Source organism: Dyadobacter psychrotolerans, assembly GCF_004349265.1.
In the GTDB taxonomy this organism is placed as follows: Bacteria; Bacteroidota; Bacteroidia; order Cytophagales; family Spirosomataceae; genus Dyadobacter; species Dyadobacter psychrotolerans.
The window spans coordinates 1-230,686 of sequence record NZ_SMFL01000005.1; the positions used below are offsets into that span (position 1 = coordinate 1).

General features: G+C 42.5%; 168 protein-coding genes and 1 pseudogene (1 of these 169 cut by a window edge). 95 read left to right on the forward strand and 74 right to left on the reverse strand.

Annotation, left to right across the window (positions count from 1 at the left end):
- Positions 1 to 225: 225 nt before the first annotated feature.
- Positions 226 to 435, reverse strand: a complete 210-nt coding sequence (locus E0F88_RS14490; RefSeq protein ID WP_131958991.1) for a hypothetical protein — start codon at positions 433 to 435, stop codon at positions 226 to 228.
- 86 nt (positions 436 to 521) lie between these two features.
- Positions 522 to 722, reverse strand: coding sequence for a YdeI/OmpD-associated family protein (locus E0F88_RS35040; protein WP_510185873.1), 201 nt, complete (start codon positions 720 to 722; stop codon positions 522 to 524).
- A 39-nt stretch (positions 723 to 761) separates the two neighbouring features.
- Here E0F88_RS35040 and E0F88_RS14495 point away from each other — a divergent pair, with 39 nt between their 5' ends.
- Positions 762 to 1,298 (forward strand): TlpA family protein disulfide reductase, encoded by a 537-nt coding sequence (locus E0F88_RS14495; RefSeq protein WP_165940069.1) that lies wholly within the window; start codon positions 762 to 764, stop codon positions 1,296 to 1,298.
- 355 nt (positions 1,299 to 1,653) lie between these two features.
- Here the strand turns inward: E0F88_RS14495 and E0F88_RS14500 are convergent, their stop codons facing one another.
- The 21 genes from E0F88_RS14500 to E0F88_RS14600 all read right to left on the reverse strand — a co-directional run bounded on the left by E0F88_RS14500 (position 1,654) and on the right by E0F88_RS14600 (position 18,162).
- The gene (locus E0F88_RS14500) at positions 1,654 to 2,154 is read right to left on the reverse strand and encodes a DUF6265 family protein (RefSeq protein ID WP_131958993.1); all 501 of its coding nucleotides are present in this window, start codon (positions 2,152 to 2,154) and stop codon (positions 1,654 to 1,656) included.
- Between the two features lie 247 nt (positions 2,155 to 2,401).
- Positions 2,402 to 2,599, reverse strand: a complete 198-nt coding sequence (locus E0F88_RS14505; RefSeq protein WP_131958994.1) for a hypothetical protein — start codon at positions 2,597 to 2,599, stop codon at positions 2,402 to 2,404.
- Between the two features lie 234 nt (positions 2,600 to 2,833).
- On the reverse strand, positions 2,834 to 3,823 hold the full coding sequence (locus tag E0F88_RS14510) for an SMP-30/gluconolactonase/LRE family protein (protein WP_131958995.1): 990 nt from the start codon (positions 3,821 to 3,823) through the stop codon (positions 2,834 to 2,836).
- A gap of 81 nt (positions 3,824 to 3,904) precedes the next feature.
- Positions 3,905 to 4,087, reverse strand: a complete 183-nt coding sequence (locus E0F88_RS14515) for a hypothetical protein (RefSeq protein WP_131958996.1) — start codon at positions 4,085 to 4,087, stop codon at positions 3,905 to 3,907.
- Positions 4,088 to 4,721: 634 nt separating this feature from the next.
- Positions 4,722 to 5,288 (reverse strand): DUF4256 domain-containing protein, encoded by a 567-nt coding sequence (locus E0F88_RS14520; RefSeq protein WP_131958997.1) that lies wholly within the window; start codon positions 5,286 to 5,288, stop codon positions 4,722 to 4,724.
- Positions 5,289 to 5,340: 52 nt separating this feature from the next.
- Positions 5,341 to 5,802 (reverse strand): SRPBCC domain-containing protein, encoded by a 462-nt coding sequence (locus E0F88_RS14525; protein ID WP_131958998.1) that lies wholly within the window; start codon positions 5,800 to 5,802, stop codon positions 5,341 to 5,343.
- 47 nt (positions 5,803 to 5,849) lie between these two features.
- Positions 5,850 to 6,428, reverse strand: coding sequence for a YdeI/OmpD-associated family protein (locus E0F88_RS14530; RefSeq protein WP_131958999.1), 579 nt, complete (start codon positions 6,426 to 6,428; stop codon positions 5,850 to 5,852).
- Positions 6,429 to 6,483: 55 nt separating this feature from the next.
- Positions 6,484 to 6,870, reverse strand: coding sequence for a DoxX family protein (locus E0F88_RS14535; protein WP_131959000.1), 387 nt, complete (start codon positions 6,868 to 6,870; stop codon positions 6,484 to 6,486).
- A 6-nt stretch (positions 6,871 to 6,876) separates the two neighbouring features.
- Positions 6,877 to 7,344, reverse strand: coding sequence for an SRPBCC family protein (locus tag E0F88_RS14540; RefSeq protein ID WP_131959001.1), 468 nt, complete (start codon positions 7,342 to 7,344; stop codon positions 6,877 to 6,879).
- A gap of 6 nt (positions 7,345 to 7,350) precedes the next feature.
- Positions 7,351 to 7,674: an ArsR/SmtB family transcription factor gene (locus E0F88_RS14545; RefSeq protein WP_131959002.1), complete on the reverse strand. Its 324-nt coding sequence runs from the start codon at positions 7,672 to 7,674 to the stop codon at positions 7,351 to 7,353.
- Between the two features lie 198 nt (positions 7,675 to 7,872).
- Positions 7,873 to 8,610, reverse strand: a complete 738-nt coding sequence (locus E0F88_RS14550; protein WP_131959003.1) for a hypothetical protein — start codon at positions 8,608 to 8,610, stop codon at positions 7,873 to 7,875.
- Positions 8,611 to 9,184: 574 nt separating this feature from the next.
- The gene (locus E0F88_RS14555) at positions 9,185 to 9,571 is read right to left on the reverse strand and encodes a hypothetical protein (protein ID WP_131959004.1); all 387 of its coding nucleotides are present in this window, start codon (positions 9,569 to 9,571) and stop codon (positions 9,185 to 9,187) included.
- Positions 9,572 to 9,817: 246 nt separating this feature from the next.
- Positions 9,818 to 10,246: a hypothetical protein gene (locus E0F88_RS14560; protein ID WP_131959005.1), complete on the reverse strand. Its 429-nt coding sequence runs from the start codon at positions 10,244 to 10,246 to the stop codon at positions 9,818 to 9,820.
- A 9-nt stretch (positions 10,247 to 10,255) separates the two neighbouring features.
- Positions 10,256 to 10,471, reverse strand: coding sequence for a hypothetical protein (locus tag E0F88_RS14565; RefSeq protein WP_131959006.1), 216 nt, complete (start codon positions 10,469 to 10,471; stop codon positions 10,256 to 10,258).
- Between the two features lie 285 nt (positions 10,472 to 10,756).
- Positions 10,757 to 11,131: a hypothetical protein gene (locus E0F88_RS14570; RefSeq protein WP_131959007.1), complete on the reverse strand. Its 375-nt coding sequence runs from the start codon at positions 11,129 to 11,131 to the stop codon at positions 10,757 to 10,759.
- Between the two features lie 310 nt (positions 11,132 to 11,441).
- Positions 11,442 to 12,842: a T9SS type A sorting domain-containing protein gene (locus E0F88_RS34665; protein ID WP_131959008.1), complete on the reverse strand. Its 1,401-nt coding sequence runs from the start codon at positions 12,840 to 12,842 to the stop codon at positions 11,442 to 11,444.
- 76 nt (positions 12,843 to 12,918) lie between these two features.
- Positions 12,919 to 13,980, reverse strand: coding sequence for a T9SS type A sorting domain-containing protein (locus E0F88_RS14580; RefSeq protein WP_131959009.1), 1,062 nt, complete (start codon positions 13,978 to 13,980; stop codon positions 12,919 to 12,921).
- A 15-nt stretch (positions 13,981 to 13,995) separates the two neighbouring features.
- Positions 13,996 to 15,252: a hypothetical protein gene (locus E0F88_RS14585; protein WP_131959010.1), complete on the reverse strand. Its 1,257-nt coding sequence runs from the start codon at positions 15,250 to 15,252 to the stop codon at positions 13,996 to 13,998.
- A 265-nt stretch (positions 15,253 to 15,517) separates the two neighbouring features.
- Positions 15,518 to 16,219 (reverse strand): hypothetical protein, encoded by a 702-nt coding sequence (locus E0F88_RS14590; RefSeq protein ID WP_131959011.1) that lies wholly within the window; start codon positions 16,217 to 16,219, stop codon positions 15,518 to 15,520.
- A gap of 221 nt (positions 16,220 to 16,440) precedes the next feature.
- Positions 16,441 to 17,196, reverse strand: coding sequence for a hypothetical protein (locus E0F88_RS14595; RefSeq protein WP_131959012.1), 756 nt, complete (start codon positions 17,194 to 17,196; stop codon positions 16,441 to 16,443).
- Between the two features lie 153 nt (positions 17,197 to 17,349).
- Entirely contained in the window at positions 17,350 to 18,162 is an 813-nt protein-coding gene (locus E0F88_RS14600) for a phage tail-like protein (RefSeq protein ID WP_131959013.1), read from the reverse strand.
- A 986-nt stretch (positions 18,163 to 19,148) separates the two neighbouring features.
- On the opposite strand from E0F88_RS14600, the gene E0F88_RS14605 reads away from it, so the two are divergent.
- Together E0F88_RS14605 and E0F88_RS14610 are read left to right on the forward strand one after the other, a co-directional pair.
- Complete coding sequence (locus tag E0F88_RS14605) at positions 19,149 to 19,796, forward strand: response regulator (protein ID WP_131959014.1); 648 nt, start codon at positions 19,149 to 19,151, stop codon at positions 19,794 to 19,796.
- 309 nt (positions 19,797 to 20,105) lie between these two features.
- Positions 20,106 to 20,732 carry a response regulator transcription factor gene (locus E0F88_RS14610; RefSeq protein ID WP_131959015.1) on the forward strand — a complete coding sequence of 209 codons (627 nt, stop codon included), beginning with the start codon at positions 20,106 to 20,108 and terminating at the stop codon, positions 20,730 to 20,732.
- 102 nt (positions 20,733 to 20,834) lie between these two features.
- Here the strand turns inward: E0F88_RS14610 and E0F88_RS14615 are convergent, their stop codons facing one another.
- Positions 20,835 to 24,011 carry a sensor histidine kinase gene (locus tag E0F88_RS14615; RefSeq protein ID WP_131959016.1) on the reverse strand — a complete coding sequence of 1,059 codons (3,177 nt, stop codon included), beginning with the start codon at positions 24,009 to 24,011 and terminating at the stop codon, positions 20,835 to 20,837.
- A gap of 572 nt (positions 24,012 to 24,583) precedes the next feature.
- Here E0F88_RS14615 and E0F88_RS14620 point away from each other — a divergent pair.
- Positions 24,584 to 26,935, forward strand: a complete 2,352-nt coding sequence (locus tag E0F88_RS14620; protein ID WP_131959017.1) for an ABC transporter permease — start codon at positions 24,584 to 24,586, stop codon at positions 26,933 to 26,935.
- A 98-nt stretch (positions 26,936 to 27,033) separates the two neighbouring features.
- On the opposite strand, the gene E0F88_RS14625 is transcribed toward E0F88_RS14620, so the two are convergent.
- Positions 27,034 to 27,255 carry a hypothetical protein gene (locus tag E0F88_RS14625; protein WP_131959018.1) on the reverse strand — a complete coding sequence of 74 codons (222 nt, stop codon included), beginning with the start codon at positions 27,253 to 27,255 and terminating at the stop codon, positions 27,034 to 27,036.
- Positions 27,256 to 27,472: 217 nt separating this feature from the next.
- Here E0F88_RS14625 and E0F88_RS14630 point away from each other — a divergent pair, with 217 nt between their 5' ends.
- Entirely contained in the window at positions 27,473 to 27,853 is a 381-nt protein-coding gene (locus E0F88_RS14630; protein ID WP_131959019.1) for a nuclear transport factor 2 family protein, read from the forward strand.
- A gap of 32 nt (positions 27,854 to 27,885) precedes the next feature.
- A complete protein-coding gene (locus tag E0F88_RS14635; RefSeq protein ID WP_131959020.1) occupies positions 27,886 to 28,521 on the forward strand; it encodes a YceI family protein in 636 nt (211 codons plus the stop codon).
- A gap of 19 nt (positions 28,522 to 28,540) precedes the next feature.
- Here E0F88_RS14635 and E0F88_RS14640 read toward each other — a convergent pair whose 3' ends face one another.
- From E0F88_RS14640 to E0F88_RS14650, 3 genes are all read right to left on the reverse strand, one after another.
- On the reverse strand, positions 28,541 to 29,644 hold the full coding sequence (locus E0F88_RS14640; protein ID WP_131959021.1) for a DNA alkylation repair protein: 1,104 nt from the start codon (positions 29,642 to 29,644) through the stop codon (positions 28,541 to 28,543).
- Between the two features lie 257 nt (positions 29,645 to 29,901).
- On the reverse strand, positions 29,902 to 30,510 hold the full coding sequence (locus E0F88_RS14645; protein ID WP_131959022.1) for a 2,3-bisphosphoglycerate-dependent phosphoglycerate mutase: 609 nt from the start codon (positions 30,508 to 30,510) through the stop codon (positions 29,902 to 29,904).
- A gap of 251 nt (positions 30,511 to 30,761) precedes the next feature.
- Positions 30,762 to 34,571 (reverse strand): polysaccharide lyase family 8 super-sandwich domain-containing protein, encoded by a 3,810-nt coding sequence (locus tag E0F88_RS14650; protein WP_131959023.1) that lies wholly within the window; start codon positions 34,569 to 34,571, stop codon positions 30,762 to 30,764.
- A gap of 493 nt (positions 34,572 to 35,064) precedes the next feature.
- Here E0F88_RS14650 and E0F88_RS14655 point away from each other — a divergent pair, with 493 nt between their 5' ends.
- The 8 genes from E0F88_RS14655 to E0F88_RS14690 all read left to right on the forward strand — a co-directional run bounded on the left by E0F88_RS14655 (position 35,065) and on the right by E0F88_RS14690 (position 51,866).
- Positions 35,065 to 35,661 (forward strand): RNA polymerase sigma factor, encoded by a 597-nt coding sequence (locus tag E0F88_RS14655; RefSeq protein ID WP_131959024.1) that lies wholly within the window; start codon positions 35,065 to 35,067, stop codon positions 35,659 to 35,661.
- Between the two features lie 264 nt (positions 35,662 to 35,925).
- On the forward strand, positions 35,926 to 37,095 hold the full coding sequence (locus tag E0F88_RS14660; protein WP_131959025.1) for a FecR family protein: 1,170 nt from the start codon (positions 35,926 to 35,928) through the stop codon (positions 37,093 to 37,095).
- Positions 37,096 to 37,105: 10 nt separating this feature from the next.
- Positions 37,106 to 40,462 (forward strand): TonB-dependent receptor, encoded by a 3,357-nt coding sequence (locus tag E0F88_RS14665; protein WP_131959026.1) that lies wholly within the window; start codon positions 37,106 to 37,108, stop codon positions 40,460 to 40,462.
- Between the two features lie 10 nt (positions 40,463 to 40,472).
- Positions 40,473 to 42,092, forward strand: a complete 1,620-nt coding sequence (locus E0F88_RS14670; RefSeq protein WP_165940070.1) for a RagB/SusD family nutrient uptake outer membrane protein — start codon at positions 40,473 to 40,475, stop codon at positions 42,090 to 42,092.
- A gap of 244 nt (positions 42,093 to 42,336) precedes the next feature.
- Positions 42,337 to 43,764, forward strand: coding sequence for an L-serine ammonia-lyase (locus E0F88_RS14675; protein ID WP_131959028.1), 1,428 nt, complete (start codon positions 42,337 to 42,339; stop codon positions 43,762 to 43,764).
- 320 nt (positions 43,765 to 44,084) lie between these two features.
- Complete coding sequence (locus E0F88_RS14680; RefSeq protein ID WP_131959029.1) at positions 44,085 to 46,646, forward strand: TonB-dependent receptor; 2,562 nt, start codon at positions 44,085 to 44,087, stop codon at positions 46,644 to 46,646.
- 457 nt (positions 46,647 to 47,103) lie between these two features.
- Entirely contained in the window at positions 47,104 to 50,283 is a 3,180-nt protein-coding gene (locus tag E0F88_RS14685) for a SusC/RagA family TonB-linked outer membrane protein (RefSeq protein WP_131959030.1), read from the forward strand.
- A gap of 29 nt (positions 50,284 to 50,312) precedes the next feature.
- The gene (locus tag E0F88_RS14690) at positions 50,313 to 51,866 is read left to right on the forward strand and encodes a SusD/RagB family nutrient-binding outer membrane lipoprotein (protein WP_131959031.1); all 1,554 of its coding nucleotides are present in this window, start codon (positions 50,313 to 50,315) and stop codon (positions 51,864 to 51,866) included.
- 106 nt (positions 51,867 to 51,972) lie between these two features.
- Here the strand turns inward: E0F88_RS14690 and E0F88_RS14695 are convergent, their stop codons facing one another.
- The 5 genes from E0F88_RS14695 to E0F88_RS14715 form a co-directional block, all read right to left on the reverse strand.
- Positions 51,973 to 53,193: a DUF4374 domain-containing protein gene (locus E0F88_RS14695; RefSeq protein ID WP_131959032.1), complete on the reverse strand. Its 1,221-nt coding sequence runs from the start codon at positions 53,191 to 53,193 to the stop codon at positions 51,973 to 51,975.
- A gap of 106 nt (positions 53,194 to 53,299) precedes the next feature.
- Positions 53,300 to 54,529, reverse strand: a complete 1,230-nt coding sequence (locus E0F88_RS14700) for a DUF4374 domain-containing protein (protein ID WP_165940071.1) — start codon at positions 54,527 to 54,529, stop codon at positions 53,300 to 53,302.
- 34 nt (positions 54,530 to 54,563) lie between these two features.
- Positions 54,564 to 56,981, reverse strand: coding sequence for a TonB-dependent receptor (locus E0F88_RS14705; protein ID WP_131959034.1), 2,418 nt, complete (start codon positions 56,979 to 56,981; stop codon positions 54,564 to 54,566).
- A gap of 92 nt (positions 56,982 to 57,073) precedes the next feature.
- Positions 57,074 to 57,757, reverse strand: a complete 684-nt coding sequence (locus E0F88_RS14710) for a hypothetical protein (protein ID WP_131959035.1) — start codon at positions 57,755 to 57,757, stop codon at positions 57,074 to 57,076.
- A 116-nt stretch (positions 57,758 to 57,873) separates the two neighbouring features.
- The gene (locus tag E0F88_RS14715) at positions 57,874 to 58,416 is read right to left on the reverse strand and encodes an RNA polymerase sigma-70 factor (RefSeq protein ID WP_165940072.1); all 543 of its coding nucleotides are present in this window, start codon (positions 58,414 to 58,416) and stop codon (positions 57,874 to 57,876) included.
- Between the two features lie 275 nt (positions 58,417 to 58,691).
- Between E0F88_RS14715 and E0F88_RS14720 the strand changes: the two genes are divergently transcribed.
- The 7 genes and pseudogenes from E0F88_RS14720 (at position 58,692) to E0F88_RS14750 (ending at position 64,831) form a co-directional block, all read left to right on the forward strand.
- Complete coding sequence (locus E0F88_RS14720) at positions 58,692 to 59,714, forward strand: TlpA disulfide reductase family protein (protein WP_131959037.1); 1,023 nt, start codon at positions 58,692 to 58,694, stop codon at positions 59,712 to 59,714.
- Positions 59,715 to 59,790: 76 nt separating this feature from the next.
- A complete protein-coding gene (locus tag E0F88_RS14725; protein WP_131959038.1) occupies positions 59,791 to 60,033 on the forward strand; it encodes a hypothetical protein in 243 nt (80 codons plus the stop codon).
- 176 nt (positions 60,034 to 60,209) lie between these two features.
- Positions 60,210 to 60,623, forward strand: coding sequence for a c-type cytochrome (locus E0F88_RS14730; protein WP_310589725.1), 414 nt, complete (start codon positions 60,210 to 60,212; stop codon positions 60,621 to 60,623).
- A gap of 21 nt (positions 60,624 to 60,644) precedes the next feature.
- Positions 60,645 to 61,379: pseudogene (locus tag E0F88_RS14735) on the forward strand (molybdopterin-dependent oxidoreductase); the annotation flags it as partial.
- A gap of 107 nt (positions 61,380 to 61,486) precedes the next feature.
- Positions 61,487 to 62,368, forward strand: a complete 882-nt coding sequence (locus tag E0F88_RS14740; protein ID WP_131959040.1) for a DUF1684 domain-containing protein — start codon at positions 61,487 to 61,489, stop codon at positions 62,366 to 62,368.
- A 119-nt stretch (positions 62,369 to 62,487) separates the two neighbouring features.
- Positions 62,488 to 63,915, forward strand: coding sequence for a phytoene desaturase family protein (locus tag E0F88_RS14745; RefSeq protein WP_131959041.1), 1,428 nt, complete (start codon positions 62,488 to 62,490; stop codon positions 63,913 to 63,915).
- An 82-nt stretch (positions 63,916 to 63,997) separates the two neighbouring features.
- Complete coding sequence (locus tag E0F88_RS14750; RefSeq protein WP_131959042.1) at positions 63,998 to 64,831, forward strand: SDR family oxidoreductase; 834 nt, start codon at positions 63,998 to 64,000, stop codon at positions 64,829 to 64,831.
- A gap of 25 nt (positions 64,832 to 64,856) precedes the next feature.
- Here E0F88_RS14750 and E0F88_RS14755 read toward each other — a convergent pair whose 3' ends face one another.
- Together E0F88_RS14755 and E0F88_RS14760 are read right to left on the reverse strand one after the other, a co-directional pair.
- Positions 64,857 to 66,080, reverse strand: coding sequence for a sterol desaturase family protein (locus E0F88_RS14755; protein ID WP_310589724.1), 1,224 nt, complete (start codon positions 66,078 to 66,080; stop codon positions 64,857 to 64,859).
- A 25-nt stretch (positions 66,081 to 66,105) separates the two neighbouring features.
- Positions 66,106 to 66,537, reverse strand: coding sequence for a transposase (locus E0F88_RS14760; protein WP_131959043.1), 432 nt, complete (start codon positions 66,535 to 66,537; stop codon positions 66,106 to 66,108).
- Positions 66,538 to 67,107: 570 nt separating this feature from the next.
- Between E0F88_RS14760 and E0F88_RS14765 the strand changes: the two genes are divergently transcribed.
- From E0F88_RS14765 to E0F88_RS14785, 4 genes are all read left to right on the forward strand, one after another.
- Positions 67,108 to 68,505, forward strand: coding sequence for a family 2A encapsulin nanocompartment cargo protein cysteine desulfurase (locus E0F88_RS14765; RefSeq protein WP_262709890.1), 1,398 nt, complete (start codon positions 67,108 to 67,110; stop codon positions 68,503 to 68,505).
- 121 nt (positions 68,506 to 68,626) lie between these two features.
- Positions 68,627 to 69,448, forward strand: coding sequence for a serine O-acetyltransferase (locus E0F88_RS14770; protein ID WP_131959045.1), 822 nt, complete (start codon positions 68,627 to 68,629; stop codon positions 69,446 to 69,448).
- A gap of 452 nt (positions 69,449 to 69,900) precedes the next feature.
- A complete protein-coding gene (locus tag E0F88_RS14780) occupies positions 69,901 to 70,353 on the forward strand; it encodes an RrF2 family transcriptional regulator (RefSeq protein ID WP_131959046.1) in 453 nt (150 codons plus the stop codon).
- 416 nt (positions 70,354 to 70,769) lie between these two features.
- Positions 70,770 to 73,211 (forward strand): PIG-L family deacetylase, encoded by a 2,442-nt coding sequence (locus tag E0F88_RS14785; RefSeq protein WP_131959047.1) that lies wholly within the window; start codon positions 70,770 to 70,772, stop codon positions 73,209 to 73,211.
- 67 nt (positions 73,212 to 73,278) lie between these two features.
- On the opposite strand, the gene E0F88_RS14790 is transcribed toward E0F88_RS14785, so the two are convergent.
- Genes E0F88_RS14790 through E0F88_RS14800 form a run of 3 tightly spaced genes read right to left on the reverse strand, consistent with a single transcriptional unit; the run spans position 73,279 to position 77,459 of the window.
- Positions 73,279 to 75,474 carry a PepSY domain-containing protein gene (locus tag E0F88_RS14790; RefSeq protein WP_131959048.1) on the reverse strand — a complete coding sequence of 732 codons (2,196 nt, stop codon included), beginning with the start codon at positions 75,472 to 75,474 and terminating at the stop codon, positions 73,279 to 73,281.
- Between the two features lie 12 nt (positions 75,475 to 75,486).
- A complete protein-coding gene (locus E0F88_RS14795; protein WP_131959049.1) occupies positions 75,487 to 75,981 on the reverse strand; it encodes a DUF2271 domain-containing protein in 495 nt (164 codons plus the stop codon).
- Positions 75,982 to 75,986: 5 nt separating this feature from the next.
- The gene (locus E0F88_RS14800; protein WP_131959050.1) at positions 75,987 to 77,459 is read right to left on the reverse strand and encodes an ankyrin repeat domain-containing protein; all 1,473 of its coding nucleotides are present in this window, start codon (positions 77,457 to 77,459) and stop codon (positions 75,987 to 75,989) included.
- Positions 77,460 to 78,021: 562 nt separating this feature from the next.
- Between E0F88_RS14800 and E0F88_RS14805 the strand changes: the two genes are divergently transcribed.
- The gene (locus tag E0F88_RS14805) at positions 78,022 to 79,218 is read left to right on the forward strand and encodes an inositol-3-phosphate synthase (protein WP_131959051.1); all 1,197 of its coding nucleotides are present in this window, start codon (positions 78,022 to 78,024) and stop codon (positions 79,216 to 79,218) included.
- Between the two features lie 59 nt (positions 79,219 to 79,277).
- Here E0F88_RS14805 and E0F88_RS14810 read toward each other — a convergent pair whose 3' ends face one another.
- The 4 genes from E0F88_RS14810 to E0F88_RS14825 all read right to left on the reverse strand — a co-directional run bounded on the left by E0F88_RS14810 (position 79,278) and on the right by E0F88_RS14825 (position 86,044).
- Complete coding sequence (locus tag E0F88_RS14810) at positions 79,278 to 80,426, reverse strand: efflux RND transporter periplasmic adaptor subunit (RefSeq protein ID WP_131959052.1); 1,149 nt, start codon at positions 80,424 to 80,426, stop codon at positions 79,278 to 79,280.
- Between the two features lie 9 nt (positions 80,427 to 80,435).
- The gene (locus tag E0F88_RS14815) at positions 80,436 to 84,800 is read right to left on the reverse strand and encodes a CusA/CzcA family heavy metal efflux RND transporter (protein WP_131959053.1); all 4,365 of its coding nucleotides are present in this window, start codon (positions 84,798 to 84,800) and stop codon (positions 80,436 to 80,438) included.
- Positions 84,801 to 84,901: 101 nt separating this feature from the next.
- Complete coding sequence (locus E0F88_RS14820) at positions 84,902 to 85,279, reverse strand: hypothetical protein (protein WP_131959054.1); 378 nt, start codon at positions 85,277 to 85,279, stop codon at positions 84,902 to 84,904.
- 159 nt (positions 85,280 to 85,438) lie between these two features.
- The gene (locus tag E0F88_RS14825; protein WP_131959055.1) at positions 85,439 to 86,044 is read right to left on the reverse strand and encodes a TetR/AcrR family transcriptional regulator; all 606 of its coding nucleotides are present in this window, start codon (positions 86,042 to 86,044) and stop codon (positions 85,439 to 85,441) included.
- A 292-nt stretch (positions 86,045 to 86,336) separates the two neighbouring features.
- Here E0F88_RS14825 and E0F88_RS14830 point away from each other — a divergent pair, with 292 nt between their 5' ends.
- Together E0F88_RS14830 and E0F88_RS14835 are read left to right on the forward strand one after the other, a co-directional pair.
- Positions 86,337 to 88,451 carry an ATP-binding protein gene (locus E0F88_RS14830; protein ID WP_131959056.1) on the forward strand — a complete coding sequence of 705 codons (2,115 nt, stop codon included), beginning with the start codon at positions 86,337 to 86,339 and terminating at the stop codon, positions 88,449 to 88,451.
- A gap of 494 nt (positions 88,452 to 88,945) precedes the next feature.
- Positions 88,946 to 92,140, forward strand: coding sequence for a response regulator (locus tag E0F88_RS14835; protein WP_131959057.1), 3,195 nt, complete (start codon positions 88,946 to 88,948; stop codon positions 92,138 to 92,140).
- A 43-nt stretch (positions 92,141 to 92,183) separates the two neighbouring features.
- Here E0F88_RS14835 and E0F88_RS14840 read toward each other — a convergent pair whose 3' ends face one another.
- On the reverse strand, positions 92,184 to 95,060 hold the full coding sequence (locus tag E0F88_RS14840) for a PAS domain-containing protein (protein ID WP_131959058.1): 2,877 nt from the start codon (positions 95,058 to 95,060) through the stop codon (positions 92,184 to 92,186).
- Positions 95,061 to 95,211: 151 nt separating this feature from the next.
- Between E0F88_RS14840 and E0F88_RS14845 the strand changes: the two genes are divergently transcribed.
- The 3 genes from E0F88_RS14845 (at position 95,212) to E0F88_RS14855 (ending at position 98,318) form a co-directional block, all read left to right on the forward strand.
- Positions 95,212 to 96,930: an FAD-dependent oxidoreductase gene (locus E0F88_RS14845; protein ID WP_131959059.1), complete on the forward strand. Its 1,719-nt coding sequence runs from the start codon at positions 95,212 to 95,214 to the stop codon at positions 96,928 to 96,930.
- Positions 96,931 to 97,041: 111 nt separating this feature from the next.
- The gene (locus tag E0F88_RS14850; RefSeq protein WP_131959060.1) at positions 97,042 to 97,716 is read left to right on the forward strand and encodes a DUF5683 domain-containing protein; all 675 of its coding nucleotides are present in this window, start codon (positions 97,042 to 97,044) and stop codon (positions 97,714 to 97,716) included.
- Positions 97,717 to 97,856: 140 nt separating this feature from the next.
- Positions 97,857 to 98,318 carry a hypothetical protein gene (locus E0F88_RS14855; RefSeq protein ID WP_131959061.1) on the forward strand — a complete coding sequence of 154 codons (462 nt, stop codon included), beginning with the start codon at positions 97,857 to 97,859 and terminating at the stop codon, positions 98,316 to 98,318.
- A gap of 21 nt (positions 98,319 to 98,339) precedes the next feature.
- Here the strand turns inward: E0F88_RS14855 and E0F88_RS14860 are convergent, their stop codons facing one another.
- From E0F88_RS14860 to glgX, 4 genes are all read right to left on the reverse strand, one after another.
- Positions 98,340 to 100,967: a glycoside hydrolase family 2 protein gene (locus E0F88_RS14860; protein WP_131959062.1), complete on the reverse strand. Its 2,628-nt coding sequence runs from the start codon at positions 100,965 to 100,967 to the stop codon at positions 98,340 to 98,342.
- A 168-nt stretch (positions 100,968 to 101,135) separates the two neighbouring features.
- Positions 101,136 to 101,603 (reverse strand): hypothetical protein, encoded by a 468-nt coding sequence (locus E0F88_RS14865; protein WP_131959063.1) that lies wholly within the window; start codon positions 101,601 to 101,603, stop codon positions 101,136 to 101,138.
- Positions 101,604 to 101,685: 82 nt separating this feature from the next.
- Positions 101,686 to 102,174, reverse strand: a complete 489-nt coding sequence (locus tag E0F88_RS14870) for a CinA family protein (RefSeq protein ID WP_131959064.1) — start codon at positions 102,172 to 102,174, stop codon at positions 101,686 to 101,688.
- 55 nt (positions 102,175 to 102,229) lie between these two features.
- Complete coding sequence (gene glgX, locus E0F88_RS14875) at positions 102,230 to 104,401, reverse strand: glycogen debranching protein GlgX (protein ID WP_131959065.1); 2,172 nt, start codon at positions 104,399 to 104,401, stop codon at positions 102,230 to 102,232.
- Positions 104,402 to 104,634: 233 nt separating this feature from the next.
- Between glgX and treZ (E0F88_RS14880) the strand changes: the two genes are divergently transcribed.
- From treZ (E0F88_RS14880) to E0F88_RS14900, 5 genes are all read left to right on the forward strand, one after another.
- A complete protein-coding gene (treZ, locus tag E0F88_RS14880; RefSeq protein ID WP_131959066.1) occupies positions 104,635 to 106,482 on the forward strand; it encodes a malto-oligosyltrehalose trehalohydrolase in 1,848 nt (615 codons plus the stop codon).
- A complete protein-coding gene (treY, locus tag E0F88_RS14885; RefSeq protein ID WP_131959067.1) occupies positions 106,475 to 110,701 on the forward strand; it encodes a malto-oligosyltrehalose synthase in 4,227 nt (1,408 codons plus the stop codon). Before treZ (E0F88_RS14880) ends, treY begins: the two co-directional genes overlap by 8 nt.
- 24 nt (positions 110,702 to 110,725) lie before the next feature.
- Positions 110,726 to 111,895 (forward strand): DUF748 domain-containing protein, encoded by a 1,170-nt coding sequence (locus E0F88_RS14890; protein ID WP_131959068.1) that lies wholly within the window; start codon positions 110,726 to 110,728, stop codon positions 111,893 to 111,895.
- A 44-nt stretch (positions 111,896 to 111,939) separates the two neighbouring features.
- Positions 111,940 to 112,131 (forward strand): YodC family protein, encoded by a 192-nt coding sequence (locus E0F88_RS14895; RefSeq protein ID WP_131959069.1) that lies wholly within the window; start codon positions 111,940 to 111,942, stop codon positions 112,129 to 112,131.
- Positions 112,132 to 112,270: 139 nt separating this feature from the next.
- A complete protein-coding gene (locus tag E0F88_RS14900) occupies positions 112,271 to 112,828 on the forward strand; it encodes a general stress protein (protein WP_131959070.1) in 558 nt (185 codons plus the stop codon).
- A 24-nt stretch (positions 112,829 to 112,852) separates the two neighbouring features.
- Here E0F88_RS14900 and E0F88_RS14905 read toward each other — a convergent pair whose 3' ends face one another.
- The gene (locus E0F88_RS14905) at positions 112,853 to 113,101 is read right to left on the reverse strand and encodes a hypothetical protein (protein WP_131959071.1); all 249 of its coding nucleotides are present in this window, start codon (positions 113,099 to 113,101) and stop codon (positions 112,853 to 112,855) included.
- 261 nt (positions 113,102 to 113,362) lie between these two features.
- Between E0F88_RS14905 and E0F88_RS14910 the strand changes: the two genes are divergently transcribed.
- Complete coding sequence (locus tag E0F88_RS14910; RefSeq protein ID WP_131959072.1) at positions 113,363 to 114,061, forward strand: DUF421 domain-containing protein; 699 nt, start codon at positions 113,363 to 113,365, stop codon at positions 114,059 to 114,061.
- A 6-nt stretch (positions 114,062 to 114,067) separates the two neighbouring features.
- On the forward strand, positions 114,068 to 114,748 hold the full coding sequence (locus E0F88_RS14915; RefSeq protein ID WP_131959073.1) for a DUF421 domain-containing protein: 681 nt from the start codon (positions 114,068 to 114,070) through the stop codon (positions 114,746 to 114,748).
- Positions 114,749 to 114,841: 93 nt separating this feature from the next.
- On the opposite strand, the gene E0F88_RS14920 is transcribed toward E0F88_RS14915, so the two are convergent.
- On the reverse strand, positions 114,842 to 115,324 hold the full coding sequence (locus tag E0F88_RS14920; protein ID WP_131959074.1) for a hypothetical protein: 483 nt from the start codon (positions 115,322 to 115,324) through the stop codon (positions 114,842 to 114,844).
- Positions 115,325 to 115,409: 85 nt separating this feature from the next.
- A complete protein-coding gene (locus E0F88_RS14925; protein WP_131959075.1) occupies positions 115,410 to 117,038 on the reverse strand; it encodes an alpha-amylase family glycosyl hydrolase in 1,629 nt (542 codons plus the stop codon).
- Between the two features lie 161 nt (positions 117,039 to 117,199).
- On the opposite strand from E0F88_RS14925, the gene treZ (E0F88_RS14930) reads away from it, so the two are divergent.
- The 3 genes from treZ (E0F88_RS14930) to E0F88_RS14940 all read left to right on the forward strand — a co-directional run bounded on the left by treZ (E0F88_RS14930) (position 117,200) and on the right by E0F88_RS14940 (position 121,522).
- Positions 117,200 to 119,044, forward strand: coding sequence for a malto-oligosyltrehalose trehalohydrolase (gene treZ, locus E0F88_RS14930; RefSeq protein ID WP_131959076.1), 1,845 nt, complete (start codon positions 117,200 to 117,202; stop codon positions 119,042 to 119,044).
- Between the two features lie 54 nt (positions 119,045 to 119,098).
- Positions 119,099 to 120,817, forward strand: a complete 1,719-nt coding sequence (locus E0F88_RS14935; protein ID WP_131959077.1) for an alpha-amylase family protein — start codon at positions 119,099 to 119,101, stop codon at positions 120,815 to 120,817.
- 204 nt (positions 120,818 to 121,021) lie between these two features.
- Positions 121,022 to 121,522, forward strand: a complete 501-nt coding sequence (locus E0F88_RS14940; RefSeq protein ID WP_131959078.1) for a low affinity iron permease family protein — start codon at positions 121,022 to 121,024, stop codon at positions 121,520 to 121,522.
- 59 nt (positions 121,523 to 121,581) lie between these two features.
- Here the strand turns inward: E0F88_RS14940 and E0F88_RS14945 are convergent, their stop codons facing one another.
- Together E0F88_RS14945 and E0F88_RS14950 are read right to left on the reverse strand one after the other, a co-directional pair.
- Positions 121,582 to 122,370 carry an SDR family NAD(P)-dependent oxidoreductase gene (locus E0F88_RS14945; protein WP_220466302.1) on the reverse strand — a complete coding sequence of 263 codons (789 nt, stop codon included), beginning with the start codon at positions 122,368 to 122,370 and terminating at the stop codon, positions 121,582 to 121,584.
- A gap of 96 nt (positions 122,371 to 122,466) precedes the next feature.
- Positions 122,467 to 123,078, reverse strand: a complete 612-nt coding sequence (locus E0F88_RS14950) for a hypothetical protein (protein WP_131959080.1) — start codon at positions 123,076 to 123,078, stop codon at positions 122,467 to 122,469.
- A gap of 304 nt (positions 123,079 to 123,382) precedes the next feature.
- Here E0F88_RS14950 and E0F88_RS33705 point away from each other — a divergent pair, with 304 nt between their 5' ends.
- Positions 123,383 to 123,559, forward strand: coding sequence for a DUF6496 domain-containing protein (locus tag E0F88_RS33705; RefSeq protein WP_165940073.1), 177 nt, complete (start codon positions 123,383 to 123,385; stop codon positions 123,557 to 123,559).
- An 80-nt stretch (positions 123,560 to 123,639) separates the two neighbouring features.
- The gene (locus E0F88_RS14955) at positions 123,640 to 123,927 is read left to right on the forward strand and encodes a hypothetical protein (RefSeq protein WP_131959081.1); all 288 of its coding nucleotides are present in this window, start codon (positions 123,640 to 123,642) and stop codon (positions 123,925 to 123,927) included.
- A gap of 55 nt (positions 123,928 to 123,982) precedes the next feature.
- Here E0F88_RS14955 and mscL read toward each other — a convergent pair whose 3' ends face one another.
- Positions 123,983 to 124,432: a large conductance mechanosensitive channel protein MscL gene (gene mscL / locus E0F88_RS14960; protein ID WP_131959082.1), complete on the reverse strand. Its 450-nt coding sequence runs from the start codon at positions 124,430 to 124,432 to the stop codon at positions 123,983 to 123,985.
- Between the two features lie 188 nt (positions 124,433 to 124,620).
- On the opposite strand from mscL, the gene E0F88_RS14965 reads away from it, so the two are divergent.
- Both E0F88_RS14965 and E0F88_RS14970 read left to right on the forward strand, forming a co-directional pair.
- The gene (locus E0F88_RS14965; protein ID WP_131959083.1) at positions 124,621 to 125,649 is read left to right on the forward strand and encodes an SDR family NAD(P)-dependent oxidoreductase; all 1,029 of its coding nucleotides are present in this window, start codon (positions 124,621 to 124,623) and stop codon (positions 125,647 to 125,649) included.
- 204 nt (positions 125,650 to 125,853) lie between these two features.
- Positions 125,854 to 127,131 carry a glycoside hydrolase family 99 protein gene (locus tag E0F88_RS14970; protein ID WP_131959084.1) on the forward strand — a complete coding sequence of 426 codons (1,278 nt, stop codon included), beginning with the start codon at positions 125,854 to 125,856 and terminating at the stop codon, positions 127,129 to 127,131.
- A 92-nt stretch (positions 127,132 to 127,223) separates the two neighbouring features.
- Here the strand turns inward: E0F88_RS14970 and E0F88_RS14975 are convergent, their stop codons facing one another.
- The gene (locus tag E0F88_RS14975; protein WP_131959085.1) at positions 127,224 to 127,643 is read right to left on the reverse strand and encodes a hypothetical protein; all 420 of its coding nucleotides are present in this window, start codon (positions 127,641 to 127,643) and stop codon (positions 127,224 to 127,226) included.
- A 162-nt stretch (positions 127,644 to 127,805) separates the two neighbouring features.
- On the opposite strand from E0F88_RS14975, the gene E0F88_RS14980 reads away from it, so the two are divergent.
- Both E0F88_RS14980 and E0F88_RS14985 read left to right on the forward strand, forming a co-directional pair.
- Complete coding sequence (locus E0F88_RS14980) at positions 127,806 to 129,152, forward strand: glucosidase family protein (protein ID WP_131959086.1); 1,347 nt, start codon at positions 127,806 to 127,808, stop codon at positions 129,150 to 129,152.
- Between the two features lie 208 nt (positions 129,153 to 129,360).
- Complete coding sequence (locus tag E0F88_RS14985; protein ID WP_131959087.1) at positions 129,361 to 129,936, forward strand: SRPBCC family protein; 576 nt, start codon at positions 129,361 to 129,363, stop codon at positions 129,934 to 129,936.
- A gap of 141 nt (positions 129,937 to 130,077) precedes the next feature.
- Here the strand turns inward: E0F88_RS14985 and pruA are convergent, their stop codons facing one another.
- Positions 130,078 to 131,700 (reverse strand): L-glutamate gamma-semialdehyde dehydrogenase, encoded by a 1,623-nt coding sequence (pruA, locus tag E0F88_RS14990; RefSeq protein WP_131959088.1) that lies wholly within the window; start codon positions 131,698 to 131,700, stop codon positions 130,078 to 130,080.
- A gap of 209 nt (positions 131,701 to 131,909) precedes the next feature.
- Here pruA and E0F88_RS14995 point away from each other — a divergent pair, with 209 nt between their 5' ends.
- Both E0F88_RS14995 and E0F88_RS15000 read left to right on the forward strand, forming a co-directional pair.
- The gene (locus tag E0F88_RS14995; protein ID WP_131959089.1) at positions 131,910 to 133,115 is read left to right on the forward strand and encodes a proline dehydrogenase family protein; all 1,206 of its coding nucleotides are present in this window, start codon (positions 131,910 to 131,912) and stop codon (positions 133,113 to 133,115) included.
- A 651-nt stretch (positions 133,116 to 133,766) separates the two neighbouring features.
- Positions 133,767 to 134,648, forward strand: coding sequence for an AraC family transcriptional regulator (locus E0F88_RS15000; protein WP_131959090.1), 882 nt, complete (start codon positions 133,767 to 133,769; stop codon positions 134,646 to 134,648).
- A 94-nt stretch (positions 134,649 to 134,742) separates the two neighbouring features.
- Here the strand turns inward: E0F88_RS15000 and E0F88_RS15005 are convergent, their stop codons facing one another.
- From E0F88_RS15005 to E0F88_RS15045, 9 genes are all read right to left on the reverse strand, one after another.
- A complete protein-coding gene (locus E0F88_RS15005) occupies positions 134,743 to 136,344 on the reverse strand; it encodes an amidohydrolase family protein (RefSeq protein WP_131959091.1) in 1,602 nt (533 codons plus the stop codon).
- Between the two features lie 88 nt (positions 136,345 to 136,432).
- Positions 136,433 to 137,974 (reverse strand): S10 family peptidase, encoded by a 1,542-nt coding sequence (locus tag E0F88_RS15010; RefSeq protein ID WP_131959092.1) that lies wholly within the window; start codon positions 137,972 to 137,974, stop codon positions 136,433 to 136,435.
- 54 nt (positions 137,975 to 138,028) lie between these two features.
- Entirely contained in the window at positions 138,029 to 139,516 is a 1,488-nt protein-coding gene (locus E0F88_RS15015) for a S10 family peptidase (protein WP_131959093.1), read from the reverse strand.
- 41 nt (positions 139,517 to 139,557) lie between these two features.
- A complete protein-coding gene (locus E0F88_RS15020; RefSeq protein ID WP_229213776.1) occupies positions 139,558 to 141,123 on the reverse strand; it encodes a S10 family peptidase in 1,566 nt (521 codons plus the stop codon).
- Between the two features lie 30 nt (positions 141,124 to 141,153).
- On the reverse strand, positions 141,154 to 142,539 hold the full coding sequence (locus tag E0F88_RS15025; protein ID WP_131959094.1) for a RagB/SusD family nutrient uptake outer membrane protein: 1,386 nt from the start codon (positions 142,537 to 142,539) through the stop codon (positions 141,154 to 141,156).
- Positions 142,540 to 142,551: 12 nt separating this feature from the next.
- Positions 142,552 to 145,605 (reverse strand): SusC/RagA family TonB-linked outer membrane protein, encoded by a 3,054-nt coding sequence (locus E0F88_RS15030; protein ID WP_131959095.1) that lies wholly within the window; start codon positions 145,603 to 145,605, stop codon positions 142,552 to 142,554.
- Positions 145,606 to 146,210: 605 nt separating this feature from the next.
- A complete protein-coding gene (locus E0F88_RS15035) occupies positions 146,211 to 147,086 on the reverse strand; it encodes a DUF6268 family outer membrane beta-barrel protein (protein WP_131959096.1) in 876 nt (291 codons plus the stop codon).
- Positions 147,087 to 147,318: 232 nt separating this feature from the next.
- Complete coding sequence (locus tag E0F88_RS15040) at positions 147,319 to 148,332, reverse strand: cytochrome d ubiquinol oxidase subunit II (RefSeq protein ID WP_131959097.1); 1,014 nt, start codon at positions 148,330 to 148,332, stop codon at positions 147,319 to 147,321.
- 71 nt (positions 148,333 to 148,403) lie between these two features.
- A complete protein-coding gene (locus E0F88_RS15045; RefSeq protein WP_131959098.1) occupies positions 148,404 to 149,723 on the reverse strand; it encodes a cytochrome ubiquinol oxidase subunit I in 1,320 nt (439 codons plus the stop codon).
- Between the two features lie 162 nt (positions 149,724 to 149,885).
- Here E0F88_RS15045 and E0F88_RS15050 point away from each other — a divergent pair, with 162 nt between their 5' ends.
- Positions 149,886 to 151,121 (forward strand): alpha/beta hydrolase family protein, encoded by a 1,236-nt coding sequence (locus E0F88_RS15050; protein ID WP_131959099.1) that lies wholly within the window; start codon positions 149,886 to 149,888, stop codon positions 151,119 to 151,121.
- A gap of 148 nt (positions 151,122 to 151,269) precedes the next feature.
- Here E0F88_RS15050 and E0F88_RS15055 read toward each other — a convergent pair whose 3' ends face one another.
- The 3 genes from E0F88_RS15055 to E0F88_RS15065 form a co-directional block, all read right to left on the reverse strand.
- Positions 151,270 to 151,467, reverse strand: coding sequence for a CsbD family protein (locus E0F88_RS15055; RefSeq protein ID WP_131959100.1), 198 nt, complete (start codon positions 151,465 to 151,467; stop codon positions 151,270 to 151,272).
- Positions 151,468 to 151,768: 301 nt separating this feature from the next.
- Positions 151,769 to 153,052: a beta-1,2-mannosidase gene (locus E0F88_RS15060; RefSeq protein WP_131959101.1), complete on the reverse strand. Its 1,284-nt coding sequence runs from the start codon at positions 153,050 to 153,052 to the stop codon at positions 151,769 to 151,771.
- Between the two features lie 82 nt (positions 153,053 to 153,134).
- A complete protein-coding gene (locus E0F88_RS15065) occupies positions 153,135 to 153,701 on the reverse strand; it encodes a YdeI/OmpD-associated family protein (RefSeq protein ID WP_131959102.1) in 567 nt (188 codons plus the stop codon).
- 496 nt (positions 153,702 to 154,197) lie between these two features.
- Between E0F88_RS15065 and E0F88_RS15070 the strand changes: the two genes are divergently transcribed.
- Positions 154,198 to 155,910, forward strand: coding sequence for a DNA polymerase/3'-5' exonuclease PolX (locus E0F88_RS15070; protein ID WP_131959103.1), 1,713 nt, complete (start codon positions 154,198 to 154,200; stop codon positions 155,908 to 155,910).
- A 135-nt stretch (positions 155,911 to 156,045) separates the two neighbouring features.
- Here the strand turns inward: E0F88_RS15070 and E0F88_RS15075 are convergent, their stop codons facing one another.
- Positions 156,046 to 156,978: a hydrogen peroxide-inducible genes activator gene (locus tag E0F88_RS15075; protein ID WP_131959104.1), complete on the reverse strand. Its 933-nt coding sequence runs from the start codon at positions 156,976 to 156,978 to the stop codon at positions 156,046 to 156,048.
- 357 nt (positions 156,979 to 157,335) lie between these two features.
- Here E0F88_RS15075 and E0F88_RS15080 point away from each other — a divergent pair, with 357 nt between their 5' ends.
- The 8 genes from E0F88_RS15080 to E0F88_RS15115 all read left to right on the forward strand — a co-directional run bounded on the left by E0F88_RS15080 (position 157,336) and on the right by E0F88_RS15115 (position 163,917).
- Positions 157,336 to 157,620 carry a hypothetical protein gene (locus tag E0F88_RS15080; protein ID WP_131959105.1) on the forward strand — a complete coding sequence of 95 codons (285 nt, stop codon included), beginning with the start codon at positions 157,336 to 157,338 and terminating at the stop codon, positions 157,618 to 157,620.
- Positions 157,621 to 157,722: 102 nt separating this feature from the next.
- Positions 157,723 to 158,289: an RNA polymerase sigma-70 factor gene (locus E0F88_RS15085; protein WP_131959106.1), complete on the forward strand. Its 567-nt coding sequence runs from the start codon at positions 157,723 to 157,725 to the stop codon at positions 158,287 to 158,289.
- Positions 158,290 to 158,304: 15 nt separating this feature from the next.
- On the forward strand, positions 158,305 to 159,288 hold the full coding sequence (locus E0F88_RS15090) for a FecR family protein (protein ID WP_131959107.1): 984 nt from the start codon (positions 158,305 to 158,307) through the stop codon (positions 159,286 to 159,288).
- A gap of 15 nt (positions 159,289 to 159,303) precedes the next feature.
- Positions 159,304 to 161,130, forward strand: a complete 1,827-nt coding sequence (locus E0F88_RS15095) for an STN and carboxypeptidase regulatory-like domain-containing protein (RefSeq protein WP_229213777.1) — start codon at positions 159,304 to 159,306, stop codon at positions 161,128 to 161,130.
- Positions 161,131 to 161,286: 156 nt separating this feature from the next.
- Positions 161,287 to 162,336 carry a hypothetical protein gene (locus E0F88_RS15100; protein WP_131959108.1) on the forward strand — a complete coding sequence of 350 codons (1,050 nt, stop codon included), beginning with the start codon at positions 161,287 to 161,289 and terminating at the stop codon, positions 162,334 to 162,336.
- 289 nt (positions 162,337 to 162,625) lie between these two features.
- The gene (locus E0F88_RS15105) at positions 162,626 to 163,108 is read left to right on the forward strand and encodes a CHRD domain-containing protein (RefSeq protein ID WP_131959109.1); all 483 of its coding nucleotides are present in this window, start codon (positions 162,626 to 162,628) and stop codon (positions 163,106 to 163,108) included.
- A 174-nt stretch (positions 163,109 to 163,282) separates the two neighbouring features.
- Positions 163,283 to 163,522 (forward strand): type II toxin-antitoxin system Phd/YefM family antitoxin, encoded by a 240-nt coding sequence (locus tag E0F88_RS15110; protein ID WP_131959110.1) that lies wholly within the window; start codon positions 163,283 to 163,285, stop codon positions 163,520 to 163,522.
- The gene (locus E0F88_RS15115) at positions 163,519 to 163,917 is read left to right on the forward strand and encodes a type II toxin-antitoxin system VapC family toxin (protein ID WP_131959111.1); all 399 of its coding nucleotides are present in this window, start codon (positions 163,519 to 163,521) and stop codon (positions 163,915 to 163,917) included. The genes E0F88_RS15110 and E0F88_RS15115 overlap by 4 nt, the downstream gene beginning before the upstream one ends.
- Positions 163,918 to 163,976: 59 nt before the next feature.
- On the opposite strand, the gene alaS is transcribed toward E0F88_RS15115, so the two are convergent.
- From alaS to E0F88_RS15130, 3 genes are all read right to left on the reverse strand, one after another.
- Positions 163,977 to 166,628: an alanine--tRNA ligase gene (alaS, locus tag E0F88_RS15120; protein ID WP_131959112.1), complete on the reverse strand. Its 2,652-nt coding sequence runs from the start codon at positions 166,626 to 166,628 to the stop codon at positions 163,977 to 163,979.
- Between the two features lie 151 nt (positions 166,629 to 166,779).
- Positions 166,780 to 167,205: a hypothetical protein gene (locus E0F88_RS15125; RefSeq protein ID WP_131959113.1), complete on the reverse strand. Its 426-nt coding sequence runs from the start codon at positions 167,203 to 167,205 to the stop codon at positions 166,780 to 166,782.
- A 40-nt stretch (positions 167,206 to 167,245) separates the two neighbouring features.
- Positions 167,246 to 167,482 carry a hypothetical protein gene (locus E0F88_RS15130; RefSeq protein ID WP_131959114.1) on the reverse strand — a complete coding sequence of 79 codons (237 nt, stop codon included), beginning with the start codon at positions 167,480 to 167,482 and terminating at the stop codon, positions 167,246 to 167,248.
- Positions 167,483 to 167,900: 418 nt separating this feature from the next.
- On the opposite strand from E0F88_RS15130, the gene E0F88_RS15135 reads away from it, so the two are divergent.
- The 21 genes from E0F88_RS15135 to E0F88_RS15235 all read left to right on the forward strand — a co-directional run bounded on the left by E0F88_RS15135 (position 167,901) and on the right by E0F88_RS15235 (position 204,011).
- Positions 167,901 to 168,278: a hypothetical protein gene (locus E0F88_RS15135; RefSeq protein WP_131959115.1), complete on the forward strand. Its 378-nt coding sequence runs from the start codon at positions 167,901 to 167,903 to the stop codon at positions 168,276 to 168,278.
- 247 nt (positions 168,279 to 168,525) lie between these two features.
- Complete coding sequence (locus tag E0F88_RS15140) at positions 168,526 to 169,254, forward strand: RNA polymerase sigma factor (RefSeq protein ID WP_220466303.1); 729 nt, start codon at positions 168,526 to 168,528, stop codon at positions 169,252 to 169,254.
- A 122-nt stretch (positions 169,255 to 169,376) separates the two neighbouring features.
- Entirely contained in the window at positions 169,377 to 170,429 is a 1,053-nt protein-coding gene (locus E0F88_RS15145; RefSeq protein WP_131959117.1) for a FecR family protein, read from the forward strand.
- Between the two features lie 157 nt (positions 170,430 to 170,586).
- On the forward strand, positions 170,587 to 174,126 hold the full coding sequence (locus E0F88_RS15150) for a SusC/RagA family TonB-linked outer membrane protein (protein ID WP_229213778.1): 3,540 nt from the start codon (positions 170,587 to 170,589) through the stop codon (positions 174,124 to 174,126).
- 18 nt (positions 174,127 to 174,144) lie between these two features.
- Positions 174,145 to 175,992, forward strand: coding sequence for a RagB/SusD family nutrient uptake outer membrane protein (locus E0F88_RS15155; protein WP_131959118.1), 1,848 nt, complete (start codon positions 174,145 to 174,147; stop codon positions 175,990 to 175,992).
- A 22-nt stretch (positions 175,993 to 176,014) separates the two neighbouring features.
- Positions 176,015 to 179,173, forward strand: a complete 3,159-nt coding sequence (locus E0F88_RS15160; protein ID WP_131959119.1) for a SusC/RagA family TonB-linked outer membrane protein — start codon at positions 176,015 to 176,017, stop codon at positions 179,171 to 179,173.
- 11 nt (positions 179,174 to 179,184) lie between these two features.
- Positions 179,185 to 180,981, forward strand: a complete 1,797-nt coding sequence (locus E0F88_RS15165) for a RagB/SusD family nutrient uptake outer membrane protein (RefSeq protein WP_131959120.1) — start codon at positions 179,185 to 179,187, stop codon at positions 180,979 to 180,981.
- A gap of 69 nt (positions 180,982 to 181,050) precedes the next feature.
- Positions 181,051 to 182,016 (forward strand): DUF1735 domain-containing protein, encoded by a 966-nt coding sequence (locus tag E0F88_RS15170; protein ID WP_131959121.1) that lies wholly within the window; start codon positions 181,051 to 181,053, stop codon positions 182,014 to 182,016.
- 233 nt (positions 182,017 to 182,249) lie between these two features.
- Positions 182,250 to 185,375 (forward strand): SusC/RagA family TonB-linked outer membrane protein, encoded by a 3,126-nt coding sequence (locus tag E0F88_RS15175; RefSeq protein ID WP_131959122.1) that lies wholly within the window; start codon positions 182,250 to 182,252, stop codon positions 185,373 to 185,375.
- A gap of 11 nt (positions 185,376 to 185,386) precedes the next feature.
- Positions 185,387 to 187,225, forward strand: a complete 1,839-nt coding sequence (locus E0F88_RS15180) for a RagB/SusD family nutrient uptake outer membrane protein (RefSeq protein ID WP_131959123.1) — start codon at positions 185,387 to 185,389, stop codon at positions 187,223 to 187,225.
- A gap of 35 nt (positions 187,226 to 187,260) precedes the next feature.
- Positions 187,261 to 187,668, forward strand: a complete 408-nt coding sequence (locus tag E0F88_RS15185) for an SGBP N-terminal domain-containing protein (RefSeq protein ID WP_181956092.1) — start codon at positions 187,261 to 187,263, stop codon at positions 187,666 to 187,668.
- Positions 187,669 to 187,687: 19 nt separating this feature from the next.
- Positions 187,688 to 188,674, forward strand: coding sequence for a DUF4466 family protein (locus tag E0F88_RS15190; RefSeq protein ID WP_131959124.1), 987 nt, complete (start codon positions 187,688 to 187,690; stop codon positions 188,672 to 188,674).
- Between the two features lie 101 nt (positions 188,675 to 188,775).
- The gene (locus E0F88_RS15195; RefSeq protein ID WP_131959125.1) at positions 188,776 to 190,830 is read left to right on the forward strand and encodes a right-handed parallel beta-helix repeat-containing protein; all 2,055 of its coding nucleotides are present in this window, start codon (positions 188,776 to 188,778) and stop codon (positions 190,828 to 190,830) included.
- Positions 190,831 to 190,861: 31 nt separating this feature from the next.
- Positions 190,862 to 192,097, forward strand: a complete 1,236-nt coding sequence (locus tag E0F88_RS15200) for an alginate lyase family protein (RefSeq protein ID WP_229213779.1) — start codon at positions 190,862 to 190,864, stop codon at positions 192,095 to 192,097.
- A gap of 2 nt (positions 192,098 to 192,099) precedes the next feature.
- Positions 192,100 to 193,980 carry a DUF4962 domain-containing protein gene (locus E0F88_RS15205; protein ID WP_131959126.1) on the forward strand — a complete coding sequence of 627 codons (1,881 nt, stop codon included), beginning with the start codon at positions 192,100 to 192,102 and terminating at the stop codon, positions 193,978 to 193,980.
- On the forward strand, positions 193,965 to 195,305 hold the full coding sequence (locus tag E0F88_RS15210; protein ID WP_131959127.1) for a BNR repeat-containing protein: 1,341 nt from the start codon (positions 193,965 to 193,967) through the stop codon (positions 195,303 to 195,305). The genes E0F88_RS15205 and E0F88_RS15210 overlap by 16 nt, the downstream gene beginning before the upstream one ends.
- A gap of 279 nt (positions 195,306 to 195,584) precedes the next feature.
- Positions 195,585 to 196,691 carry an alginate lyase family protein gene (locus E0F88_RS15215; RefSeq protein ID WP_131959128.1) on the forward strand — a complete coding sequence of 369 codons (1,107 nt, stop codon included), beginning with the start codon at positions 195,585 to 195,587 and terminating at the stop codon, positions 196,689 to 196,691.
- 635 nt (positions 196,692 to 197,326) lie between these two features.
- Positions 197,327 to 200,473: a SusC/RagA family TonB-linked outer membrane protein gene (locus E0F88_RS15220; protein WP_229213780.1), complete on the forward strand. Its 3,147-nt coding sequence runs from the start codon at positions 197,327 to 197,329 to the stop codon at positions 200,471 to 200,473.
- 45 nt (positions 200,474 to 200,518) lie between these two features.
- Positions 200,519 to 202,210, forward strand: a complete 1,692-nt coding sequence (locus E0F88_RS15225; RefSeq protein ID WP_131959129.1) for a RagB/SusD family nutrient uptake outer membrane protein — start codon at positions 200,519 to 200,521, stop codon at positions 202,208 to 202,210.
- A 559-nt stretch (positions 202,211 to 202,769) separates the two neighbouring features.
- Positions 202,770 to 203,228, forward strand: a complete 459-nt coding sequence (locus E0F88_RS15230) for a hypothetical protein (protein ID WP_131959130.1) — start codon at positions 202,770 to 202,772, stop codon at positions 203,226 to 203,228.
- Between the two features lie 168 nt (positions 203,229 to 203,396).
- On the forward strand, positions 203,397 to 204,011 hold the full coding sequence (locus tag E0F88_RS15235) for a hypothetical protein (protein ID WP_131959131.1): 615 nt from the start codon (positions 203,397 to 203,399) through the stop codon (positions 204,009 to 204,011).
- A gap of 145 nt (positions 204,012 to 204,156) precedes the next feature.
- Here the strand turns inward: E0F88_RS15235 and E0F88_RS15240 are convergent, their stop codons facing one another.
- Positions 204,157 to 205,104 (reverse strand): NADP-dependent oxidoreductase, encoded by a 948-nt coding sequence (locus tag E0F88_RS15240; RefSeq protein ID WP_131959132.1) that lies wholly within the window; start codon positions 205,102 to 205,104, stop codon positions 204,157 to 204,159.
- Positions 205,105 to 205,386: 282 nt separating this feature from the next.
- On the opposite strand from E0F88_RS15240, the gene E0F88_RS15245 reads away from it, so the two are divergent.
- The 10 genes from E0F88_RS15245 (at position 205,387) to E0F88_RS15290 (ending at position 225,790) form a co-directional block, all read left to right on the forward strand.
- Entirely contained in the window at positions 205,387 to 206,304 is a 918-nt protein-coding gene (locus tag E0F88_RS15245) for a sugar phosphate isomerase/epimerase family protein (protein ID WP_131959133.1), read from the forward strand.
- A gap of 287 nt (positions 206,305 to 206,591) precedes the next feature.
- A complete protein-coding gene (locus E0F88_RS15250) occupies positions 206,592 to 207,962 on the forward strand; it encodes a 3-keto-disaccharide hydrolase (RefSeq protein ID WP_131959134.1) in 1,371 nt (456 codons plus the stop codon).
- Positions 207,963 to 208,031: 69 nt separating this feature from the next.
- Complete coding sequence (locus E0F88_RS15255) at positions 208,032 to 209,378, forward strand: Gfo/Idh/MocA family protein (RefSeq protein WP_131959135.1); 1,347 nt, start codon at positions 208,032 to 208,034, stop codon at positions 209,376 to 209,378.
- 180 nt (positions 209,379 to 209,558) lie between these two features.
- Positions 209,559 to 210,554 (forward strand): DUF6807 domain-containing protein, encoded by a 996-nt coding sequence (locus E0F88_RS15260; RefSeq protein WP_131959471.1) that lies wholly within the window; start codon positions 209,559 to 209,561, stop codon positions 210,552 to 210,554.
- A gap of 135 nt (positions 210,555 to 210,689) precedes the next feature.
- Positions 210,690 to 214,826, forward strand: a complete 4,137-nt coding sequence (locus E0F88_RS15265) for a hybrid sensor histidine kinase/response regulator transcription factor (protein WP_131959136.1) — start codon at positions 210,690 to 210,692, stop codon at positions 214,824 to 214,826.
- A 382-nt stretch (positions 214,827 to 215,208) separates the two neighbouring features.
- Positions 215,209 to 218,427: a SusC/RagA family TonB-linked outer membrane protein gene (locus E0F88_RS15270; RefSeq protein WP_131959137.1), complete on the forward strand. Its 3,219-nt coding sequence runs from the start codon at positions 215,209 to 215,211 to the stop codon at positions 218,425 to 218,427.
- Positions 218,428 to 218,480: 53 nt separating this feature from the next.
- Positions 218,481 to 220,106: a RagB/SusD family nutrient uptake outer membrane protein gene (locus tag E0F88_RS15275; RefSeq protein ID WP_131959138.1), complete on the forward strand. Its 1,626-nt coding sequence runs from the start codon at positions 218,481 to 218,483 to the stop codon at positions 220,104 to 220,106.
- 18 nt (positions 220,107 to 220,124) lie between these two features.
- Positions 220,125 to 221,291, forward strand: a complete 1,167-nt coding sequence (locus E0F88_RS15280; protein WP_131959139.1) for a glycan-binding surface protein — start codon at positions 220,125 to 220,127, stop codon at positions 221,289 to 221,291.
- 178 nt (positions 221,292 to 221,469) lie between these two features.
- A complete protein-coding gene (locus E0F88_RS15285) occupies positions 221,470 to 223,374 on the forward strand; it encodes a T9SS type A sorting domain-containing protein (protein WP_131959140.1) in 1,905 nt (634 codons plus the stop codon).
- A gap of 28 nt (positions 223,375 to 223,402) precedes the next feature.
- Positions 223,403 to 225,790: a glycoside hydrolase family 31 protein gene (locus E0F88_RS15290; protein WP_131959141.1), complete on the forward strand. Its 2,388-nt coding sequence runs from the start codon at positions 223,403 to 223,405 to the stop codon at positions 225,788 to 225,790.
- Positions 225,791 to 225,808: 18 nt separating this feature from the next.
- Here the strand turns inward: E0F88_RS15290 and E0F88_RS15295 are convergent, their stop codons facing one another.
- Complete coding sequence (locus E0F88_RS15295) at positions 225,809 to 226,246, reverse strand: cupin domain-containing protein (RefSeq protein WP_131959142.1); 438 nt, start codon at positions 226,244 to 226,246, stop codon at positions 225,809 to 225,811.
- Between the two features lie 131 nt (positions 226,247 to 226,377).
- Between E0F88_RS15295 and E0F88_RS15300 the strand changes: the two genes are divergently transcribed.
- The 3 genes from E0F88_RS15300 (at position 226,378) to E0F88_RS15310 (ending at position 229,250) form a co-directional block, all read left to right on the forward strand.
- Complete coding sequence (locus E0F88_RS15300) at positions 226,378 to 226,917, forward strand: DUF1697 domain-containing protein (protein ID WP_165940074.1); 540 nt, start codon at positions 226,378 to 226,380, stop codon at positions 226,915 to 226,917.
- 70 nt (positions 226,918 to 226,987) lie between these two features.
- Positions 226,988 to 227,401 carry a Dabb family protein gene (locus tag E0F88_RS15305; RefSeq protein ID WP_131959144.1) on the forward strand — a complete coding sequence of 138 codons (414 nt, stop codon included), beginning with the start codon at positions 226,988 to 226,990 and terminating at the stop codon, positions 227,399 to 227,401.
- Positions 227,402 to 227,483: 82 nt separating this feature from the next.
- Positions 227,484 to 229,250, forward strand: a complete 1,767-nt coding sequence (locus E0F88_RS15310; RefSeq protein WP_131959145.1) for a glycoside hydrolase family 9 protein — start codon at positions 227,484 to 227,486, stop codon at positions 229,248 to 229,250.
- 4 nt (positions 229,251 to 229,254) lie between these two features.
- Here the strand turns inward: E0F88_RS15310 and E0F88_RS15315 are convergent, their stop codons facing one another.
- Complete coding sequence (locus tag E0F88_RS15315) at positions 229,255 to 229,467, reverse strand: hypothetical protein (protein WP_131959146.1); 213 nt, start codon at positions 229,465 to 229,467, stop codon at positions 229,255 to 229,257.
- A gap of 173 nt (positions 229,468 to 229,640) precedes the next feature.
- Between E0F88_RS15315 and E0F88_RS15320 the strand changes: the two genes are divergently transcribed.
- Together E0F88_RS15320 and E0F88_RS15325 are read left to right on the forward strand one after the other, a co-directional pair.
- Positions 229,641 to 230,123: a hypothetical protein gene (locus E0F88_RS15320; RefSeq protein ID WP_131959147.1), complete on the forward strand. Its 483-nt coding sequence runs from the start codon at positions 229,641 to 229,643 to the stop codon at positions 230,121 to 230,123.
- 132 nt (positions 230,124 to 230,255) lie between these two features.
- Positions 230,256 to 230,686: the 5' portion of an oxidoreductase gene (locus tag E0F88_RS15325; RefSeq protein WP_131959148.1), read on the forward strand. It continues 229 nt past the right edge of the window; 431 of the gene's 660 nt are visible here — the first part of the coding sequence; it begins with the start codon at positions 230,256 to 230,258; the stop codon falls past the right edge of the window.

Below are 230,686 nucleotides of genomic sequence, written 5' to 3' on the forward strand. Positions count from 1 at the left end.
GATGTTCGATATGAACCATCACCTCAGAAGCAACTGATTTACCTATATAATCAGTTACTCTATATACTTGACTTTCAGATATATTAATTCCTAGAAAAGCGTTTAGCAAATCATTTGATTTTGAGTAGACGTCGCTAACACCAGCCAAAGCCATCAGATTTTGAAGATAGGGGCTTATAAAAAAACCATTACACTTCGCTTCAAAACGATGATTTTTTGACAACTCTATTTTTCCGAACCGGGTTTGACAACCGTTTTTTTTCGTTTATCTTTTGAAAGAGGCTTATCCAAACTAGCTTSCATCACCTGGGCTCCTAGCTCCGTCCATACCTTCACGAAACCTTCTTCAAATGCATAGAAGGTCCGTTTTGACTGTAAGTCAGCCAGTTTATCGTATTGTTCGTTAGCTAAGGCAAGAAATTCTTCGCGCGTCATGTCAGTAAAAATCCATTATTTTTACTTAAAAGCGAATCTAAACTAGTTAATACTTGAGGTTATAGGCCTTTTTTATCACGAAACAGTCAAAACGAAGTTTTGAAATGCACCCTTTTTGACCAGACACCCTTGGGTTTTCTGGGACTAAAAACTTGCATAAATCGTCCTTCATCAATGGGTTTGGCCAAGCTGTTTATCCAACCAAAGCAAAGTGCTTCTTCTACCGCCTCATTCACTGTAACAGTCGGTACGTTCGCAAACAAAAAAAGGCAGACTTGGTAAGCCAATATATTTTAGCTCATACAGGCAGTTATTTATCACTCTTTTTGCTCCAATCAAATAAAGATCGTTTGGGGATCAGCAGCAGCAAAACTTTATTCAACGCACTGTCGCCCGAACTGAAAAGTTCAATCGAAGGAATAGGTTTGAATAAAGAACTGGAAAGGGATGAGGCAAATGCAATCGGAAAAAACATTAAAACGACAATCATTCCGAACACAGCGGGCAAAGCAACACGTATTCCAAGTCAGACCAAACAATACAGCCTGATCAATTTTTGGGCATCCTGGTGTGGGCCGTGCCGGACGGAGCATAAAGAATTGGTCAAGCTATACAACACCATTGACCATAATCAGGTCGAATTTATCAGCGTCTCCATTGACGATAATAAATCGGCATGGCTGGCGGCGATTGAAAAAGATGGACTCTTTTGGCCTCAGGTTTCTGATTTAAAAGGATCAAAAGGACCGACTGCGCGGCAATTTGGCATTTCAGCAGTTCCTTATTTACTTCTCGTGGACAAAACCGGCGAAATCAAAGCCGTTGACCTTATTACGGCAAAAAAAATTATTATCTCGAACTAAGTGTAATAAGTAATGTTACAAAAAACTCGATTTAAAACGAACCTGAGTGAATCTAATCTTTTTCTTTACCTAAAAAATATACGATATTTCTTAGGACTAATAAAAGCTAATTGTCCGCCCTCGTTAATTGGATTCGGTAGATTTCGTATTGATGAAGAACTATATGAGTATTTATCCAAGATAACAGACAACTTATCAGACTTGAAAAGCGCTTTTTAGCAGCAAGAAAAATATATTTATTAAGAAATAATACCGCCAGATTAAAAATCAGAAAGGATGCTATTGACTTATTAAGCTGGCAAATAACGTACTAAAATTGCTGCACGAATTTGACTACAGCGTTCTATTTGTGACTTTACTTGATTCGTTTGAAATCAAAAAGTGGTTTGTAAACCCAGGAGCCGTTTTCTGGTTTGCCGACTGAAATGACAAACTGGTCATTTGTTTTTTTCTCGTATAAAATCCTGACAGGCTCTCCATCCTTTTCATACAATACCCTTCCTGCCTTCGACTCCAGACAAACATGACGAACCGGCTTGTCCAAAGGCTCCTGGCCAATTAGTCCCGGGCTGAAATGTTTTACAAGTGATACCGTTCCTTTTTCGGTTTGCTCATATACCAGCAGTTCGTACAAATTCGGTTTTCCCGCAGTTATAATCCGGAAGAAGCCTGTAAGATTATCTTTTTGGCCACGTAACCAGCTTGCCTCAATTGAGCGACCTTCCGGTGTTGCGATCCATTGCCCTTCGGTAAAATTGAGATCGGAAATAACCCCCGCCTTCGGAACCGTGGTTTGTCCGATAGCTGCGCCCGCAAATGAGAAAGCTAAAAATAAAACAGAAAACAAACTTTTCATGATTGAGCTTTTAGAGGTACAAATTGTTCAGCTTTCATAAAAAGCTGTTTTCAAAATATTTTACTTACTTCGTCAGGTTTGTCTCATTCCTGACGGTAGGGTTGGAAGGAAATCCGACTTTATCCATTTTGAATAATATATAAATCACCGGGTTATGCAAGCTGGTTAGAGTAGTCATTTTCGATACTAAATCTGAAATACAACACCTGTTGACTGAACAGAAGAATTTTTTTTAGCTGACAAGCAACTACCAGGTCCAAAACTTCTGATTTTTGAAGAAACCGAAGGCTGTCAGAACCTGCATTAAAATACTTGTTACAAGTACGGCCCTAACCAAAACAAAAAGCAGTTTATAATCCGGCTCAATTTCTAACAAAATCAGGAAATAGTAGAGTAAAATGTTTGAGGACGTCAGGGCGACGAATGTAAAAATCTTAGCTATCATTTTGGTTAAATTTTCATTTACAAAAATAACAGATCTTTTTTACTCTCATTTCTTACAAGCATCAAAATTATTTAAAGGTATAAACTGCTTTTGCACAAATACGAGAGAACTATCGGATCTTCCAAGGCGTAAGTTATGCCAAACAAAGGACATCCAACAGCTAACGTTGAAAATCTGTACGTAGCTGTTGGATGCTAATTATTGGCTTCTTATCAAAGATTGGAATCTGAATTTCTATCGGAACCGTTGAATACTGAAATCTTTTGCGGCGCCAATTGCACCGATTCGGGCATTAAGTGTATAAATCTGGTTGTTCACTGCCACGCTTGTAGTAGCACCTGTATAAACTCCTTCATCAATTTTAACAACCGAGGCCGTTTGCCAGTTGTCGGTACTTCTCACTTGTGCTACCCTTGTGCCACTACCCGTTACCACATAAAGGTCATTATTCAGAAGCGTCAGTCCGTCGCCGGGAAGTGTACCGGTACCTGTTATTTCTGAAACGGAATTATTGTTCTTAAGGTTTACCTTAAATAGTTTGCCTTGTCCTGTATTGGCCACGATGAGGTAACCATCAGGATGGTACAGAATACCGTTCAGACCAAAATTAGGACTGGAAAAATTAACATTGTCTCTGACCAGTACGCTTGCCATCCCGTCCGGATTGACTTTATAGATTACCGGAGAAAAAGAATCCGTAACATAGGCAGTCCCATCCGGTGCTAGGGTGACGTCATTGGCAAAATTTCGCTCTGCTGCCGGTATTAGTTCGTCCAATACGGTACGGCGCAACAATTGCTTTGTGTTGAGATCAAAAACCAGCAGCTCGGCAGTCTGAAGAGAGTCCGCTTTTACGCTTTTTACTGAAAGTCCTCGATCACTGTTGCATACAAAAATGCGGCTGCCCGCCACCTTCATACCGATGCCGCTTACAAGTTCCGGCGCATTTATCAAGTCTTCATACCGGCCATCAGGGCCGACAGTACCAATTTTTCCTAACGGAATGGAAGTAATAAGGAATTTGGATAACTGAGACGAATAAGCAATGCCCTCCGGATATTGGCGATCGGCTATGAAATTGATACGCTCCGGGAAATTTGCGTTCGGAGAATCACGATGATCTTCGCAGGAGCTGAGTCCTATGATGGAAATTAACAGAAGAGCTTGCACGAAATGAAATTGCTTCAAAATCAACAACTTACTGAGCAGATTTTTTTGTTTCATGATTATATTTTGTTAGATGATACCACAGCCGTTCCCGGATCCTATTCGAATGGAACGGATTAACGTGATCACGCATAACAACTATACCAGAATCAGTTTCAGGAACAAAGTGCTCTTCCTTAAAGGAACTTTATGCCTGTTGCACGTTTGGCGAATTCCCAAAGTTTGGAGCGTTTTGCTCATTTTCGCGGCTTCACTCATTTCGGCACGAGCCGGATAACCACGGAGCTCATTCTCTCCGTCCGGACCATAGTATCCGCCCACCAGAAGCCCTTATTTTTGTTGCAGCTTCCGCTGATGTGGCAGCATTTCTGGAAGTAATGTTACATGTGCGCCTGTTTTGAATAGGGCAAGTGCAGTCCGATGCCGCTGTTGGCATCCGTCATGATTGCCACTTTTCAGCTTTGGTCCGGGATGTTATTTGTTGTCCACATAACTGATTTGTTTTTTTATGCAAATCTCCGGGAAATCGGATCCGATATGTTACGTGAATGAAACCAAAAAAGACAACAATCAATCAATAGAAGAGCGTCGAAATTGTTTGGGCATCAAATTCGTGTTACGTTTAAAAAAGGCAGAAAAGTGATTGCTTCTTTAAAACCCAGGCTCCACGCATTTTCAATAACTTCAAAACTTTGATCGGCATAATGGATGCGACTGTGCCCGTTGACAAGGCTTACTTTAAAATAAGACCGGCGTGAAAAGCTCACGGGTTTGTCGTCTGTAGTCGATAAATCTTCTACTTTGATCAGATTAAAATGCCCGCTTTCTTTTTTCGTCTTGATTTTTTTGTAACTTTTTTTGTCAAGAAAAAAAGTCAGTTATCTGTGTCAGATTCTTGCTCCACCTGTGCGGGATACAGTTTACAAGCCCTAATTTGTCATTACCAACCAATCTTCTAAACCCTTAAAGCTCCGCGAAATCCCCGGGCAGCATAATAGGAATCGGCACCGTTGTGATAGATGAAGACCCTGTCAAAGCGGCGGTCACCAAAAATTGCACCTCCCAGTTTTCTGACATCGGAAGGAGTTTTTAACCAACTCGACGTTTTTAAATCGAACTTCCCAAGTTGCTGAAGTTCCTGATATTCCTCTTCGTTTAAAAGCTCGATCCCCATTTCAGCCGCCAGGTCCATAGCCGTGTTTTCCGGTTTATTCGCTTTTCTGGATTCCCAGGCGGCACGGTCGTAACACAGACTTCTCCTTTCTTTTGGCGTTTCTGCCGAACAATCATAAAAGATATATTCGCCTGTTTTTTGATCAAAACCAACAACATCGGGTTCGCCGCCGGTGATTTCCATTTCATCAAGTGCCCACAGTTTTTCAGGATTAGCTTCCAGCTTTTCCTGTACCTTATCCCAATCAATACCTTCATGAAGATTCCTGTTTTTCTCAAAACGTGTTTTAAGTAGGCTGAGTAGTTCTTCGGTTTGTTCCGGGGATAGTTGTTTTTTTATGTTTGTCATGCTGTTTCGACCTTGCGTTGCTATTAATGAATGGTTTTCAAAATGAGCCGGTTTACTTCAAATCCGAATTATCAGGAAGTTGCATTAAATATCTTTGAAGTTTCTCCATATTCTGTTTTTGTCCTTCGTCTGCCTTATGCGCTTTTACTATAACCTCATACAACTCAGCAGTATCAAACAGCAGCGACCAGTCGATCATCGTTTTTTTATCTGTTGATTCAAATAGAACCGTTGTAAAAAAATGCGGGTTAAAATGTTCAAACACAATCTTCTTAAAAGGAATAATTTCACGGAAAATACTTCTGTTTGGAAAGTTTTGTCCATCTGGTCCATGCATGGTCAGCTTCCATTCACCACCTTCCTGAAAGTCCATCGTATGAATTGTGTTAGTAAATCCGACGGGTCCCCACCAGTTTGCAATATGCTTTGAGTTAGTCCAGACCTCCCACGTCAGGTCAATCGGGGCGCTAAATGTTTGCGTGGTACGTAGTTCCCGGGTTTCTGTTTTTTCCATCGTCCTTTTGATATTTTACTTTTCTGTGGGAGATTGTTTAACATTTACTAATCATCCAACCCCTTGCCTATGAAAATCTTTTCCAAACTTTTTTCAATCCTTGCTTCCCGTGTTTTGGATTGTTTCGGTTGGGAAAAGTAAAGGAAATATGCTCTTTGTCTGCCAGGCGTTAACGTTTCGAAGGCGGCTTTCAGGGCAGGTGTTTGTTCTAATTTAGCTTGAAATTCCTCGCAAACTTTAAATTCATCCGTTTTTTTAAGAACTACTTCCAAACCAGCTTTTTCAACTTCAATGGCTTCATAGATACAGGATTGAAGGATTGCTTCCATTTCAGTGATTTCCTGAGCACTTGTAAACCGGATCTGACGTGCTGCCTGCACATTCTCTGTCTGCTGTATTAAAATCCCGTTTTCATTACTTAGCAAAGCACCTTTAAAAAACAAAAGTGCGCAGTATTCTTTAAAGGTATGTATCAATACGATGTTGGCTTTCTGAAATGTGTAGGAAGGGCAGCCCCATTTCAATTCTTCCGTAAGTCCGCAGTCCAGAACGATGGTTCTTAAACGTGTTACTTCTTCCTGCCATTTCTTTGCTTTGTTAAAATAGAAATCAACTTTTGGATTCATGTACGGATTAATTGAAACTTAAATGGCATTACCAACTAATATCTGAAAATCGTTTTTAAAACCTCTGAGCTGAATCTGTTTTTCTGCTATCCGGCCTAAAATACCAGGATATAACGGTCAAAATTATCAATAATACAGGACCGAAGAATTCTTTGCCTTCGTCCCCGGCAGCCCGATGAGAAAATACTGCACCGGACATGGCGAAAAAAAAACCGGCATAAGCCCATTCTTTTATCAAGGGAAACTTTGGGATGAGAACCGCTATCACGCCTAAGATTTTCCAAACTCCAATGATCGTCAGAAAATAGAGCGGATAGCCTAGATGGGTCATCATTTTCACCTCTTCGTCCATTTTAATCAATTGAACAATGCCGGTTGAAAGCATTCCAAGAGAAAGCCAGGCAGTTGCAATCCAGTAGATAATTTTGTTTCTTTTTGTCATGATCCGTTATTTGAGTTTGTTCACGATTTCCTGCAGGCGGTTATGAGCCAAGTTGATACCCTGAGCAAAAGGCAATTTCAATATCTGATCCCTGGCTTCGACTGATTTATATACAATATGCATTGTAAGTTTACTTGTATCGTCTGCCAGTTTCTCAAATTCCAGAAATTCAAGCTGAACAGGAAATGGGGTATTTTCCATTTCAAACGTCCGCGTAATTTTCTTATTCGGGATAAATTCAGGAATTGTCCCGTTAGCTCTGAACACTACGTTTCCATGGGGATCGGATGTTTCAAATGCATAACTGCCATGTTTTTTATTTTCAAGTTTCAAAACCTTGGTTCCCATCCATTGCGCAACAATTTCAGGATCTTCGTAAGCCTTGAAAAGTAATTCCAGAGGTAAATCAAACTCTCTGGTAATCACTATTTCCTGCTTGCCATCTTCCGCATGTACCTTTGTTTTTCGTTCCATATTGGCTTATCTCCCGGGTTTGTAATTTTTCATGAGCGCTTCCAGTTTGTTAAACCTGTCGTCCCACATGTTGCGGAAAGGTTCGATGAAATCCGCGACTTCTTTCATTTTTTTTGCATTGATATGATAGTAGATCTCCCGGCCATTCTGTGCCTGTTCAAGCAACTCACACTCGGTTAGTATCTGAAGATGCTTTGAAACCGTTGGCCTTGCCGTATCAAAGTTTGAAGCTATAGCCCCGGCTGTCATGGACTGGGAGGCGACCAATATCAGTATCGCTCTTCTTGTCGGATCGGCTATGGCCTGAAATACATCCCGTCTTAAATTCATTGCGTAGTTATTTGGCTACAAATATATGTGTAGTTATTTAACTACGCAAGTGGCTGCGATTTTTTTTTTCGGCTGTTAGCTGTGCATCTGTTTTATGGATAGAATTGATCGTGTCGGGATGCCGGCAGTTTTACCGTCCCGTACCTGACTTCCTGCATTTCACCGGTTTTGATTTTATTCAATTAAGGTCAAGGTCTGCTATTTTATACCGGACATAATCCTGGTTCTTAAAACGGCGGATGCCTCGTTGAGGTGAACCAAAAATTTCGCTTCATAGTCTTTGAAACTTGCGTCATCCCTTAAAATATGTAGTTTTTCCAAAACCTCGATTTTATTCCAGGCACTTTGCGGGATGTCTTCTCTTTTAATTTGCGGATTCAAACCGGAAGCCTGCGAAGCAATGAGCGCCTTTTTACCTTCTTCATCAATTTCCTGTAGCACTGAAATGAATTTATAATTGTCCCGGTATTCTGCCAGCAATTCTTTTGTAAAATTATTCATCGCTGCGATACTCGGTCTTAGCTGTTCTCCCAACTTCGGAAATTTCAGGTTTAATGCACGTTTTATATTATGAAGGATTACCACGCCACCAATTAATTCCTGCATTTGTTCATTATACGTTTTTGCGGTACGATGTGCCTCAATCAGTAATCTGGCCTTTTCTACTTTGTCATAAACACGCTTAAAATCAGAGAGAACATTTTGATAAAAGGTCAGTTCTTCCTTCTGTTTTTGCTTTTTGTCATCTCTGTCTTTAATTATTCCCTGAACAACGCCGGCAATTAGTGTGGCAAACATAAACGAAAGTGCACTCTTTCCTAAATCAATCAGCAATTCCTGATTAGGCTGGCCGTTTCCCCAGGTAAAGATGATTATTGCTAGCCACACGCCAAATCCGGCGATCGCAATTTTAATAATGGCAGGTAATGTTTTCATGTTCTTCCGAATTTTGGTTTATACTACTGTTAACTCCGGTGATTTATGCTGAAGTGATGTGAGGCCATCGATTCGTTTTGAATCACAGTTTATCCACCAAAACACGAGATAGCGTATTGTCATCTCCCGGTTTCCGTCAGATACTGTGGCAGCAAATATAACTTCGAAGTTTTCCTGTTAACACCAAAACTGGTAGCTCAGATAGCGTACTCAGGAATCGGCAGGTGGGTTGAGTGTTGCTAAAATAGGTAAATTATCTTAGGAGTGTCAAGCTGAAAAAGCGAAACTTATTTTACGGTAATTCTCTGGCAAACAGACATCTGAGGCTAAGCTTCCGCCGCCGACCAAATCCCCGCCGCAGAAAAAACCGAATGTGCACTGCGCCGGTCGCGCAATTGCGTTTAAAGTTTGTTCGGTCCGACTGTCGTAACGGGGTCAGCAAAAGCAGCATCCATGTGGCGAGGCGGGGATCGGGTAAAACTTCCTATTGACAGCGCGGATGAAACTCTGGGGGGGAGATTCTTTGCGGAGACTTTTTTGTTCAGTTTGCCTCAGTCAACGGAGAAACTCAGTTTCACCTCGAACCAAAACCAGTAAGCCATGCAAGCAAATGATTTAAAGCCTCGTCAAGGCGCAGGATATGATATGCCATAAAACAGCCAAGTAAAAACATAAAGATCGTTATACCCAGAGTGCGCGTTCGAATTTTTAGTTTTTCGTCTTTATTAAAAAGAAAAGCAAGGTTTATTGCACCAAAGACCCATGCTACCAATAACCAGAGTATTCCCGCAATCGTCTTTAAAAACGGATATCCTAAAAACCAAGGGAAAATAATTAATAGGGCAAAGCACACAGTCATTAGAACTGACAAAAATGTTACATGCTTTAAACCTTCCTGACTATTTTCAGGACGTTCATATCTTATATTAAAGTCTATAACCTTACTGTACGGAATAATCATGAAATCTCCCGGTATACCTTTGAACTGCTATTCACTATCCGAGTATCTGCGGGCCGCCGTAAGTATTATAGCTTCTAGTTCTCCATTCGTGGTAAGCTTATATTGTGACAGAATTCCGCTTACCATTTTTGGGCGCGGATCACCGGTGTCAATAAGGACATCAGCAGAAGTTGAAATAATTTTTTTTCTGCTTCCTTTGAATCTTTTGTTTCTAAAATTTCTCCTGAAAATTAGTAATGCCAGTCATTAGAATATCGGAAAGTGTTGAATCTGATATCTATTCTTAAAGCTCTGACCAATCGGTATCCAACCGATCCAACCTCCAACCAGGGCAGACATACCTATTGAGGCAATCACATAACCAAGTACCATCCAGAGATTATACTTTTCAAAATCACGGGGTAATTTGTTGGATGATAGATCGGAATAAGCTACAACCAGATATTCTTTGATGTCAAGGAGGGTAAAATCGAAATACTGGCTATACACCAGATAGGTGATAACCTGAACAATAAATCCCCAAAATATGCTGGTGATCAGCCTATCAGCAAAATCTCCGGCACCGAATCTTTTAGCAAAAACTCCGGAGAAGTAAAATCTTTTAGCAAAAACACCGGGAACAATAATGAGAACGACAAACAGAACCGGTATGATTGACAGACCAGGGATTTCCATTAGTTTATTTTAAGAAACCAGTGTAAGTTTTTTGCCATTATGAAGGGTTATGGTTTCTCTTTTACTACCGTTTCGCATGTTGTCGATAGCATCTAAATAACTCTTTTTGTCATCAGGATCAGAAAGAACTTCCTTTACTTCCGAACTGATAAGGTCATTTTCTGATGGAAGATAAGTTTCAAACACAACCTTCGCCGCATGATATATTTCCTGTAAGATGCTCATATTAAGTCGTATCTATGCGTTTTTGCCGATGCGTATACAAATGTAACAATTCAAATGTAATTTCAATTCAATTGTCTGAAGTGTTTGGTTAACGCTTATTTCCACCGGTACTATTACTTTTAGGGATATAAACCGTGTCTAAATAAGCGACTAAAACGAATTCAGGTAAAAGCAATTTTTTACTTCTATGTTCAGGGAAAATGATATTCCCGAAGGAATGTGGGATCCTGTTTTCCGGACAAGCGTAAATCCAATGCCCTGACTTCAACCTATCCACACGCAGCTTCACGCCGCTGCGTCAACTTCTCTTGCGTAGACAATTCTGTCAAGCACTTCGGGGACGGCGGGCAGTTCCGAAACATGAAAGTTTAAGCCTTTCAATATGTTTTTGAGTAAGGAGAAGCTTTCAGGGAATTCGGAGGTGATGATCATTGGAAGTCCGTCAGCATTTTTTTTGATGTAATTCAAAAAATCTATCATTTCCATAGTTGGTTCCTGAATGTTGACTAGAAAAACATCAAAGCCCGACTCTCCGTTACCAAAAAGACGCTTTCCAAATACTTCACTGATTTTGGTAACATATTCAACCTCAAAGTTCATTCCGCATATTTCTCCGGAGACTGTCCCAGGTAACTGATCATATAGAAGAAGCTTTTTCATTTTATGTATAGAGGAGGGTAAAGTGTTGTCAGATGTTGTTGTTTTAAGATACTGATAGGTAGTGGTATACGGGTTTGGCTGTTACTTTGTAATGATTGGTAAAAGTATCATTTTGTCAAATCACCTTATGTAGACCAATCCCGGAATCGTCGTAGAATATTATCGGTTTTTTGGTATGCTGTAAACACAAACCCGCAAAACGTGTGAACCTTCGCGGGCTTGTGATAAAAATAATAGTGTGTGTGCAAACCCTAAAAACAATCTTCCGGATATCCCCGAAAGTTGTCCGGACTACTGTTAACTCAACTTTCTACTTTCCAACTACTATCTTCTGGGAAGACGTAAGTCCGTTTGCCCGGTTGATGCGAACCAAGTAAATACCTGAGGTAAGACTTCGGACGCTAATTTCGCCTGTAGAGGTTTTGCCCGATTCGTGAACTGTTCTTCCGTTCATGTCAATGATTGAAACTTTTGTCACCTGGCTGTAATCCCTGATTTTCAATACATCTGAAACGGGGTTCGGATAAACTGACAAGTCGGCATCCAGCCCCTCAAATTTTACGCTGCGAACACCACTGTGAGCAAAGGTTTCATCTCTGTCGATCATTTTCAGACGATAAAGGTTTTCGCCATTTGCCGGATTTTCATCTGAGTAGGAATAATACCTTTTTATTATACCTTCTCCGTGAGAAGCTATCGTGCCAATCTTGCCCCAGTCTTTTCCATTCAGGCTGCGTTCTATTTCAAAACGGTCGCTGTTGCTTTCTTCGGTTGTTGCCCAGCTAAGCTGTGCAGTTTTGCCTTCCTTCGCTGCAACAAAACGAGACAATGTTACCGGTAAGGCACCAACAGTTACGGTAATGGTCGCCTGGTTAGATGTCTGTCCATTTGTATCCGTTACCGTGTACATGATCGGTGTTACTGTGCCGCTGACAAAAGCCGGATCCGGATCAAATGTTATCGTCCCGTCAGGGTTCACGGTGTAAACACCTTCGCCGGGAACTGTTACCGATGTCACCGGATTCCCCGTCAAAGGGTCGATCAGTTTTACGGATGCAGGATCAAGCGGTGCACCACCAGGGGTATCGTTGGTCAGTACGCTGATGTTGACATTCGTGTCATGTCCTGTGCTCGTGGCGTCTGGTGTGGCAACGGGCGGCACCGGATCCACATTTACGCCTGCGCTGAGGCCGTCGTTGCCGTTTGTAGAATTGGTGATAGGGGGTGTACTGGTTGTGCTGAAAGCCAGAGTTGTAAGCGCAATGGTTGTTCCTGGTGTAGGAGCGTTACCGGTTACGTCCACAGTAAATTTGGCTGCCACAACGCTGGGTGGAATCGTGGCGTTATTTACGCCTACCAGTGTACGTGTTGCCGGATTATATAACCAGTTGTAAAGGGAAGACTGAGTGCCTCCCACTGTTACGCCGGCGAGAGGCGAATATTCAGCAGGAAAAACAATGGTAACGGTGATACTACCGGCCACGTTACCCGCTGCAGCGGTACAGGTAGGTTGCTGCCCGACACCAAAATTAAATTCCAGCTGGGCTGTCTGCCCTACCAGAATCGTAGCGACGTTGGCCACTACAGCCGTGTTTTTATACGAAGCCCCTGTAAATTTGGGATCGCACTGTGCATAGGTTTTGTTGGTCAATCCTGTCAGCATTAACATGCCCAGGACAAAAGTTGAGAATTTGAGATACACCTTTAACATTATTTATCTGGTTTAATTGTTGCATGTTTTGAGCCTGCGGCAGCGGATCTCCGCATGCCGCAGGCTGTCGGGGCCATTACTTGTTGATCACTATTCTCTGGGTAGAGACAGTACCATCCAGCCTGGTGATATGCACCACATATGCGCCGCTTTTTAAACTCTTCACATTTAGTTCACCATTTGGCTTGCTACCGGACTGAAACACCGACCGACCGCCCATATCGTAGATCACCACCTGGCTCACCTTTGCGAAGTCTCTCAGGAAGAGCTTGTCAACAACCGGATTGGGATACACGGAAAGGTCTGCTACCAGCCCCTCAAACTTCACGCTGCGTATCCGGCTGTAAGCGAAAGTGTCATCTTTATCCACTATCCGCAGACGATACAGATTATCTCCGCTTTCAGGATTTCTGTCGGTAAACGCGTAGCTTTTCAAAACTTTACTTTCGCCGGCCGACTGCACCAGACCGATCTTCCTCCACATGTTGCCATTCAGGCTGCGTTCGATTTCAAACCGATCGCTATTACTTTCCTCGGTTGTTTCCCAGCTCAGATTGGCCACCGCGCCTTCTTTCCCGGCCATGAAACTGGAAAGGGTAACGGGTAACGGAGCATCCACGTTGATCCCCGCCACCTGGGTATCGTTGCCTGTGGTAGTGTTGGTGATCGGTGGATTGTTATCTGAGAAATAGTTGATCGTTCCCAACGGCGCCAGCGTGCCGGCAGTGATCGCCGTACCTACTACATTCACCGTAAAGTTGGCATTCGGGCCTACCGGGATCGGTGCATTGCTGGTACCGATGAGCACTTTACTTGCAGGATCGTAAAACCAGTCAAAAAGCGATGCCATCGGGCCGCTAACTACATTTGCAGAGGTAGGTGCATAATTGTTGGTAAACGAAAGCACAAGCGTAATGTTACCTGGGGTGTTGTAAGAGGCCGCGTTGCAGGCTGCACTGGTCCCTACACCAAAAGTGAAATTAAGTTGCCCTGTCTGTCCTACCAGGATTGTTGGCACGCCGCCTACCACACTTGTGCCCGTGTAAGTTGGGTTCGCCCCGAAGTTGGGATCGCACTGTGCAATCACCGCTGCATGCATTCCTGACAGCAGCAGGATAAGTATTACTATTTTTTTCATATCCACTTTGTTTTATTAAGGAATGATTGAGAAAACTTTCACCGTCACGTTGTTGTTATCGTTGTCGTCACCCGTTTGGGGCGTTATACCGCCTGTCTGGTTGATGATCGTTGCCGTGATGATACCCGTACTGGAAATAGTCCCGGTTGCTTTCACTTTGTAGCCGAGGTTTACGGTGGAACCTGCGGCAATGATTGTTCCGGGTTTGGAGATATACTCGATCGTTCCACCGTAGTCTGTAATGTTCCACTGCCCGTTGGTCACCGTCAGTCCGCCGGAAGTAGCAGCAGCCGGGTCGGATGTCAGAAGGAAACCACTTCCCAATTCCAGATATACCGTTACCAGTCCGGTGGTCGGGTTGGGTTTTAGATTTGAAAGGCGCAAAACCCCTTCAACTTCCTGGTTCAGTGTAAGCGCGGAGACAAACGGCCTTGGCAAAGTAGGTGTCAGATCAATCGTTCCCACGGAGGCAAAAGTATAGGCCGTGTACGTATTCGGTACGATGGAAGCAGTTGAGGTAATGGAACCTGTCTGGTTGATATCACTCGGCCCCCCCAAAACAGAAGTGGCGTCTATTGCAGATGCAAGCGCTTCCCATTTGCTTGTTGCCGGATTCCAGCCTACGATCGTCAGCTTTCCAGGCGTGCCTCCTGTAAGGGTGCTGATGTTACTTCCGGCATCCCATGTCAAAGTAATGGGGGTTGCCGTAGCACCGTCAATATCCCAGTACTCTATTGTGCTTACCGTACCGACGCCAGCTCCTACGCTCGTAGTAGCAAAAGGCCCGCCGGCAGGAAGGACCGGATAGCTACCACCTGTAAACAGGTTGCTGGTTATAGCCGTAGTAGCGTCCGTATGAAAATACGCCCCGCTGGTACCATCCGCAGAAGCTGCGAACTGTCCTGCAAAACCATTGTCACCGGTTGGGAAAATGAACTGCCCTGTGCCGTACTTACGTACATACCCATCAACATAGCTGACATCTGTTACCCCGGAAGCCGTAAGGTTATTTCCAGAATAGTTGAGATAACTCATCGATGCCGTGGCACGCTCGGTAAGGATCACACCTGGCTGAGTACCACCCGCAGGTGCCGCAAAATCATGGTTGCCAAAAAAGGTCATTTGTGCACCGCCGAAAATGGTGGTATTGCCCTGGCTGCCTTCCTGTGCACGGGCGTGAAAAGCGAGTGCAAAAAGTCCTGTAAGGATCAGCGCCGTGCTGACCTGCGTCCAGTTTCTGTTTCGTAAACCGGTTTTGTATGTTTGTTTCATTGGAATGTTTTTTAATGTTGTGTGTTTGATTGATTAAATAAAAGTGACTCGAAAATCTTTTCAAATCGGGTTACAGCTGCTTCGCAATGAGCTTGTTAGCCTGGGCTATGGACTAGACTTTTGTTCGGTTAATATCGGTCTAAGACCGCTTGGGCTTTTCAGGTTTGTGAAGACACAGACCATGGATTAGGGTCTTTTGATAAACAGACCGTGGATTAAGAGCGGTTTGAGGATTTAGATTAACTGGGTAATTTGTTAAGCTTCATTATTTAGAAACCATCGACCCGCTGAAATTAAAGTGAAAAAATGTAATGCTTTGAGCTGGCTGAAGCGATGGAAGCAGTTTTACCTTCACCACATCTCCTGCGGTAAGAGCGAGTATAGTTCCACCGGCTCCACCGATACCGGCACCTGATGCACAGTTACCTATTCCGAACGAATAGACTGTCGAACCATTTACTTCAAGTTGGATATATACACCCTGAACAATAGCTTGGTTCAAGGTTCCGAAAATACAATTGAACTGATATACGCCGGTGCCATTCGTTGGAATCGTCAATGCGTTAGTCGTCAGATCTAAATTATTCCCTTTATCATAAACCTTTGCGCTGAAATCCACATAAGCAGTGGTTCCCGCTGAGATAATCTGAGTTGCAGAATTTACGTTGAACAATACTGGGCTATTCTGAGAGCCTACTGGCTGCCAACTTGCTGCACCATTGACATCAGAAGTAAGAAGCTTGCCATCACCCTCTGTTCCATCAGCGATGGTCACCTGTCCGGTCGTTTTACTGATACTCGTTTTCCTTCCTGCCGTAGAAGCTTCCACTTCCAGATTGTTAGCAGCATTAATCGTCGTTGGATTTGTTCCAATCTTCACCTGAGCAAAAAGGGAAGAGCTGAAAATCATGGCAGCTGTGAATATAGTTCCGGCCAGCACTTTACTTAGTACTTGTTTTGTTTTCATTGTGTTTGATTTTTCTGTTTGAAATCTTTTCATGAAGTTTATCAGCCCATTGAGTTAAGGAGTTATATCCGGCTTTTCCAAACGGATGTCCATATTAGCATCCGTCACCTTATCTCATTAATTGATTGATTGCATAGAGCATGTTTGGAATTTTTTATTTTTCCAGTCCGGCTCCGGAAAGGTCTATGAAGGCACAGACCGCGGTTGAGAATTTAAACTGACTATTCTGACACACTAATGATTACACTGGATTTAGTTAGATCTCCACATACACCTGGATTAGAATATGCACCAATTCCTAGCCAGGATGCTGCGCTGGGGTTTTTCCAGGGACCTGCGTAAACACTTACATTGTATGAGCCGACTGCTAGATTTTTTAGTACATTTTTAAAGTTTATCAGACCGGAAGAGCAGACCGTTCCACTTTCAGTTGCAAACAAAGGTCCCTTAACAGAATTGTATCCGCCTGGTCCGGTTATGCTTACCCAATAAGCCCATGTTACAGGCTGTGTGTTGTTAGATACCGAATAGCTGCCACTTACCTCTATAACCACATCGTTAACTGATTCAGTTGTTGTAAAAGTCCCTGTTAAATTGAGTGAAGTCGCACAATTGATTGAGTTGCAATAACCTGTGGTCGATACAGGAAGAAAAACACCAACGCCCGTACCTTGTTCAAAAATATTTGTACTGGTAATTTTTCTAGGCTGCCAGCTAGCTCCGCCATTCGCATCTGACGTAAGGATCTTTCTGTTTCCCTGCGTCCCATCAGCAATGGTAACCTGTCCGGTAGTTTTATCTACACTCACTTTACGCCCTGCCGTAGAAGCTTCTACCTCCAAATTTTTGGTCGCGTCAATCGTAGTAGGATTCGTTCCAATCTTGACCTGCGCAAAGGCAGTCGAAGAGCCCAGTACCATAGCCGCAGCGATCATAATCGCGCCCATTGTTTTGTATATGAATTGATTTTTTTTCATTGTGTTTTTGGATTAAATTTTGTGTGTTTTGATATTGTTATGGTCGGTTATTAGTCTTCCGTAACTTTTTTGATACCAATTTTTTAAGTTGTGGTACTTTTGAGTCTGTGAAGACATGCAGCACGGATTAGAAACTACGCCTCAATTAATTCATCATGGAAGAGTTATTACCAATACATTATTGCGGGCGTAATATCCAAGGGGACCACTTCCTGCGGGGAAAAAGTAATTGATTTTGTATGTTGTAGTTACAGTCGGAGAAACTATGAATTCACAAAACCCTCCTGGCATCGTTGTTTGGGACGGATCATTGAAAACACAAGTGGTCCAGCCTTTGCTTCCAACATTTGTATTTGAAGTCATATCAAACCAAGATGTTCCTGTATAAGTTTGACCAGTAGGACCGGGAGATACATCACCGATTTTATAAATAAGTTTATAAGTCCTTCCAGGTTTTAATGTGACAGTAGATGCGGTATATGTAATGCTTCCAGATGGTGAGTTATAAGACAGGATGTTTTCCGCGAATGGAGGATTAACATCTGATGTAGATCTAGCAGCGGCAGCTTCAGCTTGTAGCCACTCCGTTTTTTGAACAATTGCATTTTTGGAAACCCATCCGAATCCATCCCAGTAGTACTCACCACTACCGTAGGAAGTATAGAGTTGACCATTGGAGGCAGTTCCTGATACCATTGCAGAATTAGAATTGAAAACTGCCATACCGGGCGAAGTAGCGGCCGATCCTGAACCCGCCACCGGAGCAAAGACAATTGTACTTGTTAGGGCTACTTGTGGCATTCGTAACCCCTTCGTAGTACTTTCAATTTCAAGTGCTGATCCGACTGCAATTGAGGTTGGATTATCTCCAATCTTCACCTGGGCAAAAAGCGTAGATGAGCAAAATAAAGCCGTTGCAAAAATCCCGGCTTTGAGGGAGTTACGTAAGCGTTGGTTTGTTTTCATTTGTGTGTAGATAAAAAATGTTTAAAAAGGTTCAAAAAGTTTGGTTGTTTGATGTGAGGCTGCCTGGCAGCCGTGAGGTATCCGCCCGCTTCGGGTTATACCTGTGTGAGAGGAGGTAATCTTGTGTGTTTTCTGTGTTTGTTTTATATGGTCGTTTCAGGTGTGTTTCCTTCATTTCATTTGTTAGTGCCCTGTTTTAAAGACTCTCCCGTAGGAGAGCCCTTTTATAATGTGTATAGTGTATTGTTTTTCAGCTCAGGCAGTAAAAAAATCCGAAATTCAGGTATCAGGTAGACGGTTTATAAATCATTAGGTAACAGAAGCTTAATGAAAAAAAATAGAAATTTTTCTATGTAATACTATTTCCTGATTCTACGGCAAAAGCATATCTACCGGTTTGTTTAAATCTATTTTAAAGGCCTCTCATAATACTTCTACATACTGTCTGCGACAAACATCCTGTCGCTGTTTTAGCACTTATTTTGTTACTTTGTCAACACTTTTGCCAGCCACCGGACGGGCCTCCGGATATCAGGTTGTTAATCCATAACCGCTGGTTCAGCTGCTTTAATTTAATCATCGCTTTTATATAACGAATGTAGATATACGTATACGCGAAATTGCCGGCTTTCAAACGAAAGCGTCTAGTTGGTACCGGCGGATAGTAAAGTTATGGAGTGGCCTTGTGCAGTTGTTGGTGATACAAAGGCGGGAGATAATAGATGTAGTTGTTTTTCATAGTTCTTCGGGTTGTGGTTGTATATGTTGTTTTTCAGCCTTGCTAAGTTCCGGGTTTAAATTTTAGCTGTCAGGCTATTGTTGGCTATGGCACAAATATAAAGTATATAAAATTGAGAATTTATAGTACTACTGCATGACGTTTATAGAAATGTTTCTAACGAGAAGTGGGCAAAATCGAAGTAATTTTGAATGTATCATAAAGTGAATAGAAATAACTTGCACCCTCTAAATCAATACAATAACTCATGACGCAACACGGACACATACTGATGATCGAGGACCACGAAATCGTGGTCTCGGCGGTTAAAACGATTTTGAAAACCTATTATCCCAAAACCATCCTGCACGCAGCAGGAAACTTTCAGAAAGGGCTTAGACTACTGGAAACCGGGCCAGCCGTGGACGCCGTAATTCTGGATCTTGATATTCCCGGCGGCGATTCAACTAAAATGATCGGGGCACTGCGGCAAATGCAGCAGGACGTTCCAATCCTTATTTTTACGGGCCAGGATGAAGAGCGTTATGCACTTCGTTTCCTGTCTGCCGGTGCCAATGGTTTCCTCTCCAAAAATGCGCCGCTCGAAGAATGCGTAACCGCGCTGCAGGCGGTGGTTAACCATGGAAAGTATGTAAGCAAGTCGGTTCAGCAGATCATCACCAACAATTTCTTCGACAGACGTATATCCCCGAAGGAAACCAAGGACCACACGGAGCTGTCGCACCGGGAAAACGAAATTCTCGCTCTCCTGCTTGAAGGTAAGTGGACGAAGGAAATTGCTACGGAACTTAAACTGAAACTTACAACCGTCAGTACGCACAAGGCCAGAATCTTTAAAAAGATGGATGTTTCGAATGTGATTGAGTTGTTTAAGAAGTCGAAGAAGGAGGAATAGCGCGAAGGGGCAGGGGATTGGGGAAATGGCAGGGAGAAAGAATGCATGATCAGAGTGAGCTAGTCGTAGTAATGTAGAAAGGTGTCTTGGAAGTTGTAGACTTTTATCGGGAATGAGATGGTTTTCTCCTAGGATGCCAGTTCTTTTTTTGTATTTAGGCGTGCTTGGGAGATCAATTAGGCGGTTTTTACTTAATTTCCTGTTTGTTATTATTTTAGCTGGGCCGCTGCTTTTGCGGACTGTGGTTGTATTATGTTTTTTGCCGGCATAAAATTTTAAATTTGTCTGGTAAACACAATACTCAAAGTTATGAACGTATTAATTATTGAAGATCATCCTTTGATCAGGAAGGGTGTGAAAATGACAATCAGTGAAATCGACAAGGATGCGGAAGTCATGCAGGCGGGTGATTTTATGGAGGGATTGTCTTTACTGGAAGAATTTGAAACGGATGTGGTCATACTGGATATCGATATTCCGGGTGGGGAAGGAATCAGGATGATCAATCGGATCCGCGAAAAACAGGAGGATGTCAGGATTCTGGTTCATTCCGGTCATGATGAAAAGTTATATGCGCTGCCTTATATGCAATCCGGCGCAGATGGCTTTCTGTCGAAAACAGCCTCTCATGACGATTTTGTACTTGCCTGGAAAACAATTATAAGCAGGCAAAAATATGTCAGCGACAAGATACAGGAGATTCTGCTGGCCAATGTAGGAAATACCGACCGTAAAGTGGAAGATCCGGAAATGTGTTTGTCCTCCCGGGAACTGCATGTGATGCGCTTGCTTGGGGAAGGAAAAAGCAACAAGGAAATAGCCATAACACTCCAGTTAAAGGAAAATACGATCAGTACCTACAAAAAACGCATTTATACCAAACTAAACGTAAACGACGACCGGAGTCTAATGAAGAAGATTGAATTGTATGGGTGAGGGACTAGGGAAGAAGGAAGGGGGGGGGAAGGGGTAGTTTATCATTGAGAAGTTAAGGCTTATTAAGACTTAGTGTTTCTTAATTCCTTAATGGTGAGAAATTTACTGCTCTTTATCGAACAACAGATAAAAATTCGTCGTTTCTGTTTGTGTGACATTCAGGCGGACAGATATTAATTCCGAAATCTCTTTGATCAGGAATGAGCCGAGGCCTGCATCGGATTCGGGTTCTATTGTGCCTTCGTTATTATCACGGTTGAACATTTCCAGAAGGGTGGCGGAAAGGGGAAATCCGTTGTTTGAAAATACCAGATAAATACCCTCTTTGTCTTTTGTTACGTCCAGTTCAGACTGACTTCCAGCGCAGATCTGAATTGTACCTTCGCTGGTATACTTTATGGCGTTGTCGATCAGGTTATGGACTATGATCCCCAACATCTGCGCATCTGAATGTACATTCAGATCGTCCGGAATGCTGACTGAAATCCTGTTTTTGCCTAGTTCTGCAATGTTTTTAAATACGAGAAGTTTTGTTTCGACCAGGTTTTTAAGGTGAATCGGCTCGAATTTCATAGTTCTTCCGTAAACATAAGCTTTAATATAATCCAGCAGGTTTTTGATCAGAAGGCTCATATTTTGCGTCGAATCGGTGATCAGATCACCAATTTCGGCAACTTCGTCAAACTCTCCCTTTTTAATCAGTGTAGAGATCTGCCTGGATGTCCGGCCGATGTAATTTAAGGGCGACCGGATGTCGTGCGACATTGACGTAATGAGCCTCGACATAATCCGCAACTGCTTTTCCTGCTGATCCCGTGAGATCTGCAGGTCGCTGGTACGGCTTGCAATCTTGATTTCCAGCCGACGGTTCTCGTGTTTCACCTTATTTAACCTCCATCTTACATACAGATACAGACCCAAGATAACAAGCAATGTAAATATCAGTCGTGTCCACCAGGTTTCATGCCATAAAAGGGGTACAGAAATATGGATTTTCTTGATCGTTACATTATCCTTACCAAAACCATTCAGCTTTTTTAAATACAAGGTGTATTCGCCGGAACTGAGACTGGAAAAATAAATGCTGATGTCCTGGCTGTTAACCGGATTCCAGTCTGTCTTTTTATATTCTCCATCTTTAATAAGGGCATAGGATACATTGATATTGTCACTCGAACCAAAAAAAGGAATTGCAAAACGAAAGCGAACGTTTCTCGGAGTGAGTGGCAGCCTAACCGTATCAGTTAAGATCGGGAAAGAATGGTTGTTGTATTCCACCCGGTCCGCGAATATCTTACCTGACGGAAGCGTTCCGGAAGTTTCATCAGGAATAAACCAGACCAGGCCTTTGAGAGAAGGGAATGAAAGATATCCATTATCCAGTTGTAGTCCGCACGGCTGGCAGCCTCCGTTGAATTCATTGGTTAAAAAACCCTTTCTTTTATCAAAATAATGGTAGTATAAATCCGAATCCAGTGTCTCTAAAGCTCTCCCGGTAGCTTTTTCTGCTGCATAGTGAAGCAGGTCCTCTTTTTTGATCCGGAACAATCCCCTGTTGGCGGGGATCCAAAAAAAGCCGTTGAGGTCTTCGGTAATGCAGTGTGCCAAAGCGAGATAACGTTTTTTGTCAAGCGGAAATGTTACGATTCCGTGCTTACCATATAGCTGAATTCCCTTGTCGAGGGAAGTAATCCAGATCGCGTCCTGTCGGGCGACGTAGATGCTTCGAATAAATGTTCTTTCGGTTCCTTTTATAAACAAAGACGTTTTGCTAACAACATTTACCTCATACAAACCATGTTCTGTGCCAACCAGCAAAACGTTTTCGGTTTTGGATGTTATGAATGAAATGGCAGTAAGGTCTTTGCTTAGAAATAATTTTGGTCCCGTCTGTGCATTTAAAGGATCTATAAAATACAGTCCTTTATGTTTTAAACCGATCCATATCAGTCCATTTTTAGCAAGATAAATTTGCTTTAGCTCGTCTCCGACTTCCCATTTGTTTATCAGTTTCGTGCCCGACGAATTAAAGAGGTCAAGCCTTGCGCCGTTTTTTATCCAGATATTTCCCTGTACATCTGTTAAAATACCACGTTTGTCGTAAGCATGTTCTTTCTGCAGAGCAGGAAGATATTGGTATTCAGTCTGTTTTGTGTTTTCGTTTTGACCTAGAATAATTCCTCCGGAAGTAAGTACAGCATTCTTACCAAAGGCAGTCTGCGCGTAAAATACGTTTTCCATTTCTCCGCCAGGAGTAACCAAAGTTTTAAATGGCTGATTTTCGATTACAAATAATCCCTGCGTAATGCTTCCCAGGAATAGCTTTTTATTTGGACTGTTGTAATAAACAGAAAAAATATTGTGCGCTAAAAGGTCAAAGTCTCTGACAATCAGCATAGTATTCATGTGTCCGCCGTTCCCTTTCTCCAGAACATAGAGACATTTGTTCAGATATAGAAAGGTTTGATCATTCGTATTGTTCCAGTAAATTTCAACACCTTGTTTCGTGCCTTTGTAAGAGGCATTTTTTAGTATGTCGCCTTTTAATAGCAATTCAGTTGTCCGTGAAGTTTCAAACCGATGTATCTTGCCGTTTTCTGAGTAATGATAAAGCTGTTTGCCAATTAGAAAAAAGTTGAGAAAAGTGTTTGTTGCAAAAGGTATGGCCGGCGCTTTTATATTTTTGGAATACAGGGTTACTTTGTCCTTGTCGCATATATAGTAGGAACCGTGATCATCAATAAGCGGTACGGCATAATGTTGCTGGCTTGCGCCGTATTTTCTAAGGATAGTGGGAAGTCCGGAAGCTATAAAAGTATTTATGTGCCCTTCTTTAACATGAGGTTTCGACCAAAAACTGTTGAGGGCATACAGCGTGTCCTTAACAGCCCTGCCATTTTCAATCCGCAGAAACTCATTTTTCCCGAATGCAGTTCCCGCATATAGGGTTTCCCTTTCCTTACCGTTTATGGATCGCTGAACAGCATAAACTCTGCTGTCTTCAATGTTCAGATTAAATTTGTCGTATGTGTAAAAGTGATGTCCATCATACCGGACAAGGCCGTTTTCGGTTGCCAGCCAGACAAAGCCTTCCTGGTCAGCAGCGATACTTTTGACGCTGTTCTGAGGCAGTCCGTTTTCGTCGGTGTACTGTGTAAGTGTGTATCTTTCAATTATGCTTGTTTGGGCGTGAAGCTCAGCCGGCCTTGTGGTAAGGCAAACGACGAGAAAAAACAGAATTTTGTTTAGTACCGGAAAGTAACTTTCTTTCGATGTCATTTATGTAAAGGAGGTTCATCATGTTGAATAATTTAAGGGTGGACGTTGATACTTTTTAAGAGAAGTTTTTCTAAGGGTTCAATATAAGTCTATGCCATATATTTTGCAAAAATATCAATTTTTTTCTAGTTAACGGTTAGCAATATATAGTAAAAGAAATAACTTATAACGTTTGTGCTTCGGTTTTGAAAAATATTCGCTGAATGTTATTTGTTATGTAATCTATTCGTTTTAAGTATGTTACTAAATATTTTATTTTAGATTTTTTTGGAAAGTATTCAAAATTTACGCTTATAATTTTTGGAATCAATTCGATTTATTTCTACAAAGGTAAAATAATGGATACCGTTTGAGAAGTGCGCTTTTATAGTATAATTTAAGCCAGCCCGGTCAGAAAAGGAAAATGACGAATTACTGCCAGTCCAGGTTATCATTTGTTTAAAATTGAACAGGCTCTGTCCGATATCGTACAATGATTTTTCAAGGAAAATGCTATTACGGCGGCTGAGTGTGCATTTTAATTTTGGTACAAAAATTGGGGATATGGTGGCTGTATCTGAACCTTCTGCTACATGATAAAAAGCTACCTTAAAATCGCTTTACGAAACCTGTGGAAAAACAAGCTCTTTTCCCTGATAAATGTTTTTGGACTTGCATCCGGACTAATGGTTTGTCTGCTCGCAATTGCGCATATCAAAGGGGCATATGATTACGACAATTTTCACCCTTACGGAGATCGAATCTTCCGTGTTTTTACAGATGTGAAGGGTAAGGATAATAGCTGGATGGCGTTTGCGACCGCTCCTGCTGCACTGTCCGCAAGTCTGAAACAGGATTATAGTTTTATTGAGAGCTCCACCCGTCTAAAACGAACTTATGGCGAGGTGTCCGCTAACAATAAACGTCTGGAAGTGCTTTCGTTCGCTGCGGACACGAGTTTTTATCAAATATTTGGATATCCGCTGTCGTCGGGGCGAACAGCTGCTGAGCCTGGAACGGCTGTAATTACACAGGAAACAGCGGAAAAGTTTTTTGGGAAAGTGAGTCCGATTGGAAAAGTGATTCATCAGTACGGCAACGATCCTGCCGTGGTAACAGGTATTTTTGCCAAAACCACTAAACAATCCCACTTAAAATTTGATATTTTATTTTCGCTTAATGATGATAAAATGAGTTATGATAAGGGTTGGGAAGATTATGGAAAGTTTTATACCTATGTTCTTCTCAAGCCCGGCACCAGGGAGGTCCAGCTGGAAAAAATTCTGCCGGGAATTGCGGGAAGAGCCACAAAATCGCTAAAACAGACAATGGCAAAAGCGTATGGATTTCGGATTCAGGCGCTTAACCATATTTCACCGTCGCGGGAAGAATTAGCAGGTTCGACCTACGAGCCGCCGATGACGGGTTTGATGGTAGAGATGATAGTGGGGCTGGTAACGTTGCTGATGGCTGCATTTAATTACATCAACCTCACACTTGCGCGATCCATGAGCAGAGCCCGCGAAGTTGGTATCCGGAAAACATCAGGTGCTTTGCGCTGGCAGCTACTGGGACAATTCATGGCCGAATCGGTCGTGCTTTCCCTGTTTTCACTTTCTCTTGCCTGGCTGATGCTGGAACTGGTGAAACCCATGGCATTTGTGCAGCAGTGGCTTATTAGCGGTGTGGTATGGGACTGGCAATTATGGGCCATTTTTGTAGCGTTTAGTGTAGTTGCGGGGCTGCTCGCAGGTATTGTGCCCGCGAGGGTTTTGTCCGGATTGCAGCCTGCTGAAGTTTTGAGAAGCCATTCAGGAATTAAAGTGCTGCGCGGAATATCCTTAAAAAACACATTGATTGTTGTCCAGTTCTCCATTTCGCTTATCGCCATGATTGCGCTCGTGACGATGATGCGGCAGCATCACTATATGGCCACGGCCGACTATGGCTTTCGCAGCCGTGACATTTTAAATATACCACTGAATGGCCTGCCATATGACCGGTTGGCTAATGAAGTTAACAAAATTGCCGGCGTGGAGGGCGTTTCAGGAACTTCTGAACTGTTTGGATCTTATGGTAATTCTCAAAGTGTCAAGTGGCAGGCCAAAGGAGCAGATTCTGCCTTTACATTCAACTTTTTTGTTGCTAATGATTTTGTAAAAACCATGAATTTAAACCTTGCTGCGGGTGAGGATGTGCAGGAAAGAGACCGTGAAACTGGCCGGATGGTTTTGATTAATGAAGAAGCGGTAAAAAAATTCAGACTTGGTACCAACAGGGATGCGGTCGGGAAAAGTTTGTGGCTGAATGACAGCACCGAAGTGCAGATCGCAGGCGTTGTGAAAGACTTCAGGTTTACTAGTTTTAGTACCGCTATCAAGCCGCTGATATTAACTACGCGTATTCCGGATCTCAGTTTTCTGAGTGTTGCAGTTACTCCTAACACATCAGAAAGTGTTTTAAAAGAAGTAAAACAAATCTGGAAAAGATTAAAACCTTACGAGCCTTTCGATGGGCAATGGTATGCGGACTATTTGTACAATCGTCATTCGCATGCGGAAGACATGAGTTTCATGGCTCTGCTGATAGGCTTATCTTTCTCAATTGCCTGTCTCGGACTGTTGGGAATGGTTACCTACAATACCCAGACACGCATCAAAGAAGTTGGAATCCGAAAGGTAATGGGTGCAGAGGTAAAACAGATTATCTGGTTACTTTCTCAGGATTTTGTGCTGCTGCTTAGTATCGCAGGCGGAATTGCATTGCCTCTGGGTTATCTGGCCGGTTATGCGTTCCTGTTCAATTTTGCATATCATGTTTCCATTGGATTTGAAACCCTGGGATTGTGTTTTGCGGTACTTCTGATTTTAGGAGCGTTAATTATCATTACCCGGACTTACAAAGCGGCTATCGATAATCCCGTTAAGTCGCTGGGAAGTGAGTAGTTATTAAGAATTAAGAATTAAGAATTAAGAACTCAACATTTTGAATGATAGAATGACGGGGGGGGCTTCATTCTATCATTCAAAATTCTTCCGTTGCCTCAAAGTATAAATTTTGTCAGATCAATATCGTGGTCTTTTATTTGTTCCCATCTAACAATTTCATCTACCGGGAAAACGAATTTGGTTTCCATGGGCATTTCAACTTCTGAAAGCTCTACATAACCTTTTGATTCCCTTTTGTAAATGCCTCTTCTTGTTATTCCCTGCATGTCTGTGAAGAACACGTGGGTTTCGTCAGGTGGGTAAATTGGATTTTTCATGTCAGTTCGAATTGGTTTATTTTGAATCACTAAAAATCCCGTTCCTAAAACGCCGGTTTATCGCTTCTATTTTTTATTTATTGCTTATTTACAGTCTGTTGTATCCGGCTGCGACCTGGTTTATAGTTTTTGAAACAATATTGATAACCTCCGGAGGCTGCTTTTACTGAATTTTGCATCATTAAAATTCAGGGTAAGAGAAACTCGTCAATCAGTTATGCCATATCAGCACGAAATCGCAGCAGTCGAGGAACGTTTAATGCAGGCCGTTAAGCACGGTGATCAGCGTGCCCTGGAGGACATGCTTAGTGATAAATTACTTTTTATAGACAAAAACGGTCAGATCACAACCTGTTCAACGGATCTGGAAACATATCGTTCGGGAGAACTTATGATCAGGCATACAGACATTCATGATAAACAGATAAATCTAACCGGAAATACAGCAATGGTGATGGTTATTGAACGGATAAGAGGCAGGTACCGGGGAAAACCTTTTGAAGGAAGATATCTGTACATGCGTGTCTGGAAGAGAAAAAAGAACTGCTGGAAAATCGCTGCTGCTTCCTGTTCAGCAATGCCGGTTATTGAATTTTAAAAGGCCGGAAATTAGTATTACAACCCTGATTAATGAAAATAAATCGTCTCATGAAAAATGCTGTGATCATTATTTTGGCAGCCCTTCTTACCTGCGGCTGTAACTCAAAATCCACGGAACATTATCGTGTTGATCGAAGTAAATCGGTGGTTGAATGGAAAGGATATCTAAAAAACGGAGATTTTAATTCCGGAACAATTTCTGTGAAAAGCGATAGTATGATCGTTAAGGATGGCAAAGTCGTGGCGGGTTCGTTTAGCATGCCGCTGTCCTCCATGGTGAATAAAAATCTGCCAAATGATGCATTGAAAAAACAGATCGTCCATCACCTGCAAAGCGCAGATTTTTTTAACATGGCGATGTATCCGGCAGTACAATTTACTATGACCGGTATCGTCAGTTATTCCGGCCGGAATCCGGAAGCAGTGGCCGGTGCTCAGCATCTGATAAGCGGAGACCTTGCTATATTGGGAGAAAAACATTCGATATCGTTTCCTGCCAAAATAATATTGGATGAAGAAAAAATCTCTGTCGAAGGGAAAGTTTCCATTGATCGAACAAGATGGTCAATGACCTATGCCAGTGATGAATCGTCCCCGGACGGGCTCTATATTAAGCCTTTCATTGATTTACATTTGAAGTTGTTTGGCAGGAAAATTCAGGATTGATTTTGAAACTGTATGTCTATTATCCTTCCAATACCTCAAAAGTGTTTTTACCTTTTTCCTCTCCATTTACAATTACGGACAACTCATGCTGGCCGATATAAAATACCTTGGTCGTAATGATCCGGAAAGACTGTTTTCTGTGAATCTTGATTGTTTCGCCCGGCAGATAAGTTTTTTCACTGATTTTGAAAACTTTTCTGGCAAGATGTCCTTTTGCTTTTCGGTAATAGATGCCATATTCGAGGCGGACGGTTTGTGGGGTTTCACCCTGGTTTTCCAGGTTAAAAGTAAATCCCAGGCTATCACCAATTTTCACTTCAGGTGTAAGTATGGTAAGATCGGCGACAGCGATCTGTTCGCTTACTAATCCGTAATGTTTTAATATTTCAGTATGACCCTGTTTTAACAACGTCCGGCTGCCATGTTTGATGATGGCATCCGTTTCCCTGCTGATCCCTTTCCAGCGTTCAGCAAGAGCAATTACGATATCAGGATGATCCTTTGCGATGTCGTTGATGTTGTTAGCAACACTTCTTCTTACGAATTCAGAAGGATCTGCTTTCAGGTTTTCCAGCAAGGGAATTAATGGTTTCGGATCTTTTTTAAGTGCCGGGATTGCCATCGCCCAGGGAAGTCTCGGTCTGCTTCCCTCGCAGGCAAACCGCCTCACCTTGTGATTTTTATGTTTGGACCAGACGACCATCTGATCAATCATGCGATTCCCATATTTGATGATAAACGGCCTGACAGCAAATTCGCAGCTGATAAACCGGGTAACGATTTCAAGAGCTTTTACCGAAGTTTCAAAATCATCCAGTCCGTAGCTTTCGATGTAATCGGCAAGAAAGACGAATGCAAGGCCATCTTCTCCAAAATTGTCCGCCCGCAGCTGATCAATAATTTTTTCGATGATATTGATTGCCTGCGGATAGTTTTCAGGAAGGAAAGTGTAAAAAACACGGGTCGTATGTTTCATTCGTTCTTTCCATTCCAAAGTCTTAAACTCATCCGTAAATATTTTTTCAATGAAGTTCTTTTTGTCAAAGGAAGGAATAACGACTGCCATGGTGTTGGCAAACCTGTCGTAGAAGGACGGAGAATAAATGTCTTTAATTAAGCTCATTTGAAATTGATTTCCGGAAAAGTAAGAAATAGCCAGAATATTTCAAGTAGAGAAAGGGAGTAAAAGCGCCGATTCCGCAGAGTAATTTATATTCGTGTAAAATTCGTCCACATCCGTGGCAAATACATATAAACTAACCAGAAAAACAAGCTACAATAAAACGCATAAAGAAACCAAAAGGATAAGTTTACCCTTTTGGCAGCAAAATAACGGAGAAGTGTGAACGAAGCCGTTTTTCGAATTTTGAAAATAGAAAGCTAGCTGATGTAAGAAGCCTTTACGACTTTCATTCCGGAATCAAATTCGTACAATCTTGGGATCCCTGTTTTCAGGTTTGTATCCGAAATCTTTACTTCGCTGATTTTTTCAATGTGCATCATCAGAGCCCGAAGACTGTTTCCGTGTGCAACGATAAGAACATTTTTACCCGCGCGCAGCTTAGGCTCAATTTCCTTGTCGTAATAGGCTACAACCCGGTTATAAGTATCTTTCAGACTTTCACCGTGTGGAGGTGTTGTATCATAACCTCTCCGCCAGGAAAGTACCTGGGCAGATCCGTATTTCTTGATCATGTCCATTTTATTCTTGCCCTGTAAGTCGCCATAACTTCTTTCGTTAAAAGCAGCTGTTTTGGTAACGGGCAACAACACTTTATCGATTTCTTTCAAAACGATGTTAAGTGTGTGAACAGCTCTTACAAGAACAGATGTAAAAGCTTCATCAAACGAATATTTTCTGAGAAGTTTGCCTGCATTTGCGGCTTCCATTTCGCCTGCTACGGAAAGTTCAATATCTGTACTTCCTGTAAAGCGGTTTTCTAAATTCCATTCAGACTGACCGTGCCTGATAATGATCAAATTTGACATTAAAGGGCGCGGGATTGAGGTTTGTATTTCAATTTATCGGGATATTATTTTTTCAATTTAACTAAAATAGTTGGTGAATCAAAGAATTGTATAACTTGTCGGTGTCAGTGGCCTGCGGTTATTTTCGTTTTTTATGCACCCGCAGGATTTGAAGCCGTATTCCGGAAATAATATTAAGATAAAGTCAGCCGGAAAAGAGTTAATTATTCTTTCCCGGCTGACTTTTTGATTTAACTTAAAACTAATAATTCTTACTTTGCGATAGCGAACCGGAAAATCTGTGGTTGTCGTGTTCCCTGCAGAATTCTAACAAAATAAATTCCGGGAGTTTGCTCGTGTAAATCAAAATCGACGCGGGAAATGTCTGAGATTTTGTTTTCAAATAAAGTCTTGCCGGCTTTATTAATAATCTGTATCACAGCTGGTTCTGTGATTCTGCCAGGTAAAAATACCGATAGATTTTCTGTTGTCGGGTTTGGCCCGATCGTAATTGATGGCTCAACACCCTGTAATCGAACTTGGATAACGGATGAAACTGTGGTTGTACCGTCCAGGTCTATTTGTTTCAATCTATAATAAAGCTGGTTCGTAAAGCTGACGCCCGTATCCGTGTAATTATATTTGCTGATTATAGTCGTTGAATTGTTACCACGCACTTTCCCGATGGTTTGAAAGTTACGGGCGTCTTCACTTCGCTGTATTTCAAAGGAAGCATTATTTTCCTCTGAAGCCGTTTCCCAGGTTAGGTATACTGCCAGGTTTTCTGTACCCGCTTTAAAGCTGATGAGATCAACCGGTAAAGCGGAAGGCTGGGAAGGAGTGTATTCATAAATTATTTTTGGCCGGAGAGCGTCAGTTGCAAAATTTCTTGAACGGAAAGAACTGTAAACATCCGTTGTTGCGGTTACTTTTAAAGTTAAAATACTGTCGGACGCAATACCTTGCAGGGCGGAAGTAATATCAAAATAAACGTAGCCAGCGGCAGGCTGGGAAGCTGCGGAGCCCAACTGTGTGCCCGATGCTGGCCGGTTGTTCCAGTTAATGCCTGTTTCTGCCCAAGCTTCGCTGCCCGAAGAATAATTGTTTGCGGTCTTGTATACCTGCCAGCCGGTTGTGATTGCGCTCTCGATCGCATAGAGGCGCAGTTTTGCGTTGCCCACCGTGCGACGAAGGCCGTGTAAATCAAATTTTAAAAATATTTCCTGAACATCCCCGGTTTTATTTCTTGCTACAAGATAACCCTGGGTACCGTAATTAGTGGTCGCAGTATTACTTCTTGCATAAGAATCTGCTGTTGTTAGTATCGAATCTTTTTTGGCGCCTTCCTGCGGTGACAGGTGCCGGTAAACGATTAACTGCGGCCGGTAATCTGCATTTGTATTTTCACGGGAACTGAAAGATGCGTCTGTTTTGCTGATCACGGCCACATCAGTAGTTGTAGGTTCGGAAGCAACGCGGATTGAAATGATTTTATCTGCACTCAGTTTTGCCAGAACCGCAGCGGTAATATTTAGTTTAACAAAAGAATTTGCAGTAGTTCCTATCCGCTCACCAAGTTTCGTTGCCGCGGCAGGTTTGCTATTCCATGTCAGTCCCGTTTCTGTCCAGGTGTTGTCGTCTGCCAGATAATAGACCCATTTTGTGTTGGTTACAGAAGTATTGGCATTATTCACCCGCAACTGGATAACGGCACTGTCAATCGCTGTTGGCAAAGCACTCAGATCAAATTTGATAAACGCTTCCCGGTCATATCCTGCCGATTCCTTTTTTACGGTAAGCACCGTTTCAGTACCATAGTTTGTTGTTCCGTAAACGGCAGTTGCTCCCGTTCCGCCGCTGCGTACGAAGGCGTCAGCCACACTTTCAAGTTTGAGAAGCGGTTCAACCGGTTCGTTGTAAGTTTCGCTTCCGGTTGAAATACTTCCTGATACTGTACTACCTGCCATAGCGGAAAGCGGCATGGTGAAATTAACCCCTTTCATTTCCGTAAATTGTGCAGTTTTTAATCCTATATAAATCTGGGCGGCACTTTGTGACGGGTCGGCAAGATGCAGTGATACCTGGTCTTGTCCCAAATTTTTTAACATCAGTACGCATGGTTTGTTCGCTTTCACGGTAACATCGCCATTTGTAAACTCTCCGGCTGTGTAAAATACGATCTGCCAGATTCCCAGTGTATTGTGACGTACAGCCTGAACGGCAGATGTATTTGACAAAATACTGACCGATGTTGTATCGTAATTCTGCATTTCGGACACAGATGTTTTGCCGGGTGTGACAATGTAGGCATAAGAAGCATTTGCAGGCGTGGTTCCATGTTTAAACCAGACCTTAAAAACGTCAGTAGCAACCGCGCTCTCAGAACCTGTTGTATTAATGGCTGACCAGCTGCCTGTCTGCGCCTGGTTGCTCAGAGAAAGGTTACCTCCGTTTGGAAAGAAATAGCCAACATCACCCTGATGCGCCCACTTTAAATTTCCGGAGTAATCACGTAATCCTTTGGAAAGGACACTGGTGTTTCCTGCTGCATCGGCTACAGTAACATCCGTTTTTAAAAGACATTGATTTACAGTTGTGTTAATTGCCTGGGCAGCAGAAGAATTAATTCCTGCACCGAGACAAACGATTTCATCATCAAAAAAGAACCAGGATTTTTTTGCCGTCGTGCCATAATCGTTCATCGCGTAAGCGCTGGCTCCGTAGGTACCGTCTGAAACACCACCGGTAAACTGAACGGTGCCAAAATTTACACCCCACGCAGTTCGAACAGGGTAGGTGGTTATTTCCGGGACGGTTGTGCCCGGTATTTTATTCCATTCCCAAACCGGGAAAATGTTGTAATACTCATCTCCTTTCACTGCGATGTAATTTGCACCTTCGGTGAGGTAGTAACCTTTGATATTCTCACCATTTCCCATTTCGGATTTGGCATTCCTGGAAGAAACACTTCTCAGACCAAACATATATTTTGACCGGTGGTGAATGCTGTAATCTGTTCGCCAGTAATGAATGTGTTCAGCCGAGACGTTATAGGATGGGAGCTGAACACCCTGCATACGCTGGATACTGTTGTCGTATTCGGTTGCATAGGAGGCAAGATCGAAGCCTTTTACTTTTTGTATCAGAGCCACATCAGCCTTACCTGCATTCGCACGGCTCACACCCCGGCCAAAAAGATTGTAGTCGGCATAAGCACCGCGGGAAGGTTTAATAAATCCATTTCTGACAAACGCCGAAAAAATGGCGAGTTTGTCGCTGGGAAAAGCGTATTCCGTTCCAGCTACATAAACTGCTATGTTGCTGATACCGGATACATATTCGCGTCCATAGCCATAGACATAAAGCTGGGGACCGTGAGCGGTATAAGAGTTGTCGTTTTGAATGCCTTCACCGGTAGTGACAACAATGGATGCAGTTACCGCCGTGATAGTTTGGTTGAGTAAACTTTGGTTTTCTGTAAGGCAGGCCCTCATCAGATAATGCTGGGCAACGTCGGTCAGGTTAGAGCCGTCTTTAGCGGGCGAGCTGGTAATGGCAGTGCCTTTGTTCATCCAGGCAAGCATTTGGTTTTCCAGTTCCGTTGAAATTCCAACCGGGGCTTTTCTCAGACATATCAAAGTATTACCAATATCTTTTGGTGCGCTGATAGAAAGGTAAAACCAGTTGGTGCTGGTTGGGGCAGGACTGAGCGAAAGCCAGTAAAACATCACCGTTTCGATCTTCGTCTTTAAATTATTTTGACCATAATATGTGCTTGAAGCATTGGAATATGCCTTAGCCAGGATTCCCATTCTTGTCAGGTGATTTCCCGGCGCCCAATCGGTCTGGCTTGTGGAGGAGTAATCGATGTCGGGCCAGGAACCGTTTTGAGATAAAGAACTTAATAAAGTTGTGACCTGCGCATCCAGCGAGGTAACCGAGCCGGCCTGGATATTAGCAAAGATCCGGTCGCGAATGATTGTAAAGTCGTTGCTTCCCTGGCCATTTGCTTTAGTTGTAAAAAGGAAAATAGGAATTAAGGCCAGTAACAGAAAAAAGGTGTTGCGTTTAGGAATAGTCATGATGTACAGCTTAAGATTTTAAACCAAATTTTTAAAACAAAGCACAGAACCGCTTCCGGCAGATCCGTTTTTATTAAATATCCGTTAACCGGTACTTCTTGTGAGAACTAACCTGTAACCACTTTTGCTAAAATTTGTAGAATACGCCATTTGAATTTTGTCTGTTAAGTAATGGTTTGGAAAACAAGATTTGTTATTGACCAAAGGTCAGAAAAACGGTTTAACCCAGGGGGAGAAAATCCTGTTTTAATAGGCGGGTTTTTCGGTTTTAGATGGTATAAATTGGCGATCAAGTATAATATTTACCATTAATTATGACAAATGAAGAGTAGGATAGTCCTGAAATGGTATTTTTGTTATAATTGTTTTTATAATTCTGTTGGTATATGAAGTAGATTCATTTCATCTGTAACATACCGACATATCATAAAAACATAATGTTTAATCTTCAAAGGCGGGTTATAATAATTCCGGATTCTAGACAGAATGGTTAATGGGAGCAGGTGGTATTTCAGATCGGGAAAAGGAGATTATGCTGCGGCTTCGTTGCGGTGAGGAGCGTGCTTTTGAGGAATTATACCGAATTTACAGCGTACGTATCTACCGGAGCATTCTGAACATGGTCAAAGACAAAGAAGTAGCAAGTGAGCTTCTCCAGGATGTTTTTATAAAAGTCTGGGAAAAAAGAGAAGTCATTGATCCCGAAAACTCTTTCCGTTCCTATATGTTTACAATTGCCAGAAATATGGTCTATAATTATCTGAAAAGATCCTCTCTGGAAATGCAGATGACGGCCTATATGGCGGCTACAAAATCAGAATTTTACACACACGTCGAGGAAAATGTACTTCATCAGGAGATAGAAGACAGCCTCAATACAGCGATAGATATGCTGCCGCCTCAAAGGAAGAAAATATTTGTTCTATGCAAGATAGAAGGCAAAAGTTATGAAGAGGTGAGCAGGCTGCTGGGAATTTCAATGGCTACGATCAATGACCACATTGTTAAAGCAACCCATTTTCTTAAAAATCAACTGAAAGATATTTCGCAAACATACATGGTGCTTCTTTTTACCTTTCTTGATTTCTAAGAAGATTCCATCATTGCAACATAATAAATCTTCTTTTATACTGGCATTACAGATTTGACGTATAGTAGTTAAGGTTCGTTGTATTTTACAGTTTTGATCTGTTTTTTATATTTAAAAAAGGCCGGAACCGATCCTGCACTTTATTCCCCAGGATTCTTGGTACAAGAAGCAGCACAATTAAAATTTTTATAAAAAAAATACATTTCGGGCAGATGGACTCTCGCCGCTGACTGTATTATCCATAATACCCAATCAATATGGATTATGGACATCAAAGATTTACTAATTCGTTACCGGAATAATCAATGTACGGAGGAGGAAGCCAGGTGGCTGCTCGCCTACATTAAGTCGGGAAAGGATCGTGAGCTGATTGAAAAGTTTATTGACGAAAATCTGAATGATCCCTCTTCGGAAAAATCTTCCTTAGAAACGGAGATGATTCTCAATAACGCTTTTTTAAGCATTATTCGAAGGAAGGGACAGCAAACGAAGGAACATTCTATTTTTTCTTTATGGTCTTTCCGTTATGCAGCGGCTGTTTTGCTGGCTTTGGGGATCGGAACTCTGGCTTACCTGACGATCGTATGGCAGCCGGCGACGGAGCATGCCAGCCAAATTTCCGGCGATATTTCACCAACCGGTTTGCATGAAAGCGTCCTAATGCTGGAAGGTGAAAAAAAGATTTCTCTCAAACAGCTGAGCCTGGGTGAAACTGTTGGAACCGATGCTTTTAGAATACTTAAAAGTGCAAAGGGAGAACTGGAAATCACGGTTTTAGATAAAACAAAAATTAAAAGACAAGGTTACAATGCGCTGTTTGTGTCCAATGGAGATACTTATAAAATTCACTTGCCGGATGGAACTTCTGTTTTGCTAAATGCGGGGAGCAGTCTGAAGATTCCGGCTTTATTCAGTGAGTCTGCCCGAAGTGTGGAGCTGACAGGAGAAGGTTTTTTTGAGGTTACAAAAAATACAGCAAGCCCGTTCCGGATAAAAAGCAGAGGCATGGAGGTTACGGTTCTAGGTACTGTTTTTAATATCAATGCATATGCAGATGAACCTTCGATTAAAACGACTCTGGTTGAAGGATCGATTAAGCTGACTTCCGCTAAAAATAATATTCTCATCAAACCCGGTGAGCAGGCTCAATGTGATAATGAAGGTACGCTTACAACTTCAAAGGTTGACGTAAACGACGTTCTGGCCTGGAAAGAAGGTTCATTTCACTTTTCCGGCCGGAGTCTGGATGTTATACTCAGACAAATTTCAAGATGGTATAATGTAGAGATCGTTTACAAAAACGGTAAAGTACCGGACATAGGAATTGGTGGTAACATGCCCCGTTCGTCCCGCCTCGAAGAGGTCATCGATGTTTTAAAAGCAAGTGGTGTGAACATCAGCTTGAATAAAAATACCCTTTTTATTAAACCTTAACCTTAAACGCATGAAATACATTTCCGGTAATGGTCATCCTAATCCTAACGATTTAATTATGAAAAGAGGTTTTTACGACTGTATAAGACAAGGGGATCGTTTTCCCGCCAACGAAAGATCATCGGTGCGGCTGCGACCAGAACCCGGAAATTATTTCGGGATAGTATTAGCACTGCTTGTATTAATGCTAACAGTTCAGCCGGCTGTCTATTCCTTTCCGCAGGGGATTACGCTTTCAGGAAAAAATATTCCATTGGAAAAAGTGATTCATCAGATCACACAAAAATCGGGGTATTCATTTGTTTACAATGTGGAGTGGCTAAAAAAGGCGGATAAAATTGACCTGAATATCAGGAACAAAAATCTGGAAGGTGCACTTGCAGAGATTTTCAAAAATCAGCCATTTACCTATCAGATCGTAGGCAAAACTGTTGTTCTCAAACTTAAAGAGATTACGCAGTCCTCTGTTAAAACGACTTTGGATACCACAACTGTACGTATTCTGGGCCGGGTTTTGGAGGTGAAAGATCCGCCTGCTCCCTTACCGGGAGCCACTGTTGCGATCAAAGGTTTGTCACAGGGAACAATCACCGATGAGCGTGGTGTATTTGAGCTTCGCGCACCCAGACAAAGCGTGTTGGTAATCAGCATGGTAGGTTACAAAACCCAGGAATATATCGTCCGTTCTGAAACCGCCAACCTGATTATTTCTCTTCCTGAGGACCTGCAGGTTCTGGATCAGGTTGTAGTGACAGGATTTGCTACGCAGAAGGTCAGGGAAATTGCCAGCTCCGTAAGTATCATCAAAATGGAGAATATTGAAAATAAGCCTGTCACGCAGCTTTCTCAGGCTTTGCAGGGTGGCGGAACAGGTATTCAGGTTTCTCAGAGTACAGGTTTGGTAGGAGGTGATCAGGCAAATATCCGTGTACGCGGGGTTGGGACGGTTGGAAATGCTGCGCCACTCGTTCTGGTTGATGGTGTGCCGTTTGACATGAATAACCTGGATCCCAATACGATTTCCAGCATAACAGTTTTAAAAGATGCAGCTTCGGCTTCTATGTATGGTGCGCGGGGAGCGAACGGTGTGATACTCATTACGACCAAACGGGGCGTTGCCGGGGTTCCCAATATTGAGTACAATGGTTTTTGGGGAATTCAAAAGCCTGTTTACCGTCCCGATTTTGTTGACGCGGCCACCTGGATGGAAATGAATAATCAGGCGAGTATCAATTCAGGAGGTGGTAATCTTTACAGACAGGGTGTGATTGACTCAACTCGTTCCGGAGCTGACCCGATCCGTTATCCCGATACGCGATGGGCCGATTTGATACTGAGAAAATCTGCACCTATTGAACAGCATTCTATTTTGGTGTCAGGAGGTAATACGGCTGCGCGTTTTTCATTATCCGTTAATCATACCCGGCAGGTAGGCCATTTGAAGGAGCTTGGAGCAATGCAGTCGGATTATAAAAGAACTACGGTAAGGGCAAACACGACGGTCGATCTGTTAAAAAACCTGTTTGTATACATGGATGTTTTCGCATCCCGGTCAGATCAGAATGAGCCTAACGCAAACGGAACAGACAGAAACACATCCTACGTCTATGGACGATTGTATATCGTTTCACCCAATATCGTATCCAAATACCCTGACAAACCGCAAGCCAGACCCAATTATAGTTACTACGGAAACTATGGCGAAAGCTGGAATCCAACAGCGCTGCTCGAAAAGGGAGGGCGAATCAGCCGGTCGAAAGATGAAGCGATCATAAACATGCGGCCGCAGTGGGAAATCATTCCTAATCTCAAACTGAATGCGCAGGTAAGCTACCGGGTAACTTCGGGTTTGAACAGGGTGAACCAGGATCCGTATATCTTTTTTGATTATTTTACAGAAAGACAATCTGGCGTATCTTATGTCAATACCAAAACCCCAACGCTGACCGGCCGGGAGAATTATCTGTATTTTGGAAGTAATCTGGACTACCGGGTGGCAGTTGGAAAACATAATCTGAATGCCATTGCAGGTTACACACAGGAGCTGCGAACTTACGATTCCTGGAATGATGTAGCGATTAAATCAGTTTTCGCAAAGGCATATTATACTTATGGCGAGCGTTACCTTCTTGAAGCCGCCATACGCAGAGACGGATCTTCGCTTTTTGGTACCGGAAACAAATGGGGTTATTTCCCGTCCGTAGCCGTTGGATGGAATATTGACCAGGAATCGTTTTTCAAAGTGCCTGCTATTCCTGCCTGGAAAATAAGGGCTTCTTATGGAACACTGGGGAACAATTCGATCAATCCGTATTTGTACCAGACCACGATCAATGCGGATGGTACTGAGCAGATTATCGGTAACACAGACCTGAAATGGGAAAAGTCGAATGTGCTCAACGTGGCTACTGATATTGGTTTTAAAAACGGACTTGACCTGACATTGGAATGGTTCGATAAAACTACCAAAGATGTTCTCATCACGGCACAGCCTTTGTACACAGGTGCCATCGGTGTGAACAATACGATGCCTCCAGTCAACACCGCCAGCGTGCAGATCAGGGGAATGGAAGCCAATTTGAAATATAACACTAAGATTGGCTCCGATCTGAATTTTACCTTTGGGATAGGTTACACGAGAAATAAGAGCAAAATTTTGAAACTGATCGGTGATGACAAACCGATTATCATCGGGAATACGATCATGCGGATTGGTGGTTCGATGATGGAAAATTATGGCTACGCAACCCAGGGATTACTTCGTGAACAGGACATAACTGATGGTGGTGTAGTGAAACTTCCAGGTCAGAAAGCCGGTGACATTCATTTTAAGGATACGAACAACGACGGAATTATTTCAGATCTGGATCGCGTGCCGTTGGGAAGTACGCAGCCGGTGGACATCTTTTTTGGCAGCATAGGATTGAAATACAGGAATTTTGATTTTGATGCACTCGTTTCCGGTCAGGCTGGTACACCGAGATTTTATTCAGGGCTGGTATCCATTCCTTTAAATGTAGGGGGTGAAAGCGGAACTCCTCAAAAGTATCACATGAACTACTGGACACCGGAAAATCCGAATGCACCGCTGCCAAGGCTAACTTTGACACCGGGCAGTAACAATAACTTTTCTGACTTTTTCCAGTTTAACGGCGCTTTTGCACGGGTTCGTTACATCCAGTTTGGTTACACACTTCCCAAAGGAGTTATTGGAGCTATAAGAGGTAAATCTTTGAGGTTTTATTTTAATGCACAAAACCCGTTCACCTTCTCCAAAGTGAAACTGATTGATCCTGAAACCGGTGGAAATCAAACCACAGTGCCGTTGATGAAAGTTATTTCGGGTGGACTTAATGTTAGATTTTAAAATGAGAACTATGAAAAATAGATTCAGAAAAGTATTGTCAGTCATTCTGATGGCAATGATGCTGATCAGCTGTTCAGAAGATTATCTGATCCGGGATAATCCGACGGCGACAACGGACGATAAGTGGTGGAAACTCGAGTCCGATCTTAGGTCATACCTTGAACTTATCTACAATAATTCGATCTCACCCGGCGCACTTATCACGGGCGTTACCTTTCAGGCCAACTGTCGCATGCAGATGTCGGGGGTAACAGATGAAAGCGTTTTTCGTGCTAATTTTGGCAGTTGGCATGATTTCCCGCTGGGTTCGGCAACAACGAGTAATGCCTATCTTGCCGATTTGTACAGTCAGAATTATCGGGATATCCGCAATACTTCCCGGATCTTGGAAAATTACACCAGGGTTTATATTGAAGATGCTGCCGTTAAAGAGCGGTACGCCGCCGAGGCCCGCGCGCTCAGAGCCTATGCTCATTTGAAATTATTTCAGTTTTTCGGACCGGTGCCCATTATAACCCGCAGCATATCGGTGGAAGAAGCGAGAAATACCCCGCGGAATACGGAAGAGGAAGTGGTGCGTTTTATTTCTTCACAGCTCGACTCGGCAGCAGCGGTGCTGCCTGCATCTTACCCTACCAGCGATGCTTACCGGATATCGAAAGGCGCCTGTTATGCCATGCAGGTTCAGCTTTATCTGACCGTGAAGAATTATATAAAAACAATTGAATATGCCCGCAAGCTAATTGACCTCAATACTTACGATCTTCACTACGCTACCAGCGCGACGGTCAACAGTTATGAACAGTTGTTTAGTTACAACGCCCTTGAAAACAAAGAGCGTATTCTGTTCAGGCGTACGGGGAATTCGGGAGCTTTTTTCCGGTTTGGGCCTAAAAGTCTTGCCGGGCAGGCTACCAACAGCCCTACCGCTGTAATGGTAAATTCCTACGAAACACGCCAGGGAAAAACGCTTCAGGAACTAGGCAATGACAGTCTTCAGATTTACTGGAAAAATCCGCTTTACAAAAACAACCGGGACCCGCGTCTTTCGGTAAGTGTGCTGTTTCCCGGGCAGACATTCGTAAACCGTCTGCTGGATCCTTTTTCCGGAACGGCAGATCCGATCGGTGCAGCGCAGTCTACACAGACGGGTTTTTGGATCAGAAAATATGTTGATGCCGCCGATGTATCCAGGGCAAACAGTGGAACATTGAATTTTATGGTAATCCGGTATGCAGAAGTTTTACTTAGTTATGTTGAAGCACTGGTAGAATCCGGTCAATGGCAGCATGCCGACGTAAAGCTCTATTTGAACAAAATCAGAAACAGGGCCAAAATGCCTGATTATGACGAAACGGTTTACAACAATCAGGAAAAACTACGCGAGCTTTATCGCCGCGAACGTAAGGTTGAACTGGCTTTTGAAGGTCAGCGGTTGTTTGATATCCGCAGATGGCGAATCGGTGAGCAGGTTTTGAACGGTCCGGCGCAGGGAGCAATCAATCCGGTAACCAACCAGCCTGTAGTTGTTGAAACACGTGTTTTTGATCCGCGAAGAGATTATCTGTGGCCGATACCGCTGGTGGAAATGAATGGTAATTCTGCCATGAAACAGAATCCGGGTTGGTAAAGAAATTATAGTCGTAGCGCAATTCTGAGCAGCGCATAATTAAAATCGGATGTATTAACTTTAATCCCTGATGAAATGGAGGCCGTTTTTCCGTTTCATCAGGGATTTTTATATGTCGGTCAAAAGCTTACCAACTCTGCCTGGCAAAATATCTCGCTTCATTATATTTTCCGGATACCGATAGGATACAGTTGGTTCGTTCTTTTAAAAAGGCTATAATTGAAAGGTAATTTTCAACAAACTCATGAAAGAAGAGCGTATTTCGGTATTTGACATGTTTAAAATAGGCGTCGGACCGTCCAGTTCTCATACACTAGGACCATGGCGGGCTGCACAAATGTTTTTAAAATCATGCGAAACTTCACCGGGATTAGCGAACATCCAATCTGTACAGGTGATCCTGTATGGTTCTCTTGCCAAAACTGGAAAAGGGCACGGTACCGACGTCGCATCCATCCTGGGACTTGGTGGTCATGACCCGATTACCATCGTCACTTCGGAAATTGACCAATGCCTTGCCGATGTGGAAAATAGCGGTACCATTGCCTTGCAGGGACGTCATTGTGTGCCATTTTCTGCTAAAACGGATATCATTTTTAAAATGAAAGAATCACTTCCGTTTCATCCAAACGGTATCACTTTTGTAGCCGAATGTGGTGAACATGGCGAAAAACGGGAAAGCTACTATTCGATAGGAGGTGGGTTTGTGATTCAGGAAGATACGAAGGAGGAGAATTCGACAGCGCATGCCGAGCTCCCTTATCCCGTTGATTATGCCATGGATTTGTTAAAGTGGCATCAGAGTTGTGGTAAGTCGATATGGGAAATTGTGCTTGAAAATGAAAAAGTCTGGCGGACAGAAGAAAATGTCAGAAGTGAGCTGATGAATATCTGGTATGTCATGAGAGCCTGTATTTTCCAGGGCTGTCACACCGGAGGAATTCTACCCGGTGGTTTAAATGTCAAACGAAGAGCTGCCGACTTAAATAAAAAATTGCTGAATGACAGGATTTTTTCTGACTACGACCAATGGTTTGAAGCAATTGGAACATCAGGTAAAGGCTTTAAGTACACGCTTGACTGGGTTAGCTGTTTCGCACTGGCTGTGAACGAAGAAAATGCATCATTCAGTCGGGTTGTAACTGCTCCTACAAACGGCTCGGCCGGGGTAATTCCGGCGGTAATTCAATATTATATGTCGTTCTGCGATGGTACCGAAGAAGACGTTTTTCGTTTTTTGCTTACCGCTGGCGAAATAGGAAGTATCTTCAAAAAGGGCGCGACGATCTCTGCGGCGATGGGCGGTTGCCAGGCTGAAATAGGCGTTTCATCTGCAATGGCCGCGGCTGGTCTGACGGAAGTGCTTGGCGGAAGTGTGGAACAATGTCTTATGGCAGCTGAAATTGCGATGGAACATCATTTGGGAATGACCTGTGATCCGATCGGAGGACTTGTTCAGATTCCCTGTATTGAGCGGAACACCATGGGCGCCATCAAAGCCATAACCGCCTGCCAGCTGGCACTACAAAGCAACCCGGAAAATGCCAAGGTTTCTCTGGATAACGTGGTACTAACGATGTGGCAAACTGCGCTTGACATGAATAACAGATACAAGGAAACCTCCGAAGCAGGCCTGGCGATTAATATTCCGATCAGTTTGAGTGAGTGTTAGTACAGACAGTTTAAGGGGCAATAACTTCAAAACTAGCATAATACCACGTTTAAGGACCTGGTGAAGCTCATCACAAGAAAATATTTTAAATTTTTATTAACCTACTAAGTCTATATACTATATAAAATTTATACATTTGTGCTTTCTCTAATAAACGCTTTCAAATGAAAACAATTTTTTTATATACAAAACCTGGTTGTTGAAGCTGCTTTCTCATTCCAGAACAGATTGGTCTGTACAATTCATCTGGTTATTAATGAGATGAAACCCTATTTCAGCAATGCAAACAGAAAAACTTTGATACCACCAAATACAATAGCATGAAACAAATTTTAAAGACGACCACCCTCATCGTTGCCCTCTTTTTTCCACTATTTCTCTCGGCACAGGATGCCACAATTAACGCAACAGTTACCGGTAAAATACTGGATTCACGAGCAAACGAAGCCCTAGTCGGAGCAACAGTAACCATTAAAGGAACAACCAATGGTGATGTAACTGATGCAAACGGAGAGTTTAGCCTGGTAACCGGCCAGAAATTGCCATTTACACTGATCGTATCATTTGTCGGATATCTTAAAAAAGAGATTCTGATCAACGAAAGTAAAGTTGAAATTAAACTTGATGTGAATAATACGCTGTTGGAAGATGTTGTTATTTCTTCCCGCCGTCGTACTGAGTCTGCACAGGATGTGCCAATTCCAATTACCGTAATTGGCGGAACCCGTGCAGAAGATGCCGGTGCGTTCAATGTAAACCGTCTAAAAGAATTGGTGCCGACCGTACAGCTTTATGCTTCTAACGCAAGGAACACAACGCTTAACATCCGCGGACTTGGATCCACGTTCGGTTTAACCAATGACGGAGTTGACCCGGGTGTTGGGTTTTATGTAGATGGCGTTTATTATGCCCGTCCGGCTGCCACTGCACTTGATTTTATTGACATCGAACGTGTAGAGGTCTTACGTGGGCCACAGGGAACGCTTTTTGGTAAAAACACAACTGCCGGTGCATTCAACATTACAACCCGTGCAGCAAGTTTTACTCCTGGTGCCAACTTTGAATTAAGCTATGGTAACCTTGGTTTCATTCAGGCAAAGGCTTCTGTTACCGGTCCGATAAGCAAAAAATTAGCTGCGCGTGTATCTTTCACAGGAACGCAGCGTAACGGTACTTTTTTTAATGTTCATACGCAATTGCCAATCAATGACATCAATAACATTGGTGTAAGAGGTCAAATACTTTATGCGCCAAGCGAAAATGTAAATATCACCGTAATCGGAGATATTTCAGACCAAAAACCTACCGGTTACGGCTGGCCGGTTGCAGGAGTGGTGCCAACAAAGAGAGCTGCTTACAGACAGTTTGATGCCATCATTGCTGACCTTGGATATAAATTGCCTTACAACAGTGCTTTCGAACGTAAACTGGATCTGGATACGCCTTCAAAAGCAGACAATCAGCTTGGCGGCGTTTCGGTTAACGCAGATATAAAAATTGGTAACGGAACGTTGACTTCCACTTCTGCATGGCGTTACTGGAAATGGACTCCGCTGAATGACAGGGATTATATCGGATTGCCGGTGTTTACAATTTCTTCGGGAAATTCAGCTCATGATCAGTGGTCACAGGAGATTCGTTATTCCGGAAAAGTATCTCCTAAATTAAGCGGTGTAGTTGGTGTTTTCGGACTTTGGCAAGATTTGACTTCCGATCCTGTTCAAACCGAAGAAGCAGGTTCAGCACAATGGCGTTTTGCCCAAAGTTCAACCAGTGCGCTTTGGAAAACACCGGGATTGTTTGACAACTTTGGTATCCGCACAACGAACGAAATTAAAAGTACAAGTTTGGCTGTGTTCGCTCAGGCCGACTGGACGGTGGTGGACAAGCTTCACATCTTGCCGGGCATTCGTTACAACTATGACAAAAAGGTTGTTGATTACAAAAGAGAAACTTATGGCGGCTTGCAAACTACAGATGCAGCCCTTATCGCTCTGAAAAATGGTGTTTATAGCAACCAGGCCTTTAACACGGATTATTCAGAAGGAAATTTCTCCGGACAGCTTTCTTTACAATACAAAGCCGCAGCAAACCTGAATGCTTATGCAACTTACTCTATTGGTTATAAGCCTATTGGCGTAAACGTAGGTGGTTTGCCAACAGCAAACGGTCAAATTTTGATTGATCTGGCTAATGTGAAACCGGAGTATGTTGATCATAAGGAGTTTGGTATCAAAACCAAGCCATCGGGTAATTCTGTTTTAAATCTTACTGTTTACCGTTCTGACATTAAGGACTACCAAACTCAGGTGCAGACACCGGAACCTGGCGTAAACCGCGGATATTTGGCAAATGCTGAAAAAGTACGTGTGCAGGGTGCTGAGGTGGATGGCAACATTCGTTTTTCTAACCTGACTTTTAATGCTGCCGTGGCTTATACCGATGGTAAATATGTTCGTTTTGCAAATGCTCCGGTGCCTTTGGAAGAAGTTGGCGGGGCTCAGGCTTTTAAAGATATCTCGGGCGGAAGATTGCCGGGCGTGTCTAAATGGTCGGGTTCATTGGGTGGCGAAGTGGTTGTAAAAGGAGCCTTCATTGGATTGAAAGGTAACTACTTTCTTGGCATCGATGAATTCTATCGTTCAGAGTTCTCATCCAGTCCTTCTCCTTCGGAATATCTGAATATTGATGCATATGCACTTACGAATGCACGTTTGGGTTTCAGAGCTTCTAACGGACTTTCATTCTTCTTATGGGGAAGAAACGTATTTGATAAAAATTACTACGAACAACTTTTGGCAGCTCCGGGAAGTTACGGACAATATGCAGGTATCGTTGGAGATCAGCGTACCTACGGAGTAACCGTAAGATTTACCTATTGATTTGAATAGTTAAGCGTTCAGCTTGCCGATAGCTTACTAATTAAGGTTCATAAAAAACAGCATCAGATTTCGATCTGTTGCTGTTTTTTGCTTTTAATGTATCAACAAAATTCCTGGTCAGCCCGAGTCGTTTTATGGATAAGCATTCATCTTAAAAGAGAGATGCCCTCTAAAAAACTAGATTTGCTACTCTAACTTTGTAAAGGATAATCAACAAATAAGACAAATTGAATTATTTTACTATATCATGTCGATAGAGTATAGGTTTTAATTGGTTTTTAATATATTTGCAGAATATTAATCAATTGTTAGTCGCTATGTGTTCAATTAAACCGCTAAAAACCAAATTAAATTGGCTTAATACATTCTGACTGTGATATTTTCCTGTTACAGGCTTATAAACATTGATATGAAAGTTTGAGATTTTTTATTCATCACTCTTACCAAAATGCAATTTATGAAAACACGTTATCTCATTATGTTTTTACTGACATTTCTCACTGCGGGGGCGGTCAGTGCCCAGCAACGAATTATAACCGGTGTCGTCACCGATGCGAATGACGGCACTCCGCTGCCCGGCGCTTCTGTGGCGGTGAAAGGAACTTCGACAGGTACTCTTTCGGATGCTGACGGTTCTTTTACGCTTAGCGTCAACGACGATGCCTCGGTCGTGGTTGTTTCTTTTATCGGTTATCTGGCTCAGGATATAACTCTGGGAAGCAGTAACAAGATTACTGTGTCATTAAAGGCGGACACCATGATTCTAAACGAGGTGGTGGTTACCGCCCTGGGGATTTCAAGGGAAAAACGGGCATTGGGTTATGCTGTTCAGGAAATAAAAGGAGAGGCTTTGCAAACAAGGCCAACCAATGCCTTGGGCGCGCTTTCAGGAAAAGTGGCAGGCTTGCAGGTAGTTACTTCCGGCGGAAATATGGGCGGGTCATCACGCGTACTTTTGCGGGGTGTTAATTCTATTTCAGGAAACAACCAGCCGTTGTATGTGATTGACGGAACACCGATAGACAATGCGGATCTGAACAGCGCGGCAACCAGCTCCGGAAGTGGTGGGAAAGACGTGGGTAACATGATCCAGGATCTGAATCCGGATGATATTGAGAATATTTCAGTTTTGAAAGGACCATCGGCGGCAGCTCTTTACGGAACCAGGGCAGCAAACGGGGTTATTTTGATCACGACAAAAAAAGGAAAGGAAAACAGCAAAGTCAATATTACGCTGAATACCGGTATCGAGTTTGAAAATATTGTTCGGCTGCCAAAGCGCCAGAAATTATATGGTGGTGGTTTTTCTAATACATTTCAAAAAGCAAATATCAACGGAACGGATTACAACATTGCCGAATATGCTGTAGATGAAAGCTGGGGGCCAAAACTGGATGGAACGCCGGTGCTGCATTGGTATAACCTTGATCCTGAAAACACGGCCGAATATTTAAAACCGGAGCCGTGGAGTTATCCTAAAAATGATGTACATACTTTCTTTGAAACCGGCGTTGCTAATACCAACAGCTTGTCGGTGAGCGGAGGAAATGCCAATTCTACATACCGCCTTTCGTTTACCAATAAAAATGTAAAAGGTACCGTACCTAATTCTTCACTGAGAAGAAACTCCGTTAATTTTTCAGGATCGACACAGCTGGGAAAACTTAAAGTTTATAACAATTTTAATTACATCAAAAACCAGTCGACGGGGCGTCCGTGGACTGGAGCAACCAATCGTAACATCATTCTTGAAGCATTTCAGTGGGGCCAGGTTCAGGTTGACTATGAAAAGCTGAAAAATTACAAACGGGCGGACGGATCGCAGATCTTGTGGAACAGAAGCGGTTACCAGAACACTTTGGCGGGAGAAGCTGCTAAATTTATTGATAATCCTTACTGGTCGGCTTATGAAAGTTATCTGGATGAAAACCGCGATCGTTTTTACGGAAATGTTGGTCTGATTTATGACGTGAATAACTGGCTGAAAATAAGCGGAAAAGTAAATGCAGATGTGTATCAATATCAGTACCAGGATCGTATCGCGGTTTATTCACGGACGCAGTCTCAGTATCAGGAATACTTTAACAATTTTAGCGAATTCAATTATGAGCTGCTTGCTTCTGCTAATAAGAGCTGGGGAGATATCTCGCTGAATGTGAATGCCGGAGGAAACCTGATGAGCCAGAAACGACGGATCAGCGATGCGGTTACGCAGGGAGGCCTTATCATTCCGGAGTATTATAATCTTAAAAATGCGAGTTCGGTACTGGTGAATTCGAACGCGTACCGGAAACAGATCAATTCCCTGTTTGCGAGCTTTTCTCTGGGCTGGAAAAGTTCGCTTTTCGTAGACGGAACAGTTCGTAATGACTGGTCATCGACGCTGCCGATCGGCAAGAATTCATTCGCATATCCTTCATTGACAACGAGTTTAATTTTAAGTGAACTGAACGGAGTAAAAGACATTGGCTGGCTGGATTTTGCAAAAGTTCGCCTTGGCTGGGCGCAGGTAGGAAACGACACGGATCCATATCAGTTGCAGCGCGCTTACGAGGCAAGTCAGTCCTTTGACGGAATGGCTTCATACAAACTGCCAAATCAGCTGAACAACCAGTCTTTGAAACCTGAGATTACAAGTTCATGGGAGACTGGTCTGAGCATTCAGGCATTTAAAAACCGGGTTGGGCTGGATGTAACTTATTATGACAATGTTAGCCGCAACCAGATCATCAACATACCGGTTTCTTCTGCTTTTGGATACGATTCAAAGGTGATCAATGCAGGTAAGATCAATAACAAAGGGGTAGAAGTTACTTTAACAGGAACGCCAATCCGTAAAAATGGTTTGGAATGGAACACCACTTTAAACTGGTCGCGTAACCGCAATAAAGTGATTGAGCTTGCACCAGGTGTGAACACATTTCAGCTGGCGAACAGTCTGGTGACGCTTGTGGCAAGGGAAGGGCAGCCTTACGGACAAATTTTGGGAAATGATTTTATCTATGCAGCCGATGGTCAAAAGGTGATTAAAGCAGACGGAACTTATGACCGCGGTCAGCAGCTGACTCCGTTGGGCAGCGTATTACCAAAATATCTGTTTGGGTTCCAAAACAGTTTTACTTATAAAAATTTCAACCTTGGATTTCTGGTTGACGGCCGGGTAGGTGGAAAGTTCTTCTCGCAAACTTATAAAGTAGGTATGTATGCAGGGGTGCTGGATAAAACCGCAGCTAACAATGTTCGTGAAACGGGTGTGATTCTGGACGGTGTAAAGGGTACTGTGACTTACCGGGCCGACGGAACTTATGAGGTGACCAACACCTCACAAAATGACACCCGCATCACGGCTCAGGCCTGGTCACGTGGCGAATACAGCGGACCAACGCCACAGACGGTCTTTGATGCAACATTTGTGAAGTTAAGAGAGATTACTTTCGGATACAGCCTGCCACTTGCAAACAAAACAGTAAAGCAAATTTACTTTGGGTTGTATGGTCGAAACCTGGTTAATATCTACACAGCCAGCAAATACATTGATCCGGAATTTACCAGCAGCGGCGGAAACATTCAGGGACTGGAAGGCGGGAGTATTCCTGTGCCGGCTACGTACGGTTTAAATGTGAACGTGAAATTTTAAGGCAATTATTAAGATAAAAATTGAAGATCATGCAAAAGTTCATATATAAAAAAGGCTTCCTCCCACTTGCAATTGGCGCTGTAACAATGCTTGCCTCATGCAGCGACAGCCATTTCGAGGATGTAAACAAAGATCCGAACCGTCCGGAAAATGCGACGACTACCACCATACTGCTCTCCGCTGAAAAGCAGCTAATTGATAATATCCGTAACGAAAACAGCTCGCTGCGCGGCTCCCAGTTGTTTGCCCAATATTACAGTCAGAATATATACAGCGATCAGTCGCGTTACGACATACCGCGGACTTACTCGGATACATATTGGAGTAACGCATACAAGGCGCTGAACAACCTGAACGAAATCATTATCCTCAATACCGATCCGGCTAAAAGAGATGTAGCTTCGGCCGGTGTTGCAGGGACAAACCAGAATCAGATTGCGATCGCCCGTATTTTGAAGGCCTACGCTTTTCAGGGGTTGACGGATGTTTTTGGGAATATTCCTTATCAGTCCTATGGAAATCAGGATCCCGAATTTCAGGCTTTGCAGCAAAATCCGGAGAACCTGAGCCCGGGTTACGCAAGTCAGCAAAAGGTCTATCTGGATATTCTTAATGAATTGAAAGCAGCAGGTGATACGCTTTTGAAATACAAAACAGCCACGACATTTGGCAACTATGATGTGATTTATAAGGGGAGAAATGAGTCTTGGGCTAAATTTGCAAATTCGCTGCGTCTTCGGATTGCTAGCCGCATCAGAACCAAACTTCCGGCTGAATCCAACTCGCATTTTGAGGATGCGCTGGCAAAAGGAGTATTTACTTCTAATGCTGATAATTCGGTTTTCAAATATCAGACACTCGCTCCAAATGAGGCGCCGCTTTATCGTGCAACAGTAACTGCGAATCGTAAGGACTTTGCAGTGTCGCATGTGCTCATCAACGTTTTGAAAGGCCAGTTGGGAACAGTAAAAGTTCAGGATCCGCGTCTGCCGATTTATGCTGCCAAAAATGCAGCAGGAGAATATGTGGGCCAGCCTTACGGATTGCCGGTAGCAGCCGCCGGTTTGCTGACGGCAACGGATGTGAGCTTGCCTGGAACCACAGTCAGTGCGGCCAACTATGGAGAAGTGTTACAGGAATATGCCGAGGTAGCTTTTTTAATTTCTGAATATAAAAACTGGGATCAGCAGGCATATATCAATGGCGTTACGGCCTCTCTTCAAAAATGGGGTGTTGCGCAGGGCGACATTACCACTTATCTGGCAGCTCTTCCCAAAGCGGATAAAGCCAATGTATTAAACCAAAAATATCTCGCTCTTTACACACAGGGCGATGAAGCCTGGAGCGAAATCCGCCGTACAGGTTATCCTATGTTTTTGGTAAAATCAGGCGATGTGGTTTGGAGCAGAACGGTCAGCGGACAAACAACTGATTATAAATTTCAGCCACTGTTTGGACAGGGTGTTCCGCTGAGATTATATTATCCGCCAAAAGAACAGAGCGTTAATCTGGCTAATTATCAGAATGCGGTGAAAGCACAAGGCAACGACGACATCACAACTTCGCTTTGGTGGAATAAGTAAGCTAAATGAAATATTAAAGCCCCAACGGTTGCCTCCCGGTTGCTGTTGGGGCTTTGTTTTTGTCTTAAACATTTATCAATTTAAGATTTTATTTCAGATATTAGGACTATCGGACTTTGTAAATCTTCCCGAATTTCTGAATTCCTTTAATTTGAATTCCTTTTGTGAGTTCATCAGTGGCCGCGTCGTATTCGTAAATTCTGGTTCCGGCTGCTTCTGTCTGCACCGGTAAAAAAGCTTTGCCATTTTCTGCATAACCTCCTGGTGAAATCACAAAAGGAGGAAGGTCTAATATTTTAGCAGTTTGCCTGTTTACATCCAGAACAACATACTGTGTAATTTCCTTACTCCAGTCGCTCCACTGTTTTACATCTTTATGCCGGGCATTGCGCACGATCGCTTTGCCGTTACCCAGGTAAATAAGCGCATCCGGATCGTCACCGTTCAGCAGTGCAGAAACATTGAAAAAATAATTTTTATCAAAAGTATCTTCTCCTTTTTTTATCCTGAAAAATCCGGTTGGTTTATTGTAATTAAAGCCGTTCCAATCTACTGGTGACGTAAGGATATAAATGTCTCCGTTTTCTACGAAATAAGTTCCGTTTCCTGCCCGTCCGCCACCCGGAAAGGTAGACCGCGAGTCCTTCGATAGTTTGACGTTTGAGAAGGAAGGATAATCCATCGAAGCCAGGTATGCCGTATCGTTTGCATACTGCCCGTTTCCTGAACCTTCGGGGTCGATAATGCTGTAACCAAGATAAAATTTGCCATCCCGGATAATGCCCGAGCAGGAATATACCTGTCTGTTTTCAGGCGGCGCTGGAACATCGAAAACGCCGGAACGGATCATCGACATTTTTCCGGTATCAATCAGTGCGTAGTCCTGGGTTGTGTTTTCAGGCCCGTTTCCACCGATCAAAAGCGTATCGCCGCCCAGCCATTGATACCAGTTGATTCGTTTAAAAAGCGAAAAGGGTATTTCTCCGGTACGGTTAAGCTTGTTTTGACTGAATTCGAGTTTTAAAAGCTTGTTTTGATCCGGATCGATATTAAAAAAGGTGCTGCCACTTTGTATAATCCACTGCTCATTCGCCCACTTTTTACTGATGTTAATCTGCTGTCTTTCACTGCCGGTGCTGTCGGTCATCAGGTTTGCATACGGAAGGATATAGGTATTTTGTGAATCCTCCGAACTGCCGGTTAAGACAAAAACATGAGCTTTCTCCGAATCATTTTCCCTGGTATCATCTGTTGAGCGGCAGTTGACGAGAAAACAGGAAAGTACTGAAACAAAAATTACTGCAGTTGCGCTTTTTTTAACCTTCATGATGCAAATAACAATAATACAGCTGACGACCGCAATTTAAAACACAAAAGCAGAAAGGTTTATTCATCTGGCTTTTGTATATAAAATCCGGCCGTCAGCAATAAAATTACTCCGTCAGTTTGAAAAGACCTGTAACAGTGCTCAATCCGTCAACTTTCAGTCCTTTGGTAAGTTTGTCGGCTGCTACATTGTATTCATAAATGTAAACCCCGTCCGCATCGGTTTTGACCTGAAAATAGATTTTATTGTTTTCATAAACATAAGTCGTGCTGGCACCATACGAAAGCGGCAAATCCATTTTTTTGATTGTCTGTTTAGCCAGGTCAATGAACATATATTCCACGATCGGCTTGCTCCAGTCCGCCCAGGTAGTCACGTTTTCATCCCTGTAATTGCGGGCAAAGATTTTACCGTCGCCCAGATAAAGCAGTCCGTCCGGATCGTTGTTGTTTGACAGTTTCGACAGGTTAAAAAAGTAGTCTTTGTCAAAAGTCGTTTCACCGTTTTTGATACGGTAAATTCCGGTTGGCTTTACCGTATTGTCACCATTCCAGGCAATCGGAGAGGTTACGATATAGATGTCATTGTTGTACACAAATGCCGATTCAGCACCGGCTCTTGCTGTTCCCGGGAAGGCTGAGCGGGTATCCTTGCTCAGTTTCAGATTCGCCAGAGAAGGGTAGTCCATCACGGCAAGATATGAAGTGTCTGACGAATAGCTTCCGTTAGTATATTCGTCATCGGTGTAGCTGTAAGTCAGGTGCAATTTTGCATCCTTGATAATTCCGGCACAGGCTGTGATCATTTTACCTTTTGTCGGCTTGGGAAGTGCGAAATCTCCTGTTTTGGTGATCGTGAAAGTGGCAGTATTAACAATCACATATTTAGTCGTCTGGCCATCTTCTGAATTTCCACCCAAAAGCAGAGTATTGTCATCCAGCCACTGGCTCCAGATCAGATAAGTGAAATGGGTAAAAGGAATTTCCGAAACAGTTGTGAAAGCATTGTCTTCCAGCTTGTATTTGCTTAGTTTTTTTGCTGCGTCGTCCAGGTTGTAAAATTCACGGTTTTTGCGGATCACCCAGCGCATATCCCTTAGTTTACCCGTCAGCTCAATTCCATTTCCAACACTGCTGATCGTGCCGGTTGCCAGGTTTTTTGTTCGGAGCATATAGTTGGCGGCAGGTGTGCCGGTTGCGCCATAGAGTACATAATTGCTTACTTCCGGCTCTACATCCGGGCCCGATTCACTGTCACTTTTACAGGCACTCATGCCATATACAGCTGCCAGAAAAATGGCTGCTGAAATTGAGAATTTTTGAATTGTTTTGAACATAATTATAGAAAAAAAGGTATTGAAATTGAAAGTTTTACTGAATAAAATAGCGGATTTTGGCATAAAAAGCTCTCCCCGGCTTTTGCAGCTTGAAGTTGTCATAAGCAAGTTCATTGGTCAGATTGCGGGATTCGAGCGAAATATTGTACCGCCCGTTTTGCAGTGAATACGACAGGCTCAGATTGTGAATCAGCTGGGAGGGGATCACATTTTTGGTTGATTTACTGCCCTGGCTTGGCCATGTCAGGTAATACTGATGAATATATTGTCCGAACCAGGTAAGCTGAATTCTTGTATCTTTTCCCAGCCAGTTGTTCTTTCCTGCACCAAATTCCGCATTGGCAAAAAAGTAGGGCTGGTTGGGTATTTTGTCTCCGAAAGTGGGGTCGGGCAGCTGGGTACGTTCCTGGAATTTGCGGTTGTTCTTTGCGTTCTGGTACGATGCGTTTAACACAGCAGAAAACAGGTTATTGTAGCCATATTTCAGTTCACCTTCAACGCCGTTGATTTTGACAATACCCACGTTGTCATAAACTGCAAGCCGGACCTGAGTAGGCGTGTAGTATATAAAATCATTGGCATTACGCAGAAACCAGGAAGCTTCTGCTGAAAAATTATGCTTGTTAACCCGCTTGAAAAAGTAAGCGCCGGCGTTGAAATTGTCACTTTTTTCCGGTTTCAAATCGAGATTCGCCATCACATTTATTCCGTCACCAAAAATCTCTTCGGCATCCTGCAAACGGTACGCGTGCTCTGCTGAAACTTTTAGTCCTGCCTGTTCATTTAGCTTAAAACGTGAAGCGAAACCATATCCGAAATAATTGTAGGCACTTTTGGTATCATCCGTAATCAGCCCCACACCCCCGGTGTAAATCACCACTTCCCGCACCAGCGCATCGAATCCGTAGAATTTTCCAAATACGGTATTGGTAAGCCTTTTATCCATAAACTCGGACTGCCATGCTAATCCGGCAACCTGTTTTCTAATTTTGTTGGGTTTAGCAAAAGCGTTTCTTCTGCCTGTAAGATCCAGGTCATCAAAAGCCTTACGGTTAACTGCGCTGAAATTATAATTGAGGTTCAGTGCATGGCTTTCATTGATTTTATAGGAAAAATTGGCTCTGCCCAAAAAAGACTGATTGGTGTAGTGATAAATCGTAAAATGATCGCTGAGCTCGCCGCCGGTATTTGAATTGGATATTCTTCTGCCGGCCCAGTCAAAAGTGCTTTTCGAAGTATCGGCGATTACCGATTTATCGGAGGCATAACTGGCAAAAATATTGGTTGAAAGACCTTTAATCAGAAAATCCGTTTTTTTGAATTTTACAGAAGGCATAAAAAAATTATTCTTCCGGTCGGCGCTGCCCACAACAGCATCCTGACTCGCCCGGGTTTGAATTTGTTTATATTGGTTGGAGTAGGTCAGGCCGATTAAAAAGACATCCGCCCACTTTTTATTCATAAAACCTGTTTCAGCCTGAATCATCTTTGACTCAAAACCATCGTGAAAGCGCTTTACATTTTTTTGTGCATAAATCAGGTTATTTCCCTCGCCTTCTACCACCTGGATTTTCAGGTCGTAGGCAGGATTGTTGCGCATCAGAAAGTTATTTGCTGATGTGTTGTAAAAGGCATTTAAAGTTAGTACCAGTCCGCTTTTCTCCTGTGTTATCCGTCCTGAAACCGACGCACGGTGTGTGTTAAACGAGCCGAAACTGTAACTGGCGTCCAGATATCTTTTGGTATTCTGATTGGTAACAATATTGACGGCACCACCAAGAGCGTCGGCACCGAGCTCAACCGGAACCACACCTTTAAAAACCTCGATGCGTTCGGCCAGATTAACAGGAATGTTGTTCAGCGCCATCGAGCTGCCGAAGTTTTCCATCGGAACACCATCCAGGAAAAATTTGACCTGTTTTCCGGAAAGTCCGTTAATCGAAAAATTGAAGTCGGAGCCAAGACCGCCTTGTTCACGAATATTTACACCAGCGCTTCTTGTCAAAATCTGGTTTAAATCTGCCGTTGTATTGGCAAACTGGCGGGTTTGAATTGCGTTGACAGAAAATGCCTGCTCTTTAAGCTGTTGAGAATCATTTTTCCCAAAAACCAAAACCTCACCCAGGTTTTTCTCCGCGGATTCCAGAATAAAATCAGTAGTCAGCGACTCGCCACTTTTCAAGCTGATTTTCTCCTGCAGCTTTTGAAAGCCCACGGCTGAAATTTCGAGCTCATAATTACCAGGAGAAAGGTCTTTCAGTACAAAAAATCCATCACTATCGCTCGTTGTACCTGCTGATGCAGGTTTTAGCAGGATGGTAGCTCCGAGTAAAACCTCACCCTGCGCAGATTTGATATGTCCCGACAACCGGGCATTTTCCTTGTTTTGGGCAAGGGAAAGAAACGACAAGGCGCAAAAAAGCCCTGTATGCAGAATTTTGTTAAATTGCATCACTTTTTGATTGTCACAAATTTAAAAGTTCACACCTCCGGGTGTGATGAGCCGTCCAGGTCCGAAACTGTGCGGCTCTTTTATTTACCAGGTCAGATTCTCTCCAGTTCATTGTAAACCCGGATCGGCAAAATTGCCGTAGCCAGTTCACTTTTGTCGAAAACCATTATTTCATCATCATTAAATTTATAGTGAATGGCTACATATGTTTTGCCTTTTTCACATTTTAAAGTCTTTTGTGTATAGCGCGAATTCTTGCAATTGGTATTAAAAAGAAGCTCGATATCCTCATCTGAATTATTGGTAATCAAAATATTACCACAAAAATTGACAACTCCTGATTTCGACTTCCAGTCCGTCCTTGTTTCAGCCTTGCTCTCTGGCAATAAAGTAAACACCAGTCCGGAGGTGTCCATTCGCATGTTTTCACCACCCTTCAGATTATCCATCACCAATTCGGTGATGTTATTAGTCCGTAAAGACGAAGGTATGTTGTAGAGACTCCAGCTCAGTATACCCAACACAAGACAAGCCGCAGTTGCATAGCGTACATGCTGCTTCCACGGAGTAAATTTGGTTTGCTTTTCAGGGTCCTCAACAAACGAACTGATATGCTTCCACATGAAGTCTTTCACCTGGCCCTCAGTTTCATGAAGAGGAAATATTCCGGTCGCCGGATCTTCATTACTTGCCAGCCAGGTTTCTACCAGCAAGCGCTCCTCGTCAGAGCATGCTCCAAGGTGATACTGTTTCAAAAGTTCCGGCGTGATCTGCATAATTCCCTTTTTAGTATAGTTGAGTTTAAGGCTCTAAACCCTACCAAAAAGCTTAAAAAAATGTAAAAATTTTCTTGTGTAAAGAAAATTCTGACTGCAAAATTTTGATTATCAGTTTATAAGAAAAAGGATATTCCCTGGCGCAGAGAGGCCAGTGCTTTTGTCATATTTTTTTCAACGGCCTTTTCCGAGATCAGCAACAGTGAAGAAATCGCCTTGTTACTCAATCCTTCTTCACGGCTGAGTTTAAATATCTCCTGACAGCGGGTCGGAAGTCGCTCAATCAACTTGTTTACATTACCAAGCAGTTCTTTGTAAATTACCTCGTTTTCGGTTGTAAAGTGCAGTTGCTGATTCTCGTTTTTGCTGTACTCCGTGTACTTTTCCCTAACGGTTGAAACGCGGTAAAATTCAAAAATCTTCATTTTCGTAACACCAAACAGATAGTTCTTAAGTGTCGTTTTGATCTCGATTTCTTCTCTTTTTTCCCAGATCGATTTGAAGACTTCCTGCACAATTTCCTTAGCTTGTTCCTCATCTTCCAGGTAACGCAGGCAGGTAAGATACAACTCTTTCCAATACAGATTGTAAGCCTGTTCAAAGGTGTCTCTGTTGATAGAAACGATTGAAATTCCGATATGTTCGTTATGCCCGGACAAGGATGAGGTATCTGTAAATTTATGGACAAATATAATAACCTATTTAGAATAAAACCAAATAAAGACGTTTCTGTATCCTTCCTGATGAATTAAGTTTTTTTAAACAGCAATTTTTGTACCCCTGTCGAGTTTAAAATTAAACTAAAATTTGAGTTAAAATGACGATACCAATGTGGCGGAAGTGTTTTAGGTACAATCCCCCCCAAAATACATATTAGAATTTTGTTTCCGTATCGGTTTTGAATATATTTGTCTATAAACTTGGTAGAGTATATATGGAAAGTAAATTCTTACTAATAGCAGCACTTCTGACAGGCACTTTTTCGTTTGCCCAAAACAAGACAACCCAGGTGACGATCGAAGGATCTGTTCCGGGTGTAAAATCAGGATATGTATACCTGCAAAAATTTCAAGAGAAGTTGTTTTCTTCTGTTGACTCCGTTTTGGTTAAAGACGGGAAGTTTAAATTGCGCTCTACTGTACAGCTTCCGGAAGTTTACGGGTTGACGTTGGATAACAAAAAAGCACCGTTGTTTCTTTTTCTGCAAAATACGCAGGCTGTAAAGGTCGTACTGGATACTGCCGCTTACTATAAAAACAGCACGGTGACCGGCTCCGAAGCCCAGGCGCTTTTTGACAAAGTTAAAAAGACTCTCGATTTAAAAATTGAAGAACTTATTGCTGCCAATCCTTCTTCCATTGTGTCTGCGTATGTACTGTACCGTAACTTTTCTTACAGGCTTACACCTGAGCAAATCAGACAAAATATCGATCTGCTAAGTCCGTCACTGCATTCAACTCAATACGTAAAGACTTTGGAAAAACTAATTGTCACGATGGACAAAGTTTCGATAGGTAAACCAGCTATCAACTTTACGGCCAACGATACACAAGGCAAGCCGGTAAAACTTTCAGATCACTTTGGTAAATACTTATTGATAGACTTCTGGGCTGCTTGGTGCGGACCTTGTCGGAAAGAAAATCCAAATCTGGTAGCTGCCTATGAGAAGTATAAGGATAAAGGATTTGAAGTATTTGGCGTTTCGCTGGACAAAAGCAAAGAAAACTGGCTGAAAGCGATTGATAAAGACGGCCTTACCTGGACACAGGTATCAGACCTGAAATACTGGGCCAGCGAGCCGGCAGGCCTTTATGGTGTGAGAGCCATTCCTGCTAACTTTTTATTGGATCCCCAAGGTAAAATCATAGGTAAAAATCTGAGAGGAGAAGAGCTTCATAAAAAGCTCGAAGAACTGTTAGGTTCGGGTTCAGCGGAAGTTAAGAAGAGTTCAAAATGATAAATTGCCGGACTCGAAAGGGTTCGGTTTTAGTGGGCCTGCGTCATCCCATTATCCATATCAATCGCTTCATTTTATGAGCAATATCGTTTTTTTGCGAATTATGTACCGCAATGCGGTCAGCCTCCATGGTGTTACCTCTATCATCGAATCCGTAAAAGGACTTAGAATCAGGCATCTCAATTTTGTAAACAGGGGGCTTGATTTTGTCGGAGTGGTGGCTTTTGAAACGTCCCGGAAAGAAGATGTACCTTATCTTATTCATCTGCTTCGCGGTAATGGAGACATTTCGAAAGTTGAAAAAGTATCAAAAAAATGATTAAGTATTTATGGTCAGTAATGATTTTTTTGCGCAGCCATTCTGTTTGTTTCTTTTAATACAAAAAAAGTGACCGGCAGAATGCAGAAAGGATAAGCATATCAGATACGCTTCGCTGGCCAAAAAGTTTTGGACTGGGCCGCTCTGCCACTGCTGCTGAAATTGCCCGGATCGATATCGATGTAAGACCTGACGGAAAAGGACTTCCGGCTGGTTCGGGAACGGTAAAATCAGGTAAAGAAATTTATGCGGTAAAATGTGCAGCCTGCCACGGTGTTATGGCAACAGACGGACCAAATGACAGACTTGTCGTTGGTGACACAACCAAGGGCAAAAGGATAAAGGCCATTGGAAATTATTGGCCATACGCCACAACAATTTTTGATTATGTGAGGCGGGCAATGCCATTTAATCAGCCGGGTTCTTTGACAAATGAGGAAGTGTACAGCCTGACCGCCTATCTTTTAAATGCAAACGGATTGATCGGTGAAAAAACAGTTGTTAATGCAGCGAGTTTACCAAAAGTAAAGATGCCTGCGCAACAGCGGTTTGTGCCCGATGACCGCAAGGGAGGCTTGGAAATCAGGTAGAATTTAAACGGTAGATCGACAATCACACCTTCGGATCTGCACTATGAACGCCATCATGGAGGCGTGCCGGTTATTGATCCGTCGAAATATGAGCTGGTCATTCATGGGCTGGTTGAAAAGCCGATGGTTTTTACTTTGGCTGAATTTAAGCGTTTTCCTTCGATATCAGGTATTGCCTTTTTGGAGTGCTCGGGGAATTACCGGGGTGAGACTTCCGGAAAAATAAGGCTGTTTTTGCCGGGTTGGGAAGGTAATGTAAGTGTGAAATGGCTGCGAAGGCTCGAACTCTCCGATGAGCCTTTTATGACAAGGGAAGAAACTTCCAGGTACACAGAAACGGTAGGAGAAGGCAAAATCCGTCAGTTCAGTTTTACAATGGATGCCCGGTCGATCATTACCTATCCTTCATATCCTGCTTCGGTAGAAAAAGGCTGGATCGAAATAAGGGGAATTGCAGGGAGCGGCCGCGGAAAGATCACAAGGGTTGAAGTAAGTACGGATGCAGGGAAAACCTGGAAGAATGCCGACCTGCAGGATCCTGTAATGGACAAGGCGCATGTTGCTTTTCGTTATTTGTGGCACTGGGATGGAAATCCGACAGAAATTATGAGCCGAGCCGTTGACGAAACAGGATATATACAGCCGTTTCTTAAAGAGTTACTCGCTGTAAGAGGCGGTGATATTTCCTATCACTTCAATCCTGTTACAGCCTGGCTTTTGCAAAAAGACGGGAAAGTATTATTCAAACCAACCTAAGTTGAAATTCATGTAATTATATATACCCTATAAATATAATAGACTAATTAAATTCTTTATTTTTGTATCGTCAACCACCCGGCTTTATTCAAATTAAAAATGAAGAAATGATGAGAAAATTATTTAATTATTCTGTTTTGCTGTTACTGGGTGTGGTTTTGTTTTCATTCAGAGCCGATTCTGCTTATGAAAATGAAATCAGGGATTGGCATAAAAAAAGGGTGGAGGACCTTAAATCCGAAAATGGCTGGCTCAACCTGGCAGGATTGCTTTGGCTGGAGGAAGGGGAAAATACTTTTGGAGGTGACAGTGAAAACGACATTATTTTTCCAAAAGAAAGGAGCGATGCAACGCTGGGTAAGTTTGTTTTAAAGGATGGTATAGTTACACTGGTTGCCAATAAGAATGCCGGGGTTTTCAGTGGTGAGCAGCCAGTGGAAAACCTGCAGATATTTCCTTCTGAAAAGCCAGTTGTCTTAAAACACAAAACCCTTCGCTGGTTTGTCATACAACGCGGCGACAAGTATGCCGTAAGGCTGCGCGATCTTGACAGTCCGCATTTGAAAGCCTTTAAGGGCATCGACACCTACCCGATTCAGACAGACTGGAAGATTAAAGCAAAATTTGAAGCGACAACCGGAAAGAAAATTGCGATTACAGATATTACAGGACGCACAGCTGATCAGGATTCTCCGGGAACGCTGGTATTTAATGTGAAAGGCAAAGAGTACCGTTTGGACGCAGTAGGGTCAGAGAGAAGTCTTTTTATCATCTTCGCGGATGAAACAAATAAAAAGCAAACCTACGGATCGGGGCGCTTTTTGTATGCATCTGCTCCGGACACAGAAGGATATACCTGGCTGGATTTTAACAAAGCAATCAATCCTCCCTGCGCATTTTCACCTTATGCAACCTGTCCTTTATCTCCAAAACAAAATAAACTGGCAGTAGCTATTACTGCAGGTGAAAAACGTTTTGGTGATCACTGACCATCAGATTGTCGAAGTTTTCGTACTGGGTTACTCAATGGAATATCAAAAAATTGGTATAATTGCTGAATGTAAACCGGTTACAGATCGTTAACTTCGTTTCATTTTAAAATCTTCGTGTGGCTAATCAGGATTATGACGCAGTGATAGTAGGTTCAGGTCCCAATGGGCTTGCGGCTGCTATTACTTTAAGACAGGCGGGATTGTCTGTTTTATTGGTTGAAGCAAAAAAAACACCGGGCGGAGGCATGCGCTCAGCAGAGCTGACTTTGCCTGGTTTTATACACGATGTCTGCTCGGCAGTACATCCGATGGTGACGCTTTCTCCTTTTTTTAGCAACATTCCTTTGCAGCAGCACGGGCTTGAAATGATCAATCCGATATTTGCTGCCGCACATCCTTTTGATGACGGAACGGCAGGTGTACTGCATCATTCACTGCAAAAAACGGCCGAAGGTTTAGGTCAGGATCAGGAAGCTTATCTGCGTTTAATGCAGTCCACGGTTAATAATCTGCCCAAATTACTTCCTGATCTACTCGGGCCATTTCCGTTTCCATCGCATCCGCTTGCGTTAGCTGACTTTGGCTTAAAAGCACTGCCTTCCGGAACCTGGCTTTCGAAACGTTTTAAAACCAAACAGGCACGCGGCTTGTGGGGCGGGATGGTAGCACATGCGATTCAGCCGCTGACCAATCTGACAACTTCTGCAATAGGACTGATGTTAATGGCCGCGGCACACGTGGGCAACTGGCCAATTCCCAAAGGTGGATCTCAGTCCATAGCCAATGCGCTGGTGTCTTATTTTCTTTCTATCGGGGGAAAAATAGAAACAGAATTTCATGTTAGATCACTGGACCAGCTGCCTTCTTCCAAAGCGGTTTTACTCGACGTTACACCTAAACAGCTGCTGGAAATTGCCGGCGATAAACTTAGCTCATCCTATGCACGAAAGCTGAAAAACTACAGGTACGGAATGGGGGTTTTTAAAATTGACTGGGCACTTTCTGAATCTATTCCGTTTAAAAACGAATCCTGTCGAAAAGCAGGTACGATCCATTTAGGAAATACCATAGAAGAAATAACACATGCTGAACAAATTACGTCGGACGGAAAACTGGCAGATAAACCCTTTGTTTTACTGGCCCAGCCAAGTTTGTTTGACAGCACCCGTGCGCCGGAAGGCAAACATACGGCCTGGGCATATTGCCATGTACCCCATGGTTCCCAGCAAGACCGAACAGAAGCAATCGAAAATCAGGTAGAACGATTTGCACCTGGCTTTAAAGACGTGGTTTTGGAACGGCATACCATGAATACTTTGCAAATGGAGGCTTACAACCCCAACTACATCGGTGGTGATATCAACGGAGGGATTCAGGATATCAGCCAGCTTTATACAAGGCCAGTGCTGAGCCTGTCGCCTTACCGGACTTCTGCTAAAGGTTTGTATATCTGTTCTTCCTCAACTCCGCCGGGTGGAGGCGTTCATGGCATGTGTGGTTACCATGCAGCCAAACGTGCCTTAAAAGATATTTTTCATATCTGATTGAAGCACAGTTTTTTTCTCTTTTACCAATGAATATTTTACGTGGTAAAAGAACAATATTTATACCGTCAAATTACATTTTATGTCAAATAAAACTGCACTTATTACAGGACCAACTTCTGGTATTGGTTACGTCACCGCAATTGAATTGGCGAAGAAAGGTTACGATCTTATTCTCGTCGCAAGAAGCGAGGCCAAAGCCAGGTTGGTTCAGGAAGAAATTTCAGGCAGGGTTAAAGCTGATTTTGTCGGATGCGATCTTTCGGATATAACTTCTGTAAAAGATGCAGTGCAGGAAATCAAATCACGATATGACAAAATTGATGTACTGATTAACAATGCCGGTCAGATATTTCAACACAAACAGTTTTCACCTGACGGAATTGAGCTTACTTTTGCAACCAATCATATCGGGCCTTTTGTGTTAACAACCGGACTTATCGATCTTTTGAAATCCGCTGATAAGGCCAGAATTGTGAATGTAGCTTCCGAAGCACATTTTTTTGCTTTTTACGATATCCGCAAGCTGGTAGATCCGCCCGTATATCAGGATTTGATTGTTTATGGAAGATCAAAACTGGCCAATATCCTTTTTTCTAACGAACTGGCTGAAAGATTAGAATCTTTTGGAATTACATCCAATGCAGTACATCCCGGTACGGTTGCCAGCAATTTTGCAGCTGATGGAACCGGAATCACTGCGGCATTTATGAAGCTGTTACGGCCTTTTCTAAAGACAACCAGTCAGGGTGCGGAAACCAGTATTTTCGCTGCTTCCTCTCCCTTTGCAGAAGGTATTTCCGGTAAATATCTGGTCAACTGCAAACCAGGACGTACTTCCGGGGCTGCTAAAAATAGAAAGCTGGGTCAGGAGCTTTGGGAATTCAGCGAGAGGTTAGTCCTTGATCATGAGTAAAAAATAGTAGTGTTTTTAAACGAAATTAGGCACTTTGAGATCCGTAAAGGGTATTTAAATATTGCTTTTGAAGGGTTGAGAAATAGGCCAGTGAGCTGATTGTTAAAATGGCAAAAACAGCAAATGTGGTGGGATGCGGGAAGTAATAAAAGGTGGTGAGTATTACAAAAAATCCTCTGACAACTTCGAGATAAAAAACCCAGCGCCGCTGTTCCAAAATGGCACCGCAGTTGATTACGGTTATTAAAATAAATAAGGCTGTCATGATTTGCAGAAAGAGATCGGTCTGGTGTTCAAAAAGAAGCAGGAAGAAGAGTATTGTCACCATAAAGCTAAATTGCCCGATTACATACAATCTGAACTTTTGTGTCCGGACCCGTACCTTATGTCGTGAAAGAAACTTCTTTTCGACGATCTGTCTTATCTCAGGATCGAAATCCGAAGGACTGCCGAAAACGATTTTTAACTTATTAACAAGACCATTTTCTCTTTTGGCTGCATACCAAATCTCGACCAGAAAGTGAAAATGCTGCCAGAGAAAACTGTAACTGTCGAGCTGTTTGGTCAAACCATACTGTGCTTCCTGATCTTCCTTAGCAAATGTTCCGAACAGCTTATCCCAGATGATAAACATGTCTCCAAAGTTTTTATCAAGATAGTCTTCATTGCTCGCGTGATGAACGCGGTGATGAGACGGTGTAACAAGGATGTATTCTAAAATGCCTAATTTGCCAATAAGCTGGGTGTGTGTAAAAAACGGATAAAGCCCGTGAACAATGAGCATAGTTGTGATCATCGAAGCAGGAAAACCAACAAGCGGAAGCACAGACCAGAACAAAGTTCTTACCACAGCCTGGAAAACCGTTATCCTGGTGCCCGCCGTGTAATTAAATTCATCACTGGTATGATGTACCACATGAAATCCCCAGAACAAATTAACTTTGTGACCCGCGCGATGGTACCAATACCAAACCAGGTCGGTGGCCAATATGAGCGCGATCCAGGTTAAAATGGTTGGTTTGATGTTAAACATGGCGTAATGTTTATGCAGATAATCGTAAAAGAAATAAAACGAACCGGCTGTAAACAGATCGATAAGTCTTTCTGCCACACCCACATTCATATTGGCAATGGAGCTTGTAAAATTGAAGATTTTTTTGCCTGTTCGTTTTGCGATAAGGTATTCCAGCCCGATAAAAAACAGGAATACAGGAACGGCCAAGGCCATGTAGTTCAAATTCATAGTCATTGTAAAGGTGTTCAGCAAACGGTGGTTAATGAACGTTCTGTAAAAAGAAAGTCCTGTTGGCTACTTCAAAGAAGTCGATCAGAATAGAGTTGCGGTCATTGGTGTTGAGATACAGCTTTATCTTTCTGAGAAAATCATAAAGTGGTTCGCTGTATTTATGACCTGTTTTTTGCTGAAACTCTTCAATAGAAACGGCGTTATCATTTTTGATCAGCAGATGCAGGGCGATAAAAAAGTAAGATATCGGCAGTTTGCTTCCTTCCAGTAATGTGCCGCTTTGAAGTGTGGTCCTGAACTTGCAGCTTTTGCATTGAAACTGATGTTTCGACGAAAGCCAATAATGGTGGCTTCCACCACATTTTTTACAAACGATGCCCCGTCGTATACGATAATCTTTGAAAGCTTCCACAGCCATTTCTTCATTTTTGTAGATGCTGATGTGTTCTTTTGAAAGCATTTTCCCTAAGTCTAAAATTTTATCATGGGCCAAATTTACAAACATATTCCATAAAAAATATAAAGTCTATGGAATTAGTATATAATTAATGTTGTGGTAAAGTATACGATTTGAAAATCCACAAAATCCAGTAGCATTATAGATTTTTAAACAGAATAAAAAATGGCTATGAAATACTTTACAAATGGTTTTGCGGAAATATCAGGCTTTAGTTTTGGTAAACCTGAGTAATATTTGGCTAGGGGGTAGGGTCCGTTTTTTAGAAATGCAGGCCGGTGGTAAACTGCCTGATTAAAAAAAACGCTGAAAGTCAATTAAAGTATGTTTGTATGAGATATTCATCTTGGCATTTCGCCTTCGGCTGTAAATCAGGGAAATGCAATCAATCTGCGTGATCCGCAGACAAGCCTGTCTGATCCTAATTCGACCGGGTTCAATCACGTTCCCAAGTCGGCGGCCGGCAGTGGTATTTCTCCTTCGGTTATTCAAACCGGACCACCCTACGCCGAATCGTTTCCTTTTTCGGCTGATACTGCGTTTGAACCAAAGGCAGACAAGCTTTTTGCTTCGATCAATACATTTAAAAGCTTTCCACAGCTTCCTGTAAACCCCGGCCCATCGGCTTCCCAATACTATTTTTTGTCAGGAATCGGTTTTCAGGGAAATGATCCTTTTGCGCAGCCGGGTCATTATGGATCTCAGCTTGGAGAGAAATCTTTACCATTGGTTACTGATGGTAAAGGCGGTGCACCGTTTGATGTCAACCTGATCAAAAGAGACTTTCCGATTTTGCAAGAAAAGGTAAACGGGCGTCCGCTGATTTGGCTTGACAACGCCGCGACTACCCAAAAACCCAAACAGGTAATTGACAGAATCACGTATTTCTACGAACACGAAAATTCCAACATACACCGCGCTGCACACGAGCTTGCTGCCCGCGCAACGGATGCATACGAAGGTGCACGTAAAAAGGTACAGACATTTCTGAATGCAGGGTCGGTCAATGAAATTATTTTTGTGCGTGGCGCTACCGAGGCAATCAACCTGGTTGCTAAAACCTGGGGAGAGCAAAACCTGAGTGCCAGAGATGAAATTATTCTCAGCAACCTCGAACATCACGCCAACATCGTTCCCTGGCAGCAGCTTGGGGCCAAAAAGGGTTTGAAAATCAGGGTAATTCCAGTTGATGACGATGGCCAGATACTGCTTGATGAGTATGCCAAATTGTTAAATTCGAAAACACGCCTGGTTTCATTTACCCAGGTCTCAAATGCTTTGGGTACGGTTACACCGGCAAAGAGAATCGTGGAAATGGCTCATGCGGCCGGAGCCAAAGTACTGGTAGATGGCGCACAGTCTGTTTCACACCTTCGTTCGGATGTACGTGCGCTGAACTGTGACTGGTTTGTTTTCTCCGGTCATAAGGTTTTCGGACCAACCGGAATTGGCGTGCTTTACGGAAAAGAAGATTTGCTAAACCAAACCCAGCCATGGCAGGGTGGAGGTAACGTGATTCAGGATGTGACTTTCGAGTTTACCCGGTTTCACGACGCGCCGAACCGTTTTGAGGCAGGTACAGGAAATATTGCCGATGCAGTAGGTTTAGGTTCGGCCATCGATTATGTCAATAAAATCGGCATTGATGTCATTCACCAATACGAACATTATCTTTTGGTCTATGCGACCGGCCTTTTAAAGGATATTCCCGGTCTTCGTTTGATCGGCACAGCACCGGATAAAGCATCTGTTTTGTCTTTTGTTTTTGCAGGTTACAAAACCGAAGAGGTTGGTGCTGCGTTGAACGAGGAAGGTATTGCGGTGCGGTCGGGTCACCATTGTGCGCAGCCTATTCTGAGAAGATTTGGGGTAGAAACAACCGTACGCCCGTCTTTGGCCTTTTACAATACCTGCTCAGATGTGGACGTGCTGGTGGAAATTTTGTACCGGTTAAGAAGTACACGGAGGTAAAAGCGGATACAAAAAAGAAATAAGTAGGTTAAAGGACGCTATCAGAATAAGCTTTTCAGAAATTTGAACGTTACGTTTAAGTGGAAAACAAGTTCTGATAGCTTTTGTGTATAAATCAAATATGAATCAAAGTACCAACACGCAGTCGCTGATCAGTCTTTTAAAGAAAACTCACAATGCGGAATGGGAGGCGACACCTTCTTCCCGTGATGCGATCAGGTGGCTGGATGATCTTGTGCAGTTTTTGTTTCCAAGTAACCATTTGCCCAAAAGTTCTGCTTACGAAGGTATACTGAAAAAAAATCAGATTGACCTTGAAAACATCCTGTTGAGTTACCTCGAACCCAGCGGAATAGATATCACCGGTGTGGTTGCCGATTTTTATAATTCCCTGGAAGGAATATACCAAAACCTGAGACTGGATGCAAGTAAAATAAATGAATATGACCCGGCAGCGACAAGCGTAAACGAGGTAATTGTTTCATATCCTGGATTTTATGCAATTACGGTCTACCGGCTGGCCAACCATTTGAGCCGTCTGGGAATACCTGTTTTGCCAAGAATATTAAGTGAGTTTGCGCATGGCAAAACCGGTGTTGATATTCATCCCAACGCGCAGATAGACGTTCCGTTCATGATAGACCATGGTACCGGAATTGTTATCGGCGCTACCACAATTATTGGTAAAAACGTAAGTATCTATCAGGGAGTTACGCTTGGGGCTTTACAGGTTGCCAAAGATCTGGCAGAAATTAAAAGACATCCCACCGTTGAAGACAACGTGATCATTTATGCCCGGACTACCATTTTAGGCGGTGACACGGTGATCGGTAAAAACAGCGTGATCGGCGGAAGCGTTTTTCTTACCAAAAGTGTCGAGCCCAATTCGCAGGTATTTAATACCCATCAGCTGCGAATTTTAAACAGACAGGAAGCCTCCTGATCTGCCTTCCAAAAAAAGTAAATTGTACTATTTGTTTTGAAATAAATAAATACGACATTTTTCATTCTCAGGATTAAAAAACCACTTCTTGAACGCCCTTACAAAGCGCCTGCTTATCCTGTTTTGCCTGCACTGTACATTATTATGGGACTTGCATTTTGTATTTTACTAATCATTTACAAACCGCAGTTCACTTGTCCGGGACTAATCATTGCTTTAAGCGGTGTTCCGGTTTATGATATTTTAAAACTTCGTAAACAAGCCTGATAATTATTTCAAAGTCCCACTTCGTACAAAAGCCTTCTTATTATATAGAATTGATCTAACATTTTCATTTATATGAACAAAAAGGCTGTCATTTAGGTTGATGTGCTATATATTTATTCCAAAATCAACAGTTGCTGCAAATGTGAAAATTTGTGACACTGAATCGTTAAGCACATCAATCAACAATGATATCAAAAAAAGCCAAGTACGCACTTAAGGCTCTTAAAGTATTAGCAGAAGAATATGGCAAAGGGCCGGTATTGATTTCTTACATCGCTGAAAAGGAGAAAATTCCAAAGAAATTTCTGGAAGCTATTCTGCTGGATTTGAGAAATAACGGCGTTTTGCAAAGTCAAAAGGGAAAGGGAGGAGGATACATGTTACGTATGGCTCCGGCGGATGTGAGTTTCTCAAAGGTACTCCGAATCATCGACGGTCCGATCGCTCCGGCGCTCTGCGTTTCCATGTTTTTTTACGGACGGTGTGATGACTGCAAGGATGAAGAAACATGCAGCCTCCGTACTGTTTTGGAAAAATGGCGTGATGCCAACCTGAATGTATTAGATAAAACAACGCTAATGGATATTCTCAGAGCAGATAATACTTCGGAAAAAATAATTACAGAATTAGAAGCATAAGTCTTCAGAACAAAAAAGCGACTCTTGTATAACAGGTCTTGTCAGAAACCGGAATCCAAGAGTCGTTTTCTATTACAACTTCCTCACCCATAGAGCCGTCTTCGCATTCTGTTTTTATCAAACACTTTCTGAAAACAGAACCTGCTGCGAATATAATTGACTGTTTTTGCAGGCTTTTTCAATAATTTTTATCGATAAAACCAGTAAAGTGCATCATGACAGCAATTTTATCAGCTGCTTTTTGTAAAAGTATTTATATTTACATGATTAAATCTATATATTTAGTAGATTAGTGTCGGTGCTGAAAAGAGCTGTGTCTCTTTTGGTATAATTTGATTTATTATTAAATGGTTATGCGTAAGAATTGCTACCTCCGGCTGTGTTTTTATTTTACTGTCTTTTTTATTCTGAATGATATGAATTCCTACGCCCAGATTCCAAAAAGGCCATCATCAGCCAGGATATTTCAGGATATCAAGAAGCTGGGCGTTTTGGGTAATGTCCTGTATTTCGGGGCGCATCCTGATGATGAAAATCCGACGTTTATTGCTTACATGGCAAATGAGAAACTTTATAATACTGCCTATTTTTCTTTGACAAGAGGAGATGGAGGGCAAAATCTAATAGGTACAGAAACAAAGGAAAGTCTGGGGATTATACGTACCCAGGAACTATTGCAGGCAAGGAGAATTGATGGCGGGCAGCAGTTTTTTTCAAGAGCTATTGATTTTGGTTTTTCTAAAAGTGCAGAAGAAGTATTTACCATTTGGGACAAGGAAAAATTATTGTCGGATGCAGTTTGGGTGATTCGTAAGTTCCGGCCTGACGTGATCGTATCACGATTTCCACCCGATGAACGAGCCGGACATGGACACCACATCGCCTCTGCTATTCTGGCGGAGGAAGCTTTTGATGCGGCCGCAGATCCCAAACGTTTTCCTGAACAACTAAAATTTGTAGATCCCTGGAAACCAAAACGCCTGGTTTGGAACGCCGGAATGTGGTGGAATCAACGCAGAGAAGCCGTAGGACAAAGTGATGCGGAAGATTGTATCAAACTTGATGTGGGTATTTATAATCCGCTTCTTGGCAAATCTTATGGCGAAATTGCTGCCGAAAGCCGAAGTCAGCACCGGACGCAGGGCTTTGGAACGGTCGGTTTTCGGGGCAGTCTGATCGAATATTTTAAACATGTCAAAGGAGAAAAGGCTTCCGGCGATTTGATGGATGGTGTCAATACGACATGGGAAAGACAGCCGGGCAGTAAGAAATTTCAGGATTTGCTTAAAATTGTATTAACGCAATACGATCATACGGATCCGGCTAAAGTGGTTCCACTTCTTCTTCATGCACGTGAAGCGCTTAGTAAACTTCCGGATGGTTATTGGAAAACGACGAAATCTGCCGAACTGGATAAAGTTATCAGGGAAGCGTTAGGTTTATTTATCCAGGTTACTGCGCAGGATTACGCATATACACCGGGTGATCAGCTTAATTTAAATGTTGAAGTGCTCAATCGTTCCAATGTTCCGGTTTCAATTCGTAAGATTAAACTTCCGTTTCAAAAGCCGGATTCCGTGGTTGAAATCAGCTTACAAAAAGATCAAAAATTAGAGTTTGCAACGGAAGTTTTCATTCCGGCAAATGCACCATACTCTCAGCCTTACTGGCTGCAAAAGGCCAGCGGACCCGGTCTCTATGAAGTTTCGGAAGCTGAAAATGTTGGAAAGCCCCAAAATGAGCCGATAGCAGAATTAAACTTTGAACTGCTCGTATCCGGAAAAGTTTTGAACCATATTTCCCCGGTAATTTATCAAAAAACGGATCCTATATTGGGAGAAGTACATCAGCCTCTTGCAATTACTCCCCCGGTGTATGTCTCCATATCCGAAAAAGTATATTTGTTTAATGGTAATGACGGAAAGACGGTTTCGGTAACGGTGACGTCCGGGAAGAATGATATCTCGGGTGATGTAAAACTTGATTTGCCGGAAGGCTGGCGGGCGCAGCCTGAATTCTTTCCGTTTACGCTTAAGCTGAAAGGGCAGGAGCAGGTTTTTGAGTTTAAGTTGTTTCCGCCCGACCATGCCGGAGAAGGGGAGTTAAATGCGGTAGTGACAGCAAAAGATAAAGTTTACAACCGAAGCCTGGCACTGATTAGTCATCCGCATATTCCTTTGCAGCTGCATTTTCCTGTTGCAAAAGCAAGGGTGGTAAAGGTGGATATCAATAAAAGAGGTAATCTGATTGGCTACATCAAAGGAGCAGGTGACCTGGTTCCGGCAAGTCTGCAGCAGATCGGTTATGAAGTTTCTATTCTGGAAGACAGAGATATTGTTACAGAAAATCTGGTCAGGTTCGATGCCGTTATTCTGGGGGTTCGTGCTTACAACATTGTGGAAAGATTGAAGGTCATTAACCCGGTACTGTTAAAGTATGTTGAAAATGGCGGAAATCTGATCGTTCAGTACAATTCTGATGAAGGGCTGTTATTAAAAGATTTTGGGCCTTATCCTTTCACTGTTTCCAAAAACCGCATTACGGTTGAGGCAGCGGAAGTAAGGTTTGTAAATCCCAACTGTTCAGCACTGAATTATCCCAATAAAATTACCAAAAAGGATTTTGATGGATGGGTACAGGAAAGAAGCCTCTACCAGCCCGCCAGCTGGTCGGACAAATACGAAACCGTAATTTCCTGCAATGACCCGGGAAGTGAAGCGCTTGACAGTGGTATTCTAGTGGCGCGATACGGCAAAGGCAATTACGTTTACACAACCCTAAGCTGGTTTCGTCAGCTGCCTGCCGGAGTACCGGGAGCTTACCGAATGTTTTCAAATCTGATCTCCCTGGGAAGATAGATTTCCGGCGCTTAAAAGACTAATTTTAGTACGCCGGAAATTTAAACTAAATAAACGAACGTGACTTTTAATAGCAATCCATCAGTACCTGACTATGCGATTGGTAATAACTTACGCTTTTTCCAAAATTCGTCTGGCAGATATTTTCCAATAATTCTACCACGTTGTTTTGCATAGAAAGTGACCCGCAAAGCATGATCACACCACCAGTTGACAGCACATCGGCAATCAACACTGCGTCCTTTTCAAGCAAATCTTTTACATACTGTTTTTTACCCTCACGGGAATAAGCTATATGTAAACTGCTTAATTTCCCAGCTTCCAGATTTTGGTGAATGGCAGTTTTATAAAGGCCAAAGGAAGCTTCGTCCCGAAAACCGCAATACAAATGACAATTTGTGCCCGGCGTTGGCTGATCAATCATGCCCAGAAAAGGTGCAATGCCTGTCCCGTTCGAAATCATGATTACAGAAGTTGCTACCTGAGGTAAATGAAAATGTGCGTTGCTGTCAATCCGGCCATGAATCGTTTCTCCCGGCTGCAACCGGTAAATATATTCAGAACCCAGGCCATTGGCATGAAGCTTTACACTAAGCTGTACGTCATTTCCAATTTTTCCGATAGAATACTGACGCTCGCGATGGTCGTCTGCCGGGTAAATAGCCAACAGATCTCCGGATGTAAAATCGGTTTCGCTTTCGGCTCTCAGGCGGATCAAAAACGACTCACCGGCAGCTGAAACTGCTGTTTTTTCAATTACGGTCAGCGCATGGGGACGTTCTTGTTTGGCAGTAAACAATTCGGTAGAAACTGCCAGCGGGATATCCGCATGCTGCGACCAGCTGGTAGCCCATTGGCTAAATTCATCCGGCGACCTGTCGTTGACGGTATGTATTTCCAGCGTGGGAATCGCCCAGGACTGTTTACTTAAAAGGTTATCAACCTCAAAGGCGAACTTGCAAAAATCGGGATAGGCGTGCGAACCAAAGCCAACTACTGAAAAATGGACAGGGTTTGGCTGTTTGTGTTTTGCAAGAATTGTTAAAAACCTGGTGGAATTGGCAGGCGGATTTCCCAGGCCATAGGTGGCCGCCATGACAATGATATGTTTTGCCTTTGGAAATATTTCATAATCATTCGGTTCAGCGATGTGTGCCGACTTGCCGGCTGCAATTAACTGCTGATGAATAGCGCCTGCGAAGCGAAAAGTGCTGCCGTTTTCCGAACCAACCAGAATGATGAATTCGCTGTCGGCTGCAGTAAACTTATTCTTAACCCGGTTCGCGCGGCGTTTCAGTGTAATAGCAAAACCGGAATAAATAAAAAACAGAATGTTGCCCGAAGCCAGGGCCAGCACCACAGCCCATATACCGCTCGCTCTTCCGGTGTGCAAATCCAGACTTAAATTGGTTAGCAATTCCGCAACAGGATATTTGTTTTCACTGAGAACGTCGCCGGTAATCTGGTTAACCGTTATTTCACGGTCTTTGAGTTTTAAAGTGTAATAATCTTCAACATCTTCGGAAAATGGAAACTCGATACTCCGGACTTCGTTCAGGTATAATTTTCTAAAAGTTTCGAAATCCGCAGCTTCTTTTACCGGCTCTGAACGAATGGGATCAAAGTCTATTTTAGCAGACGGTATGACTGTTTCAACAAACCCGAAACGTGCGAGTGACAGGTAAGTTCCGCTAAGAGCAATGATAAAAATTGGAATAAGGGAGAGCCTGCCCAGTACAACATGATAGTATTGTGCAAAATTATCCCTTACGATTTTTGTAAAAAACCGTTTTAATCCCCGTTGCCGCTGAATAATCAGAATTGTTCCCGAAACGGTGATCAGCAAAAGTAGAAATGCAGTTATTCCAATAAAAAGTCTGCCCAATTCATGAATAAAAAGTGAACGGTGAAGCGCTGTAACCCACTCGAAAAATTCACTTTTTTTACCCGGAATACCTAAAATTGTACCGGTCTTTGGATCGATATATGCCAGAAGATTTTCTCCCTTGTCATCGCTTCCCTGTATCTGAACAAACTCATTTGCATCAATACTAAGCTCGCTGATTCCCGGGTATTTTTTTCGTAAAACAGGTAGTGTTTCAGAGAGTGTGAGCTCATCGAAACTATCTGACCGGTAAGGCTGGGCTTTTTCAGCCAGGGGTTGAAAAGACAAAATGATGCCGGTTACTGATGCGAGGATCAGCAACAGAAAAGAAGATACAGCCAGGGCTAAGTGGCTGTATCTCCATATCGAAATAGTCATAATTGCTGATTCCTAGTTTGGACTGAAACGTACGTAACGGATAAATCCGGTGCCGTCGCTTTTTGCTGAAAGGCCTTCTGTGGTTAAAGGTATTTCCACATCTTTTGCATGATATTTTTGGTCTTCCACGGCGCTTTCAAAACGCAGCTTGTAGCCGGCATTAATCTTGGCATTCTCAATTTCAACGACATTCACACTACGGTCTCCGCCGGTAACAGATGCTCCCGTGATTGCGCTGATGTTGGCCGGTTTTTTAGTTCTGAATTTGTTCCATTCCTTCAAGCTGTTGTACCATTTTTTATCCGGGCCCATCACGTACAAAGTTTTCTCGTAAGCGCCTTTGGCATCAATTAGTGAAATGACAATGTAAGCACCTTCACCCGTATAGTTGGTCATCTGGATCATGCACTTGTACTTGGAAGTGGCTCCCTTTTGGGCGAATGAAGCCGTTGATACGCAAAAGAATACTGCCAGGAACAGGAGTGTTTTTTTTATTAAATCAGACATGAAAATTATTTCAGGAAGTTAACAGTTACATTGTTTTTAGACAGCGTTTCATTTTCACCTGCCAGGTCAAAGGCAGTTTCATTGAAGTTGGTCTGGATGTCTTTTTTAGCACCGATTGATAAAAGATACTTCATCATGGCATCATCTTTTGAGACCATCGCAGCCTTGTGCAAGGCAGTAATGCCTTCTTTATTTTTTGCATTAACATCGATTTTATAGGCTTCAAGACGTTTTACCAGTGAAAGGTCATTTTTAGCAACGGCTACATGATACAGCGTATTGCCATTTTTTGCCGGCTCGGTAACTTTAAAACCTTTTTCCTGTAACACTTTCAGTTTCGATTCAAATTCTGCTGCTCTTTGTCCATTGTAACCTTGCACAAGATAAAATGCCAGATTTTCGCCAGCTTTATCTGTTGTATTGACAGACGCTCCTTTACCAATCAGATAACCGATCACTTCCGGTGAATTACTGCGGGAAGCCATGGCCAATGCACTTACGCCTTTTGAGTTACCTAAATTGATATCCTTCACTTTGGAAAGCAGTAAGCTCAACGTTGCAGTGTCACGGTTGCTGCCAGCAGCGTTCATAAATACGGTATTTCCGTCTTCATCTGCCTTATTTACATCAACACCTTTCGAAAGAAAATACTTAATGATATCGTCTTGTTTTGGTTTACGCACAATGGCATGCAGCGCATTCTCACCGTTTTTACCAATTACAGTCGGTTTAAGTTTCAGGCTTTCAAGGTATTGATATACCTCAATCGAGTTCGCCCCGCCGCGGGATCCCTGTGCAGCCATAAGGATTGCATTTGAATTGGCAGGAACTCCTTTTTCCAGGAGTGTTTTAAGCACATCAATTTTACCTGCACGTGCAGCATAACTGAACGCATTATTACCAGCCGCGTCGGTACTTTTCAGATCCAGACCTTTTGATACAAAATAGTTGGTCAATACCAGATCTTTGTCATTAGCAACTGCAATGAGCAGGGCATTGGCACCTTCACTGTTAAGATCTTTTTTCAAATCTGCGCCGTGAGCAAGGCAGATATCATAAACTTTGGTGTTTTGCTGACCGCCGCCTGCAGCGAAATTGATTGGTGTTGCGCCATGGCCATCTACAAAATTCCCTTTTGCTCCTTTTGCAACCAGATATTCCATCACTTCCACGTTGCCTCTCATTGCAGCCCAATGCAAATAAATACGGCCATCGTGAGTCAGTTTATCAATGCCATTGCCTGGCTGAGATAACAGATATTCAATCGTAGGATTGGGAGCGCCGGCATTAATTGCCATAACCACAGGGTCAAACAGATTACCGTTAAACTGAGATGGATTACTTCCTTTTGCAATTTCCGCTTTAACCGCGTTAACATCGGGAGATGTTTTCCAGAACGATTGTTCTAAAAGTCCGTTTTGCTGGGCATGTGCAGCAAAGGATACCAATGTGGTAATAATGATAAATAGTTTTTTCATGCAAAGGTTAATTATTAATATCCAGACGATGCCTGTATGATGTTGATTACAATGAAATATCGACGCAAATCTAACGATAATTAGTCTAAATAGCGACAATTTTCAAAATTTTAGAGAATTCAATCCGGGTAAATTTTAAGGGACCGTCTGCGACTGGTTTGCAAATCAGGTTCATGATAAACTTTCCAAAATGATACTTTTTGGATTAGTTTGCGACACACGAACACCGCCTTGCTACATATTGATTATAACCGTTCGAAAGCTTAAAGCTGGTAAAACCTTCTGGTTTTTTATACCTCTTTTTTATGCGAAGTGTGTATTTTTATTCGAATTGGTAATTGTATTATGTGAATATACCCGTTTGGAGAAGAAAGAATTTATCCAGATCGATTCGTTCTCTACAATAAACTTAAATCCTGTCTAAAAAGATATTTTTGAATCAATGCAAACGTTTGCATTGATTTTTTTGTTCGGTTTTACGTAGAGATTTAAATCGCGTTTTTCATTTTGAAAAGTGAGTGTCTCGGAAAAATATCTTTTAATTTTTATTAAAAATCTACGAATGTCAAGTCAATCCAAAAAAATTAAAGTTGCTATTCTGGGCGTGGGAAACTGCGCAAGTTCATTGGTACAGGGAGTAGAGTATTACACCAGAAATTCTCAAAAAACATCAGGACTAATGGCTGATGATATAGGTGGATACAAAGCTGAAAATATTGAATTTGTATGTGGTTTTGATATAGATGAACGTAAAATCGGTCTGTCATTAAAGGATGCAATTTTTGCAAAACCAAACTGTACGATCATACTCAATTCAGAAATTAGTTCATTGGCACCGGTTTACCGCTCTCCGGTTATAGACGGGGTTTCTCCTCAAATGTCTGCTTATCCGGAAGCAAACCGTTTTGTGATAAAAGAAGAATTGAAACCGACTGATCAGCTGACAGACAAAACTGCTTATGATGAAGAGTTTGTTAAATCGCTTCGATTGGAAATAATTCAGCATTTGAAAGAACATCAGGCCGAAGTGCTGATCAATTATCTTCCGGTAGGGTCGCAGCTGGCAACCGAGTTTTATGCTGAAATCTGTCTGGAATTGGGTATTTCTCTGGTAAATTGCATACCTGTTTTCATAGCATCAGATCCGGTCTGGGAGCAGAAGTTTATTGATGCAGGAATTCCGATTATTGGTGACGACATGAGAAGTCAGTTTGGGGCAAGTATTGTTTCTCAGATGCTCCAGGAACTCGCTTTTGAAAGAGGACATCATGTCAAAGCACACATCCAGCGGAATGTAGGCGGCAATACGGATTTCCTGAATATGGAAGATAAAAATCGTTTAAAGTCGAAAAAGATATCTAAGGAAAATGTCATCAGAGCACAAAACGATATTCGCGGCATTTCGACGGAAGATAGTTTTCTGCACGCCGGGCCATCGGAGTACATCGCTTTTTATGGTGATAACAAGGTTGCCAATTTCCGTTTGGAGCTGGAAGGATTTATGGGCGCGCCGGTAATTTTGGACGCTCAGCTTTCAGTTCAGGATTCACCAAATTCTGCCGGGGTGGTAATCGACGCCATCCGTTATGTATACGTAGCAAGAGAACTTGGCCTTGTTGGTGCGCTGCGCGGGCCGTCTGCCTCTACCCAAAAAACTCCTCCTCAGCAAATGATGTTCAGTGATGCAATTAATGAATGTCACGCTTTGGCAAAACGCGAACTCACTGAATCAACTAAAAAACAGCTTAAACATTCCTAAATCCTAAAGCGGCTAAACGCCGGGTATGCCCGATCGTTTAGCCGCACCTTAAACGATCATTATCCTTCCTCTTCAGTATTTTTGATCTTCATCAACAGGGCATAAGCATTTTTCACAACAAGTCTGGTACTTTCGTCTATACCGGCAGCTTCAATCTGCTGTTTTCCTTTACTGATCACGCCCGGTTTTACTTCGGTCATCTCGAATTTCCCGTTTCCGCTATCAGTGAATACAAAAAACCTGTTTTCCCAGCGTACAACAGCTTCTTCGGGAACGGTCAGCGCTTCTTTGTTATCTACTGAAACTTCGCCGTTGATAAACATTCCCGGAACAAGAGAAGGACTGTATTGCTCAAAATGGCAATGTACCTCAGCCATTCTGTCCTGGTCTAGGTTTTTACTGATTAAGATGATTTCTGCCTGAAATTTCTTGCCTGGTTCGCTGTTGGTGTAAGCAGTAACATGCTGTCCGATCGCCAGTGTTCCCAGGTCTTTTTCAAAAACATTCAGCGCCAGATGTATATCACGCGGATCCACAAGTTCAAACAACATGTCGGTAGGTGAGGTATATTTGCCTACGTTCACATTTACTTTGGAAACATAGCCATTGATGGGTGAAAGTATTGAAACACTTTTTGAAATGTTATCGGCCTTTAACTGAACCGGATTTATGCCGATCACTTCCAGCTTTTGACCCAAGGCATTCATCAAAATTCTTTGCGTTTCCATTTCCGCCCGTGACTGCTGATATACTTTATCACTGCTGGCTTTGCTTGTGTTCAAATCACGCTGCCGGCTGAATTCTGTTTCTGAGAGGGTGAATTTTTCTTTTGCAGTCAGATAATCCTGCTGAAGCTGGATGAACTGCATGTCTTCCAGTACCGCCAAAACCTGGCCTTTCCGCACATGCATACCCGGAAGCATTTTTGTGAATTTAAGATAACCTCCCAAAGGAAAACTAAGGCTAACAGTGCTTTGGGGCGGCACGTCTATAGTCCCCTGAAGGTTCAGTACCCCGCTTATTTTTTCAAGCTGAGGCGTTCCTACTTCAATGCCTACACTTTTTAATTGTTCAGCACTAAACGAAACCGTTTGTTCCGAGTTGGTGGAATCCGCTTTGTTTTTCGTTTCGGCAACTTCACTTTTGGGGTCAGTTCCGCAGGATGCTAAAACCAGCAGGCTCAGACAGATTATGGTGTATCTTTTCATTTCTTTTTCTTAAAGATTGTTCAATTTTAATAATTGTATGACTGCCTGGTTGTAGCTGTTAAGCGCACCGACGTATTCATTTTTGATGGTTATAGCCTGGTCGACGAGAATTACCCATTGCAGGTAATCAATGTCTCCACCCTGAAATTGATCATCAGCTGTTTTAATAATCAGTTCCGCATTTTTCAGCGCATCGGTCTCATAATAAGCCAGACTCTGCTGGTATTTTTGCACCTGATCAAAGGCTGTTTGAAGTTCAGTCAGTAACTGGAATTGAATATAGTCAGCCTGTTTTTTGCTTCTTTCCCAATCCAGTTTTGCTGCGGCTGCTTTTGCCGACTGTGCTTTAAAAAACAAAGGAATACCAATTCCTGCACTCACATAACTGAACCGGTCTTTACCGTTGTAAAAAAGTTCCTGTCCGCCCACCTGCTGGTTGCCAATGAGGCTTTGGTTGCTGTATCCAATCATAAAATCCGGAAGCAATCTCGACTTTTCAGTTTGCCAGCGAAACCGGGCTGCATCCTGCTGGTGTTTCGCAAGATCGGCCAGTGGCAGCTGATTAACTGACACGGATGAATCCTGTAAGGTGAATCTGTTTTCAATTTTAGGATCAAGAATCTGCGGGATATATAACTGCGTATCCTGGATCAGCATATTGAATTGTTTTACAAGTATGGCCAGATCGCTGTTGAGTAAATTCAGCTGATTGGTTATTTGCTGGCGATGTGATTCTGCCGCGGTTTTTTCCAGAATATTGGCAGATCCTTTTTCAAAACGAAGATTTGACTTTGTTTCAAAAAGACGGTATACACTGTCGGCGTACATCAGCAGTTTTTTGCGTTCGGTCAATACGGCGTATTCATAAAAAAGCTGTCGTACACCTGCACGTAAATCCTGTTCAGTGAGCCTGGTATGCGCCTGCGAAGCAAGGTAGCCGGCCGTCAGCATTTTTTTCTGGTTTGAATAAACACCGGGAAAACTGAATGTCTGGCTGATGCCAATCCGGTTATCGTTGTTAATGCTGTTTACTTTTCCATAATCTGCGGTGATACTGGTTTTTGCAATGTCAAAAGCATTGGCCTGTAAACGCTCGCTTGCTTTTTCATTTAGCCGGTAGCTTTGTACATTAAGGTTTTTGTCGACAGCAATTTTTATAGCATGATCCAGATTTATCGGTGCAGGATGTGTTTGGGCAAAAGTTGTATTGCCTGCAAAAATGAAAAATGTTATCGCCGCTAATTTTAAACTCCTGTTTTTACTACCCGAATCAAACAAAAGGTAAAGAGCAGGAAGTACAAACAGTGTGAGCAATGTCGCAGTGATCAACCCGCCAATTACCACAGTCGCCAAAGGACGCTGCACCTCTGCTCCGGCACCGTTACTTAGTGCCATGGGCAGGAAACCAAGCGATGCCACCGCAGCGGTCATCAGTACCGGCCGGAGTCTGTTTCTTGTTCCTGTCATCACGAGTTGTACTGCATCGGTAATAATTCCCTCTTTTTTGATTCTGTTAAACTCCGAAAGAAGTACGATTCCGTTCAAAACGGCTACTCCGAAAAGAGCGATGAAACCCACGCCGGCAGAAATGCTGAAAGGCATTCCCCTCAAAACAAGCGCAAAAACACCTCCAATGGCTGACAAAGGAATCGCCGTGTAAATGAGCGCTCCGTCTTTTACGGAAGAAAAGGCAAAATAAAGCATGATAAAAATCAGAAGCAGCGCTACCGGAACGGCGATGATCAGACGTGATTTTGCCTGTTGTAAGTTTTCAAAAGCGCCGCCATAAGTAATGGAATAACCCGGTTCAAATTTCATTTTGGATTCCACTTTTGTTTGCAGCTCTTCCACGATCGATTGTACATCCCTTCCCCTTACATTAAACCCAACAATAATTCTCCGCCTTGTATTTTCTCTCTGTATCTGGTTAGGACCTTCGATTTCCTGAATACTTGCAACCTGGTAAAGCGGAATCTGTATGCCATTTGGAGTGGATATCAGCAGGTTTTGCACATCGTTAATGTTTCTTCGTCCTTTGTCACCAACGCGGACTACCAGATCAAACTTTTTCTCTCCTTCGTAAATCTGTCCGGCAGCAGCGCCTGCAAAAGCAGCATTAATAGTTCGGTTGATGTCATCAATATTTAAACCATATTTGGCAATTTCATTTCTGTTGAATTCAATTACGACCTGCGGCATACCGGTCACTTTTTCAATGTACCAATCGGCTGTGCCCTTTACTGTTTTGGAAATATTACCCAACTGTTCCGCACAGGCTGCCAGCTTATCAAGATCTTCTCCAAAAATTTTGCAGACAACATCCTGTTTTGCCCCGGTCATCAACTCGTTGAAACGCATCTGAACCGGATATTGAAATCCGGTTGTTACGCCTGGAACCACCTGCTGGGCAGTAGCAGCCATTTTTCCGGCCAGGTCGGGAAAGGTTTCCGCACTGGTCCATTCGGTTTTGTCCTTCAAAACGATAATCATATCTCCGCCCTCGATCGGCATTGGGTCAGTTGGAATCTCGGCGCTTCCAATCCTGGAAACAATGTTTTCAACCTCCGGATAATCCTTTTTTAAACGATCGGAAATACGGTTAAAAGCATCAATGGTCGTGCTCAGGTTGGTTCCGACAAGCAGCCTGGTTTCTGTTGCAAAGTCACCTTCTTCCAGCTGGGGGATAAACTCTCCGCCCATTTGTGAAAATAGAAATACAGCAATGGCGAATAATCCGAAAGCCGAAAGAACCATAATTTTTTTAATTCTTAAAGCACCCGAAAGCATTCTGGAATAACCGTTTTCTATCCTGCCCATGATCCGGTCAGAAATGTTCGGTTTGTGAGAGATCTTTTTGCTGATAAACATTGAGCTGATCATCGGCACATAGGTGAGCGAAAGGATAAAAGCGCCCAATACAGCAAAGGCAACGGTTTGTGCCATAGGTTTAAACATTTTTCCCTCAATTCCTGATAAAGAAAGAATTGGCAGGTAAACGATCAGGATAATGATCTGCCCAAAAACGGCAGCGTTCATCATACGAGAAGCGGAACCGCTGACCTCCGCATCCATTTCCTGCTGTGAGATCTGATTGGTTCCGGCGTATTTTTTTGAAAAATGAATATGGTGAAGAATGGCTTCCACAATAATAACGGCCCCATCCACAATCAGACCAAAGTCAAGTGCTCCAAGGCTCATCAGGTTACCGCTCACGCCAAAGATGTTCATCATCGAAATAGCGAAAAGCATCGACAGCGGTATAACGGAAGCCACAATAAGTCCGGCACGTAAATTTCCAAGAAAGAGAACCAGTACCAAAACGACGATTAGAGCGCCTTCCAACAGGTTGTGCTCTACGGTGCCAATGGCGTTGTTTACCATTTTGGTGCGATCAAGAAACGGTTCGATTACAAGACCGTCAGGCAATGTTTTCTGAATTTCGGCCACCCGGGTTTTGACATTTTTGATTACTTCCGAAGAGTTGGCACCTTTCAGCATCATCACAATTCCACCGCAAAGCTCACCTTTGCCTGCCATCGTAAGCGCACCGTAACGAATGGCTGAACCCAGACGAACTTCTGCTACATGGCTGATCAGAACAGGCGTTCCGTTGGTGCTGTTTTTTACAACAATTTTGCGGATGTCATCCATCGAACCGGCAAGCCCGACGCTGCGTATGTACATCACCGATGGCCCCTTCTCTATATACGCACCACCGGTATTCTGGTTATTGCGGTTTAAAGCAGTAAAGACATCACTGATAGTCAGGTTGAGCGCCTTCAGACTGGCAGGAATTACTGCCACTTCGTATTGTTTCAGATCACCTCCGAATGTGGAAACGTCTGCAACGCCGGCAGTTCCGAGTAGCTGTCTTTTGATAATCCAGTCCTGTGTTGTACGAAGATCAGCCAGAGAATACTTCTTTTCATAGCCATCTTTTGGTTTTACCACATACTGGTAAATTTCACCAAGACCGGTTGTTGCAGGCGCAAGCTGCGGTGTATTGGCATTTTCGTTGATTTCAACCTGCGAAAGCCGTTCGGTAACCTGTTGCCTTGCCCAGTATACATCGGAGTCATCATCGAAAACGACACTTATTAATGAAAGACCAAAACGAGACATACTCCGGCTTTCCTTTAAACCCGGAATGTTGCTAATAGCCTGTTCGATAGGAAACGTAATGAGGCGTTCCACATCTTCGGCACCGAGAGCAGTTGCGGTAGTAATTACCTGGACCTGGTTATTGGTGATGTCGGGGACGGCATCTATGGGCAGTTGGGTAACCTGATAGGTGCCGTAGACAATCCACAGCAGCATAAAGATTCCAATTGCCAGTTTGTTTTTAACTGAAAACTGAATGATTTTGTTAAGCATAATACGCTTTTTAATAAATACACAGCAAATAGGCCATGGCCGCATGAAATCATGCAGTCACAGATTGGCGGAGCGGGAATGCTCCATCAGTATGTGATTTATTAAACTCGCGGAGGGCGAAAAAGTGAACCCAGTGCCGGATTGTAGTGGATCTGGGGTTTATCCGGACCGTAATCTGCTTTTAAAGACCAGGCAGATGTTTTAAAACTAAACGTGGTTACAAAAGGAATGAAAAGAAAACTGGCATGGTGCACCTCCACTTTTTTAAAAGGTAGCTGCATATCTTCTTCATCATCGTCGTCATTCAGATCATCACCACCGTAATGCATAGACAGGAAATCGCCAAAACTGATATTTTGGTTTAACGCTTTGTGTTCGGTAAAGTGCCGGAAAAGGGTAGGGAATTTTAATACCTGATACAAAGAAGTCGTATCGAGTATTACAATTGTAAGGATGATATGTAGGACAAACCTTTTCAAGCCTCTAAAATAATATAACCAGCCTGGGTTTGCAAACTAATCTGATTTGTTTTTTGCAATGCCCGAAGATCTATGATTATTTGAATATTAAGCATTCATAATATTCCATTGTTGACCGCGACAACCGATTTGTCCGCGGTACATTATATTCATCGGGTTTTATTTCCTGATGCCGTTGATCATGATCTCCATCAGAAAATTGATCTTTGGAAGTAATTCTTCCATTTTATCATAAAGGACGAGGTCAAATTCCAGACCGTGCTGAGAGCTGATACAGCAAAAAGTCAGAGCGTCAATTTCACTTTCTGAAAACGTACGGAATTCACCGTTATCCATTCCAAACACCAAAATTCCTTTGACAATATCTGCTTCCTTCTGATCATATTGTTTGCGATATCTGACGCAGTCTACGCCTCCGTTTTTTAGTGATTCCAACGCTTCCTGTACCATTACATTATAAAGATTCGTCCATTCTTTAAGTCTTTCAAAACGGGTGAGCGCAAAAGCATTGAGTTTAAGGCGGGCAGTTGGAGCGTCGGCTACGGCTTGCAAAAGAATGCTGAAAAATTTGGACTTTTCATTTTGAATAATGTCGTCGAAAATCTCTTCCTTACTCTTGAAATAATAATAAAGCGTACTTTTTCCTTTTCCCGCTTCTTTGGCAATATCTTCCATGGTGGTTTTAGTAAGACCATGTTTTTGGAAGAGTCTGTTGGCACCGGCCAGTATTTTCTCCTTTAAAATTTCGTCCTTCGTCAGCGGCATTTTAGACTACTTGTTGAGTTTAGTCTAAAAATAACGTTTCAAAAGTATGATAGCAAATTAAGATCAGGTTTGAATAACAATATCTGTCAAAAGGATGCTGTTTAATTTGAGTACCAAGGACCAGAATACCTTTTGATTTAAAATTAAGGAAATATTTTATTGTCTTTTATAAATAAAAAACAGTTAATTGCACGTAACCAAAGGTTATTTGGCGCGGCGTTATAGTGGCTCTGCATTGAAATTGCATTCTTAATGTATTGCATTTCCATTAAAAAAATGGAGTTCAACGAACATGGAAAATACTTTGAAAAAGGCCTCTCTCACTTCTTTTTTATGGACTATCATACTGATTGTCCTGCTTGCCTGTTTCACTATTGTCATTCTGATCAGCAGCCGCAAGGCAGATGTGGTGAGCAGTAATATCAACACGCTAAAAACCGACAGTGCAGACTATAAAAAGCTGGACACCTGTATTTCTATTTTGTACGACGCGGAAAATAACAGCCGGCTTTTTGTATTGACACTCGATTCCGTCTACCATAGAAAATACACTTTACAGCTTTCAGCAGTTTCTGAAATACTTGGGCGGTTTGAAGAACAGCAGAAAAAGCGGTCTTCACATCTTTCAGGACTGGTCAGAAGAAAGAGGGTCAACAACCAGGAATTTGTCGATTTAAAAATCATGGTTGACAGCCTTTTGTTTTATACGTTGCAGGACGTTCCGGGGAAGATTGAAAAACCTTTTGAAAAGCCAGGGGTCGTTAGAAAAATAAAAAAAATAATCCAAAAGGACTCAGTATTAACTGTCAGCAAAAGAACCCGGAAAGGTTTGTTAAAAAGAATCGCAGAAGCCATTGCCAATAAGGAAGCGGAAGATAGCAGTGTGCTCCAACTGGCGAAACGTACGGAGATAAGCCGGGATTCACTGTTTCTTCCATCCGTTAAAGCAAGCGGAATACCCGACTTATACAATCAATTTAATGCTGCCCGGCGTGAGTTGAATGAAAGAGAAAAGCAGCTTTTGGCTATCAATGGGAGGATTTTTGCAAGTCTGCAGGTGGCTTTGCTCGACCTTAAAATACGGCAGCAGCAAGAAAGTGAAATAGCGACACGAGCTTTACTGGAAGACGCATCGGTCAATATTAGCGATGTTCGCGATTTGTCCGTTGGAAGTGTCGCTGTTGTATTAATCCTGGCACTGATCATTGTCTGGAATCTGGTGCGATTGTATAAAAAAGAAAGAACAATCATCGATTACGCAGAATTGACAGCCGAAACAACAAAAAAGAAAGGTGTTTTTATGGCGCAGGTGGCCCACGAAATACGAACGCCCCTGAATTCAGTAATCGGTTTTTCCCAGCTGATCGATACGCAGAACATGGATGAAAGTTTAAAGATAAACGTAAATGCTATCAAGAGCTCGTCCCGGATTCTGCTGACACTTGTCAATGAAATCCTTGATTTTTCAAAGTTTGAAAGCGGTAAAATTACTTTGCTGAACAAACGAATACTCCCGCTAGAATTGCTCAATGATGCTACCAGTATCTTATCTGTTCTTGCGGCTGAAAAGGAAATTAAAATTGCAACGTCTTTTGATTTTGATTCAAAATTAATGTTGATAGGTGATGATTTCCGGATTAAACAAATCGTAATTAACCTGCTGACCAACGCTGTAAAATTTACTCCGAAGAAGGGAAGTGTTTCAATCAGTTCGACTTTTGAAAAAAACAATAGTGAGAAGGGAATTTTGACGATTAAGGTAAAGGATTCGGGCGTGGGAATAGAACCTGAAAATCAACAAAAAATCTTTGACGATTTTATTCAGATTGAGATGATCGATACTTCTTCCAGGCACCTTGGAACGGGGCTGGGACTGGCAATTTGTAAAAAGATTACGGATTTGTACGGCGGAGATATTTCTGTAAAAAGTGCTCCGGGAGCCGGTTCTGAATTTACTGTTAGGATTCCCCTGGATGTTGCCAAAGATTCTGCCTCAGAAGCGGAAGCGGTTAAAAAAAACAATTACAGTTCATTTTTAAAAGGCAAAAAAGTGCTGATTGCCGATGATGCAAAAATTAACCTGGTGCTCATAAGCAGGATCATGGATAAACATCTGGTAAGTTATGATCTGGCTGCCAATGGTGTGGAAGCATATTCACTGTTTGAAAACAATCAGTACGATCTGATCATTACAGATATTCAGATGCCTGAAATGGATGGGATTGAACTGACCAAACGCGTCAGAGCGCATTCAGACATCATTAAATCGCATATTCCGGTTTTAGGTTTTACAGGCAGTTCCAATGAAGAAAACAGAACTTACTTCGCAAGTGTGGGTATGAATGATATTTTGGGGAAACCCTTTGAGGAACAGGACCTGATTGCTGTGCTCAGCAAATTATTTTAAAGTTAACTCTCACAATTTTCCCGTCATGAGAGATTAAGCCTCAAAAGGGGAAAGGGGTTGGGCTCCGATGTTTGGATAAAATGAAATATTTAATTTATATTTTATTTCATCCCCGGTTGTTAATTGAAAAATCTCATGTTCAGCCAATGTTTTTATTTAACACGGAATACAATACAAGGAAATAGCGGCTTCCGGCATTGCATGACGTTTATTGAGACCGTGCGTTTAAATCTGAATATATTTTAGTACGCTTGTAAGAATGGTTTTTAAATTGCTGTAAACTTTATAATGAATGACAAATTATTGTAAATCAGATTTCTACCTCACCTTGGACCGGTTTTTGTGTTAACCAAATCACCTCACAATCTCATTTTTCTCATTCGGAAACGCATCAATTCAAAAGTAGCGTTAATTTATTGTAATCGATAATGCTCTGGAATATTTAGGTGCGATAGGATTCTGTTGTTAGATACATTACTCAATACTCAACGAAAATGAAAAATCCCTCCATTTCTGATAAGGAAATTATAAGACTGGCTGCCCTGCATGCACACGCAATGCCGGATACAGAAACAGAGGCAGAGTTCGACAGAATTGCTTCCCTGGCCGCCCTGATATGCGATGCGCCAATATCCATGATCAGTTTTATAGATAAAGACAGAAAATGGGTAAAATCTGGTAGTGAAGTTTTAATGAAGGAGGTTGAAAGGTTTAATGATATCTGTCAGTTCACACTTTTAACAAACGAATTGACTGAAATTCAGGACCTGCTGCTTGATGAAATGTTTAAAGACAGTTTGTTTGTGACAGAATCGCCTTTCACCCGGTTTTACGCAGGTTATCCTTTGGTTGATATGGATGGGAATGCACTGGGAAACATCTGTGTGCTGGACAGCAAGGTGAGAACCCTTACAAAATCGCAGCGCGAATCGATGAAAATGCTGGCCGACCAGGTGATGACTTTGCTTGCAGGGCAACGAAAAAGAGAGGAATTTCGAAATTTTGAAAAGCTTTTTAAGTTGTCAAGTGATCTGGTTTGTATAGCTGGTACAGATGGCTTTTTCAAAAAATTGAACCCCGCTTTTGAAGATTTGCTAGGCTGGGAGGAAGATTTTTTAATGCAGACTTCCTTCCTTGAATTCATTCATCCGGAGGACAGAGAAAGTACACGAACCGAAATAGCACGTCTTTCTGCGGGTAATCCGGTTGCAAAATTTACGCAGCGTTTCAGATGTAAAAACGGATTTTACCTGACTTTGCAATGGTTATCTACCCCGGATCCTGTCACCGGAGACCTTTTTTCTATTGGCCGTAATATTACGGAAAGTTACCAGCTTGAAAAAGATCTGCTCAGAGCCCAGGAAATGCTGTTGCAAACCAATGAGTTAGCGAGGGTAGGAGGATGGGAAATGGATGTTGTAAAAAACCAGCTCTATTGGACCGAAGTTACAAAACAGATACATCAGGTGCATCCGGATTTCGTTCCGAATTTTCAGAACTGGTCCCGCTTTTTTAAAGATGAAACCAGTCTCCAAAACCTTATAAACGTAATTCGCGTAGCTACTGAAACAGGAGACGGATTTACTGCGGAACTGGAACTTACCACTGACGGAGGCGAAAAGGTTTGGGTCAGATCCATTGGTAAAGCAGAATTTGAACATGGAGCATGCAAGCGTCTGTTGGGTACTTTTCAGGATATTACAAATGAAATAGCACATCGGGAAGAGCTGATTCAGGCAAAACGGCTGTCGGAGCAGGCTAGCGTTGCCAAAACCGAATTTTTGGCAAATATGAGTCATGAAATCAGAACACCTTTAAACGGGATTATTGGTTTTACCGACCTGATTTTGAAAATGCAGATGGACGAAACCCAGAAACAGTATCTGACCATTGTTAATCAGTCGGCCAGTACTTTGCTGGATATCGTCAATGATGTTCTGGATTTTGCAAAAATTGAAGCCGGTAAACTTGAACTTGAAATTAACAGGTGTGATATCAACGAAATCATTGCCAGGGCTGCTGATGTGATTGCATTTCCGGTGCAAAGCAAAGGACTGGAAATGCTGGTAAATATTCCTTCAGGCCTGCCTAGGTTTGTTTGGGTGGATGAAACCCGCTTAAAGCAGATATTAATCAATTTACTAAGTAATGCTTCCAAATTTACCCGTAGCGGAGAAATTGAGCTAAAGGTTTTAATTCTGGCTTATGAACCTGAAACTTCCGATGAAATGACCTGTCGTTTCATTGTTCACGATACAGGAATTGGTATTAAAAAGGAAAAAGAGGGCGATATCCTGGAAGCATTTGTTCAGGAAGATGGCTCGACTACAAAACGATATGGCGGAGCGGGCTTAGGTCTTGCCATTGCCAATAAACTCCTGGGGATGATGGGCAGCCGTTTACAGCTGGCAAGCGTTTATGGAGTAGAAAGCACTTTCTTTTTCGACCTCACTATGAAGTCAGAACAAGGAGAACCGGTTGTCTGGCAGAGTATCGATTCACTTAATAAAGTGCTTATCGTTGATGATAACGACAACAACAGGACTATTCTGGAAGGCATGCTGCAACTGTTGCAAATCAGTTCTGACCAGGTTAAAAGTGGTCGTGAGGCACTTGATTGCCTGGCTTCCGGATATCAGTATGATGCTGTTTTAATGGATTACAATATGCCGGAAATGGACGGGTTAGAAACGATTCGCCAAATCAGAAAAATTTACTGTGAAGATCCCCATCAGCTTCCGATTGTGCTGCTGACAAGCTCGGCTGATGATGCAACGGTTATTAAAGCATGCGATGAGCTCATGGTTAGTCACCGTTTAATGAAACCTCTTAAACTCCACGATATTTTCTTGTGCCTGTCGAGGCTTTCTCTGAAAGATGATGTGACAAGCCAGATAACCGAGGTCGCAGCTATGGATATGCATGCCGATGTACTGCTGCATGTACTTATTGCTGAGGACAATCCCGTAAATATGTTTTTGACCAAAACAATTATTAGCAAGGTTGCACCAAACACAAAAATATATGAGGCCAGAAACGGGGTGGAGGCAGTTGAATTTTGTAAAAGACAAAAACCCGATCTTATTTTTATGGATATTCAAATGCCTGAAATGAACGGATATGAAGCCACGGCTGCCATTCGTGCACTGCCAAAAGGTAAGCAGATTTCGATTGTTGCACTTACGGCAGGTAATGTCAAAGGAGAAAGAGAAAAATGTGTGGCCGTTGGGATGGATGATTTTATTACAAAACCGTTTCTCCCGGCTGATATTAAACAGGTTTTTAATCAGTATCCGGATTTTACGGTGAGTGTCTTGGCAAAGAAAACTTTTAAAGCCAAATTGCCGTTCGAGTCACATTTTAGTGCTGAAAAGCTTCGCAACACTTATATGCATGACCAGGAATTTATCAGAGAGTTTTTATTCCTGACCAGAGAAGCCCTGGGTAAAGGTTTGGCGGATTTAAATAAATGTCATAAACTGAAAGATTTTAAAGGAATTCAAACAGCGGGACATAAACTGAAAGGTGCAGCTTCGTCAGCATTTTTATTTGGAGTAACCAATATTGCCGCCAGTCTGGAGCATCTTGACTCCTTTGAAAATGCAGCAGTCGGAGTGCTGCTTGCGGACCTTGAAAAAGAAATTGAACTCATGCTGCCCATTTTAATTCAAACAGAAAATGGTGGCTAGACGGGATGAAAAGTGGTTTGCCTTTCCATCCCGTTCAGCGGAGCTAAAAGTTGTTTTTGTTGAGCTTATCGTTTCCGGCAGGTAGATAAATTCCAAAAGTTGCTCCCTTTCCGCTTATTCCGGTTGCCAGTATCGCACCTCCGTGATTGGTAACTACCTTTTCGCAAATTGCCAGCCCGATGCCGGTACCCGCGTATTCGCTTCTGCCATGAAGTCGCTGAAATACCTGAAAAATCCGGTCAGCATATTTTTGATCAAAACCAATACCATTGTCAGCAACTTCGATCAGGTGATAAAAAGCCGACCATCTAGCTGGTTTCACCGATTCGTGAAGCGCCTTGTAATCCACTGTTCTTGATGTAATCTGAATATGCGGCTGAACATCCGGATTACGGAATTTAAGCGCATTGCTTAATAAATTCTGAAATAACTGGCCCATCTGGACTCTGTCGCCTGCTATTACCGGCAATGGAACAGCGTCGATTACCGCGCCGGTTTCCTGTATCCGAAGATCCAGATCAGACAATACGGAAAGGATAATGTCATCAAGCACAACTGGTTCGGTCTCTTCCTGTTGCGTCGAAATACGGGCAAAGGTCAGCAGATCTTCAATAAGCACAGACATACGCCCCGCAGCCGACTGCATCCTTTCCAGATACATCAGTGCCTGGCTGCTGGGAGCATTGTATTGTATTTTTAACAGGTCTCCGAATTGCTTGATTTTACGTAAAGGTTCCTGCAGATCGTGGCTGGCAACATAGGCAAATTGTTCCAGATTTTTATTAGACCGGATCAGCATATTGTTGGCTTCTGCCAGGTCTTCATTGGTTGCGGCAAACTCTTCATTTGTAGCCGCCAGCTCTTCGTTTGTTGCTGCAAGTTCCTCGTTGGAAGCCTCAAGCTCCTCAGTTCTGATTTGCACCTGGTGTTCAAGCGCCAACTGCATTTTGCGCTGCTCTGTAACATCATGTGCGGTTCCGCTGAGGATGGCAGGTTTTCCTTCAGCATCATAAAATACCTGGGCCTGAGCATGTATGATCCGGCTCTGGCCTGTTAAACGATTGATTATCGGATGTTCGTTTTCGTAAAAGCCCGAAGCTTCGGGATGAATCGAATCTTCAATGGCTGCTTCAACAGACGCACGAAAATCTTCCGGCAGCGGACTGTATGCTTCGTCCAGGCTCTTGGTATCCTCCGAAAATCCGAGCCATTCCATAAACCGGTGTGAATACGTAAACTTCTTACTCTTAATATCCAGACTCCAGGTTGCGAGCTGTGCAAGTTCAATTGCTCCACGTAAACGCTTTTCTGCTTCTTCAATTCTCTTTTTTGCAAGGATTTCTGAAGTGACATTAATAGCGAGTTCCAGTATGGCATAAACCTCACCGGATTCGTTGAACAGCGGTGTATAAGTTGTGTTGTAATAATCGTGTGTCATCGCGCCATTCCTCAGGACATCCACCTGTGAACCAAATCGTTGAAGTGTTTTTCCAGACACGAAAACATCATCAAGAATTTGTAGAGACTGCTGTCCGACAAGCTCCGGCATTACTTCCCGAAGAGGTTTTCCCTGTATATCCGGACCTTTGCCAACAATATCAACAAAAGCCTGGTTATGAAGATCAATGATGAGGTCTCTCCCAAGAAAAAGAACCATAGCAGCCGGTGCATTGCTGATAACCGAGCGAAGCTTTTCTTCACTTGCCTCAACCATCCGGCGTGAAGTGACCTGCTGGGTTATATGCGTTGCTACAACCAGAATTCCTGAAATTTTTCCATTTGAATCTTTTTGAGGCTGGTAGTGTAGGTCGACATAAATGGTTTCCAGTTTGCCATTCCGAATTATTTCAAGCTGCGCTTCTGGTGCTACGTAAGGTGTGCCGGTATCAATAACCCGTTTTAACAAGTCATCAAAACCTTGTCCTCTGAGTTCGGGAAGCGCATCCAGTAATGACTTTCCAATCAAATGCTCCTGGGTGCGGCCAACCAATTCTGCATAAAAGGTATTGGCCATCGTAAATACCAGGTCTTTTGCGCTGATAGTAGCGATCGCAACAGGCGATTGTTCGAAAGAGGAGAGGAGCTGCCGGCGGCTTTCTTCAATTCGCTGCCTTACCATTACGCGCTCAGTCACATCCACAGCCATGTTCAGGATCGCATAAACTTTGTTTTCTGAGTTGGTCAGCGGGTCATAAATAAAATTAAACCAAAAGCTTTGCAGCTGACCGCCAACAACAAGATCAACCTGCTGTTCATTGGTCTGGTAAGCCACTCCTGTGTCGTAAACCTGTTCGAGTAAACCAATAAATGGCTGCCCTTGTAGTTCAGGCAAGGCATCCGCGAGTTTTGTTCCCACCACCGAAGGCGTTTTTCCCCATACATTGATCATCGCCGGATTGGCAATATCAATAATCAGATCTCTCGAACTGTAAACAGCCATGGCAAACGGCGCCTGCTGAATAAGACCCCGGAAGCGCTGTTCATTTTGTTCAACTTTTTGCCGGTATTCAATTTCACTGGTTACGTCCTGAATCACGCCTGCAAACCGGCTTACTTTACCGGTTTCATCAAAATAGCTTCTCCCGATAAAACGCACCCAGCGTAATATGCCATCGTCGACTCCTGTAACCCGGCATGAAACATCAAAATTTCCGTCAGATCCCAGCTTTGTAGCCCGATATATTGCCTTGTTAACTTTTTCAACATCTTCGTGATGAATATACTTCAGTGCCTCCTGGTAGGGCAACGGATTTACTTCTGTCACTCCGAACAATTCCCGGCACCGGTTGTCCCACTGAATAAGATCAGAAGCCGTGTTAACTTCCCAGGTCCCAAGTCCTGCGGCTTTGATTGCAAAATTTATATCTGAACGCTCGTTGAGCTTACTAAAATCATTATTGGAACTATCCCCGATACTCATGTATTAGAATAAGTTATATTAATTTGTCTAAAAGAAGAACGGCCGGTTTAGGTGAACCGCCGTAATTTTTCGAAACTATTTTCGATATAAAAAGTGTTCCTTGCACTTTCAATTAGCAAAACTAACACGTTTTAGACGAAACCGGCTATTTATGAAGCGCAGGAATTTTATAGAGAATCTTACTTTAAGCAGCAGTGCGCTGGTCGTTACTTCCATCATTAATACACCCGCAACCGGACTGCCGGTTTCAAAAGAAACGGTTAATGGCAAACTAAAACTGACTGCTGACGTGGTAATAGCCGGTGGCGGGCTGGGCGGATGTGCTTCTGCTCTGGCAGCGTTGCGAAATAATTTATCAGTAATCCTGACAGAAGAAACGGACTGGATCGGAGGCCAATTGAGCCAGCAGGGGGTTCCGCCTGATGAGCATCCCTGGATCGAAACACATGGCGCTACACAGCTTTACCGCGACTTTCGTATTGGAATCAGGGATTATTACAAGCGAACGTATCCGCTTACGAAGGCCGCCAAAGAGCGAAAAAACCTGAACCCCGGAGATGGTTCTGTCTCGAAATTATGTCATGAACCGAGGGTTGCTGTCGCGGTACTTGGTGACATGTTTGCGCCTTACATCAGCTCCGGAAAACTCATACTGCTTTTAGAACATAAAATTACAGCAGCCGATGTGAAAGAGAATCAAGTAAATTCTTTGGAAGCTGTTAGTTTGAGAAGCAATCAAAAAATGACTTTAACAGCGCCGTATTTTGTGGACGCGACAGAACTTGGTGACCTGCTGCCTGTTACAGGAACTGAGTTTGTGACGGGAGCAGAACCGAAAAGTGAAACTCAGGAACTGCATGCGCCCGAAAAGGCCGATCCTGAAAATAATCAGGCATTTACTGTTTGCTTTGCTATGGATTACCTTCCCGGCGAAAATCATGTTATCGAAAAACCCCGTGAATATGATTTCTGGAAAAACTTTATCCCTAAAATGAAAAAGCCCTGGTCAGGAAAATTGCTTTATCTGGCGTATTCAAATCCTAAAACCTTAGAACCGAAATTGTTAGGATTTCACCCGGAGGGAATATCGATGGGCGACAAACTTAATCTTTGGAATTACCGCAGGATTATCAATAAAGAGAATTTTGAAAAAGGAACATACGCCGGTGACATCACGATTGTAAACTGGCCACAGAACGACTACCTTCTTGGAAATCTGGTCGGTGCCAGTGAAAAGGATTTTAAGAAACATTTCGAAAGAGGTAAACAGCTTAGTCTTTCATTGTTATACTGGCTGCAAACCGAAGCGCCACGGCCGGATGGAGGAAAAGGCTGGCCCGGCATAAGGTTGAGAAAAGACATTATGGGGACAGAGGATGGACTGGCAAAATATCCTTACATCCGTGAATCCAGACGTATCAAAGCAGTTTTTACGGTGAAAGAAGAACACGTCGGGGCAGACAACCGGGCGATGATCACTGGCCGGAAAGAAGGAAACAAAGCGGCCGAATTCTATGATAGCGTGGGAGTCGGCTATTACCATATTGATCTGCACCCAAGTACGTCCGGCGATAACTACATTGATTTTGGATCCTTGCCATTTCAAATTCCTCTGGGGGCGCTTTTACCAAAAAGAATGGAAAACCTGCTTCCTGCAAACAAAAATATCGGAACGACCCATATCACCAATGGCTGTTACCGTCTGCATCCGGTTGAATGGAGCATAGGCGAATCGGTTGGACTGCTGGTGAAATTTGCTTTGGACAAAAAAGTGATTCCCCGGTCGGTGCGTGAGAAAAAGGAATTGCTGTCAGATTTTCAGGATTTTATCAGAAAACAGGGAATTGAAACCGAATGGCCCAAAGCATAGAATGTTAATAAATGACGATAGGCTTAAACGTTAAATAACCTTAAACAGATCGAAATTACGGCTTAAACCAGATGGAAATCCGTTTCAGGGATACTAATATCCTGTCGGAACGTGAAAAATCTACTGTACCTGTTACTCCTGATTCCTTTTTGTGGTGTTTGTCAGCAAACGTTAAAACAATCAAATCTGCAAACCAGCGTATCTGCAGCAGCAGGAGCGCTTGGGCCGGATTCTGTAAATAAACAAAACGCAAGAAAGAAATTCTCTCCCGTTCCCCAAAGAGCCACCAGGCTTGCGCTTATTCCCGGATTCGGTCAGCTCTATAACCATGATTATTGGAAACTCCCTATCGTTTACCTTTCCATGGGAGGAGGAATTTACTCTTATTATCTGAACAATCTGAAATACAAGGATTTTCTGACAGCTTACAAGACGTTTTATGAAATGGACAAAAACAGCAAGACCTTCGGACAGCTGAAACCGGGCATCACACAGGATTCCAGCAGACTGACAAGAGTTCGAAATCTTTTTAATACCGAAAGTGAGTACATTAAACTCAGTCGTGATGTGGTCGAAAGACAAAAAAACTACTGGCGCCGAAACCGCAACTTATCCCTGATCGTGACCGGATTAATTTACTCGCTTAGTATTATAGAAGCTAACGTTGCCGCACATTTGAAAACCTTCGATCTTTCAGACGACCTGACTTTACGTGTAGAACCAAAACTTAGCCAGCCGCTTTTACGGCAGGCGACGCCTGGGGTGAGACTGGTTTTGAATTTGTAGAGTTTCTGATTTTTGCTGACTCATGTTTACGAAAGTTAAGTTTTTACATATCCATTAAACACAGATAAATTAAGATACACCTTATCAAAATACTTTGCATATTTCGCTGGATTCGCTAAAACTTTGAAAACCCTTCACCGATGACCGACATTTTATTCAAGCTACTTGTATTCACGGCTATCATCTTTACATTTTTGTTAACAGGAGCCTGCTGTACAGATACGATGTGTTTGGGAGCTGACAATCTGGATATGATTCAGTTTCACAATTTCTCCATAGCAGAGTTGGACACAATCGTCATAAAACGATTTAGTGAAAACAGCGAACTGGCGACGCCCATAGATAGTACGGTGGTTATCACTTCTGACTTTTCATCGCAATCTTCTTTTCAACAGCTGTATTTAATTGACAAAATGTCGACAGACTTCGATTATGAGCTAAGACTTTCGGATTCGGGTCAGAAGTATAAAATATCCGATTTCGTCACCCAAAAGGAAGGCTGTAATACGGGATTTATGTGTAATGACAATTATATCGCTCTCAAAAGCTTCAATTTAAACGGGAAGGTGAAAGAAAGTGTCCGGCTTACTATTACCAAATGAACTTTGCGTTCTAAGTCAGACTCATTTAACAGGAATAAACTGCTCTTTTACATTCCAGCCATCAATACTAACCAAAGGCGTTATGCCTGTTTCGGTGTAATCCATTAGCACCGTTTTCTTTTCGCCGGGAAGTATGGACACATAGTTGTCGTCATAAAAAACAGGAAGAATTCTTTTTCTGGTGGTGGGATCAACCAGGGAAAGTCTGTTGAAAAACGCAATCGTATTCGAAGGCGAATTGGAAAGCACCACTTCAACTTTTCCTTTGGCTGTTTTTCTTGCCTGAATATCAATGTCCGCCTTTGGCATCTGGTTCAATCCGCTGTAATTTCCTTCTGCATCCGGCAGCCAGTAAAGGTTGTCGCTGACAATTTCCTGTTTCAGATTCATGAGTCTCATCGATAAAAACATACCTTCTTTTTTTGCCATTTGACGGATGTCGTTTTTAATCGGAAAGATGGGGCGGGTGGTGGACGGGCCGATTTCTATAAAAGCCTGACCGAGGTTTTTTTCTTTTCCCTGCATGTCAATTCCTTTTACGACCATCATCAGATCATATTGATGGTTAAAGGTATTGTTGGCAACCATAATGGTGCTGTCGGCCTGGTTGAACATGATGTGCAGCGGGGCGCTTCCGTTGTGAAGGCCATATAAACAGGCATTTGGATCAAGGTAATAATCATACATCTGTCCGCGTAAAGCTGTCCATGGATTTTGCGTTTTCCAGATGATTACGCCCGTATACCACTCCCACATGTGCGCGCTGAAACCTTCCATTAGAGAACGGTACTGGTCATAATTGACAAGCTGTGCTTTTTTACCAAAATCTTCAACATCTTTTGGTTTTCCGTAAGCATTGATGTGATCGGAGTAACCAATATATTTATGGTAATTCCAAACCGAATCCACTTTTTCCCTTTGACCGGTAAGATACTCCGGTGAGATTAAATTTTCTTTTGGAATAAACCTTTCCAGCGACTGGTAATCCCCAACACCCACAGAACCTATTTCTGAATTAAACGGCCAGGTTCTGTATTCAAAAAAACGTTTTAGCGGCTGAATTCCATAAGGCCCGTCACCTCCGCCTCCCAGTGAATTGAAAGACATATCATCCGAATTGGAGTAATCCACAAACCACCTCGTGCCGTCAAGTTTGGGAAGAATCGAATCACGCAAAGGAAACATCAGGTCCTGCGGAAGGGTAATTTCATTGCCGCCGCACCACATAGCCAGAGACGGATAATTACGGATCATTTTAATCTGGTCGGCGGCAGATGTCAGGAATAAATCATGGTCATCCGGATATTTACGGCGTGTCCACTGATCGTCGGCCTTCATCGGATCAGGCCAGCGTCCATTGCAATCGCCCGAACCCCAGAAATCCTGCATGACCAGAATTCCATATTTATCACAAGCTTCATAAAATTCAGGTCGTTCCGTTAACGCGCCGCCCCAAATCCGCAGCAAATTCAGGTTCATATCCCGGTGAAAACGAATTTCTGCATCATAACGCTCAGGCGAAAACCGAAGCATTGCATCAGAAATAATCCAGTTGCCACCTTTCATAAAAACCCTTTGTCCATTCACCGAAATCTGTTTGCTTCGTGTAACGGTATTTGTCTCAGCCTGAATCTGCCGGACTCCAACATGTAGATTTTCTTCGTCAGAAACCGCGCCGCTGATTATAAATTGCATATTCATCGGATACAAAAACTGATCTCCGTAACCAGCAGGCCACCAAAGTTTCGGATTTTCCAATGGCAGATCGGGTAACGTGATTTCGGCCGTAACATTGGCTTTGAGGGTAACTTCTCTGGAAACTTTCTTTCCGGCCATTGTATACTGTAAAAGCCCTTTTACCGGTAAAGCCGTAGGATTTTCAAGTTCTGCTGATACTTTAACTGTAGCTGGTTTCTGTGCTCCATCCGGTTTGCGCTGACCCGGCACGAGCGTTATCACGTGCGGGTTTTTGATGTTTATTTTTCCGGTTTTTTCAATTGTTACTTTATCCCAAATCCCGGTGTTGCGGTCACGAACGGGTTGTATCCAGTCCCAGCCTGCTACATACTGATGCGTAACATTTTTTGCAATTGTTCCATCGCCGCCCTGCCCGCCATTCGGATTGCCGACAGGATCAGGCGGATAAACAATTACTGCCAGCCGGTTGGCTCCGTTTTTATTAATCGAAGCAGTAATGTTGTAAGACTGACGCAGAAACATACCTGAGTGCCTTTCCTTGTTCAGTTTTTTACCGTTCAGAAAAATATCACAGCTATAATTGATACCCCGAAAATGCAACCAGGCCTGCTCGCCGGATTTGATTGTTTCGTTAAAATCTTTTACAAACCAATAAGTATAATAGTCCCGTCCTGTGTGGAAAATATCAGGGATGTTTTTATTGTTCATCCCATAAAACGGATCCGGGATCTGCTTGTTTTCCAGCATGGTTGTAAGCACCGTGCCAGGCACTACTGCGGGCATCCAGCCAGTCAGCGGGTAAGACGTACTGGAAATTCGTAAGCCATTGTCATTCACTTTCAACACCGGACTGCACTTCCAGCCCTGTTTTAGCTCATATTTATTCTGAGAAAAAGATGTAAAATGAGTGCAAAGCAGCAGTACAAGAGGAAAGGCGAACAGATGTTTCATCACAATATTTGGGGCATAGGAGTGGACAGTGCGACAAATATATTCTGATGAAATGATTTATTGCCAATAAATAGAAGGTTAAATTAAAATATTAAAGAAGAATCATTATATTATTAAATTATTTTCAAAATGAAATTTAATAATGTTGAAAACTGTCCGTAGCATGATTTACTTACAAGGTACTTTTTGTAAAACAATGCCGGTAAAGTTCACCTTTGCAGCATCCGAAAAAAGGGTTTTCCCGTTTACTTCTTTCATCGGTCCGTAGCCTTCCACCAGCAGTGAATCTTTTTTGATAAATGTTACCTCACGAAAAGATTCTGTTCCTTCCGACATGAAGGTATACATTGCACGTAAAGTATCACCATACATCTTGCCCAGAATGGATCCGTTGTTTTGATCTTTCTCATAGAGTTTATAACCAAGACTTCCGGTAATGCTGTCGCCCGACATGTGTGCGTTCAGAAGCACTGTGTCTTTTTTTACAACAGAAGAATAACAGATATTAAATGTTGAATCGGAAGCTGATTTTTTTGTGTCCAGTGCGCTGTTTTGGGTGGGACTTGTATTGCAGGAGATGATAAGTAAACAAACTGCAAAACTGAAAATTGTGGCGGTTAGTTTGAAAATAGACATAGGTATAAATAAAATTGGTTCTCTACAAAAGTAAAGAACCAATACTGTGCCATCCCATGACAAGAATCATTTTCTCAGCCGATTAAGGATTGTTTTCTTTTAATTCATTCATTATTGTCTCGGCAACCTGGTCGATGGATTGCAAAATGATTTCTTCGGGTGTCCCCTCAAAAACTCTGTGAATGGCAATGGAGCTTTCGCCGATAAGGATGTGGCTGAACATGGTTCCTACGGGTTTCTCCTTTGTCTCACTGCCACCAGGTGATGGAAGACCCGTGGTTGCAACCTGTATGCCGGACTCTATGAATTTTTTTAAACGCAAGGCCATTTCTTTGGTCACTTCGGCGGACTCAGGTGTGAATTCATCCACAAAACCTTTCGGTATCATCAGGATATCTTCCTTTAAACAAGCATCATAACAAACCAGTCCGCCTTTTAAAACGGCTCCCGAGTCAGGCGTCAGAGAAAATTCGGAAGCAAGTCTGCCGGCAGTAGCGCTTTCCGCAAAAGCAATGGTCAGGTTATGTTCTTTAATTATTTTACTGCAATCTATAACGAGCTGTGAAGGCATGTGAGTGATGATTTAGTTGATTTTTTAAAAGACTCCAAAGAAAAAAATCTCACCGTTACAGAGGACAGAGCATCACAATGACCGAGCGTCCCTGAACCTGAATGGAACTTCCTGATTTAAAAATTTCCTGCTCTTCACCAACAAAACCATTGCTGGTATCAATCACTTTTCGCCAGCCATGATCACATTCGTCAGGTGGAAGAACATAATCCAGCGGCTGATCGTGGGCATTGAAAATGATGTAAAAACTATCATCGACAACAGGTTTTCCGTCATAACCTACGCATCTGATTCCCTTTCCGTTCAGATACACACCGAGCGATTTTGCAAAGTCATGTTCCCAGTTCTCCTCCGGCATCTCATTTCCTTCGGGCAAAAACCAAATGATGTCCGTCCGACCTGAACCCTGAATGGATATACCCTGAAACCATCGCCTTCTCCTAAATGTTGGGTGCGTTTTGCAAATGGAAATTACTCCCTTTGTAAATGTCAGCAAATCCTGATCCGCATGATCCCAGTCCAGCCAGGAAATTTCGTTATCCTGACAATAGCCGTTATTATTACCTCCCTGAGTGCGTCCAAATTCATCGCCGGCAACCAGCATAGGAACACCTTGTGATAAAAACAGAGAAGTCAGGAAATTTCTTTTCTGAACTTGTCTCAATGCGTTAATTTCTGCATTTTCGGTCGGACCTTCTTCTCCGCAGTTCCAGGAATTGTTTTCATTTTCACCATCTGTGTTATCATCCTGATTGGACTCATTGTGTTTTTCATTATAGGAAACCAAATCATGAAGTGTAAAGCCATCATGAGCTGTAATGAAATTGATGCTGGCTGTTGGACGGCGGTAACCTTCTTTGTATAAATCCGGACTACCAGTAAAACGGAGTGCGAAATCTGCCAGTTTGCTTTCAGCTCCCCGCCAATAGTCTCTCAGGTTATCCCGATATTTACCGTTCCACTCAGCCCAGCCGGGAGGAAACTTGCCGACCAAATATCCTGCTTCTCCGGTATCCCATGGTTCGGCGATCAGTTTTACTTGTGAAATAACCGGATCCTGATGTATAATTGTAAAAAATGATCCCAGGTTGTCTGTCTCATGCAGCGTACGGGCCAGCGTCGAAGCCAGGTCAAAGCGGAATCCATCCACATGCATTTCAGTAATCCAGTAACGCAGACTGTCCATAATCAGTCCCAACACAAATGGAAGCCTAACGTTCAGGGTATTGCCGGTTCCGGTGTAATCACGATAATAACGCTGATCGTCTTCCATCAATCGGTAGTACGAGGCATTATCAATTCCCTTGAAAGAAAGAGTAGGTCCCAGATGATTTCCTTCTGCTGTATGGTTGTAAACGACATCCAGTATCACCTCAATCCCTGCCTTGTGCAGCTCTTTTACCATGTTTTTAAATTCCCGAACCTGCTCTCCCATAAATCCGGCGCTGCTGTATTCAGCATGCGGAGCAAAGTAACCGATCGTGTTATATCCCCAGTAATTGGTTAAGCCCTTTTCCAGTAAATGTCTGTCTTTTACAAACTGATGAACCGGCATCAATTCAAGAGCGGTTATGCCCAGCTCTTTCAGATATTTGATCGTGACCGGATGGGCCATTCCTGCATACGTTCCGCGTATTTCTTCCGGAATTTCAGGATGTAGTTTGGTAAATCCTCTTACGTGTGCTTCATAAATGATCGTGTCATGATATGGGATTTTGGGCTTTTTATCACCTTCCCAGTCAAACTGCTGATCGATTACTATGGATTTTGGAATATATGGTCCGCTGTTGGTTTCACTGAAACTTAAATCAGCTTCTTCGCTGCCGATCTGATATCCAAAAACAGCATCATCCCAATCAATTCCTCCGGCAATCGCTTTTGCGTATGGATCAATCAGGAGTTTGTTTGGATTAAAGCGGTGACCATTCTGCGGCTCATAAGGACCGTGAACTCTATACGCATACAGTTGGCCGGGTTTTAAGCCCGAAATACAGGCATGCCAGACGTGATGGGTTACTTCTTCAATTTTAATTTTAGCACTTTCCTCGTGGCCGTCCACAGAATCAAACAGGCAAAGTTCAACGCTGGTTGCATTTTCTGAAAAGAGCGCAAAGTTGATTCTTTCTCCGTCCCAGGATGATCCAAGCGGAAAAGGGCTGCCGGGAAATACTTTTATTTCAACGGCTTCCGGTGCTTGCAAAAGTTCGTTTTCCAAATGTGGCTCCATTGAATGTTTTTTGTTTGGTCAAATAATACGGCGCTCCCTGTAAAATCCTGTGCCAATGTGTTGACAGAAGCCGTGAGACGCATTTTATTTCTAAGTACGTATAAACATCAAATGAAGATTTATGAAAATTCAGCCGATCTTTATCTGGTAAAATCACATTAAACTGGCACAGTATTTATTCACAACAAAAAGCCCGGCAAATGACTCCAGTTCCGGTTGAAAGAAACTAATCTATGAATGCACTTGATATAAGAACCAGGAATCTGGGTGTGAATTTTAACCGGGATGGTCATGCAAATGTGCTCTTGTGGGCTCCCAAAGCGGATCTTGTGGAAATTTTTCTACTCAAAGATGATAGCAGAATTCCTTTACAAAAGAAAAAATACGGTTACTGGTCGTTGGAAACAAATGCCATAGAACCGGGTGATGAATATCTGTTTATTTTGAATGAAAAAGACCGTTTTCCCGATCCGGCTTCTCTGGCACAGCCATCCGGCGTTCACGGTGCATCTGAGGCAATAGATATTAAATCATATAAATGGACAGACATCGAGTGGAAAAATATTCCGTTAAAAGACTACATCACGTACGAAGTGCATGTGGGGACATTTACGGATGAAGGAACATTTGCAGCAATGATTGAAAAACTGGATTACCTGGCGGATCTGGGAATTACAGCAGTTGAAATTATGCCCGTTGCCCAATTTTCCGGAGAAAGAAACTGGGGATACGATGGCGTTTTCCCATTCAGCGTTCAAAATTCTTATGGCGGCGCTCATGGTTTACAACAGTTGGTAGATGCCTGTCATAATAAAGGTTTGGCGGTCATTCTGGATGTTGTTTACAATCATATTGGCCCGGAAGGGAACCATCTTGAAAATTTTGCTCCTTATTTCACCGACAAATACAATACGCCCTGGGGTAATGCAATCAATTTTGATGACGCGTGGTGCGATGGGGTTCGTGAATATTTTAGTGATAACGCAATGATGTGGTTCCGTGATTTTCATATTGATGCGCTCAGAATGGATGCTATTCATGCGATCAAAGACTTTGGCCCGGTTCATATCTTACAGGAAATAAAGCAAGACACCGATATGCTCGCTCAGCAAACCGGCCGTTCTCATCACCTGATTGTAGAACTGGATCTGAACGATACCCGGTTTATTAACCCAAGCGACAAAGGCGGATTTGGAATGGATGCGCAATGGATAGATGAATTTCATCATGCGTTGAGAGTCAGTTCAGGTCAGCCTAAAACGGGTTATTATTCCGATTTTGACGCTATAACTTCTCTTGCAAAATCTTACGAAGATGCGTACGTATATGACGGAGCGTATTCGGATCACAGAAAAAAGAAGTTTGGAATGAAAGCTTCTGAAAATACAGGGCAACAATTTGTTGTATTTTCTCAGAACCATGATCACGTCGGAAATCGCATGCTGGGAGAACGGACGAGTCAGCTTATAAGTGCCGAAATGCAGAAATTGCTGGCCGGAGCAGTAATGGCAAGTCCTTATTTACCCATGCTTTTTATGGGGGAAGAATATGGAGAAACAAATCCGTTTCAGTATTTCGTAAGTCACACGGATCCCGAGCTGGCAGAAGCTGTAAGGAAAGGTAGAAAAAAAGAATTCGAAGCTTTTCATGTGGAAGGCGAAGCGCCGGATCCGATGGCCGAGGAAACCTTTACCAACTCTAAACTACAATGGGATCTGATCAATAAAGAGCCACATGAAACCATGCTGGGCTACTACAAAAAGCTGATCAGCATTCGTAAAGAACAGCCTGCACTTTCTGTTTTAAACAGAAAAGATCTTTCGGTAGAATCTGATGAAAAACAGCAGACGATAATTTTACACCGGCAATATAAAATGCAGGAAGTGATTTGTTTTATGAATTTTTCAAATGAACCAAGGGAAGTAACCGCGTCCATTTATGCGCCAGTCTGGTTTAAATTAATAGCCTCTTCCGATATTCAGTGGGGCGGTTCTGACGAGCTCCCAGAAACGATACAGGAAGAATTAAAATTGACTTTACCTCCGGAATCCTTCACTATTTACATCAACCAAAATGAATAATCCGATTGCTACTTACCGTCTCCAGTTCCACAAGGAATGGACTTTTAAAGACCTTGAATCACTGATTCCCTATTTACAAAAACTGGGTGTCAGTACAATATATGCTTCTCCTGTTTTTAAATCAACCAAGGGCAGCACGCATGGTTACGACGGTGTGAATCCCAACCAGATTGATCCGGAAATCGGAAGTCTTGACGCGTTGAAAGCTGTCAGTGGCAAACTGAAAGAGCTAAACATGAACTGGTTACAGGACATCGTTCCCAATCACATGGCCTTTCATTCCGAAAACCTATGGCTAATGGATGTACTTGAAAAAGGCATGCAGTCGCTTTATGTTTCGTTTTTTGACATAGCCTGGAACAGCCGTTTGTACCAGGGTAAGCTGATGGTTCCCTTCCTGGAATTTGATCTGAACGAGGTTTTGGAAAGCAAAAAAATCACGGTTGAATATGTTGCCAACCGTTTTGTTTTAAAAAATGAAGACGCGACATACCCTTTAAATCCAAGATCCTACCTGACGATTCTGGATTCTGAGCTGATAGCAAGTAATCAGTCACTCGCTCAAATTTCGTCCCAGATTAAAGAAATTGATGAATTAGAGGAGCCCAGGGCATTCTCCGGAAGGTGGAACGAACTTCTTTTGCAGCTGTCTTCGCTAATGAAAAACGAAGATCAGAAAGATTTGATTGTAGCACGTCTTGATGAAATAAATGGAGATGACGATAAACTAAAACAGGTTATCGACCAACAGACTTATGTGCTTTGCAACTGGAAAAAAACCGAACAGCAGATCAACTTCCGGCGCTTCTTTACAGTAAACGGATTGATTTGTCTGAATATTCAGAACGAGGAAGTTTTCAATGAATATCATACGTTAACCAAGTCTCTGATCGAAGATGGTATCGTTCACGGACTACGGATTGATCATATTGACGGACTTTACGATCCTACATGTTATCTTGAAAAAGTGAGAGAACTGGCGGGCGATGAGACTTATGTTGTCGTTGAAAAAATCCTTGCAGGCAACGAAGATCTGCCTGTGAAGTGGGATATTCAGGGTGCTACGGGTTACGAGTTTCTTTCCTGGGTAAATAATTTACTCACAAACAAAGAAAGTGAGCAGACTTTCACAGATTTTTATCAGGAACTAACCGGGGATCAAACAACTATAAAACAACAGCTTCTCAAAAAGAAGTCCCATATTCTCTACGACCACATGGGCGGTGAGCTTGAAAACCTTTATCAGCTTTTTGTTGAGTTAAATCTGGTTGGAAAAGAAATTCTTGATGAAGCCGGAAAAGAAAATGTTAAAAAAGCGATTGGTGAGTTTTTAATTCACTGTCCGGTTTACCGCTACTACGGAAATCAGATTCCCTTTGGGGATGAAGAAGCGGCGGCTTTGGGAAAGATTTTTAATGATGTAGAGGAAGCACACCCGGACGTGGCCGATGCCATTCTGCTGTTAAAAAAAATACTTTTGGAGTGGACCGCAGAGGGAGAAGAAGAATACAATAACAAGGTGCTTGAGTTTTATCAGCGCTGCATGCAGTTCACGGGTCCGCTGATGGCGAAAGGCGGGGAGGATACACTGATGTATACCAATCAGCGTTTTATTGGCCATAACGATGTAGGTGATTCTTCTGAAAATTTCGGACTTTCAAAAGCTGATTTTCACAGCAAAATGAAACAGCGCAGAAGAGAATGGCCGCTTGCTTTGAACACGACTTCCACACACGATACGAAGCGGGGTGAAGATGTCCGTGCAAGGCTAAATGTGCTTACTGACCTGCTCGAAGAATGGTTTGACCGTGTTAAAAAATGGCAGAAAATGAATGCCCCGCTGAGAGAGAAGTTTTCAGCTCCGGATGCCAACGATGAATATTTAATTTATCAAACCTTAATCGGTGCTTATCCGATGCAAGGCGAAGACGAGGATGATTTCGGAAGCAGGTTCGAAGAATATCTGCAAAAGGCATTGCGTGAAGCAAAAACAAATACAACCTGGGCTGAGCCGAACGAGGCATACGAAGACGGAACGAAGCAGTTTGCAAGGGAATTGCTGAATAAAGAAGGAGAATTCTGGGAAGATTTTTCAGGCTTTCACAGTCAGATTTCTGAATACGGGATCGTTAATTCATTATCTCAGCTGGTCTTGAAGTTCACCTGTCCGGGTACACCGGATGTTTACCAGGGATGTGAACTCTGGGATTTTAGTTTAGTGGATCCCGACAATCGCCGGCCGGTTGACTATGAAAAAAGACAGCAGCTGCTTTCGGAAACAGAAACCTACGAGAACAAGGAGGAACTTCCGGAAAAACTATGGGAGCATCGCAATGATGCACAGATTAAACTTTGGCTGACAAACCAACTTTTCAATCTAAGAAAGCAGAACCCGGTTCTTTTTTCCGAAGGTGATTACATACCTTTGAAAGTGCAGGGCGCGTTTAAAAACAATGTTTTTGCGTTTGCAAGAAGCTACAAACAAAATTTCCTTGTTGTGGCCGTGCCGGTGCATACAGCATCTATTTGTACAGAACAAGGGAAAACGCTTTTTGAACTGGATTGGGAAGATACAAAAATCGTGTTGCCGCCCGGACTTAACGTTTCCTGGGAATCGGTTGTAACGGGTGCAGCAGAAGAGCACGAACACAAATTGCTTCCGGGCGATCTGTTCAGGAAATCGACGGTTGCTATTTTAAAGGGCAGTAAGGCTACAAACGAACGCAGTGCGGGGGTTTTGATTCATATTTCTTCATTGTCTTCTCTGTTCGCAATAGGAGACATGGGACCGGAAGCTTTTGCATTTGCTGATTTTTTGCATGAAGGAAAACAAAGAGTTTGGCAGTTGCTGCCGCTAAATCCTACGGAGGAAGCGCAGGGAAACTCCCCATACAGTGCGCTTTCAAGTCGGGCCGGAAATTCGATTTTGATCAGTCCGGAAGCCCTTGCTCAGGAAGGTTTGCTTGAAGGGGTAAATCTTGAAGATTATTACCAGCCGCAGGCCGGTAAAACCGATTACAAAAAAGCTGAACAGATTAAAAACGAATTGTTGCGGAAGGCGTATGATGTTTTCAATGCAAAACCTGAAACATTCTCAACGGAATCTTTTGACAGATTTTCCCATGATAACAAAGAATGGCTTGAAGACTTTGCCCTTTACATGGCTTTGCGTAAGCATTTTGATGATAAGCCGTGGACAGAGTGGGACGATGATTTTAAACTGAGAGATGAAGCAGCCTTAAAATCTTTTTCCGAAAACGAAAAAGACCAGATCAGGTTTGTGAAATGGATTCAGTATGTATTTGACAAGCAGTGGAAGGCACTTCGCCAATACTGTAACGAACGTGATATCAAACTGCTTGGCGACATGCCGTTTTATGTAAGTTACAATTCTTCGGATGTTTGGGCGCACCGGAATTTGTTTATGCTGGATGAAGATGGAAAGATTACCGGAGTCGCCGGTGTTCCGCCGGATGCATTTTCGGATGATGGACAGCTTTGGGGAATGCCGGTGTTCAACTGGGAAGCTAATAAGGAGGAGGATTACCATTGGTGGATCGAACGCCTTAGAAAAAATATTGAACTTTTTGACTTTGTACGCCTTGACCACTTCCGCGCTTTTGCGGATCACTGGGTCGTTCCTGGCGGAGAAAAAACGGCCGTCAAAGGGAAATGGAAAATTGGGCCGGACGCTGAATTTTTCAAAGCTGTGCAGACGGCATTGGGCGGACTTCCCTTTGTAGCAGAGGATTTAGGAGAAAGCAGCCCAGCGGTTTTTGTGCTTCGTGACAAGTTTCGGTTACCGGGAATGAAGGTTTTACAATTTGCTTTTGATGAAAACATGCCCCAATCCGACTACATTCCGCATAACTACAGTGCTAATTTCATTGCCTATACCGGTACGCACGATAATAATACGATCAAAGGGTGGTACCGAAAAGAGCTGGATGATGACGGACGTGAAAGGTTGTCTAAATATGCCGGGATCAATGTAAATGAGAACGATGTTTATCAGATCGCTGCGCGAATGATCTATGCTTCCGTGGCCAGAATGGTGATCATGCCAATACAGGATGTGTTGAATTTGGATGAAACAACCAAAATGAACAGTCCGGGATCCGGGGATGGAAACTGGGAATGGAGACTTGTACCGGGTCAGTTAACGAAAGAGGCGGAAAATCAGCTTAGTGAATGGACGGTTTTGTATAACAGGGATTGAAGTATTCATTAAAACGGTAAAAGGATGGAAACCAAAAGGCCGGGACGAAAAAGGAAAAAAGCGGGATATATTTTTCTGGGGATCATTGTGCTGATCGTTGTTGTCAGACTTATCCTGCCTTATGTCGTGCTGCATTTGGTCAACAAAAACCTGGCGACAATGAATGGATATTACGGTCACGTAAAAGACATCGATCTGGCCATTATTCGTGGCGCTTATCAGGTGGATAGTATCTATTTAAACAAGCAGGATTCAGTTACAAAAAAGCAGACACCTTTTTTTGCAGCGCAGCTTATTGATCTTTCTGTTGAGTGGAAGTCACTGTTCAAAGGTTCGATTGTTGGTGAGGTGGTTTTGAAAAAACCGATGTTACGGTTTACAAAAGACAAAGTGGAGCCAAAAGATGTTGCCAGGGATTCCTCAGATCTCAAAGAATTGCTGGATGACTTCATGCCGCTGCAAATTAACCGCTGTGAAATCAATGATGGAAGGGTTCAATATATAGACGAGCAGTCAAAACCGAAAGTTGATATCGAAATGACAAAGGTTCATGTATTGGCTCAGAATCTTCGGAACAGCTATGATTCGTCTTCTGTTTTACCGGCCACCGTTGATGCAACTGCTTTGATTTACGAAGGCAAATTCACTTTTGATGCTAAGCTAAATCCATTAGCAGATGATCCGACCTTTGACATGAGTGCGGAACTGAGAAATACAAATCTGGTAAAACTGAATGATTTCTTTAAGGCTTATGCTAAAGTCGATGTCAACAAAGGCAGGTTTGGATTATATACAGAAGTTGCAGCAAAAGACCAGAAATTTGCCGGGTATATAAAGCCGATTATCAAAGATCTGGACGTTTTAGGTCATGAAGACCGGAAGGATAACATTTTTCAAAAAGTATGGGAAGGTTTTGTAGGTACTGTTGGGGAAGTTCTTCAAAACCAGAAAAAAGATCAGTTGGCTACAAAAATCCCATTTAGAGGAAGGTTGGATGAGCCGAGGACCAACGTATGGCTGGCAATTACCAATGTATTGCAAAATGCTTTCATACATGCGATACAACCTGCCATAGACAACGAAATAAGTATAGGTTCAGCAAAATTGGAAGAAGCAGACAAAAAAACATTTTTGCAAAAAATCTTCTCAAAAGACGATAAGAAAAAGGACGATAAAAACGACAAGAAGGATTAAGATAAGAAAGACGAAAAGGATAAAAAGAACTAAAACTTACCACTATGGAAGAGCAAAAATTTAAGGAAGGCGACTGGGTAAAAGAAAAAAACGGAACCCAGGGAATGACCATCGTGAGTTACGTTATTGATGGCGTAACAGATGAACCAACCGGCGAAGTGCGCTGTCGTTACAAAAACGCAAACGGAGAAGAAGTCGAAAGTAATTTTTGGGCAGAAGATCTGGCCGAGCTTTAGTTAAACACTATTATGAAAAATCTCTGTGGTTCTCTTTTTATATTCCATGGTGCTCTGTGTAATTTTGAATTTGTAGACATATACACAGAGCTGGAAAGAGGGCCACAGAGATATTGTTTTTGATTTTATCAATTTACATATGGAAAATTCAGGTTTTACATCCAGATCAATCGGAACCGTGTCAGGTGTTTTTTTTACGAAAGCAGATGCCGACAGAGCATATAATAATCTTCTTCGACGCGGTCACACGGCTGACGACATTTCTATTTTGATGTCGGATGAAACCCTGAATAAACATCAGGATCCCGATGGAAATATAGTACAAACTGATCCGGAAGCCGGCCCGGAAGATGAATCAGCATTAAGTCGGGCTGCCAATGCTTTTTCGGGTGTAATTATCTCGATAACTTCTATGATTTCATTACCCGGCCTGGGAATCGCAATTTCCAATACGCTGCAAAAGAAAATGCCGAAACGCGAAACCGAAGAAACTCCATATGAAAAAGCGCATGCAATGACAGGTTCCGGTATCCCCGACCAACATGCTGAATCATACAGCGACCGTATGCAGGAAGGCGGCATCATTATCAGTGTGGATCCACGTAACCGGGAAGAAAAGCGTGCAATTATCGAAGATTTCAGACAGAATAATGGCCATGATATTTTAGGTGATGACGGTTACACTGAATTTGATTAACATAAGCTGAGAAGGTTTCGCTTCTCAGGTTTTACCCTTATGATCCCAGTGATCCTTCAATACCTTACCGGAAGCATCTTTTACCAACACTCGGGAAAAGCGGTTGCCTTTGACGACTCCTTCTTGATTAGCTTTTCCAATGAACAAAACCACTGCATCCCCATCTGAATCCGTTTTTATGGCAAGGTCATATCGTTCAAACCTGACGGCTACGAACTCGGATGGAGGATACTTTTTGTTTAAAACCTTCAACAGCTTCTCACCAATTTTCATATCGTTTTGACTAAGTTTGATTTTAAGATATTAAAAGTCAGGCCAAAGTTTAATTTTATGCGTATATAGGTTATGGTTTCGGTTAACTTTGGCTTGCTTGATAACTAAATTCTCACTTTGATCGCCAGGCCTGTTTATTTATTCAAAACTCTTTATTTATAGCTATTTACGGGCTTGTCAGGCATGGTCTTTTTCAAAGCAGTTTTTCGAAAACGTCAGTTCTGTTCGTTTTAAAGCAAACAACAATTTATAATTAAAAGGATGAAAAAGGAGGATATTCACCTGTGGGATGTGCACCGGATACTTTTTGGTGAAGCTCCGGCTGAGTTTATGATCGAGGTATTTATTCGTACCCTGCTAATTTACCTGGCATTGTTAACCATCGTTCGTTTGATGGGCAAACGGATGAGCGGGCAGCTCACAATTGCGGAAATGTCGGTGATGTTAACGCTTGGGGCAATCGTTTCGCCTGCCATGCAGATTCCCAACGTGGGATTGGCCCAGGGAACACTTATTCTGATTCTTGCTTTTATTTTTCAAAGAGGGCTGAATTTTCTTGAATTTAAAAATTACAAACTCGAAAAGCTTAGTCATGGTGAAATTGTGCTGTTGGTAAAAGACGGCACACTGATACTGGAAGAAATGGATAAGGCCAAACTTTCCAGACAGCAATTGTTTGCGGTACTTCGGTCGGAAGGAATATTTAACCTGGGCCAGATTGAACGGGTTTATCTGGAAGCTTTCGGTATGTTTAGTATTTACAAAACTAAAAATCCAAAACCGGGTCTTCCCATTTTTCCACCTGAGGATGAAGAAATCAAATCTTTCTCAAAAGAAGCTGAAAAGCATGAGATGGTTTGCAAAAGTTGCGGCCACATTGGCACAGAAGAGGAGTTCCAGCGGGAATGTTCTGTTTGTCTGACGACTGAATGGATTGAAGCAACCTTACCAATAAAATAAATTATTATGGAATATGACGCTATTCATTTTAACGACTGGCACCGCATCTTTTTTGGAGAGGTTCCTTTCGCTTTTTATATAGAGGTAATAATTCGTACCGCCGTCATTTACCTGATCCTGATGACCGCCATGCGGATGATGGGTAAGAAAATGGCTTCTCAGCTGGGGCGCAATGAAATGGTTGCCATGATTTCTCTGGCAGCTGCGATCGGGGTACCACTTCAGTCGCCGGATAGGGGACTTTTACCTGCTGTCATAATCGCGGTGATTGTGGTCTGTACGCAACAATTCATTGCAAAAAAAGCGACACGGAGCGAGAAGTTTGAATCGCTAACGCATGATGACATCGGCGTTTTGGTAGAAAACGGCATGTTGAATCTGAAAGTGATGAAGAATACACGCATTACAAGGGAGCGGGTCTTTGGTCAGCTTCGTTACAATGGACTCTATCATTTGGGGGAAGTAAAGCGAATGTACCTGGAAGCAAACGGAACATTTACTTTAATAGAGAATACTGAACCAGTAGCCGGGCTAAGCATTCTTCCGGATTGGGATGCTGAATTTAAACATCGCGTTTGTAAGGAATCGGGCAAGGTTGTTTGTAACCATTGCGGTAAACCCAGGACCGACAGTATTCCAAATTGCGATCGCTGCGGACACCAGGATTGGTTACCCGCGGTGGAGTAAGTTTAGAAAACGGCGGCACAAATTAAATAGACCCGGCAAATTTTTGCCGGGTCCGAGCTTGTTGAATGATGATTATCTTTAAGTGCAAAATCTTTATGCAATGGGGTTCTGAAAGGGTTGAAAGTTTTCATAGCTGTTTATCAGCTCTCTATTAATATTAAAATCTAGGTCTTTTAATTTTTCCAAATGATCTGTCAGAATTTGATTTTCATCATAGGAAAGATTCATTGCATTTAAAGTGGCTTTGTACAGTTTAATCGTGCGTCGTTCCTGCTCTCTTAAAATTCTTGCAATTGAAAGTTTATCCTGAGCGGAAAAAAATGATGCATCGTTCTGCTCAGTTTTTTTTCCAAGAATGCTGCCTATTTCTCCGTCACTTAAAGCACATTTAATGCCATCATAAACCCATTGCAACTCTTTCTTGAAAAGTAAGGAACTGATGAAACCATGGCTGCATATTTTGCGAAGGCTTCCTACATTGTCCAAAGCCATAGCCTGTTTATATAGGTCTTCCCTGTGCTGGTTAACATTCCATAAACGAACAATACTTGTTACGAAGGTTGGCAGGTTATCCATAGTTGCTTCCGGTTAGATTTTCACTCCTTATTTTAAGGCAGCAAAAACCATACCGGATAGCAGCAGTTTGGTGGCATAATTTCAATTAATCTAACCTGATCAGCACTCCTTCGTCACCGCTCAGCGTTATCGTTCCCTCCACACGGGCACCTTCACGCTCCGTTTCGGTACTGATGATGATTTCACCTTTGTACTCACTTTGCTGCGTACGGAAATAGCAGGGCCTGTGACTAAGGTTGAGAATCACCAAAAAGCGATCGCTATTTTTCTCCCGAATGAAGGCAATAATCTGTTTGTCGGAGTAAACAGGGCTGTAATTTCCGGTTTGTAAGGCAGGTTCGCTTTTACGGATATCAAGAAGTTTCCGGTAAAATGCAAGTGTCCCATAATTATCATTTTTTTGAGCCTCCACATTAATACGCCGGAAATTATCCGGTAACCTAAGCCAGGGTTTATGATCAGAGAATCCTGCGTAAACTTCGTTGTTCCATTGCATCGGTGTCCGGGACGGATCCCTGCTGATATTTCGGTCGGGCATGTTAAGTCCCTGCGGATCCACAACTTCAGCCATTGGAATCGGCACATCCCTCATGCCGATCTCATCACCATAATATATCGTTGGCGTGCCACGAAGTGTGAGCAACAGCATAGTGGCAACACGCGCCTGCGAACGTCCCACACGACTCGAAATACGCGGCTGATCATGATTTCCCAATACCCAGTTTGGCCAGCCTTCTGTGGGTAGCGCACCTTCATATTCGTCAATAGCACGGGCAATCTGCGGCGCATCCCAGGGTAGAGTCAGCAGCTGAAAGTTAAAAGGGAGATGTGCACCTTTGTTATCATTGCCATAATAAGTAACCAGTTTGTGAATTGGCAGATATATTTCTCCAATCAAAACCCTTTCCTGATAATTGTCGGTCACTTCCCGCATCATACGCACGATGTCGTGAACCTCGGGTTGATCTGTTGAGTAAACCGGATCTTGATACTCATATATTAAATCTTTTGGATCAAAAGGCGAATTGGGAGCGACGGGATTGTTTCGCAGCTGCTGATCTTTCACCATGTGCCACATCACATCCACACGGAAACCGTCAATTCCTTTATCTAGCCAGAAGCGCATAACATCCATCATTGCCTGTTGAACTTCCGGATTTCGCCAGTTGAGATCAGGCTGTTCTTTTAAAAATGCATGATAATAATATTGCCTTGTAGTTTCGTCCCATTCCCATGCATGTCCGCCAAAAACGCTTAGCCAGTTATTGGGCAATTCACCATTCTCTTTTCCGTCATGCCAGATGTACCAATCGCGCTTCGGATTTTCCCGGGACGAACGGGATTCCAGAAACCACGGATGTTGATTTGAAGTATGGTTAGGCACGAGGTCCAGAATCAGCTTCATACCCCTGCCATGCACTTCTTTCAAAAGATTATCAAAGTCATCCATGTTGCCGAATAATGGATGAACACCCCGGTAATCAGAAATGTCATAGCCGAAATCTGCCATTGGTGAGGGATAAATCGGCGAAAGCCAGATGCAATCGATGCCGAGCCATTGGAGATAGTCCAATCTCTGAACAATTCCCTTTAAGTCTCCAACACCATCATTGTTGCTGTCCTGATATGAACGGGGATATATTTGGTAAATAACGCCATGCTGCCACCAGAGCGATTGTTTTTCTTCCTGATTTATATCTTTCGTTGCGCCCATCGGTTCTAAAATGTGATTTGCAGCGTGTTTTGAAAAAATCAAGCCAAAGAGAATATGCAGTTTCCGGGGCGTGTTAGCCGGATGGCATAATTTTTAAATAACATCGCCGAGATAAAAGGGCATTTTAGGGTCCGACAATATTTTCATCAAGCCGCAACGTAATGAGAAAAATTGGTGCTAGTTATTTCACAGGTAAATGCGAATTTTCCGTATGGGCTCCTGAAAAGGATCAGATGTATCTTCATCTGGAATCACCTGTGGAGCAAATTTTTGAAATGAAGAAAACCAGCGATGGTTATTTTATTACAACACTTTCAAACATTCAGGCCGGCTCCAGATATCGCTTTGCACCCAATGGCTCAGAAAAGTTTCCCGATCCTGCATCTCACTATCAGCCTGAGGGTGTACATGGTCCATCGGAAGTGGTTGATCACAATGAATTTAAATGGAATAACACATCCTGGTCCGGTTTACCGCTAAAAGATCTTATTTTTTACGAAATACATGTAGGCACCTTTTCGTCAGAAGGTACTTTTGAAGCCATGATACCGCTGTTAGATGAGTTGGCGGAAACCGGAATTAATGCCATTGAAATTATGCCGGTTTCTCAATTTCCGGGAAACAGAAACTGGGGTTATGACGGCGTATTTCCTTATGCAGTACAAAATTCATACGGCGGTCCGCAAAAGTTTAAGGAGTTTGTTGATGCTGCCCATAGTAAAGGTATCGCAGTGTTTCTGGATGTGGTTTTTAATCATATTGGTCCGGAAGGTAATTATTTCGAGCGGTTCGGCCCTTATTTCACAAATACCTACTGCACACCGTGGGGAAATGCCATCAACTTCGACGGCGAATGGTCGGACGGGGTGCGTGAATATTTTGCCAATTCAATCCTGCACTGGTATGAAAACTATCATTTGGATGGCCTGCGGGTCGACGCCGTACATATGATGTTTGACAATGGAGCAGTGCACTTTTGGGAACTTGTAAATGAAAAGCTGGACAAACTGCGTCAGAAACTTGGCCGTAGTTTTTACCTCATCGCAGAAAGTGATCTGAACAGTCCCAGGGTTACGAAGTCTCCGGTTAGTGGCGGCTGGGGATTCAATGTACAATGGCTTGATGATTTTCACCATTCGCTTTATGTTTTACTCGATAAAGAAGGACAGGAACGGTACGAAGATTTTGGTCAGATGGAGCAACTTGCCAAAGCTTACACCGATGGTTTTGTGCACAGCGGGGAGTATGTAAAGTTTCGGAAACGTAAACATGGTTCCTCCTCGGCGGGTGTTTCAGGTGATCATTTTGTCGTTTTTAACCAGAATCATGATCAGGTTGGAAATCGTGTTGGCGGTGAGCGGTTAAGTATGCTGGTTGATTTTGACAGACAAAAACTGGCCGCTGCTGCAATACTTTTATCCCCTTATTTGCCCATGCTTTTTATGGGAGAAGAATTTGCTGCTGATACGCCGTTCTTTTACTTCGTCAGTCATTCGGAAGAAGAGCTGATTAAAATGGTGGTTGAGGGGCGTCGGAAGGAATTTGCAAACTATAAATGGGAGTTTGATCCGCCAAATCCACAGGAAGAGGAAACATTTGAAAAGTCAAAACTAAACTGGGCACAAAGAAAATCTGGCAAACACCTGGTAATGTTAAACTGGCACAAAAAGCTGATTAGTATCAGACATACACATCCGGTTTTGCAGAATTTTTATAAAAATGACATTCGTGTTACACTTTTTGGTGAGAAAGGATTTGTGCTGCACCGGAAAAGCAGTGATGAACAGCATGAATTAATCTGCATTTTCAACCTTGGTTCCGAAAGGGAATCTATTGTTGTCCCGCGAAGAAAAACACATTGGAAAAAAATTCTTGATTCCCGGGACCCGGAATGGCTGGAAGAAGAATCTACATTAGCAAGCAATTTCCCAGACAGCATTTTTGGCGGGGAAGTTATTTACATCAACGAATTAAGCGTAACGGTCTACGAAGCAGCCGATGCTTAATCAACTATCTAACATATCCGATTTAAACAACTAAATTAAACTGAAATCATTCGCATGAAAAACCTGTCTCTGTCTGCCGTCCTGGCTTGTCTGCTCATTCCCACTTTGGCTTTATCACAGAGCAAAGTCGCCGATGTGAAGGTGAGGGAAAATTTTTGGTACAAAAACAGCGTAATTTATAATTTGGAAGTAGGGGTTTTTAAAGATAGTGACGGAGACGGGCGAGGAGATTTTAATGGGTTGATACAGAAGCTGGATTACCTTAAAAAGCTGGGTATCGATGCAATCTGGCTGGCACCATTCCAACCCTCGCCTGGTGAAGATGACGGTTACGATGTGGCTGATTTTTACGGGGTTGATGAAAAACTGGGGACGAGTGGGGATTTTGTAGAGTTTATGCACCAGGCTAATAAAAGAGGCATTAAGGTTATCATGGATTTGGTTATCAACCATACTTCGGATCAGCATCCCTGGTTTAAAAAATCGAGAGAAAGTAAAACTTCAAAATACCGTGACTGGTATGTATGGTCAAAAGAGCGTCCAAAAGATGCAGATAAAGGGATGGTTTTTCCAGGTGTGCAAAAGGAGGTTTGGACCATTGATAAAAAAACGAATGAGTATTATTATCACCGTTTTTATGATTTTCAGCCGGATCTTAATTTCTCCAACCCGGAAGTGATGCAGGAAAGTCAGCGGATCATCGGATACTGGCTTAATCAGGGAATCGCAGGGTTCAGGCTGGATGCTGTACCATTTATTATTGAAGTACCTAAAACAGGAAGTAAAAAACCGAAACTTGATTTTGATTTTTTAACAGACATGCGCCAGTTCGCACAGTCGAGAAAAGCAGATGCAGCCATCCTGGGAGAGGCGAATGTGATGCCGGAAGAAAACCAGAATTATTTTGGAAAAAATGGCGAAGGAATTCAGATGATGTTTAATTTTTATGCAAATCAGCATCTTTTTTATGCACTGGCAACCGGTGATTTAAAACCATTTACAACTGCTATTGAACAAACGAAAAAAATACCGGAAGCTTCTCAATGGGCACATTTTCTTCGAAATCATGATGAGATCGATCTTGGACGGCTTACTGAAAAACAGCGGAATGAGGTTTACAGGAAATTTGGTCCTGATACCACTATGCAGCTCTATGATCGCGGGATCCGCCGCCGGCTTGCACCCATGCTCGGCAATAACAGAAAACACATTGAACTGGCTTACAGTCTGCTTTATTCATTACCCGGAGCACCAGTGATTCGTTATGGAGAAGAGCTTGGAATGGGTGATGATCTGAATCTGAAAGAGCGGATTTCTGTTCGTACACCCATGCAGTGGACGGATGAAAAAAATGCTGGTTTTACAACTGCCGACACTGCTTTCCGGCCGGTAATAAATAAAGGAGATTACGGATTTCAAAGACTAAACGTGGCGGTTCAAACCCGCGATCAGTCATCACTACTAAACTGGAACGCCAGAATGATCAAACTTCGCAAATCCTGTCCCGAAATCGGATTGGGAGATTACACTTTACTGAACGCAGGTTCGCCCGATATTTTGGCAATACGTTATGACTACAATGGTCAGTCGTTACTGATCGTGCACAATTTCAGCGATAAACCACGCAAGGCTTCTGTCGCGTCCGGAAAATCAAAAGTTCTTTACGACCTGATGACTGATCCTCAGGATCAAAAACCGGAAGCCGGCAAGTTCAAACTGTCGTTAGAAGGATACGGTTATAAATGGTTTCGTCTGGATCACATTATTCCATGATGGGTTATTATTGAGGAAAGTTTACGTATAAACGTTGCGTAGATTCTACATTACGTTTTAGTAGTTTTGCTTTTTAAATTTAAATATCACATTATCAAGTTTTTATAATTTGTCGGAGCATTAAAATAATATTAAAATGCGGGTTGTGAAACGGCATAAAAGTGGTATTGGAAAAATCATTTTTATACCTTTTCCACTGCAACTATGAACCGTATCCGGGAAATTTTCGAAAGTCTGGCAACAAAAATCACAGCTTTTACAGGCAGTTCCGCTGCTTTCGGGCTGGCTGCATTCACGATTTTAGTCTGGGCAATTACAGGTCCGATATTCCATTATTCCGATACCTGGCAGCTGGTCATTAACACCGGAACTACCATTATTACATTTTTAATGGTTTTCCTCATTCAGAAAGCACAAAATAAAGATTCAAAGGCGATCCAACTAAAATTAAACGAACTGATAGCTGCCAGCAGAACAGCCAGCAACAGGATGGTAGATATCGAGGACCTTACAGAATCAGAACTTGATCAGCTTCATCAATTTTATCAAAAGCTCTCAGACGTAGCGGAACGGGATCAGGATATTCACAATTCACACTCAATCGATGCTGCAGAGCAGTTGCAGGAAACTAAGAATTCGATCAATACTGAAATTAGGCAGGATTCGGAAGATGGTATTTCATCAAAAGAGAAACTGGATAATTAGCATATTTTTGCAAATAACTGGCCCGAGCACAACTTTTAGTTTTACTCAGGCCAGTTACTTTATTCTTCTGAAACCGGTTTTTGCTGCTCGTTAAGCTGATGCGCCAAAATAGAATTCGGTATAATATTTCCCATTCCGGTTTGCAGTTTGTTTTTCAAACCTGAAACAACTTTATCTTTGCCGGACATAAGTGCTTCGTAGCCATCTTTTGCAACATCTGCCGGATCGGCCTTTGCATCAGGATCCTGAATCGCTTTACTGGACTGCATACCTGCTTTGCTAAAAAAGTCGGTATCCGTAACACCAGGTAGCAAAGCCGTAATAGTGATTTCGGTATCCTTTAATTCTTCACGGATTGCTTCGGTGAAGGACAGCACAAAAGCCTTTGTGGCATGATAGACAGACTGCCATGGTCCTGGTGTTTTACTGGCAATTGAAGCCAGGTTCAGAATTTTGCCCTGCTGGTTAGCGAGCATATTCTGCAAAAAGCATTTTGTCAGAATTACCAGAGAGGTAATGTTAAGATCAATGATTTTAAGTTCTCTGTCAATTTCTGTATCCTGAAACAGACCATAAACTCCCTGACCTGCATCATTAACCAGCACATCAATTTGAATTCCTCTGCTTTTCACTTCATTATAAAGTGCAAAAGCCTCATCCCGGTTGAAAAGATCTTTTGAAATCACGATCACATCAATGCCATAAGAGCTGAACTCCTGTTGTGTCTGATCCAGTTTCCGCTGATCGCGGGCGACAAGCACCAGGTTGTATTGATCTTTGGCAAATAACTTGGCCAACTCATAACCGATTCCACTGGTGGCTCCGGTAATCAATGCGTAATTTTTCATGTTGAGAATATTTGGTTTTATAGTTTGAAGAAATTTCCAGGGTTAGCAACAAATTACATACCTGCAGCGTCGGTTCTCGAAATTACAATTAGGGTTTTATTCCTCTATCAATCCGTCTGCAAGACTTTTCCACTGAACCTTTGAGAAACTCAGCATCCCTATAAATCCAACGACTTTGTTTCTGATCTGATCTGTTATTTTTTCGGAATCTGAATTGGTTTTAATATTCCGGTCAATAATTCTGGCTGTCAGTTTGTTTTGTTCCCGGGTTACCGTAAAGGTGCTTGTCGATTCCTCATCGTAAAAATGAGCAATTGTAGGATCGTTTCCGGTTGGATTTGCTGCCGGTCTCACTCTGATTCCCACACTTTCAACATCACCCCAGTTATACAGTTCAACCTCTTCGACTTTGGCCCAGTCAAATCCATTTCCTGCTTCGGTTCCAGGACCCGGAATATCAATTTTAAAATAATTTCCTTGAGAAACAGGCCCTGAAATTTCTTCTCCGGTGGCATCAGTCAGATAAAAATGCGCCAGCGGCCTGCCAGCCAATTCGTGCCAGCCATTTACATTCAGCAAACGCTGTTTTGCTGTTTCAAACAATTCTGCTGCCGCTTTGGAATCGGCAAGCTCTACTGAACTCTCGGCATTGATCACATCCCCTTCCTGCTGGGCAGGAATGATCCCGGTGTAGTTTTGATTGTTCATAACGATTAATATTTAATTCTGAAATTGTGGTAGTAATTTTTACCTTCAAAAAATCAATCCAGTTGAAGTTAAGCCGGGTATGCACTTCTCAACTACTCCTGAAAAGGATCGTTTTGCCTGATCACCGAAGTTTCTAATCACTTTCGGATGGTATTTGATCATCGGAAGTTTCTTTAACATTCAAGTCAAAACGCCTCAGGTTAGAATGACTTTAAAAACGTTAGCCAGCAACACCATGATCGAGTCGCAGGCATGAATTTTGATAAAAATTTTGTCAAAATTCATCTTAAAACAAATAGAATTCATGGCAAAATATTCAAAAAAGGCCGGTGAAAAAGTTGAAGAGGCGATGCATGAAAAGAAGAAAGGCACGCTGAAAACCGGCTCAGGCAAAAAAGTAACGTCTAAAAAACAGGCAGTAGCAATCGGACTTTCTGAGGCAAGAAAAGAAGGGGCGAAAGTTCCTAAAGAAAAAGAGTGATTAAGAAAAATTCCGCAAACGGCAGTCGCTCAGGAACAATTCTTTAGTAGCTCTGGGCGAAACCAAAAAAGAAATCAATTATGAAATTCATAAACATATTAAGCCTGGCCGCGTTACTGGCCTTTGCATCCTGCGGAAAGGAAAATAACCAGAGTAGTGACAGCGGATCTGATTCGCAAACTACGCCAAACGACAGTTCGGGAGCAGAGAGCCGGGCAGCTTCCGGTGTTGCGGAAGATAATCAGAAAAAGGTAGCAGGTTATCCGTCAAATCAGTCAAATCTGAACAGCGATTCAACCAGCAGGTTGCATGATGTAGATACTACTTCGGCAAAAATGAAAAAAGATCAGCCAAACAAACACCAATAAGTAAGTAGAAGGAGATTGAATAGCCATCAATCTCCTTCTACTTTTAACGACTATCTTAGGACGGATTTGTATTTCCAGGCTGCATTGCCTTCAGTGCATCCCGAATTTCTATTAATAAACTCTCTTCTTTTGTTGGTGCCGGCGGATCAACAGGCTTTTCCGCTTCTTTTTTTCGCAGTGAGTGCACAGCATTAACAAGAACAAATACCACCAGCGCGATTATGAGAAAATTAATCACATTTTGCAGAAAATTTCCGTAAGCGATCACGGCTCCGGCCTTTCGTGCATCTTCCACAGTAGGTATTCCCCGGGCCTTCTGATCCAGAGGAATATACAAATTTGAAAAATTAACATTGTCAATAATTTTCCCCACAGGAGGCATGATGATGTCATTTACAAGTGATTGTGTCACAGTTGTAAATGCCGCTCCGATGATAATACCGACTGCCAGATCAAGAACATTGCCCTTGATCGCAAAATCTTTAAATCTTTGGAAGAATTGCATAAAGTTGAGGTTAAATGAAAGTTGTTGGTCGTGCAAAAGATTTTATAATGCTTAATATGATTTCCGCTTTTGAAATAAAAAACCATTCCATATACGTTACATGTTGCTGATTTATAATCGTTAATGGCCTGGTTTTTTTATTACGAACGCAAACGATTTGAAAATCAGATATCAACAAATTTGACCTCATGAATAATAAAACAGGAATTTCATCAAAAACAGCAATTTGGACCGCATTGGGAGCAGGAGCTTTTTTGATAGCTAAAAGCGCTTACCGGGAATTAACGAAATATGATTTGCGGGGCAAAATAGTGCTCGTTACTGGTGGTTCGCGGGGACTGGGGTTAGCCATAGCCCGGGAGCTGGCGTCAAAAGGAGCCAAAATTGCTATTTGTGCAAGAAACGGCAGGCAGTTGGAAAATGCCAAAATCGAACTGGAAGAGACAGGCGTGGAAGTTTTGACTGTTCAGGCAGATGTTTCGATACAAGCCGAGGTTGAAGCACTTATGAAGCAAGTTATCAACCATTTTGGACGACTGGATGTATTGATCAACAATGCTGGTATCATTCAGGTTGGCCCGGAAAATGTGATGGAAGTGGAGGATTATCAAACAGCAATGGATAACAACTTATGGGCTGCGTTGTACTCCATCAAGGCCGCGGTTCCTGGTTTTATCAGACAAGGTGAAGGGCGAATTGTTAATATCTGTTCAATAGGAGGTAAGATCGCTGTGCCGCATCTATTGCCATACAGCGTCAGCAAGTTTGCCTTGGTGGGACTTTCGGAAGGTTTAAGTGCGGAATTAAAAAAAGATAACATCCATGTAACAACGGTCATTCCAAATTTGATGCTGACAGGCAGTCCGCGTAACGTATCCGTAAGAGGAGATCATGAAGCAGAATATGCGTGGTTTAAAGTGGCGGACTCTACACCGCTGATATCACAAAAGGCTGATAAAGCTGCAAAACAAATTGTAAAGGCAATTGAACATGGGGATAACGAATTGGTTTTGACTCAATTGGGGAAGGTTATGGTGGCTGTTCAGGGATTGATGCCGGAAGCAGTGACTTCGGTGATGCAGATTGCCAATCGTTTTCTACCTAAAAGCACCGATTCGGAAGTAACTAAAAAGGGATATGAAAGCGAATCGGACGCTTCCAATGGCCCTGTCGCTGTAAATAGCGATAGAGTCGCTCTGGAATACAATGAGTTATGAACAGGAAACATGCCAAAGAATCAGTTTTGGAAAGTATCTCATGACCATCCCAATGCTTATAACTCCATCCCGAAGTTCCAACACGAATTTTACCGGCCATAAAATAGTTGTTCAGTCCGGCCATTATTTTAAAAACGCCCGCCAATTCTGAATAATGCAGGTGGATATTTAATTGGATTTTATAAAAATTATCTGCGTTTTAATATGAAGTTTCCTCAACTGCTTTTTGTCCTTCTTTTTTCGTTCAATTGCTTTGGCCAGAGATCAGGAACTGAAGTAAAATACGATGAAACGGGTTGTTTATTTACAAGTTATAAAGGCCTTGTGATGGCTGGATACCAGGGATGGTTCACAGCCGAGGGTGACGGAGCCGGTCGAGGCTTCCATCATTATCAAAAAGGTGGAAAGTTTGAGCCAGGTTTTGCATCTTTTGACTTTTGGCCTGATGTTTCTGAGTATCCCAAAACTTACAATACCAGTTTCAAATATGTCGGCGGCGAAACTGCCAAAGTGTACAGTCCTTATGATGAAGAAAGTGTGAACCTGCATTTTAAATGGATGAAGGAATATGGAATTGATGGCGTTTACATGCAGCGCTTTGTAAGCGAAATAAAAAGAGAAAGCGGGAAAAGGCATTTTAACAAGGTACTTGCCAATGCGCTGAAAGCTTCGAAAAAATACGGAAGGGCAATCAGTATAATGTACGATCTGAGTGGCTCAACTTCGGCAGATATGGATTTTATTGTGAAGGATTGGGAGGAGCTGCAAAAGGAATTTTTACTTTTTGACAACAAAGAAAACCCTACATACCTACGGCAAAACGGTCGTCCGCTACTGGCAATTTGGGGTGTAGGATTTAACGATGACAGGAAATATACGACGAGGGACATTCAAAGATTAGTCGAAAAAATAAAAGGCCGGGATCAAAAAGCATCTGTATTACTTGGCGTACCTTATTACTGGAGAAGCCTGGATAAGGATACAGAGAACAACGCGGCTTTACATGAACTTATTAAAACGGCGGATGTAATTATGCCCTGGGCTGTGGGACGTTACAACGCTGCAACTTATTCCGCTGTTGCCGGAAATAATCTGACAGCAGATATTGCATGGGCTAAAAACAACAAGCTTGGTTACATTCCACTTGTTTTTCCTGGTTTTAGCTGGGGAAATTTAAAAGACGATAACACGCTCTATAATCAGATTCCGCGAAACAAAGGTGATTTTCTCTGGCAGCAAATAGCTGGTGCAAAAAACGCAGGAGCCGAAGCGATTTACGTTGCGATGTTTGACGAAGTTGACGAAGGGACAGCCATTTATAAAACAAAAAAAGAAGGTGAAACACCAATTAACGGTGCTGGTAAGTTTGTCGGAATTGAACCGGAACTTGCTCCGGATTATTACCTATGGCTCACGGGTGAAGGAGCAAAATGGTTTCATGGCGAAGGCGGGTTTGGCGTGAGAAAGCCTGTCCGGAAATGATATGTTTAAAATATCGTGAGGGAATTTTAAGGTTGATAACGGGAGTTGATGATAAAGTAAACATTATCGACTTCCGTTATCAATTCATTGACCTACAAATTAACATATTTCCTCTTTCCCTGCCCGCAAGTGGAAACAGTTAGCTCGTTGTCTTTCACTTCAATTTCCCAGGTTGGACAATACACACAGTTTACCGCAGCGCAATGGCCGTAATCAAGTTCGGTTTTTGGTTTAATGGTGAAATTATTTCCGTTGATGACCAATGAACCTGGCCCGCAGCAAATTCCTCTTCCCTGTGAGTCAACAATAACTCCGTCATAACGGAAATTAAGATCGTTGCCATCCGGATTTTGAACATTTTCCCAGCTGCTTTTACCATCTGCTATTTTCTCAACCGCTGCCAAACGCCAGGATCCAACGATAGGCTCGACGCCCGCAACAGGATCTTTGTCATCTTTTTGACAGGCGAATAAGATGAAAGAAAAAATTAAAGTAAGTAAAATGCGATTCATGATTTTTGTTTTATTTAAAGGAGTTTGTTTTATATAAAATGGTTGGAAGGTTTTCCGGGTTTATTTAAACCCTGGCTCAATTCAGTAACCATTATGTTTCCGGGTAATTGTGCTTTGTTAATCAACGCTGTTTACTCAATCCAGTTCCTTTACCCTTATATCATGAAATTTTCAAAGGTTCACTTAACCGTTTTACTGCTTGTCAGTCTGCAAACCGCCTTTTGTCAAACATCTGCAATCATTTCCAAAGAGGATTTTAGTTTTCTAGAAAAGATGACCAGAGATGTTCTGGATTCTTCCCGCGTGAAACCGGGACAAAATATGCCAGCAACTTTTGGTAAAAACAATACCGGAGGAACCCTGGTAAGGCCGGGTGGGAGAGATACTTATCCGGCATTCTGGATTCGGGATTATGCAATGTCCCTGGAAACCGGATTTGTTACAACTGCTGAACAAAAACACATGCTGCTTTTAACCGCATCTACTCAATGTGACCAAACCTGGATAACCCGTGGCGGAAGTATGGTGCCTTTTGGCGCAATCGCAGATCATATCCGGGTGAACGATAAGTTGCCCGTTTACTACCCGGGAACATACGATTATCTGGATCAGGGTAAAAAGGAATTTGGTATGTTTCCTCCCTACGATGATCAGTTTTACTTTATTCAGATGGCATATTACTATATAAAGAGCACCGGAGATATCAAAATTACAAACAGTGACATTAATCAGAAAAAGCTGATAGACAGACTGGAAAATGCTTTTTGCGTGCAGCCTTCCCACGCGGAAAATGATATTGTTTTTACCAATGATGCTTTTCGTGGCGTCGACTTCGGTTTCAGGGATGCCGTCGATATTACCGGCGATCTTTGTTACGCATCTTTACTGAAATATACCGCTGCAATTCAACTCGCTGAGCTATTTGAAAAATTAAAAAACGCGCAAAAGGCAATTCGATACAGAAAAATTGCTGCAAATATTAAAACTGCTATTCCCTCTATTTTTAGAAACAAAAACGGAATGCTTCGGGCTTCAACAGGTAAAAGCGATCAGGAAGATGTTTGGGCCACGGCACTTGCAATTCATTTAAAAATACTTGAAGGAACAAATGCTGAAAAAGCAGCTTCTTATTTGGATAGAGCCTATAAAACAGGAACTCTTGCTTACAAAGGCAGTATCCGGCATGTTCTCACCGCGGAAGATTTTAGTAAAACAACATCCTGGGAGAGTTCGCTTGCCGGCATCAATACTTATCAAAACGGTGCTTATTGGGGGACACCAACAGGTTGGGTAGCCAATGCGATCGCACTTGTGGATATGGCATCAGCTCACCAATTGGTAAAAGAATACATCACTGAATTACGGGAAAATGATTTCAGGAAGGGCCCACAGTTTAATTCACCTATGGAGTGTTTTTTTACAAATGGCTATTCGCGCGGACCTGTTTATCTGACCACAGTAAGTTGTCCGTACATTGCCTTGAAGACGATTGTTTTACATAATAAATGAGTTTTCTTGCATAAATAAAAAACCGAAATAATGAAGCCGAAGTACTGCTTTGTGAAACCTAAGGTCTTCATTTAAAATAAATGGGCGCCAGAGCCGCTTACATGTTAAAAAGCATACGGCAAGTTTTTTTTAGGGCATAATTATTATAGATGTTTTTGATCAATTCTATAAAGAGGGTCGAATTACCAGCTTCATTAAAAACATACGTATGGAAACCAATCAGCAACACAAAATTGAAACCAGCCAGGAATTCGCGGTTCCGGTTGAAATGCTTTTTAAAGCATGGACGGAGCAGGAACATTTGCAAAAATGGTGGCGTCCGATGGGTGAGACGCTGGAAAGCGTAAAGAGTGAATTGGAAGAAGGAGGTGCAAACGAATATTATTTCGAAAGTAAAGCTTTTAAAATTACAGGAAACTATCAGCAGGCCGATGTGAATAAAAAGCTGGTCTATACCTGGAACTGGGATTTTGAGGGAAATGAACTTGAGAATGAAAAGTACATCCTTCACATCAAGTTTGAATCAACCGACGGCGGTAGCAAATTACTTGTGGTCCAGGAAGGGCTTGCATCCGAAGAAGTTTTGCCGGCACATGAAGATGGCTGGAAAACAGGACTGGAAAGTTTGAAATCATATCTGGAAGTTTCATCAGACGGAAGTTCTTCTGAAAACAAGAGTTCGTCTGTAAATGAAAGTGACAGTGTAAAAAGTGACGAGGGAATGAATGATCGTTCAGGAGGTTACAACGAGTTACCGGAACAGGCGAAAGTTGGCGGTGGGTGATAACAAAGAATTAATTTTTGCTTGTGAAATGTTACGACGATACAGATTACGCAGCAAATGGTCGGTAAGAAAAAGAGATACAATCCGGCAAGCGTAATGCTTCCATTTTGTATCTCTTTTTATTAAATCCGGAATTAATTATTAGGATTGCAAAAACGGATAAGTATAATTCTTTGGTGGATCAAAAGTTTCTTTAATCGTTCTGGGTGAAACCCATCTGAGCAAATTCAGGTAAGAGCCCGATTTGTCGTTTGTTCCCGATCCTCTTGCGCCGCCAAATGGCTGCTGCCCAACGACTGCGCCGGTTGGTTTGTCATTGATATAAAAGTTTCCGGCCGCATTACGCAACCGTTTTACTGCCTTTTCAATTGTTGCCCTATCCTGTGAAATAACTGAACCCGTCAGCGCATAGATTGAAGTATTGTCGATGATTTCCATAATCTCATCAAAATCTTCGTACACATAAACAGAAAGAACAGGTCCGAAAATTTCTTCGCACATCGAAACATAGTACGGGTCAGAAACTTCAATGACCGTAGGATCCACAAAGTAACCTGTTGATTTATTATAAGTTCCACCGGCTACGATTGCCGCCTTTGGGTCATTCTTTGCATTTTCGATGTAAGAGACAATTTTGTCGAATGACTTTTCAGAAATTACTGCATTGACGAAATTTCCAAAATCTTCGACCGTTCCGATTTTCACCTTTTTTAAGTCACTCAGCAATTTCTCTTTAACGGCAGGCCAAAGCGATTTTGGAATATAAGCTCTTGAGGCTGCTGAACATTTTTGTCCCTGATATTCAAAAGCACCGCGCAGCAGAGCGGTAGCTACAACGTCAACATTTGCCGTTTCATCAGCAAGTACAAAGTCCTTGCCGCCGGTTTCACCAACAATACGGGGATAGCTTTTGTATTTGTGGATGTTGTTACCAATATTTTTCCAAATGGCCTGAAAAACAGCAGTTGATCCTGTGAAATGCAGTCCCGTAAACTCAGGATGGCTAAAAATGATATCTCCCGCCAACGGACCGTCTACGCTGATCATGTTGATCACACCGTCCGGAAGGCCTGCAGCTTTAAAAATTTCCATGATCACATTGGCAGCGTACATCTGATTTTCAGATGGTTTCCAAACGATCACATTACCCATTAACGCAGCGGAAGCCGGAAGGTTACCTGAAATCGCAGTGAAGTTGAAAGGTGTTAATGCATACACAAAACCTTCAAGCGGGCGATATTCCATCCGGTTCCAGACACCTTTGCTTGAGACGGGCTGCTGCGCATAAATCTGCGACAGGTAAGACACATTGTAACGAAGGAAATCGATCAGTTCACAGGCGGAATCAATCTCTGCCTGGTACGCATTTTTCGACTGACCGAGCATCGTTGCCGCGTTCAGTTTATAGCGGTAGGGTCCGGAAATCAGGTCGGCTGCTTTCAGGAAAATCGCAGCCCGGCTCTCCCAGGACATATCTTCCCATCCCTGCTTGGCAGCCAGTGCTGCCTCTATTGCACTTTTAACATGACTTGCGTCGCCTTCATGATAATATCCAAGAATGTGCTGGTGGTCGTGTGGGGGCCTGACTGCAACTTTTTTGCCAGTCCTGATTTCCTCGTTCCCGATATACATTGGAATGTCTGTTTCGGTTGATTTCGCCTCTCTGATAGCTGCTTCAAGTTTTAACCTTTCGCTGCTGTTTGGTGCGTAATCAAGAACAACTTCGTTTTGTAATGCGGGTACATTGAAAAATCCGTTTGCCATATTTTGGTCGTTTTAATTTTCTATAATATTATTAAAGTTGTTATCTGATCATTAAGTTCAATAACGAAATAATCACATCCTGATCAAAGGTAAAACAGCACGCCTGATTAGGTTTAATCGCAAATTATCCATCTATAATCAGAAATTGCCAAAATATATTTTCAAGGATTTCGTCGTTTACTTTTGAAGAAAAACACGACAAATCAAAAATGGAAAAAATGTTTGAAGACTCAGAGCATGCATTTGCTTACAAATCGGACGGGCAGCTCAGGAAAGCGTACTGGCTGTTCAAAATGATGAAGTTTAACTGGCTGATATCTTTTGGTACCAACTTCATTCTGGCCGCAATCAAATGGCGGCTGCCGGTTATCGGCATTCTAAAAAATACATTGTATAGCCAATTTGTAGGAGGAGAAACGCTGGAAAAAGCGACACCGGTAGTCAATAAATTAGGGAATTATGATGTGGATGTAATTCTTGATTATGGTGCTGAGGCTAAGGAGGGAGAGGCTAATTTTGATTTGGCCAAAGAAGAATTTATTAAGGCAATTCGTTACTCTGCAACACAGACAAGCATTCCTTTCATCAGTTTGAAAATCACTGCTCTGGCGCGGTTTGAATTACTGGAAAAATTAAATTCCAGCGTTACAATTAATCCTGGTGCGATTGCCGTTGACGCAAGAAAATTAACCTTTGAGGAAAATAAAGAATGGCAAAATGTGCTGGACAGGACTTATGCAATCTGTGAGGCAGCATTAAACCTCAATCTGGGTGTGCTGATCGATGCCGAGGAGTCGTGGATACAAAATACGATCGACGGAGTTGTAATGCTTGCCATGAATGCATACAATCAAAAGCAGGTAACTGTCTACAATACCATCCAGCTTTACAGATCGGACAAACTTGATTTTTTACAATTAAGCCACCGTACGGCCCGCCAGCATTCTTTCCTATTGGGCGTAAAACTCGTACGAGGTGCGTATATGGAAAAGGAACGGGCATGGGCACAGGAGAAAAATCAAAAGTCACCGATTCAGCCGGATAAATCCGCTACGGATGCGGATTTTAATAAGGCGATCGATTTTTGTTTTAATCACCTTGAAAATACTTCTGTTGTTGTGGCAACGCATAATGAGTATAGCAACCTGCATGCACTTTCAATTTTGCAGGGCAGACAAATGGGGCAGGCGAACAAACATGTACATTTTTCGCAATTGTATGGCATGAGCGATAATATCACTTTTAATCTGGCCAAGGAAGGTTATAATGTAAGTAAGTACCTGCCTTATGGCTCAGTCGCCGACGTGATCCCTTATTTGTTACGACGCGCCCAGGAAAACAGCTCCGTTGCGGGTCAGACGGGTAGAGAATTATTTTTATTGGGAAAGGAAATGGACCGAAGAGGTTTAGCCTGATAACCAGTCAGCCCTGCGCAGATTTTCGTGTTTCTGCGCAGGTTTATTAAACAAATATTGACTGAACAATTCCTGAAAAATGACGTTCAGCTTCTCTAATCTTAAAAGAAATACCGACTAAATGTGCTTTGTCGTGTTTCCATGCATATTCTGCTCCACTTTCAATCTACGTTAATAACAAAGGAAAATCTTATAGTGTTGATAAAAACCCAAATTATATTTGGTATTTCATTAACTGCCTAAATGTTTATTTTCGTAAAAGTCGAAAAGATAATTTTTAATTATTATTGGCGATTAATAAACATATATTAATCTGACTCTTTCATTTATAGAAAAAAAATGATAATATTGGTAAAGGTTCCAAAACGCACTTAACATAAATTCTTTAAGGAATATACGTAGCAAATGATTTGTTGATGGTTTTTAGCTGTAATTTCAGTTTAAATCTAATTTATATGATTATTTGAATATTTATATTTTATATGATTTGTAAGTTAGTATCGGCGTTGTTGGTCCCAGAAGAAAATCTCCAAAATCATAAGATGTAAACAGTTTGTCCTTTGGATAATAAATGTTTACTGACAGTCTCGGATGTTAACCTATGTTTATAATTTTTATTAAAGTTATTTTATAACCTTAAATGAGTCTGTTATGAAAGTACTACAATTCACTCCGCCTGTACCCAAAGAAGACGCTGTCGTAGTAGAGGAAGATATTCTGCCTCACTTTTATAATTTTCTTCACCGTCACAAGGAATTACAAATCAGCCTGATCATCAAAGGTGAGGGAACGCTGATTGCCGGTAATTATTCGCAGGCTTTTAAATCCGGTGATGTATATGTTATTGGAGCCAACCAACCACATATTTTCAAGTCGGACCCGGCCTACTTTAATAGTCCGGAAAAAGACAATGCACATGCCATTCATATATTTTTCGATCTTGAACGTATACCAGATGCGTTCTTTCATTTGCCCGAGCTTAGTTCAATCAGAAAATTCATTGAATCCTGCACAACCGGGCTTCAGTTACCAGAGGAACACAGCGCACACGTAGCTGCGGCAATTAAAAAAGTCACTTCGAAGGCAAATCTGGAACGGCTGCTTGGGTTGCTGGAAATTTTTCAGTACTTCTCAAAAGACGTAACAGGCTGGAAATCATTATCGACGGGTTTTTCCAGTTATCCTTTTTCGGAATCTGAGGGGAACCGGATGAATGATATATTCCAGTATACTCTGGAAAACTATGCAGAGAACATCACGCTGAACAAGATCGCTTCCATAGCGCACATTACGCCTCACGCCTTTTGCAAGTATTTTAAACAGCATACAAGAAAAACCTATAACAATTTCCTGAATGAAGTCAGGATCAATGAAGCCTGCAAAAAAATTATCAGCGGCAATTATGATGGTATCTCAACGATAGCATACAAAACCGGTTTTAACAGCGCAATCAACTTCAACCGGGTTTTTAAGAAAACGACCGGCATGTCGCCAAGTGATTATAAGAGAGAATTCAGGCATAAAACTGCTTAAAATGGCTCTTCGTTAGCCCCAGGCTTGAGCCTGGGGTTAGGTCGCGTAGTCAAAATTGATCGGGCTTTAGCCCAAGTCAGAGCTATTTCGCAATTTATTTAGGGTTAGCCACACCAGGCTGTACAAGCTTAAATCCTGAGGCTGCTTTTTCAGCATCAACCATCTTTTTTACATCAGCAAGAAGTTTTTTCGCATCATAAACGATTCCGTCTTTGATGGTATATTTCACTCCGCCTACACGGGTAACCATGTTGTCATTTTGGAGTTTGATGGCTCCGGTTCCATAAAGAACCTGAAAATTAGCCAATGGGTTTTCCTCAACCAACACAAAATCAGCAAGTTTGCCAACTTCCACACTTCCAAGGTCTTTGTCAAGTCCCAGCGACTCGGCGCCATTCAGCGTTGCAGCTTTGATAACTTCCAAAGGATGAAAGCCTGCTTCACGAAGCAATTCCAGTTCGCGGATATAAGCAAACCCGAAAAGCTCATAGATAAATCCTGCATCCGTACCGGTTGTAACACGTCCGCCACGATTTTTATATTCATTCAGGAAAGCCATCCATAACCTATAGTTTTCTTTCCACTGAATTTCCTGTTCAGTTCCCCATGAGTGCCAGTAAGAACCGTGCGAATTCCAGCTTGGCTCATAAAATTTCCATAGCTGAGGCATGGTGTAATCTTCGTGCCATTCAGCCCGTCTTGCACGCATCAGATCCCTGTTCGCTTCATAAATATTCATGGTCGGAGAAAGCGTGAAGTTGAGTGAAATCATCTCATTCATTACTTTGTTCCAACGCTCGGAAAAGGGTGGAGCAGCTTGTTTCCAAAGTGTACCAGCCTCACCGAAACGATCCTGCTCATTGGTGTAGTTGTAGTCCAAAGAGTAATTCTGAACGGTGCGATCCGTGAAAAGCGCTTCCGGTAGTCCGTACCAGTGTTCCATGGAGTTCAATCCTGCTTTTGCGCTGTGTAGCGCATTCCAGCGGCCCACATCAGTTTGCGAGTGATGCATCATCGAGCGTAAGCCCAGTTTTTTATTTTCATCAATTGCCGCCGTCATGATTTCGGGCGCAGCTCCAAAAAACTTTATACCATCAGAACCTGCTTTGGCATTGTCACGTACCCACTGACGCGCCTGTTCCGGTGTTGAGATCGGGCTTGTGCCTCCAAGTCCAAACCGCGAATATGCTTTTATCCGTGGAGCCGTAATCAGGTTCTTACTGCTTTTTTCCTTTTGGTCTAATGTCCATTCCAGTCCGTTCATACTTCCCGGTTCAGCTATGGTTGTTACACCGTGTGCCATCCAAAGCTTGAAAACGTATTCTGCATGAGCACCTTTTGAACCACCACCAATGTGCGCGTGGGTGTCAATAAAACCCGGCAGCAGGTACATGCCTTCCGCCTGTAATTCTTTGCCGCCAGCTTTCAACACCGGGCGGCGTTTTGGATCAATTGGCAGAGCAGTTGTACCTACGGTTGTGATACTTATGATCCTGTTTTTTTCAACCACAATGTCAACCGGTCCCAGCGGCGGTGCAAGCGTACTGTTGATCAGAGTTGCTCCTCTGATGATCAGCTGACTGTAAGGGCCGTCGCCTTCTTTTTTCTCAGGTGCTTTGAGCGTTGCCTGTCCGATTGCATTAAGCTGCAAAAAGAGTCCCAAACCCAAAGCCGTCCATTTGTTAAGTATTTTCATAATCAGTTTCAGGTTAAATGTTTAAAAAAATGAGCTTACAGCGCTCAGTCAAAGACTTTGAACTGTAAACTCATCACTGTTTACTGAATTAATATTTCGCTGGCTGACCAGGTTTCGGCGTAGCTTTTTTGATAAAATCGCGGATGTCGTTGTTGGCTGTAACCACATCTTCCTGACGAAGGTACATCATGTGTCCGCTGCGGTATCCTTTCCAGTCCATTCTTGACTTTAATTTACCGCTTGGGTCCATCTGCCACATGTTGTTTTGTGCATTGAAGTAGTCGCAGGCACCGTCGTAGTAGCCAGACTGTACAAGTAGGTGCAGATAAGGATTCTGAGCCATTGCCTGACGTAGATTTTCACCTGTCATATCTGTGTTTTCACCCGTCCTTGACCATGGGTTGGTAGGACCAAACATGAAATATTTCAGATCGGTTTTGTAACCCAACACTTCACGGAAATAGTAGTTGATCGGAGGTGTGAACGAATGCAGCCAGGAAGTTAGCTCGGGAGAATAATCCGGTCGTTCACCTGCATCTTCGCTGTCGATACCCAAATAACGTGAATCCAGACGGCCAATCGTACGTCCTTTATCTCTCAACAATTCTTTCCAGAAAAATGATGTTGGAATAACCAGATTGTGTTCTAAAACCACTTTTTCAGACAAACCTGAGTAACGTGAAATTTTACCCGCGATCTCTTTTCTTTTAGCAGGATCAAGGAATCCACCCATAGCCAAAGCAGGTATCAATTCGAAAGTTGTGAACTGCTCTACTTCCGGAAGCACTTGCAACAGATCTTTCTGCTGTAAATCAGAAGGAAGAACTTTGTGGTGCCATGCAGTTGCAGCGTAGTAAGGAAGCATGTTTGCATCACCGACTGGTCCTTTGCGGTCAATACCCAGGTTGGTTGGAGATACCAGGATAACGCCATTCAGATACATCCAGTTGGCATTTTGTAATTCAAGTGCAAGACCGGAAACGCGGTTTGTTCCGTAACTTTCTCCGATCAGGTATTTTGGAGATAACCAGCGGTTTTTACGGCTAACGAATGTGTTAAGCCAGTCCGCCAGATATTTAATGTCGACATTCACACCAAAGAATTTAGTTTTGGCAACATCTTTGTTTGCCATGCGGGAATAACCTGTATTCACCGGATCGATGTAAATAATGTCGGCGATATCCAGGATTGAATTCGGGTTTTCTTTTACCGAATAGGGCATCAACGGATAACCTTCACTGTCTACGTTAAGTAATTTGGGGCCTGTATAACCAAGGTGCATCCAAACCGAAGCCGTTCCCGGGCCTCCGTTGAAAGAGATCACCAACGGCCGGGATTTGCGGTCTTTGATATCCGAGCGTTCGTAGTAAGTGTAGAAAACACCGGCTATCGCTTTTCCTGCTTCGTCCCACACCGGTTGTGTACCGACCGTAACCGAGTAAGGAATTTTAGCGCCTTTGATCGTTACGGTTTGGTTTAAAGTTGTGGTAGAATCAAGCAGAAGTTTAACAGGCTTTGGTTCGCCGGTCATTTTAACTTCTGGTTTGGGCGCCGGAGCGGCTGGCTTCTGAGCAGCCAGAGGCGTAATGGCCGCTATTGAGAGCATCGCCAGTACAAATATTTGCTTCATAATATTTTTGGTAAATGTGATTGACAGAATTAAGATTCCGAAGAGACGGACTGATTAGTATTTAGCAGGCTGATCCGCTTTCGGCGTCGTTTTTTTGATAAAAGCTCTTATATCGTCATTAGAAGTTATAAGATCCTCAGACCGTAAATACATCATGTGTCCGCTGCGGTAACCTTTCCAGTCGAAACGGTCTTTCAGTTTCCCGCTTGGGTCCATGTGCCACATATTGTATTTGGCATTGAAATAATCGCAGGCGCCATCATAGTATCCCGACTGGGTCAAAACGTGCAGATAAGGATTTTGTGCAACGGCCTGACGAAGGTTTTCTCCGGTCAGATCGACGTTAGCACCTTCTCTGTCCCACGGACGGGTCTGGCCTGCAACAAAGTATTTCAGATCTGTTTTGTAACCCAAAACTTCACGCAGATAATAGTTGATGGCTGGCGTAAACGAATGCTGCCATGAAGTATTTTCAGCTGAATAATCAGGTCTTTCACCAGCAGTTTCTTTGTCAATTCCCAAATAACGTGAGTCAAGGCGGCCGATGTTATAACCTTTGTCGCGAAGCAGTTCTTTCCAGAAGAAAGCAGCAGGTACCATCAGGTTATGTTCTAAAATTACTTTCTCAGAAATACCTGCATATTTTGACATTTTAGCCGCAATTGCCTTTTTCTTTTCAGGTTCCAGGAATCCGCCTTTTACAATCGCAGGAAGCAGTTCTTTAATCGTGAATGTTTCTACTTCCGGAAGGATGGCCGTCAGGTCTTTGTTTTGAAGATCCGGAGCAAGCGCTTTGTGGTACCATGCCGTAGCGGCGAAGTAAGGAAGCATGTTGGCTGCTGCCACCGGACCTCCCCGGTCAAGGCCAAGGGAAGTCGGCGACACCAATACTACACCATTCAAATACATCCAGTGAGAATTTTGAAGTTCGAGAGCAAGGCCGGAAACACGTGTTGTTCCGTAGCTTTCTCCAACTAAATATTTAGCAGCGCTCCATTTGTTTTTTCTGGTCACGAAATTGTTGATCCATTCTGCCAGGTACTTAATGTCAGCGTTAACACCAAAGAATTTTGATTTTGGGATAGAATCGTTTGCTGCTCTTGAAAAGCCGGTATTCACGGGCTCCACATAAACGATATCCGCTACATCCAGAATTGAGTTCGGGTTGTCCTCAATTCCGTAAGGCTGTACAGGGTAACCTTCGCTGTCGATCAGCAAACGTTTCGGGCCGGTGTAACCCAAGTGCATCCAGCAGGAAGCCGCGCCAGGTCCGCCGTTAAACGAGATAACCAAAGGACGGTTGCCACGGTCGGCAACGTCGGTACGTTCGTAATATACAAAAAACAAACTGGCAATCGCTTTTCCGTTTTCGTCCCATACCGGCTGGTTTCCGGCAGTTGCAGAATATGATACTTTTTGGCCTTTAATGGTAACCTGATCCTTCGTTACTGTTTCGGATTCAAACTTAATCGCCCGGTTCTGTGCCAGCGCAGCGTTGACCGCAAGCGTGCAGAGCAGACAAATGGTTAAGAGTTGTTTCATAGAGATTTTTTTTAATGGTTGACTTTGGTTGTTATCAGGGATTATTTGGATTGGAAACTATCGTAAAAAGCGCCCACGTTTTTCTTCATATCCACCAGTGAAGGTTTGTGGATATACATCATATGGCCTGCTTCGTAAAAACTCATGGTAATGTTCTTCTGTAATTCCTTTGGCAAATACATATGATCAAAGGTATACTGCGTCGCAAAATACGGAGTAGCCAGATCGTAATAGCCATTTAGAACTGTAACTTTTAATGACGGATTTTTGGTCATTGCAGTCCGTAACGTTTCAGCAACATTAAGATACTGGTTCTGAACATTGTTGTAGTTCCACGGACGGACCCTGAAACCGGAAAGAACTTCGTATGGAAGATCATTTTCGTAGTTCAGTTCTTTTTTTACATAGCTGTTCAAAGCCATCGCATAAGGTCCGGTGATTTCATTGTTGGAAGGATCAGAAGTTCCTCTTTCAGCTACGTTATCGTATTCGTAGCCGGTCAGACGTCCGTCCAGACGGCCCACAACCAATCCGTCGTTTCTTCTCAGTTCTCTCACAAAACGGAAAATCACAACCCGTAAATTGGAGTTGATGATGTACTGTTTCGAAAGACCTGTGTAGGCACTCAATTTGGTTGCCAGATTGTCCACTTCCGAATCAGAAAGTTTATCCCCTTTCATCAAAGCCGTGCTGTATTCGCCAAGAGAAAACGCTTCAACTTCTTTCAGGAACGTTTTCAGATCCTTGTATTTCGGGTCGATTTTTTTGTGATACCAGGCAATTGCCGCGTAAGTAGGCAGGAAAAGCGGGTAGGGCAGGTCGTTGCCAACATTAAACTGTGCTGTCTGGAAATTCAAAATAGAGGAAATTAAAACGATTCCGTTCAGGTAGTAACCGTAGCGATCGCTCAGATAACCAGATAAACCGGCTGATCTTGTCGTTCCGTAACTTTCTCCGGCCAGGAATTTTTGTGAGCCCCAGCGACCATTCCGGGAGGTCCATAAACGAATAAAATCACCCACACTCTGGATGTCTTCTTCATAACCCGTAAAGATTTTTTTATCAATTCCTTCTGCCGGCCTGCTGTAACCTGTTTCTACCGGATCGATAAAAACCAGGTCTGTTTTATCCAGCCACGAATATTCGTTGTCAATTACCGTGTACGGAGGCTCTTCCGCTTCACCGCTGTCCTGCATACGTATTCTCCGTGGCCCGAGTGCTCCCATGTGCACCCAAAGGGATGCAGAGCCCGGTCCGCCGTTGTAAGCAAAGGTAACAGGTCGTTTTGCTGCATCCGCTTCACCATCTTTGGTATACGCAATGGAAAAAATCTTACCAAGTGCCTTGCCGCTTTCGTCATGCAAAATGGTGTAACCCACTGTGGCGGTGTAATTGATACTCTTTCCGTTGATTGTTACGCTGTGTTTGGTAACCGATTTTGGCGGATCGTATTTAGCCCATTGATTATTATCTGCCTGATGGTATTGAGTTTCAGGCGCTTTATTGCTGATCTTTTCCTGCTCCTTGCCCGGTTTTTCCTGGGCAAGGGTAGCAGTCAAAGTGAAAAGCAGCATTCCTGAGAACAGTAATCTGAATTTTTGATTCATGCTGTAAACTGTTGAATGGAAACTTTTTGGTTAACGATATGCTTCGTTTTGTACAACCTTGGTATTGGTACGTATTTCGGCAGACGGAATTGGTAAAACCTGCTTTCCTGCCACTTTGATAGAGTAGGATGGAAGGCTGCCTCTTGTTCTTACAACACTTGCAAATGTGGTAAGGCCTGTTCCTCTGCGAATGACATCAAACCAGCGGTGGCCTTCTCCTACAAATTCAAGTTTGCGTTCCTGCATCACTGCGGCAATCAGCGCGTCTTTTGTTGCAGCTGTTGTGGCAGCAACACCAGCTCTTGTTCTAACTACATTTATGTCGGCCGCAGCACCTGTAAGGTTATTTTGCTCAGCTCTTGCTTCTGCACGGATCAGGTATTGCTCCGAACGTCTTAAAATCTGTATGTTGTCAGCATTCTGCGCTGTATTCCACTTAGTTGTATAAAAAGTGTTTGTCGTCGGGTTTTTAGCGGTTAATTTACCTCTAAGGTCAGCAGGATCAGCTATCATTTCAGCATAAGTTTTGTCGTGCAAAGCAGTTCCGCCTCTTCCGCTCAAACTTGAAGGATAGTACCAGTTTCTCAAACCTGCTCCATCTGTTGCATTAAATTGCAGTTCAAAAAGAGACTCAGCAGTGTTTTTACTTCTGAATGCAGTTTCAAAAGCAACGCTTAAAGGAAGGTTAGCAATTGCTTCTGTTGCAAACTGTTCTGCTTTTGCCCACTGCTGGTTGTAAAGATAGTAACGTGCCAGCAGAGCGCGGGCAGCAGGTTTGGTCGCTTTTGCCCTTGTAAGGTCCGTAGATGCACGGGTTTCAGGAAGTTTGGCAATTGCTTCAATTAAATCCTTTTCAACCTGATCATAGGTTTGACGCAAAGTGCTGCGCGGAGAAAAATCAGCTTCGGTAACACCAACAGACGGAGTCAGTTTTAAAACCACGCCTTCTGTTCCGTAAACGTTTGGAATGCCGCCAAAGAAACGTGCAAGATCAAAATACGAAAGTGCTCTAACAAAGTAAGCCTGTCCCATTAAATCATCTTTATTGGTTTGTGCAACCGTCATTTCAGGCACGTTGGCGACAATGGAATTCGCAATATCCACGCAGCGGTAAAGCGACGTGTACAAATCTTCAACTTCCGAATTATCTGCACTGAAATTGAATTCATCCGCAGAGATCAGGGCATCCCAGGTATCAATTTGCTGGGACATGTCTGACGCCACGTCACTGATCACCTGCACACGCCACATGTACACCGTTTGCAAATTGTTGTACATCCCGTTCACAACTCCTTCCGCACTGTTCAGACTTGCAAATGCCTGGCTGCTGCTGATTTGTGAAAGCGGTTTAATATCCAATACGTTACAAGCCGAAACCGACGTAATTAGCAGTATTGCTGTTAATATCTTTTTCATATTGTTTTGTAATTAAAATGTAAGATTGATTCCGCCCATCCATATACGTGGCTGAGGCATTACGCCCTGGTCAACGCCCTGAACAGTTTCAGAAGGACTAACCGATACCTCAGGGTCAAGTCCGGAATACTTGGTGAATGTCAGCACGTTTTGTCCTGAAACATAAAGTCTCGCGCTTCCGATACCGATTTTTGAAGTAAGCGTTTTTGGAACTGTAAAGCCCAGACTTACATTTTTCAGACGGATGTAAGATGCGTCTTCAACATGACGTGAAGGACGGAAGTTGGTATCGTAGTTTTTACGGGCCAGGCGCGGAATGTCCGTTTCGTCACCTGGTTTTTGCCAGCGGTCAAGCTGCTGAGAGCTGTAACCTGTTGTACGTTCGCCGCCATGCTCAAAGAAATAACGGTTGTAGTTGAAAACGTAGTTACCATAACTGTACTGAACAAATGCCATCAAATCAAAGGCTTTGTATTTGAAGTTGTTGGTAAGACCTCCCTGGAAATCAGGCCATGCACTTTTCTTTAAGATAAATCTGTCGGTGTTTACATTGAAGATATCATCAGCTCCTGTGTTCCAGATAATGTCTCCTGTTTGTTTGTCAACGCCCAATTGTTCGTGGACATAAAAAGAGAACAATGGATAACCTTCTTCAATACGGATATAATCTCTTGTAAATGCACTGATCGGCGCAGCAAGCTTTTTAACCAGGTTTTTGTTTCGTGAAAGGTTGAATGCAATATCCCAGCTGAAATTCTCTTTTTGGATCGCGTTGGCATTGATACCCAATTCAAAACCCTTGTTTTCCATTGCACCATAATTCTGGATCAAAGTACTGTATCCGGTTGAGCGGGGAACAGGTACTTCCAAAAGCATGTCTTTGGTTTGTTTGTTATAGTAATCAAAAGTTACGTTCAGTTTATCCTGGAACAGACCCACATCAACACCGATGTCAAACTGTGCAGTTGTTTCCCATTTAAGATCCGGGTTTGCAAGCTGAATTGCGTTAAAACCCGGATAATCAGCATAAGCAGCAGATCCGCCGGCACCTGGTGTTACACCGCCACCACCACGCAAACCGCCTCTTTGTCCACCCCATAAACCAAGTGAAGCAAAGTTGCCGATACCACCCTGGTTACCTGTTACACCGTAACTTGCTCTTAGTTTAAGTTCTGAAATAGCCTTTACGCTTTTCATGAAATTCTCTTCCGAAACAGCCCAGCCAACCGATGCGGAAGGGAACATACCCCATCTGTGATTCGCTCCGAAACGTGATGAACCATCATAGCGAAGGTTACCTGTGAAAAGGTATTTTTTCGAAAAGTCATAGTTCACCCTTCCAAAGAAAGAAGCAATTCCCCATGAAGTCTGATCAGCGGTAGAGTTTTTAATCGCTGCGGCTGCAATGGTGCGGAACTCATTACTTGGGAAACCTGTACCTGTTGCAGAAGTGTAATTGTTTACATTTTTCTGCAGCGTGTTACCAACAAGGATGTTGAAGTTGTGCTTTCCGGCTAATCTTGTCTGATAAGTCAGTACGTTTTCGTTAATCCAGTTATAATCCCTGGTTACACTGTTTGTAGCAGTTCCGCCCACACCAGATCCCGCAGTCAGGTTGGTATTGGAATACTGGTTTTCATAAATGTAATTGTTATCAACACTCCAGTTGGTACGGAACACCAATCCGTTTGCTATTTTCCAGTCTCCGAATATATTTCCGATGATCCTGTCGGTATTCATCAGGTAATCCGTTTCATTCACAATCGCAACAGGACTTTCCCAAACCGGACGGTTGTAAGTTCCGTCGGCGTTGTAAATCGGAATGTTACTTGGGTAGAAATAGGCGTTTGCCAAAGCAGAGTTGATGTTGTTACCGTTTTGGATCCTGTTACGCTTGCTGGTTGAGTAAAAAATGCTTGTTCCAAATTTCACAGCGTCAGAAACAGCAAAATCCAAATTGGTTCTGAATGTCTTACGATCAAATAGCGTTGGTTTCATGATACCTTCCTGTTTGAATGTGTTACCCGAAACCAGATATTTGATACGTTCGTTTCCACCTGAAATGGAAGCATCAATGTTGTAAAGTGCTCCGCTCTGCATGATCGGGTCAATCCAGTTGGTATTGATCGCTGCATCAGGGTTTGCATAAGCAGGCTTGTAGGCTACTCCGGCAGGGTTAAGTGCAGTTATTGAACCGTAAGTATCACTCCAGTTATTTGCAGAAGCTTCATTTTGCAATCTTTCAAAAGTAGGTCCGTCTACACGAAGATCGTTAGGATCTTTCCAAGCTTTGGATGTTCCTACATAAGAAGAAATAGAAATAACAGGTTTGCCTGACTTACCTCTTTTGGTAGTGATCAGGATAACGCCATTTGCTGCACGGGCACCATAAATAGCTGTTGCAGATGCATCTTTCAGGATTTCCATCGATTCAATATCTGATGGATTCAAATCTGCCAAGGGATTACTTGGCTGACCGAAAGTACTTCTGGCCAGGTTTTGCGAAACGATTGGAACTCCGTCAATTACGTACAAAGGTTCAGAACTTGCATTGATAGAAGTTGCTCCGCGGACACGAACCATAATACTCGTTCCCGGTTCTCCTGATCCTGCGCTTACCTGAACCCCCGGGCTGCGACCCTGCAAAAGCTGGTCCGCACTTGGGCTTGGGATGTTTTTTATCTGGTCGGCCGAAACAGTAGAAATTGCCCCAGTAACAGTACGACGGTTTTGCTCACCATAACCTACTACAACAAGCTCCTGTAAAGCCCGTGCTTCTGCTACAAGTATGATTTTGTAATTGCTTTGGGAAGTAACAGGAACTTCCTGCGTAGTGTATCCTATAAAGGAAGCAATGATTTTAGACGACGGCGCAACGTCAATTTTGAATTTTCCGTCAGCATCCGTTTGCGTTCCCGTAGATGTTCCGGAAACACGAATGGTAACACCCGGCATAGGCAAATTATCTTCCTTTGCTACAACCACACCGGAGATCGAAACAGTCTGTGCGTGAACAACACCGACCATGCAGAACAGCAACAGTAACCATGGTAATTTAGCTCTCATATCTATCTTGTTTTCGTTTTACTTTTGATAAAGTAAGCAAAAAGAAAAATGACAATTTGCCGCTGTTCAGAGTCTCAGGGGGTTCTTGCTAATATCGTTTTAAGAAGAGATAATTTTGGTAAAAATATGTTAATTTTTGTAAGGTTAAATTCTGACTATTTCTGAATTTGTAAAATTAAATTCTGGATAGTGTCATGTATTGAGTTGAAAATGTGTGTTTATGGTAAATTGTATTATGAATGTTTTGTTTTGTTTTATAACCTGTTTTCGATCAAAATATGAGGAGTTTTTGTGCGAATTATCCAAAATGACTTTATCGGGCACAAAACTGGGATAACGGAAACTTTATAAAATGAAGGGGGGAATAAAATCTTCTGAAGCAGGTTAATTTAATTTTTGGTTTGGAGTATATCTGTTTATTATCTCACAACTAAAAATTGTCAACTACATTTAATTTGAAGATTTGTAAAAGTATTTCTAAGTGTGTTTTCTGTATTCCGAGAGGCGGAATTTAAGGAACAGCGTCACACTAACCTGCTGACTGTACAGAGGCAGATTGGGACAATAGGCAAATGAGGGACTGTATTAATGAGGGTTAAAGAACCTTACTTTTTTCTTGATGAAAAAGGTGGAAGGAGATAAATTTCAAAGGATGCGGCCAACCCGGACGTTCTTACCGGGACAATACCGGATGGAAGCCTGTTGCTGACGTTCATCCTGTAGCCACCGAAAACTTCAACCCCGATCAATTTATTGATCTGCTTGTTGTAGGTTACACCGGTATCCAGATCAATCAGCCGGAACAGAGAAGGCTGTCTGTCAGCTTTGTAGGTGTAATAACTTTTTGTGACAGCTTCACTCTTTATATAAAAAATATCCGTTGGTGAAAGATTATAGCGCCACGAAATTTTCTTTGGCAAAGCAATTTCAAGTCCTGATTTTTCGGAAGGGAAATTATAATTGAGTACGAGTACCGGCAGCACACTAAGGTTTTGCGCGCGACTGACCAGAACGCCTATTCCAATCTCGCTCCGTTCCGATCTTTTCTTCATGAAAACAGAAGTAAAGTTGTAGTTAAGCGGAACATGCCGAAAGGGAACTTCTGTCAGGTTTCCGCTTTTCGTGACATTGGAAGCTACAACCAGATAGGAAGTGCTGTTTAGTTTGAAAAACGATTTGAGGTCGATACCCATAGACCGAAGCTGCCAGTTGTCCATTTGGTTTATCGGGTTTTCGCCTGAGTTCTTAAATTCAAGCTGCTCGGTTCGGTAGTGCGGACCGACAACTATGGCATAGTTGGGCTTGTGCAGGATCGGAATCCATGCTCTTACATATAAATCTTCCTGGGTGTATTTTTTCTTCGGACCATCAACTGACCGGTAGTATTTACCAGGAGCATAACTGTGTTTAAATGTAACCCATTTTGAAGGCCCCATGCCGGTAAGCCCCGGTTTCAGATCCTGGCACCTGCAAGGTTTCATAAACAAAGCAGAACAGCAGAGAAAAGACAGCAAAAAACGAAGATCCATGTATTCCGAAACGATATTTTATTAAAAAACGGGTGCTGCAAATTTTATAACGCAGAGGAATAGTCGTTCTGCGCAGTCGGAAGTTCTATGGCTGAGTCTTACTGTTAGCGCAACATAATCAGTCAATTAATTAGTTCCTTTCCGGTTTGTTTTGCTATAGATGGACAAGAATGTCGGTTCTTGTTCAGTGAGCAACCTCTTCTTTCTTCTGGAAACTGTAAATCAAATAAAACAAGGCAGGAAGAATAAAAATGCTCCCCAAAAGCAAAGCCATACCCAGCGCATAAATTGTTTTCTCCTGGCCGCTGTGTTCCAGAAGCGACAAATATCCTCCGTTTTTTAAGATTACGATGTTTGGAAAATGACGATAGGTTGTTGTGAGCAAGATCATCGTGACCTGAAAACCAGCTAACGGGCGGAGTAAAAACGTTTTTCCCTGGTACAATAAATACCACATCCAAACCAGTGAAAGTGTAGCGGACAAAATTGCGATATGGCCAACCCAATTGCCAAATACCCAGTCGATCAGCGGGATGTGTTCGATCAAAGACGCGATGAAAACCAATATTCCGCAAACTACCGCGGCGATATTGAAAAACTGTGCTTTATGCGCAAAACGAAGCCGGTCGTGCTCGTCATCCGTTTCGCCGATCAGATAAACAGATGCAAGAAATCCGCAGATCGAAACGGTAAATAACCCAACCGCAACGGAAAACCAGTGAAGCCAGCTGAAAATGTAAGCTTCCATAAAAGTATTGGCATTGGGATCTATATGACCTGAAACAGCACTTCCTGCGATGATTCCAAGAAACAAAGGCGTTATAAAACTTGACCATGCAAAAATCGGGTTATAAAGATTCTGCATGTCGTCAACCACCGCATCGTAATGCCTGAAAGTGAAGGCGGTCCCTCTGGCAATAATTCCAAGAAGCATCACTGTGAGCGGAATATGCAGATTTACAGACATGGTGGTGTAAATAACCGGAAAGCCTACAAACAGGATAACGATGGCAATGATCAGCCACATGTGGTTCGCTTCCCAAATAGGCCCGATTGCCGAATAAAGCGTTTTACGGGTGATACTTTTATTTTTTTTGGAAGTAAACAATTCAATTATACCAGCACCAAAATCAGCTCCGCCCAAAAGCAGATAAAGCAAAATCGCAGTCCAGAGAAATATGATGACGACGTATAACATCTTATTGAAATGTGAAAAGTAAAATGAAATTTTACTAAGACTGTAAACTTTTGACTGTTAACTCAGAACTTTTATTTTTTGGCGGGAAGGTCATAAAGTTTACCAACCATTTTAATCTGCCGGTAAAGCATGAAAATGACGATGATGGCCAGCGAAATGTAAACTCCGGAAAAAATGTAAAATGAGTAGACGATTCCGGGCATGGGTGTCACCGCATCGGCAGTCCGCATAATTCCATTAATGATCCAGGGTTGGCGGCCCACTTCGGTTACCGTCCACCCGGCTTCCACGGCGATAAATCCAAGCGGAGTGGCTGTCACAAACAGTTTTAGCAGCCAGCGACTGGTTAGCCAATGTTTTTTCTTCCAGAGGGCTGTAAAATACAAAACAGAAACAAGCATCATGAGCATGCCCATTCCAACCATTATCTGGAAAGCGTAGTGTGTGATTGCGACGGGCGGATGATTTTCTTCCGGGATACTGTCCAATCCTTTGACCTCTGATTTGAAATCACCATGAGCCAAAAAGCTTAAAAAACCTGGAAGTTTGACGGCGTAATCCACCCTTTTATTTTTCTCATCAGGAATTCCGCCGACAATCAAGGAAGCTGATTTTTCGGTATGAAAATGTGCTTCCATGGCTGCAAGTTTTGCTGGCTGTCGTTTGGCAACATCTTTCGCAGAAATATCTCCGCTAAGCGGTTGCAGGAGTGCGGCTACACAGCCAAAGATTGCTGCTATGGTAAAAGATTTGGTGTGAAAAAGAATATTTTGTCCTTTCAAAATCATGAGGGCGTGAACACCCGCAACGGCAAATCCGGTAGCTACAAAGGCAGCGACGGTCATGTGTAAGGCCTGCGAAAACCAGGCGTCGTTAAACATGGCAGCGATGGGGTCAACATTCAGATATTTCCCATCTACAAAATCAAATCCTGCCGGGCTGTTCATCCATGCGTTGGCTGCTACGACCAGTATGCCTGAAGCAAGTCCGCTTACACCTACGATAACGCCAGTGAACCAGTGAAACCACTTATTAAACCGGTCCCAGCCGTATAAAAAGAAGCCAAGGGCAATTGCTTCAATGAAAAAAGCGGTCCCTTCCAATGAGAAAGGCATGCCGAAAATAGGTCCGGCATGTTTCATGAATTCCGGCCATAGTAAACCAAGTTCAAAAGAAAGAACGGTTCCCGACACGGCGCCGGTTGCAAAGAAAATGGCCACGCCTTTACTCCATGCCTTAGTAACATTTTTATAAACGACGTTGTTGGTTTTCAGCCAGTAAAAGTGAGACACAGCCATGAAAAAAGGCATCACCATGCCAATGCAGGAAAAGACAATGTGAAAACCCAAAGAAAGGGCCATTTGAGATCGGGCGGCTATAATATCATCCATTTGATGGTCAATAATTTAAAGAATAATGATCCGGTCAACCGGCTTTCAGCAGTAGCTCAAAACTACTTAAGACTTATGATAAGAACCATCTTTATGACCAAATAAGTCTGGTTTTAAAGTATATTTTCAATTAATCTTTAATTTGTTCAGTCTGGTTGTAACATGAAAAAACTTGTCATCTTACTGTTACTGATTTCCCTCAAAAGCTTTTCCCAAAATACGGGTGATTTGATGATTGACCAAAAACCGATCAAAACGGATTCGCTGCTTTGGGATTTACAGACGCTAAGTAAAGCACCGGAAGTACAATGGATTGATAAGACATCAAAGGTGTATTCACTTATTTATAATAGTGTAGATTTTGAGGGGAAGCCTACACAGGTTTTTGCTTATTATTCTAACCCGGATATTTTGGCCGGAAAGCCTGTTGGTAGTAATAAATTTCCCGGCGTTGTGCTGATACATGGCGGGGGAGGGCAGGCCTTCAAAGCGTGGGTTGAAAAGTGGGCTTCGGAAGGTTATGCAGCTATTGCAATGGATCTTTCGGGAAACGGTGCTGATGGTAAAAAGGTAGCTCAGCCAGGCCCGGAGCAGTCTCATGAAAATAAATTCGATAAGATCGAAAAAGGTAATCTTAAAAACGTCTGGACCTACCATGCCGTGGCGAGTTCTATTCTTGCGCATTCGCTGCTGCTAAGTTTTTCGGAAATCGACAAAAGCAAAACCTGTCTCACCGGAATAAGCTGGGGAGGATATCTGACCTGCATTGTCGGTTCCCTGGACAATCGTTTTAAAGCCGCAGTGCCCGTATATGGCTGTGGTTATTACGACGAATCGGATGTGTTTAAGGAGCCGCTCAATCAATTGACGGCTAACGGTAAGCGAAGATGGATGTACTATTTTGACCCTTCTGTTTACATGCCTTTTGCTAAAACAAAGTTTTGTTTTTTAAACGGAAATAAAGACAAGTTCTATAATGTAGTTCCTTACAGCAAAACATATCATCTTGTAAAGGAAAAGAGGAGAAAAGTAGTCGTTTTGCCAGATATGCGTCACGATCACGTTTCGGGTTGGGAGCCTAAAGAAATCAGGTATTTTTTTGAAAGTGTAATTAATAAGACTGCGCCAATAGCAAAAGTTGGAAAGCCAAAATCAAATAAATCCCGGATGGTGGTATCATACAAATCAGAAGTTCCTCTGGTAATGTCAGAATTTTATTTTTCCAATGACACGGTTTCTTCCAATGAAAAAAGAGTTTGGATTAAACAGGAGGCAACGATCGAAACAGGTAAGAGAGTTATCACAACATCAATTCCAAAAGATAATTTCAAATACGGTTTTTTCTACCTGAAAGACCGGAACGGGATATCTGCATCGAGCGAGTTCATCATCCATTAAAAAGTATTAACAGGCTTAATCCAAAATGGGATTTAAGTTAAGTTTTCCTGGTCCTCCAATTTCTACATATAACCGGTGTAACCAAATAAAAAATGCCTCTGAAACATACAGCTCCAAAGGCACTTTCTAAAAGGGGTTTAACGAAGAACTATCGTGACCAGCTGTCAACTTCACTTTCCACCTCTTCGCGGGTCTTACCTAATTTTTTTTGAAGATTTCCCAGAAGTTCATCTTCTTTTCCTTCTTCATATAATAAATCATCGTCGGTTAAATCAGCATATTGTTGCTTAAATTTTCCTTTCAATTCATTCCAGTTTCCTTTTACTTGTTGCGTGAAGGCACTCATGATTTCGGTTATTTAAGTTTGAGAATGTATGTTTTCTGTAAAGCACGTTTGCCCTAATAATTAAAATAACTATGCCCTTAGACGCGATTGTAAATCAGTTTTATTTTAATTCAACTGGTAGTTTTTTGTGAAAGCTATTGATTTAAAGAGATTTACTAAACACATCAGATTGATAGAAGCAGGCGATCATTATCTGTGTGTAATTGTTCTGTTGCGCATAATTTTCCCAAGATTGTACTTTAAACTGCTCAAATGCTGTTTTTTGTCTACATAAATTAAATTTAAACAATAAAAAATAGTCTTATTCCGAAATTTCGACCTGGTTCAACAGCTTATCCAGGAGGATTATTCCCTGCACCATGGATCGCACCGAGTGGTAATTTACTTTCCATGAGTGGCTTATATGATTCCAGATCGGTTCGCCCTGACGTGTGAGCAGCGGAAGCCATTCACCTACCTCACGTTTGATCATTTTATCAAAAACGAAACGGTGTACAGCATCATAAGCTTTCAGATATTTGTCATCTCCATATACCCGGTATGCATCCAGCATTCCTATGATCACCTCTGCCTGTTGCCAGAACTCTTTTTCCCGGTCATAAACTTCTCCTTCATGTGATCCTTCTACATAAACGCCGCCAAACTCCCAGTCAATCCCGTTTTGAACGGCATGGTCAAATGATTTTAGGATCTGGCTTTCATAAGTATCATACGGCACCCCGGCAATGTCCAGCGCGTGCATCAGCAGCCAGGCAAATTCTACGTTATGGCCATAACTTGTATTGTCTTCGGCTGAACTTTTAAATCCGTCTTCCGAAAAACGGTCCCAACCCCAGATAATATCAAATTTGATTTGAGGGGCAACTGCCCAGTCGGCCCAAAACTGCGGGATTCCTGTACCGTAAACCGGATGCATGATTTTGCTGACAAGAAGCTCGATAATTTCCAGTAATTTTCGCCTGTGTACCTGTTTGCCGCTAGCTTCATAAAGGGTTGTAAAAGCTTCCATCAAATGCATGTGCGCATCAAGTGTTTTACGATCTCCTCCTGCCGGACCAGTGCCTTTCAGTTCCCAGTTTCGGTGAAACATTTCGAAATAGCCGCCGTAATGTGTATCCGCTCCGTGTATTTGCAAGAGGTCAAAAACTTTTTCGGCATATTCCAACCCACGCGGATCACCCGTGGCAAGAGTGTACTCAGCAAGACTGTAAATAGCGAAGCTATGTCCGTAAACGATTTTCTCATCTATCCTGACATTGCCTTTTCGGTCCATCAGCCAGTAAAACCCGTTGTGCTCGTTGTCCCACATTTTATTGATTAAAAATTCAACTCCGTGACGGGCAATCTCTGCATACCGGCCATCACCATAACCGGCACGGTGGGCGGCTGAAAACGTGTAAACGGTTCTGGTTTGCGCTATTAAGGATTTTTCGTCTTCCCCGGAGTCAATGCCGGCATTATCAAAATGTGTGATAAATCCACCGTTTTCTTTGTCGACGCATCGGTTTTCCCAAAAAGGTAAAAGCTCTGTTGTTAAATGTTGGTATGCTTCTTTGCGATAGTTTTTTATTTGTTCAATATTCATCGGGAATCGAAAAATTAGGAAATGAAATTTGTATCTGTCAGTTTGTACTTGTTAAAGTACTTTTTGGACTATTCCTAATGATTCAATAATATTTCTCCATCCCGGCTGATGCTGTCATTCGCTTGTTCTGCGCGGTTTTTTTAATAAAAGCTGCTAATCGCTTTTCAAAAAGCGCTTTATCTCCGCGAGCCACTTCAATCGAAGCGATCCGTAAACGCCTGTAAGGCTCTGGGAATGAATTGAAATACTTCCGTGCTTGCTCGTTGTGCTTAATTGCTGTCATGATATCGTCGGGATAGATAAATGTTGTATCTGCAACCGCCTGAAGGTTTTGTTCAAATTGCGGATGCACCAGATTTTGTTCCAAAATCAGCCAGATACGTTCGATGTTAAGCTGCGAAAAATTTCCCTTGGTTTTTCTGGGACTCATCCGCTGTACGGTATGATTTTCGTCCAGTGTTTTTAATGTACTGTCTATCCAGTTAAAACATAAAGCTTCTTCGATAATATCATTGTAACCCATGGGTTTGTCCTTTTTTGGAATAGCCACCCAAACTTCCTTTGCCGTATCAAAATAGCTACTCAGCCAGTCACGCCATTCCTGTCTGGATTTGGGAAATATTACTTCGGTGATAGTGATAGTTGCCATGTTTGTATTGGTTTAAGAGCTTTTGTTTCAGTTTGTTAAAAATAGAAAACAGTGAATTGAGATTCAATTATCTAAACCTGGCCCCCCTGAATATTAATAAAGTTGCTGTTCAACCCTGTTAGGGTTGATTAAAACGAATGTATGATATGTTTTCCGTAGGTTTCACCTACGGCTATTCAAATTCAACCCGTTGGGTTGTAGGGTAGTATCAATGGTCATCAAACTCTCATAATTAAAGAGCACAGGTCCAAATAGCCCATCGGGCTTCAACACAAATAGCCCCCGGTGCAACCGGGGGTTCCGGAACAAACAAAATTTTCACCAACCCTGACAGGGTTGAATACCAACAATGATGCTGTTTAACTCCGTTATCAATGTTGGTATTCAACCGACCTATGCCATTTCCCCCGTGGCCCATCACCCCCAAATCCACTCTTGTTCTTGCTCTTTCCGTTTGTATATTCGTAATTCGCAGAACATTTTTAATCCGTTTCCTATGAGTAATCCTGAAATTGTCGAGATCCTTGAACTAACTGCAAAGTTAATGGAACTGCATGGCGCTGATCCTTTCAAAATAAAGGGATATGGAGTAGCGGCTTTTTATCTTGATAAATACAAGGATGGGGAGCTGCAATATATGACGCACGAGGAGCTCACCAAACTTCAGGGAATTGGAAAAAGTACTGCGGCCAAAATTGTGCAGATTGTTCAAACAGGTACATTCCCTGAGCTGGAAGAATTGCTCAGCAACACGCCTTTGGGCGTGATGGAAATGTTCAATATCAAAGGGATAGGGCCCAAGAAGATTGCAGTTCTCTGGCGGGAACTGGGTATTGATAATTTACATGAACTCGAACTCGCCTGTCTTAATGGCTCTGTTGCAAAACTCAAAGGTTTGGGTGGAAGTATTCAGCAGAAGATCCTGGACTCGCTTGCATTTTTAAAAGATCAGGCAGGAAAGTTGAGGATGGACAAAGCGGAAGTGGTTGCCAGGCTAATAACAGATGCGTTAAAAAATACTTTTCAGGAAGTGGAGGTAGCAGGTGATTTGCGTCGCCGGTCGGAAATAGTTGATACGATAAAAATTTTGGTAAAAACAGAATCTCCGGTTTTGCTTCAAAGCGCTCTAAAACAAATTGAATTTCTGGTTCAGGATGAGAAAAATTCTTCACCTTTTGTATGGCGGGGAAATGTGCAGGACATTGCTGTAAATGTGGAGGTGATGGCTGTAAAACCGGAAAGAATGGTGAACGATCTTTTCCTGGAATCAGCGGCGGAAGCACATTTGGGACAGGCAACAAGCGCAGGAAGCACGATTTGGAAACATGCTTATTTCGGTTCGGTGGATACAGAAGAAGCCGTTTACCAAAATGCCGGTTTGCCTTACATTGTTCCTGAAATGCGTGAAGGTGCCGGCGAATTTCTATGGGCTGAAAACCATACATCAGATCAGCTTGTAACCTGGGACGATCTGAAAGGAATTTTACATAATCATAGCACCTATTCGGACGGACAGAATACACTGGAGCAAATGGCACTTTACTGTCAGGAACTTGGGTTTGAGTATTTGGGAATTGCAGATCACTCGCAAACTGCCACTTATGCCCAAGGGTTGAAAGTTGAAGAGGTTATCAAACAGCATGAAGAGATTGCAAAGCTGAATGCAAGGTTCGCCGCAGAAAATCCGGATAAACCTTTTAAAATCTTAAAGGGCATTGAATCTGATATTTTGGGAGATGGCTCACTGGATTATCCCTCCGAAATTCTGGCCAGCTTTGATTATATCGTTGCTTCCGTTCACAGCAATCTTACCATGTCGCTGGAAAAAGCAACGGCAAGGCTGCTTAAAGCCATTGAAAATCCTTACACGACTATACTCGGTCATCCAACCGGCAGACTTTTATTATCCCGTGAAGGCTATCCGATAGATCATAAAGCCATCATCGACGCCTGCGCAGAACATCAGGTGGTGGTGGAAATTAACGCTTCGCCATGGAGGCTGGATCTGGACTGGAGGTGGATAGCTTACTGCATGGAAAAAGGCGTTTTGTTAAGTATCAATCCCGATGCTCATTCAAAGGAAGGTTATTTTGATATGCACTACGGCATAGCTGTTGCACGTAAGGGAGGATTGACCAAAGAGATGACTTTTAATACTTTGTCTTTGAGTGAAATGGAAGTCTATTTGGCTAAAAAAGCTGGTAAATAATTTATGATCTAACTTAATAAGCTTACTATTTTTAAACCTTAGTTATAAAATACTTTAACTATTCTTAAAGTGGACTTGTAAAATAGTAATGTTTGTTTGAATTGGTTTTCAATTGTTCACATGAAAACCTGTTGGTTACAAAACGCGAACCTCCTTACTATCCTCATAAACCACCTGAGGAACATATTTCATGATGCCGCTTCGCAGCGCTTCGATCAATCTCGTTTTTACCTGTTCACGATTTACGACCAGGCAAACCTCGCGCGCAGGTTCAGGATATTTAAAATGACGAATATGTTTTTTACGTTCGTCTGACAATTCCTGTATCGCCAATTCAGGGAGAATCGTGATACCACCATTGCGGTCGACCATACGCATAAGCGTTTCGATGCTTCCGGAGCGATAGTTGAAACTGTTACCAAACTGGCTGTTACGACTCAATTCGCATAACCGCTGTATCTGGGTGCGGAAACAATGCCCTTCTTCCAAAAGCCATAGTTCATTCGGTTCGATATCACCCGGCAGGATATATTGTTTGCTGTAAAGATCAGTATGCTCTGAAACGTATGCATAAAAACGTTCTTTGTACAAAGGAATTTCCTGTAAACTGCTTTCGTCTGAAACGGAAGCAACGATGCCGACATCGAGATTTCCTAATTTGAGCTCACTGGTAATTCGTTCGGTAATCATTTCAGAAACATGAAGGCGAATCTCCGGATAGGCTGCGATAAACGGCTGGACAAAATGCGGCAGAAGATAAGGTGCAACCGTAGGGATAATGCCAATTCTAAGCTCACCGGACAAATCACCATTAAAATGTTTGGCAATTTCATTCATCCTTCCGGTTTCTCTTAATATCGTTTTTGCCTGATCGATAATTTGTCGGCCTATTCCAGTGGGAACTATTGGCTGCTTGGTGCGGTCAAAGATTTTTATTCCCAGTTCATCCTCCAGTTTCCTGATCATCATTGAAAGGGTCGGCTGGGTGACGTTACAATGCTCGGCTGCCTGGATAAAATGTCTGTGGTTATCTACGGCGACGATATATTCTAGTTGTTGAATGTTCATTTCAATATTTTAATCCGGATCCTCAGTTCCCAGTGCGTAAAGTAATAAATTTAATCTATGAAAAGCTAGAATATAATCAGTTTAATTGATAATGTTGCACAGGCATTATCAGGAACTTTTTGTTTGCCGGGGCTGCCTTACAGTCAGTTTTGGAAACAGGTGGATTGTAAGGACGATGGATATCACAACCAATGCAGGGGCAGCAACAAACATAGCGTATGACTTTTTGTGAAGTCTTTTGTATTAAATTGTTATTAATCTTTATTATTACTTTCTTACGGTGACGTAAATGTTTAGGGGAAGTCTTATTTTTACGATGTGAATATTAAACTATCGCTCACTTATTGATCAAAGAAAATGAAGAAGATTAAAGCCTTAATGATCGCCGCGTTTTTCCTGGTTGCCGGCAGTACTTTCGCACAAACAGCTACGCCGGCTACAACTCCGGCTAAAAAGGAAATTAAAACCAAAAAAGATGGTACACCTGATAAAAGGTATACCGAAAATCAAAAACTGAAAAAAGACGGAACACCTGACAAAAGGTATAATGAAAACAAAAACCTGAAAAAAGATGGTACTCCGGATAAGCGGTTCAAAACCTCAAAAGCAGATTCGCTAAAAGCGGTTAAGAAAAAGAGTTAGAAGTTTTCAATAAAAAATTAGGGTAAGCGCCTGGTTTGTTGTCATGCTGATGAACAACGAAGCCAGGCGCTTACTTTTGCAGTGAAAACAATCCCGTTTGTAATGAACGCAGCCAATACTGAAGGACAATATTTGAATAAAGACAGGGAAGAAGAATTTGAATTTGTTTTCAAAAAACATTTCAAGAGCCTTCATACCTACGCCTGTACCATCCTGCGAGATGAGGTGATGGCCGAGGAAATGGTACAAAATGTCTTTTGCAGATTGTGGGAAAAAGCCGACCAGATTCAAATTAACGAATCAGTCAGTGGTTATCTGTACCGGTCTGTTTACCATGAAAGTCTGAATTATATTAAACATTTGAAAGTAAGAGATGCTTATCAAAGTTACGCGGTAACACAAATGGAAAATCCGGATAATACTGCCCATAATTTAGAGCTCAGGGAACTTGAAGAAAGGCTGGAAACTGCCTTAAATGAATTGCCCGAAAAATGCAGGACGATTTTTCAGATGAGCCGTTCCGAAGAATTGAAATATCAGGAAATTGCTGACATACTTGCAATACCTGTCAAAACGGTTGAAAATCAAATGGGTAAGGCACTGCGATTGCTGCGAATAAAACTGGTTGATTTTTTACCTGCTTCGTTTTTGTTATTTTTTCTCAGTTAATAAAATAGAAAGATCGTGGATACAGATTTTAATGACATGATGGATGATCTTCTGGTGAAATGTATGTTGGGAGAGGCAACAGATTCGGAACAGAAGCAGGTGGACAATTGGTTGAAGAAGAAGCAGGAAAATCAACGCTATTTTTCTCATTTCAAGCTGATCTGGTCGAAAAGCAGAGAGCTGGCTTCGCAAAGTACGGTCAGTGAACAGGATGCCTGGGAGCGTTTCAAAATCAGGACACAAGGTGAAAGCGGTGTAATACCTTTAAAACGAAATATCTGGAGTACATGGGTGCGTGTTGCGGCAGTTATGCTGCTTACCGCTGGTGCGGCCTGGCTGGTTTATCTTTTTACTATTCAAAGCGTTTCTCCGGACCTGGTCACCGTAAAATCAGATTCCCAAACATTAACCGACACTTTACCCGACGGCTCTGTTGTAACACTGAACAAACGCTCTTCGATTTCTTATCCCGAGAATTTTACCAATGAAAAAAGCAGACAGGTAACACTGAACGGCGAGGCATTCTTTGACGTGCAGCCGGACAAAACCAAACCTTTTGTGATCTCGGTAAATGATGTGACTGTAACCGTGGTAGGTACATCGTTTAACATAAAAAGTAATTCGAAGGAGACGGAAGTTATCGTGGAAACGGGTTTGGTTGAAGTTGCAAAAGATAAACAGAAAATAACAATTAAGCCGATGGAGAAAATCACAGTTCCTGCAGGAAATGTTGATTTGATAAAAGAAAAAAATGAAGACGAATTTTATAAATATTACCGGACCGGAAAGTTTATTTGTAGAGATATACCGCTGTCGGAGCTGGTTAGTAAACTGAATGAGGTATATCATTCGAACATTGTTATTGAAGGAGAGAAGCTCAGAAATATGAAAATAAATACAACTTTTGAAGAAGCGCCATTGTCCAAAACGCTGCACATCATTGGTGAAACATTTAACATATCAGTTGATCAAAAAGGCGATGCAATCGTATTGAAATAGGTTTATGAATTCAAAATGAAATATATTTTCAGGCTTTTTAAAGTAGTTGCACTGGCCATTTTGTTTATGGTCGGTGCATTGCCTTTATGTTTTGCACAGAAATTATTAAATCAAAAAATCAGTATTACTGCCAACCGTCAACCCGTTTCGGAGGTTCTGCAGACGATAAGCCAAAAGGGAGGATTTTACTTTTCTTACAATAGCACGGAAGTTCCGGGAGACAGCCTGGTAACATTTTTCGCCAAAGATCAATCGGTGAAAAACGTTCTTAATTTGCTTTTAAAAGGCAATTTTCAATACAAAGAAACAGATGAATATATTATTTTGCAACGGGCTGCGGAGGAGAAATTTATTTACATAACCGGTCGTATTTTTGATTCCGAAACAGGTAATGCGGTTGATTACGCAAGCGTTTATTCAAAAGTCTATTTACTTTCTTCCCTGACGGAAGACGACGGTTCTTTTCGTCTAAAATTAAAAGAGCGTGTTTTTCCTTTTACCCTGAACATCAGTAAAGTGGGTTATGCCGATACGTCCGTGTTGATACAGTCTGAGCGTAACATCGATTTACGAATAAACATACATCCACAGGCAATCGACCTGGATGAAGTTTTGGTATATAATGCAGCAGGAGACCATACCTGGCTTGCCCGGCTTTTTGTGAATTCGCGGCTACGGGCACAAAGCAAAAACATCGGCAGATTTTTTGTTTCTCTGCCTTATCAGGCGTCGCTCACTCCCGGCTTAGGAACACATGGCAGGATGAGCTCTCAGGTAACGAACAAAGTTTCGGTGAATTTAATGGGAGGTTATACCGCTGGCGTAAACGGTTTGGAGCTGGCGGGCTGGTTTAATATTTCAAAGAAGAACGTCAGGTATGTACAACTTGCAGGTGTTTTTAATGTTGTTTCAGGGCATGTAGAAGGTCTTCAAATGGCAGGTGTTCACAATCATGTGCTCGATTCGCTGGTAGGTGTGCAGGCATCGGGATTTGGGAATATTATTGCTAAAAATCTAAAAGGTATTCAAATCTCCGGCTTTTTCAACAAAACTTCGGGAGGTTTTCATGGCGTTCAGCTTGCGGGCGCGGCAAATCTAACGGGGCAGGATTCCAGAGGTTTGCAGGCTTCCGCGATTATAAACCGGGCTGGTGGGAATTACAATGGAACTCAGTTAGGCGGAGCCGTCAACATCGTAAAAAAAGACATTTCGGGTGTCCAGATTGCCGGTTTGGGAAACGTGGGCAGGAGGGAAGTGAGCGGTTTGCAGCTGGGTTCTGTTAATTACGCCAAGAACCTGAAAGGGATCCAGATCGGAATTGTAAATATTGCTGACAGTTCTTCGGGATACAGTATCGGTATTTTTAATTTTATCAAAAACGGAACCGGAAGTGTTTCTGTTTTTACAAATGATATTGTCCCGTTTAACATCGCCTGGAAAACAGGCAGTCATAAATTTTATAGTATCCTGATGGCTGGCTCAGGCATTGGTCATCAGGAAAAGGCTTACACATTTGGTTTAGGTTTTGGAAAAGAATTCCGGCTCGGAAGGGCGCTTGGGTTGGTAACGGAAATTTCGAGCCAAAACCTTTACCTGGGAAGCTGGGAAAATGCGCCCGTGATCAACCGGCTTCAAACAGCCCTGAATCTAAGTCTTTCGAAAAGGCTTTCCCTTTCTGCGGGTCCTTCCTTTTCGCTTTTACACAACAAACAAGTTGAGGCAAAAGCGGGCTTTAAACAATTTCCTCCTAGTAGTTACGCAATTTTTTCAACAGGTAAAACGACAAGCAGCTGGCTGGGCTGGCAGGTGGGAATAAGCTGGAATTATGGTTCGTCATTGTAAGGTACGGGCTTGTTTTTACTAAAAGTCTTTAAAGATTTAGGGTAAGGCCTCAACAGATTGTCGGTACTGCACATACGGTGTAAACCGCCTGAATTGAAGGCCTGCGATTCCATGGTTGACGCTGTATGTGTTTGATAATCTTTAAATACAAACACAATGAAAAAGTCTCAAATTATCCTTTTGCAAATTCTTTTTGCAGTTATACCTGCTCTAAGTTCCATCTCTTTATTTGCTCAATCCGATACCATACGTTCGTTCCATATTGGATTGGTTTATCCAATCAGTTCAAATGGGTTAAAAGCAGCAGAATATAGCAACCGCTTTTCACTTCACGCGATTGCGGGAGTTTCAAAAAATGAAACGGTTATCGCTGTTTCAGGTGCTGCGAACATTACAAGACAGAATGCGGACGGCGCGGTTATTTCCGGTTTGATGAATTTGATCGGGAATTCCGCAAATGGTACGCAGATAGCAGGATTTGCCAACATTACAAGAAATGAAGCAGCTGGTTCGGGTGTTGCCGGTTTTATGAATCTGGCAGGAAGCGGAAAGGGTGTTCAAATAGCCGGATTCGCAAATGTTATTAAAAACGATATGAAAGGATTACAGGTTGCAGGTTTTCTCAACAAAAGCAGAAATACGGGCAGTCAGGTTTCCGGATTTATGAATGTCGCGAAAAATGTGAAAGGTATCCAGCTCGCAGGTTTGATTAATTTTGCCGACAGCAGTGATTATCCGATCGCGCTGTTGAATTTTGTCAAAAACGGAGAAAAGTCGGTTAGTTTAACACTCGATGAAACGCTTACCGGAATGGCGACGTTTCGTTCCGGCGGAAAGGTTTTATACGGGATTTTAGGAGTAGGGTATAATTTCAAAGACGACAGAAGGTCTGTCTATGCAGTCGAATCAGGGCTTGGTGCCCATATTCCCGTAGCAGGTTCTTTTAAGATCAATACAGAAATCGTTAATCAATTTCTCTCCGATTTTAAAAAAGGAGATTATGCCAAATATAATCTTCGGATTTTACCAGCTTATAAATTTGGGAACCACTTTGAAATCTTTGGCGGACCAACAATTAATTATATAAAGCACAGTAAAAACAAAGGCTACGATTATATTGATAAGTTTATATGGAGTAAAAACGGAAGCCGTGATTTCCAGGGAATCTATGTTGGATTTAACGCGGGAATCCAGTTTGTCTGGTGAGCAATTGATAGTTTACGGAAAGCCTTTAAAATTTCCTTCTCTTTTGTGATTTTCGTATATACTTACCCGTGTGACTGTCTGCCAGTTTGTGGTTCACTTCAATTAATATACTAGTGGGCACAAATGGTGTAGATAAATTCGTCAAAAGGTTACACTTTTACTCACCAAGGCTGTAGTGCGATACTGTTTACTCTTTTGATTGTTAGCGATTTGGATATTTTTTGCCTGTTCCGGTACTATATTTTTCAGAATATCGGGCAAATCAAATATTTACAAAATGCTTAACGATATGAAAAAATTAGCATTAATGGGTACGTTTCTGTTGGCTGTAGTGATGGGATGTAAGGATGATGACAACAGTATAACTGATCCAATCCCGCTACCTGATCTGAAAGTAAGTACAACACTTTCAGGCGCTAACGAGGTGCCTGCCAATTCTTCTACCGCAACAGGATCAGTAAATGGGACGGTTAATCAGGAAACCGGTATTCTGAGCCTGAACATTATGTACAGCGACTCAGCAGCTTCCGATTCAACCGCAGCGGATTCGTTATTTACGCCAACAGCCTGGCATATTCACAAAGGCGCGGTGGATACAACAGGTGCAGTCGTCATCGATTTTGGGAAGACTTTTTCTACGCCTTTTGCATTTAAAGATACGCTGTCGGAACAGCAGCTTGCTGACTTAAAAGCCGGTTTATACTATGTTAACATTCACACAGCGAAATATCCCAACGGAGAAATTCGTGGTCAGCTGAAAACAGAGGAATAGTAAACGAAATTAAAGATCATAGAAAATACTCAACGTTATAAAAAGTGTTAAAAGCAGGCTCCAAGGGGTCTGCTTTTTTTGTTTAAAGCCATAACTACTGAATTTTTTGAGCTAAAATTTTCTTGACAACTTGTCAATTAGGTTTTATATTTGTTTGGTTTAAAGAAGATAGACATGAAGACAATGACTGTGGGAGAATTTAAAGCCCAATTTTCCGAGGTGATTGCCCAGGTTAAGGCGGGAGAGGAAATTGCAGTAACTTTTGGCAGGAAAAAGGAAGTGGTTGGATATTTCATGCCGCAAAAAGATCAGTTCAAATCTAAGAAGCGCGTTTTAGGTATTTTAGAAGGGAAAGCTACTGCCGCTTTTAATGAAGATTTTGAAATTACAGAAGAAGAGTTTTTAGGATTATGAAATATTTGCTCGATACACACACTTTAGTATGGGCGATGATTGATAGGGGAAAGCTTTCACCTAAAGTTAGCGGCATACTGGAAGAGCCGTCAAATGAAGTTCTTGTGAGCACAATAAGCTTTTGGGAAATCTCGCTGAAGTTTTCTCTTGGCAAATTAAATTTACACGGAGTAACTCCTGACGAAATTCCGGAGCTTGTTGGTCAGATGCAGTTCAGGATTATGCCGTTAAACGCAACCGAATCGTCCACTTATCATAACCTGAAAACTTTACACCATCGGGACCCTTTTGATAGAATGCTAATTTGGCAGGCAATCCAAAGTAATCTGGGTTTTATCAGCAACGACAATAAAATGCAGGAATATCAGCCACAGGGATTGCGTTTAATCTGGTAGGTGCAAAAAAGTAAAGCTGCCCCAAAGAGCAGCCTTACTTTTTTATCAATGATTCAATTTTAGAACAACTCCTTCGCTTTTTCCAGAGCAGTATCCAGTCCGCTTGCGTCCGAACCTCCTGCTGTCGCGAAGAATGGCTGGCCTCCTCCGCCTCCGCGAATTTCTTTTGCCAGTTCTTTAACAATTTTACCTGCGTTTAAGCCGGTTTCCTGCACAATGTTTTCGGCTATGTAAACAGAAAGCTGTGGTTTTCCGGCAATTTCGGTACCGAAAACAGCGATCAGATTTTCAACCTGGTCTTTTAGTTCATACGATAATTGTTTCAGAGAATCTGCCCCCGGAACATTTACTTTTGCTACAATCAGGTTAAACGTTTTATGCGTTTTCATACGGCTGATCAGTCCTGTCTTAATTTCCTGTAGTTTTTCGTTTTCCATTGCCGTAATTTTTTTCTGCAATGTGTTACGTTCTTCCAGAAGATTCTCAACCGCTTTGATCAGATCGGTTGGTCCTTTTAACAGTTCTTTTAGCAAGTAAATCGTTTCTTCTTGGCGACGCATAATTTCCAGCGCCTTTTCTCCTGTAACAGCTTCAACCCGGCGAACGCCCGCAGAAACCGAACCCTCCGAAGTGAATTTGAAGATGCCTATTTCGCCCGTTGAAGGAACGTGAGTTCCACCGCAAAGCTCAAAGGAGAACTTTGGATCGAAAATGATCAACCTTACGAAGTCACCATATTTTTCTCCGAAGGTTGCCGTAGCACCTTCTGAGATCGCCTGCTGAATGGGCACATTACGTCTTTCATCAAGAAGAATGTTTTCCCTGATCTTTTCATTAACGCGGTCTTCGATTCTTCTCAGCTCGTCATCGGTCACTTTGGAAAAATGCGAAAAGTCAAAACGGAGCACCTCGTCGTTCAGATAAGATCCTTTTTGAACAATGTGCGTTCCTAAAACTTCACGCATCGACGATAACATCAAATGCGTTGCAGTGTGGTTCGCTTTAATTTTTGCCCGGCGCCCGTGATCAATTTTAGCTAGAACATGGCTTGCCTGCTGCAAAACGTCATCCAGATTTTTGTCCGTTGATATATGTACAAAAAGGTCATTTTCCTTTTTGGTATCCGAAATGTTGATTGTTTTCAATCCGGTTCCAACTGGCACTTCCAGCACACCGGTATCACCAACCTGTCCACCCATTTCTGCATAAAAAGGGGTGCGGTCAAGCACAATATGGTATTCTTCGCCGGCTTTGGTTTTAACCTTGCGGTATTTTACAATGTTGCTATGCGTTTCTTCGAAATCATAACCCAAAAATTCTACACCATCTGATTCCCGCAATTCGATCCAGTCGGTAGCTTCCTTGGCTGCATCCTGTCGCGAGCGTTTTTTCTGTTCCTGTAAAGCAGACTGGAAACCGGTTTCGTCGATTTGAAATCCTTTCTCACGTGCAATAAGTGCAGTTAAATCAACAGGAAAGCCAAAAGTGTCGCTGAGTTCAAAAACTTCGTCTCCCGCGATTACACTGATTCCTTTTGCTTTAAGGGAAGTTGTGATAACATCCAGTCTTTTCAGGCCGGATTCAAGTGTTCGCAGGAAGCTTTTTTCTTCTTCCAGAATCACCCGTGTTACAAATTCTTCCTGTGCTTTCAGTTCTGTAAATACATCCTGAAACTGATCTGACAGAACAGCCACCAGTTTATGAAAAAATGGTTCCTGTAATCCCAAATATGAATAGCCGTAACGAACTGCACGGCGCAAAATCCTGCGGATTACGTATCCTGCTTTCACATTCGAAGGCAATTGTCCGTCGGTGATAGCAAAAGCAACGGCACGGATATGATCCGCAATTACCCGCATGGCGATGTCCGCAAACGGCTCATCGTTACCGCCGTAAACCTTTCCGGAAAGACTTTCCAGAACCTCGATCGTATTTTGAAAAACGTCCGTATCGTAATTCGACATTTTACTTTGAACGGCCATACAAAGACGTTCAAAACCCATTCCGGTATCCACATGTGTTGCAGGAAGTGGAATCAGTGAACTGTCGGCTTTACGCTCAAATTGCATAAAAACCAGGTTCCAGATCTCAACAACCTGTGGATGATCATTATTAACAAGCGATTTTCCGGATACAAGAGCAAGATCAGCTTCCGGACGCAGATCGATATGGATTTCTGAACACGGACCGCACGGACCGGTATCACCCATTTCCCAGAAATTATCTTTTTTATTTCCAAGAATAATACGGTCTTCACCTACGATCGGTTTCCAAAGGTCCCATGCTTCCTGATCAAATGGTACACCATCTTTGGAATCACCTTCAAATACCGAAACGTACATTCTTTCTTTTGGGAGTTTATAAACCTCCGTCAGCAGTTCCCACGCCCAGGTAATGGCTTCTTTTTTAAAATAATCTCCAAAAGACCAGTTCCCAAGCATTTCGAACATGGTATGGTGATAGGTATCAAAACCTACATCTTCCAGATCATTGTGCTTTCCTGATACGCGAAGGCATTTTTGAGTATCTGCAATCCTGGAGGAAGGCGGTGTTCCGTTTCCTAAAAAAAAGTCTTTAAACTGCGCCATTCCTGAATTATTGAACATCAGGGTAGGGTCGTTCTTAGCAACCAATGGAGCAGATGGTACTATTAAATGTCCTTTACTGCGGAAAAAATCCAGAAAAGCCTGTCGTATTTGATGCGAGGTCATAAAATAATTTGCGTGTTGACATGTGAAATCAGGAGGTTAACCCGATTCATATCTTTTAAATTTCCCGCAAATGTAGTGAAAAAATATAGCCTAAGCAGACTTTCAAACCGAGACTTTCCAAGTCTTTAAGACTTGGAAAGTCTAAAGAAATTTATGCTTCAGCGAAATGATGTATTTCAAGATTTCTGATCACATCATTACAGTTGGCACAGGCCTGAATTCCTTTCTGAGCAAACCACCTGCATCTTGCTTTGATCGGACAATGTAAAACGGCATTGGTAACAGGGTTGTTCATCCGTTCGATAATCGCACCGACAAGGCCGCACTGATGCTCCTGGTCGTTCCATTGATGACAGCCTTTTTCGATGCATTTACCTGCAAAACGAAACCGCTCTTCCGCAGGACGGCCGGTTTTTGCTGCCTCTGTAAATGTCTGATCAACTGTGATCGTTTCTTTCAGGTAGTCGATAGTACCCTCTGAATTTTGTATGCCGAATAATTGCGCCCCCGGTTTGCTGAGGTAGCTCGGGCAAAGCAGTGATTCTGTTCCGGACTTGTCCTTTCTTCCAGTTGCCATTATCATGTGGAGTTTGAGGTATACTGACTTTTGAACAACATCAGATAAAAAGATCCTTTTGTATCCGGGCATAAATTCCTTCGATTATCGGTCCGGGAATCTTGATTTTTTCCAGTTTGATTTTTCTGCTTAAAGCAAGATCTCCGCGGTTGTCAAGACCGGCAAGTTCTTTCATAACCACTTGTGCAATACCGGAAGAAATTCTGGCATGTTGTTCTTTGGTAAGTTCCACGCCTTCGAGGGCGGCGAGAAATTGAGTTGTTGTTTCCGTTTTCATACATTCTGATTTTTTTATTTAAAAGTTTAATCAAAATTAAAGTCAACATAGTTATATTTTTAGAGTTGAAATACCTGACTTTTCTACCAGGTAGAATGGTTTCCATGTACGTAATTTCCCGCAGCAGACATTTGAAAAACCTTTCTAAATCACGATTTAAAAGGAAAATTGATTTTTTTAGTGCTATTTACTGATCTTGAGCTTAACGAAATTTGCTGGTGATAACTGAAATAATTTTGAACCAGGAAAATTTGCCTGCTGTCAATCGTGAAACAGTTCGGATTTGGCGAGTATAAAAAGCGATTTAATTACTTTTTTTATAAACGGGGTGAGTGTATTTATTCTGCCTGATTTTAAGAAGTAAAATAATTTATTAGACGTTTGAACAACTGTTCATAAAAGTATTAACGTGCTGTACATGAAACCGTATTCGGATTATTCGGCCGAAGAGTTAGCGATGGAAAATCTTTTTATAAGATGGGTCCGGTTTCCGGATGACCCTTCCATTCGTGCTTTTTGGGAGAACTGGATAATCAAATATCCTTACATGAAGGAGAATGTCGACAGGGCTCGTGAACTTGTACTCACCGCTTCGGACTGGAAACCCGACATGCTTTCGAATCAGGAAGTGAACTCCATATGGGGCAGAATTCGAAGTTCTCTGGAAATTATTGGCGAAAAGGAACCCATCCATCCTGCCGTAAAGTCATTTGGAGCAGGAAACATCATTAAAGGAATCGTGCTGCTTATCATGTCGCTGACCTTCCTTTTTTTTTTACTATGGTTTTTTGTTTAGAAGTTCACTAAACGCTGCTTTTATATATTTCAAATAAATTTTCTGCACAAATTCGTCGCCAGACCGCACCAGAGCGAGGTTGACAGGCCCATTATGCCATAATTTTATCCAGGATTCAATTTTATTATTCGTAGAATTAAAATAACTATTAGGGGTAAATCCAAGTTATAGCGTCAGGTTCAATAGGCGCAAGCATCATTGTAATTTTTAAGGAAAAGAGACCAAGGTCGGATCGGAAATTATGGAAATGGAAAATGGAGTCACTTTACCTGGTAACTATTCTCAGGCAAGCGGAATATTACCTAAGGAAATTCTCAGTTCAGACCCGTTATGGGATTCATTGAAGGCAGGAAATTATTCTGCTTTTGAGAAGATCTTTAAACTTAATTATCCCTCTTTATTTAATTACGGACTACGTTTCAACCAGGATGAGGACGAAGTCAAAGATTGTATTCAGATACTTTTCCTGAACATCTGGGAGAGAAAGGAATTTCTGGGCTCGTCCGACTCAATCCGCAATTACCTGATGGCCTCACTTCGCCGGCTGATCCTCAAAAGACTAAAATCCAATTCTATTTTTGTTGAGTTAGGTGCAGAAAATCCTGAGTTTCACATTGAACTCTCCGCCGAATCACAAATGATCTATGACCAGACGCTGACTGAAAATAATAACCTGCTTCAGGACGCGATCCAAAACCTACCAGATCGCCAGAAGGAAGCACTCTATCTAAAGTTCTATAACGACCGTTCATTTGCCGATATCGCTGCAATAATGAACATCTCCACAAGGGCAGTTTACAAGCTGATTTACAAAGCCCTGGATTCACTTAATGAAGAGCTTGTTCTGCAATCAGATAAAGCTTCTTTTCTGATCGGATCCTTCATTCTTTTTCTTCAGGCGGCCTTCTTTAATATTCTTAGCAAATCAACTTTTTTGGAAAATTTGCAAACGTTTGCGGAAGACTTAACTATCTGATTATTAGAATTTTATATCTATTTTTGATAAAAATGTAAATATTTCTTCAAAAAAGAAGACGGAACGAGGGTCACTTTGAAGATTATCTTGCTTTATTAAATTAAAGAATAAATATTATCCTATTGAAGAAAATTTACGATCATTTTACTTGTAACGACTTTATCCTGGATGAGGATTTCCGGGCATGGGTTAATGGCTCCGCTCCGGAGAAAGATCATTTGTGGGCATCGTGGATGCGCTCAAACCCGTCACGTAAAACTGAAATCGAAAAAGCCCGAAGAATCTTAAATGCCATACAAATAAAAGGTATTGCCCCCGAAGCAGAAGACGTGCATCAGGAATGGAAAAAACTTGAATCTTCTTTTACTACACCAACCATTTCTGAGCAGGAAGTGATTGTCAATCCTTTCCGCAGAATATTTACGTTTTTTAATATACTCGCAGCTGCGTCGGTTTTACTTGTGTTCTTTTTTGCCGGACGTTTTTTATTACCAACTACTGGTGAAACCGTCATTTCTTCTGTTGAACAAAAAACCGGTAACGGGCAGCAACGGGATATCAAATTGCCTGACGGAACGATTGTCAGATTAAACGCGGGTTCCACCATTACGTATCCCAAAGTTTTCCCGGATACGCTTCGTGAAGTGACGCTTTCAGGAGAGGCCTTTTTCAGTGTAGCTAAAAATGCAAAGTCGCCATTCATTATTCATACCGGAGAAATTGTGACAAGGGTTCTTGGGACTTCCTTTAATGTAAGAGCCTATCCTGAAAATGAGGATGTTCAAATTGCAGTGGTTGAGGGCAAAGTAAAAGTTAATACAAGACTGGCACCGACTGAGGATAAAAACAGTGTGTGTCTCACTGGTAATGAGATGGTCACTTTTCAGAAGACAAAGGGTGAGCTGATCAAAAGTGATTACGACGAAAAGGAGCAGATTGGCTGGAAAGACGGGATTCTGTATTTCGAAAAGTCAGACTTTATCTCAACGGTAAAAAAGCTGGAACGCTGGTACGGAGTCAGGATCCACATTGCCGACCTGAAAAAACTGGATGATCCCAGCTGGCGATTCAGCGGAAAGTTTCAGCACAAACAGCTCGAATACATTCTCAATGTAATGAGTTACCCCAACCGATTTTCATATACGATAAATAAGGATACCGTAAACCTTCAATAATCTAACTAAACATGCCCTTGAATACAAGCTAATAAAAAACCGGTAACCCAAAGGCTACCGGTCCGCGGATGTGACTTAACCAAGCATAAGAGTTGGCGCTCAATCAAAAATGGTAAAAGTCACCTGAATGAATTGTTAAATTCAAACCATCAAAAATATGGAATATAAACTACTACAACAAATTGTAGCGATGTCTAGGTACGCAGTTGTCGGTATGGTTTTGCAATGCCTGTTCGTCGGGTTATTGTCGGCCTCTGATGGTAAAGCCCAGGAGCAGAGCATTGAGAAAATCATTATTTCTATTAATCTTAAAAATGTAAAACTGGAAGACGCTTTTGTTGCGATCAACGACAAAACGGATTTCAACTTTCAGTATGATCAGAAGCTTGTTCAAAACAAAAAGGTTGATCTGAACTTTTCATCAACCAGTATTGGCAAGATCCTTCGGCACATTTCAAAAGAATCCAATCTTAGTTTTAACAGAATCAACGAAACGATTTATGTTTCGAGTGCCAAAAAGCAAACTGTGACTGAGGTTATTACCAAAGCAAAACCAACTTCTTCACTTCCTGCCCATGAAAATGAGCCTGTACTTTCTACAGAGGAATTTCACGCCAACCGCCTCACCCGGGTAATGAGCAACAGTCTGAATGCAATGGCTGTAACCGTTAGCGGTGTTGTGAAAGGAGACAATGGCGAAGCGCTTCCCGGTGTAAACGTAGTGGAGAAGGGAACTGTGAACGGTCTTTCAACAGATACAGAAGGAAGATATAAAATTACAGTAGCATCAAATAGTTCGGTTCTGGTTTTTAGCTATATAGGATATGTAAGCCAGGAACATCCGGTTGGAACCAAACGGACTTTTGACGTAAAACTGGCTTCCGAAAATAAATCGCTTGAAGAGGTTGTCGTAGTAGGTTACGGTGTTCAGCGTAAAGAAAGTGTGGTTGGTGCGATCACACAGGTGGATAACAAGGCGCTGATGCGCTCAGGAACTTCCAACATTACCAACGCCATTGCAGGTAAATTGTCAGGGGTATTAACCATGCAATCGAGCGGAGAGCCCGGTAATGACCACTCTGAAATTATCATCCGTGGTCTTTCCAGCTGGAACGGTTCCCAACCATTAATCATGGTTGATGGCGTTGAGCGCGATTTTAAGGACATGGATCCCAATGAGATTGCAACAATCTCTGTTTTGAAAGATGCGTCTGCTACGGCGGTTTTTGGTGCTAAAGGTGCAAATGGTGTGGTGATTGTAACTACTAAAAGGGGAGCAATTGGTAAGCCGAAACTGGATTTCACTGCCTCATACGGTATGTCGAAAGCCACACGTATCCCTGATCACATCAGTTCATACAGGACGATGTCGATGTACAACCAGGCATTGATGAACGGACAGCAATTCACAGAGTTGATTCCACAAAATGCTTTAAATGAATACAAAAGTCCTACAACTGCTTTGAATGCTTTACGTTATCCTGACGTAAACTGGTTTGAATTGATGACGAAACCGTTTGCTGCTAACGCCAACGCAAACTTTAACCTGTCAGGAGGTACCAACTTTATCAAGTACTTTGCATCCGTTGGATATTCTCACCAGGGCGACTTCTTCAAGGCATATCACGAAGGTTACGACGACACGCGTTACTGGTATAACCGGTTCAACTATCGTACGAATATTGATTTTAATCTAACAAAATCGACAACGCTTTCACTTAATGTAGGTGGAGAAACGGGAATAAAAAACCAGCCAACGGACTCACCATGGAGAAACTTGTATTCGACAGGCCCGTCAAGATATCCTGCCTATTTCCCTGCATGGGTTTTGGAACAGGTTCCTGATCCTGATTATCCAAACGACAGTGGCGACAGACTTGCGATGAACTTCGGCGAGTTTACCGGAAACCCATATACATCCATGAATAGGGGTAGCTTTAACAGGTACCTGGATTCCAAATTATTTACAGATTTGATCCTGGATCAAAAACTGGACGGAATTACGCAGGGATTGAGCATGCGTGGTAAAGTTTCACTCAGTACATATTATCGGAATAACTCTCTGAACGCATCATACTCATTTCCTGAATACCAGCTTAATTACGACAAAATCGGTAGTGAAGAAAATCCATGGTTTCGGAACGGACAGGGTAATGAAATGTTCCAGTTGGGACCTTTGGATATCAACGTAGGTAACCTGGAAAATGACTATTACAAAGATCTTTACTACGAATTTTCAACCAGTTATAACCGCACGTTCGGTAAACACAGTGTTTCCGGGCTTGCACTTGTAAACCGTCAGCAAAAGGATAAAACGACACAGTTTCCTTATTATAACCAGGGAGCGGTTGGACGTGGAACATATGATTATGCAGGTAAATACATGGTGGAAGTTAACGTAGGTTATACAGGTTCGGAGCGTTTTGCGCCAGGTAACCGCTATGGATTTTTCCCGTCCGGAGCTATTGGTTATATGATGTCAGAGGAAAAATTCATGAAAAACAGCGTTCCCTGGATCAGTAAGCTGAAATTCAGATATTCTGACGGTAAAGTAGGTAGTGATATCGCTGCAAACCGCTGGTTGTATCTGAGTGATTATTTTAAGGATAACGCAGGTTATATCCATGAAGACCTGGGTGCGAATACAGTTTCACAATGGGAAGAAGCGCGTAAGAGAGACTTTGGTGTAGAAGTAGGTCTTTTCAACGACAGCTTCACTTTTACAGTCGATCTGTTTGATGAGTATCGTGAAAAAATGCTTCTGGTCCCACAAAGCGTAACCATGCTCGTAGGTAATTCTTTCAAAGAACTAAACCTGGGCCGTTTGAAGAAACATGGTATCGAGCTGGAAATGGAATACAGAAAAAATCTTACTTCCGGCTTTGCATACTTCGTAAAAGGTGTATTCGGGTTTAATGAAAACCGTATCCTGTTTAAAGACGATCTTCCTTATGCATTTGATTATCAGAAAGCGCAGGACAAACCACTTGGTGCTCAGCTGAGCGGGGTAGAGCTTACCGGAACAGGATACTATACTTCTGTGGATGATATCCATAACAACGTTTCGGCAATTGATTTGAATAAACTCAGCGTTGGTGACTACAAATTCCTGGATTATAACGGGGATGGTAAAATCACCAATCTGGATAAATATCCGATTCCGGGATCTGACTATCCTCCGCTGACCTATTCTTTCAACGCGGGTTTCTCATACAAAAAATTTGATTTCAACTTCCTGTTTACAGGAAACGTAGGTAAATATGTTGAATTCAATCAGCCTTACGAGGTAGAATTTATCAAGGGTGACTGGCGTGTTCACGCTTCGCAGCTTGACTACTGGACACCAACAAATCCGGGTGCAAATCACGCAACACTGCACTATTCTGCGGGCGGAAGTACCGACAACCTTTTCTGGGGTGGTGGTGAAGCCGACAGAGGTTTTGATATTATGGTGAAAAACCGTTTCTGGAGAAATGCAAATTACATCCGTTTGAAAGAGGTTTACGCTGCATACACTTTCAATTCGAAAGTATTGAAGCGAGTATTGGGTACATCGAATCTGTTGTTTTTTGTTACGGCTAATAACCTGCTGACAATCACCAAGTTGATTGAAGGAGACCCGGAAGCAAAAGATTTCAACCAGGGTTTTTATCCTCAGATGACAAGTATCAAATTTGCTATCAGAGCTGCATTTTAAATACAAAAATCTATTAATATGAAAAAATATATCACCATACTACTGGCGCCGATACTGCTTATCGTATTGTTGTCGTCTTGTGTAGAAAGCTTTCTGGATAAAGCTCCGGAGTCAGGTTTAACAACCGCCGATGTATTTTCCAAGTACGAAAACTTCAAAAGGTTTTTTGATGCCATCTATGAAGGTAACAAAAACGATGCGGGTACCTGGCGGGCTTACAATATTAAAACGGCCTATTCATTGTATTTCGATTTCTGGGATCAGAAATACACCATGGAGTCGCTGACCGACATGAGTGACATGGGGCGTCTGATGGATTCGCAGGTTGTAAAGGGCGGTTCTGTTTCAGCCATTATTAACAAAATGACCTATGACCGTTCACGACGTCCGATTCTTGGTGCAATGTTTGAGATCATTCGTATTTGTAATACTTCTATCAAAAACATTAATTTACTTAAAGATGTAAGTCCGGTTGACATCAACGACTTTAAAGGTCAGGCGCACTTCATTCGTGCGTTCGCTCACTTTGAACTGTTCAGACTTTGGGGACCAATGCCTTATCTAAACACTGTGATCGGTCCGGATGATGCCTGGGATATTCCAAGGCTTTCCAAACACGAAACACTTATGCGTATCGCTGCGGATATGGACACTGCTGCAATGTACTTTGAGCAGGGAAATCTGATGCGCCGTGACCCGGGACCTGGCATTGCCGGCCATTTGAACAATCCTGAACAAAAACGTCCGAACGGAGTCGCTGCAAAAGCCTTCAAAGGTCGTGCACTTCTTTATGCTGCAAGTCCATTAAATAATGAGTTGGGTATCAAGGATTGGGAAAATGCGGCAATTGCAAACTGGGAAGCAATCAAAATTGCAGAAGCAAATCAGTATGACCTGCTTACACAAGCTGATTACAAGAAAAACTACATCGGCAACCTGTATTCAAACGAACAATTGTGGGGTTGGTCTGCCGGAACCAAGGCATATAACACAGGAGATCTTAATACACAAATGAACGGTGTTTTTGGTGGTGGTAAAACGGGTTGGTCTGGTGAATGCCCTACACAAAATACCGTCGATAAATTTGAAACGAAGTGGGGAGAACCTTTGAATACCGATGCGGACCGAAAAGCAGCAGCTGCAGCCGGACATTACAACGAACAGGATCCTTATGCGAACCGTGACCCAAGGTTTTATATCGATATTATTTACAACACCGCTCCGGTTCCCGGATACGGTGCAGCGCAAATCTATTATCAGACTGTCAACGGTGCCGCCGTTTACGGACAGTTACTGGATCAAACCTATGCAGGTATCACACGTACAGGTTATTATGAAAGAAAAACCTGGGGAGAGCAAAGCGTAAACAATAAAACGACTCCTCAATACACCGATCCTCTGATCCGTTTGGGCGAGCTTTATCTGAATTACGCAGAAGCTGCAAATGAGGCGTATGGTCCAAACGGATCTGCACCAGGAGCGACAGTGACGGCTCTTCAGGCGCTAAACAAAATCAGAAAACGTGTCAGCATGCCGGAAGTGTTGCCTGCTTTTGCAGCATCAAAAGAAAAACTGCGAGACAGGATCAAAAACGAAAGGACGATTGAATTGTGCTTTGAAGGAGGCCATTATTTCCACGACATTCGCCGTTGGAAAGATGCACCTGCGGTAATGAGTGGAACTGTAATGCGTGTGGACATCGAGAAAGTACCTGTGAGTACAACCTATCCGACAGGTTACAGATATACCCGTCTGCCATTATCGGCTGATCGCCAGGTGCGCTGGAAAGAAGCTATGTACTATTTCCCATTTAACACGGAAGATATGTACAAAATGAAAAATTTTGTTTCCAACGAAGTTTGGTAGCCTTACCCTTAAACTGATGATTATGAGATTTAATATAGTTTACCAAAAACTTGGTTTCGTCGGCTTGCTTTTACTAACGCTTCTTGCAGGAACAGTAAATGCACAGGACAAATCAAAAAAATCAAAGCCTGTTAATGTCAGCCTGAAAGTGACTGATGAAATGGGAAATCCAATTCCCAAAGCGACTGTTGTTGTCGGCGAAGGTATGATTCATACTGAAACCGATGCCAGCGGTGGCGTTAGCTTCAAAGCGTTGCCAGAGGATTTTATTTCCGTTTCTTCTTACGGATATGGCCGGAAAGTATCGTTGATTGGAGAACTGATTGAGGATAATATTGTACTTAAAAAAGCGAAACTGTTCACGACCCCGGATGATCTGGTACCAATGCCTTTTACAGAACTGAAAAGGAGAAATTTAACCGGAAATTATTATACATTGAAAACCGGAGATCTGGAACGTTATCCGAGCAATGACCTCAGGAACGTATTTGCAGGTCTGGTACCAGGGCTTGAAGTGGTGGAACGTGATGGTTCGGTAGGTCTTAATGCCGAAGAACAAAATGGTAACTTTCGTGTAACGGATAAAGTCAACTTATATTCGAGAGGAAACAGCCCGATTTTTATCATTGACGATATTCCTGTTGATATAACCGAAATGCCACTTGACCCTCAGGAAATTGAATCTGTAACGGTTATAAAGGACATCATTGGTAAGGCAATGCTTGGACCAAAAGGTGTAAATGGAATTATTTACATTAAAACCAAACGCGGAAGAGTTCATGAGCGTGTGATGAGTGTAAGTGCCGAACAGGGTGTAAGCAGCATCGATCGCTTTCCGGGGTGGGCTTCTGGTGCAGATTATGCAAGACTGAACAACACTGCAAGAACAAACAGCGGGTTGACACCGTTATACGATGAAACGGCGATCAGTGAATATGCCAAGAATGATCCCTATAGTTTTAAATATCCAAGCGTTGACTTCCGCAACCTGCTACTGAAGAATACCAAAACCTTTACACGGGCTAACTTGTCGTCTATGGGAGGTAACGAAACGGTTCAGTACAATGCTTATTTAGGATACAATGGCGAGGGCGATATTTATAAAATCGGCAGCAAGTCGGATTACCACAGGGTCAACGTTCGTTCAAACATTGATATCAAAGTAAACGAATTGATTAAGGTAAAATTTGACTTTTTTGGAGGGATGACCATCCGTCGGTCTCCGAACTATGGCTACAACTCAAACTTTACCAATGAGGATGGAAATACCAACACGGCCCTGGATCTTGTTGAGTTTAATACGGTTTTAAATGAGACTATCAACACGCCTCCGATCGCTTTTCCGATTTATGCTGCGTTTGGTGACAATCCGGTAGCACCATGGTATGCTGTGAGTTCCAATACGTCTTACCGGCAAAACCCTATTGGAAACATCATGCACAACGGATATTACACCGAAACAGGTCGTACGGGTGCTTCCAACCTTACATTCGAATATGACTTGAAAGAGTTGATACCTGGACTCAAATCCAAAACATTTGTAGGTTTCAACGTTTACAACAGTGTTCGGATCGGAAAGGCAGAAGACTATATCGCTTACGTGGTTGTTCCGGGAGTTACCGCCAGCGGTGCTGATACGGTAAGGCTGAACAAAGTGCACGACGGAACTGATATGTCTGGACAGGAGAAACTACATGATTATTATTCTCAGCGTTTTGTCATTTATGAAAACCTTAGTTATCAGAAAGCCTGGGATGCACACGATGTACAGGTTGGTCTGACTTACTATCTGGGTAAAAACTCTCGTAATGGTATCGAAGAACCACAGCGCTTGCAAAATGCAATTTTCACAGGAACATATTCTTTCAAAGACAAATACATCTTCCAGAGTGTAGTAAACTATGCGGGAACTTATGGTTTTGATAAAGGTAAAAGGTATGCTACTTTCCCATCCGTTGGCTTAGGCTGGGTATTATCTGAGGAAGGTTTTTTATCAGATGTTAAATCTGTAAATTATCTTAAACTTCGCGCAGAAGCAGGGATTCTGGGTTTTGAAGGTAACCCTCCTGCATTTTCATATCTGGACAGATGGAGCGTGAACTCAACCGGATCTGCATTTGGTCCCTACACAACCAATCAGTGGTTTGGAAGCAACACAGATAACCAGGTTTACAGAACCGTTCCGGCACGTATCGGAAATCCTGATCTTACCTGGGAGAAACGTAAGGAGTTCAGTGTAGGTGTGGATGCTTTGCTTTTTAACAGCAAACTTTCAGCAGAAATTAGCTATTACAATAACCTTCGTGACGGTATTATTGTACAGCAGGCAGCAAACACAATTCCTTACACGGCCGGTGTTTCCAACGCGAGACCTTACATCAATGCCAACAAGCTTAGATTCAAGGGGGTAGAGTTAGGTCTTCAGTACTCTGACAAAATTGGTGCTTTGAAGTTCTCGGTTGGTGGAAATGCTTCCATTCAAAACAGCAAAGTGCTACAATGGAACGAACCTAGTTACCGCTTTGATTACCAACGCAGAACAGGTTCAACCACTGATGCCTATTTCGGACAAACATACATTGGCAAATTCGCTACCGATGCAGAAACCAGAATTGTCCCTCAGATCTATGACGAAACCCTGAAAGCCGGTGATTTGAAATACAAAGACATGAATAATGACGGCATCATAGACGACAATGATTCCAGTCCGATCGGTCACACATCTCCAAGGTTGATTTACTCTGTAAATCTGAGATTAAACTTCAAAAACTTCGAACTTGTAGGTATTGGTAACGGACGGGCATTTTATGATATCCCTATGACCAACAAGTATTTCCAGAACGGTTGGGATAACAACAATTACTCCAATTTTGTAAGAGACAATATCGATGGTGCTTACCCACGTCTAACTTATCAGAAAGTAAACAACAATTTCGTAGGATCGAACTTCTGGTTAAGAGACGGCGGATTCTTCAAAATCCAGAATGTTGAACTTGCTTATAACGTACCGTTGATTAATGGAAATGTAATAGGCGCGCGTGGTATCCGTCTGTATGTTCGCGGAGCAAATCTGCTGACTGTTTCAAAAATAAAGGATGTTGATCCTGAATCAATCAATTCAGGAGTTACAGTTTATCCATTGTTTAAAACATTTACTGCCGGTATTAAACTTACATTCTAATCAGAATTGCTATGAATTTCAGAACAATATATAAAAGCGTACTTTCCCTGGCTCTGGTGAGCGTTTCGCTGGTTTCATGTAAGGATTATCTGGACCCCTATCCAAATGGTAACCGTACCAGCGACGATATCTGGAGGTATCAGGACATGGTACAGGGATTGGTTGGGAACTGTTATGAAAACATGACCCGTGAATACAACAACAATGAGGGCGTGTACCTTGATGGTGCCACGGACGATGTAGTAATCACATCCACTACCAATGCTATTGCCAGAATGGCAGTTGGTGCTTTACCAACGAGCCAGGATCCTTTCCTGACTTATTGGGACCGAGACTACCGCTCTATCTATCAGGTAAATCTTTTTCTGAAAGACCGTCGCGGTTACAATACGCGCTTCCTCGTAAATCAGCATCTGGACAGTCTGGTAAAAAATCGTCTTCAGGGTGAAGCATTTGCCATTCGTGCCTGGTTTCAGTGGGATCTTTTACAAAAATTTGGGGGAAAGGGTAGCGATGGCCAGCTTTTGGGCTTTCCGATTGTATTGGAGCCACAGGATATTTCAAAGGAAGTAAATCTTGTTCGTAACACTTATGATGAATGTGTGAAACAGATTTTGGCGGATTGTGATTCGGCATATAAATATCTGCCGATTGCTCACCGCGACTTTCTGGTGCCGAACATTAATGACCGTGCGTATGCTGGCGCACGTTACTGGGGACGTTTTGATGGAATTTCTACACGTGCTATAAAAGCAATGGTATATTTAACCTGGGCAAGTCCACGGTTCAATCCAGGAAATGATGTGACACGCTGGGACATGGCAGCCAAGTTTGCCAAAGAGGTAATGGACTTTAAACTCAAGACCGATGCAGTTACCAATGGTTTCGGACCTGCAAAAGCGGTGAACTGGTTTGATCCTAACTTTGGCGGTATTGTCTTTGCATCCAGATACAACAATGCCAATGACGCCATGGAAAGGATGTTTTATCCGGCAGGCTTTCAGGGAACAGGTGCCGTAGGTGCAACGCAGGAACTGGTTGATGCCTTTCCAATGAAAAATGGATATCCTATCACCGATCCTAAAAGTTTGTATGATCCTGCAAAACCGTATGATAACCGGGATCCGCGTTTTTATGCCACGATCTTTCATAATACTGCCAAAGCTGTCAAGATCAATACAACGACAACGATGTACACTTTTGAAAACTGGCTTGGTGCAAAAGATGCAGCAGGACCTGCCAACATCAGCCGCACCAACTATCATATTAAAAAGATGGTTTTCATGGGGCTGAATTTCAGTGATAACTCTGTAAACAGACAACCTCACTTCAAGATTTACATTCGCTGGGAGCACATGGTACTTGCTTTTGCAGAAGCAGCTAATCAGGTGGAAGGGCCTTTGGGAAGTAAATATGGCCTTTCGGCCAAAGATGCAATGGCATACATCCGTAACAAAAATAACACCGACGGGGGCAAAGGTTTTACAACCGATCCCTACCTGACGGAAGTTTCTGCCGCAGGAAAAGCTGCTTATAATGAATTTGTTAAAAATGAAAGAAGATTAGAGCTTTGTTTCGAAGGACAGCGCTTCTTTGATATCCGTCGCTGGTCAACAAACCTGACCGACATCAACAAGCCGGTACACAGGCCTAGTATTACCAGAAATGCAGACGGAACATTTACTTACAAACTTAATGAAACCGTTGAAGGACGCGTATTTTCATCAGCTTATCTGCCTATCCCGTATGCTGAAATGCTGAATATGAGCAAGCTGGTTCAGAATGAAGGTTGGGACGCCTGGAAATAAACTTATTGTCTGTCTGCCGACTAACATAGAACGGCGGACAGACAGCTAAACAATATGAAAATATTATATATGAAAAAGATCATAATAGCAGCTCTGTTTCTCTCGGTAGCCATGACATCCTGCTACAAGGACTACATTGAGGATTTTGATTACACTTCGATCTACTTCCCGTATCAGGCTGATGTGAGAACATTTGTGGTGGGAGAAGGCATGAAAATTGAAGTTGGAGCGGCATTGGCCGGGCTTCGTGAAAACAGACAAAACAGGATCGTCAATTTCACGATGGACAATAGCCTCATCAATGCCAACATTCTGGCAGCGATGAAAGTCGGAGCCGGGTATATTAAGGATGCAGTCGCTACTGTGACTGCTCTAAAGCCGATACCGACGACCTATTTCACGATTTCCGACAACAGTAAAATGGAAATAAAAGCAGGTAATCACATGGGGTCTGTGTTGATCAAAGCTGACTCTGCTGCTTTTCTTAAAGATACAGCAACCTTGTTTCCGGTGTATGCTTTACCCTTTTATATCACTTCTGCTGATGCGGATTCTGTACGTGCAGCAAAAAGATCGGTAGTCGTTGCGCTAAAATATGAGAACATGTTATTTGGAAATTACTGGCATGGAGGAGTAACGGTAGTTAAAGATGCAACCGGTAAAGTGGTAAAAACGACAAACTACTATACAACAATTCCTACGCCCGAGATTAAAATCATGAACCTGAAAACGGTTGCGCCAAATGCTTTGATAACCAATAAAATCAGTGATCAGACGGGTTCTTTAAAGCTTACTTTAAATGGTGGAACGATCACAGTGAGCCAGGCAAACGGATCAGCAGTGAAGGTTGAGCCAGACGGCGAAAGTACCTTTAACCGATCAAAATTATTGCAGGACAGAAGGATTTATCTCAAGTACAAATATACCAATGCGGACGGAACAACGTCCTTCGCAACCGACACACTAACCTTCCGTAACCGTATCCGTGATGGTGTGAATGAATGGCAGGATGAGAATCCGGATAACTATAAGTGACCCTCTGAGTTAATTCCAGAATAAAATTGGAATTGGAATAAAATTTTTTAACATGATTTTAATAGCGCCCTGGAACGCCTTAATTGGTGATTTTCAGGGCTTTAATGGTTTGTCTACTGTTGAAATTATACAATTCTGATAAAAATTAGTTTTTGGCTAAGTCAGGGTTGGTGGTACAATATGCGTCAAGTCAGAATAACTATAAATGTTTTAATAACCTCAAAATTGAGTCTATGAAAAAATCTTTTACGAGTCTTGGATGGGGAGGGTTGGCGATTACGTCGCTACTCTGGCTGTTTGCAGCTATTCCCGCAGAGGCGAAAGGGACAGTCCTGAAAAGGATCAGGCGTGAATCGGTTATGGCGGTAACTGTTACCGGTAAGGTAACCGATGATAAGGGGGGAGGATTGCCCGGAGTGAACGTAGTTGAAAAAGGAACCGCAAACGGAACCTCTACGGACGCCAACGGAGAATACAAAATTACAGTGGCAGGACCAACCTCTGTATTAACTTTCAGCTTCATCGGCTTTGTGTCGCAGGAGGCAGTAGTCGAAAGCAAAACCGCGATAAGCATTCAGCTGGTCGCTGAGGATAAGTCGCTGGACGAAGTAATCGTTGTCGGTTACGGAACACAGAAAAAAGTAAATGTAACCGGCGCGGTATCGTCTATTAAAATAGATGATAAAATCACCAACCGTTCGCTTTCCAACGTTTCTTCCGGTCTTGCAGGTCTTGTCCCCGGACTTGCTGTTACGCAGTCTACCGGTATGGCAGGCCGTAACAATGCGTCGTTGATCATTCGTGGTCTTGGAACGGTAAACAATGCAAGTCCGCTTGTGGTTGTGGATGGTATGCCTGATGTGGATATCAACCGTATCAACATGAACGACATCGAAACGATTTCCGTTTTGAAAGATGCAACATCTTCTTCCGTTTACGGATCAAGAGCAGCAAACGGTGTAATTCTGATCACGACCAAATCTGGTAAAGGACAGGAAAAAGCATCCATTAATTATTCGGGAAATTACGCAGTACAGGTGCCGACAAAGGCGTACGGCTTCCTTGCAGATTATCCACGGGCGCTGTCTTTACATCAGCGGGCTGCTGCGGTTAACACGCTTCGTTCCAACTACAATTTCCGTGATGGAACAATCGATCAGTGGATGGCTTTGGGAATGATTGATCCGGTTGCTTATCCAAACACGGATTGGTGGGATGTGATCATGCGTAACGGAAGAATCCAAAACCATAACTTATCTGCTTCCGGTGGCGGTGATAAATCCAACTTTTTTATATCGGTGGGTGTGATGGATGAAAAGGGTCTTCAGATCAATAACGACTTTAAACGTTATAACGCCCGTTTTAACTACGATTACAAAATTCGCAAAAACATCAATACCGGTGTTAAATTCCAGGGTAACTGGTCTAAACTGACTTACGCACTGGAAGATGGTTTTACGGATGATGACGCTTCCAACACTGCCGGCTTTGACTTACAGTATGCAATTGCCGGAACATTACCTTACGATCCTGTGACCGGAAACTATGGCGGTGTTATGGCTTACAATGAAGATCCGCAGGCTTATAACCCTTATACTGTTTATGTTAACAACCTGAACCGTCAAAACCGTCAGGAAGCTAACACAAGCATGTATCTGGATTGGACGCCAATTGAGGGACTGACGGCAAGAGTGGATTACGCGCTGAATTACTACAATCAATTTCGCTACACGGCTAATATTCCTAACCAGTCCTATAACTTCCAGACAAACTCTTTTGGAAGCCGTCTTTTTGTAGCAGCAAATGCCGGTGTAGGTAACTTCACAAATACAGGTTATAAAACGATGTTAACCGGGCGTTTGAACTACAATAAAACCATTGCAAAAAACCATGAGATCGGTGGATTGTTTGTTTACAGCGAAGAATACTGGTACGACCGTTACCAGGCTTCTTCAAGAAATGATCGTTTATATCCTACCTTGCATGAAGTTGATGCGGCACTAACCGACATTCAGTCGACAAGTGGTAATTCAAGTACGGAAGGTTTGCGTTCTTATATTGGCCGGGTAAACTACTCTGCTTACGATAAATATCTTTTGGAGGTTAACTTCCGTTCGGATGGATCATCTAAATTCTTGCCAGGCAGCCAATTTGGGTTTTTTCCGTCTGCGGCTCTGGGATGGAGATTTTCAGAAGAGAATTTTATCAGCAGTTTCACCAACAAATTCCTGACCAACGGTAAACTTCGTGCTTCTTACGGATCGCTGGGAAATAACAGTGGCGTTGACCGTTATGAGCAGCAATCAACACTTGCAGCCAGCAACTATATGGTTGGCGGAGTTATTTCAAAAGGTTTTGTAAACAGAAAACTCGTAAACAAAGACCTTTCATGGGAAACAACCAAGGTGTTGAATATCGGTATTGATCTCGGGTTTCTTAATAACAAGCTGACTGCTGAAATTGACTATTATGATCGCTTGACTACGGGCATGAACCGGCCGTCTGAAATGTCTATTTTGTTGACAGGTGCTTATGATGCACCACGTAGAAACATCGGTAACCTGCGTAACCGTGGTATCGAGGGTAATTTGATGTGGAGAGATACAAAAGGACAAATCAACTATGTTGTCAACCTGAATGCTTCGTACAACCGGACCAACCTTGAATCCTGGAACGAATTCCTTGGAAAGGGATACACGTTTTTGAATATGCCTTATCACTTCCTGTACACCTATGAGGACAAGGGAATTGCTCAAACCTGGCAGGATGTTTACAATGCAACGCCACAGGGTGCATCCCCAGGCGATATTCTGAGAGAGGATGTAAACGGCGACGGCAGAATTGATGCTAACGATAAAGTTGCATATCCTAATATTCAGCGCGACAGACCAACAGCAAACTTCTCAGTGAACACCAATGTGTCCTGGAAAGGCTTTGATGTGACCTTTCTTGTAACAGCCGCTACCGGCCGGAAAGATTACTGGCTGAATAACTATAACAACACTTCCATCGGAACGCAGCGTTACGCTTCAACAGCCGCTCACCAGACTAATCCCTGGACAGTTGAAAACAGAGATGGTGCATGGCCAAGGCTGAACGGAAACGCAAACAGGGAAGAAACAACTTTCTGGCTTGATAACCTGAATTTCATCCGTTTCAAAAACCTTCAGATCGGTTATAACGTGCCATCTCCGATACTTCGTAAGATAGGAATCAGCAATTTGCGTGTGTTTGGATCCACTGAGAACCTGGCCACTTTTACAAAGTTTCGCGGTCTTGATCCTGAAATGGCTGGTAACAGAAGCGATGCTTATCCTTTGAACAAATCCTATTCAGTTGGTATCAATATAGGACTATAAAGATTATGAAAATGAAAAAAATAACTTCTATAATATCGGCATTCGCTCTGGTTGGCCTGATGCTTGGAGCAGGCTCCTGCACAAGTGATCTGCTGCAGCAGGAACCGACCACGGAGCTTGGCGCAAATGCTTTCTGGAAAACCGAAGACGATGCCACCTTTGCTTTGCAAGGCGCGTACGCGTCGGTTAGACCGCTTTTTGACCGCGATTATTATCTTGACGGACACGGAGAATATGTTCGTACCCGCGGAATCAGCTCAACCAGCGGTAACCTGAGATTGGGTGACGCTTATCATGACGGGAACTACAATCCATCCGGTTATGCAGGTAGTTTTGATAAAATGTACCGTTACCTGTACGGAGGTGTTAACCGTACTAACTACGTAATTGAAAACGTAAACAGAATGCTTCTGACTGCAAAACCTGAATCGGTTGCGAAACTGGAAGCAATTGTTGGTGAGGCAAAGTTGCTTCGCGGGATGGTTTATTTTAAACTTATTTCCATGTGGGGTGACGTACCTTACATCAGCAAAGTGATCAATGAGAATGCGGAAGTTTCTAATTTGACAAGACTTCCGATTGCGCAGGTGAAGGATTCGATCATGGCTGATTTTACCTATGCGTATAACAAGCTTCCTGTAAAAGCTGTTGCTACCGGACGTGCCGGCAAACCTGCGGCGCTTGCTTTCCGTGGTAAATTACAGCTTTACTGGGCATCATGGAACAAATTTGGCTGGCCTGAACTGGATACTTTCAAACCAACTCCTGCTGCTGCAACAGCAGCTTATACCGCAGCTGCAGCGGATTTTAAAAGTGTAATCAATGACTACGGTCTGACGCTTTTCCGGAACGGTGAACCGGGCGAAATTGATTCCTTGGGCAAGGCGGATAAGTTACCTAACTACTTTTACCTGTTTATGCCGGTGGCTAACAACGACCCGGAAATCATCATGGGTTTCACGCACGGTGGAACAGGTACCGGTCAGGGAGAAGAATTGATGAGAGATTTTTCAGGACGTTCGCATGAGGGTTCTCAGCTTTGGGTTTCTCCGCGTTATGAAATCGCAGACAGATATCAATCAACAATCACAGGTGATTTTGCTACGAAGCTGATCCCAATGAACCCGACAACTGCGGGTGCAAGAACTGCGGCAAACTCAGCGGTAAATCCAAACAGTTACCGTAACCGGGATTACAGAATGAAATCGACAATCATGTGGGATTATGAAATGAGCGTTGGTCTTGCAGGTTTGAAATCAACCGGTATGGTTCCTTATGTATATAAAACATGGAATGCAGCCATTACGATTGGTGGAGTACCTTATACAACTTATAATACTGATGGTACTAACTCAGGTTATGTGTTCAGAAAATTTGTTAGGAATTATGCGGGACAGGGACGTGCCGATGGTGACTACAATTTCCCGGTTATGCGTTTGGCAGATGTGTTTTTGATGTATGCAGAAGCAACCAATTTCGTTTCAGGCCCTCAGGCTGATGCAATTGCGCTGGTAAACAGAGTCCGTCGCCGTGGAAATCTTCCTGCACTTAAAGCAGACAAAACTGCAAATGCCGATGCATTTTTTGCAGCAATTGAACAGGAACGTATCGTTGAACTCGTTGCCGAAGGTCAGCGTGGATTTGATATTCGCCGCTGGAGAGCTCAGGAAAGAATCTGGGGCGCACCTTACGGTGTAGGTGTCTGGAGAATCGATTCACATGGTGCAAACATGCAGCAGTATTTCCAAAACTCTTCAGAAAGAGTTTACCAGCAGAATTACATTTTCCGTATTCCGCCTGGAGAACGTGACCGTAATCCTAATCTGACACAAAATACGCCCTGGTTATAAAAAGGGATTTTGTAAAATATATAAACTGAAATACAATGATTAAAAATATCAGAATAATATGCGCAGTCCTTCTTACAACCTTTGCTATGGTTGCCTGCAAAGAAGACTTTCCTGTAGATGAGGACGGGCTGCTTATCACCACCAGAACGCAGTGTTATGTAAGTAATTTCGAGCTGCTGGGTAGTGATCTGCAAACGGTAAGAACGTCGAACGCGGTTATAGACACCACTGCTCAGACAGTTACAGTAGAGGTGTTTTACGGTACGGATCTTAAAAACGTTTACCCGCAGTTCACCCTGGTAACTGATGCTAAACTGGAACCTAAGATTACGGGGAAAACAGATTTTTCTGATCTGGCAAATCCGAAACAGTACACTGTAGTTTCCGGAAACCGGCAAATCAGAAAAACCTACAAGGTGAATATTACAGTTCAAAAACCGTAATTCTAAAATTAGAGCAATTATGAAATATAAATTTTTAACATATTTATTCTTTTCTCTTTCCGTAATGACAGTTATGTCATCCTGCGAAGAAGAAGAATACGCAATTCCGACGCTTCCACAGGAGCTTCAGAATGATGTGATCAAAAGGACATTGGGGCCGAATCTGACAGGACTCAATATCGAATTTGCTTATGCAATGGCTTTGCCAAAGTCTATGGGTAAACTGGTTTCGGCAGAGGTTGAAGCATCTATTGCCGGTGCAGAAACTACTTATTTGGATAACAAATCATACTACACCAATTCAAGCGGCGTGGATGTTGGTATTGAAGTAGGAAGCAAGTCGGTGAATAGCGGAGGAAAAACCACGGTAACCTTTACCAAGGATACAATGGCGGCAACTTTGCGGTACTTCTATCGTATTCCAACCAGCGCAAAAGGCAAAGAAGTGTCGTTTAAATTCTCGGCAACTGCAAGCAATGGCCAGAGCGTGACCTACAACATGGGGCCATACAAAATAGCTGAAATGGATATGGTACTGGATCTGGACGTAAAAGATAGCTCAGCTGCCTATATTTCTATTGAAGATCTGGCTGTTTACAATCCAACGCAGGCCACTGCAAATGCTGCTAAAATTGATCTGGTTTATTTGTATCGTGCCATACCGAACATCACGTTTACGCACGGATTGGTTGCACCTTCGGCTAAAACTTATCTGCCGAATGTTACCCTTCCTGCCGGCGTAAACCGTACTGCAAAAGTTCAAAAAGTATGGGCTTTGAGAGACTTCCATCTTGCGCGTTTGCAATATGGTATTTATATCGATGATCTGGATTTTCAGAAACTGGATCTCTCCACAGCGGTGGATTACGCCATCAATTTGAGAGCGGAAGCCGGAACCTGGGTTGAAACTGCGGATGGTAAATACAGAGCGTATATTTATATTAATTCAATTAATAACGCAACCAAAAGCGCAAAGATCAGCATCAAACGTTACACGATGAAGTAACCGGTTTCACATTTGAACATGAGTAAATTTCCCGCAGATGAAAGTTTTATCTGCGGGAAATCATTTTAAGGCCGGAATTTTCCGACACCCCTAAACCTGACATGAAAATATTCTGTAAAATCTTCCTGATTTCAATAGTATCCCTATTGATTCCGGATAGGATAGCTGCCCAGAATTTCGTCCATCCGGGCATTAACCAAACTGCCGCAGATCTGGCTTATATGAAACAGCAGGTTCTCAAAAGTGAACAACCCTGGAAAGATGCTTTTGAAAAACTCAAAAAGAAAACAGATCTTAATTTCGAAATAAAGACTTACACACACGTGCTGCGCGGATCCTACGGAAAGCCTAACATTGGCGGCGATGATCTTTCGAAGGGTGCAAACATGGCCTACAACTGTGCACTTGTTTGGTACATAACCGGAGAAAAACCCTATGCAGATAAAGCAATTGAAATAATTAATGCCTGGTCGCCGGTGATATGGGACCTGGATTACAACGATGCCAAACTACTCGCTGCCTGGACCGGGCACGTCTGGTGTAATGCGGCAGAAATCTTACGCTACAATAATGCTGGCTGGAAAAAGCAGGACATCGACCGCTTTTCCAATATGCTCATGACGGTTTACTATCCTTTATTCAGATATTATTTCCCCCAGGCTAACGGCAACTGGGACGGCGCCATCATTCATTCCATTATGGCTATCGGCATTTTTACAGACAACCGAAAGATGTTTGATAACGCCGTCGGCCACTTTCTTCATGGGCCGGTTAACGGAAGCATTTTTAAATACATTTATCCCAGTGGCCAATGCCAGGAAACGACCCGTGACCAGGGACATGTTCAGCTAGGTTTAGGCGAATTTGCAGGAGCGGCGCACATCGCCTGGACGCAAAATGTCGACCTTTTTTCCATTGGCAATAACAGGCTCGCCCTCGGATATGAATATACTTCTGAATTTCTCCTGGGAAAAAAGCCGCACAGCTACGGTATCATTTCCGAACGCGCCAAATCATTTCGGGATGATTACGAATATGTTTACAATCATTACAAATCGAAAGGCCTCTCTCTTCCTTTTACCAGTCAGGCTGCCGATTCAGCGAGAAAAAATGCCACCGTTAGTGTGCTTACTTCGAGACGAGCGCCTGATGGAAAAGCAAAAACGCTCAAACTTTCTATTTTGAAAGCCGATGTGAAAATAACCGGTGCAAAAGCCAGTGAAAAAGTAACTCCACGTCCGTCAGCAGTTTTTGTGGAACCGGGTAAGTCGATTCAGGATGCGCTTAACGCTGGTGCAGGAAAACAGGTTGTGGTCATTGCAAAAGCGGGCGTTCATACACTGCCCCGCACGCTGAGAATTCCAAATGATGTTACCCTGGCCGGAGAAGGTATTGAAACCATTCTTTTTCTCGATCCTGCTTCCGGTGTCAGAGATGCTATTGTAAATGCTGAACCGGATCTGACCAATATCACAATTCGTGATCTGGTGATAGAAGGTGCTTTGAAAACAGAGATTCATTCGGATCCAAACAGTACACGGTCATTCCGAAGTACTGCAAACAGGGGTGGGATTATGTTCCTGGGACAGAAGGCTGGACAAATGAAAAATATCACCCTTGAAAACGTCACCGTAAAAAACTGCACTTACAACGGCGTTTTTATAAGCGGGGCTGAAAACGTAAATATCCTCAATTGTAATCTTGAAGAAAACGGGTCCAGTGTGGTGCCCGGGCCGCAGCTTCAGCACAATCTTTTGTTAACGCACTGCTCAAAAGTAACAATAAAAGACAGCAGGCTTGATACTTCACCTTTTGGCAGCGGAGTTGCATTGGGTCATTGCCGGGATGTTTTGGTCGCCAACAGTGAAATCGCCCGAAATGCCTGGTATGGCGTGCTGATCACAGAATCAAACAACGTCAAAGTTGAAAACAACCTGATTGAAGGAAACGACCGGAGCGGAGTGATGTCGGAATTTCTATCATCGGGATCAGAAAATGTTACCGTCAATGGCAACACGATTCAGTACAATAACGGCTTTGGTGTTGAATCTTATGCAGGGAAAAATATCCGTGCAGATAAAAATATTTTTGCAGGAAACGGAAATGCTGCCGAGCAGCAAAGGATTAGCAGTGAGAGGTTTATTATTATGAAGTAAGCTATTCAGTTTCAATTTAATCTATTCCAGGATGTTTTATACAAAAAGTGTTGTCTTTGAATTGATGCTCGTTGTTCTTGGAATATTCTGCACTTCAGCGTTATCCAATCCGGCAGTCGGTTCAGATTCTCCCAAACCACAAACTTTCCTGCTCCGCGGTGAACTATTGCAAAGTAACAAAGCAAAAATTAAAAAGGGTGACCCTGCCCTGAGAAAAGCCTTGGCAGACCTGGTCAGCGAAGCGGCTAAAGCACTGGCCAAAGGGCCTTATTCGGTTACCTATAAAACCAAGGTTCCGCCCAGCGGCGACAAACATGATTACATGAGTGTGGGCCCCTACTGGTGGCCAGATTCTTCCAAAACGGATGGCTTACCCTATATCAGGAAGGACGGTCAGGTTAATCCGGAACGTTATTCGATTAAAGATGCGGATTATCATACTGCTTTGTGTGAAGATGTGCACACCCTGGGGCTAGCCTGGTTTTTCACCGATGATAAAAAATATTCAGACCATGCTGCCAGGTTGCTCAAAGTCTGGTTTTTAGATCCGCAAACAAGGATGAACCCAAACCTGAACTTCGGTCAGGCAATACCCGGAAAGATGGATGGCAGGGGAATTGGAATCATCGATACCCGAAATCTGGGCAAGCTGATCGATGGTGTGCTGCTTGTAAAAGATTCAAAAAGTTTACCTGCCGCCGATTATAAAGGTATACAGGATTGGTACAAAGCATTTTTTAACTGGATGACAACCAGTCCGATCGGCTTGGACGAAGCGGATGAGTTTAATAATCATGGTACCTGGTATGATGTGCAGGTAGTTTCGATGGCACTTTTCACAGGCCAGCCTGATCTTGCAAAAAAAATACTAAACGAACAGACAAAAAAACGGATTGAAAGCCAGCTGAAAGAGGATGGCAGTCAGCCGCATGAACTTGCGAGGACACTTTCCTGGAATTATTCTCAAATGAATCTGATCGGTTTTTTTGTTCTGGCAGCTTTGGCAGAAAAGGTAGATGAAGATCTTTTTCATTACGTAAGTCAGGGTGGTAAAAGTTTAAAGTCTGCTTTAATCTGGATGCTGCCTTTTGCAGAAAAGAAAAAAGAGTGGAAAACGACTCAAATCAAACCCATGCAACCGGACGGGTTCATACAACTGGCGCAGGCAGTTTCCGGAAAATATCCGGACGTCGATATTTCACACCTGATCAAATCCTCCGGAAAGAACGAAAACAGCCTGCTTTTACTCACCAATGGAATCTTCTGAAAATGAAAAAAATCCTGATCCTTTTAGCCTTATTTGTTACTGTTTCAGCTTTCGGGCAAAGTCAACCTGTTACTGTTGCCGGGACAGATGTTTTAAAATCACTCAAAAAATCGCATCCGCGTTTGCTTTTGCTGAAAGGTGAAGAACAATCGCTGCTTTCCCAAATTAAAAAGCATAAGGAATGGAGCGGAATCCACCAGGAAATTTTAAAAGAATGTGATAAGATTATTGACCTGCCGCCGGTTGAAAGAATAAAAACCGGCAGGAGACTTTTAGGAAAATCCAGGGAAGCACTTCGGCGTTTGTTCCAGCTTTCTTATGCCTACCGGACAACCGGGGACGCCAAATATTTAAACAGAGCGGAGAAAGAACTTCTGGGCATCTCAGCGTTTGAAGACTGGAATCCTTCCCATTTTTTGGACGTCGCCGAGATGACAATGGCTGTTGCGATCGGATACGACTGGCTTTACAATAATTTGTCAGCTGAAACTCGGAAAACGATCCGTCAGGCAATCGTTACAAAAGGAATCGAACCTTCTTATAATAAAGATTTCAACTGGTTTTTAACTGCTGAGCACAACTGGAACCAGGTCTGCAATGCAGGAATGACTTTTGGTGCACTTGCCATTGCGGAAGATGAGCCGGAGCTTGCCGCCAAAACCATCAGTCGGGCTGTGGAAACTTTGCCAAAATCGATGATCACGTCCTACCAGCCCGATGGAGCCTATCCGGAAGGATTTAGCTATTGGGATTATGGGACCAGCTTTAATGTGTTATTTGTCAGCGCTGTGGAAAAGGCATTGGGAACTGACTTCGGCTTGTCACAATCTCCCGGATTTCTGAAAACTGCCGGGTTTCTGGAAAACCTGGTAGGGCCAACGGGTCTTGCCCATAACTGGGGAGACAGTGGTTTAAAAGATGGTTTAAGTCCTGCCATGTTCTGGTTTGCGGAAAAAGTGAAAGATCCTTCCCTTTTGTGGAGCCAGAAAAAATTACTGACCACAAGTTCCAATAGTTATGTAAACAACCGTCTTTTGCCGGCTCTTCTGGTTTGGGGCGTGAAAACCGATTTGTCGGCCGTAAAACCACCTGTGAAAAAAGTTTGGGTAGGGCAGGGGCCTTCCCCGGTTGGATTGATGCGTACATCCTGGACAGATCCGAACGCCATTTTTGTTGGGGTCAAAACCGGTTCTCCTTCCGTGAATCACGCGCATATGGATGAGGGGTCTTTCGTAATTGATGCGCAGGGTGAGAGATGGGCGATGGATTTTGGAATGCAGGAATACAATTCGCTGGAAAGCAAGGGTGTCGATCTTTGGAACCGTACGCAGAAATCACAGAGATGGGAAGTTTTCAGGCTCAACAACTTTGCACACAATACCTTATCCTTTGACGGCCAGCTGATGAATGCCAAAGGTTTTGCAAAAATTGATAAATGGTCGGAAGAACCTTCACAGCTGGCAGTCATGACCGATCTTTCTCAGATGTTTGAAGGGCAGGTTGCTTCCGCAAAAAGAGGAATCTCTATTCGGGATGAAAAGTATGTGGTGATCCGGGATGAAATAAAAACATCGGATAAACCAACTATAATGCGGTGGAATTTACTGACTCCGGCAGATGTGAAAATTGTGGATGGCAAGACGGTCGAACTTTCACAAAATGGTAAAAAAATGTTGTTGGTTTTTGATACAAAAGCAAAAATTGAAATTAAGACCTGGCCGACAACACCCACACACGATTACGACGCAGCTAATCCAAACACACAGTTTGTAGGATTTGAAGCTGTTATTCCTGCCAATACGGAAGAAAACTTCAATGCATATTTTACAAACTCAACTCGTGAAATCACAACCAAACCACTTTCAGAATGGAAGGTAAAATAGATATTTTAAAAGATTATCCTTTAAGAGCTGTATTGCTTTTTTGTCTGTTATGCTGTTCAACAGTTTATGCACAAAAACAATCCGGAAAGTCAGTTGCCATTCCGGTTGACAAGGTCTGGTCGGGGCATCCGGTGGGTTTCGACATCATTACCACTGAAAAATTTCAGTATATCTGTTACTACGACACTGCGCGGAATATGGTCATTGCTCAGCGGCCGTTAACGTCGAAAGACTGGAAAAAAACAATCCTGCCAACAAAGGTGAAGTGGGACAGTCACAATTACATCGATATGATCCTGGATAAAAACGGGTTTATACATGTTTCGGGAAACATGCACGGCGTACCGCTGATTTACTTCAGGTCAGAAAAACCGGAGAATATCGAAATGTTTGAAAAACTGTCCATGACAGGCAAAAATGAGGAACGGGCTACATATCCTGTTTTCTTTAAAGACCAAAAAGGTGAGCTTTATTTTCAATATCGAAACGGCGGCAGCGGCGACGGAATAACGTATTGGAACAAATACAGCGCTGAAAGTAAAACCTGGAACGGGTTGTTTGATACACCATTTTTTGATGGTGAAAAAGAATCGAATGCCTACATGTCCAATCCACAGCCTGGTCCGGATGGTTATTTTTACATTATCTGGATGTGGCGACTTTCCCCGATTGCCAATACCAACCATAACCTTTCCTGCATCCGAAGCAAGGATCTGCTTTCGTGGGAAAATATGAAGGGAGATAAAATAGCCTTACCGGTTAAATGGAGTGATAACAAAGCAGTTGTTGATCCTGTTGCGCCATGGAACGGACTGATCAACATGAGCTTTCAGATCAGCTGGGACAAAGAAAAGGTGCCGTACATCAGCTATCATAAGTTTGACAAAAGCGGAGTCAGTCAGGTGTTCATCAGTCGCTGGGAAAAAGGCCTTTGGCAGACATATCAGATCAGTAGCTGGGAAGATTTTACCTGGGATTTAAACCGGGGTGGTTCTTTGAGTAATTCCGTTGCTATTTCAGGTGTGATTGATGGAGGAAACAGTACCGTTACAGCACGATTTATGCATGAAAAATATGGTTCAGGTAGCTGGGTTTTGGATAAAAATTCTTTAAAAGTAAAAGAGACTTTACCGGAAAAACCTGCTGTCGCTCCCGCTATCCCGATACCTGTTTTGGCGAAGGATATGACGCTGCAAAGACGAATGGATAATACCGGAAGGTTCACCATGCAATGGCAAACTTTACCAACCTTTCAGGATAAACCCAGGCCAAAGCCTTATCCGGAGCCGTCCGATCTGGTAATTTATGAAGTGGTAGAGAAGTAGGGGAATGTTTTTTTTGCATGATAAAACACAAGGTGTTCCGACGGAACACTGATTGCAGCGTTACCAGTATTTCTACCTACAAGAGGTACCTCTGCTCAAAATTTCCTGAAAGCCAACAAGCTATGTCTTACAAGAAATGGCCTTTTATTTAATCTGCTTAGGCAGATCTCGTCGGTAGAAAATAGAATTAAAATAATAACTGCATTCCATATGAACGCCTTGTGACTCGTCTTTTTAAAACGATCGGGAACAATAATTGCACATTATCAAATCTCAAACATGAAAAACAACATCTGTCTGCTTTTATTTTTTATCATTTCATTCAGCGCTGCTGCCCAGTTCACGCATCCCGGCATGCTGAACAATTCAGCCGATTTTAAATTTTTAAAAGCAAAGATAAAGGCAGGGCAGGAGCCATGGAAATCAGCCTGGGAAACACTGCGAAAATCTCCCGAAGCACAATTGACATGGAAAGCCAAACCGACAAAAGTTATCGTTGTCGGCTTTTACAGTAAACCTGATGTTGGTGGTACGGATTTCCGCAAAGACGGAGATGCTGCGTATACCGCTGCCATACAATATATTGTAACCGGTGATAAAGCTTTTGCAGAGAAATCGATAGAAATAATCAATGGGTGGTCCTATTCGCTGGATTCGGTAACGGATGGTAATAAGAAATTGCTGGTCGGAATGGTTGGGATAAAATTCCTGAATGCGGCCGAACTGATCAAGCATACTTATAAAGGTTGGGCAAAAAAAGATCAGCAAGCCTTTGAAAAAATGGTTATAAACATCTGGTATCCGTTGCTTAAAGATTTTATGCCGGGATACAATGGCAACTGGGACGCGGCCATCGCCCAGACAGTTATGTGTATCGGCGTTTACATGGACCGCAGCGATATCTTCAATCTTGCTTACAACCAGATTTTAAACGGAGAATCAAACGGAGCGATTGACAACTATTTTAATGAAGGGGGCCAGTGTCAGGAAAGTGGTCGCGACCAGGGGCATGCGCAGATGGGGCTGGGATTTTTAGCAACTGTTTGCGAAATTGCGTGGAAGCAGGGCCGGGATTTATACTCGGCTTACCAAAACCGACTGGCTTTGGGGTATGAATACACGGCAAAGTATATGCTTGGTGAGGATGTTAAATATGAGAAGTATACAACTTTCCAGGGTAAAAAGGTCTTCGGTGATAGCATCTCTTCCATTGGACGGGGCAAATTTTCGCCGATCTACGAAAGGCCCTATCATCACTATCACGACCGGATGAAAATGGAAATGCCGTACACAAAAAAGGCGCTGGATAAAACCAGGCCTGAAGCATATAATTCCGGCTACATGCCTTGGGCGACCCTGCTGACCGCTGCTTATCCGGGCAAATAGCTTATCGAGATAAAGATTGAAAAAAAGAAGCATAAATTTCAACCAAGAATTAGGTGCATAAGCTGCAAAACAGGAGGTGAAAAACTTTTGTAACCGGTAGTTTCAAAATTGTATATTTTTATGGATGTAACTATTAGTTCATTAGAAATTTGTTCCTGAGAACAAGGATCTCACCCTTTGCTTTGATAAATCTTACGGAGCGCCTTTATTGGCGCTTTTTTTGTTGGAAAAAATATTGTTTTTAAGTACAGTATGACTGAATTTTTAAACAATTGATTTTTAGTTATTTAAAATCAAATTCCGGGAATAATTGTAATTATTCAGATTTTTTAACTTTATTTTAATGTTATTAAATATTGAAATAATAATAAATGTAATCGGTTGCACTATCATGCGAAAAGTTACATAACTAAGATATGTAACCAGTATTATACAATTATTTATTTGATTGTTTCTATATTGGCAACGTTCCCGATAACGATTGCGTAAATAAATATTGGTCTTTCTTTCCGAATTCCTTCACTTATATCTAATCTCATACCACGGCCAATTATTGGATTATCCTTACAATTTTTATAGTTATTGGTAATGTACAATTGGGCGGCTCATAGTAAAACTTTAATCTTCTATTTTTTATGAAAAGAAATTTTACGAGTATCAGGCAGTACTTATTTCAATGTGCGCTGGTAGGTGTAATGGGAATTGGGTCCGTGGCTTACGGTTCCCATCTTGCCTTACCATCGACAGTTGTCGGCACTGCCATAGACCGGCCCGTTTCCGGTCAGATTTTATCAAGTGAGGACAACACAGGCTTGCCCGGAGTTTCGATTGTGGTGAAGGGGTCGAGGTCAGGAACGAATACGGATGTTGACGGAAAATTCAAAATTGATGTGCCCGATAACAATGCGGTTCTGGTAATTTCAGCCGTTGGGTTTGTAACACAGGAAATTGAAGTTGGCAATAAAAGTGACATTTCTGTAACGCTGGCCGTTGATTTAAAAACGCTTACGGAAGTGGTTGTGGTGGGTTACGGTACGCAAAAGAAAAGCCAGACAACCGGTGCGATTTCGTCTGTATCCGCAAAAGAAATTACGGAAATGCCAATTACGAACTTAGGACAGGCTTTGCAGGGGCGCACTGCTGGTGTGGATGTGAGCCAGGCAGGTTCCAAGCCTGGAACAGTACCTAAGATTCTTATTCGTGGCCGCCGTTCATTTAATGCAGGAAACGACCCGCTTTATGTGGTGGATGGAATACCGCTGGCGGCTGGTTATGAGGATATTAATCCCAACGATATTCAGTCAATGGAGGTGTTGAAAGACGCAACTGCCACAGCTATTTACGGTGCGCGAGGAGCTAACGGAGTTGTGCTGGTAACTACAAAACGGGGTGGCGCAAAAGGAAAGACAACGGTGACTTATGATACTTACTTTGGCCAATCGCAGGCACTTAACAAAATACAGCTTTTCAATGGCGCTGAGTTTGCGGAGTACGTAAGAGAGGCATACCGGTCAACCAAAAACAGCCAGGGACAGATTATTTACACCGATGCCAACGGTGTTTATGTGCCAAGTGGGAAATCTGATCCTGCAGCCGACGCAAAAATTGCTGTATTAGGTGGTGACCCAAATGTAAAAGCAGGTATTGATGCAGGGCGCAGTACGGATTATCAGGATCTTATTCTGAAAAAAGGATTTCAGCAAAATCATACCCTAGGCGTACAGGGAGGAAATGAGAAGACGCAGTTTTATATCTCAGCGGGTGTATTTCAGGATAAAGGTATAACGAAGGGCCTTGATTATACCAGAACGTCGATCAGAACAAATATTGACCATAGTATCAATAAAAGAATTAAAGTCGGTATTTCTTCCTATGTGATGTTCAGCAACCGAAACGGAGAAAACCTGAATCCATATAGCTTTACAATTCAGCAAAATCCGCTGGGTGCTCCATATAAGGCAGACGGAAGTATCAATTTTGCGCCTACCAATGACGCTCTCTTAACCAATCCGCTTGCCGAGGTAGTTAAAGGTGCACAGGTTGACAATACAAAACGATACAGAATTTTCAACAGTATTTATGCCGAGGCACAAATACTCGATGGGTTGAAATACCGCGTTAATTTTGGACCCGATATTACCATTTCCCGTTGGGGTAGGTTTGTTGGCGCTCAAACCAATGCCCGGAAAGGTGGTGACGCGCAGGCCAGCAACCTTAATTTTTTCGGCTTTAACTATACCCTTGAAAACATTCTTAGTTACAACAAATCATTCGCAAACAAGCACAATCTGGGCGTGACGCTGGTTCAATCTATTCAGCGTGACAGAGCCGAAAATTTCGGCACCCAGGTACAGGGTGTTCCTGTGGAAACGCAGCAGTATTTTAATATGGGAAACGCCAGTTCGATATTACAAACTGTTAGTGGTTTAACGGAATGGACCATCAGTTCCTTCCTTGGACGGATTAACTATGACTTCAATGATAAATATCTGGTAACGCTGACATTGCGTCGTGACGGTTCGAGCCGATTTGGTGAAAACACCAAATGGGGAAATTTTCCCGGTGCTGCGGTTGGCTGGAATATCAGCAATGAACCTTTCCTGAAAGGTACCTCATGGCTGGACTTGCTTAAATTGAGAGCAGGATGGGGTAAAGTGGGTAACCAGGGTGTAGCTCCTTACCAAACCCAGGGTTTACTTAGCAGAACGGTTTATGCCTGGGATAATACAGGCGCATTTGGCTACCGGCCGGGTACAATCGGAAATCCTGATTTACGTTGGGAAAGTTCCGCTTCTACCAACATTGGTGTAGACTTCAGTGTTTTTGCCGGTCGCGTTCAGGGATCTTTGGAAGTGTATCAGACTAATACTACTGATCTGCTTTTGTCTGACCAGCTTCCGGGATCAATCGGTTTCAGCGCAGTAACACGGAATGTGGGAGAAACAAGAAACAGAGGTATTGAGATTGGTATTACTACGACAAACGTTAATACCAAGGGCGGATTTAAATGGAATACCGACTTACAGTTTACAAAAAACAAAGAGGCAATCGTTTCTCTTTACAATGGGAAAGTGGATGATGTCGGAAACAAATGGTTTATCGGACAGCCACTTAACTCTTTCTTTGACTACAAAAAAATTGGTATCTGGCAGGTCAGTGAGGCTGAACAAGCCAAAAAATATTATCCTGGCGATCAAAACAACGCATTGGGTGCCGGTGTAGGTCAGGTGAAAGTTCAGGATACCAACAATGACGGTATTATTAACGCACAGGACCGCGTCTTACTTGGATCGGATGTGCCTGATTTTAGTGTTGGTTTGACTAACCGTTTCGCTTACAAAGGATTCGATTTATCTTTCTTCTTCTTCGGACGCTTTGGACAAAAAATTGTGAGTGGTTTCCATCAGGATAACAACGCCCTGGCAGGTCGCTATCAGCAAATCAAAGTAGATTACTGGACGCCCGACAATCCAAACGCTCAATATCCGAGACCTTTCAGCAGCCAGGAATTTCCGCAGTATAACACCACACTTATTTACTTCGACGGATCGTTTATTAAACTTCGTAACGTTAACGCGGGGTACACTTTTACCAATAACTTTACTAAAAAGTTAGGATTGGAATCTCTGAGACTTTTTACAAGTATTCAGCAGCCTAAAATCTGGTCCAGCTTTATTTCAAAGTACAATGGAGTGGATCCGGAAACGAACGGGACAGCTGTTAATAATGGTGTTACACCGGCTACCAAGGTTTGGACATTTGGCTTAAATGTTAAATTCTGAGAAAGGTTTTTTTAAGAAGTTTGTAAAATATTAATTGACTGAGACATGAATTTTAAGTATATTTTAAAACCTGCAAGAGTGGTCGCTGTCGCAGCACTTATGCTTTCCGGACAGGCCTGTAGTAATCTCCTGGACGAAGTGGTAGTATCAGGAATCGATAGTAATTATCTCAATACGCCCAAAGGATTTGAAGATGGCGTTAACTCTGCTTATTCTGCTCTGCGGATATATTATGCAACGCAGCTGGGACTGACAATGACCGAGTTTGGGACCGACATATATGCTACCGGTGCTGACGGTGGGTATAAAGGATTTCATTTTTATGATACCCAGATGAATCCAACGGTTGACTATCTTGCTACTCTTTGGGACGAGTTTTATCGTGGTATCAACACCTGTAATGCCATCATAGACAGGGCTCCTAATGTGACCGGAGTAAGTGAGGATACTAAAAAATTGCGTATTGCTGAGGTCAAATTTCTTCGGGCACATTACTATTTTATTTTATTTCAGCAATATGGCGGGGTGGATTTGCGTCTGAGTGAAACAGTGCTTGCGACCAAGGATACCAAAAGATTTACAAATGCAGAAATGTATGCAGCCATTATCAAGGATATGACCGATGCCATTGCAGCTCTGCCCGCAACATCGGCACAATATGGTCGGATCATTAAACCTGTGGCTGAGATGGGGTTGGCCAAAGTGTATCTGGCAAAAGCCTATTCCGCACAAAAAGCGGCCGATGATTTTACCAAGGCCGCTGATCTTTGCAAGAGCGTGATCAATAATTATGGATTCAAATTACAGGATGATTTTGCAAGTGTATTTGACGAGGGAAATCAAAGAAATTCTGAGATAGTCTGGGCCGCTCAGTACACATCCGATCCTTTGACCAACCTGACCAACAACACCGGAGCTGTCAACGGAGGGAATAACCTGCATCTTTTCTTTGGAATGCAGTACGATGTTCAGGCGGGGATGCAGCGGGATATATTGAACGGACGTCCTTTCAAACGCCTCAGACCAACCACCTATCTTACGGATGTTGTTTTTGGGGAAAGGGTGAACGACTCCCGTTACAAAAAAACCTTTAAAGACACATGGTTATCCAACAAACCCGGTACATACAATACGGCATTTGATGATTCAAAAACCAGCGTCACTTTTGCCGCCGGTGATACAGCTATTTTCATTCCCGGATTTGAAATGTCAAAAGCGGACAGAGCCAAGAAAAAATACCAGGTTCTTGTGCCAAGTAAATATTCGGAAGCATTATTTCCAACGCTGCGTAAGTTTTTTGATACCAAACGTCCTGATATGACCTATGAAGCGGGAAGCCGGGACTTCTTTATATTCCGCCTGGCAGAAACTTATCTGATGCTTTCCGAAGCTCAACTAGGTGCCGGTAATGTAAAAGATGCAGCAGCTGCCATAAACGTAGTACGTATGCGGGCTGGCTGGGCAGGTAAAAAAGATGCGATGGTTATTGCCGAATCTGCGATGAATTTTGAATTAATCATGGAAGAGCGTGCGAGAGAATTGGCTGGCGAACAAACACGCTGGCTGGATCTGAAACGCTGGGGCAATTTGGTTGACCGCGTGAAAAAATACAATCCACAGGCAGCAGCCAACGTAGCCGAAAGACATTTGGTAAGACCGATTCCTCAAACGCAGATAGACCGCAGCTCTAAGAATGCCGAAGGGGTTTCTGTTTTTGCACAGAATCCTGGGTATTGATTTATTTTTTAAGTTTTTATATATCAGAGGCCTTTGCTGTAAAGTGAAGGCTTCTGGTTTTCTGTTTCATCCGTTTATGGGAACTTATCAATTCACCACAACTCCTTTAAGTGTTGCCACATAAATGTCCTTGTAATTTAAATAGATGTGACGAAACATAATAGTTGCGTATCAGATGCGAAATACATCGGATTAGCAGAACCGGGATGATATTTCAGAAATTGAACTTATTGGAAAATAAATTAAGTCTTTCAAAGTAATTTCACAAGCAATTACAGTTTTCAAAAAAACTGGCTGAACTCAACGGGTTGGCCAGTCCGGTCAAGATCTGGACTACAAAATCCATTTACAAAACTTCGGTGGCTTTTTGGAAATGAGTTTTTCCAACAACAACGCCTGATCCTCAATGCCTTTAATCATAAGAATTATATGAGACATTTATATTCTGTTCGTTTGTCGGTTTCTTACCCTTATTATCTTCTGCGGTTATTTTGGACAGAGAGGTGTGTGCGAAACGTCAGAGATTGTAAAATTCCGAAATTTTGAATTCACATTTCCTTTGTCTGGGAAGAAAGTTGGTGAAATAGCTTCTGGCAAATTTGAGTATATGGCGGCGTGGATAAAAACTGATTCTTTACTGAACAGTGAACAGATACATTGGTATTTTGATTATAGTTCTAACAGGAATGACATAAAGGATACAATTGCTTATCTAAAGGACTGTGCGATCTATGGAGTAACGCTAAAATTATATAATGAAGAACAAAAGACCGCAGAAGAGATAATTGTGGAGTTGCAAAAAAATTATCCAGGTAAGTACACTCATTTCGTGGGCACGGGATACCCATATTGGTTGTATGCCAAAGGGTGTTTGAAAATTCTTGTTCAAAAACGTTATTTTAATGTAACTCCTAAAACTTCGGTAAATATACCAGTAATCTCCTTTTGTTATGGGGTTTCAGACAGCCAGATAAAAAACTATGCAGCCACTCCTGGCCATTTGGTTAACACTGATTGAAAGAATTTAATCTTCCGTATCCGTTTAATTTCGAAAATTCCATCATAAAACCTTGGTCACTTGATTAGCGTTTTATGAGGGAATGCTTGCAAAAAGAACTGGAAGCTTGATATGAATGATGTTCACAGAGCACTCCCGATCCACAATGTCCTTAAATAAACTCCCCGGATGAAAATATTACAAATTGTCATTTTGGCCTCAATATTCTTGTTAATTTCCTGCGGGAAAAGTTATGAAGTTGGCGGGTGTGGGAGTGAGGAACATGTAAAATTTAGAAATCTAACATTCAATTTTCCACTCAGTGCAAATAAAATTAACCTTTTTGGCAAAAATCATGTCGAACATGGATTTGAGAATGCAATAACTGATTCGCTGGTTTCAGGTACATCAGTTATATGGCACTACAATACCCGCAGTCATAGGACAGATAGCATGGGTGAAAAAAATTTGCCTCTTGACAGTTTGTCAGTTTACGGAGTGACTTTTAATTTGTTTGCTGATTCCGATAAAAGTGAGCAGGCGATTATTCAGGAATTACAAAGAAACTATCCCGGCGAGTATGTTTTTCATAATGCATTTGATATTCCTCATTATGAATATTCTAAGGGGTGCCTCAGAATTATTTTAAGAAGAGAATCGTATTCGTTTTCATCCAGACATGCAGCTAAATTTTCAATTACTAGAACCGGCAGCGCACCCGTTGTCTCGTTTTGTTATGGATTGACGGACAAGCAGGCAGAAAATTATGTACGAAACTCAGGGAATATTTACACGGAGAATTAGAAAGGGTAGTCTCTAATAATTGAAAAGGATTCAAGACCTGAGCAAGTTTTCAGATTTTTGAATCCTTTTATTATCTCATTACGGAATACGTATCAACATTTAAAAGGGAATAACTCGATTCCCGGAATTTTTTGCACCGTTCAATCTACACCAACACCACAACCTTCCCCACAGTCTTCCCGGTTTCAATCTGCTGATGCGCCTGAATAATTTCTTCGAAAGCGAAAGTTTGGGAAATGTGTGGTTTTATAATTCCCTTTTCTAACAAATCGGTCAGAGAAGCAAGATCTTCGGGTAAGCTTCTGACAAAAACGTTAATCAGTTTTACGCCGTTACTTTTGGCTTTTTGCTGATCTTCTTCTGTAAACTCCGAAGTTACAATGGACGCAACCGTACCGCCGGAATTCACGATTCCAATGGAGCGTGACAAGGTGTTGCCGCCGATCGGGTCGAGCACGAAGTCGATATTGTCAATGGTCTCTTCAAACGGTGCAGCCTTATAATCAATGTGTTCATCCGCGCCCTGTGCGAGAATAAAATCACGGTTTGCGGCAGAGGAGGTACCGATAACATAAGCTCCCAGATGTTTGGCAATCTGCACAGCAAAATGCCCGACGCCACCTGCGGCTGCATGTACAAGAACTCTGTTTCCTGCCTTCACTTTACCATGATTTACCAAAAGCTGCCAGGCAGTCAGCAGGGCCATGGAAGACGCCGCTGCTTCCTCATGCGTAAGATTTGAAGGTTTTTTAGATACCTGCGTAGCCGGCGCAGTTACATATTCTGCATAAGCATTTCCTCGTCCGGGAAAATTTATCATTCCAAAGACCTCATCGCCTGCTTCAAATTCGGTAACATTTTTTCCGACCTCAGTTACGGTTCCGGAGATATCCCAACCCAGAATAACCGGCCTTTCTTCACCCAGCAGATAGCTCAATACGTAAGGATTGCTTCTCGCTTTTATATCAACCGGATTGATGCCAATCGCAGATACTTTAATCAAAACTTCATTGTCTTTTATTGTTGGGACAGAAACTTCTGACATTTCAAGGTTTTCAGCATTTCCTGCATTTTGTAAAATAATAGCTTTCATAGAGGCGAGGTATAATAGGTTTTAACGGTTGTCAGGATTGAAGGAAAAAACGGTTTTATTTTAATACCAAATAAGTACTTTGCTATGAAGGAAATCCTGAAAATATCTTTCATACCGGAAAAATTGAATCCGAAACTTACAAAAAGTGGTTTGAGGCATTGCTTCTAATCCCGGCAAAAAATTAGAAATCAATTTCTGAAACACGCCAGTCGGGGGACATCTTCTGTTTTTATCGTCATAGTGAAAATGTGATATTATTCCTGACCATATTCTTAAAATTTTATGAACGATATTAAATCAATAGACCGCCGGCTTTTTCTGCGTAATCTTTCTCTGGCAACCGGAGCGGTGCTTACATCATCTGTCGGGGCGGATTCGTTTGCCAAAAAAGGCGGTTTTCAAATAGGCTATTCGTCCATTACCTGGGGCGGCAAAGACTTGCAGGCGATTGAAGATCTTGCATCGCTTGGTTACAAAGGGATTCAGCTTCGTGCCAATACGTTTGCACCTTACCGTACAAAGGTTTCGGAATTGAAAGATGCTTTGGTAAAAAACAATCTTACCCTGGCGATGTTTTCAAGCGGCAATGTTGAGATTGATCCTGCCAAGTTTCAAAGCACAGTTGACACCCATGTTGCACATGCGAGTTTTGTAAAAGCGCTGGGTGGAAGTGCAATGCAGGTTACCAACAGCCTTCGCCAGAAAGATAAGCTGCCAACAACGGAAGAGCTTAAAAAACTGACCGAAGTGATGAACGAAATTGGTAAACAAACGGCTGATCTCGGCGTGCAGACAGTTTATCATAACCACATGAACCAGTGGGGGGAAACGCCTGAGGAAGTGGATGTGATCGTGCAGGCGATGAATCCCAAATATGTAAAATTGCTGCTTGACATTGCACATTACAAACAAGGCGGCGGGGCACCGGAAGAAGCGGTAATTAAGTACAAAAACATCATCCACGCCCTGCATTTAAAAGATACCAAAGCGGTTGAATCTAAAAGCGGATACAAATTTGTAGAACTTGGCCAGGGAAGGGTGGATGTTCCTGCCGTTTTTGCAGCTTTAAATAAGATCAAATTCAAAGGCTGGGCAGTAGTGGAACTGGATGGCGTTCCTGATCCTGAAAAAACACCGATTCAGTGCGCTGAAATCAACAAAAAGTACATTACTGAAACGTTGAAATATCCACTTTCTTAAGAGGCTTTATTGGATTTGGAAGGTTTAAAGGTTTGGTTGTTTGAATGTTTCAAACTCCGAACCTTTTTTGTATTTAAACAGAATTTGAAAAAGTAAAAATTCTTACAGCTGGTAAAGACCTGCAACAACAGAGTTCAATCTTCGTTATCTCACGAAAATTAAGCCAGGGAATAGCCTACTTTGTCAGGGTATAGGTACATTTATATCGTTATGTCAGTAGAAGTTTATTCCTGCCTGAATACTAAATTATATTTATTACTTACTAACAGCCTGCGGGCTAAACAAATATGAAGAGATTTAAGATCTATGCTGCTTCTTTGCTTTTGACTTTATCCGTTTCCCTTACGCATGCGCAGAAATCCAAAGACGGATGGCAGCCATTATTCAACGGAAAAGATCTTTCGGGCTGGAAGCAGTTGAATGGTAAAGCAAAGTATGAAGTAAAGGACGGAGCCATTGTAGGTACTTCTGTAATGGATACACCTAACTCTTTTCTGACAACAGAAAAGGATTACGGGGATTTCATATTAGAGTGCGAATTAAAAGTGGATAATAAACTGAATTCCGGAATCCAGATCAGAAGTCTTTCGAAACCTGATTATATGAATAACCGCGTGCATGGCATTCAGGTGGAAATAGATCCGAGTGACCGTGCCTATTCTGGTGGAATTTATGACGAAGCCCGCCGCGGATGGCTTTATCCGATGGACATTAACCCGGCCGGGAAAAAAGCTTTCAAAAAAGACGCCTGGAATAAATACCGTATTGAAGCTATTGGCAATACGATCCGCACATTTGTTAATGACGTTCCTACTGCCTATTTAGTTGACGACATGACGCCAAGCGGATTTATCTGTCTGCAGGTACATTCTATTGGCAAAGACCAAAGCCGCGAAGGAACACAGGTGAGCTGGAAAAATATCCGTATCAAAACTACGAATCTGAAGCCAAGTCCTGCAACGGATATCCGCATCGTGAACATGATTCCAAACTCGATCACAGATGCAGAAAAAAAAGAAGGCTGGAAACAATTGTATGACGGTAAAACGGCCGGTCAGTGGAGAGCTTACGGCGGAACTGACTTTCCAACAAAAAGATGGAGTTACGATCAGGGAGCGATTACCATTGCAAAATCTGATGGTTCAGAAACGGGTAACGACCTGGTAACAAAACAGCTTTTCGGACCGGTATTTGAATTTCAGTTTGAATTTAAATTAACAGAAGGAGCCAACAGTGGCGTGAAATATTTCGTAGACCAGAAGTTTAATGCAAACGGAAAATCGGGAATCGGCTGTGAATTTCAGGTACTTGATGATGCCAAACATCCGGACGCGAAAATGGGTAAAAACGGAAACCGTACCATTGCTTCGCTATATGATGTAATCACTTCTGAAAAACCAGCCAACGCAATCAAGAAAATCGGAGAGTGGAACCAGGGTAGAATTGTTGTATTAAAAGATGGTACAGTTCAACATTTTTTAAATAATTATAAAGTTGTAGAGTATGTTCGAGGATCTCAGTCTTTTAAAGACTTGGTAGCAGGGTCGAAGTTCAAAAGCTTTGATGGATTCGGGCTTTCTGAAAAGGGATATTTGCTTTTGCAGGATCATGGAGACAATGTTTCTTTTAGGAGTTTGAAAATAAAAGAAGGTAAGTAGCACCTGATTTTTCAGCGTAAAATAGTTTGAGTTTAAGTTATACAGTATAAATTTTTTACACGAATAACAATGACAACCAGAAGAGATTTTATAAAGAGCGCAGCCCTGGCTTCTGCCGGAGTTGCAGCAGTTGGTTCCAGCGCATTTAGTGCTTCAAGTTACCGTAAGATAATTGGTGCTAATGAGCGTGTCCGTGTTGGCGTAATTGGTTTTTCCGATCGTTTCCGCAGTTCTCTTGCTCCAAGTTTCGGCGATCATGCCAAGAATCTGAACTTCGAATTTATGGGTGTTTCCGATTTGTGGAACCGCCGCCGTGACGAAGCCGAAGCATTCATGAAAGGTAAGCCTTATGCAGTGGCCAGCCAGTTTGTAAAAGCACGTAACAACGAAGAATTGCTTGCCCGTAAGGATGTGGATGCGGTTATCATCAGTACCGCCGATTTTCAGCATGCCCTTCATTGCGCAGAAGCTGTAAAATCCGGCCGTGATGTATATGTTGAAAAACCATTTGCTGAATCTTTGGAAGATGCCAAAACTGCCCTGAAAGCAGTAGAAAGCTCAAAGCAAATTGTTCAGGTTGGTTCTCAGCGCCGCAGCGCACCCAACTATCATGCTGCTCATGACTATATCAAGTCTGGTAAATTCGGCGATATCACAACTGTTGAAATGACCTGGAACGTAAATCAGCCTGGTCGCTGGAGACGGCAGGAACTGGTTTCGCAGATCAGAAAAGAAGATACAGATTGGGACCGCTTCCTGTTGAACCGCCCGAAAGTGGCCTGGAACCCACGTTTCTATCTTGAATTCCGTTTATTCTATCCATATTCATCAGGTATCCCCGGACAGTGGATGGCGCATCAGATCGATACAGTACACTGGTTCTCTGGTCTGGATGCTCCACGTAATGTTGTTGCGAACGGTGGAATTTATACCTGGAAAGACGGTCGTACCAATGTAGATACTTTCAGCGCTGCTTTTGACTACGGTCCTTTTGATGATAAAAGTAAAGGTTTTCAGGTTATTTATTCTTCCCGTTTCAACAACGAAGCTGGTGGTGTAAAAGAATATTACTATTCAAACGGTGGTATGATCAACCTGGATACGAACAAAATTACTTCGGAAGGAGGATTAAAAGAAAAAGATGCAAAAGGCATGGGACTGAAAGCTAATTTGCTTGCAGATATGTCTTTGAAAGCAGGTGATAAAATTGCGACCGATGCCAACACAGGAACCGATCCGATGACTTCTTTGCACATGCTTAACTGGATGGAGTGTATCCGTAGCCGTAAGGAAACCAATGCACCCGCAAGAGTAGGTTTCAACCACTCGGTGGCTAACATGATGGCTACACAGGCATTGCACTCAGGAAAAAGAGTTAGCTGGGATCCAAAGAAAAGGGAAATCATTCTAAGCTAAAGTTAAACACGAAGTGACGCAGTGTTTGGCGCAGAGTTTCGTAAGGTTTTGATATAACCCCTGCGAAACTCTGCGCTAACACCATAAACTCAGGGTTTAATCTTGTTGAAACCATAAACAAAATTAAAAGTGAATCTGAAAAATTCCCGCATAGCACTAGCCACCTTTTCCCTGGCCGCCATGACAGGCCTGGCGCAGGCGCAAAAAGTTGATCTGGTTGATAACAAAAAGGATAAAAAAATTGAAGTAAGCATTGATGGCAAACCTTTCACCTCTTATTTCTATCCGGGTGAAGATGTCTTGAAAAAGGCGGTGCTCTATCCGGTGATGACTTCCAAAGGAACACTGGTAACCCGTGGCTGGCCTTTGGATCCGCGTGGAAGCGAGCGTGTAGATCATCCGCATCATGTGGGTGTCTGGCTGAATTACGAGGATGTCAACGGGAATGATTACTGGAACAATTCCAATGCAGTGGACCATGCAAAACGTGCGTACGGAACAATTAAGCATACCGGAATTACGTCTATGAAAAGTGGCAAGGACAAAGGAGAACTTACGGTTACTGCCGACTGGGTTGATAAAGACGGCAAACTGACTTTAAAGGAGGTTACCACCTACACTTTCAGCGGAAAAGGAAACAGCCGTGTGATTGACCGCACTACAAAGCTGACTGCTGCGAACGGAGACGTTTCCATGCCGGACATCAAAGATGGGATGTATGCGATTCGTGTGGCAAGAGAGCTTGAACTGCCGTCAAGCAAACCTGAAATTTTTACTGATGCCAGCGGTATTGCTACAAAGGTTCCGGTAATGAATAACACCGGAATTACAGGAAATTATCGTAACAGCAACGGAATTGAAGGTGAGGACGTTTGGGCGAAACGTGCTATCTGGTGTAACCTGACAGGGAAAATCAAAGATGAAGACATCAGTATCGCCATCATTGATCACCCAAAAAATCCGGGTTATCCTGCCTACTGGCATGCACGCGGATATGGCTTGTTTGCTGTTAACCCGTTAGGTCAAAAGGCATTAAGCAATGGAAAAGAAGAAATGAATTTTAAGATTAAAAACGGAGAGTCTACAACATTCAGATACCGGATGGTGATTGCTTCGGAACATCTTAAAGATGCATCCTTAAATACGATGGCTGCTGATTACGCCAAAACCAAGTAAGAAACTCTTCAATAAATTTTGTATTAAAACCACGGGTAGTTCCGTGGTTTTTTGCATTTAAATCTTCGATTAACAAAAATATTTTTAACGAGGCACGGTTATTCTGTAAATTGGCCTGGTAATAACACACATTCAATGCAAAAGTGGTTTTTTAGACTGTTGGTTTATTTAATCTGGGTTTCCGGATGTTTGGAGTTTGCCGTTGCCCAGGGCGAGGACTACCAGTTTGCGAGATACAGTGCTGAAAAAGGACTTTCACACAATCAGGTTAATTGTTTTCTAAAAGATCAGCAGGGATTTGTATGGGTTGGTACGGCTGAGGGACTTAACCGGTTTGATGGTTATTCATTTAAGATTTTTAAACACGATGTCCGTGATTCAACCACACTTTCGGATCATTATGTCAATGAGCTATTTGAGGATAAACAAGGTTATATCTGGATAAACACGCGGCTTGGATATAATATTTACGATCCTGCAACGGAAACAATAGATCATGACATCAACAAAGCAGCCAGACGACTTGGTTTGCCGGATGCTAATTTTAACCGGATCATCAAAACCAGATCAGGAGATTACTGGATCAGTCACAACCGGCTTGGTTTGCTCAAATACATTACTTCAAAGAAGCTTTTACTGCACCTGAAATTTGAACCTGAACGGGGAGGAAGAGAACTCCCGGTTGTATCAGATTTTAATGAAGACGCTCAGGGAAATTTATGGGTAGTTTATGATAACGGTCTTGTAGTCCGGTTCAATACCGTCACTTTTAAAACGGATTTTCAAAGTGATCTTCTTCAGAAAAAGCAACTGGGTAGATCTGCTAATCACCGGGTTTTTGTGGACAGAGATGGAGAGCCCTGGGTTTATGTGATTAAAGCTGTTCGCGGAGTTTATTACTTTGATACAAAAAAAAATGAACTGATTGCCGGTAATGCTTCTTCATCACAGTTTAAGCTCAACAACAACATCGTAAGTTCTATCATTTCCGGTCCGGATTCGGGAATCTGGATCGGTACGGATCATGGTGGGATCAACATCGTCAATAAGCAGGACCGTACCGTCTCGACTTTGCTCTACAATCCGAATGACCCAAAGACGATCAGCCAGAACAGCATCATGACGCTGTATAAAGACCCGTCGGGAATGATTTGGGCAGGAACTTTCAAAAAAGGCTTCTGTAACTACCATAAAAATATCTTCAAGTTTTCGCTGATCAGACATTTGCCTACCATTCCGCAAAGTTTGCCTTTTGATGATGTGAGTGTTTTTGCAGAGGACAAAAAAGGAAATGTCTGGATTGGCTCCAATGGAGGCGGACTTATTTACTTTGACAGGAAGAGTAACCGGTTTAAACAATACAAAAACATTCCCGGAGATCCGTCCAGTTTAAGTAACAATGTCATTGTAAGTCTGTTTCTTGACAAAAATAACATTCTATGGGTGGGAACTTACTTTGGCGGACTGAACAGTTTTGACGGGAACAAATTCAAACGGTACATGCACAATCCTGCGGATTCCACCAGTTTGATCGATGACCGTGTTTGGGAAATTTTTGAAGATTCGAAAGGCCGGCTTTGGGTTGGAACCCTTGGTGATGGTTTGGAGCTATTTGACAGACAAAAACAGGTATTTAAACATTACCGGCCATTCGCTCCTAATTCAATTCAGTCATATTATATTGCCTCGGTCATCGAAGACCAAAGCGGGAACATTTGGATCGGTACTGCAAATGGAATCGACGTCCTAAAACCAGGCGCGGACAAATTCATTCATTACACACATGAAGCAAACCGACCCGGGACATTAAGCAGTACCGCGGTTGTTTCACTTGCACAGGATAGCTTTGGCAACATCTGGGTGGGCACTTCTGACGGTTTAAATGTTTACGATAAAAGGCGAAACGGATTTGTTTCCTATGATTCAAGAGACGGATTGCCGGATAACTCTGTACTGACTATACTGGTTGACAATAAGCAAAACTTATGGCTGGGAACGCCCAAAGGTCTGGTAAATTTTAATATAACTAAGAGAAAAGATGCGATTCCTGAGAAATTTGATATAACGACTTACAATGAGGTAGATGGCCTGCAGGGAAGGAGTTTTAATGAGAATTCTGCACTACGCCTTAATTCAGGAGAAATGATCTTTGGAGGTGCGAACGGCTTTACTATTTTTAACCCTGAAAAAATCACCAGTGAACCGGTCAATGCAGATGTTGTTTTGACTGATTTTCAAATTTTCAACAAAAGTATCAGACCCGGTGAAAAACAAAACAAACGGGTCATTCTTGAAAAATCAATTTCCGTGACAAAGGAAATTCAACTCCAATACAACCAGAATGTATTCACGATTGAATTCGCTGCCCTTAATTTCCTGCATTCGGACAAAAATCATTACCTGTATACGCTTGAAGGATTTAATGATCAGTGGTTTGAGGCGGATAATAATACAAGAAAAGTTACTTACACCAACCTTGATCCGGGGAAGTATTCATTCAAGGTTAAGATAAAAGATGGTGGTACCGTTTCAAAAGAACGAATATTAAAAATTCATATCAATCCTCCGTTTTGGAAAACGCCTTTTGCTTACATTTTGTATTTTCTGGCTACAGTAGGTGCGCTGGCACTTGCCCGCTGGATACTTCTCGAAAGAGAACGACTGAATTTTAAACTGGAACAGGAAAGGCGAGAGGCGCTGCAATTGCATGAGCTGGATATGATGAAAATTAAATTTTTCACCAATGTAAGCCATGAATTCAGAACACCGCTTACACTGATGCTGACGCCGTTGGAAGGGTTGTTGAATAATTTGCAGGCAGATTCGGGCGTCCGTAATCAGTTGTCCATGATTCATAGAAATGCACGGCGGCTGCTTAACCTGGTAACGCAGCTCCTTGATTTCAAAAAATTGGAAGTAGAGGAAACTGAATTCAGACCTGAAAAGGGAGATATCATTCAGTTTATAAGAGAAATTACGCATACCTTCTCTGACCTGTCAGAGCGGAAGCATATAGCTTTTACCTTCGAAACCGATGTAGAGTCACGGTATTCGCTTTTCGATCAGGAAAAGCTTTCCAGAATAATGTATAACCTTTTGTCTAATGCTTTCAAATTCACCTCCGAAAACGGAAGTGTTGCTGTACATGTGCGGATTATTAATCAGGATGGAACTGAGCAACTTGACGTCAGGGTGGCTGACACCGGGGTAGGCATACCTGCCGATGCACAGGCAAAAGTTTTTGACCGGTTTTTTCAACATACCTTACCGGATCACCTGGTAAACCAAGGCAGCGGAATTGGGTTGGCTATCACGAGAGAATTTGTAAAACTGCATGGCGGAAATATTTCTGTTGAAAGTCAGGAAGGGCAGGGCAGTACTTTTATAATGTTCCTGCCGCTTCATTCAGTTCAGGGTAGTGAAACTGCTCAGGAAGTGGTCCAAAAAGTTTTTGTAGGTGAAACAATAACTGCGTCGGAATTATCGGTTGCTGAGAATCGGAAAGATAAACCGGTTCTGCTTTTGGTTGAGGATAATGATGAATTTCGTGAGTATCTCAGGGAGGTTTTTCAAAAGGATTATCAGATTCATGAGGCTCCAAATGGAAAAATTGGCCTGGAAATTACTTTACACACCATTCCTGACCTGATCGTTAGTGACGTAATGATGCCTGAGATGGATGGCATGCAGCTTTGCCGGATGGTCAAAACGGACAGCCGTATTTCGCATATTCCCGTAATACTTTTAACTGCCCGTGCAGAAGATGAACAGCAGCTCCAGGGATATGAAACCGGTGCCGACGCCTATGTTACCAAACCTTTCAGACTCGATATTCTGCAGGCCCAAATCCGGAATTTGATCACACTTCGGGAAAGATTTCAAAAGCAGTTTCAGAAGCATATCCGTGTAGAACCAAGCGAGATCGTCGTGCGGTCTTTGGATGAACAGTTTATCAATAAGGCGGTAAAGGTGGTTGAGGACAATATGGCCAATTCCGAATTTACCGTTGAAGAACTTAGTTCGGAGATGGCGATGAGCAGGATGTACTTATATAAAAAATTGCTGTCGCTGACAGGAAAAACGCCGGTAGAATTTATCCGTATCATCCGGATTCGCAGGGCTGCATCCCTGCTGGAAAAAAGTCAGCTGACCGTTTCAGAAATTGCTTATCAGGTTGGTTTCAACAATCCGAAATACTTTGCCAAACTCTTTAAGGAAGAGTATAAAATATTGCCAACCGAATTCCGAAAAAAGGAAACAGTTGGAGAATGATAAAGTAAAATACGGTTACTTAATCTGAATTTATAAAGGAATAATTGTATCTAAAGGAGATTGGAGTATTGAAATAATGCAACATTTAAATTTTATATTGTTAATGAAAATGAGATCTGCTTTATAGAAGCAGGTCTCATTTTTTTGGCCTATCAGCAGTAAAAACATTAATATAAGCAGAAAATAATGCTGTTTTCTCTATCTCGTTTACATTTGAATACCTATCTGTAGACATTTGATACCCTTGGGATATAATTTTATCCATCACATTTGTTCAAAAATAAATTCGAATTATACTAAAAGATGGCGCAATTTAAGTCGTTATTGGAATCGTATTAAAACGAATGAATTTAAGGAATGCATTTTTAAAACTTAAAACAACATGCAACTAAACATGTACACAAACAGAAGGGCAAAGCGAAGCCTTGTATCCCTCACGAAGTCACTTCGCCTTCCGCTGTTTTTACTCGGAATGATGTTCGCTTCCGGAGGACTTTTTGCTCAGCAGGAAGTTAGAAAAACAGTAACCGGTTCAGTATTGTCTGAAAATGGTAGCGACGGAATACCGGGCGTAAGTGTGATCGTTAAAGGCACATCAAACGGAACTACAACGAATACGGAAGGCCAGTTTTCTATCGAGGCATCTTCCGGCAGTACGCTTGTATTCTCATTTATTGGATACGAAACCAAAGAAGCTGCGGTTGGTAACAAGACGAAAATTGAGGTAAGATTAAAAGAAAGTATTTCTGCGCTGAATGAGGTTGTAGTGGTAGGTTATGGCGAAATGAAAAAGACTGACGTATCCAGCTCACAGGTAACTGTTTCCGGCAAGGATCTTAGTAAAACGATTAATACCTCGCTTGAACAAGGTCTTCAGGGCCGCGCAGCAAACGTGATGGTTCAGCAAAACTCAGGTCAGCCGGGTGCTGCGCCATCGGTTTTGATCCGCGGTTTGAGCTCATTAACAGGTACGACGCAGCCTCTTTACGTAATTGACGGTGTGCAAATCAAACCTGATAATATGAAAGATGATCCTAACAATCGTCCGACCGGTTTTTCCAATATTCTTTCCAGCATTAACCCGGATGATATCGAAACGATCAACGTGTTACAGGGACCATCGGCAACTGCTATTTATGGAGCTGTGGGTGCAAACGGTGTTGTGATGATCACGACTAAGAGAGGTAAAGCAGGTGAAGCGAAGATCAGTTTTAATTCACTGCTGACTTTACAGGCAGAGCCAAGACACATAGACGTAATGAACCTGAGCCAGTACGCACAGTTTAGAAACGAACTTGCTGCCATCGGCGGAACTGCAACGGATCCTGACTTTGCGGACCCTTCCGTACTTGGAAACGGAACAGACTGGCAAAGCGCACTTTTCCGTCCGACTACATTACAGAAATATTCTCTTGGATTAAGCGGTGGAACAGAAAAGTCGACTTATTATTTATCCGGTGAATATTTTAATCAAAAAGGTATCGTAGAAGGTTCTGGTTTTAAACGTTATAACTCACGTTTGAACCTGGAAAACCAGACACGCAGCTGGTTGAAAATCGGAGCTAACCTGAGTGTTGGTATTACCGAAGAAAAAGTAAATACTTCAAATGGAGGAATCATTCAGCTCGCTTTGGATCAAAATCCAAGTGTACCTGTAACCAATCCCGACGGAAGCTGGGGAGGGCCTGCTACAACGCAGTTTCAGTTCTCAAACCCGGTCATGATTTCAAAAATCAACAATGACTATAACCGCCGGACTTCCATTCTGGGTAGTTTGTTTGCAGATGTTAAACTGGCGAAAAACCTAACCTGGCATACGGAAGCCAACGGTAGTAACGAGTTTTTGAAATACTATTCTTACCATCCTTCTTATACCATAGGCGGATATGTAGTTTCTCAGGATGCCGCCACTTCAACCCGCTCGGTAAATACCAACAGCTGGTGGAGTTTGCACAGCCGGATGCAGTATGATTTGAAACTGGACCAGCATGCGATTAGTTTGATGGCGGGTCATGAAGCGCAATCATTTACTTATGAATCTCTTACCGGAACACGTAAGAAATTCATAACCAATACGATTGAAGAACTTTCAGGTGGTGACGGTTCTGTTATTTCCAATGTCAGCAACAGCAGCGGAAAGGGTTCTGGTTCACGCGAATCATACTTTGCCCGTTTGAATTATAGCTTCAAAGACCGTTATATTGTACAGGGAACATACAGAATGGATGGTTCTTCGGCATTTCGTCAGGGACGCCGTTGGGGAAATTTCCCGGCTGTATCGGTAGCGTGGAGAGCTTCTGAGGAAGAATTCCTGAAAGGTGTAAGTGAAATTAACGACCTGAAATTCCGTTTTGAAGCGGGCCGCTCGGGTAATCAGGGTAATGGCGGTAATGCAATCTATTCCACCTTGCAGACGGTACCAACAGGCTGGGGAACAGGATTTCTTGCATCCAACTTTGCCAACGAATTCCTGACATGGGAAAAAGATGATGTGATCAACGCCGGAATGGACCTGCACATGTTCAGCAACCGTATTGAACTGATTGTGGATGCCTATGTAAAAAATATCAAGAGTTTGATCACAATCAACTCATATCCTTTTAGTTATGGTGGTGATATTGCTTACTCTCCAGGATATTTGAGCTGGCCTTCTGTTAACGCAGGATCGATGCGCAACAAAGGAATTGGGTTTACCTTGAATACAGTCAATATTGACAAGGGCGGTTTTTATTGGAAAACAGGTTTGAACCTTTCTTTTGACAGAAACAAAGTTACTTCTCTGCTAAACCCGATCACTCCGATCTGGAACGCAACTTCTGTCGGATTTAAAACAGAAGTTGGGCAGCCGGCAAGTATGATCACCGGTTACATCGCCGACGGACTTTTCCAGGATGCGAATGATATCAAAGAGCATGCAATCCAGACATCTAACGGACAGCTGACAATCAACCCTGCAACAGGAACCTGGGTTGGTGATACGAAATTCAGAGATTTAAACGGTGACGGCGTTATCGATGCAGAAGACCGTACTGTGATTGGAAATCCTTGGCCGAAATTCACTTTGGGGCTGAACAACAATGTGATGTACAAAAACTTCGAGCTGAATGCATTTTTGACCGGAAGCTTTAAAAATGATGTTTTGAACTATCCACGTTACCGTGCTGAAATTCCTGGAAATGGAGGAACGTTTGGAAATCAATGGTCATCTGTTGCGAATTATGCAAGACCAAGCAGTTACAATGTTGGCGATGCAGAAACGGTAACTTTGACCAATCCGGGCTTTAATATACCGCGTATCGCACCTGGTGATCCAAACGGAAACAGCCGGATGAATACCAACTTTATTGAAGATGGTTCTTATGTACGTCTGAAAAACATAACGATCAGCTATAACTTCCCTAAAACGATGCTGAAAGACTTTTTCATCAGAGGATTAAAAGCATCAGTTGGCGCGCAAAACCTGTTTACAATTACCAAATACAAAGGGTATGATCCTGAGATCGGAATGGTAAACTATGGTGGTACAGTGATGGCTGGTATTGATACAGGCCGCTACCCGTCAGTTCGTATGTATTCGTTTGGTTTGCTTGCTGATTTTTAATCAAATTCAAAAGGCACTCGCTGATATAAACATTCAATTCAAAAATATTTCCCATGCAATTCAAGATAAAATTAATAGCCGCAATAGGAGCACTGATGCTCACTCAGGGATGCAAGGAGGACTTCCTGGACCGTCCGCCGGTGGATGCGCTTACATCAGGTAATTTTTATAAAACCGATGAAGAGATCATGGCCGGAACTGCTCCGCTTTACAACATCGTTTGGTTTGACTTTAATGACAAAGCCAACATGTCGTTCCAGGAAGCAAGAGCCGGAAATTTGAACTCGAATGACCGTACGGCTTATATAAAACACGCGATTCCTTCCACGGATGCAAATACTTTGCTGCCAGGATACAAATCGTTCTATAAAATAATAGCGCAAAGTAACAATGCCTATAAAGCGATTAAAGAAGCTACCGGAAGTACCGCTTCTTCGGCAGTAAAAAACCAGGGACTGGGCGAATGCCGTTTCATGCGGGGAGTTGCTTATTATTACCTTGTTGCTAACTGGGGCGCTGTTCCCATTGTTTACGACAACGTTGCTCAAATCAATCAGGCCCCCGTTCGTAATAAAATTGAAGATGTCTGGAAACTGATCATCCATGATTTCCGCTATGCAGCGGCTACATTGCCTGCAACAGCCGTACAGGGACGGTTGACAAAGTATTCAGCCGAAGGTATGCTGGCGCGTATGTATCTGATGCGTGCAGGTTTGAACCAAAACGGAACACGTAACCAGTCGGATCTGGACAGCGCCAAGTATTTTGCAGAAGATGTGATCACCAAAAGCGGTTTGACACTGGCGCCAACCTACTCTGAATTGTTTTTGAGTGCAAACAACAACAGTTCGAAAAACAATCAGGAAAGTTTGTTCGCTTTGCAGTGGATGCCTTTGAGCAATCCATGGGGTATCAACAACTCGTTTCAGGCATATTTCGCGTATGAGTCGGCAATTACCACAACGGGTGATGGCTGGGGTGCGGCGCAAGGTGTATCTGCCGATCTTGTAAAGTACTTCACAGAAAATCCGGCGGACTCGTTAAGAAGAAAAGCAATCGGTATGTTTGACAGTGATGTTTATCCGGAAATAAACAAAGCAGGCGGCGGACTTAGATACAACAGACCTGCTGCTTTATCAGCGATTAAGAAGTATATCGTAGGCTCTCCGGCAGACAATGGTGGTTTGGGTGGATTTATGGCTGCAAACATCAATTCTTACATGCTTCGTCTGGCAGAGGTTTATCTGATTTACGCGGATGCAGCTCTTGGTAATGCAGCTACTACGACAGATGCGAAAGCTTTGGGATATGTAAATGCAGTAAGAAAAAGAGCAGGTTTGGCTGAAAGAACTTCGCTGACATTTGAGCAGATTTTCCAGGAAAGAAGAATTGAAACCGTTTTTGAAGGAAATTCTTGGAATGAAATCGTTCGCTGGTATTACTTTAACCCGGCCAAAGCGATGGCGTATACCGCTGCCCAGCATAAGGAAAACTATACGATGACTTATGTTGCCGGTTCGACAAATCCGAAAAAATACACTGTAACGTATTCAACTGCTGAATTTTATCCTTTGACCGCCTCGACATTATATCTGCCATTTCCGGAGGCGGAGATCGTAAATGCGCCTTCATTGAAGAACGAGCCGGTTGCATTTGATTTCAGCAAAATTGTTGATTAACCCTAAATTTAAACAAACATGAATTTTCGCAATATATATAAAGCAGGACTGGGATTAATGGTTGGATGTGCGGCACTATTATCTTTCCAAAGCTGTGAAAATAAGGACGTCGACGGCGTTCCGGTGATCAGTAACGTTCGGTTGCTGGATCCTGTGAAGGCAGACAGTTCTTTATCCGGCGCATTACCCGGAAGTAAAATTGTAATCCAGGGACAAAATCTTGGCAGTGTTTTGAAAGTATATTTCAATGATTTCGATGCTACCTTTAATTCTGCTTTGGGAAGCAATAACAATATCATCGTTACAATTCCTGCCGAGGCACCTACCAAAGCAGTTAATCCAACTGTAAGCAATAAAATCAGAGTTGTAACAAACGGCGGGGAAGCTACTTACGATTTCAGTCTGACCTCGCCAACACCACGTTTGGACGGTTTGTATTCTGAATTTGTTAAACCTGGCGGAACGATCATTATCACTGGCGATTATTTTTATAATATCAAAAACGTAAAGTTAGGAACAGCTAATCTGGAAGTTCTAAGCAAAACAGAGAAAGAGATCAGAGCAAAAATGCCAACGATTGCGGCTATTGATTATCTAACCATAGAAGGAGAATTTGGTACTGTGAAAACGAAGTTTAAAATGAACGATACAACAGTTCATATGATTAACTTTGACTCGCCCGCAACAACCTGGGGATCGGAAGTTTGTTACGGCGGTGCTGCAATTCTTCCCGCAACTGACGCGGGTGCTATTTCCGGCAAATATTCCAGAATCAAACAAACAAGCCTGCCAAAAACCGGTTATGAAGACAAATGGGTTTTCTCTACCTGTTATTTTGATTTTAAACTTCCTGCCGGCAACGCCGAAGCCAGACAGTTTAAGTTTGAGCATAACATTGCAGAAGCCTGGAAAGCAGGGAAATATGACATTACAATCAATGCAGGTGGAACGGATTACAATTATGCTTTCCAGCCCTGGAACTCCACGCTTTATTCGGCAACCGGTTACATGACCAATGGCTGGAAAACTGCGGTGATCGAATTGGCTGACTTCAAGAGTGCTTCCGGAGCAACCATTCCTGATGTTTCAAAAATTACAGATTTGAAAGTGTCCTTTAATACACCAGATGTGACCATTGCTTCATTTAATGGTAGTGTTGATAATTTAAGAATCGTAGCAAAATAACTGACTTTGGGCTAACCAATATGGTAAGTTTATCTAAACCATGGTTGTACAACCCAGCTTCTAACCCCAGGCTTAGGCCTGGGGTTAATTATGAAAAGCGAATTCAGGCTTCAGCCAAAGTTGCTTTGATCTTGTAGTTTTTGTCTCACCGCTCCGGTAGATTCAATTTTTATATCAAATGGTTTTCGAAATATTTCCCGGCACTTTCCTGAGAATCTTTTCTACTGTTTTGGCTATTGCCTGGTGTACGAATATCAGTGCACAAGTAGTAATCCGAATAGATGCAGAAGCAGGTCAACGGCCAATCTCTCCGTACCTATACGGGAGAAACAATTCCTTTTCATCGACAAATCCGAACTGGACTTTACCAGCCGAAGACCTGACCAGACTGGGTGATGCAGGAATTACTTTTTTTCGGGAAAGTGGAGGGAACAACAGCAGTAAATATAACTGGAGACGAAAACTTTCAAGTCATCCCGATTGGTATAACAATGTTTACACCAATAACTGGGATCAATCGGCACAAACTTTACAGAAAAATTTTCCGGACGCTCAGGGACTTTGGGCCTTTCCGCTTTTAGGTTATGCCGCGAAAACAACCCAGGCTAATTTTAATGACTGGGTGTATAACCAATCGCAATGGTGGGAAGGTGTTAACCAAAACCTTGCGGGAAACGGAACACCCAACACAATCGGAACCAAAGCAAAAACAGAAGGAAATATCAATTTGTATCTTGAAAAATGGAATGCAGATTCGACTACCGGAATATTGAATCATTGGTTTGGCAGTGGAGGATTGGGTTTAAATAAAGAAAAAATCCGGTATTGGAACATGGATAACGAACCCGAGATTTGGTCCGGAACACACGATGACGTGATGCCTGTGCAGATTTCGGCAGAAGAATTTATGCAGCGTTATATCGATGTCGCAAAAAAAGCAAGGCAGTTATATCCGGATATAAAACTGGTTGGCCCGGTAACAGCCAATGAATGGCAATGGTACAATTGGAACAATAAAACGATTGTTTCAAACGGAAAGAACTATCCGTGGCTGGAATTTTTTATTAAAACAATTGCCGACGAACAAAAGAAAAGCGGCGTCCGGCTTTTGGACGTGCTTGATATTCATTTTTATCCTTCAACCAAAAAAGCAGAAGAGGTTGTACAGCTGCATCGTGTTTTCTTTGATAGAAATTTCAGTTTTCCGGAAGCCAATGGTGTAAAAAATATTACAGGTTCTTACGACAACAGCCTGAACAAAGAGTATATTTTTGGCAGAGTAAATGACTGGTTAACAACTTACCTCGGAGCAAACCATGGAGTAACGTTAGGACTTACCGAAGCAGGATTGGACGGAAGTATAGAGCCAAGCGTTACCTCCGTTTGGTACGCATCTACAATGGGTGAATTTATAAAAAATGGTGTGGAGATTTTTACGCCCTGGTCCTGGACTGCGGGTATGTGGGAAACGATACATTTATTCAGCCGTTTCAATCAAAAGTTTTCACTAGATGCAGTTTCAGCCAATGAAGTGCTTGTATCGGCCTATCCGTCTGTTAATCAGGCTCGTGATTCCATGACTGTAGTTTTAGTCAACCGGTCTGTGGGGCAAAGTCAGCTGATAAATATTCAGCTTGACCATTTTCTTCCCGTTCAGCAAAAGGTGCCGGTTTACACTTTGTCACAATTGCCATCTTTCGAAACTTTCAAGTCCCGTACCGATAATGCCTTAAAAAAGTCAGAGATTTTGCCAACGGGGAATGTTTTAACGCTGACGCTTCCTGCCATGTCAGTTACTTCTGTCCAGCTTAAAGCAAGTGCGGTGCTGGCTTCGGAACCCGCTTTTGAAGCGGATGTCAATGTTTATCCAAATCCAACCTGGGAAAATGTTACTGTAAAATGGAGTAATGTTGATTTTGATAAAATTGAGATTGTTGATAAGACCGGAAAGGTTGTTTTTGAAGAATCTGTAAGAAAATCACAGCGGATTTTAAACATAAAAAAACGGCTTCCGGAAGGCATTTACATTGTCAGACTTAGCAATGCAGGAAAAAGTATAACCAAAAAAGTAATAGCTCATTGATTTGAAAAAATCACATTTTAGTTTTCTAATGCATCCAATTCAATTATTTCAGAAGTTTTTTTATAAGTTGTTTCTTCCGGCCTTGTGTTTAAGCGGGATAAAGGTTTTTGCGCAGCAACATAGCAAGCTGGTGAACGAGCCTGTTGATATAAGCGGTGATTTTCGTGATTTTTCAAACACTTTATTTTTCGCAGACAGTCTGGCTTCTTTTAATCCCGAAACAGGAAGCGGACAGCTGAAATGGAAGAGAAACGAAGCATTTTCAGCGCACAATTTTAACAATTCCATGATCAGTTATAAACGGTCGTTCAGCAATGAATTTCCGGCGATCGAATATGCTCAGGATCCTGTTTTACCGTTTTCGGTAGAGTTCACCTCTGCACGAACAATCCGTGTTCGTGCAAATACCAGCATGCAGAAGACGGTTTCGGAGAACTCACTGATGTTGGTTAAAGAACCCGTTCAGGACAAATCCTGGAAGTATAGTAAAATAAATGGCGGGCATTTATATACAGGAGCCTATGGCTCGGTTACGATTTTTGAAAACCCATGGAAGATTGAAATCCGGGATAAAACCGGAAAACTTTTAACCCAAACACGCAGCAAAGCGGATGGGAAATCTTCTTATACCCCCAATTTGCCATTCTCTTTTGTTCGCCGCGCCTCAGATTATTCAAGAAGTATCGCGGCGGTTTTTTCTATGTCTCCCGACGAAAAGATATTCGGTTGTGGTGAGTCTTTTACCAAACTTGATAAAAATGGACAAAAAATAGTGCTTTGGACACATGATCCGAATGGTGTCGAAACCCAGACGATGTATAAGCCCATTCCCTTTTATTTGAGTTCGAGAGGTTACGGGATGTTTATGCACACTTCTTCACCAATCACTTGCGATTTTGGTGCAACTTACGGTGAGTCCAATGCCATGCAGATTGGCGACGAAAATCTGGATCTTTTTGTCTTTCTGGGAGAACCAAAAGATATTCTTGGTGCCTACACCGACTTAACCGGAAAACCAGAAATGCCGCCGCTTTGGTCCTTTGGATTGTGGATGAGCCGTATAACTTACTTTTCAGAACAGGACGGGCGTAACGTTGCGGACAAACTACGTAAGAACAGAATTCCTTCCGACGTAATCCATTTTGATACCGGATGGTTTGAAACTGACTGGAGATGTGACTATAAATTTTCGCCAAGCCGGTTTAGAGATCCTGCAGGAATGATTGGAGATTTGAAAAAACAAGGCTTTCATACTTCACTTTGGCAGCTACCGTATTTTGTTCCAAAAAATGATCTTTTCCCGGAAATTGTAGAAAAGGGATTGGCTGTTAAAAATGCCAACGGAACACTTCCCTATGAAGATGCTGTTCTGGATTTCTCGAATCCCAACACAATCAAATGGTATGAAGACAAAATAGGAGGTTTGCTAAAACTTGGTGTTTCAGCGATTAAAGTGGATTTTGGCGAAGCGGCACCATTGTCAGGCGTTTATGCTTCCGGCAGAACCGGTTTTTATGAGCACAATTTATATCCGCTCCGTTACAACAAAATTGTTTCTGAACTGACAAAAAAGTTGACTGGTGACAGAATAATCTGGGCACGAAGTACCTGGGCTGGCAGTCAGCGTTATCCGATTCACTGGGGCGGCGATGCAGAAACAACCGATAAAGGAATGCAGGCACAGCTTCGCGGGGGTTTGTCTCTGGGTCTTTCAGGTTTTACTTTCTGGAGCCATGATATTGGTGGTTTTACTATGAAAACACCAGAAGATCTGTATCGCCGCTGGCTGCCAATGGGTGTGCTCGCTTCGCATACCAGAACGCACGGACAGGCTCCAAAAGAACCTTGGGAATATGGGGAGGATTTTCAAATTTACTTCCGGAAAGCTGTCGAACTGAAATATAAACTGATGCCCTATATTTACGCTCAGTCAAAAATTGCATCTGAAAAAGGACTGCCGATGCTTCGGGCATTGTTTGTTGAATTTCCAAATGATCCGGGTTCCTGGCTTGTGGACAACCAATATATGTTTGGGTCGGATATCCTTGTCGCTCCGTTTTTTGAGACAGCCAAATCGCGTTCCGTTTACCTGCCAAATGGAACCTGGATAGACTACCAGACAAAGAAAGTTTATGAAGGTGGATGGCATGATATTGAATCCGGAGAGCTGGAAGTGATTATGCTGGTGCGCGAAGGTGCGGTGCTGGCGCAGGTCAAAGTTGCACAATCAACGGGGGAAATCGACTGGAAGAATATGGAACTGGTTAGTTTCGCCGGTAAATCGGATAACGCCACTGTTAAAATTTGCCTGCCGGCTGATAATTTGGTTAAAGAAGTTTTGCTTGTTAAAAAGGGGAATAAACTGGTTATTTCTAAAGATCCGTTTGAACGGAAAATTAATTGGATTTTGAAGTGAAATTGGTTAACAAATAAGCTACTTTTTGATACCCGGCGAATGCCAGCTGAAAACGTGATAGCTTGCAGGAATGTTTCCAACATTCTTAATTGCATGCATTTGGTTGCTAGCCTGGAAGATTACTGATCCGGGACCGACGGTTTTCATTTTTCCGTTTACCAGAGCTTCCAGCGTTCCTTCTTTAATGATGATAACTTCTTCTTCCTGATGTTTGTGGGGTGGATGGGAAGCTTCTCCGGGATTTAAAGTCGTTACATGGCATTCCAGTTCATCCAGGGTAGCGGTTTGTGAGCGAAAAAATGTCCGCACGGAGCCGGTTTTGGTCTGTTTGACAGTAATATCATTCCATTCAAATATAGCAGAATCCATGATGTCGATCGTTGAGTTGGCTATCAAAGTAGTAAATATCAAAATCGTTGTGAGCGATGCAACTACCAGATCTCTTTTAGTAATCATGACAAGTAAAATTATATAAATGAGTTGATTATTAAAATTTAAAGGATGACATATTATGAATATACTTTATGTTTGTATTCAGGCATGTTGGTTCAATCCCTGGGGTTAGCAGAAGTTTACAGTCAATAAAAATGAAGTATATAGCAATTCTAAGGGGCGTCAACGTTAGTGGCAAAAATATGATTAAAATGCCTGCGCTGGTTAAGGCTTTTGAAGATATAGGATTTGAAAGTGTTGCCGCATATTTGCAAAGCGGGAATGTTTTATTCTCTTCGGAGAATGGAAATGTTGCCGATTTGCAGAAGCGGATCACGGAGAAAATTGCGTTAGATTTTGGCTTCGATATCCCGGTAATTGTGTTTAGTTCTCAGTATTTGAGACAGGTTCGTAAAGATAATCCGTTCCTGAAAAAAGCGGATTTCGATTCTACCATGCTTCACGTCACTTTTCTGGCACAGGCACCTGATAAAACAAATTTGGAAAAACTGGATACGGCAAAATATCTCCCGGATGAATTTGTTGTAGACGAAAAGGTCATTTATTTGAATTGCCCAGGAGGTTACGGTACTACAAAATTTAATAACAACTTTTTTGAGAATAAACTAAAAGTAACCGCCACGACCAGGAATTGGAATACGGTGAATAAATTGGCTGAATTGAGCGGGGAATGATTTAAATTTCAGAAATTACCGTTCTACTCAGTTAGTATAGTTTTAAGAGAAGAATCGAAAATCTCAAACCATGGAAGATCAATCAAGACGTAAATTTTTGCAAAATGCCGGATTGGCAACCCTCGCTTCAGTTTCTCCTCTAGCCGCTGAACCGGAAAAAGTTAAAGAACTTTTTATTCACCACGTATATTTTTACCTGAAAAACAAAAACAATGCTCAGGATGAAGCTAAATTACTAGAGGGTTTGCATAAACTGGCCAAGGTCCCGACGATAGAATATGTTCATATTGGTACCCCAGCAGCGACAAGCCGTGATGTGATCGTGAAGGATTATACTTTTTCCTGGATGTGTTTTTTTAAGAATATCATTGAAGAAGAAATTTATCAAACCCACCCGATTCACCTTGACTTTATACAAGAGTATTCTCATTTGTGGGAAAAGGTGGTTGTCTATGATTCTATTGGGCCAAAGAAGGTTAGTTGATGCTGTGTTAAATATACACTTATATAAAGTTTTATCTTTCACTTGTTTCCGGTAACTGAAAACCCGGAATTATCAGGATTTTATGAACATCTTAGTTAGGAAACTATTAATTATTAGTTGTTCAAGTATTGTCATCTTTTGCCAATCCTTTGCGCAGAACGTCTCTACTGAAATTCGTTTAAATCAGATAGGTTTTTATCCGCAAAGCGAAAAAATTGCAGTCGTTCTGAGTGAAAATGCCGGTGACTTTCTTATTAAAGATGCAAAGTCCGGAAAAACTGCTTTTAAAGGAAAACTAAGTGATTTAAGAACCAATCAGCATTCGGGGAAAAGGAGCAGAGTTGCGGATTTTTCAGCTTTGAAGGAAAATGGAAAATACGTTTTGGAAGTCGTCTCTCTTGGAAAATCAAGCCCTTTCGACATCAAAGAAAACATACACAAACACATTGCCGTTGCAGCATTAAAAGGTTTTTACTATCAGCGGGCTTCAACCGATCTGCCAGAAAAATTTGCAGGAAAGTGGGCCCGTGCAAAAGGCCATGCGGATGATAAGGTATTGGTTCATGCATCTGCAATGTCTCCCGGCCGGCCTGAAAATTTTGTGATCAGTTCCCCAAAGGGGTGGTACGATGCCGGGGACTATAATAAGTATATCGTAAATTCAGGTATTACGATGGGGACCTTGCTGTCTATTTATGAAGATCATCCTGAATATTTTCAAACCTTTAATACCAATATTCCTGAAAGTAACAACGCTGTGCCGGATTTGCTGGATGAAGTGATCTGGAATCTTCGCTGGATGTTTACGATGCAGGATCCCGGCGACGGAGGGGTGTATCACAAGTTAACCAATCCGAAATTTGACGGAATGATTATGCCGGAAGACTGTAAAAACCCAAGGTATGTTGTTCAAAAAAATACGGTCTCGACACTTGATTTCGTGGCAGTTATGGCGCAATCGGCAAGGATTTTGAAAGGTTTCGATGCGCAGCTTCCCGGCCTGGCTGATTCCTGCATCACAGCTGCGGTAAAAGGGTGGGAGTGGGCTTTAAAAAATCCGGACATCTTTTATAATCAAAATGAAATCAATCAAAAATTTGATCCGGACATTGTTACCGGTGCCTACGGAGACAAAAGTGCAGCGGATGAAAAAATCTGGGCAGCAGCCGAAATGTATGCATTAACCGGAAAGGCAGACTATTTGAAAGATATCAATCTGGAAACGGACAAACCGCTGGCCTTACCAGCATGGAGCCAGGTAAAAACTTTGGGTTATTACACGCTTTTGCGTAATGCTGAAACACTAAAAATGGAATCACACCTCATTGCGGCGCTTAAAAAGTCTGTGTTAAATTTTTCGGAGGAGCTTCTTAAAGACTTAGAAAAACAGCCTTACCATACCGTAATGGGAAAGACAGCTAGGGATTATTCATGGGGAAGCAGTTCTGTTGCCGCAAATCAGGGGATTGCTTTGATTTATGCCTACAAACTTACACGTCAGCCAAAGTATCTGAATGCTGCGATAGGAAATCTAGACTATTTATTGGGCAGAAATGCAACAGGCTACTCTTTTTTAACCGGTTTTGGAACAAAACGGATTATGCATCCGCACCATCGGTTGTCTATTGCCGACAGGATTTCTGATCCGGTACCCGGGCTATTATCCGGCGGACCAAATCCTGGGCAACAGGATAAATGCACAACTTACACCAGCAAATTTGCAGATGAGTCGTTTACGGATAACGACTGCTCCTACGCATCCAATGAAATGGCCATTAACTGGAATGCTCCGATGGTTTATCTGGCCGCTGCACTGGATGCGATTTTAGGAAGCACCAAAGCAAAATAATTGCTCACGCTGTTTTTTTTGATGATTTTACCGGAACAGTCGGCGGCGTTTCGTTGTAGCCTTTGTTGTCGGTCATGTTATCCTTTTCGGAATTTTTAATAGAATCTTTTTTGACTACCCCCGGGGACTTTTCGGCATCATCTTCATGTCGTGTTTCATCATGGGGGCCGGATGGTGACGGACTACCGCCTTCAACCTCTTTGTTGTCTTTTTTCATAGCACTTTTGATTTGTTTATTTTTATATCTCAATTTTCATGCCGCAGCTGTTAGCGGTCGCAGGCTGGGAGTCTAAGTTGTCTGGTAGTTAACTTTCTACACTTTTCTCTTTTCATTTTAGTAAAAATCGAATTTTTTCTGGTATTTAGCGGCGCCAAGTAAACATAGAGAATATGAGTTTTGACGATAGCGATCCTGACTGGTTCGATGAAAGCGACGATGAGGACGATGATCCAACCGGAGAGGAAGACAACTTTAGTCATGAAAGGACAGATAATCTGCCTGTCATGATTAAGGCAAGAGAGATTTTTGAAATTGTTCATTCTCTGGTAGATACACTTCCCGAGGACAATGACCTTCATTTCTTACGGGAGCAGATGCTCACCGACGCAGCACTGATACCCGCAAAAGTAGCCGGCGCCGAAGGAGGTGATCTGTACACGTTGCGTATGGAAAATGCAGTGTTGATAAAACTTGCGGCACGCGCCCTGGTAACACATACCTACACCTGCAAGATGTTTAACCTGTCAAATGAACGATATCTGGAGCTTCTGAGAAACGCCATTGATGAATTCCGTGAGCTGTTTGTAGATTGGGTAAATACTTTCGACAAAAGTAATGACATCACTGATGAGTGGGGTGAGCTATTTAAATAGTAGCATTTTTTTGGTGCCGAACCTCCCTATAGCACATCTTTTTCTAAAAATGTCATCCAAGAATAATTTTAGAAATACCTTAAACCGAATCAGAATGCGTACCTTTTTGTTTTAAAACAAACTGAAAACGCCATGACAGCAACATCAGCCAGAACAGCTTTGCTGGTAGGTTCGACCGGATTGATCGGAGGTCAGCTGCTTACCAAGCTGTTACATTCTCCTTACTACGATAAAGTCATCGTCCTTACAAGACGCCCATCAAGACATACCAATACTAAATTAACAGAAGTAATATTTGATTTTGATAATCCGGATGCTCCTCAAATAAAGGCTGATGATATTTTTTGCTGCCTTGGTACAACCATAAAAAAGGCTGGATCCAAAGAAGCTTTTAAAAAAGTGGATCTTGAATATCCTCTAACTATTGCCACTTTGGCACAGCGCAACGGAGCAGAGAAATTTTTGATTGTAAGTGCAATGGGCGCCGATGCAGATTCCGGTATTTTTTACAATCAGGTTAAGGGACAGGTAGAGCAAGGTTTGATTTCACTTAAATATCCATC

Excerpts from the sequence above, each read along its gene's own strand:
- E0F88_RS14500 (WP_131958993.1), bottom strand. The coding sequence starts at position 2,154 with ATGAAAAGTTTGTTTTCTGTTTTATTTTTAGCTTTCTCATTTGCGGGC.
- E0F88_RS14505 (WP_131958994.1), bottom strand. The coding sequence starts at position 2,599 with ATGATAGCTAAGATTTTTACATTCGTCGCCCTGACGTCCTCAAACATT.
- E0F88_RS14510 (WP_131958995.1), bottom strand. The coding sequence starts at position 3,823 with ATGAAACAAAAAAATCTGCTCAGTAAGTTGTTGATTTTGAAGCAATTT.
- E0F88_RS14520 (WP_131958997.1), bottom strand. The coding sequence starts at position 5,288 with ATGACAAACATAAAAAAACAACTATCCCCGGAACAAACCGAAGAACTA.
- E0F88_RS14525 (WP_131958998.1), bottom strand. The coding sequence starts at position 5,802 with ATGGAAAAAACAGAAACCCGGGAACTACGTACCACGCAAACATTTAGC.
- E0F88_RS14530 (WP_131958999.1), bottom strand. The coding sequence starts at position 6,428 with ATGAATCCAAAAGTTGATTTCTATTTTAACAAAGCAAAGAAATGGCAG.
- E0F88_RS14535 (WP_131959000.1), bottom strand. The coding sequence starts at position 6,870 with ATGACAAAAAGAAACAAAATTATCTACTGGATTGCAACTGCCTGGCTT.
- E0F88_RS14540 (WP_131959001.1), bottom strand. The coding sequence starts at position 7,344 with ATGGAACGAAAAACAAAGGTACATGCGGAAGATGGCAAGCAGGAAATA.
- E0F88_RS14545 (WP_131959002.1), bottom strand. The coding sequence starts at position 7,674 with ATGAATTTAAGACGGGATGTATTTCAGGCCATAGCCGATCCGACAAGA.
- E0F88_RS14550 (WP_131959003.1), bottom strand. The coding sequence starts at position 8,610 with ATGAAAACATTACCTGCCATTATTAAAATTGCGATCGCCGGATTTGGC.
- E0F88_RS14555 (WP_131959004.1), bottom strand. The coding sequence starts at position 9,571 with ATGATTATTCCGTACAGTAAGGTTATAGACTTTAATATAAGATATGAA.
- E0F88_RS14560 (WP_131959005.1), bottom strand. The coding sequence starts at position 10,246 with ATGGAAATCCCTGGTCTGTCAATCATACCGGTTCTGTTTGTCGTTCTC.
- E0F88_RS14565 (WP_131959006.1), bottom strand. The coding sequence starts at position 10,471 with ATGAGCATCTTACAGGAAATATATCATGCGGCGAAGGTTGTGTTTGAA.
- E0F88_RS14570 (WP_131959007.1), bottom strand. The coding sequence starts at position 11,131 with ATGAAAAAGCTTCTTCTATATGATCAGTTACCTGGGACAGTCTCCGGA.
- E0F88_RS34665 (WP_131959008.1), bottom strand. The coding sequence starts at position 12,842 with ATGTTAAAGGTGTATCTCAAATTCTCAACTTTTGTCCTGGGCATGTTA.
- E0F88_RS14580 (WP_131959009.1), bottom strand. The coding sequence starts at position 13,980 with ATGAAAAAAATAGTAATACTTATCCTGCTGCTGTCAGGAATGCATGCA.
- E0F88_RS14585 (WP_131959010.1), bottom strand. The coding sequence starts at position 15,252 with ATGAAACAAACATACAAAACCGGTTTACGAAACAGAAACTGGACGCAG.
- E0F88_RS14590 (WP_131959011.1), bottom strand. The coding sequence starts at position 16,219 with ATGAAAACAAAACAAGTACTAAGTAAAGTGCTGGCCGGAACTATATTC.
- E0F88_RS14595 (WP_131959012.1), bottom strand. The coding sequence starts at position 17,196 with ATGAAAAAAAATCAATTCATATACAAAACAATGGGCGCGATTATGATC.
- E0F88_RS14600 (WP_131959013.1), bottom strand. The coding sequence starts at position 18,162 with ATGAAAACAAACCAACGCTTACGTAACTCCCTCAAAGCCGGGATTTTT.
- E0F88_RS14605 (WP_131959014.1), top strand. The coding sequence starts at position 19,149 with ATGACGCAACACGGACACATACTGATGATCGAGGACCACGAAATCGTG.
- E0F88_RS14610 (WP_131959015.1), top strand. The coding sequence starts at position 20,106 with ATGAACGTATTAATTATTGAAGATCATCCTTTGATCAGGAAGGGTGTG.
- E0F88_RS14615 (WP_131959016.1), bottom strand. The coding sequence starts at position 24,011 with ATGACATCGAAAGAAAGTTACTTTCCGGTACTAAACAAAATTCTGTTT.
- E0F88_RS14620 (WP_131959017.1), top strand. The coding sequence starts at position 24,584 with ATGATAAAAAGCTACCTTAAAATCGCTTTACGAAACCTGTGGAAAAAC.
- E0F88_RS14625 (WP_131959018.1), bottom strand. The coding sequence starts at position 27,255 with ATGAAAAATCCAATTTACCCACCTGACGAAACCCACGTGTTCTTCACA.
- E0F88_RS14630 (WP_131959019.1), top strand. The coding sequence starts at position 27,473 with ATGCCATATCAGCACGAAATCGCAGCAGTCGAGGAACGTTTAATGCAG.
- E0F88_RS14635 (WP_131959020.1), top strand. The coding sequence starts at position 27,886 with ATGAAAATAAATCGTCTCATGAAAAATGCTGTGATCATTATTTTGGCA.
- E0F88_RS14640 (WP_131959021.1), bottom strand. The coding sequence starts at position 29,644 with ATGAGCTTAATTAAAGACATTTATTCTCCGTCCTTCTACGACAGGTTT.
- E0F88_RS14645 (WP_131959022.1), bottom strand. The coding sequence starts at position 30,510 with ATGTCAAATTTGATCATTATCAGGCACGGTCAGTCTGAATGGAATTTA.
- E0F88_RS14650 (WP_131959023.1), bottom strand. The coding sequence starts at position 34,571 with ATGACTATTCCTAAACGCAACACCTTTTTTCTGTTACTGGCCTTAATT.
- E0F88_RS14655 (WP_131959024.1), top strand. The coding sequence starts at position 35,065 with ATGGGAGCAGGTGGTATTTCAGATCGGGAAAAGGAGATTATGCTGCGG.
- E0F88_RS14660 (WP_131959025.1), top strand. The coding sequence starts at position 35,926 with ATGGACATCAAAGATTTACTAATTCGTTACCGGAATAATCAATGTACG.
- E0F88_RS14665 (WP_131959026.1), top strand. The coding sequence starts at position 37,106 with ATGAAATACATTTCCGGTAATGGTCATCCTAATCCTAACGATTTAATT.
- E0F88_RS14670 (WP_165940070.1), top strand. The coding sequence starts at position 40,473 with ATGAAAAATAGATTCAGAAAAGTATTGTCAGTCATTCTGATGGCAATG.
- E0F88_RS14675 (WP_131959028.1), top strand. The coding sequence starts at position 42,337 with ATGAAAGAAGAGCGTATTTCGGTATTTGACATGTTTAAAATAGGCGTC.
- E0F88_RS14680 (WP_131959029.1), top strand. The coding sequence starts at position 44,085 with ATGAAACAAATTTTAAAGACGACCACCCTCATCGTTGCCCTCTTTTTT.
- E0F88_RS14685 (WP_131959030.1), top strand. The coding sequence starts at position 47,104 with ATGAAAACACGTTATCTCATTATGTTTTTACTGACATTTCTCACTGCG.
- E0F88_RS14690 (WP_131959031.1), top strand. The coding sequence starts at position 50,313 with ATGCAAAAGTTCATATATAAAAAAGGCTTCCTCCCACTTGCAATTGGC.
- E0F88_RS14695 (WP_131959032.1), bottom strand. The coding sequence starts at position 53,193 with ATGAAGGTTAAAAAAAGCGCAACTGCAGTAATTTTTGTTTCAGTACTT.
- E0F88_RS14700 (WP_165940071.1), bottom strand. The coding sequence starts at position 54,529 with ATGTTCAAAACAATTCAAAAATTCTCAATTTCAGCAGCCATTTTTCTG.
- E0F88_RS14705 (WP_131959034.1), bottom strand. The coding sequence starts at position 56,981 with ATGCAATTTAACAAAATTCTGCATACAGGGCTTTTTTGCGCCTTGTCG.
- E0F88_RS14710 (WP_131959035.1), bottom strand. The coding sequence starts at position 57,757 with ATGCAGATCACGCCGGAACTTTTGAAACAGTATCACCTTGGAGCATGC.
- E0F88_RS14720 (WP_131959037.1), top strand. The coding sequence starts at position 58,692 with ATGGAAAGTAAATTCTTACTAATAGCAGCACTTCTGACAGGCACTTTT.
- E0F88_RS14725 (WP_131959038.1), top strand. The coding sequence starts at position 59,791 with ATGAGCAATATCGTTTTTTTGCGAATTATGTACCGCAATGCGGTCAGC.
- E0F88_RS14740 (WP_131959040.1), top strand. The coding sequence starts at position 61,487 with ATGATGAGAAAATTATTTAATTATTCTGTTTTGCTGTTACTGGGTGTG.
- E0F88_RS14750 (WP_131959042.1), top strand. The coding sequence starts at position 63,998 with ATGTCAAATAAAACTGCACTTATTACAGGACCAACTTCTGGTATTGGT.
- E0F88_RS14755 (WP_310589724.1), bottom strand. The coding sequence starts at position 66,080 with ATGACTATGAATTTGAACTACATGGCCTTGGCCGTTCCTGTATTCCTG.
- E0F88_RS14760 (WP_131959043.1), bottom strand. The coding sequence starts at position 66,537 with ATGCTTTCAAAAGAACACATCAGCATCTACAAAAATGAAGAAATGGCT.
- E0F88_RS14770 (WP_131959045.1), top strand. The coding sequence starts at position 68,627 with ATGAATCAAAGTACCAACACGCAGTCGCTGATCAGTCTTTTAAAGAAA.
- E0F88_RS14780 (WP_131959046.1), top strand. The coding sequence starts at position 69,901 with ATGATATCAAAAAAAGCCAAGTACGCACTTAAGGCTCTTAAAGTATTA.
- E0F88_RS14785 (WP_131959047.1), top strand. The coding sequence starts at position 70,770 with ATGAATTCCTACGCCCAGATTCCAAAAAGGCCATCATCAGCCAGGATA.
- E0F88_RS14790 (WP_131959048.1), bottom strand. The coding sequence starts at position 75,474 with ATGACTATTTCGATATGGAGATACAGCCACTTAGCCCTGGCTGTATCT.
- E0F88_RS14795 (WP_131959049.1), bottom strand. The coding sequence starts at position 75,981 with ATGTCTGATTTAATAAAAAAAACACTCCTGTTCCTGGCAGTATTCTTT.
- E0F88_RS14800 (WP_131959050.1), bottom strand. The coding sequence starts at position 77,459 with ATGAAAAAACTATTTATCATTATTACCACATTGGTATCCTTTGCTGCA.
- E0F88_RS14805 (WP_131959051.1), top strand. The coding sequence starts at position 78,022 with ATGTCAAGTCAATCCAAAAAAATTAAAGTTGCTATTCTGGGCGTGGGA.
- E0F88_RS14810 (WP_131959052.1), bottom strand. The coding sequence starts at position 80,426 with ATGAAAAGATACACCATAATCTGTCTGAGCCTGCTGGTTTTAGCATCC.
- E0F88_RS14815 (WP_131959053.1), bottom strand. The coding sequence starts at position 84,800 with ATGCTTAACAAAATCATTCAGTTTTCAGTTAAAAACAAACTGGCAATT.
- E0F88_RS14825 (WP_131959055.1), bottom strand. The coding sequence starts at position 86,044 with ATGCCGCTGACGAAGGACGAAATTTTAAAGGAGAAAATACTGGCCGGT.
- E0F88_RS14830 (WP_131959056.1), top strand. The coding sequence starts at position 86,337 with ATGGAAAATACTTTGAAAAAGGCCTCTCTCACTTCTTTTTTATGGACT.
- E0F88_RS14835 (WP_131959057.1), top strand. The coding sequence starts at position 88,946 with ATGAAAAATCCCTCCATTTCTGATAAGGAAATTATAAGACTGGCTGCC.
- E0F88_RS14840 (WP_131959058.1), bottom strand. The coding sequence starts at position 95,060 with ATGAGTATCGGGGATAGTTCCAATAATGATTTTAGTAAGCTCAACGAG.
- E0F88_RS14845 (WP_131959059.1), top strand. The coding sequence starts at position 95,212 with ATGAAGCGCAGGAATTTTATAGAGAATCTTACTTTAAGCAGCAGTGCG.
- E0F88_RS14855 (WP_131959061.1), top strand. The coding sequence starts at position 97,857 with ATGACCGACATTTTATTCAAGCTACTTGTATTCACGGCTATCATCTTT.
- E0F88_RS14860 (WP_131959062.1), bottom strand. The coding sequence starts at position 100,967 with ATGAAACATCTGTTCGCCTTTCCTCTTGTACTGCTGCTTTGCACTCAT.
- E0F88_RS14865 (WP_131959063.1), bottom strand. The coding sequence starts at position 101,603 with ATGTCTATTTTCAAACTAACCGCCACAATTTTCAGTTTTGCAGTTTGT.
- E0F88_RS14870 (WP_131959064.1), bottom strand. The coding sequence starts at position 102,174 with ATGCCTTCACAGCTCGTTATAGATTGCAGTAAAATAATTAAAGAACAT.
- glgX (WP_131959065.1), bottom strand. The coding sequence starts at position 104,401 with ATGGAGCCACATTTGGAAAACGAACTTTTGCAAGCACCGGAAGCCGTT.
- treZ (WP_131959066.1), top strand. The coding sequence starts at position 104,635 with ATGAATGCACTTGATATAAGAACCAGGAATCTGGGTGTGAATTTTAAC.
- treY (WP_131959067.1), top strand. The coding sequence starts at position 106,475 with ATGAATAATCCGATTGCTACTTACCGTCTCCAGTTCCACAAGGAATGG.
- E0F88_RS14890 (WP_131959068.1), top strand. The coding sequence starts at position 110,726 with ATGGAAACCAAAAGGCCGGGACGAAAAAGGAAAAAAGCGGGATATATT.
- E0F88_RS14895 (WP_131959069.1), top strand. The coding sequence starts at position 111,940 with ATGGAAGAGCAAAAATTTAAGGAAGGCGACTGGGTAAAAGAAAAAAAC.
- E0F88_RS14900 (WP_131959070.1), top strand. The coding sequence starts at position 112,271 with ATGGAAAATTCAGGTTTTACATCCAGATCAATCGGAACCGTGTCAGGT.
- E0F88_RS14905 (WP_131959071.1), bottom strand. The coding sequence starts at position 113,101 with ATGAAAATTGGTGAGAAGCTGTTGAAGGTTTTAAACAAAAAGTATCCT.
- E0F88_RS14910 (WP_131959072.1), top strand. The coding sequence starts at position 113,363 with ATGAAAAAGGAGGATATTCACCTGTGGGATGTGCACCGGATACTTTTT.
- E0F88_RS14915 (WP_131959073.1), top strand. The coding sequence starts at position 114,068 with ATGGAATATGACGCTATTCATTTTAACGACTGGCACCGCATCTTTTTT.
- E0F88_RS14920 (WP_131959074.1), bottom strand. The coding sequence starts at position 115,324 with ATGGATAACCTGCCAACCTTCGTAACAAGTATTGTTCGTTTATGGAAT.
- E0F88_RS14925 (WP_131959075.1), bottom strand. The coding sequence starts at position 117,038 with ATGGGCGCAACGAAAGATATAAATCAGGAAGAAAAACAATCGCTCTGG.
- treZ (WP_131959076.1), top strand. The coding sequence starts at position 117,200 with ATGAGAAAAATTGGTGCTAGTTATTTCACAGGTAAATGCGAATTTTCC.
- E0F88_RS14935 (WP_131959077.1), top strand. The coding sequence starts at position 119,099 with ATGAAAAACCTGTCTCTGTCTGCCGTCCTGGCTTGTCTGCTCATTCCC.
- E0F88_RS14940 (WP_131959078.1), top strand. The coding sequence starts at position 121,022 with ATGAACCGTATCCGGGAAATTTTCGAAAGTCTGGCAACAAAAATCACA.
- E0F88_RS14945 (WP_220466302.1), bottom strand. The coding sequence starts at position 122,370 with ATGAAAAATTACGCATTGATTACCGGAGCCACCAGTGGAATCGGTTAT.
- E0F88_RS14950 (WP_131959080.1), bottom strand. The coding sequence starts at position 123,078 with ATGAACAATCAAAACTACACCGGGATCATTCCTGCCCAGCAGGAAGGG.
- E0F88_RS33705 (WP_165940073.1), top strand. The coding sequence starts at position 123,383 with ATGGCAAAATATTCAAAAAAGGCCGGTGAAAAAGTTGAAGAGGCGATG.
- E0F88_RS14955 (WP_131959081.1), top strand. The coding sequence starts at position 123,640 with ATGAAATTCATAAACATATTAAGCCTGGCCGCGTTACTGGCCTTTGCA.
- mscL (WP_131959082.1), bottom strand. The coding sequence starts at position 124,432 with ATGCAATTCTTCCAAAGATTTAAAGATTTTGCGATCAAGGGCAATGTT.
- E0F88_RS14965 (WP_131959083.1), top strand. The coding sequence starts at position 124,621 with ATGAATAATAAAACAGGAATTTCATCAAAAACAGCAATTTGGACCGCA.
- E0F88_RS14970 (WP_131959084.1), top strand. The coding sequence starts at position 125,854 with ATGAAGTTTCCTCAACTGCTTTTTGTCCTTCTTTTTTCGTTCAATTGC.
- E0F88_RS14975 (WP_131959085.1), bottom strand. The coding sequence starts at position 127,643 with ATGAATCGCATTTTACTTACTTTAATTTTTTCTTTCATCTTATTCGCC.
- E0F88_RS14980 (WP_131959086.1), top strand. The coding sequence starts at position 127,806 with ATGAAATTTTCAAAGGTTCACTTAACCGTTTTACTGCTTGTCAGTCTG.
- E0F88_RS14985 (WP_131959087.1), top strand. The coding sequence starts at position 129,361 with ATGGAAACCAATCAGCAACACAAAATTGAAACCAGCCAGGAATTCGCG.
- pruA (WP_131959088.1), bottom strand. The coding sequence starts at position 131,700 with ATGGCAAACGGATTTTTCAATGTACCCGCATTACAAAACGAAGTTGTT.
- E0F88_RS14995 (WP_131959089.1), top strand. The coding sequence starts at position 131,910 with ATGGAAAAAATGTTTGAAGACTCAGAGCATGCATTTGCTTACAAATCG.
- E0F88_RS15000 (WP_131959090.1), top strand. The coding sequence starts at position 133,767 with ATGAAAGTACTACAATTCACTCCGCCTGTACCCAAAGAAGACGCTGTC.
- E0F88_RS15005 (WP_131959091.1), bottom strand. The coding sequence starts at position 136,344 with ATGAAAATACTTAACAAATGGACGGCTTTGGGTTTGGGACTCTTTTTG.
- E0F88_RS15010 (WP_131959092.1), bottom strand. The coding sequence starts at position 137,974 with ATGAAGCAAATATTTGTACTGGCGATGCTCTCAATAGCGGCCATTACG.
- E0F88_RS15015 (WP_131959093.1), bottom strand. The coding sequence starts at position 139,516 with ATGAAACAACTCTTAACCATTTGTCTGCTCTGCACGCTTGCGGTCAAC.
- E0F88_RS15020 (WP_229213776.1), bottom strand. The coding sequence starts at position 141,123 with ATGAATCAAAAATTCAGATTACTGTTCTCAGGAATGCTGCTTTTCACT.
- E0F88_RS15025 (WP_131959094.1), bottom strand. The coding sequence starts at position 142,539 with ATGAAAAAGATATTAACAGCAATACTGCTAATTACGTCGGTTTCGGCT.
- E0F88_RS15030 (WP_131959095.1), bottom strand. The coding sequence starts at position 145,605 with ATGAGAGCTAAATTACCATGGTTACTGTTGCTGTTCTGCATGGTCGGT.
- E0F88_RS15035 (WP_131959096.1), bottom strand. The coding sequence starts at position 147,086 with ATGAAACCTTGCAGGTGCCAGGATCTGAAACCGGGGCTTACCGGCATG.
- E0F88_RS15040 (WP_131959097.1), bottom strand. The coding sequence starts at position 148,332 with ATGTTATACGTCGTCATCATATTTCTCTGGACTGCGATTTTGCTTTAT.
- E0F88_RS15045 (WP_131959098.1), bottom strand. The coding sequence starts at position 149,723 with ATGGATGATATTATAGCCGCCCGATCTCAAATGGCCCTTTCTTTGGGT.
- E0F88_RS15050 (WP_131959099.1), top strand. The coding sequence starts at position 149,886 with ATGAAAAAACTTGTCATCTTACTGTTACTGATTTCCCTCAAAAGCTTT.
- E0F88_RS15055 (WP_131959100.1), bottom strand. The coding sequence starts at position 151,467 with ATGAGTGCCTTCACGCAACAAGTAAAAGGAAACTGGAATGAATTGAAA.
- E0F88_RS15060 (WP_131959101.1), bottom strand. The coding sequence starts at position 153,052 with ATGAATATTGAACAAATAAAAAACTATCGCAAAGAAGCATACCAACAT.
- E0F88_RS15065 (WP_131959102.1), bottom strand. The coding sequence starts at position 153,701 with ATGGCAACTATCACTATCACCGAAGTAATATTTCCCAAATCCAGACAG.
- E0F88_RS15070 (WP_131959103.1), top strand. The coding sequence starts at position 154,198 with ATGAGTAATCCTGAAATTGTCGAGATCCTTGAACTAACTGCAAAGTTA.
- E0F88_RS15075 (WP_131959104.1), bottom strand. The coding sequence starts at position 156,978 with ATGAACATTCAACAACTAGAATATATCGTCGCCGTAGATAACCACAGA.
- E0F88_RS15080 (WP_131959105.1), top strand. The coding sequence starts at position 157,336 with ATGAAGAAGATTAAAGCCTTAATGATCGCCGCGTTTTTCCTGGTTGCC.
- E0F88_RS15085 (WP_131959106.1), top strand. The coding sequence starts at position 157,723 with ATGAACGCAGCCAATACTGAAGGACAATATTTGAATAAAGACAGGGAA.
- E0F88_RS15095 (WP_229213777.1), top strand. The coding sequence starts at position 159,304 with ATGAAATATATTTTCAGGCTTTTTAAAGTAGTTGCACTGGCCATTTTG.
- E0F88_RS15100 (WP_131959108.1), top strand. The coding sequence starts at position 161,287 with ATGAAAAAGTCTCAAATTATCCTTTTGCAAATTCTTTTTGCAGTTATA.
- E0F88_RS15105 (WP_131959109.1), top strand. The coding sequence starts at position 162,626 with ATGAAAAAATTAGCATTAATGGGTACGTTTCTGTTGGCTGTAGTGATG.
- E0F88_RS15110 (WP_131959110.1), top strand. The coding sequence starts at position 163,283 with ATGAAGACAATGACTGTGGGAGAATTTAAAGCCCAATTTTCCGAGGTG.
- E0F88_RS15115 (WP_131959111.1), top strand. The coding sequence starts at position 163,519 with ATGAAATATTTGCTCGATACACACACTTTAGTATGGGCGATGATTGAT.
- alaS (WP_131959112.1), bottom strand. The coding sequence starts at position 166,628 with ATGACCTCGCATCAAATACGACAGGCTTTTCTGGATTTTTTCCGCAGT.
- E0F88_RS15125 (WP_131959113.1), bottom strand. The coding sequence starts at position 167,205 with ATGGCAACTGGAAGAAAGGACAAGTCCGGAACAGAATCACTGCTTTGC.
- E0F88_RS15130 (WP_131959114.1), bottom strand. The coding sequence starts at position 167,482 with ATGAAAACGGAAACAACAACTCAATTTCTCGCCGCCCTCGAAGGCGTG.
- E0F88_RS15135 (WP_131959115.1), top strand. The coding sequence starts at position 167,901 with ATGAAACCGTATTCGGATTATTCGGCCGAAGAGTTAGCGATGGAAAAT.
- E0F88_RS15140 (WP_220466303.1), top strand. The coding sequence starts at position 168,526 with ATGGAAAATGGAGTCACTTTACCTGGTAACTATTCTCAGGCAAGCGGA.
- E0F88_RS15150 (WP_229213778.1), top strand. The coding sequence starts at position 170,587 with ATGGAATATAAACTACTACAACAAATTGTAGCGATGTCTAGGTACGCA.
- E0F88_RS15155 (WP_131959118.1), top strand. The coding sequence starts at position 174,145 with ATGAAAAAATATATCACCATACTACTGGCGCCGATACTGCTTATCGTA.
- E0F88_RS15160 (WP_131959119.1), top strand. The coding sequence starts at position 176,015 with ATGAGATTTAATATAGTTTACCAAAAACTTGGTTTCGTCGGCTTGCTT.
- E0F88_RS15165 (WP_131959120.1), top strand. The coding sequence starts at position 179,185 with ATGAATTTCAGAACAATATATAAAAGCGTACTTTCCCTGGCTCTGGTG.
- E0F88_RS15170 (WP_131959121.1), top strand. The coding sequence starts at position 181,051 with ATGAAAAAGATCATAATAGCAGCTCTGTTTCTCTCGGTAGCCATGACA.
- E0F88_RS15175 (WP_131959122.1), top strand. The coding sequence starts at position 182,250 with ATGAAAAAATCTTTTACGAGTCTTGGATGGGGAGGGTTGGCGATTACG.
- E0F88_RS15180 (WP_131959123.1), top strand. The coding sequence starts at position 185,387 with ATGAAAAAAATAACTTCTATAATATCGGCATTCGCTCTGGTTGGCCTG.
- E0F88_RS15185 (WP_181956092.1), top strand. The coding sequence starts at position 187,261 with ATGATTAAAAATATCAGAATAATATGCGCAGTCCTTCTTACAACCTTT.
- E0F88_RS15190 (WP_131959124.1), top strand. The coding sequence starts at position 187,688 with ATGAAATATAAATTTTTAACATATTTATTCTTTTCTCTTTCCGTAATG.
- E0F88_RS15195 (WP_131959125.1), top strand. The coding sequence starts at position 188,776 with ATGAAAATATTCTGTAAAATCTTCCTGATTTCAATAGTATCCCTATTG.
- E0F88_RS15200 (WP_229213779.1), top strand. The coding sequence starts at position 190,862 with ATGTTTTATACAAAAAGTGTTGTCTTTGAATTGATGCTCGTTGTTCTT.
- E0F88_RS15205 (WP_131959126.1), top strand. The coding sequence starts at position 192,100 with ATGAAAAAAATCCTGATCCTTTTAGCCTTATTTGTTACTGTTTCAGCT.
- E0F88_RS15210 (WP_131959127.1), top strand. The coding sequence starts at position 193,965 with ATGGAAGGTAAAATAGATATTTTAAAAGATTATCCTTTAAGAGCTGTA.
- E0F88_RS15215 (WP_131959128.1), top strand. The coding sequence starts at position 195,585 with ATGAAAAACAACATCTGTCTGCTTTTATTTTTTATCATTTCATTCAGC.
- E0F88_RS15220 (WP_229213780.1), top strand. The coding sequence starts at position 197,327 with ATGAAAAGAAATTTTACGAGTATCAGGCAGTACTTATTTCAATGTGCG.
- E0F88_RS15225 (WP_131959129.1), top strand. The coding sequence starts at position 200,519 with ATGAATTTTAAGTATATTTTAAAACCTGCAAGAGTGGTCGCTGTCGCA.
- E0F88_RS15235 (WP_131959131.1), top strand. The coding sequence starts at position 203,397 with ATGAAAATATTACAAATTGTCATTTTGGCCTCAATATTCTTGTTAATT.
- E0F88_RS15240 (WP_131959132.1), bottom strand. The coding sequence starts at position 205,104 with ATGAAAGCTATTATTTTACAAAATGCAGGAAATGCTGAAAACCTTGAA.
- E0F88_RS15245 (WP_131959133.1), top strand. The coding sequence starts at position 205,387 with ATGAACGATATTAAATCAATAGACCGCCGGCTTTTTCTGCGTAATCTT.
- E0F88_RS15250 (WP_131959134.1), top strand. The coding sequence starts at position 206,592 with ATGAAGAGATTTAAGATCTATGCTGCTTCTTTGCTTTTGACTTTATCC.
- E0F88_RS15255 (WP_131959135.1), top strand. The coding sequence starts at position 208,032 with ATGACAACCAGAAGAGATTTTATAAAGAGCGCAGCCCTGGCTTCTGCC.
- E0F88_RS15260 (WP_131959471.1), top strand. The coding sequence starts at position 209,559 with ATGACAGGCCTGGCGCAGGCGCAAAAAGTTGATCTGGTTGATAACAAA.
- E0F88_RS15265 (WP_131959136.1), top strand. The coding sequence starts at position 210,690 with ATGCAAAAGTGGTTTTTTAGACTGTTGGTTTATTTAATCTGGGTTTCC.
- E0F88_RS15270 (WP_131959137.1), top strand. The coding sequence starts at position 215,209 with ATGCAACTAAACATGTACACAAACAGAAGGGCAAAGCGAAGCCTTGTA.
- E0F88_RS15275 (WP_131959138.1), top strand. The coding sequence starts at position 218,481 with ATGCAATTCAAGATAAAATTAATAGCCGCAATAGGAGCACTGATGCTC.
- E0F88_RS15280 (WP_131959139.1), top strand. The coding sequence starts at position 220,125 with ATGAATTTTCGCAATATATATAAAGCAGGACTGGGATTAATGGTTGGA.
- E0F88_RS15285 (WP_131959140.1), top strand. The coding sequence starts at position 221,470 with ATGGTTTTCGAAATATTTCCCGGCACTTTCCTGAGAATCTTTTCTACT.
- E0F88_RS15290 (WP_131959141.1), top strand. The coding sequence starts at position 223,403 with ATGCATCCAATTCAATTATTTCAGAAGTTTTTTTATAAGTTGTTTCTT.
- E0F88_RS15295 (WP_131959142.1), bottom strand. The coding sequence starts at position 226,246 with ATGATTACTAAAAGAGATCTGGTAGTTGCATCGCTCACAACGATTTTG.
- E0F88_RS15300 (WP_165940074.1), top strand. The coding sequence starts at position 226,378 with ATGAAGTATATAGCAATTCTAAGGGGCGTCAACGTTAGTGGCAAAAAT.
- E0F88_RS15305 (WP_131959144.1), top strand. The coding sequence starts at position 226,988 with ATGGAAGATCAATCAAGACGTAAATTTTTGCAAAATGCCGGATTGGCA.
- E0F88_RS15310 (WP_131959145.1), top strand. The coding sequence starts at position 227,484 with ATGAACATCTTAGTTAGGAAACTATTAATTATTAGTTGTTCAAGTATT.
- E0F88_RS15315 (WP_131959146.1), bottom strand. The coding sequence starts at position 229,467 with ATGAAAAAAGACAACAAAGAGGTTGAAGGCGGTAGTCCGTCACCATCC.
- E0F88_RS15320 (WP_131959147.1), top strand. The coding sequence starts at position 229,641 with ATGAGTTTTGACGATAGCGATCCTGACTGGTTCGATGAAAGCGACGAT.